The organism is Rossellomorea sp. H136 (genome assembly GCF_056838065.1).
On the sequence record NZ_CM166371.1, the window covers coordinates 3532634 to 3763319 of the forward strand.

Here is a 230686-nt window from a genome sequence, read left to right on the forward strand (position 1 = left end):
AGCCCAATTCCAAAATCGCATCATCAAGATTCAATAATTCCACTGCATCTCGGCCTACTTCAGCATCATCCGAGAACACATAAATTCCCTCTGCATGTTCTTTCGGTACAAGCTTTCCTTCTACTCCAAGCTCTTGCAGGGAACAAATCATCCCGTGAGATGCTTCACCACGAAGCTTGGCTTTCTTGATTTTGAAGTTACCCGGCAGGACCGCTCCAACCTTTGCGACAGCCACTTTTTGACCCATTGCCACGTTTGGTGCTCCGCAAATGATTTGAACAGGTTCTTCCTCTCCTACATCCACTAAACATTTATTTAATTTATCCGCATCAGGATGTGGCTCACATTGTAAAACATGACCGACTACCACATTTTTGATTTCTTCCCCGATTCGTTCAACACCTTCAACTTCAATCCCGCTTCTTGTAATCTTCTCTGCTAACTCTTCAGGTGTGACACCTGATAAGTCAACATAATTTTCTAACCATTTATATGAAACAAACATGTGTTAGTACCTCCTATCAATTTTCTTTTACTCTTCTGTTCCGAACTGAGTGACAAAGCGCGTGTCGTTTGTGTAGAAATGACGGATATCATCGATTCCGTATTTCAGCATGGCAATACGTTCAGGTCCCATTCCGAATGCGAAGCCTGTGTATTTCTGTGAATCAAACCCTGCCATTTCGAGTACGTTCGGGTGAACCATTCCTGCTCCAAGAATTTCGATCCATCCAGTTCCTTTACATACACGACAGCCTTTCCCACCACAGATTTTACATGAGATATCCATTTCTACTGATGGCTCAGTGAACGGGAAGAAGCTTGGGCGCAAGCGGATTTCACGATCTTCGCCGAACATTTTCTTGGCAAACACATTAAGCGTTCCTTTCAGGTCACTCATGCGGATGTCTTCATCAATGACTAGTCCCTCGATTTGAGTGAATTGATGAGAGTGTGTTGCGTCATCTGTATCACGACGATACACTTTCCCTGGACAAATAATTTTAATTGGTCCTTTGCCTTTGGCCAGTTCCATCGTTCTTGCTTGAACAGGAGAAGTATGAGTACGCAGAAGGGTTTCTTCAGTAATATAGAAGGAATCCTGCATATCTCGGGCCGGGTGTCCCTTGGGAAGGTTCAGAGCTTCAAAATTATAATAATCCTTCTCCACTTCAGGTCCTTCAGCAACGGTATAGCCCATTCCGATAAATAAATCTTCAATTTCTTCCACAATCATCGTGAGCGGATGATGATTTCCCTTTTTAACAGGGCGCCCTGGTAATGTAACATCGATCGTTTCAGATTGAAGCTTCTTTTCAACTGCTTCTTTTTCAAGGACGGCCTGCTTCGCTTCAATGGTTTCTGTTATGGCTCCACGAACTTCATTCGCAAGGGCCCCCATTTTTGGACGCTCTTCCGCTGAAAGTTTCCCCATTCCTTTTAAGGCTTCGGTTACGGGTCCTTTTTTACCCAGGTAAGCTACACGGATATTGTTCAGTTCTTTTAAGTCCTGTGCTTCGTTCACTTTTTCGATTGCTTCTTGTTGAAGGGATCGTAATTTGTCCTTCATTTATACTTCCTCCTTTAATGTATATCGTCCGAATGATCGTACTGGATTGGTTTTAAAACAAATAAAAAAACCCCATCCCCAAAAGGGACGAGGTTTATATCGCGGTACCACCCTTATAAGCATATCCATAGGCAGACATACTCACTTCATTCGGATAACGGCTTTGCCGGAGCATCTTTACATTCATCAAATGAATGGTCCCGATGCCAACTCGAGAGGTGAAATCTTCACATCATGCGTTCCTAAGAATGCTTTCAGTCCAGGGCATTCTCTCCCTTAAAGAAGGTCATGTGCTACTTTCCTCTTTCAACGTTTTTTAAGTTATATGTGCATTATTATAGTGAATTTCCAGGCAAATTTCAAACCTTTTCAAGAAATTCACTGCCCATTTTTAAAATAGTATAATAAAACCCCCGCGGCGATCGCTACATTTAACGATTCGCTTTTCCCATAAATGGGAATATAGAGATTCTGATCGGTTTCAGTTAAGAGTTCTTTCGACATACCATTCCCTTCGTTACCTACTATAAGAGCATATGAAGATTGAGGATTGACCGTTGTATACTCAACACCATTTTCAAGAGCTGTCCCGTATACAGGGATGTCCCGTTCTTTCAATTTCGAAATGGTTTCATTGAGATCCCTTCTGATAATCGGAATATGAAAGTGACCTCCTTGTGCAGACCGCAATACCTTAGGGTTATAGGGGTCAACAGTACCCTTGCCTAACACGACCATATCAATACCCGCTGCATCAGCTGTACGAATGATCGTCCCGATATTCCCGGGATCCTGAAGGCCATCTAATAGCATGAATGTTGCCGCTTTTTCAATGTTATGTTCATCTTCTCTCTGCTTACAAACAGCGAAAACTCCTTGAGGTGTCTCGGTATCCGTCAAGGCTTTACCGACCTCTTCTGATACCATCGTCATGGTAACGGAGGCTACGGTCCATTTTTGCGGGAGATCGGTTCCTTCCACGACTATAAGTTCAAGGACCGAATCCTCTTGCTTTAAGGCTTCTTCCACCAGGTGAAAGCCTTCAACTATGTATGTACGAGTGAGATCCCGTTCTTTTTTGGTCAATAACTTCTTCCACTGCTTCACAACAGGATTTTTCGAGGATTGAATATACTTCAATCGTATCCGCTCCTTTTAATTACTATTCAGGGTCTCATTATACCTTAACTTTCCTACATAATAAATTCAATTTGAGACAAGATAACAATGAATTCCTCAACTATCAAAAAGGAGAAATGTGTGATGAATCTTAACTTACGAAAAGCAATCATACACAACGTATCTGGTAACAACCAGGACGAACTGAGAGACACCATCGTCGATGCAATCCAAGGCGGAGAAGAAAAAACCCTTCCTGGACTGGGGGTACTTCTTGAAGTCTTCTGGCAAAACGCAGATCCCCAGGAACAAAAAATGGTCCTCGAAACATTAGAGGAATCATTACAGCAGCAACAAACACAGTAATAACATGGGTAACCCTTAACATGGGTTGCCCTTATTTTTATGATTTGATATGCAGCCACCACATAAAAGTTTTCCCCATTTTGTTTTAATCCATCTCTATCAGTGGTAATGAAAACATACAAACGTAAAGGAAGGGGAAACGAATGTATGAGTCACAAGAAAAGCGCATTATTGATCATCGACATGATTAATACTTTTGATTTTCAAGGTGGAGAGAATTTATACGAAAACACTTTGAAGATTGTAGATAATATTCGCGACTTGAAGAAGATAGCGAAGGAATCCGACATTCCGGTCATTTATGTGAATGATAACTACGGTCTATGGCAGGACAATATGAATGACATTATCGAGCATTGCAACAAGAAAAAAGGAGAAACCGTAATCGAAAAACTTCACCCCGATACAGATGACTATTTTATCATCAAACCGAAGCATTCGTGCTTTTTCGGGACGCAACTTGATATCCTGCTTCATCAGTTGGATGTAAAACACTTGATCCTAACAGGAATCGCAGGGGATATCTGTGTACTCTACACCGCCAATGATGCCTATATGAGAGAGTATGAAATCTCGATACCGAAGGATTGCATGGCTTCTGAGTCAGACGAGGACAATGAGAGCGCCATTCGCATTATTAAAAAAACGATCGGTGCCGACATGACCTTATCTGATCAAATGACTTTTTAATGCCAGCTCCTCTATCTCATGAAAAAGAGACCCTTATGCGATAGGGTCTCTCTTTCATTACAATCAATCAAATGTAATCTTCGCCACTGTATCTTGATCTAACTTCTTGATCACTTCTGTAATCAGTTTAACCGCATTCTCATAATCATCACGATGCAACATTGCTGCATGGGAATGGATATAGCGGGTTGCAATGGTAATGGATAAAGCAGGGACTCCATTTGCCGTTAAATGAATCGCACCGGAATCCGTTCCACCACCGGCAATGGAATCAAATTGATACGGAATGTTATGTTCATCCGCTGTATCTGTCACAAAGTCACGAAGCCCTTTGTGAGAAATCATGGATGCATCATACAGGATGATTTGTGGGCCTTCGCCCATTTTACTTGATGCTTCCTTGTCAGAAACGCCAGGTGTATCTCCTGCAATTCCAACATCTACACCAAAGGCAATGTCAGGCTGGATCTTAGCTGCTGACGTTCTCGCTCCACGCAGACCAACTTCTTCCTGCACTGTACCTACACCATATACCACGTTTGGATGATCTTGATCTTTCAGGTTTTTCAGTACATCGATGGCAATCGCGCATCCGATACGGTTATCCCACGCTTTTGCAAGAAGCATCTTTTCGTTGTTCATCACCGTGAATTCGAAATACGGAACAACCATATCTCCCGGCTTTACTCCCCACTCCTGTACTTCTTCACGGCTTGAAGCTCCGATATCGATAAACATATCTTTAATATCAACCGGCTTTTTACGGGATTCCGGAGGCAGGATATGCGGTGGTTTTGAACCGATCACTCCTGTTACTTCTCCTTTACTCGTCACAATTGTCACTCGCTGGGCAAGCATGACTTGTGACCACCAGCCTCCTACTGTTTGAAAACGCAGGAACCCTTTGCTGTCGATTTGAGTGATCATGAAGCCGACTTCATCAAGATGTCCGGCCACCATAATCTTAGGACCGTTCTCATCGCCGACTTTTTTAGCAATTAAGCTTCCCAGATTATCTGTTGTGATTTCATCTGCAAATGGTTCTATGTATCGCTTCATTACGTTTCGTACTTCTCTTTCATTCCCCGGTACACCTTTTGCATCGGTTAAATCCTTTAGCATTGTCAATGTTTCATCTAATTTTGCCACTGTTTCGACCCCCTAAATATTTATACACTCTCATTATACTAAAATCTGTCCGATTCATCAAAATTTCCTGAATCTTCTTAAACTACCGCTGGTGAAACGGAATATTAATACCCTTCTTTTTGACGATTATAATTCACTTCATTCTTCTTAACATAAGCGTCAAATACCTCTTCATGGGAGAATCCTAACAGCTCACCCAAATAGACATAATGCCTGAACAATTGTTGAAAATGCCCAACAGAACGCTCTTCAGAAAAGTGATTGGCCGATTTGAATACTTCCAGGAATTGTTTCGAGACATCTTCATTTGCGTAATTGGTTTCACCTAAATCAAATTGCTGGATGCCGATTTCAAGTCCCAGTGAGAGAATAAAATGAATTCCATCTACAAATTCTTCAAGGATCACTTCCTTCGATGAAGATGATTTCTTACTCCAAAACTTAAAGCTTCTTGTTTCATTGGCCAGTTCTCCCACTTCAACAAGCAGGGCAAGGATCTTCTTTTCAATTAAATCTGCGTTTTGCAAACCGTGTTCTTCTTCAATATGCTGATCAAGCTTCTCTTGCATGTCCAATAACTTTTCAATATTCATGACGTTATCTCCCCTTATGATGCCTATTTTTCTGTTGTCCTCTCTTAGTATGACAAATTTTCAAAGAAATTTTAAATAAAATGAAACCTTTTTCTGTTTTTATCGTAAATAATAGGAGAAGACTTATGCCTAGGGAGGTAATGGTAATGCTTTGGATTATTCGGTTAGTGATTTTTTTCCTTATTCTTTATCTTTTATACCGCAGTGTGAAATATATTATAGACCCAAAGCGAAAACTGGAACTTGCCCAGGAGCAAAAACGTTTTTACTTTCTCGATAATCAGGAAAATGTCCGTAAGAATTTTCACGTAACGTATAAAGGAGTTCTTTTCGAAGGAGAAAAATATTTAGGAGCAACAGAAAAATCCTTTGAAGTGGTTTCCATCTTTGTTTGGTCAAAAAACATCTCTTCTTTAAAGGGACTGACTCAAGAAGATTTTCAATACCTCCAGAATGAAATTAAAGAAAGATACCCGAATGCAAAGCTGGATTGGAAAAGCCCGATCCATGAATTCCTTCAAAAAAAGTAATAAAAAATGGCTAGCCCTGCTAGCCGTTTTTTATTTACCCGGAAAGAACTCTCTCCATTCAATCACTCTTACTTTTTCTCTTAGAAGGTAAAATAGGACGATGAGTGCCAGCAAAATCATGACGAGAATAGGTGGGGAAAATTGTTTGATGTATTGACCGAAAACCGTGTAAAAAAACGCCAGGGGAATATTAGAAATAACAGAGGCCCGGATAAAAGGTTTAAGCTTTTTCTTGCGTTCAAGTAGACAAAGGTTGAGCAGCTGATAATGGACAAAAGGAATTAACCTCAGTATTGCAACTTGACCGGTTGTGAGAGTAGCATTTCTTCCAAACCATTTTTCTTTCAGTCTCAGGAGCTTTTCATAGAAAGATGTAAAGCTCTTTATGACAAAATAAAAAGTAACAGATAAGAGCGTTAATCCGATTAATGAATACAGAGTGCCGAATATACTTCCAAACAGCACTCCTCCCGCCATACATACAAGGGCTACCGGGATGAACAGAAATTGCCTTAGGATATGAAACAGAATAAACAGAACAGGAGCCAAATACCCACTAGCTTCCATGAGGGCGAATGCAGCAACTAACCGTTCGTCCATGGCTAAGGTGACCTCCTTCTGCTTTTCTAAGCTGTTATAGACACTCTCTATATAGTATGTAGAGGAGACGGGTTAAAGAATGAAAACTTCAATTTCTACAACTTAGTATTCAGCCAGATAAAAAGCAGGCTATGGAGCATGACAAGAAGCGGAAAACCAAAAGCGAATACTTTATGTTTCGTTTTATGCCTATATACTTTCATTCCCATATATGCGCCGATGCTGCCTCCCAGAATCGCCACCTGCCACAGAGTACTCTCCTTGATGCGATATTCATTTCGCTGCGCCTTTCTTTTATCCTTGCCCATGATGATAAAGCCGATGATATTGATGACAATGGCATATAGATATAAGATACCTGTTAACGTACCCATGATTTCTACCTGCTTTCCAATGAGATTTATATAAGAAAGGACCGGCCAGAGGCCAGTCCTTTTTGTCTGCTAACTTAGTCAGCAGTTAATTATTTGTTAAGTTGAGCTTTAGCAGCATCTGCTAATTGGTTGAATGCTTTTTCGTCAGCAATCGCAAGCTCAGCAAGCATTTTACGGTTAACTTCGATACCAGCAAGCTTTAAACCGTGCATTAAACGGCTGTAAGAAAGACCGTTCATACGAGCAGCCGCATTGATACGTGTGATCCATAATTTACGGAAATCACGTTTCTTTTGGCGACGGTCACGATAAGCATACATGTATGATTTCATGACTTGTTGGTTTGCTACTTTATATAAAGTATGTTTTGAACCGAAATAACCTTTGGCTAATTTAAGAACTTTTTTACGACGTCTGCGTGTTACTGTTCCGCCTTTTACGCGTGGCATAATAATTCCCTCCTGTTTCTATTACTTCTTATTTTAGGTTGTCAAGCATATGACGAATGCGTTTGAAATCTCCTTTAGAGACAACAGCCGCTTTACGTAGCTTACGCTTTGCTTTAGTAGATTTGTTTGCGAATAAGTGGCTTGTGTAAGCGTGTGAACGTTTAAGTTTACCAGAACCTGTTTTCTTGAAACGCTTAGCTGAGCCGCGGTGAGTTTTCATTTTTGGCATGTGCTTTTCCTCCTCGGGTCCTTTATTTTTCGTTAACTGGTGCAAGCACCAAGAACATACTGCGACCATCCATTTTCGGTTTTGATTCAACGGTTGCTACATCTTTACACTCATCAGAGAAGCGATCCAGAACACGTTGACCAATTTCTTTGTGCGTAATTGCACGACCTTTAAATCGGATTGACGCTTTAACTTTGTCTCCTTTTTCAAGGAACTTACGAGCGTTACGAAGCTTGGTATTGAAATCATGCTCATCAATCGTCGGGCTTAAACGAACCTCTTTAAGATTGATGATTTTCTGATTCTTACGCGCTTCTTTTTCTTTCTTCTGTTGTTCAAACTTAAACTTACCGTAGTCCATGATACGAGCAACGGGTGGTTTAGCATTTGGAGCAACAAGAACAAGATCAAGATTTACACGTTCAGCAATTTCAAGAGCTTCATTCTTGGATTTAATCCCAAGTTGCTCACCGTTTTGATCGATAAGACGTACTTCACGGGCACGAATCGTTTCGTTTAAGATCATGTCTTTGCTAATAATTAGCCACCTCCAAGGTTTATTAAAAGAATACACGGCTTTGGCCGACGCACTCGCTTCCTTTTTTGCGTGCAACACACAAAAAAAGATGCGAGTGTCGAAACACCCGCACCTGATTATTAAGCATATATAAATGGCTTTAATAGTCAATCACATACCTGTAAACAGCACGAACGCGTTATTCAGGTGAGAAGCGGGTAGCTTCTTCTTGTACCAAACTGTATTCAATTCACCTTAGATAATATATCACATGACAATACCGCTGTCAAATAATCATTTAATATCACAACGTATTTCATAATATCAGACATCTTAGGAGAGTGCAATAGTTTTTTTGAAATTTATACGGGAGGGACGGACCTTGGCACAAGGTCCGTCCCTCTTCCTCATTTAGCGTTTCGCTTCTTTTGTGATATGGCCGATGAACTCATCAAGGGAAATCGTTTCTGATTTTTGCTCTCCGTATTTACGGACGTTTACAGCCGTTTCCTTGATTTCGTTGTCTCCCACTACAAGCATGTAAGGGACTTTACTCATCTGTGCTTCACGGATCTTATAACCGATCTTTTCATTACGGTCATCGATGTCTACACGCAGCCCTTCAGCCTGAAGCTTTTCTTTCACTTCTTTCGCATAGTCGAAGTGAACATCCGGGGAAACCGGGATCACCTGAACCTGCGTTGGAGCGAGCCATGTCGGGAATGCTCCTTTGTATTCTTCGATCAGGAATGCCACGAAGCGTTCCATTGTGGATACGACACCACGGTGAATGACAACCGGACGATGCTGCTTCCCGTCTTCCCCTACATATGTTAAGTCAAAGCGCTCAGGAAGTAGGAAATCCAGTTGAACCGTTGATAGAGTTTCTTCCTTACCAAGGGCTGTTTTCACTTGAACGTCCAGTTTAGGACCGTAGAATGCCGCTTCCCCTTCTGCTTCAAAGTACTCAACGTCCAGTTCATCCATGGCTTCCTTGATCATTCCTTGTGCACGGTTCCACATCTCATCATCATCAAAGTACTTCTCAGTATCCTCAGGGTCACGATAAGACAGGCGGAAGGAATAGTCCTTCAGATCAAAGTCTTTGTACACTTCCTGAACCAGGCGCACGACACGCTTGAATTCTTCCTTGATTTGATCGGGACGAACAAAGATATGAGCATCGTTCAGAGTCATTCCACGTACACGTTGAAGTCCTGATAGTGCTCCTGATAATTCGTAACGGTGCATCAGACCAAGCTCGGCGATACGGATCGGAAGCTCACGATAGCTGTGAATGCCGTTTTTGTAAATCATCATATGATGAGGGCAGTTCATCGGGCGAAGGACAAGATCTTCATTATCCATCTCCATGACCGGGAACATATTCTCCTGGTAATGATCCCAGTGACCGCTTGTTTTGTATAACTCAACGCTTCCCATGACAGGTGTGTATACGTGATCATAGCCTAAGCGCTCTTCTTTATCAACGATATAACGCTCGATGATACGACGGATCGTGGCACCTTTAGGCAGCCACATCGGCAGGCCTTGTCCCACTTTTTGCGAGTTCATGAATAGATTCAATTCTTTACCGATTTTACGGTGATCACGCTCTTTTGCTTCTTCTAAAAGACGCAGATGCTCTTCCAGGTCTTCTTTCTTGAAGAAGGCTGTACCGTAGATTCGTTGAAGCATTTTATTATCACTGTTCCCGCGCCAGTATGCCCCGGCGATGCTTAACAGCTTGAATTCTTTAATTTTATTAGTGGACGGGATGTGGATTCCACGACATAAATCGAAGAATTCTCCTTGCTCGTAAATGGAAACTTGTTCTCCTTCAGGAATCGCCTCAAGTAATTCAAGCTTATACTCGTCACCGACTTCTTCATACATTTTCTGAGCTTCGTCTCGGCTCACTTCTTTACGGACAACTTCTAAGTTTTCTCCAGTGATTTTCTTCATTTCTTTCTCGATGAGAGGAAGATCTTCCGGAGTGAACGTGTGCTCGGAATCAATATCATAATAGAATCCGCCTTCAATCACCGGTCCGATCCCAAGTTTTGTTTCAGGATATAAGCGTTTAATGGCCTGTGCCATTAAATGAGCTGTGCTATGACGAAGAATTTCCAGTGCATCTTCTCCTGGAGGTGTAACGATTTCAATCGCCCCATCCTCTTGAATCCCTGTACGCAAGTCGATTAATACATTATTTATTTTACCAGCTAGCGCCTTCTTCTTCAGTCCGGGACTGATGGACGCAGCAATTTCTTCTGTTGTCGTCCCTTTAGGAAACTCCTTGACATTTCCATCAGGGAACTGCATTTTCACTACTTCTGACATGTTATTTCACTCCTTAAGTAATCTCTAAAAAACATAAAAAACCCCGCCCCTTCACGTTTGAAGGGACGAGGTTAATAAATAAACTCGTGGTTCCACCCAACTTCTCATTGTGCCAAAAATACAGACAATGACTTCATTGAAAACGAATAACGACATTTAGCCGTCAATCATTACTGTGAATCCGTCAAGATCCAGTTCATGATTGAAGTTCCGAGGTGGTAAATATCACTAACGAATTAGGAAGCTTGCAGCCAAGAGACTTCCCTCTCTGTGAATGGAATAGGAATATTGTTGTCCTCATCATAACCTTTATTTATTGACTTATTATGTAGGTATTATAATCGGTTATGTTTTGAAAAGCAAGAGCATTCCATAAAATAAGCAGCCTATTCATTCGCGATATCCCATGAAGGGTAAAGAAGTGTATCAGGGAAGTAACTAATCGGCAAAAGATCGATCCGTTCTTCAAAAATATTCTGTAGTGTTCTGATCAATTGATGGTCACCATTCCCGTACACGAGTATCTTCTCCGGTGCAAGGGATAATAACGGAGCGATGGTGTACGAATCAACGTATAACGGGTGATTCGTCAGAAGGCGTTTATCAATCGCCTTCGTCAATTCCTGCCTTGTCACCTCTTTCATGTCTTCATCAAAGAAACGATAGCCGTAACCCGTCGAGTATAGATGGATGGTTCGTATTTTCTGCTCCCTTGATGCCAGATACTCCCGCAGCATATGGACAAACATTTGATATTCCTGTTCCATCTTATATTCATCTATAGCAAGATCCAGCATGAGGAGCAGTCTCTCCTGAAGCTTCTTCAGCCTGAATTTGCTGAAAGAGTCGAATGATATGGGGGCCTTCCCTTCCAACAAAAGCTCCAGGCTGTCATGGACGTATTCGGCCTCGTCCCATTCATCAATCAGCTCCATCAATTCAGGTCGCTCACCCATCCTCATCTCTGATACGACCTCTAATATTTGATTGATTTCATCAACATCTTCATAAAAGTAATTTTCTTTCAGGGCTGATTCGGACCAGTCCATGCATTTATCATTTAAGACAAAGTTGGAAACCCCGTTGAACAGCTTTTCTTTTTCCTTGAAGAAGGGGGGAACCTCTATCGTCAGATTATAGTGTGTTGTATGTTGAAAGAGCGTTTCATGGAACCATGATTGTATGAACTCTTTATTGAGGTGTTCTTGAAGCTTTAATGCATCATTTTTTTGCTTGAAAATAAATTCAATCAAACTTTCTCGCCTCCTTAAACCCAAATCCCTGATTTATATATATGGGAGGCTTGTATAATTTAGAAGTTGATGAGGAGATTTAATTATTACTTTTTGAATCTTTTGATTGTTAAAAGAAGCGAGTAATGGTTGATTTCCACTCCAGGAGGCTCGCTTTCCGCGGGGCGTGAGTTGAGCCTCCTCGGGCTTTGCCCTGTGGGGTCTCAACTTTCCCGCTATTCCCGCAGGAGTCGAGCCCCCTTCCGCTCCAATCAACATTGTGATCTTTTTATCTTCATGATGTTTACTTCTTCAAAACCAGGCAACATTATGGTAGAATTCATTATGCACGTATCTCCAATCTTTACTTGTTTCTCGACAATTCAAGTATAAAAGACTGGGCGAATACGTGCATTTTTTGTGTCTGCTAATTGTGTAAGAACCCCAACAAATATTATAGAACCATAAAAAAAGGAAGGTCAATCGCTAAGCGAGTGACCTTCCTTTTTCAATTTTAATTATTCTCTTCTATTCCTTCCATCAATCAACACAGGCTGAGACAGGTATTTAATTCGCTCCATGATTCGTGCAGCCTTCAGTTTTTCTTCTTCTCCCCGTTGACTGTACGTCAAATGGTGGGTGAGTTCGTTGAAGTTGAAGTTGGAGGTGAAGAATGTAGGCAGGTTTTCTAGCATTCTGTACTGTAGGATCGTCCCAAGGATTTCATCTCTTCCCCAGCTTGACATGGTTTCTGCGCCGATGTCATCGAGCATGAGGATCGGTGCAGCTTTAACCATTTCCAGTTTTTCATTTACCGAGTTGTCTCCCAGCGATTGCTTGATTTCTCTAAAGAACTCAGGAACGTAGACAATCAGGGACGCAATTTTTTTCTGTGCGAGCTCATTGGCCATCGCCCCTAACAAATAGGACTTACCCACTCCGAACTTGCCGTAAAAATAGAGTCCTTTCATTTTTGTACCTTCTGTATAGTTCTCTACGAAATTCTTTGCTAACCGGACAGCCTCCAATCGGCTTTTCGAATCAAGATCCAGGGTCTGGAAGGATGCTTGTAAAATATCCTTCGGCACATACAGGCTTTTGATTAAACGCTGGGCGCTCGTTCTTTCATCGTGAATGACTTTTCGAGGGCAGCGATGGTAATCGATGTCGATGGTGTTGCCTCTGATCACTAAATGAGGGTCATACCCTTCCATCATATTCTTACACTCCTGTAAAGAAGGACAGTATCGACATTCTTTACTTTGAGAGATGTATTCATATAACTTCATCAGACTCTCATTTACCATTTCCCCTGTTACACGGCCTTCATTCCTGCGAATAAAATCCTTCACATCATTGTTTTCAAGAATCTCTTTTTTCATTTGCTCATATCTTTGTTGAAACGAACCAGAAGCCGCCAACCTTTTCAGGGTGTTATTTATTCTCTCCACCGCTACGTTCACCTACTTCCGAAAATTTTTAAGCTCTTCTTCGAGTTTCTTCTTTTCTGCTTCGAAATCATATCCATCAAGGGAAGAATCATTTCCTTTCTCGGTTTCCCCTTCTTGGAACCATTCCGGGAGTTTTTCCGTACGAATCGGCTTTCTTCGTCTATTCGTTTTATTTTCTTTTTTCCCTTCAGCCCACTCAAGATACTGCTTGTGTTCTTTTTTGGCTAATTCCATAGCTTCACTTGCAGTCGTCACCTTTTTTCTCGACCAATGGGACGCAATCTTTTCCATATATCCTTTTGTGAGCTTCATATCCGTTTTCAGCAAAACATATTGAACCAGGACATTCATGACACCAATCGGCAGCTTCTGTGACATGAGCACCTCTTCAACAGCCTGAAGGTCTGACTTAGAAGGAGCTCCTCCATTTGATATGTCAGATAGAACATCCTTGGGCGACGTTGTTTCCAAGTATTCAATGAGCTCTTCTTCTTTCGTGAGGGGTTTATCCGATTTCGCAGGCGCATTAGTCGCTATTCTTGTAGTCAAATCAGGCAGTTGATCACCTGTCTGAACCCCATACCAATCACGTGCGGTTTTGCGCAGTAGCTCTATATCGATGGTATCATCTGCATCCAAGGAGCTTAAGACGATATTTTTCATTTGAAGAGGATTAATACCGTACAGGTAGCTCAGCTTCAGAACCGTTTCCTTTACATTAGTTGTAAAGGCTTTTCGTGGAACCATGGATTCAGATAACCCTGCAAGTAGTAACTGAAAATCAAAATCGATATCATCCAGTGGAAGACCATCATTCTTCCCATATTTCATATATTGTTCACCAGACTTTGTCTCGGAATCCATATTTGCGTCGTGGTGGAGAAAATTAATTTGTTCTGATGTGAAAACATCTTGAAAGGATCGTGTGATGTTAACGTGCTGCTGTTTATCGACCGATTGGTCAGTGAAGAATTTCTTTAAACGCAAATAATGGCTTCTGCCTATTTTACGGTAAAGATACACATTTAACATACCATCATGAAAGAATTCCTGAGGGGTGAGGGGAGGCTGAAGTTCATAAAGAAAGCTCCGATCCTCGTTGTCTTTTTTTTCGTATGCCTTTAACAACCCAATCCCTTCAAGCTTCATTCTCGCTTCATATACTTCCTGAAGATTGACAGACAGAACGTTCATCAGGTGGTAATGAGTTGAATGTGTTGACCATAGCCTGTTTTCTTCTACTTCTCCCCATAAACTCATATAAAGACTGTAACAAACCGAACCAATTAAGGGCTGGTACAGAAACGTGATGATTTTCCGATCGTATTCCTGAAGAATCCCATTTGTGCCTACCGTGTAGTGATCGATTGGTTGTATTTCATTCCAATGCTTCTTCATCATAGTTGGATTCTACCTTTCAAAAAAATAAAGAGAAAAGAGCTAAAGAATTACATCTTCAGCTCATTCTTCTACTCTTTTTTTATTAATTCTTTCAGTTCGTCTATAAATACATTAATATCCTTGAATTGTCTATACACAGATGCAAAGCGTACGTATGCAACTTCATCTACCTTAGCAAGTTGATCCATGACCATCTCACCAATCTTAACGGATTCCACTTCAGAAGCACCTTGATTACGGAGTTCCTTTTCAATATCCGTTGCGATCTTTTCTAATCTCTCAAGAGGGACCGGGCGCTTCTCACAAGCCTTGATCAACCCTCTCAAAATCTTCTCTCGACTAAACTCTTCTCTTACCCCTTCTTTTTTCACCACAATTAAAGGAAGCTCCTCAACCTTCTCGAAGGTCGTGAAGCGGAAATTACATTCTTCACATTCTCTTCTTCTTCTGATTGAACGTCCTTCATCAGCAGGACGGGAGTCCACTACTCGTGTACCATTATGCTGGCAAGACGGGCACTTCATAATATCAGCTCCGTTATTACATACTATTACTTTCATCATATAAAAAAGCTGCGACTTACACAAGCTTATAAAGGATTTACCGTTATTTCACTTTTGTCAATTCGCTGTCAAGCTTTTGATAATAATGGTTAATCTGTGCTTTTAAGACCGTATATGTACCAAAGATTTTCCCTTTATCCGCACTGATCTTGAAATCGACTGCCGTTTCAAATGGCCTTACCGTGATGACCGTTGCGACAATAAACAATTGGGGAGTACCATTTTTACGGACCGTAATTTCACCTCTGTCCTTCGACTGGGAAATCACCTCATACTCAGAGGATGAGAATAACTCTAATACTGCATTAAATGCACCTTGATGCATGGATTTATAATAGCGTGATTTCAGGTCTTTATCTTCGTGCTGATCAGATGTCTCACATTCTGATTGAAACCTTTTTAAAAAAGTACGTATTCCACTCATTTAAAGTTCCTCCCTTTATTTACCCTCATTTTACACGAAAACCACAAGAATGAAAATTCAAAATCAATTCCTGTACAAATGCATAAAAAAAGAGATGCATCTAATACGCATCTCTTCTGAGTTATCTTCGATTAAAGGGCTTGAGCCTGAGACTTCTTCACTTGTACCGGACCCATACCACGTGGCAATTCAATTGTCTCACGTGTGTCAGCACCAAGAGCATCTGCAATATATTCAGCAGCGATGTTAGGATCTAAATCACCGCAAGTATATACATCAATACTGGCATAACCATGTTCAGGAAAACTGTGAATAGTTAGATGTGATTCTGAAATGATCACAACTCCACTAACACCTTGAGGAGCAAATTTATGGAAAGCTACCTCACGTACCTCTGCACCTGATTTAAGCGCAGCATCTACGAATGTTTTTTCAATTCCTACTACATCGTTTAATTTTTCAAAATCGCAACCCCATAATTCTGAGATTACATGACGACCCATTGTTTCCATTTTCGTGTTTCCCCCTTTGACATAATTTTTTTCGTCAAAATGAACGTGTCTTTTGGCAAAATCTTAACTACCACGGGGGAAAGTTAGTCCGAAGAGGTCCTAACCCTTTAAGTAGCTAAATCAGTATTCATTTGCTAATAAGAAGTTCACGAAAAATAGTATACTTTGTTTAAAACCCTTTTGCAATAAATTTTTTTAAACTTTTTTCAAGCGGATAATACGAATACCTTTTTCACTTTTTGATATATACAACACTGTAGTAATTTCATTTTCTAAACAAGGACCGTTACTTTCCGCTACAACCCACTCTCTGATACTACACTTTTACTAACTATACATTTTGATAGATAAGCACAAATAAAAAGCTTTGGTAGAAAGTTGTTCCTGAAACAAACTTTCCGCCAAAGGAGTTCCTAAATTCATCAACTACCTAATAGGGCTGTCCGATGCATTCTATTTATAAAAATAATAAAAGAAAAGAACGCACCTGGAAAGGTACGTCCTAAGGATGCAGCTTATTTTTTATTTGGGTTCTTTCAAACGTTGACTTCTTGTTTTGCGTTCATTTTTGATGCAACGAATTTAGCCAGATCAACGACGCGGCATGAATAGCCCCATTCATTATCGTACCAGGCCAGTACCTTCACTTTTCGATCTGCCATTACCATCGTGGATAACCCGTCGATGATCGCTGAATGAGGATTTGTATTAAAGTCAATTGAAACTAAAGGTTCCGTAGTGTATTGCAGCACTCCGTGTAAGGAACTAACAGAAGCCGTAATGAAAGCTTCGTTGACTTCTTCTACTGTTACGTCTCTTTTCACATCTACAACCAGGTCCACTAGTGAAACATTTGGTGTAGGTACACGTAATGCCATTCCGTGAAGCTTGCCGTTTAATTGAGGCAGAACCAATGATAATGCTTTTGCTGCACCAGTCGTGGTCGGGATGATCGACTGGCCGCACGCTCTCGCTCTTCTCAAATCTTTATGTGGATTATCAATATTCTTTTGGTCATTTGTGTAAGCATGGACTGTCGTCATAAGTCCATTTTCAATACCAAATTGCTCATCTAATACCTTCGCAACTGGCGCTAAACAGTTCGTTGTACACGATGCATTTGAAATGACACTGTGTTCTTCAATATTTAATGCGCTTTCATTTACACCCATCACAATTGTTACGTCTTCATTTTTACCAGGGGCAGTCAGGATGACCTTTTTTGCTCCCGCTTCTAAATGAAGGCTCGCTTGATCTTTCGAATTGAATTTTCCAGTAGCTTCAATCACAATGTCGATATTTAATTCGCCCCAAGGCAAAGCTTTAGGATCACGATTGCTTAATAGTAGGACACGCTTGCCATTGACGATGAGTGCATCATCTTCCGTCACCACATCTGCCTGAAATGTTCCATGATTTGTGTCATACTTAATTAAATGTGCTAATGTTTCAGCCGGGTAGCTTGCGTTAATGGCTACAACCTCTAAGTTTTCCTCTAATATTGCTTTCCTGAAAACCATTCTCCCAATACGCCCAAAACCATTGATTGCAATTTTCGCCTTCATAAATCCGGCTCCCCTCTATATTAATGTTATACTTATATGTTTATTTGCTAAAAATAGTATAACATATTTAGAGAATATGTTAATAAGTATTTTGCGGATTTTTAATGTTTTATTATTCTGACAAATAGGCTTATTGAATGTATATTTTTGTGGTTTAAAATAATACATTTTTTCAAAGCTATATATGCGTTTCTTAACAATGACCGTTCCTTTCCGCTCCAGGCACTTTCTTTCCGCGGGGAGGAAGTCGAGCCTCCTCGGGCTTTGCCCTGTGGGGTCTCGACCTTTCCTCTATTTCCCGCAGGAGTAAAGTGCCTTCCGCTACAATCCACTCTGTGCTACTACACTATTTCTATAAGTTTTGACAGACAAAACACCAAATGGAACTAACGAACGAAAAAAAGCCGACAAGAGGTTCCCTTGTCGGCTCATAAGTCATTCTATGGTTTTAGATTCCACTCCACTAATAGTGCATCAAGCTGTTGTTGGGTCTCTTGTAAAGATCCGTTGTTGTCGATGACTGCGTCGGCATTGCTTGCTTTTTCCTTTAAGGAGAATTGGGAAGCGATGCGGGAGGAGGCGTCTTCACGGTTATAGTTGTTACGCTCCATTAGACGGGATAGTTGGGTTTCTTCGTTCACGTATACTACGACTGTACGATCCACCATCCACGTCAAGTTGCTTTCGAATAAAAGGGGGATATCCATGAAAATCGTGTTTTTACCAGCAAGAATGGCTTCATCTTTATGTGAGAGCATCATGCTTCTGACGGCAGGATGTACGATTCCATTAAGCTTTTTACGTTTTTCTTCAGAGTTAAAGATGATCTGGCCGAGTTTTTCACGATTGATGGTTGAATCGTGATCGTGCAGTATGTGTTCACCGAATTCTTCCACAATCGCAAGGTAAGCCGGCTGATCAACCTCAACCACCATACGGGCAGCAAGGTCTGCATCAATGATCGTATAGCCTTTTTCATTTAACATTTTTGAAACTGTGCTTTTACCACTTGCAATACCACCTGTTAATCCTATAATGCTAGCCATTATCCTATTCCTTTCTAACTCATGTCAGCCCTTAAAACCTCAGGATCCCTATAAGGATCAACAGAACTCCCGGTAGAAATGACACTCGGTGAATCCATCGTATATGAGAGAAGAATTCCCCCATCTTCAATCCTGAGAATAAGAACGTAAAGCTCATCACCAGGATGGCTAAAGTAAGTATGAATGGCGAGAAATTTAATAACGCAGCGCCAATTCCGGCACCGAACGCATCCAATGACAGTGCGATTCCAAGCATAAATGCTTCAATACCAGTAATTGTACCCGATCTATCAAAGTCTGCCGTTAACGGTCTTCTTAAAATTTGAACCACTAATCCTATGGATTTAATCTCAAAGTTAATTAACGTTTTTTCTTGGGATAATACCGTATCTTTTTCCGGTCTAAAGAACTGGTACAGTACAGCTGCTCCAATCACAACCAGAATCAGTCCGCCGATCCTTCCAGCCCAAAGCGGTGTGATGATGGATCCAATGGTCTGACCAAGCAACATGGCCAACAATAAGGAGCTCGCCGAACAAATGGATATGATGCTGATTGATTTTGTAGGGATTTTCACTTTTCGTAATCCGTAAGTTAAACCTGTGCTAAAACTATCAAGACTTACAGCAAACGCCAGCAGTAATAAGGAGATTGTTTCACTCATCTAATAGCCCTCCCAAAAATCATTACAATACTATATGGTAAGGGCTTATCAGATGTTAATGGTTCTTTCTAACGTTGGCAACCGGGACAATAGTGCGTCCCTCTCCCTGCTGAAACTTTCTTCTCAATTAGAGCACCACACTTTCGACAAGGTTCTTCTTTCCGGCTATACACGAAGAGGTTCTGTTGGAACATACCCATTTGTCCCTGAGAATTCACATAGGAGCGAATCGTACTTCCTCCCATTTCAACGGCTTCGGTCAGCGTATGAATGATTTCTTTGTGCAAACGTTCAATTTCTTCCGTTGAAAGAGATTTTGATTTTCGGTCAGGGTGTATACCTGCACGGAATAACGCTTCATCCACATAAATATTCCCCAACCCAACGAGGACCGTCTGATCTAATAATGTGGCTTTCACGATTCTTTCTGTCTTGTCCAGCTTTTCTGCCAAGTAGTCAGCTGTAAATTCGGATTGGAATGGCTCCGGTCCCAACTGCAGGAGGGGAAGATGAAGCAATTCCTCCCCTTTCCTGAATAAATGCATCGTTCCGAACTTCCGGACATCACGGTATCTGAGTTCCGTGTTATCCGTAAAGTGAAAAATGACGTGGGTGTGCTTTTCAATGGGGTCCCGGCTATCGGACAAGTTGTACTTCCCTTCCATTCTCAAGTGAGAAACAAGGGCCACGTCGTTTAAATAAAAGATCAGGAATTTCCCTCTTCTTCCCATTTCAAGTATTTCCTGCCCCTTCAAGCTATGAACAAATTCATCGGGTTCGTCGGGACTTTTTATCATCTTAGGCCAAAAAACCGAGACGTCTTTGATTTTCTTTCCAATAACAAGAAGCTCCAACGTCTTTCTGACCGTTTCTACTTCAGGCAGCTCCGGCACTCTGCCACCTCCTTATCAAACTCTACTTCGCGTCGTACCATGTTTGACCGTATGAGTAATCGACCTTTAATGGAACTTCTAACTCCATCGCATTCTCCATTACTTCAGGAACAATTTTCTTTAACACTTCGATTTCTTCTTCAGGCGCTTCAAAGATCAATTCATCATGAACCTGCAGCAATAATCGTGATTGAAGTTTTTCTTCTTTTAATCTTGCTGCCATATCAATCATGGCCTTCTTGATGATGTCGGCTGCACTTCCTTGAATCGGCGTGTTCATCGCTGTACGTTCAGCGAAACTTCTTAAGTTAAAATTACGGCTCGTGATTTCCGGCAGGTAACGTCGGCGATTAAGGAGAGTAGTCACATAGCCCTTCTGTTTTGCATCCTGGACGATATCATCCATATATTCTTTTACACCTGGGAAGCTTTCCAGGTACTTCTTAATGAATTCCCCTGCTTCTTTTCGTGTAATATCAAGGCTTTGAGAAAGACCGTAGTCACTGATTCCGTACACGATTCCGAAGTTAACGGCTTTCGCATGCCTTCTCATATTGGATGTGACCTCTTCTTTCGCCACCCCAAAGACGTCCATCGCTGTTTTCGTATGAATGTCCATATCATTTCTGAAAGCTTCAACTAATTTCTCATCCTTGGCGATATGAGCCAGTACACGGAGCTCAATTTGAGAGTAGTCTGCAGCAAACATTACCCAGCCCTTTTCAGAAGGAATGAACGCCTGACGGATCTTCCTACCTTCTTCAAGACGGATCGGAATATTTTGCAGGTTAGGGTCCGTCGAGCTTAATCGGCCCGTTTGAGTCAGGGCCTGGTTGAATCGTGTATGAATTTTACTCGAGTCTTTATGGACAACCTTCAATAATCCCTCTAAATAGGTGGATTGTAACTTACCAAGCTGACGGTAATGCAGGATATGATCAATGATTTCATGCTTGGACTGCAGTTTTTCCAATACGTCAGCAGAAGTGGAATAACCAGTTTTGGTTTTTTTCACGACAGGTAAACCCAGCTTTTCAAAAAGAATCACGCCGAGCTGCTTCGGAGAATTAATATTAAAGCTCTCTCCGGCTTGCTCATGTATGTTCTTTTCTAATTCTTCCAGGCGGTGTGAAAGCTCTTCTTTCATGGTGAGCAAACGCTCTTGATCCACTTTCACACCGGTGAATTCCATTTCGGCTAAAATAAGGGCAAGGGGTAATTCTAACTCTGCAAATAATTCATATAAATCATTTTCTTTTAACTCTTCCATACATGTGTTCTTCAATTCATGAAGAATGAATGCTTTTCGCGCAAGATGCTCTGATAGAATCTCAGTGGAAGGGACCTTCTGCTTGGCACCTTTTCCATATACCGATTCATCCGATTCGATAGAAGGCTGACCGTGCCCTTTTGAAATAGTAGCGAAGTCTTCACTGGATTCAGAAGGATTGATAATGTAGGATGCTAACAGCAGATCGAACTCGATCCCTTTTATGTCAACTCCCTGTCTCTTTAGAGCCACGACGGTTTCCTTCGAGTTGTACACATATTTTGCTGCGCTTTCGTTTTCAGCCCATTTCTTAAATGCTTCAGAATTCAATGCCGTTTCAAGCGTAAAGAAAATCGTGCCTTTCTCATTGTGCAGACTCATCCCGATTACTTCTCCGAGATGATAGTTCTCTTCCAGCATTTCAATGTATAAAGAACTTTCGTTTGAAAGATGTTCTTCTTTGATGGTTTCAACTACCTCAAAGGAGATATCATCAAGCTCCTGGGGCTCCTCTTGCGTAGACTCACCCATCTTCTCAAGCAATGAGTTGAATCCGAGATCCCGGTATACTTCCTTTAGTTTCCCTTCATCCATTCCATCATAATTCAGCTCTTCCACACCAATCTCGATTGGAGCTTCTCTTAGGATGGTGGCGAGTTCCTTACTCATGATCGCTTGTTCTTTATTTTCTTCGAGCTTTTCTTTTAATTTCTTCCCACTTACCTGGTCAATGGAGTCTAGTAGCTTTTCAAGGGAATCAAATTCTTTTAGCAGCTTGATCGCCGTTTTCTCACCTACACCCGGCACGCCTGGAATATTATCAGAGCTATCTCCCATCAGGCCTTTCATATCGATGATGCGATCAGGTGTGATTTCCCATTTTTCTTTTATATGCTCCGGTGTGTATACTTCGATATCCGTTATGCCCTTTCTTGTAATACAAACCGTCGTAGTCTTCGAGCTTAACTGTGTTAAATCCTTATCCCCGGAATACACTTTTACCTCGTACCCGTCAGATTCCGCCTGCAGAGAGAGCGTTCCGATAATATCATCTGCTTCATAGTTTTCTTTTTCATAGCGCTTAATTCCGTATGCATCCAAAAGCTCGCGGATATATGGAAATTGCTCGGACAATTCCGGTGGAGTCTTTTGTCTGCCGCCTTTGTATTCTTTGAATGTCTTATGTCTGAAAGTCGTTTTCCCTGCATCAAAGGCGACTAAAATATGAGATGGTTTTTCGTCTTCGAGTATTTTTTGCAGCATGGTGGTAAAACCGTATACTGCGTTTGTATGTACACCTTTGTCGTTATTTAATAAGGGCAGTGCGAAGAATGCACGGTAAGCAATACTATTGCCGTCGATCAATACTAATTTTTTGGACATGTAAGTACCTCCTGTAAAGGCTTCTGAATCTATATGTTTATTCTATCATGTTGGGGAATGAAAGGAAAAATGGGGACCTTATTAAGTCCACTAAGAAGATTTTGATTTCATTTTGAATAGAGTCGTCTCTATGGAGCTTCGTGGATTTTCGATAAACGGAACATAGAATTGAAAAAACTGTTGAAGAATGAGATTACTCAATCTTCAACAGTTTCTTCTTTTATTCTGTATACCCCATTAACAGCCTTGCATACGGGGAGTCAGATGGTAAGATAATAACCGTTTTATCATCCACTATTTTCTTATATGTTTCCAGCGTTTTATATAGGTCATAGAAATCAGGATCTTTGGAGAACGATTTGTTGTAGATTTGTGCCGCTTCAGATTCTCCTTCTGCCCTGATGACATTAGCATCGGCCCCTGCTTTTGCCAGCAGCTCCTTCACTTCACGATCTGTTTCAGCGGTGATTCGTTGTTTCTCGGCATCCCCCATTGAGAGGTATTCCTGGGCCTTTGATTCACGTTCTGAAATCATACGCGTGTAGACAGAGTTTTCATTAGCTTCCGGTAAATCCGTACGCTTCATGCGGACATCCTGCACGACAATTCCGTATCCATCCCGTTCAAGAAGCTCGTTCACTTTGTCCGTTACCCGATCGTTCAAGCTTCCCCGGGAAGACTTTTCATCATTGATGATTTCATCATATTCTAATTGTCCAAGCTCTGACCTGACGACTGAGTAGATGAATTCTTCCATTTTTGTCTCCGCGTTAATGACCGTTCTTGCATTCTTGATCATTTTAAGTGGGTCTTCGATACGCCACACAGCATAGTTGTCGATGAGCATCCGCTTTTTATCTTTTGTATTGATTTCAGCTTCCGTTACATCATACGTCATTTGATGCTTAGGCAGGGTAGTAACAGACTGAATGAACGGGATCTTATATTTCAAACCGGGTTCTTTGTCTATTCTCACTACTTCCCCGAATTGACGGACGACTTTATACTCTCCTTCTTTGACAATAAAGAGACTGGTAAACAGCAGAAGAATGATTGCAGCGAGAATGACAAGGAAGATTCCTAATTTTGTATAACGCTTCCACTCGACAGGTTCTTTCTTCTTTTGATTGATGTCAAAGACGTTTTGATCACTCATTCTCTTCACTCCCTTCCTGCTTCACCGGGCCGTTTTGATTTTCAAGCTGTCGAATCGGGAAGTATTTCAATGTTTCTCCACTGTCCTTCATAATGTAGATTTCCGCATTCGGAAGAACATTTTCCAAGGTTTCTAACACGAGTCGTTTTCTCGTAATCTCAGGATTCGATTTGTATTCGTTATATAGCTTATCAAATACGGCTACATCTCCACGGGCCTGCTCCACACGTGCAATTTTATCCCCTTTTGCCCTAGACATGATCGCATCCTTTTCACCTTGTGCTTCATTTGATCGTTGGTTCCGATATTTCTTTGCTTCATTGATTTTCGTGTTCATCGTTTCCCTTGCATCCGTTACGGCTGTAAAAGCTGATCGAACCTCTGCATTCGGCAGCTCGACATCCTGCAATTTCACTGCAAGAATGGAAATACCAATATCGTAATCATCAATCAGGGTGGTTAATAAATCTCTTACTTCCGCCTCGATTTCAGCTTTTCCTGACGTTAACGCATCATCTATCAAAGAGCTCCCTATAATGCTTCTTAAAGAAGAAGAAGTAGCATCATAAAGGATTTCTTTCGGGTTGTCAGAGTTAAATAAGTAGGTTTCAGGATCCGTGATTTTCCATTGAACCACAAGATCAGCGAGAACGATGTACTCATCTCCCGTGATCATTTTCGTTTCTTTCGGAAAGTCCTTTATCTTCCCGTCTTTTTCTTCATATCCAAATTGCAGACTGAAGGTTTCTTTAGACAGGATTTCTACAGATTGCATCGGCCAAGGCATCTTGAAATGCAGCCCAGGCTCAACGACCGGCTCTCCCGCTTCTCCAAAAGTCAATACAAGCGCTTGTTCTGATTCATCAACGGTATACCAGGAAGTCAATAACACAACAATTAAAATAATGGCTGCCACAACCATCCCTGTCACCATGTAAATTCGTTTTAAACTCATATGCGCCCTCCCTTTTCTATCTCTATATCTTATTAATCTCCTACTAAGATATACGGACTTACTACAAAAAGGTTTCAAGAATATTAAGAGAAGATGACAATTAGAGGGAGTTCCATTTAGTGGGCTTGAGGAGACTGAATCCCTAACTTAATGCACCCGTCAGCTGGCAAGTAAAGTTTTATCCCTCACCAGCATTCATTCTGTAGTAAACGCTTTCAAAATAAAAAAGCGAAAAGACGAGAACGGGGTTAGTTCTCGCCTTTTCTTAACACCTTGGATGAAGGGGTTTCACTTAGTATCGTAACACCCTTTTATTAACTGGATTTAAACCTATTGTAAATACAATGTAAAATAATTGTAAACTTACTAAGATTTGCCCGTCCCATCACCCAACGAATAGCTTGAAGACTGTTTGTATAAGGAGACAGTAAACGTCGTACCTTCATTCACTTCACTGTCTACTTCAATTTTTCCTTCATGAGCTTCGATAATATGCTTCACAATGGCTAAACCTAAGCCCGTTCCGCCAGAATTACGGCTTCTTGCTTTGTCCACGCGATAAAATCGTTCAAAAATGCGGGGAAGTTCTTCTTTACTGATTCCCATCCCGTTATCCTTGACGCTCACATGAACCATTTCTTTATCTTCCGTCACTGAAATCAAGACATTCCCGCTCTTTGGAGTGTACACGATCGCATTACTGACCAGATTAATGAAAACCTGCTTTAGTCGGTAGGAGTCGACTTCCGCATGGCCCCTTGACTCAAAGAATGTTTGGAGGGAAATTTCTTTTGATTTCGCTTTTTCTTTCAAAATCGGAATCACGTCTTCAATTAAACCGGCAATCTCTACTTCCTGCAGGGAAAGCTCGAACCCCTGCTTTTCAATCTTGGACAATTCCAATAAATCTTGTATAAGGGATTGGAGTCGGTCGCTTTCCATCAGAATGATATCCAGGAAAGACTTTAACGTATCGGGATCGTTCATCGCCCCATCCAATAGTGTCTCCGAGAAACCTTTAATGGATGTGATCGGTGTCTTCAACTCATGAGAGACATTCGCTACGAAGTCTTTTCTCATTTGCTCGAGCTTTTTGAGCTCCGTGATGTCATGGAATACCACGACAATCCCTTTCCACTCATCGTTATGACCGATGATAGGAGCCCCATATACTTCGTAATGCTTTCTTTCTATTTTATGAGGAAGAAGGATCTGCTTTCTTAAACGTTCTTCTGTCATGAAGATTTCTTCCACAAGCTTATTCACTTCCTGATAGTGAATGACCTCATGGTATCTGACTTTTTTCAGCTGGCTTTCTTTCAGATTAAAGAAGTCCCTGAATGTCCGGTTCGTCAATACAACAAAACCTCGATGATCAATTAAGAGTAGGGCACTCCCCATGTTTTCAATCAGCGTCGTTAAGCGATCCTGCTGCATTTCCTGGGAATTCACCATTTCCTGCAGATTACGGGCGAGAATGTTAATGGAGGTACTTAACATAGTCGTTTCATCCAGGCGGTCTTCATATGTCCTCGCCCGATAATTTCCCTTGGCGAGCTCCATTGCCACATTCGTTGCCGATTCAATGGGTTTTGTATACCTCACCGTGATTCTCGATCCCAAAATGATAATGAGAATTAAGGCAAGACCTAAGGAAATGGATAGCACAAACCAAATTTGCTGTATTCCTTTCTCGAAGGCTTCTACCTCGGTACTCATGATAAGCAGTCCATTTAACTGGTTATTCCCGCCCTTTAGCGGGTACCAATAATATCTGTACTCCACACCTGAAGTCACCAGTTTTCTATGCTTTTGCTTTACATCCCAGTTCTCCTGGATTTCATTTATTATCCTCTTTTGCTGAGGACCAACCAGTGATTCCGAGGTTTCCGTATCATGGACTACACTTCCTGAGTTATCAAGAATCGTAATCCGGACATCCAATATGTCACTCAATTCTTTGATCATCTCCGGATCGATTTCTTTCGGTGTCCCGTTTTCTTCTATGGAATTAGCCAGTAACCTTGCCTCTTTTTGAATCCGGGAATTAAATGTATCCAGATAGAAATTCTTGAAAATCTGACCTAGAAGCAAACCAAGCCCTATCAATACAGCGATGATCAGGGTGATTAGAGCAAAAAGAAGTTTTGTTCTAAACTTGGTCATCGATTTTTAGGCTCCTCCAATTTATACCCAAGCCCACGGATGGTTTTTATATAAGTTGGTTTTTTCGTGTTGGATTCTATTTTTTCCCGTAAATGACTGATATGAACATCCACTATTCTGGTGTCCCCGGCAAAATCATAATTCCATACAGCACTTAATAGCTGATCTCTCGTTAAGACTCTTCCCTTATTGTCTGTTAGATATAAAAGAAGTTCGAATTCCTTAGGTGTCAATTCAAGTAAATCACCTTGGAAATAAGCCTCATACTGTTCTGGATAAACCTTTAATTCACCCACTACCTTGTAATCTGTCGGTTCAATGGAAGATGGTTCCGCCGCTTCCTGAATGGCTTGACTGCGTCTTAGAATAGCCTTGACCCTCGCAACCACTTCACGTGGACTGAACGGCTTTGTCATATAGTCGTCTGCCCCAAGCTCCAGTCCAAGAACTTTATCAAATTCGTCATCCTTAGCCGTTAACATTAGAATGGGGATATTAATCTTCCTTTGTCTCAGTTCTTTACACACTTCGATTCCATCCATGGAAGGAAGCATCAGGTCAAGAATAATTAAGTCCGGGGATTGCTCAATCGCTTTATCCCTTCCTTCTTCACCATCATGTGACGTTGTAACGGAATAACCTGATTGCTCAAGATTGTACTTTAAGAGTGTTGCAATAGACTGTTCATCATCGACTACCAAGATTTTTTTGCTCATTTGTTGTGCCTCCATACAAAAGAAAATTAACCCCAACATCCAACGTAATTATGTAATTGTACTTTCATTATAATATAAATCTGGAGGGTTACCATCATTTAGAGAGATTTAATACTTTTTAGTTTTCTTGCCGTACGTTACTAAACCGACCAAACCTTGTTCTATTCTTTAATATGATGCACTTCTCCCGCTTTCATTATCTTTTTTTTTCATAATAAAAAGAGCTATGGATATCATAGCTCCTTCAGGTGTTTAGAAGTTTTCTAATGCATGGCTATTCATTTTCTCTAATCGGTGAGGGGGACATACTTTGATGGTACCGTTGATGACCTTCTCATCTTCTTCATTGGTAGCTGTTACATCGATGGTTACCAAATGAGTGTTAGGATCCACTTCCGTCACTTCAAACAGGAATTGTACTGTTGCGTAATGATAGACCGGTTTAGGGAATTCAATGTTTTGCTCTACTATATGGGAACCCGGACCCGGTAGATATTTAGAAACGGCAGATGTGATGATCCCCGTTAACATGATTGAAGGAACAATCGGTTTTTTGAATGGCGTTTGAGAAGCGTAGTCATGCTGGATGTATAATGGATTGGCATCATTTGTGAGCCCTAAATAAAGAAGCAGTTCGTTATCTTCTATTTTTTCTGTAAGGGTCAGCTTTTCACCAATCGTCATTTCTTCAATTCTTCTTCCCAGTTTTCTCTTTTTCCCTAATAACATAAGAAGCACCTCCGAGTATGTAAACGATTACAATTTTTAATAATAAAAATTGTTTTTATTATCTGTCTATTAATATTTTATCATTTATAGGGTTTCCATACAAAGAGTTTTTACGCGTTAGGTTTATTTTAATTTAACATCATTTCTCAAAGTCTAGTTGATTAGACTTCCTCGATAAGTATGTAGTGGTTGATTTCCACTCCAGGTGCTCGCTTTCCGCGGGGCGTGAGTTGAGCCTCCTCGGGCTTTTGCCCTGTGGGGTCTCAACTTTCCCGCTATTCCCGCAGGAGTCGAGCACCTTCCGCTCCAATCAACTTTCTGAATATGTTCTTTTTTTAAAAATAATAACTTAATATTCTGTTTAAATACGCCATAACGAAAAAAGAAAACGCTTGAGATTTCAGCTATCCGATTTTCAGTAACCCCTATTCACCTACAAAAAAACTGACCTCCAATAAGGAAGCCAGTTTTGGATTGAATGTGTATTAAGCCAAAGAAGACATCACGTTTTTAACAGCGTCTGCGGAGTTAGAGAGTGCAGTTTTCTCTTCTTCGGTTAGTTCGAGTTCAATGATTCTTTCCAGTCCATTACCACCAAGGATGGTCGGAACACCCAGGTAGATACCTTCGAAACCGTACTCACCTTCCAAGTATGCAATGGCAGGAATGACACGGCGTTGATCTTTAAGGATGGCTTCTACCATTTGAACAAGTGAAGCAGCAGGAGCATAATAAGCACTTCCGTTGCCCAGAAGGCCGACAATCTCCCCTCCGCCTTTACGGGTACGCTCGACGATCGCGTCTAAACGGTCTTTAGGAATTAATGTTTCCAGAGGAATGCCTCCAGCGTACGAGTAACGAATAAGAGGAACCATGTCATCACCATGGCCGCCAAGAACGAATCCTGTAATATCTTTCACAGAAAGGTTTAATTCTTGAGCGACAAATGTGCGGAAACGGGCTGTATCCAGAACGCCGGATTGTCCGATTACGCGCTCTTTAGGGAACCCGGACTCTTTGAATACTGTATATGTCATAGCATCCACCGGGTTTGTCAGAACGATGATGTAGCAATTTGGCGAATACTTAACGATTTGCTGCGTAACTGATTTCATGACCTTTTGATTGGTTTGAACCAGGTCATCACGGCTCATTCCTGGTTTACGGGCAATCCCTGCAGTGATGACAACGATATCCGAATCCTTTGTATCTTCATAATTGGAAGTACCGATAATGTTTGAATCAAATCCTTGTACCGGGCTCGCTTCAAGCATATCCAGCGCTTTCCCTTTCGTCGGGTCTTCATTTTGAGGAATATCTACCAGTACAACATCTCCAAGCTCTTTCTGAGCAAGCATCAGTGCTGTAGTCGCCCCTGTAAAACCTCCACCGATAACAGATACTTTTCTACGTTTAATAGCCATCATAATTCCTCCTATTCGTGTCATTATGTAAAGGAAGGAGTGCTCCAATTCGAAGCACCCCGTCCCTATTTCAAATTAAAATTATCCCATGTTTTCGATTAAAGCAGAACCGAACTCAGAACATTTCACTTCTGTTGCTCCATCCATTAGACGGGCGAAGTCATATGTTACGACTTTAGAAGCGATTGTTTTCTCCATGGATTTTGTGATTAAGTTAGCAGCTTCTGTCCAACCAAGGTGCTCAAGCAGAAGCACACCGGAAAGGATGACAGATGAAGGATTCACTTTATCCATACCTGCATATTTAGGAGCTGTTCCGTGAGTCGCCTCAAAGATTGCATGTCCTGTTTCGTAGTTGATGTTTGCTCCAGGCGCAATACCGATTCCACCAACTTGAGCGGCTAATGCATCAGAGATATAATCTCCGTTTAGGTTCATTGTTGCCACTACATCAAACTCAGCAGGACGAGTCAGGATTTGCTGTAGGAAGATATCAGCGATTGAATCCTTCACGATGATCTTACCAGCTGCTTCAGCTTCGGATTGTGCTTTGTTAGCAGCTTCCAATCCGTCAGCATCTTTGATCTTGTCATATTGAGCCCAAGTGAATACTTTATCGCCGAATTCTTTTTCGGCAAGCTCGTAACCCCAGTTTTTGAAAGCTCCTTCAGTGAACTTCATGATGTTCCCTTTGTGAACCAACGTTACTGATTTACGGCCTTCTGTGATAGCGTAGTTGATCGCTGCACGAACAAGACGGCTTGTACCTTCTTCAGATACAGGCTTGATACCAATACCAGAAGTTTCAGGGAAACGGATTTTGTTAACACCCATTTCATCTTGAAGGAAGCTGATTAATTTTTTCACATCATCAGAACCTTTTGCATATTCGATACCTGCATAGATGTCTTCAGTGTTTTCACGGAAAATGACCATGTCAGTGTCTTCAGGACGCTTAACCGGTGATGGAACACCTTCGAAATAGCGTACAGGACGCAGGCAAGTGAACAGGTCTAATTCCTGGCGTAGCGCAACGTTCAATGAACGGATTCCGCCCCCAACAGGAGTTGTAAGTGGACCCTTGATTGCGATGAAGTATTCACGGATCGCATCAAGAGTTTCTGATGGAAGCCATTCACCTGTTTTGTTGAATGCTTTCTCTCCTGCATATACTTCTTTCCAAGAGATTTTGCGTTCACCTTTATATGCTTTTTCAACAGAAGCATCTAAAACGCGTTGAGCTGCTGCCCAAATATCCGGGCCTGTTCCGTCACCTTCAATGAATGGGACAATTGGATTGTTTGGCACATTAAGCTGGCCGTTCTGGTTTGTAATTTTTTCACCTTGTGTCATTATGTAACCTCCATTTATTCATTATCAAAGGGGATGACCCATAAGTGCCTTATGCATTTAGAGTCAGTCCCCTTCCCTTATTCATTACACCAATATTTTCACCTTTTGTAAATATTGATGTTTAACCTCTTTGTTCTACAGGCACATATTCTTGCTTGCCGGGCCCTACATAATCAGCACGAGGACGGATTAAGCGGTTGTTTGAATACTGCTCCAGAATATGAGCTAACCAACCGGATACACGGCTTACAGCGAAGATCGGAGTGAATAGATCATGATCGATGCCTAAGCTGTGGTAAACGGATGCTGAATAGAAATCAACATTAGGCGGTAAGCCTTTGTTAGATGTAAATACATCTTCCACCTTAACGGACATTTCGTAATATTTACTTTGTCCAGTTAATTCAGTTAATTTTTTAGACATTTCTTTAAGGTGCTTGGCACGCGGGTCTCCTTGACGGTATACACGGTGACCGAAGCCCATGATTTTTTCTTTCTTCTCTAGTTTGTCCAGGATATATGATTCTGCTTTATCAACCGAACCAATTTCAGTAAGCATCTTCATTACTTGCTCATTTGCTCCACCGTGCAACGGTCCTTTTAAAGCACCTATCGCAGCAGTGACGCCTGAATACACATCAGAAAGAGTAGCGACACATACACGTGCAGTGAATGTAGAAGCATTTAACTCGTGATCCGCATGAAGAACAAGCGCTTTATTGAATGCCTCAATTTCAACCGGCTCGGGATCTTTCCCGGTTAACATATATAGGAAATTAGCAGCGAATCCTAAATCTTTGCGAGGAGCAATCGGCTCTAGTCCACTACGAATTCGGGAAAAGCTCGTTACGATTGTAGGAATTTTCGCTTGAAGTCGAACGGCTTTTAAATAGTTTTCCTTTTCGTCCATAACATCTGCTTTATCATCATATAATCCAAGTAAAGACACTGCAGAACGTAAAGCTGCCATAGGATGGACTTCCTTGATGTTGTACATTTTGAAGTGTTCGATGACCTCTTTAGGCAATTCAGCGTTATCTGCTAATAGCTCTGTAAATTCCTGAAGTTCTGATGAAGTAGGTAATTTCAGATGCCATAATAAGTAGATAACCTCTTCAAAACTGGCATTATTTGCTAAATCATCAATGTTGTAGCCAACATATGTAAGAGTATCATCAATGATCGAACTAATGGATGATGTTGTTGCTACAACCCCTTCTAACCCGCGAGTTGCTGTCATAATAACCTCTCCTTTTGTTAAGTATTTCTCTTTACCCATTTTCATATGAGCATAAAACCCTACATGACTATCAAAAAATCAGTAGGCTTGTTTAAAAAGAACATAAATAAAGGTTGAGCGATTGCTCAATTCCTATACAAAAAATGATTCCCGGCTCTTCCTATGATGTCACGAGAGCTTGGGATGCGCTTACATTTCCTATTATAAACAATTATCTGACTTTTGTGAATGAAAACGCATCAATTTCTATAAAAATTATTTTTCTAGAAAAATAAACCATGCCATTGAGGCTTACAAACGGAGTGGTTACAGGGGTTTCTCCTCCTGTTATAAAAGCACTAAATATGTCGAAGATGTATAATCAGAGTCAAACTCTCATCAGAGATGTGGAGGATAAATTCTTCAACCGGCACGAACTCCAGTGGTATTCTATAAGAACAACTCATATAATTTCATCGCGAGGTAAGCAATACCTGCTCCTATCAGCGGTCCGACAGCTACTGCTTTAAAGAATGCCACAGCTAAGACGGTGCCGAGAACAAGAGCTGTCGTAATATGAGGGTCCTCTTCCAACAGCGTTAACCCGCTCTTCGCGATTAAGGCCACCGCCATTCCAGAAGCGAGGGCAATCCACGCATAAGGGGACTTTAATGAGTCATACAGGTCTTTAAATCCGATTTCACCTGTAGCGATTGGTGCCAATACAGCAATCGTGATGATTGTAACACCCCAGTTAATTCCTTTGGACTGAATGGCCGCAAACACTTTTTCATCGATACCTGCCAGCTTAAGAATGATTAGAAATGTTACGGCTATAATAATGGACTGGTTTTTTGCAGCGAATCCAATTCCCAATAAGAGCAGCAAAAACATGAATGCCTGTGACATAAGTAACCTCTTCCTTTCGTAATCATTATCCTACCATATCAACTTTTATCATTTGTTGTAAAAATGAGCAACCTCTTTAAATTAAACTTCCTTTCATTTCCTGTCTCCTTTAAAATAGAAGTAGAAGATCGGATAGGAGGGAAGCCCTTGAATGTAGAATATGTTTATCGAACGATCCGGTTCCTGATCGTTTTAGCCATTGTCATGTTCTCTTTGATTTCACTCTATTACATATGGAAGCTTGCTTATCCGTTTATCATTGCCATTGCCATCGCGTTACTCATCAATCCTCTAGTGAATTGGCTTGAAAGATGGCTGCCGAGGATATGGGCAGTTGCTTTATCTCTCATATTGATCGTTGCGATCTTTGCAGGTCTTATCACTCTACTGATTGCTGAAATTGTTTCCGGTGCGAATTATTTAGCAGAAGAGCTACCTAAGCATGTGCAGACCTTGGTCAAATATGCTGAGGATTTCGTCGTAGGGCATGTGATTCCACTATACAACCAGCTATCAGGATTATTCAAGAACCTTGAAGCCGGACAGCAGGATACCATATTAGAAAATGTCCAGACCGCCGGAACAAAAATTGCCACTTCTGCAGGGGATTTCCTGCAAAACTTTTTCACCAAATTGCCTCAGTTGATTTCATGGATTCCCAACGCGGCATCCGTCCTGATTTTTGCCGCTTTAGCCACGTTTTTCATTAGTAAGGACTGGTATACATTATCTGCCAAAGCAGAGAAAATCATTCCTGGAAAGGCGATGAGCAGCGGGAGAAAAGTATTCATCGATCTGAAAAGGGCCCTGTTCGGATTTATTAGAGCACAGTTCACCCTCATATCCATCACGGCTATCATCGTGTTAATCGGATTGATCATACTGAGAGTGGACTATGCGATCACCATTGCACTCGTAACGGGTCTCGTTGATATTTTACCGTATCTTGGTACAGGAGCGGTTTTCGTACCTTGGATCATTTATGAGTTTATTACAGGGAACGTCGGATTAGGTATCGGTTTATCCGTTCTCTATTTAGTTGTCGTGGTACAGCGTCAAATTATGGAGCCGAAAGTACTGTCCTCAAGCATCGGACTCGATCCACTCGCCACCCTGATTGCTCTCTTTGTCGGCTTTAAGCTCATCGGGTTTCTTGGATTGATCGTTGGCCCGGTTGTACTAGTCATTCTATCCACTCTCAAAAGAGCGGGTGTTTTTGAAGATACGTGGAAGTTTATTATGGGTGTAAAATAGGAAAAGCACTGCTCCCCGTGAGCAGTGCTTTTTGTATTATCTGTATATGATTACATTCCCATTATTGATCCACCGCTTGAATAGCTTATAAATGAACGGTTTGAACATTTTACGTGTAGGTGGAAGTAATAGCAGGAATCCGATTGCATCGGTGATAAAACCAGGCGTCAACAGAACGACTCCTCCGACCAGAATGCACAATCCATCAATGATGGCATCTCCAGGCAGCTGACCGTACTGCATATCCTGCTGCGCTTTTCTGAGTGTCTCCATTCCTTGTTTTTTCGCCAAATAAGCTCCTAAAATCCCTGTAGTGATAATCAATAGAACCGTTGGAACGAGACCAATGGCTTGTCCGGAAAGAACCAATAACCCAATTTCAAAAGCGGGTACGATAATCAATAATAACAACATATATCTCATGATGGATTCCTCCATTTTACTTTAATACTTGCTTCCTTTAATTATAACATATTTGAGATTTTGCGTATTATGTGGGGGTTTGCTTAATTTGAATGTGCTTTTGGCGAGTTATGACTATTATCATCGCAGGCGGTTTTATAGTACGCGTTCACGTTTTGTGGTGATTTACTTACAATGCTGGTTGCGGCACTTTTAAACGATTGTTGCGGTACCTTCTATCTAACTTGTGCCACTTTCAGCTAAACTCGTGCCACTTCCCCCAAAACTCGTGCCAAATTGTGAACACCGGTCACAACTACCGAATGAACACTCTTATTTACGCACAAAAGCCAGAGTCCATTCCAGACTCTGGCTTTTCACATTTCAACTTATAATACGCTAGCGTGACCGTTATAGATGACACCGCGAGTAGCGTCTACTGTAATTTCCTGACCATTTGTGAATAGAGAAGTGGCATTGTCCACACCAACGACTACAGGAATCCCTAGATTGATTCCAACTACCGCTGCATGACTTGTCAAACCGCCTTCTTCAACAATAAGAGCCGAGCATTTTTCCAGGGCCGGCATCATTTCTTTGTCTGTTCCGATGGTAATAAGAACAGAACCCGGGGTAGTATTTTTCACTGCTTCATCTGCAGACATCGCTACAACGGCTTTACCATAAGCAGATCTACGGCCAATTCCTTGACCTTTTGCAACGACGTCGCCTACCACATGGATTTTCATCAGATTGGTTGTTCCAGATTCACCAATCGGAACACCAGCTGTGATGATAATGCGATCTCCATGCTTCGTCATTCCTGAATTGACGCTTTCTTCTACTGCCATATCAAGCATTTCGTCCGTAGTCGTCACCTTACGTCCAACTGTAGGGTAAACACCCCAGACAAGTGCCAATCGACGTGATACGGAATCTGTTCCCGTTACTGCTACGATTGGAGCTTTTGGACGGTACTTAGAAATCATGCGTGCTGTGTGCCCGCTTTCCGTTGGGGCAACAATCGCATTGACATCAAGGTTAAGAGCTGTGTGCGCTACAGATTGACCGATGGCATCCGTCATATTATGCTCACTGTCTTTGCTGCGTGCCGCCAGGATATCATTGAAATCAAGGGCTGTTTCCGCTCTTGAAGCAATGTTATGCATCGTTTGGACCGCTTCAACAGGATACGTACCTGCAGCTGTTTCACCAGATAGCATGATCGCATCTGTACCATCGAAGATCGCATTGGCTACGTCACTTGCTTCTGCTCTTGTCGGTCTAGGGTTGCGCTGCATGGAATCAAGCATTTGAGTTGCCGTGATGACAGGCTTACCCAGTGAGTTACATTTCTTGATCAACATCTTCTGAACCAATGGTACTTCTTCAGCAGGGATTTCCACACCAAGATCTCCACGAGCCACCATCAATCCGTCTGACACTTCAAGGATTTCATTGATATTGTCTACACCCTCTTGATTCTCGATCTTAGGGATGATTTGAATGTGAGAAGCGTCATGCTCTTCCAATAATTGACGAATTTCCAGTACATCAGAGGCACGGCGAACGAATGATGCTGCAATAAAGTCGACTCCCTGCCCAATACCGAATACGATATCCTGTGCATCTTTATCCGTAATCCCCGGAAGGTTTACTGATACACCTGGTACGTTTACACCTTTTTTATTCTTTAAAGTGCCGCTGTTGGCAACGTACGTATGAATCTCGCCATTCGCTTTATCGATTTCCGTTACTTCCAATCCAATTAGACCATCGTCAAGAAGAATTTTCGAACCAACATGAACATCATCGATTAATCCTTCGTATGTAACGGAGAATTTCTCAGTTGTCCCGAGTACTTCCTTCATGGAAACGATGACGTTTGAACCTTGAGTTAATTCGATTGCACCATCTTCCATATTATTCGTACGGATTTCCGGACCTTTTGTATCGAGAAGGATCCCGACTGTTTTCCCGGCTTTTTCGGCTGCTTCACGGATATTGACAATTCTCTGTCCATGTTCTTCATGGTCACCATGTGAAAAGTTTAAGCGGGAAACATTCATTCCGGCTTCGATCAGTTGTGATAACTTCTCTACACTCTCACTTGCAGGACCGATCGTACATACTATTTTCGTTTTTCTCATTTTCTTTACCTCCTGAAATCTTACAACAATTTAGATTGAAAGCTCTTTGGAAAGTCTGTACATGTCCAAGTCGATTTGATGTGGCTTGGCAAGTGCTTCAATAATATCGTAATCAACTAGTTGATTTTTCTCAATCCCTACTGCTCTTCCACCTTTTCCTTTAACCAACAGCTCTACTGCACGTGCACCTAAACGGCTTGCTAACACGCGATCAGATGCAGTTGGTGTTCCACCACGCTGAATATGGCCGAGGACAGAAACACGTGTATCCATTCCCGTAGCTTCAGTGAAACGATTAGCAAATTCATTTGCCGACATGACACCTTCTGCCACAATGATGACACTATGTTTTTTCCCGCGCTCCTGACCTTTTTTCAAGCGGTTCACGATATCATCAAGATCGAATTTCTCTTCAGGAATCAGGATGGTTTCAGCACCGCCTGCAAGACCGGACCACAGGGCAAGATCTCCTGCATTACGTCCCATCACTTCAATGATGAATGTTCTTTCATGTGAGGTTGCCGTATCGCGAATCTTATCAATCGCGTCGATGACCGTGTTCAAAGCTGTATCGAAACCGATTGTATATTCAGTTCCCGGAATATCGTTATCGATCGTTCCCGGTACACCCACACATGGATATCCCCATTCAGTTAAAGCTTTTGCTCCTTGGTACGATCCATCTCCACCAATGACAACAAGACCTTCAATTCCATGCTTCTCTAATTGCTCGATGCCTTTTTTCTGGCCTTCTTTGGTTTTGAATTCTTCACAGCGGGCTGTGTACAGCATCGTTCCGCCACGGTGAATGATATCTCCAACAGAACCTAGTTCAAGCTTCTTGATGTTCCCGTTGATCAATCCGTTATATCCTTGATAGATGCCGTACACTTCAATATCAAGGAAAATAGCTTTACGCACAACCGCACGAACGGCTGCATTCATACCTGGTGAATCTCCACCACTTGTTAATACACCAATCTTTCTCACTACGATCACCTCATTAAGAAATATGCCTTTATATGTAAATGAATTATACAACTTGTTAATGGTTTCACATATATCTAAGAAAAGGAAAAATGGAACAATCTATCCTGTTGCATTCATTACATTATTATGGACCAATAGACTATGGATTATTTCTAAAATAACACGAAGATACAAGGTTCTCAACAAGTTACTCGAAGGAAATGCTAAAGACGAAATAATCTATTAAATGGAAGCGTTTTAATTGTTAAAACCTTCAAAATACCGTCACAAATCTTTAATTCCATGGAAAATTAATGAAAAAGACTGACAAATGGTATTTCCTATTTGTCAGTCCATAGTTCATTATGATTGTACCCCAATTAAATCATTTAAAACAGAATATTCACCCATCGCTTTAAATTTATCATAGCGATGCTGTATCAATTCATCTTTCTGCATTGGTATTAATTCTTTCAAGGATGCCTTTAATACATCATTGATATATTGTGCTTGCTCTTCGACATCTTTATGAGCACCGCCTTTGACTTCCGTGACGATTTCATCAATGATTCCAAGCTCCTTCAAATCCGGTGCTGTAATCTTCATTGATTCAGCTGCCCGTTTCGCTTGTGTGGAATCCTTCCACAGAATGGCTGCAGCCCCTTCAGGTGATATCACGGAGTAAGTGGAGTTTTCAAGCATATGAATATGGTTTCCGACTCCCAGTGCCAGGGCACCTCCACTACCACCTTCACCAATGACCATGCATATAACGGGAACGGTCAAGCCTGCCATTTCAACCAGATTTCTTGCAATGGCTTCACTCTGACCTCTTTCCTCTGCCGCTTTACCGGGATAAGCACCCTTTGTATCAATAAAGCAGATGATCGGACGATTGAACTTGTCCGCTTGTTTCATCAAGCGTAAGGCTTTTCGGTAACCTTCCGGATGAGGCATTCCAAAGTTCCGGCGAATATTTTCTTTCGTATCTTTCCCTCTTTGGTGTCCGATGATGGTTACGGGGACATCATGAAATTTCCCTACGCCTGAAACAATGGCTTCGTCATCCCCATAAAGACGGTCTCCATGCATTTCGATGAAATCCGTAAAGAGATAGCCGATATAATCAAGCGTCGTCGGGCGATTGGGATGTCGTGCTACCTGAACCCTTTCCCAAGGCTTCATGTTTTCATAGATATCATTTTCAAGCTTCGTGAGCCTGCTCTCCAATTTCTCGATTTCATTTGATAAATCGACGTCTGAATTTTGAGTGAACTCCTTCAGCTCGGCTATTTTTCTCTTGAGCTCAAGTACAGGCTTTTCAAATTCCATCTCATTTACCATGGCAGATCACCGTCCCACTGATGTATATCAAGTACTGTCCCGATTTTCTCTTTTAACTCGAGCCTCGAGATGACTCCGTCAAGTTGACCATGTTTCAATAAAAATTCGGATGTTTGGAAGTCTTCCGGTAAGTCTTCCCTGATCGTCTGCTCAATGATCCTTCTGCCTGCGAAGCCAATAAGTGCACCAGGCTCAGCAAAATTATAATCCCCTACAGACGCGAAACTTGCGGATACCCCGCCTGTCGTTGGGTGCGTCATGATAGAGATGAAGAGTCCTCCATTTTCGCTCAATCGATTAAGGGCTACACTGGTCTTGGCCATTTGCATCAAGGATAGGACACCTTCCTGCATTCTCGCGCCTCCTGATGCCGTAAAGATAATGAACGGGACTTTTCGATTGTCGGCTTCTTCGATGGCTCTCGTAATTTTCTCACCGACTACAGAGCCCATACTTCCCATTCTGAAGCGTGAATCCATGATGGCCGTGACCACTTCGATTCCGTTTACCTTACCTGAACCAGTTAATACTGCTTCATTCATACCTGTCTTCTTACGATCCTTTTCTACTTTCCCTTCATAATCAGGAAAGCCCAGTGGATTCCCGGAAACAAGATCATGATCAAGCTCCTTAAAGGTACCTTCATCTATAAAACTATCGACTCTCTCTGGTGAGCTCATCCCATGATGGAATCCGCAATGAATGCACACCTTTAAGTTTTTTTGAAGTTCTTTCGTGTACATGATCTTTTTGCAATCAGGACATTTGGTCATGATTCCTTCTGGAACGTCATGTTTAGCCGCTTCAGAAGGAATCGTTGCATATTTTTTCTTTTTGGATTTATTAAAAAGTTCCTTAAGCAAGGTGAAACCTCCTTAACTAATTACAGTAGCTTATACGTCTTCTGAAGGAAAAAATGAAGGTGATAAATACTTAAAATCAATTTCCCAGGGACAGCTTCCGCTTTCGTTTCTAGTAGTAAATGCACGATATATAACTGCTTGACTATCAGTTTAATGGAAAGGTTTAAAAAAAGATGTTGGATATTGTCGCATCCTTATCGACAATTTCCCTAACCCTTTTATATGTCTCTTGCACGGTTTCTTTATCTTGGTTTTCTATCCCTTGAAGCATTCGGGTAATCTCTTCTCTCATTTGATCGGTTATCTTGATTTCTCCACAAATCAACGTTTCAAAATCATTTAAGATATTCCAAATCCGTTGAGCCAAATGATTGGCGTTCATCATAACGATGTCCCTGAACACATCATCCAGGTTATCCGCTTCTGACACTTTCTCCAAAAGAGCATCCATCTTCTTTTTTTCTGAAAATAGATCTTTCAGCGCTTCCTTTTCAATCATCATTTTCGTATAAAGAATATCTTCCTGGGCTTTGTGGTCCTGGAGGATGAACATTCCTAATAAATCGATGAGGTGATGATCGCGAAAATCCCTTAAAAAGGTACCTTCGCCTCTTTTGGTTTCAATCAGGCCCAACAATTCCAATGCCCGTAATGCTTCCCTTACAGAAGAGCGCCCAACGTTCAATCGTTCGGACAGCTCTCTTTCAGATGGGATTTTATCGCCGGGCTTGAGGCCGTCTTTAGATATCATTTCTCGTAATTGGTGAACAATTCCAATATATACTTTAGCGTGGGAATGGAGAGAGTTCACTTCTGTCATCATTCACTCTTCCCGATTACCGCTAAATCTTCTGTCTTTTTGCGAATATCTTCCGGATCCACCTTTAAACGGGCTACTCCCGTCTCCATGGCGGCCTTTGCAACTGCAGCTGCTACAGCAGGTGCTACACGCTTATCAAATGGTGCAGGGATGACGTAATCCTCATTCAACTCGTCTTCTCCAATTAAAGCCGCAATCGCTTCAACAGCAGCTTGTTTCATCTTCTCATTGATATGAGTCGCGCGAACATCCAGTGCCCCTCGGAAAATGCCCGGGAATGCAAGGACATTATTTACCTGATTAGGAAAATCGGATCGACCGGTTCCGACCACTTTTGCTCCAGCCGCTTTTGCCAATTGAGGCATAATTTCAGGAACAGGATTGGCCATGGCGAAAATAATCGGGTCCTGCTTCATAGAAGCAACCATTTCTTCTGTTAACGCTCCTGCTACAGAAACACCGATAAATACGTCTGCGTCTTTTAGTACTTCTGTCAGTCCACCTTTGATCTGATCACGATTCGTAAACTTGGCTACTTCGTCCTTGATTCCATTCATTCCTTCAGGACGACCTTCGTAAATCGCTCCCTTGGAATCACACATAATGATGTCTCTCACACCATAACGATAAAGGAGCTTAATGATCGCCATGCCCGCAGCACCGGCTCCATTTGCCACTATTTTGATTTCTGACATCTTCTTCCCAACAATCTTGAGCGCATTCACTAGACCTGCCACGGTTACAATGGCAGTACCATGTTGATCATCGTGAAACACAGGGATATTGGTTTCTTTCTTCAAGCGCTCTTCAATTACAAAGCAATTCGGAGCTGCTATGTCTTCTAAATTCACTCCTCCAAAGGTAGGCTCAAGAAGTTTAACCGTTTCTACAATCTTGTCCACATCCGTTGTGTTCAAACAGATCGGAAACGCATCAACACCCGCAAAGCTCTTGAATAGAACGGCTTTACCTTCCATAACAGGCAAGGAAGCTTCCGGTCCGATATTTCCAAGACCTAAAACTGCCGTGCCATCTGAAACAACGGCTACCATATTCCCTTTCATTGTGTAATCGTAAACCGTTTCTGGCTTGTCATAAATGACTTTACACGGTTCTGCTACCCCTGGGGAATAAGCCAGGCTCAGGTCTTCCGCATTCCGGACCTCCACCTTGGATGTTGTTTCTAATTTCCCTTTGTTTACACGATGCATATGCAGAGCTTCTTCACGCAATGACAATCAACTCACTCCTTCTGATTCTTTACATGCTATATGTCGATTCATGATTCGCATAAATCTTCTAAATGTACATGATATATAGTGAAAAAAAATAAAGTTCAGAGGTGGTCTGACCACCTTTTTCTATTAAACAATAATATAAATATTGGTTTTAGTAAAGTATGTTATTGTAATATGACATTTGCCTCTCCCAGAATCCGCTGCATTTCCCTAAGAGCCTCTTGAGACGGGGACACACGTAAATGGTCCGGAAGCTGGACACTCTTTTTTTCACGTTCATAATAAATGATGACAGGATTCTTCCCTTTGAATCGGTTAATCGTTTGATGAATACGCTGCGTACACGCCTCTTCATCCTGATCGATGGGAATTTTCAAATAGAGCTTTTGATCCCTTGCTTTCACTCTCGCCTGCACTTCTTCCATCTCTTCCACCTGATTCACAATGAACTGAAGCTTATCGTTACGTTCTTCAACATTTCCACCAAACACGAGGATATTCCCTTCTTTTAATTGAGTCATATTATTTCGATAGACATTCGGAAACACCACCGCTTCGATCTCTCCACTTTCATCACCGATTTCAAGGAAGGCCATCACTTCCCCTTTTTTCGTCCGTATGGATTTCATTCCGGTAATATAACCGCCAAATGTGATTTTCGATCCCTTTTGAAGATCGGCTATTTGCTTTAAGCCAAGATCATCATACAGGTGACGGTAGGATGAAACGGGATGGTCAGACAAGTAGAGACCCAGCACCTGTTTCTCGAATTGAAGCTTCGTATCGATCGTCATATCCTCTACCTCGACATGTTTAGGCTTTAACAGGAACGCCTCTTCCTCATGAAATAAATCGGGATCACCTTCAGGGTTAACAAGCTCTGCATGCTGGGCCGCTACATCAAGGCTCGCAAGCAACGTGGCACGGTCCATTTCGAATTCATCGAACGCCCCGGACAATACTAAATTTTCGAGAATTTTTCGGTTAATCGTTTTGGAAGATACCCTCATACAAAAATCAAACAGGTCCTGAAATGGTTTTTCTTTTCTGGCACGGATGATTTCCTTTAAAGCAGCTGCCCCTATTCCTTTGATTGCCCCTAAGCTGTACCGGATCTTATTCTTTCCTTCCACCGTAAAGACAAATTGACTCGTATTAATGGATGGGGGCAGGATCTCAATATCATAAAGCTTTGCTTCCCGGATATACTGAGCCACTTTCGTCTCATTTCCCACTACCGAAGTTAGAAGGGATGATAAGAAAAAAGCAGGATAATGTGCTTTTAGATAGGCCAGTTGATAGGCGATCATACTATAGGCAACAGCATGAGAGCGGTTGAATCCATAATCTGCGAATCTGACAATCAAGTCATAAATGGTGTGCGCTACTTCTTCGGTATATCCTTTCTGTGTTGAACCGGAAACAAAATGCTCCCGTTCCTGATCGAGGACATTCTTTTTCTTCTTCGAAACCGCTCTTCTGAGCAAATCTGCTTCCCCGAGTGAGAAACCAGCCATTTTCGAAGCAATTTGCATGATTTGTTCCTGGTATACAATGACGCCGTAAGTCATTTCAAGAATTGGCTTTAAGTCAGGCAATGGATATTCCACCTTTTCCACGCCGTGCTTCCGTTTAATATACGTCGGGATGTTTTCCATTGGCCCCGGACGGTACAACGCGTTAACGGCCACAATATCTTCAAATGAATTAGGCTTCAGCCTTTTTAAAACATTCCGCATACCTTCTGATTCTAGCTGGAAAATCCCATTGGTCAGCCCTTTACTTAATAATTCAAAGGTTTTAGGATCATTCATGGGTATAGACTCAATGGAGAATGATTTATTGTTTCCCATTTGAACGTTCTTCACAATTCTTTCTAATATACTTAGATTCCGGAGGCCGAGGAAATCCATTTTCAACAAACCGATTTCTTCCAGTACATCCATAGGGAATTGAGTCAAGTGGATACCGGATGCACTGCCCTGAATGGGTACCCATTGAACCAATGGAGCTTCACTCATTACGACTCCCGCCGCATGGGTCGACGTGTGTCTAGGGAGTCCTTCCAGTTTAAGAGCCGTCTGAAATAATTTCTTATAATGATCAGAGCCCGTCACAAATTCACGGAATCCCTTAGACTTTTCATAGGCTTCCTGTAGCGTGATCCCCAACTGATTCGGAACAAGCTTGGATACTTGCTCCTGCTCCTTCATATTCAAGCCAAATACACGACCTGTATCACGCAGGGCTGCCTTCGCTGCAAAGGTCCCGAACGTAATGATCTGGGCAACGTGAAGGCTCCCGTACTTCCCTTCCACATACTCGATCACTTCATCGCGGCGATGATCGGGAAAATCGATATCAATATCCGGCATAGACACCCGCTCAGGATTTAAAAATCGTTCAAACAACAAATGATGCTCGATCGGATCCACATCTGTAATCCTCAATGCGTAAGATACCAAGGAACCCGCTGCCGATCCCCTTCCCGGTCCAGTCAGGATCTTTCTTTCTTTCGCATACTTCATAAAATCCCAGACAATCAGGAAATAATCGCTGAATCCCATCCTTCCTATGACGTCGAGCTCATAATCCAATCGTTCTATGTACTCATCGGAAACCGACTCTACCCTTTCACTCAGGCCTTTCTCACAAAGACGGGTTAATTCCTGAAGGGCAGATACTCCCTCAAGCAGAGGATATTTCGGGAGGAGCTGCTGGTGGAAAGGGATGGTCAGGTGGCACTGATCGGCAATCTTCAACGTGTTTTCAAGCTCCGTTACATGATCAGAAAACAAATCCACCATCTGCTCTTTGGACTTGAAGTAGTACTCCTGTGAACCCAATACGTCCCGGTCATCTTCTGAGAGCTTCACTCCGTCCCTGATCGCAGCCATGCATTCATGGGCGAAATGATCTTCCTGGTTTAAATACTGTACATCATTGGTAGCCACCATATCCGTCCCCGTCTCTACGGCCACCTGCTGTAGCAAAGGAATAAGAGTATCTTCAGACGGAATCCCATGCTTTTGGAGGCTTAAGTAAAAGGAATTCCTGCCGAAGATCTGCTGATAGGTGTTGATGCACTCCTTTGCTTTATCACTTTCACCATTCAATAACAGATTCTCTATCTCACCTTTGATCCCCGGAGAGATCGCAATCAACCCTTCACTATAGGAAGAGAGCCACTTCAACGGGAGCCCAGTCTTAGACTTTGCCCCGATCGCACTCGAAATCTTTAATAGATTCTGATACCCCGTCTGGTTTTTCACGAGGAGAAGAAGGGGATAGGAACCTTCCTCTGACGCAATATCTGCAGTCAACCCGATAATCGGTTTTATGTTTTCTTTTAAACACGCCTTATAAAAAGGGATGGCGGCATACATCATATTTTTATCGGTTAAAGCCAATGCTTTATACTTTGAATTCTTCGCTTTATGTACAAGTCCATTTATCGATATCGTGCTAGACAAGAGACTATAGGCACTCGCTACTTGTAAATGAACAAATGACATGTTATGCACAACCTTTTTCTCAATATACTTTTATTATAGGAAAGAAACCGCAAAAAAGAAAATATGTTCTCCCTCATATCTTGTCTACTAATCCCATATAGTTATCGTAAAGACACGTAATAGATGGAGATGATGAAATGGCAGAAGCTTTCTTTCCGGAATTGGTTAAAAGTTTTTTCATAGCCTTTGGTGTTTTACTAGGTGGATCCTTACTCGGCGGATTAGCTTCTTTTGCAATGGGACAGCCTTTATTCATTGAAATGTGGCGTTTATCTAATTTCCTTAGGATATGGGCGATTATTGCTGCCATCGGAGGTACATTCGATACAGTATACAGCTTTGAAAAAGGATTCTTAAATGGTGAAACGAAGGAGTTATTCAAGCAGTTTCTGTTAATACTATCTGCTTTAGGCGGGGCAAACACTGGTGGGATGATCATTAATTGGCTTACACAGGAGCATATTTCATCATGAGAATCCCACCTTTTTACCGGCTTCCTTCCTGGCAGAGATTCTTTGCAGGAATGGTTGTAGGAGGAATCATCAGCTGGATGATCTTTATCTTCATGTTCGGTTCCATGCACGAAAAACAAACGCAATTAATAGAAGAACAAAAAAATGACATCAGCAAACTGAAAAACACCCTGTCCTATCTTCAGGAAGAATACAAACAACTAAACACCGAAAACGAAGACGAACTCACCATCCAGGAAGTCAAAGTGAAGATCATCAACAACACGAAAACAAAAGTCGAATTACTCAGTATACACGAAACAGAGGATCAGTTGAGCGAGGATTTGAGGAGCCTTTTGACCAAAGACTTAGAAACGGTTTACGGGAATAAGGAACTCATCAAGAAGATCATCGAAAACAAAACGGTCAAATTGAATGATAAGTCCTTTAATTTGAAAGTGCGGGAAATGTACTTTTATACGACTACTCAGATTACGTTGGAGTTGAAGTATGAGGAGTGATATTGCTGGACGAACCTGTCGGAGAGTGCCCTTTGATGAGAGGTTCGTCTTTTGCTGGTAAAATGCTCTTCTTTGCTGAAAATGATTCATTTCCTTTGAAAACGGTTGGGGGATTCCTTTCCTACCTTTCGAATGCTCTACTTAAAGGCATTTCAAGTCTACTTATCCTACCTTTTAGATTGTGATTGCGTCATTTTCAATCACAATTGCGTCTGAAATGATGCTCATTGCGTCATTTTTTAAATTATTGCGTCTGAAATCATCATAATTGCGTCGTTATTCTGAGTTATCGCGTCAATTACCATATTATTACATATCCCTGATAGCTGAGGAACATGTTGAAATTATCTATACTCTCTCATCCCACTCTCAAATGCTTCTCGATCATCATTCTCAACTCCATGGAGCGCTTCTTGCAATGCGAATGTGCTCTTATAAAATGTCATTCTTTCAAAGATTCTTTCCCCATCCGGATACATACTCAGGCACCTTTTAACGAAAGGCTGGCCGTAACTGGATAATAAACCTGCAAAGTCATATGCAGGATCGCCTATTTCCGTTTCCCCAAAATCTATGATTCCCGTTATCTCTTCCCGTTTTGAATCCCACAAAATATTAGATGCTCCAAAATCGCCATGGATAAGAACGGTGTTGAATGATAGAAGTTCCTTATTCGATAAAAACCTTTCAAAGTTATAATCGATTTCAGACTTGGATGTTTCATTCATATACGGGAACAGCTTATCTTTAAATTCCCCATATAAATCTACGATCGAATTCCGTACATCTTCTGCCCTCTTCTTCTCAATTCCTAATCTGTCGACAGGTTGAGAGTGCAATTCCTTCAAAAATTGAACCAATTGGGAAGATATGCGTTCTTCGTTATGAATGTTCTTCATCATATCGTGCCATAAGGGAGTACCTTCAATGCGTTGATAGCCAGTGAACACTTTTCCTACTTCATTGGGTTCCATCGATTTGTACTGAGGATATGGGATGGGTAAACTGAGCTTCCCCCTAATCTGTTCCAGGACTTCGGTTTCTTTTTTTAATTTTTTGATCCCTTCTACATACTTCGGGAACCTGAAGACGAGGGTATCATTAACGATTAGTACATCATTATTCTGACCAAGATCAATGACTTCAATATGATTTATGTTTAACTCTGGATACAATTCTCTTATTCTTTCTTCATGCATCAACTACATAAACCTCCTCAGTTTATTTTTCTCTCCGTAAAAATGAAAGATCACGATATTCCTTTAAAAACAAATCATACTCATCCGCAAATCGCTCTGCCTCTTCCAGGAATGGATAATGGTTACTTTTCTCAAAGATTACTAATCTAGAGTGAGGTATACCTTCAGCCATCTCAATGGAATACGTTAAAGGACATTGGACATCATATCTGCCACACATGACTAAAGTGGGGACTGAAATAAACTCCAGTTTTCTACTGACATCATAAACTTGTAATTCACGGATAAAAAAGTTCATTCGTGCAGCAGACAACCCTTTATGAATGTCGAGTGAAAAAAGCTCACCATATTTTTCAGGAGAGTATAAAGACAATTTCGTCCTTTCCACCGTTAGTTCTTTTCTTATTTCTATTGGTAAATCCGACTGTTTTAACGTTTCTATCAGTTCCTGCATCTTGTGGAAATCCGGGTGCGCAGAATTATAAATGCAATCTTCTGAGAAGGTCATATATTCTCTTGCAGCTGCCCCAACAATCACATTAACATCGAGACTTTCTGAAAAGTGGATTCCGTAAAGTATCCCTAACATCCCTCCTGTTGAATGACCGGCGAACCCCCATTGAAGAAAACCTAAAGCTTCCCGAATCGCTTCCAAGTCGAATATGGATTCCAACATACTCAGCTGATAGGGTTCGATTGCTTTCTCCGATTGACCCGCTTCCCGTAAGTTGATTAAAAAGACTTGGTTTGTCCTTGTAAATGACTCTGCAAAATAGTCACCGGTTTGGTTGAATTCTGAATAATGGTGGGTAACACAAAGCGGGGCTCCCTGTCCCCTGATAAATAGCTCAAATACTCCGCGTGTTGTATGTAGTAGTTTCCTTTTCCATTTCCCCATAATCACGTCCCTTTCTGAGCTAAAATGTTTAGCAATTTTACCAAAAAGCCCTCTTTTAAGATAAAATTTTTTGTATTTTAATGATGGAGATTACACGACTTACTTAAAATAATCCTAAATAAGTAAATAAAAATATTAACACCACATACTTATAAGCATTGCTTGATGATTTTTTATTGTTTGTTTTACTTCTTATGTCTATGGTTAGAAATGCAAGGAAAATAATGATCAATACATATGTAATAGCTTCCCTTATTGACGACAGTCCACTCATAAGTGTTAACAGTAAAACTAAACTAACGATGAATATGAATGTTAAAGGAATATACTCAGGTTTAAATTTGATGTAGTGCAAGTGAATCACCCCCAATGGTTTCTTTCATTCAGACTGCTCTCCCATTAGAATGAATATATATAAAATAGATAAGCTTAACCTAAAACACTTTCTCTCTCAGAGCACCTTTCATCTCATGATGTAATATCATAGTTTTGTCTTAATGAACAAAAAACTGAGACATCCAAGCAATATAATAAGAGCCCGGGATAAAGATCAATTGAGCGATCACTGTTCCAAGCAGTCTGGATACAATCATCATGATGGAAAGGCCTTTTAATTCTGGATAATTCCCCTTCCCATTTGCCACATCATCAGCCAACACGGAAATCTTTGGATCAATGAACAGGGTAAGTAAAATGGTTGCGATACCATTGATCAAACCCGAAGCCATGGTCGCACTGTGTCCTCTATCAGGTACGATGATAGCAGCATATAGCGCAGATAGAACACCAATCGTGTAAACAGCTGTAATCAACATATTAATAAAAAATAATCTCTTGGGAATTGCCCTAAAGTTGATTCCCTCCAAATATCTTCTACCCGGCTTGGAAATATGATTGATCCCTCTTTTATAAAGGTCATTTTTAAACCCAAGCTTGATCAATCGGGGAACAGAACCTCCCTGCTGTGAAAGATGGATAATCCCCCTGGAAAACAAAGCAACGAACGTAGGCAGTAATACAATTCCTACGATTGTCCCTAAAGTCGAGGCACCAATCAACACCCTGAATTGTCCTTCTATCACTTCTAATTCTCTGCCCTCAGGTGCAGCATCGATGAGACCGCCTGTAAAAGGCTGTTGCATCATATTCGACATCCTTGAAACAATGACCATCATATTAAATAAAGATAAACCGGAAGCGATTAGCTTCACCCTTGCCCCGGATAACCGGACAGCATAAGCAAGGGTTTCAATACTATGTATAATCAGAATAAATAGTGCAATCGATATGACTGGTAACGAAACAAATTCCACGACGACAACTCCCTTTTTTATCCAAAAAATATTATAGCATTAAAAAAAAGGAACATTTCGTATTTTTGAAATGTTCCTTGAATTCGGCTCTCCTTTATTTTCTATACACCTCATACCAATGAAAAGGTTGAACTTCTTTTAAAGTCTTAAATAGTAGATCACCTTCAGGTTGACAAATGCCCACTTTCACGCTCGCTCCCCAATAGAAAAGCCTCTCCTGACAAATACCACAAGGCGTTAGAACTTTGTACTGGGAGTTTTCATCATCACGCACGACACAAATGGAATGAATCACTTCAGTATCCAGTTTATGTGCTTCCAGTATGGCTCCCGTTTCAATACATAACTCTGTGGAAGCATTGATGATTTTCAGAGAAACACTAGTGAGGATTTCTCCGCTTTTTGTATACATCGCAGCAGCACCTCCCCAACCTGTCGGGTATCTTTTTTCGATTAAGGATACCGCTTCTTCGAAAAGTATCATTTCAATATTCATCTTTAGCCCCCTCTAAAATGCAAATTGCAAACTTCCTATTTCCTCTATACTACGTTGGTCATTTTACCAGGCGTGTTAAGGGCTGAAATCTTCTTATTCTAACTCGAAATCTATTGAAATCAAATGAAATGTACGTATTTTCCGCTTGAATAAGTGCTCTTTCGGAGTAAAACCTTCGATCAGTACTCTCTCCAGCGATTTATGATCCGGTTTGGACTCTTTATGATCCTCTTTTTGAAAATGTGATCCGGTTTTGGGAACTTATGATCCTGATTTTCGATATATAATCCTGATTATCATTTTATGACCCGTTTGTCGAAAAATTCTCATTCAAAGACTTTCGTCGTCTTCCCTACAAAAAAACAAAGCTCCCAGGCATTTGATCAAATACCTGGGAGCTTTGGTGCAGTCAATACATCTACTTCTGACCCGCAGGAAAGTGTGGTACCACATACTCCCCCAGCCCCTGAATAACTTCATCAGCAGGACGCTCACTGTCAAACAATGCAAAGAAGAGATGGTTCACTCCTGCATGTTTGTAAATATTCAATAATTCAATCAGATAGTTCTGGCCGAGGCGGATCGGTCTTGGGATTTCATTCGGATCCTCTGCAAGATCTAGGTGTATCGGTTGGCTGAATGGCTTGAAAAGACCTGGATGGTACTCTTCTACAAGGCTTCCAACGACGGATGGTCCTCTTGATCATGAGGATTGCGTGGATAATACATCCAGCCATCGCCATGTTCGGCGAACCAGTTCATGTCCTGCTGGGCATATCCGGTAATGAAGGTCGGGATGCCTGTTGTCGGTTTTGGAACCAGGTTCGCCCCCCGATGCCCTCCTTGTTGACTCGATATGAGGAAATTCACGGTACAGGATTTCCTGAAGATAATGATAGGCTTCAACGAAAGTATGCCCCCGGTCCGGATGGGATGCACCGAGTGCCGCAAAGTCTGCCCGGCGGACACCTGATGATACCCCAAGCAGAATCCTGCCAGGAAACAATTGATCAATAGTGGCTATTTCCTTCGCGACACGCAATGGATGACGTAGTGGTAATACCGCCGCAGCCGTTCCAAGTGCAATGTCCTCGGTCTTACCAGTTAGATAGGTTAAATAAATCATCATGTCATAGATCTGACCCACGGCCGTGTCTCCAAAGTTTGGATCCTCAAGGAGAACACCCCTGAACCAAAGGCTTATGAAACCAAGTTTCTCTGACAATTGTGCCAGTTCTACCTGCTTTTCCATCGTCGAGTTGACGAAACGATAATTTTCAAAGGAATAAGAAGACCTAACGTCAACTCTCCCTCTTTGTACATGCGGTTATAGGCTTTGTGATGTAAGAATGGATTCATCTTTCCTTCTCCCTTTCTTCATTTGACGGGAGGCGGCGTATAGTGCCTCCCCTGTCAAGATAGTCGGTGGTACGATGTTTCTTCCGTTGATTCATTGATTCACTCGATCTTTCTATACTTGAACCATTCCAACGCCTACCCTTTAGGTTGACTTTCGTTCGATCCCGCGGAGCCAAGTCGTTAACAGTACAGCTCCTGCCACCATGATGGCACCGATCCACGGGGTATGGATCAAGCCGATTCCATCCAAGATCATCCCACCGACAAAGGAACCGATCGCGATCCCGATGTTAAATGCCGCGATATTTAAGGCTGACGCCACATTGACTGCTGACGGTACATACTTTTCAGCCAAATTGACAACAAGGATCTGCAGCCCGGGCACGTTCATGAAAGCGAATAACCCCATTAGGAAGATCGCGATCAGACCTGCAACTTTAAATGGTGCTGCGAATGTTAGAACTAATAGAATGATGGCTTGCATAACAAACATCCAGAATAACGCTTTTAAAGGACTCTTGTCGGATGCTTTCCCTCCGACGACATTTCCGATGGCAACGGCAATTCCGTATACAAGAAGGATGATACTCACCCATTTCGCGCTGAATCCCGTCACGTCTTGCAGCAAAGGTGTTAAATAAGTGAACGCGACGAACGTCCCACCATACCCAAGTGCTGTGATGGCAAAGGCTAATAATAATCGACCATTCGTTAGAATTTTCAATTGTTCACTGAACTTAGCTGGTGGTGCTTCTTTTAAGTTCTTCGGTACCAGGATGGAACTGGCAATGATGCCAACGACACCTAGAAGGGCTACTCCCCAGAATGTGGCTCTCCAGCCGAATGCCTGCCCGATGAAGGTTCCTAGTGGTACTCCTGTAACCGTCGCGACCGTCAATCCTGTGAACATAAAGGCAATCGCACTTGCCCGCTTATGGGCAGGTACTAAATCGGCGGCAATTGTCGATCCGATCGAGAAGAAAATTCCGTGTGAGAATGCCGTGATAAATCTGGCAACGAGCAATAACCCGAAACTGGTGGAAAGTGCTGCAACCGAGTTCCCAACGATGAATATAAGCATCAATGACATGAGAAGGGATTTCCTGTTCATCTTACTGGTCAGTGCGGTCAACACAGGAGCCCCAATGGCCACTCCGATGGCATAGCCAGAAATCAACAATCCTGCGAGTGTAATCGATATCGATAAATCATCGGCAATCGATGATAATAATCCAACGGGTACAAATTCTGTCGTCCCTATTCCAAAGGCACTGATGGCAAGGGCAAGTAACGCCGGTGTGCCACCTTTCGTTTTTGACTGATCTATTGTAGTTGAGGTTGAACTCATAACGTTTATTCCTCCTTGGATAATTCGTTTATTGAAATGAGAATCGAAGGCGCCTTTCGTTTCTCTGTACACATCATAATAATGGGTACAAATAAATATTTGAAGTACGCACTTTAAAGTCATGTAGGTACTTTTTTGTATCCTAGGAACTTCACAGTGCCTATACACCTTTCAAACCTCTTCTGTAAAATCCAATAGGTACGTTTGAAAAGCTAAACTGAATTATGAACGAGATGGACACTATTGAGAAGAACGCACTTTGAAGTGGCATAGGCACCTGGAAGTACCTATGGCCAAGATTGTCGTGGAAGAAAGACTGTAAGGTATGATAAAAGCTCATTCCTAGTCAAAAGGAAAGGAACTGGTTACACTAAAATGAATGAAGGTATTTAGGTGGAGGTACATAATGAAAGCACTCGTATTTGAAAAGTTTGGTGGACCGGATGTCATCCATTACCAGGAGATCGCTTCTCCCGTAATGAGACCGGATGAAGTTTTATTAGAAATGAAGGCAATAGGGCTGAATTTCGCGGACGTTTACAGAAGAAAAGGAAATTATCACTTAGCAGGAAATCCTCCGTACATATGTGGCTATGAGGGGGCAGGAATCGTCAAACGTATAGGAAGCAACGTGACAGGAATTGAAGCTGGCGACCGTATCGCTTTTGCCGATGTCCCTTATGCGAACGCTGAACTTGTGGCAGTGCCAAAAGAAAAAGCCATTCCGCTGCCGGACGATATATCGTATGAAACAGCTGCAGCCCTTTTATTACAAGGCCTTACTGCTCATTATTTAACGAGAGACAGCTATGCAATTAAAAGTGGGGATACTGCTTTAATCCATGCTGCAGCTGGCGGAGTGGGACAGCTCCTTGTACAAATCATCAAGATTTTAGGTGGCACAGTCATTGGGTTAACTTCCTCGGAAGAAAAGAGGCAGGCGGCCTTATCTATTGGAGCTGACCACATGTTTTTATATAGCGAAGACTGGAAACAGCAAGTCAAGGATGTGACTGAAGATAACGGGGCGGACGTTGTATTTGAATCCGTAGGTTCAACGTTGATGGACAGTTTTGAAATCACTCGAGTCGGAGGGACGGTCGTATTTTTCGGTATGGCTGGAGGAGATCCTGTTTCTGTTGATCCCCGAATGCTGATGGACACTTCGAAAACCCTGACAGGCGGAGACCTATGGAATGTATTGACTTCTCACGAAGAACGGGTATCCCGCTCCCACGAGTTATTCGGATGGATCCAAGAAAGAAAGTTAAAGGTCTCTGAACCAACGGCCTTTCCTTTAAGCGAAGGTGCTAAAGCCCATGAATACCTGGAAAGCAGAAAAAGTACAGGAAAGATTTTATTGATTCCGTAAAAAAGGGTAGACACAACGAAATAAACCCCGTCCCATGTACGGACGGGGTTTATTTTGGTGTCAACCTCTTGCCATCTACAAATCCTGAGCTAACCGAATCATATCCCTACATTGGATCCCATTTTCATAAATTTCTTCTGAATAATGCCTAATGAAAAAGTCCATATCCACACCAACCATTCTAAATCCACATTTCTGATAAAGAGCCAATTGGCCAATTCCAGAATTACCGGTGCCCACTTCAATGGTCTTGTAGCCTTTGGACCTTGCCACCTTAACAGCATCCATCACCAGCTGCTTTCCAATCCCTCTTCCATGCATCTCTTCCGCAACCGCCACATTCACTAGCTCGATGGTCTCAGGTCTTGTTGGAAGTAATACATACACTCCAACCATTTTCTGTTCAAGTTTAGCTACAAAGCACTCTCCCCGAGTAACATATTCTTTTACGATTTCTTCTGAAGGATCGGCCAATAGCAGTAATTCCATTGGAAGATCTTCATCTGTCTTTCGTTTTCTGATAATCATTTTTTACCTCGCTTAAAAAATTGGGATTTCTTTTATTAAATTATTATACTACCCGTTTGCTGAAAAGGTAGAAGGCAACGAATTGCTTATAAGCGGCGGTAAGACCGATACCACAAAAAAAGACCCAACCGTTATGGCGAGTCAAGAGTCGTTTGCTTTTTTTAAATAGGATTTTCCTAAGGGAATTAGTTCTTGTAAACCGTCAACTTCTCTTCTGCTGATGTTCGATCCCTCACCTGAGGTACTTTATCAAAGTATCCCATATGCAAGAATCCGACAATCTTCTCTCCAGGCTTCACGTCTAATAAGTCACGCACTTTTGGATCATAAATGTGTGGATTCGTCTTCCAAACAACTCCGAGCTTTTGTTCCCAAGCTAGCAACTGAAAGTTTTGAATTAGAGAGCTGACCGCACCAAAATTCTCTTCCCATTGCTTTTGTCTCGGATCTTCCTCCATGACCACAATAAGGAATGCAGCGGGTTGGCTGAAATAATTCCTTCTGTTCTCCTGCATATCTGAAGAAAATGTCTTCACTAGATTTTCTACAAAGCCTTCCTTCTCTTTGGTTGACACAAAGATAAAACGCCAAGGCTCTCTTAAGCCGTGGTTCGGTGCCCAGATGGCATCGTCCAATATCTCAAGCACGGTTTCCTCTGTTACTTCTTTATCTATATATCCACTTTTAATCGAACGACGTTCACGAATGATTTTAGCTAAATTTGATTTTGTATTTTCCATTGTACAATCCCCTCACATAATAGATACCTTTATAAATGATAACAATTATCATTCTCATTTGTAAAGGTTTATCTCTGTAAATCTCTGATATTCCTAATCGGGGATATATTCAATTGATATAAGATCCTGCCTTATTATAATCAAAGGACCACCAGTGAGACTCACTGGTGGTCCTATTTTTCAACTATTAAGTTTCAATATCACGTTTATTAAAGCCAATAAATCCTGCCGCTGTCAGTACAACGGCAATCATGCATAAAAGTAGGAGTGGCATGAAAGAAAAGTCTTCAATCGGTGTCTGTGGGACGTGACCAAAAGGTGAAATGTTACCAATCCAATCCGAAAATTGGAATAATCCTCCCAGATACAACACGATAAAAGAATAAAAAACATAAAGCCATATCATGCTCGTTAGCTTTGGCAAATACCCCATAAGAAATACAGCTATACTAATCATGACGAGCATGGCTGGATAGTAGGACAGGGCTGCGCCAAAGATCATCTCAAAGGATAATCCACCTTCCACCACTGCATTACCCGCCGACCATAGTCCTAGCGCTGCAAGGGAAATCATGACAAAACCATTGACTATAGAAATAATGAAGTAACTGCCCAATAGTTTTGTTCGTGAAACGGTTCTACTTAACAGGTGGAAAATTCGTTCCTTCTTCTCTTCCCCGCGCAATTTATTCATGGACATAACGGGAGGGACGGTTGCCAGCAATGAAATGACGATCATCAACATTGGGATAAATTGTTCTATCAACGTTACCCCTTCCGCTGGTTGTAGCAGCTGTTTCATTGTTTCACTTTCAGAAAAAAAGGATTCGAGATCTCCTAAAACAGAGCCATAAGAGGCACCTAACACATACATACCAATGGCCCATGATATGATACCGGTTCGTTGCAATCTTAATGCAAGACCGATTGGACTTTGCAAAAAGCGGGATGCATGTTTTTTACCGGGCTTGGATGGTAAAAAGCCACGATCCAAGTCACGAATGGCGTTCAAATAATTCGCTGCGGCATAAAGAACGATTGAAGCAGCAATCATTAAAATAATCGGCCACCAATTATTCGTATCGTAAACTTCTGCTTTTGTAACCCATGCCAAAGGTGAAATCCACGATAGCGCTTCGTTGCTTACGTCCGTGATGGCCCGAAGAAGATAGGATAGAAGAAGTACCGCTATTGAATAACCGATGGTACCACGTGAACTGTCCGACAGCTGTGCAAATATGGCTGTTACCCCGGCAAAGAATAAACCAGTCGCCCCTAATGCCGTACCATACAGTAAGGACCCTTCAAGATCTATGCTATCAATCCCAAGGGAAAAGAGGCCAAAACCATTGATCAATGCGATTCCAACACACGTAGCCGTTACAACTAGTAAGACTGCATTTAAGTAGGAAAGGCGTCCCGTCGGTAACGAACGAAGCATTTCCAAACGTCCATCCTCTTCAGCAGCTCGGGTGTGGCGAGTGACAAGGAGGATGGACATTAACCCTACCACTGCAGCGGTCATAAGTAACATCTGATGTGCGGTCATGACACCAATCGTATAGTTGCTTAAATCAGCTGGACCAGTCATGGCAGTCATCGCGGGATTGGCCATTGTTTGGGCCATTGCATCTCTTTCCTGTTGAGAGCTGTACAAATCCTTAAATGCTGTTGGCACGACTATCGTAAAAAACGTAAGGGAGATGATCCAGATTGGGATCCGGATACGATCAAGACGGAAAATGAATTTAGAAAGGTAAGCCGTTTTAGCCATTAAATTGGCTGCCATCACTGTACACCTCCCTCTCCTGTATCCTTCGCTCCTTCATAATGACTCATAAATAAATCTTCCAACGTTGGTGGGGCACTTTCTAGCTTAACAATACCAAACGGGCTAATATGCTTGATAACAGCATCTATTTGCTCAGTGTCAACCTGAAACGATATACCATGTTCGCTTGCCTCAATTTCATGGATGCCTTCCAGCTCATTTAAACCTGTAATCGGCATCTTGGTATCGACTAGCATTTGTGTTCTTGTTAAGTGACGAAGCTCGCTTAATGACCCAGACTCGATAATCTTACCTTGACGAATAATACTGACACGATCGCACAGCTTCTCTACCTCTGATAAAATATGACTGGAAAGCAGTACACTTTTTCCTTGTCTTTTTACATCCATCACACATTCCTGAAACACCTTTTCCATTAAAGGGTCTAGTCCGGAAGTGGGTTCATCCAGAATGTAGAGATCTGCATCAGATGAAAAGGCCGCGACTAATGCTACCTTTTGTCGATTCCCTTTGGAATATGTTCTACACTTCTTGGATGGATCTAAATCAAATTTTTTTATCAATTCCTCGCGTCTTGCCCTATTCGTTGTACCATTGAGTTTCACAAATAAATCAATGACCTCTCCCCCTGTTAGGTTTGGCCATAAATTCACATCCCCAGGGACATAAGCAATGTTCTTATGAATGTCTACAGCATCCTGCCACGCGTCTTTGTTGAAAATTTTCACCTCTCCATCTGATGCCTTTAATATTCCTAATAAAACGCGGATTGTGGTTGATTTACCTGCACCATTTGGACCAATAAACCCTACAACCTCCCCTTTATTCACCTCAAGATTGATCTTGTCCAATGCAGTAAACTTGCCAAACTTCTTTGATAAATTGGTTACTTTCAATAAGCTCATTTGTTCATTCCTCCCCATCTTTATAGAAACAACGTCTTAGAATTTCGGAATAGCTGTTCCATTCATTGAATATCTCCATTCCAACATGATGAAAAGAATCTATCTTCGCCATTTGTAATTCTGCAAAACCAACCATTGTCCAATTAAGGATATGCACTGCTTTTTCCGGATCAACTCCCTCTCGGAATTTTGACCAATCTATATTTTGGTAGATCCTTTTCAAGCCATCATCCATAATACTTCCCTTTATCCGCTCAATATCCGATTTTACTTCCGGTGCTTTCTCATCACCAGACGATTTAAGGAAATCAAATACTAACGGGTATTTTTTTTGAATGTTTAATTTGACCAATCCCACCTGGTGAATCCTTTTGAAGAGATCCCTTTCATTCATGTCGATTCCATCATAAATTCGCTCGATGATTTCCATTGAATTTCCAATTAAATACAGGTACAAATCCTTTTTATTTTTAAAATAGTTGAATAGTGATCCTTTAGAGATCTGTGCTTCCTTTACTATTTCATTTGTTGATGCTTTATCAAAACCACTGTTAACAAACTCTTTCATTGCTGCATTAATAATTCGCTCTTGCTTTTCTATTTTCAAATTTTTAAATTTAGTACTAATAATTATGCTGCCTCCCTTCATAAAATGACCACTTTGGTCATTTTTAATATAACAAAAAATGACCATTGTGGTCAATACTTTCAAATTTTTTGGGGAAATAGAAAAATCCTTCTCTCTTTGCGATATCAATGATGGTCTTGGGTCTAACACTCCCATCCAAATGACAGTGTATTTCAATTTGGGCATAATAGAAAAATTCATTGTTGGACCTCCTCGATTTTCAAAAAAAAAATCCTGATTACGAAGAAAATACAAATAAATGCTTGTATCTTCTTCGTAATCAGGATTTATTGGTTCCTGGTAGAGACCTCCAAACCATATTATTGGAGTTATACGAATTTGAGTATTGTATTAGGTTTTACAACGATAATAGAATTCCTATTTATTGTCAAATAGTTTAATAGATCTGCTCACACCAAACATACCCTTAGGAATTTGCTGTGGCTGATCAATAAGATGAACCCATTTACACTAGATGTTAGGAAACACTAAGTTCCAAATATAATTATAATTATAGGAATAATACATGTAAAATTTTTACTAATATGTTAGCTTTATGGAAAAGGAGGTGTTACTTGAAAGATATGGGCTTTGTGAAAGATGTCGATTGTTTATAATGAATATTTTGGGAGGAAGATAGAGATGAAGTTAAATAGTTTTAAGGTATTTATCGTTGCCATGCTTTTTTTAGGATCTGGACTTTTTAGTACAAGTCAAGTATCCGCAGCTGCACCTTCTTTTCAAATGCCTTTTCCATGTGGGCAAGTGTGGGAAGGTCAAACTCGAACGCATCATAATCCACTGAATTCTGTTGACTTCAACCGTTCCAATGATCATGGAGATACAGTCGTCTCCTCTGCTTCAGGTTCGGTCGTTACTGTCAGGGATCTCGGAAGTTCTAGTTATGGGAAGTATATTGTGATTGATCATGGGAATGGATGGTCAACATTATATGCTCACTTGAATTCTTTCAGTGTGTCTATTGGACAAAGCGTCTCTCAAGGACAGAAAATTGGAACAGTTGGTGATACTGGGAATGTCACCGGGGCACATCTTCATTTTGAACAACGGTATAATGGTTCAGCACAAAAAATTTCATTTAATGGTTCTCAGATTACCTATTATGGTGCTAAGAACTATACGAGCAATAATTCCTGCTCTTCTGACGGTGTAACCGGAACTGTTCATACGGATTCAGGGATTTCACTTAATGTTCGCTCAGGACCTGGCACTAATTACGGTATTGTAGGCTCAGTTGCGGATGGACAAAAAGTAACCATCACTTGTCAGAAACGTGGAGAAACCGTTACAGGTAAATATGGAACAAGTAATCTATGGAGTTTCATAGGAGAAGGTTATATTTCTGATACTTATGTCTTTACTGGATCTGATGGGCAAGTAGCCCCTACATGCAATTAAAATACTTAAAACAAAGGATATTTAGGTGAAAGAGGGATTAAAATGAGTAAACTAAAAAAGCGAGGAATCCTATCCATTGTGATAGCATCATTGTTCTTTTTTTCTAGTAATGCACTTGCAGTCCAATATTACACTCTCTCTACTAACAGTGGTACTCCACTAAATATGCGTAGTGGTCCAGGTACAAATTATCCCATTATGCTTTCCATTCCCAGTGGATCGAGGGTTCCTTACTATTGTTACTCTTATGGTACAACGGTGACAGGGAAGTATGGAACGAGTAATATTTGGGATCAAATCCAATGGAAAGATTCTCAAGGGGTGGTGAATATTGGATATATCTCTGACACATATCTCTACACGGGGTCAGACGGTCCGGTCGGTATCCAATGCGACTAGAGCGGAAAATATCCTACTACCAGGCTGTTTTTCTACAAATAATACCAAATTCCTAAAATAAACTCATTCTTACAAAGGTTTATAAAGCAATCGGGCGGGATATTACATTATCGCGCCCGACTGCTGAAGAAATCACTGAACTAATTACTCAAATGTTACTGTTCAGGTTTCTTTTCAACAGATTTCCGTTTATGCTTTTCATGAATTATTGTTAAGTGTTCTCACTTTACCAACCATCAGTAACCTCATGTCCTATACAATATATTCAGGTAGCTCTTGATCAGAGATGTCATCTCCAGCAATATCAAGTCGGAATTCCTGCCCTTGAAATCCACCGCCATTTGTAAAATCTATTTCAAAGTCAAACTTAACTCATTTATCCAATTGATTCCTCAATTAAAATTGGCTAATATCTTCAATGTCTCCTATCTCTCTTTTTGGATCCAAGTCTTCAACAACTCTTCTTCTCTTCTTCTCTTTCTCGTGATATCCCCGCTTTTCGTTCTGTATCTTTTCTCGCCTTCTCCCATTGATATACGTCATAAATTGTATCTTCAAGGGTTCGGAAGGAAAGTCCGGCATCAACAGCTTTTTCTATACTGATGCAAAATGAGCCTTTCCACGGTTCTGTTTCTCCGACTAATGGGAAGTGTTCAGGAATCCATAATGGCATTTCTGTCCATGGCTGTATGTTATGATCAAGTATAAATTTTTCATCTGTCCATACAAATCTAGCATTGCTATTTGTAACTGCTTTACACTTACTCAAAAGCTTTTCCATCGTCAATTCATAATCAGGACCTGTAATATTGAACGTACCAGCTTTTCTTTTTTCCACCATATCGAACACCCATGTTGCTATATCCTTCACGTCAATCAATTGAATTGGACGGTCCGGACGTCCTGGCACCATAATGTTTCCACCTTCCGCGACTCGTTGAACCCAATAGGGTAGCCGATCCGTATAATCAAACGGTCCAACAAGCTGACCTGCCCTGATATGCAACACTCGCCCCGGCCAATGTTTCTCTGCTTCAGCTTCGCATAGCGCTTTCAATGCGCCGTAATACTCATAAGGTGAGATTCTTCCTTCCTCAACTTCCTTCAATTGATCCTGCGGCATGGACTGTAAGTGATAGTCTTCCGCGATTTTGAGAGGAATCCAATCTTTATAAGCAGAAATGCTTGAAATGTACGTATAATGTTCGATGTTATCTCTAAGCACAGCCGCGATTTTGTTAATTTGGTGGGGAGCAAATCCACATGTGTCCACTACGACATCCCAGTTCCTGTTTTTGAGCTGTGATACATCACCATCTCTATCGCCGATAAGTTGTTCCACTTCTGAAAACGCTTCTTTATTGTTCCCGCGATTGAATAAAGTGATGTCAAGACCTCTTTTCAATCCCTCTTCCACCATCGCTTTACCTAAAAAACGAGAACCTCCTAGTATTAAAACCTTCATACTTTTCCCCCGTTCACTTTAATAGCCTGCAACAAATACATTCAATTTATATAACGTTTTTCATTCTAAAAAAGATACGGGGAATATGAACTATTTATGCTTAAGTTTTATTCCACTATCTTGCCTTTACATCAAGAAAGTGCGCAATTCTTATTCTGGAATTGAGCACTTTAACAAACTTGATATCAAGATAATATTCATAATGAGATTTCGTATTTGCCCACAATCGTATGATAAGGTGAAGGGATTTATTTCTTTATGGAATTTCTTTTCCCTATGAATAATTAATAATAAAATGGCAGCACAGATCACAGCTCATATAATTGAAGAATACTATTTGCTATTCAACTATAACAACGATCATTTCATAAAATTCTCCTTCAATATGTAGGAGGAATTTCCATAGTCCTGTGGAACCTTTTTCACCGCATAATAAATAACCGAATGATCACTTATAGAAGACAAGTCTCAGCAAGGGAGTCGTCAGGAGTATTTGCTTAAAGTTGTAAACCGTATATTCCTGACGTTTCCCCTAAAGGGTTGTCTATACAATGAAAAGGAAAAGAACACCTGAATGGGAACGGTTGAGTGCCAATAGTTGTTTCGTTACGTACCTGATAATGCATTAATTGTAGACCCCCACGCAAATATTTAAGTAAAATTACTTAAATACTGCTTAAGTTGTCCCTGTTCTGCACCTGACAATGTATTTAATTTTTGATTGAAAAGTTGTTGGGCCAAATGATAGAGTTCTATATCCAATCGGTTGTGTCTTTCTATTAAACGAATAGTAGTGTCGGATATTTCTTGTTTTAATAGTCTATTCTTGGTTATATTTAATCTTTGATAATCTATATCCTGCCAATTAAATTCTTTCTTTATTAAAAACACAGACTCATTAAACCTTTCAGTAATTCCAATTACCGGGAACTCCCTTAAATGATCTTTTGCTTTTTCAATATTCCTTTCGAGAGACAAACCGCTTAACATAAGGGTTTGCAAGTTATGGGCTTCTGGGTGTTTTTCAACAAATTGTTCTAACGTCATAGTTTTTACAAGTTCATACCCTTTACCTTTAAAATTTTTCAGAAAATAATACGATGAAATGACACGATCTACAGGATCCCGTAACATAGTAAAATACCTTGAGGGTTGTGGTAAAAATTGATGAACCCCGTACGAAAAATGGCCACACACAGCTTTAATATTTTTCTTTTCTTCCTCTAATAGTTGATTGAAATCTTTCTTCTCTCCCTTTAGATACCCGTGGTCATATATCTTGTTACTTTCATATTGTTTTCTTAAAATATGGCTTAAAGTTGTTCCTCCCGTTTTAGGAATATGAAGATATATAGTTAATGGATGATTACTCATGTATACCTCCTAAAAACTTTTATATGAAATTTAAATATTTTCATTTACTATATTTTATGTTTATAACTAAGAAGGGTTCCAGTTTTGGACAAAATGCGCTTCGCTATAGTTATCCTATATAAGAGTTAAAAGTCTCGATTTGATATGGGTTTTGCATTTGTAAAATGAATAAACTTAATAGATAATCCAATACTTGTACTTCACTAAAAAAACTAGTCCTAAGGATCTTCTACACCTAAGGACTAGTTCATACTATTATTCTATCAACTTAAACTATCAATAATGCTTTCTAACGTTTTCCCATTCTCCGTTGACTTCGGTTGGTTTTCGTGTGGTACTGTTGGATTTTCCTTAAGGAAGTTTTGTTTGACATAATTCATGTCAATCATATCAATCTTACCGTCAAAGTTAATATCTCCTTTGCGGTCGTCTGTATCCCAATGTTCTTCCAAGTATATCGCATCAAGAATATCAATGACCTGGTCTTTGTTCACATCACCAGCACTAATCAGTTTTTTATCAATAAATTTCTTTTCTCCAATGTTACCATCTAATCCAATATAGAAGGACTTTTGTACAGTAAAGTGTCCTGGAATATCCAGTTCTAGCATTAATGGTTCTCCAGTGGACGGCAGTGAACCCACTTCAAAATCAGGCTTTTCCAGTACTTTCCCCTCATATTGATTTCCAGCCTTATCCTTAACCTTGACGCTAGCACCCATTGTGGAGTAATCAAATAGCTGTACAGGACCAGATGCTGATAATTCATAGACGGCTTCTCCATTCATGGAACCAATAACCATAGAATTCGTAGCATTCACCTTAATTGATGGATCAACTCGTCCACTAGCGGTTTTCACATCGGATAGGTCTGTGAAATCGGCTTTTGTTAAATACACTTTAGTATATTCATTAAAATAGTTATCCTTTTTCACTTCTGCTTTTAATTGAAGAAGAGAGAGTACGTCTTCAGCGTCCCATAATGTATTCTTTGCTTGTAACATTACCTTAATCGTACCATCTTCCTGGCTCACTTCCGCATCAAAGCGATCACTCAAAGTTTCAACTAGATCAATATCTGTAAATGAAAGAACTTTCGGGTCGTATTTGAATTCTAATTCGGCTTTTTTAAATACCCCTTGATTCGTAGCATTTACATCGAATGTGACCGTTCCTCCTTGCGACACTTCTTTTTGATTTGCGATACTTGTCACAAACGGTGAACCTTTTCTAACAAAGTAATACTGCATTATTTCAGATTTATTCCCTACATGATCCGTTGAATAAAATTCAACAGGAAGTACTTTTAAGTAGCTGGGTATAGTATTTCTTACAAAGGTAAAATCCCCTTCTGCATTAACTGGTACTTGAGATGGATAATTCGTATTGTAACGATAGTAGACCTTGTTGATTCCTTGTGTTATATCGGAACCGGCTGTGATTAAATCTTCTATTCCTTGATCCTTCACATTACCATTGATTGCGATAGGTGGGTTTGGGTTGTCGGGGTCTACTTCAATGACGCCATCAGCTACATTGGTTGTCAATTCAGGCTTTGAATTATCTACGGAAATCGGCTTTTCAATAACGATTTGTTTTCCATTTTCTCTCGTAAATACAAACTTCACCTTATACGTACCTGGCTTTACTTGGGTAGGTTCCATAACCTCAGTCTGTTCGGATGTGACTCCAATAGGATAATAATCTCCCTTAAAGAATGGGTATAATTTAATATCTTTACCTTCAGGCATCCCAGGTCCATCGTAATATCCAATGTATCCGATATCTTCTGAGTTAGTATCTGCTAAGAAAATATCAAGAGAGCGCATGTGAGAATTTAATTTAAAATTAGCAGACGCCAAACTGTTATAATTATAATTTCCGTTATTAATAGTTGAAATTCCTGAACTCGTGTCCAGATACTCTACCCCGTCTTTTACCTTACGAACTCCAAAGGGTATTTGATATTCCTCTGACTGATCGTCTTCATTCACATAACGGATATACCCTTCATAGTAACCGTCTTCAGCTGTTTTAGGGACATTCAAGAATACGTTTGTTTTCTTTTTCTTACCGGCTTTTACTTTTATATTCTTATCAAAGGCTAGGCTTATTCCATTTTCTGAGGCGTCAAGAGAATGATTTGTAAACTCGACACTCCCAATAAATGTTTTTGATTCTTTACCGGAATTTTTAATCATGATCGTACGTTGATCTCTAAGTGAATTATCAACATGCTTTAAACTATAGCTCATACCACCCGTCAACTCACCGATCTTCACTTCCTCGCCATTTGCGAAGGTTGTCGTCTCATCAATGACTTGGAAATTCGTATCTGAATGTATGGCTTCATAAGCATTGATTCGGCCGGCCCCAATTTCATAGACACTGTACTCTCCGTCCATTTCATCCGCAGTATTCATGAGAGAAGTTTTAATATCAGCAGGTGTTGCTTTAGGATTTTTCTCAAGCATTAACGCTGCAGCACCAGCTACCTGTGGTGTCGCCATAGATGTTCCTGATAGTCGGACATAACCATATTCATACTGTCCTTCATATTTCTCACCATATATATACGAAGGAACAGTCGACATAATATCCAGACCGGGTGCTGTCACTTCTGGCTTAATATCATACGTAAATAGCGCCGGCCCACGTGAGCTGAAATAGGAAAGTGAATCTTCTGAGAATAACACATTCTTTTGAGGGGTTGTAAAAGTATACTGCGCTGTTTCGTTCTTTAAGGTTTCTTTAAACGCCTTCCCTTGCTCACCGCTCAGAATATAAGCATACGTATTATCTATACTTACAGCAAATTTATCTCCTATGAAGCCGTCATATGTGCCGTAAATAAATACAGCAGCCGCTCCATGTTGTTTGGCTAATAGAACTTTTTCATAGACCCGATTCGTTCCAGTTGAAACCAGGGCAATTTTCCCATTTACATCTTTATTATCAAAATCAGTTTCCAGACCTTTATCAAGATCTACCATATCAAATGTTTTTCCTTCTAATGTTCTGGGATCTTCCCCATAGCCATGTGTTGCATAACGAATTTCGGAGTCTACTTCTGTACTACTGCTTTTAAATGTTCCTGCATAATTGAATTCAGCAACTTCTGGATTACTGGAACCAACGGTAATCCCAAGTGCTGAAGCGGCTGGAGTACCGAGAGTATACATTCCGCCCCCTTCATTACCAGCGGCAAGTACACACGTAACACCTGATAATACTGCATTATTAATCCCAATTGCTAAAGGTGAATACGGATCATTAGAGTTTGCACCTAGAGACAAGTTAATAACATCCATTTTGTCTTTCACAGATTTCTCGATACCAGCTAATATATCTTCCGTTGAACCAAAACCGTGTGGACCGAGAACTCGATATACATATAGGTCGGCATCTGGCGCAACCCCTTTAGTTGCATATTGCGATTCCGCTTTCCCCTGTCCGGCAATGATTCCGGAAACGTGGGTTCCGTGAAAGGTAATATAATCCGAAGCTGACCCTCCTGGCTTACCGGCTTTTATCCAATCTTCATATGTCGTTTCCATCGGATCATGATCTTCATCTACCAGATCATATCCACCTTTATAAGCATCTTTCAAATCTGGATGGTTATAATCAATTCCGGTATCAAGGACTCCAACTTTAACATGTTTACCTGTTAACCCCTTTGCATGCAGTTTGTCCACTCCCATTATTTCATGTGGTGTCCTTCCACTATATGGTGACATATCCGTATTTTTTTGAGCAGGTTCGATTAACTGTACTTGTTTATTTTCATAAACGTTTTTTACCACTCCAGATTGAAGTAAGCTTTCGACTTGATTCGCAGGTAAAGTCAACGCAACACCATTAAATGCTTCCTTGAATGTATCTCTTATCTTATGTTTTACCTTTAGTTTAGATAAGTCTTTTTTAAATTGATCATGTGATGCATTTAATTTTTTGTTCGCTTCTCCTAGTGATAGGGACCTTCCTTTAAGCTGTTCGACCAAAACAGCTGTATTTGCTGTATGTTGCTTAAACTCGACAATAACCGAAACTTCTTTTGAACTGTTCAAATCCGTCTCTGGTGATATGTTTAATTCCTGTTTGCTTGTTGAAGTCAGATTTTGAAGTGCTTGTCTTTCCTCAGGTGTTAATTCGTTTAAAAACCGGTCAATCTTTGCTGAAGATTCTGTATAAACAACGCTGCTCGAATTCAAATCTTCAACTACGCCGGCACTGTCTTCAATCGCAACATTCCCCCCGGACTGTAGCCCTAAATTAGCTGACCCCGCTGTCGGCACTGTCATTAAAGATGTAGCCAACACGGTTGAACTTAACACCTTTCTAGCATTTTTCATATTCAATCCCTCCTTGTTAATGGAAATACAAGAAGAGAATTCAATTATTTCTGGCCAAATCCTTCCGTTTTATTGTAATTGAATATATCAGACTATGGAACTAAATCATCAGGGGGGATTAGTATTTATATATTATTCATCAGATGCACATTCATAAACACTTATGTACTATTTAGTGTTCCTAAATAAATAGGAATAAGAGTAGCAATTATTAGCCTGAAACAGAGCAGTAGATCTAAAGTGCCCGATATTCAATAATATTTCCATGCCAAATAGATCCCAGTATTATGAATATCTTCATGTTTTATATCTAAAAAGGAAAGCAAAAGAACAGGATCCTACTAATATATATTTATAGTAATCATCCTAAAATGTATAGAATCTCTATTCTGTAAAAAGCAAATTCCGTGATGAGCTAAGCATCTTAAACCTGTCTGCACCGGTTGAAAAAGCTCTTAAAATACCCTCTCTTCTGTCAGGACAAACATCACTCATTATTCATGAAATTTTGACTTTCCAAGTAATTCAGCACTGTCTGCGAAAACTCGTGGTGAGATTCTTTTGTATACTTGGCAATGGTATAGATTTGTGCAAGATTCTTTAATCCTAATTGCTCTGTCATTTCCTTAAGCTTAGGGATGTCCATGTAGCGTTTCCATCCCTTTTCATCTCTCTCTTTGTAGATTTCATGAATATCTTCATCTGAATAATCACGATACTGGTCATAATGAACAATACCATGCTTTGGCAGTCGATCACGTTGGGCAGGGTTTTCTGCTGGGTACCCTAATGAATAACCCACAACTGGTACGACATTTGGTGGTAATTTTAGTAGCTCACCAATTTGATCGCAATTTGCAAGCGTTGAGCCCATATAGCAAATGCCCAGCCCAGCATTTTCAGCTGCTAAAGCACAGTTTTGCGCTACCAAAGTTGCATCGATGGCGCCTATCATAAAGCTCATGAAATTATCAAAATGTACAGGTGCATCATTGAGCGAAAGCCATTTTCTCATTCTATTGAAATCAACACAAAATGTTAATAGTATAGGTGCATCAACAACCATCGATTGTTCCATATGTGTGCTATATAATTTTTTCTTAAGCTCCTTGTCTTTTGTGACGACAATCGAATAAGATTGCATATTGCCACTTGAAGAGGCACGAATTCCTGCATCTAATATTTGATCGAGCAATTCTTGATTTACTTCCCTATCTTCATATTCCCGTATGGATCTGTGCCCATGTATAACATCGTTGAATTCCACATAATCACTCCTTTTTATAAGTTCATACAAACATTTTTGATACGATTCGTACTTTTCCCATTCTTCCATCGCAGTCAGAATAGGTTATTTAGTTTCTGATTTCTTACCGTTATTCCAAGAAAATATTCTAGTTACCTTTAAATCTACTTCTTATTCTCCGTGATTCTTATTTTCATCCAAATCCATCTACTATCAAAGGAGGATCTAAGATCAGGATCTTCAATAAAGCCGACTCCCTCATAGCATTGAATCGCATGTACATTTCCAGGCTCTATTCTCATATACACCCATTCAAACGGATAGATCTTACACTCTTCAAGAAGTTCTTTAATAAATCGTTTGCCCAACCCTTTATTTCTTAAAGAAGGATGAACAACTATATGTGCTAGCTCTATATCTTTTTCTTCCTCATCTACCCATATCTCCCCATATGCAACACTATTTGAGCCTTCCTCAAAAATATACCCAAATTGATCACGTGCTTCGTACCAGCTATTAAACATATCTGATGAATACACTTGCCTTCCAGTGACATACTTGCAGTCCTTTGGCTCGTTTAACCATCCTTTAATTACAGGTTCATCTTCTGGCATTACCTTTCGAATGTTCATGATGTCCCCCCCTTTATGTCTGAATTATCTTTCAATTATTCCAACACTATTATACAACTAAGTTGGTCGATTTCAGATAAATCTTTAAAAAAAGCCGACGGAGATTGACCGTCGGCTTATCGATATGATCCTGGAAGTTCACCTGCTTAGGTAAAAATGAAGATAACAAGTTAGGTCATCAGCATTTGTTCCAATTTAAGTTTATTAAACTGCTGATTTCTTCCTTAAGAAGGTCTCAAAAGGCCCTCTTATAGATTTTTGGTGCATATAATTAGCAATCATTACTGATAAGCCCCAAACAAATACCGCAATCAAATCACTCCACATTTGATTAATTTGTCCGCCAAGTCCTCCAGCATAAGGAGCTAAAATGAAAACAAACAGAATTGACTGGAACAGATAAAAACTCAGTGAACGTTGTCCGAGAGCAGCAATAGCCCTTGTAAAGCCGCCACTTTTTCCTTCCAACTTAATGACCAGCAATCCAATCAGCGCCGTCCATCCAACTCCACCTGCATAACCAGTGATGGTATGAAGTGATTTAGCTGTTTCTTCCAATACATTATTGTAACTTGTCCAAAACAAAGACGACATAAGGGCCATCGGGATACCGCCAGCTGTTGATAGTAAAAGCCCCATTATAGCAACCGTGATAAGTGCCTTCTTGTGGCTCTTAGGGTTATCTATTACCTGAAAACGCGCCACTAAAATACCAATTAACACCCCTGGGATTACTTGGTAACTCAGCGCAGGTGTGTAGAACATCCAATCAAACATCCGAGTAATAGATGCTTCAATAGGATTTGCAATAGTAGCAGAAGTAGTGACTTCCATATTTAATGCATCAAAGCCCCTAGGCATAAACGGGGCAAACACTCCCACCAAAACAAGAAAAACCAAAGTTATCGCGATAATATTTCTATTGGATAATCGAAGAAATATACTTGCAAAAAGGAGAGCGATAAATCCATACACCCCGATAATATCTGCGAAGAAAAGAGTCGCATGGAAAAATCCTATCACTAACATCCAAGCTCCTCTGCGCTTAAAAATCCCCTTCGTCTTCTTCCAACTAACCCCTTTTCTCTCTTGCCCTTTAAATACTTGATGGAGCCCATACCCAAAAAGGATGGCAAACAAAGGGAAGGCACGTCCATCAATGAAAACTTGCCTAAAAAATACAGTTAACTGATCGCTTAAAGTAATTCCTCGTTCAGTTGAAAATATAAATTGATTTGCATGTGCCAATGCAATAAACAACAACATAAAACCTCTCGCTAAGTCTGGTGTTAATTTCCTTTGGGTAATTTCAGACATTATATTTCACATTTCTCAAATACTCAGATTTCCCAATATCCTTAGGATTATTTTTATCTGCCCGATAGCTGTCCTTGAATGAGAATCCGTAAACACTTAAATCTTGCTCGGAATTTAGTAGATCACATTTTGCATCTTCTTTTTGATCCTTTAGTTTTCTAGCCATTTTCATAAATTCATAAAACTTGTGTCGATCCATTAGTTCCACCACTTTTCGTATTTTTCTACATAGCATTTAAGTGAATTTTGCTGCAGATATAGATTCAGACACCATTGGTAACGGACTTCAGTGTCATGTAGAGTCAATTGCTGTTCTCTATTTCACCTTTTTCATTCAGTCTCCTACACTTTATCGGATCAACACTAAACCTGTTCTGTTTGAATAAGCTTATATCGTCCCAATATTTGGATTAGAACCTGTTTATTGTATTTCGTTTTCCCATGGATTCTTTCAGCCCATTCTTCTACCGTTTCTACCTTGGGTTCATTCAATAACCCTTCTGTTGTACTTAGAAAGCTATCCCAATTATAAAATTCCCAATGAGCAATTTCAGATTTGTATGCTGTTCTGCATTCCAATAAAGGGTTGGGGTTTATCAAATGTTGAGAATGCTCGGCAGCCTTTACAAACGCATCCATTTCGATTGGATGGGTCTGAAAAACTTGTTTCGATACTTTTCCATTAGGTCGATGATACAGAATTTCTGTGCCTGATGGATGACCTTGAACCTGTACCCTGGCTGCAGGGAAGAAACCACTTACCTTTTCATTGGTATAATCTACGCTATCCGTATCTATTAAAATGGGATTCAGCCATTGGTCACCTAAATCACAAAGGAAGCGTTCACCCTTCTCATTTAGTGCGATGACAGCAACATGAGCATCTTCTGAATTCAGGTTATGACCAACGGGATACGCCTCTACTCCATCCCGTTTAAACTCATCAAGTAACCATAGTGCAAGATCAAAACAATTCCCGGACATGCCAAATTGTTCCCTATGCTCCCGCATAAGAGAGACCTCCCGCTGTTTCTTCATATTTCCCTGGTTATAAAACCAAACTTTCGTTAACGTCTCCATGGGAAAATCATTAAATTTCTCCCATGTCTTCAAAATGCTTTCTGAAGCTAACATTAGAGTTCCTACCTTCTAATTTGAATTTGTTGATATGTAGATAAATAACTTAATTGGTCTATGTAAGGTATTAAATAACTATATTCATCGGTTAACCCTTCTGGAAATTCATTCAGTTTAAAATACTGGACTTCAATAGATTCTTCATCCAATTCAATATTCCCTCTAACCTACTAAACTCATCCATCTTTTTTTAGTTTGATTCATTCTCCAACTCCACAGTAGAATTTGATCAATAGCCTATTGCTTTGTTACAAACACCAGCAAACTCCCAATCCTTTCCTGAATTCGTGATGAAAAGTCAGTTAAGATCACACCAGAACAATAATTATTCCGGTTTGAACCACTTTCATGCTGGATTTAGAATTATTAATCCCGTTTCAGATTTATTAATCCGGAATTTCATTTAATCGTGCCGGAAATAAATTTATCAAGCATTCGTGTCGAATCTTCTTTATTTAGAAACATTCACTCCACGCTTGGTCCTGATCCCCAATCCAATATAACTTTAACCTGGTGATGATCAAAAGTTCTACTTCACATAAATTGAGCAATCCAAGAAAATAGTAAGAAGATAAGCCATAAAAGGAGAAATAACAAATGAAAAAAGCTATCCTCTTCTCAATAATTTTTGCTTTTTTGTTTCCTTTAGCCCCCTCCGCAGCTGTAGAGAATCAAGTTAAAGCTGCTTTTATCAGAAACGGGAATTTGTGGGTCCTGTTTGATGGCCAAGAAACACAAGTCACGGATGCTGGCAAAGTATTCTCCAACCCCCAATGGTCGAAAGACGGCACCTGGCTGGCTTATCAAGTAGAGGCATCTTCTGGATTTGATAAAGGAGAAGTGCAGTCAGAGATATGGACCTATACTATTAAGACGGGTGAAAAGAAGAAAATTTCTTATAATGGCTATTCACCTGAATGGGCACCCCACCAAAACGTTATTGCCTATAATGACAAAGGAATTTTAGATATCTCTGACCTCAACCGATTCTACAACATCGCAACCGGGGTCAGTGACTTTACTTGGCTTCCAGATGGTAGTGGATTTCTTCTTTCTTCATCTGGCACTCTCAGCCCGGATGGTTGGTCAAGCGCCTCTTTGTTCACCAAAAAAGTCGGTGATGATTATGAGGATATTATTCTTTTTGGAGGGGTGGAGCCTTTCTTCACACTCCCAAGGGAAATAGGGACAACGGATAAAAACAAACTAATTGCCGTATATGCGGACCAGCTAACATATTCGCCGAGCGGAAAGTGGATCTCTTTTGTTGTGTCTCCAACCGCCTCCTGGTCCATGGACAGTAATATGGTGTGCATCATCGACAAGGAAGGAAAAAACTTCGAAGTATTAGACGAGATGATTTTGCAAGTAGGCGAGCCAAAGTGGTCACCCTCCACCGATACGATTGCGTATATCGCTGGCGGTGGGAGAATTGTGTTCGGCTTCAAAAACAAGGACTTAAAGGTAAAGGAAATGCCTGTTTCAGGAACATACACCCCTGCCCATTACGCTGATCTTGATTTCAATTGGATGAGCGACAAGTCACTGGTTGTATCGAGAATCAAAGAACAGGAGTGGACAAATGACTTCAGTAAGCACCCTCTCCCTTCGCTTTTCACACTGAATATGGACACGAAAAACCAAATAAAAATAACGGATCCACCTAAAGGGTCTGGAGATTATGCTCCACAGTTCATCCCTTCCATTCAAAAGCTCGTTTGGCTAAGGGGATCCTCTATAACAGACTCAAAAAGAAATCTGTGGATAGCGAATACGGATGGAACTGAAGCAAGGGAATGGATGCGGGATATTGAGAAGATTGTATTTTATAAAGAGTGAATTCGCAAACATTGTTGCATAGAAAACTTGAGGATAAATTGGCACAATAGCTAAAAAATAAGGTACTTAGATCACGCTCTAAGTACCTTATTTCAAAATATGATATTATTTTTCACTTTCTCTAAGTCTCACTTAACCAGCGCTGCTCTAAGATTGACACCATACTCCATGTAACCTTTCAAGCATGTCAGCATGTATACCCAACCCTCTTTATTGTCTAATAATTGGCTGATAAGGTTTTCGTTGGTCTCATCGAATCCTTCTTCTTGGACTGCTACAATTGTGCTGCCTTTTTCTTCTTGCACAAATGTTATGGTCACTTTATGGTTTCCTGCCCACTCGAAGACAATCTTATTATGTTCTTGAATTTCTTTTATGTCTATATCACCTTGTGCATCATATTCTTCGTATCTTAAAGTAACAGTCTTCCCTTCCTCCCACCGTTCAGAACTTGAAGAAAACCAAAAGTTACCTATTTTATCAGGATCAACAAATGCCTCGAAAATTTCATGTGCCGGCTTTTGAATTCTCATTTGAGAGAGATTATTCATACATCTTCCACTCACTTTCATATATTTTTGCGTTATTTTATTTTACTGTCTACTATTTATTGTCCATTTATTATACCATTCCGTTTTCAATAACCTTATTTCTTGAAGCGGTACCCAACGCCCCATATGGTTTCAATAAATTCAGGGGTTGAAGGATCCTGCTCAATTTTCTCTCTGATTTTCCTGATATGAACGGTAACCGTCGTGATGTCTCCCATAGAATCATATCCCCAAATCCGTTCGAATAGGTGTTCTTTACTGAAAACCCTGTTTGGATGAGTCGCAAGGAAAACCAATAAGTCGAATTCCTTCGCGGTAAATGCTTTTTCATCCTCATCGACGAATACTCTGCGTGAATCCAAATCGACCACAAGATTTTTAATCTCAATTTCTTTTTTCATTTCTTCTCGGTTGATTAATCGGTTATACCTTGCAATATGAGCTTTTACCCTTGCAACGAGTTCATTGGGAGTAAAAGGCTTCACAATATAATCATCTGCTCCACGATCAAATCCCCTGATTTTGTCAATGTCTTCTTTTCTTGAGGTAACCATTAGAATCGGAATATCCAGAAACCTCCTCAGTTTCTTACATAACTGAATCCCATCAATTCCCGGCAGCATTATATCTAACAAGATAAGGCTGTATGAATGGGTCCTTGCCAGGTTCAACCCTTCCTCTCCAGTCGATGCGATATCACTATCAAACCCATTCACTTCTAAATAATCCCTCTCTAATTCAGCAATATCTGCCTCGTCTTCTATTATCAATATTTTCTGCACGTTATTTCACCTTTTTCAATGTAAAATAAATACTCGTCCCCACTCCAGGCTCACTATCTGCCCAAATCTTCCCTTTGTGTTTTTCGATGATTTTTTTGGCTATTGAAAGGCCAAGCCCGGTACCTCCCGTGGCTGAGTTTCTCGATGTATCTGTCCGATAGAAGCTGTCAAAAATATAAGGTAAATCGTTTTTTGCGATTCCGCTTCCATTATCTTTGATTTCCACCTGGACTTCATACTGATCCTCACTCAGAATGACTTGAATTTCTTTATATGTTTTATCCATATATTTCAAACTGTTTTGTGTAATATTCATGACCACCCTATTTAATTTTTCCCTATCTGCCTCAACGATATAAGAACCATGCTTATCATGATAAAGCACAGCTTTCCCATGCTCTTTTTCAAGCTTTAAAGATAGCTCTTCAATGTAATCATCAAAGTAATCGTTCAGTTTCACCTTCTCAAACGTAAACGGGAATTGTTCCAGGTCAAGCTTCGAATATAGAAACAATTCATCGATGAGGCCGTCCATATCATTAGCGTTTTTCTCAATTTTAGACATATAGCGATTCAGTTTCACAGGAGTATTCGCAACTCCATCTTGAATCCCGCTCACATATCCTTTGATTGATGTTAATGGCGTTTTTAAATCATGAGAAATACTGGCAATAAGCTCCTGTCGATTCAGATCGTATTGTTCTTGAATAGCTGCAGCCTCCTTCAGTTTAAGCCGCATTTCTTCAAATGTATTGGACAATCGGCCTAACTCATCCCTCTTCTCTGTAGCACAACTATAATCGAGATCACCTTCACTGATTTTTTCTGCTGCCAAGGACAATCTTTTTATTGGCTCTATAATACTCCTGGAAATATAATAGGTCAGTAAGCCATTAGTGATTACTAAGATCATTACGATAGCCCCGAAACGAAGGGTAAGAAAAAATTGCAAATCCTCCCCTTCCGGTTTCCTATTTAACACATAAAAAAACAAATATCCCGCAACCACTTCTAGAATCAATAAGCTGACAATAGGAATGACAATCATCCCTATATTCGATAAAATCAGTCTTTTCTTTATGGACATGCCATCACCTACTCCGACTCAGATTCTCCCATATAGGGAGAGCTTTGGCTGTCAGGATGACCTGACAGCCTCTTTATTACTTTTCCATTATTCGTCCATCTTCTATATATAATACCCGGTCACATAGATGGAGGACTCTTTCAGCAGCAATGCAGCCTAAATTCTTGATATAATTCCCTTAACAGAAACATTCCAATCACTCCTTCTTTAAACTTCTTTCATCCATCATTGGAACTAAAAAGGCACATACAATTGCTGTAATGTAAGGTAGATATTTAACTCCAAATGGCTGATTGAATAGTCCCAAGCTTATAATTCCTATTACACTTGATAAAGCTATCCCTAATACAAAGCCACCTATTAAGCCTAAAATTATTGCCCCAAATGTTCGCATTTCGTTAGCTCCTCTCTCTTATTCTTCCTTATCAGGTTCCAGGCATTTGTAACGATTACAATTGACTGCCCTGATATAACAACAGCGATTACTGGATGCAGAGCTCCCGCCCAAGGCAGTGTCCTTGTAATATTAGCCGTGAAATACATGAGAAAAATGGTTAACATCACTCCCATTACCTGAATCAAGCTCCTACGAGGCAATCTCCCGATGAATGCAAAAATTAGCATTAAAAGTGGTATAGTAAAACCGAATAGATGAACAAACTCTATATGTTTAGCCCAGTTTGTCGGGTTTACAAAAGTTGCAACACCTGCGATATAAACTTGAACTAAGACAGATGCAGCAAAAAGTACTGATAGTATAAAGAATCCCATTCTTCCCGTCCTATGATCTTTCACGTATTTTCCTCCTTTATTTCAAACTATATTGGTATCTTACAAAGGAGTTCTAAACGAATTCTTAGCTAATTATTAAATAATTCTTAAATGTAAAAAGAGCAGACAAAATAAAAAAGACAGTTCGTGATATGAACTGCCTTAGTAGGACATCATCCCTCCAGGAATCAATTGTTTATAATAGGAGCTATCCGGTCTATTCTATTTGTCCAAATTCCACCCTTATAATTTTCTGGTACACGCGCAAGATCTGACTTCTCGTCAAATCCTTCTGACCAATCACCATCACCGGCAACAAGAATAACCCTTGTATTGACATCTTCCATTCTATTTATGAACTTTTCGGGGAATCCCCAAAGGTAAGAAGCATACTTTTCGGGTATATGAATTTGCGTATTTTTACAAGAACCGGGTATATAACCCGTCCAACTTAAAGCTTCATAAAAAAGTAGACAGCTTTTTAACGTCTCTTTTGACATGACACGCATATCTGGCAAATTCTCCTTTAACGTTTCAATAGGTTCATCCCCACCATATGCAGATAGATCGCCTAGCCTTTCCTCAGAGTAATTAGAGAGATACTTAGCTAATTGTTTACCTTCAGTTGGATCATTACTCTTAATGTGAATTAAAAATTCCTTATTTGGAAAGTGAGTTAATACTTCATTTAATGTAGGGATCTGCCCTATTCCTTTCCCTCGAAAAGGATACGTCTTCCCATTGTCAGCTGTATAACCATATCCTATATCTAACTTTCTCAGCTCTTCCATTGTATGGTCTCTTGTCTTCCCAGTACCATCTGTTCTACAATCAAGGGTCCAATCGTGGAAAATGGCAAATTCCCCATCTTCCGTAGGTTGGATATCAATTTCCACAATATCTGCTCCTGCTTTGAAAGCTGCTTCCATTGAAGGAATAGTGTTTTCCAAGTAAGGGTGTTCAGGTTCATTGATAATTTCTGCTGTACACGTTTCGCCAGTTATACCTTCCATAGGAAAAGTTTGAGCTAAGCCCCGATGAGCCAAAAGGATCGGTTCTCCTTTTCTTTCATCACTAAACATAGAGCTATTATTTAGATAAACAAAAAGCGTTAATGCGAGGCAGATTAATATCGTTACTTTAAAGCCTTTTTTCATTCGTTTCCCATCCTATCTAAAATCATAAATTTTACTTTACCTTCACTATCCATAATCAAAAGTTTTGGAAGTTCCGGACGGTGTACCCTTTAAATATATTTAATTCTCTCTAATTAAGTTTGTCTACTGTTAATATAAGCTCATACTTTATAAACCGACTAACTTCGTATATAAAAAAGCGACGCAATAGTATGTCTTGCGCCGCTTCATATAATATTGGAATGAATTATATTTGTGTCTGTTTTGTTGTTATAATCTTGGTGCTGCCTCTATTATACATGGTGACACACCGCTCAGTTGACTACTCGAATCCACCCATTACAATATTTCAATATACCCTTCTGTTCCATTCAAGCGAATTCTTTGCCCGTCTTTTATCCTTTTGGTAGCATTCTCGACACCAACTACTGCCGGTAAGCCATATTCACGTGCGATAACGGCACCGTGGGTCATCAGTCCACCAACTTCGGTGACTAAACCTTTGATGGATACAAATAATGGTGTCCAGCTAGGGTCGGTAAAAGCGGTGACTAATATATCCCCATCTTCCAAATCCGCTTCTTCCATGTTTACTATCACACGTGCACGCCCTTCAATCACTCCTGATGAGACAGCTAAACCAACGATCGCTCCTGCCGGAAGATTTTCCCGTTTGTATTCCCCGGTGATGATTTCACCGTCAGACGTGATCAAACGTGGAGGCGTTAGTTTCTCATATAAGGTGTAATCGTCTTTTCGCTTAGGGATAAGACCGTAATCCAGTTCGTGGGTCCGTACGACTTCCCGCAATTCTTCAAACGTGAGATAGAAAATATCCTCTTTTTCATGAAGGATGTTCTTTTGAACGAGTTGTTCGGCTTCTTTCAATAAAGCCTGCTTATAGACGAAGTAACGACTGATCATGCCGTATTTCGGATATTCACGATACCCGCTGAAATTCCGTATGATGGCGATCCTTCTTTTTGTTTCCCTGACCTTTTGTTCACCATCGGGTAATGCCTTCAATCGTTCTAGTAATTCATGTTCTTTATGAATCGCTTCCAGTCGTCCATGCTCAAATTTACGCTTGCTTGCATGAGGCTCAAAGTTTTTGATGTTACTGAGAATCATCGGGAGAATTGCCGTTGCCTTTTCACTCCAACGTGCTCTCGAAATATCGATCTCACCACTGCATCTCATTCCGTATTTGGTGAGAAAAGCATCGATTGCTTCTCTTGCTTCCTGTCCACCATCGACTTTCACCATTTCATCCAGAAAGGGATCCTCTTTTACATTTCGTAAAAAATCAATGACTTCCGGAAATGGACGAATCACGTCAGCGGCATCCATCAGTGCCAGGCCCATTTCAGAAGTAATATTGTTCGGGACAGATTGAGACAGCGCATCTGCCACATTTTTTTCCCCTAACCACTCGTACATATGATCATTGATCCAGAATGCAGCATCCATCGCAGCCATGATCACCCGTGAACTTTGAGGGTCGAATAGAATTTTCTTTAATTCCTGGATGTCTTCTGAGATGAAGTCGAATAATTCGGATCCTGATTTCATTTGAACGGTTTGTTTTAACTCTTCTATCGAGGTTTCGCTTCTTTTGATTAAATTAGCGACGATTGCAGGATCGCTGTCGATTGGATCCACGCTTGCCTGGTTTGGCCCTGGCATACCTTCATCGTCTACTATTTTGATGAAACCGTCCCGCTCTACGATAGTCGTGAGGGCGTCTTTTATGAGTGGTTCTGATTTCCCCAATACATCAATGAACATTTGTCTGTTTTTAGGCGAAGCCAGACGAGATGTGACATCGACAAACAACCTCCCCCCGGCAACTTTCATCGGTGCAGGGGTCGTTAACAGGAAAAAGGACAACCCGAGCGGCTTCATGGCATCCGTCATCATTTGCTGATGACCGACCGATATATACACATGATTGTCCCCATCACCCGCTTCAGGGATGGGGAATAATGTCGTAATCGGGCGACTTTGGACAATATAGAAGGATTCATTCTCCAAACACCATTCAATATCCTGGGGACAGCCAAAATATGCTTCGATCTGTCTACCTAGGCGTGCCAGTTGTACTATCTGTTCATCCGTAAGGGCTGCTGCCATCTGCTGATCCGGATGGATGGAGTGTGTCTCCGTTCCTCCACTGTTCCGTCCATAGATAGCCAATTTCTTTGATGCGATCCTCTTTTCGATGATCTTTCCGTCTTTCACTTTATAATTGTCTGATGATACCAAGCCGGAAACCAAGGCTTCACCAAGTCCAAAGCCCGCGTCGATGGATACCACCTTCCGGTTGGAACTCACTGGATCAGCCGTAAAAAGAATCCCTGAAACCTGCGGGGATACCATTCTTTGAATGATGACAGAAATGTGAATTTCACTGTGGTCAAACCCATTTTGCATACGGTAGATGACTGCACGATCAGTGAAGAGGGAGGCCCAGCACTTGCTGATATGCTCCAGGATGGCTTCTTTGCCGATGATATTGAGGTAAGTGTCCTGCTGCCCTGCAAAAGAAGCATGAGGCAAGTCTTCCGCCGTTGCACTTGAACGCACGGCATAAGCATGGTCCTCGCCGAACCGGGAGAGATATTGAGTAACGGCTTTCGCAACATCGGAAGGAATGGCTACCTCTAGAAGGACTTGTCTTATCTTCCTGCTAATTTCACCAACTTGATCCCGGTCCTCTGGTTTGAGCTTGGTTAATTGACGCAACAAAGCGTGATACGTTTCATTTTGTTCAGTCGCTCTTTGAAACCCAACGGTTGTCACACTAAATCCTTCTGGTACTTGTATTCCCTGAATTTTTGATAACTCGCCTAGATTCAACCCTTTTCCACCAACGAGCAAAAGCTGCGTTTGTTCCATTTCCTGAAAACTGAGAACCAACGAACTCATTCTACATCTCCCCTATCCATCAATGTTCTATTGATTTTAGCAGTAGAAAATGGGAATAAACAGTCTATAATAAGAATTTTTATCATGCTATAATGGTATTAGGAAGAGATTGAAATTTAAAATAAACAACGAATTTACGGGGTTGAATCTTATTAAATAGTCTGTGAAAAATCTCTGAGTTATATTGCTCCGAGCTTTTTTATGGAGTTTTTTCGTTAAAATCACCGCTTATGGAATAGATTAAACAATAAGAAAAGCGTAATCCAGTCTAAGGATTACGCCCTCATCATAACTAACCTTATTCCTATGTTCTCTTTATTTCCTTACAACCGGAATCCACATTTCACCAAATACCTGCCCGTTTCGGTGCCCCATTTCAACCGTTGCATTAGGTGCACCAACATAAGCAACATCCTTTTCTTCTGGTAAGACTTGACCGAAGGCAATGGCAGTAACCATATTATTTAATTCTTCAGCCGTCTTCCCTTCGCCTTTCACAACCACGTATTCTCCCTTAGGAAACTGAATCACTCTAGCCCCATCCGGTACTGGTGACGATGCCTCTGCCATGACGCCGGCATAATGCATCATTTTATTATTCACTGCTTCGTTCACTGCAAAAATGTAGTTGTTTGTGGCCATGGATTTTAAAGTATCAAGCCTTCCATCTTCGCTTACAGCTTGCCAAAAATCCGCCTTTTCCTTACTCAATCCAGCAAAATCAGTATAATCGCTCTTAAGATCGGTTCCTAACCCTATTACAATAAAACCGTCTTTTTCTTCTAACTTATACTCTGCCATATTAAAAACCATCCTTTTGTTCATTTATTTCAAGCGATTTGTCTCCATCACTTGATAAATATATAATAGCGTTAAACAGTATCAAAAAATGACACCTTTTCTGGGGGACCTGATGAAAAAAGTTGAACGAATAAATGTGATTATGAGATATATCAACAACCGGGCTCACTTTACCATTCCTGAAATCATGCGTGAATTTCACATTTCACGGTCGACAGCTATTAGAGATATCAGAGAAATTGAGTCCATGGGGATGCCACTTGTTTCTGAAGCTGGAAGGGATGGGGGTTATTTTGTCATGCACAATTCTGTCCTGCCTGAGGTCCGTTTCACCGATCATGAAGTGAAAGCTCTATTTATTGCCTTTATGGCGACCCGTAATCAGCAGCTCCCTTATCTAAAAAGCCGACAATCAATAGCTGAAAAATTACTTAGCCTTATCTCACAAAGCCAGCAAGATGACCTGATTCTCCTGAACCAGCTCTTGCTGTTTGAAGGGACCAATCCCCATAATCCCGACTTGCTGGACCTTTCAGACCTCCCCCATCCCATGGTGGAAACACTCTTCCAAATCCTCCTTTTGGATAGATATTTATTGCTCACAATCCAAGAAGAAAAGGACATCAAATCTTATCCCATCTATTTGTTACACCTTTACCATGAAAAAAGCTTCTGGATCATTGAAGGCTTTGACTTAAAGGAAGAAAAGAAGCGGATTTTTCCCGCCGACCTCCTCATCGACATCAAACCATACTCGCCGGAAAAAAGACTGAGAGAGCAAGAGATTTTAGAAAAACTGAAAATGCGGGAAGAAGGAATCAACCTTGTCCTTGAACTTGGTCCAAAAGCGATTGCTCAGTATAAAAAATACCATCCTTTAAGAGTTTCAATCGCCTATACGAATCCTTACCAAACCACAGCCATTCTAAAGACTTTTGTTAATGTTCATAAGCCCGATGAATTAACCGAATTCACAAACTGGTTGCTTTTCCTTGGCAGGGATCTCAAGATCAGGGAAATCCCAGAAAAAGTCTTACATAATATACGAAAGGGATTAGACCAATACCGGGAATAACAGCGGCCTGATTGAATATCCGCTTTACCTTCTATTCCTATAGGATGTCATAAATTTTGACGATAAGTTTTTACCATTTCGAAATATTGTGTATCTCCTAAGCCATATTCTTTGAAATTTTCGATTAGAAGAGACACCAGTTCTTTTATGGGGACGTCCTGGTGCTGTTGAATATACAACTTAAGATCACTATCTTCCTTAAGGTAATTCAAATACAGTACAACCCCTTTGTATAAAGGGATTGGATGAACTTCCTTAGGCATAGTTTTATGAATCATTACTTGTTTGTAGAGTTGATCATATCCTTTTGCCTTTAGGCTGTAATGACTTTCAGGTTGAAAATTATCACCGACAATATGGAGGTCAATTGAACCTCCATAATCTGTTTGATCTAACCAGGCGAGTATGGTTAGAAGATTCATTTGACAAAACATATCCTCATCAAACCATAGTGCTATATGAACAAAATCCTCACAATAGAGAGGCTGCAATGGTTTTAAGGTAATTTCAGCATATTGTGCAGTTGTTACTTGATGAACTTTCGCACGCATTTCGATAAATTCACCGGAAAATAAATCTCCGCAGGTTTCCCCATAACACATGGCCTCGTTGAAGGGAATCATAAATTCGGCTTCAAGAAACTGTGTCTCTTTGAAATTCCTATACATTTCTGTTCCATTTAATATATGTACGGTTCCTGTTGGATTCACATTGACACCTCCTGCACTGTTGACTTGATTCTGCAGCATTTCTCTATACCTATACTAACTTATATTTTCAAGACATTCTCAAGAAACTCTTCCCTTTTTAGAATGGCCCGTTTATTAAACATTATAAGAATAATGACAATCCATTATTTCTCCCATAGCTCAATCAGTCTACCTTCAGGATCTTTAATCCAGATAAACGTCCCATATTCACTAACCTCTTTTTCCTTTACAAGAGGTACACCAACTTGTTCCAGATGGTCAATCGTCTCGTTTATATTATAAACTTGGAAATTCAACATCACTTGCTGTTCTTCTGGGAAGTAAGGGTCATCTTGAGTAAAGAAAGAAAAAATGGTTTCATTTCCTGATTGGGGTTTAATAATAGTCCCATTCCAATCTTCCATTTCAATCTTCAACACTTCACTGTACCATTTCTTTAAAACATCCAGGTTTTTAGTCCTCCAAAATATTCCCCCGAAACCTTTTATCATCATAATAAACTCGCTCCCTTCTCTAATTCCTTTCATTTTCCGATTAAATTAGAAATTCAAGAAATAAAAACAAATTCCTTCTTCAATCATCCGATAATTGAAGAAGGCAATATCCGTTATGTATATCGTTTTCATTTATTTATTAGATTTAAGGTTCGCTAATAGCCCACATGGTTTTTGAATGCATCCCATTGAATTTTAGTTCAACTTCACCAGATTCTTCCATACTTCTTGTTTTCGGCAATATAGATTTAGGAAAAGTTTTGAAAATAGATTAGAGGAGATCTCCAATCTTGCTAGAACTTATTTATAGATAGTAAATAGAAAAGGGGAAGATAAGAAGTGATTGATCAACTAATTCCGGCTATTATTGCTTTTATATTAGTCTCCGTTTTATCCCCGCTATTCATTGGGCTCTTACGAAAATTAAAGCTCCTGCAACCGATAAGAAAAGAACTTCCTTCCAATCATCAAATAAAAAAAGGTACTCCATTAATGTTTGGAATTATTCTTTTTATAGGAATGATCGTATCGTTATTTTTTTCACCAACGCCACTAATGTATTTTTTGGTGATAACGTACATTCTATTTAGCTTTATTGGTTTTATGGATGATTTTTGGAAAGCGTCACGCCAAGATCCTGGAGGGGTATCGGGAAAGACAAAGCTCTTTTTCCAATTTCTTTTTACCGGGGCTCTGCTTTTCTATGTGATGAACGAACTCGGAATAGACACTACGATTAGTATTTATCAAGATCTCTCTTTTGATCTTCCAATAGTGGTCTATTTCATTGTGATCACCTTGTTTGTTGTCGGTTCTGCAAATGCCATTAATTTCACAGACGGCTTGGACGGCCTTTTAGGAGTTGTCGCCATCCCTACCTATTTTTTCTTTTTTATGATTTCAGACAAATCAGAGGTCCAGCTTTTTTGTTTAATCATGATTGGGTGCTTACTCGGTTTTCTCATTTATAATATTTTTCCTGCCAAAGCTTTTATGGGGGATACAGGATCATTAGCGATAGGGGGCTCCCTTTCTTTTCTTGCCATTATCGAAAAAGTTGAGATTCTCATCCCTGTTTTATTCTTTATCTATTTTGCTGAACAGCTATCAGTTATAGTACAAGTGGCCTCATTCAAACTTACACGTAAACGCATCTTCAGAATGACACCGATTCACTATCACTATGGTTTAAAATACGGGTGGTCAGAAACGACCATTGTAACAGTCTTTGGGTTTGTTTCGTGGATTTGTACGTTTATTTGTTTCGCTTATTGGAAGTTTGTTCTTTTCCCATAAGGTATATAATGAAAAAAATTAAAGGAACTTCGATTTTCAGAAGTTCCTTTGGCAATTTGACTGAATCCACCTATAGTTCAGACCAAATGAAAAGAGTCTTTAACCATCCCACTGAATTTTTCTTGTTCTTCTAGATGAGGTGAATGGTTACTATTTTCGAATATATAAAATGTTGAATTGGGAACAAGATTGAAAATTTCTTCTGAATAAACAAATGGACATTGAGAGTCGTATCTTCCACAAAAAACGATTGTCGGGGTTTTTATTCTTGAAATGTCTTCTCTGATATCATACGTTGGCAGTTCGGTGTAAGAATAATAATCTAATCGTTTTGGAATCACTTTTCCACTGCTAGGCTTAGAAAAGTATTCATCATATTTGCTTGGGTCAATCAATGACATTTCCGTCCATTCCCTGCCTGCTTGTACACGTTCTTCTTTTGTTGCATCATCGGATTTAAGGATGGAAAATACCTCTTTTAATCTGTTGTTTAGAGGATTTCTATCACTATAAATACTTTCCTGATGTTCTACGTATCCATTTGTAGCTGAGGCTCCACCTACAATTAACCGTTTAAGAGAATTGGGATGATCAGTAGCATAAACCAGCCCTAACATCCCACCTGTGGAATGTCCTGCAAAATTCCAGCTATCATAACCTAAAGCAGATCGGATAGCTTCTAAATCCTCGGTTGTTTCACTCATACTTAACTCAACTTCATCACTAATCTCTGTAGAATTCCCCGTTTCTTTCAGGTTGACAAGGTAAACTTTAAAATCGTCCACAAACCGGTCAGCAAAGTGGTAGCCACGCTCGTTAAACTCTCTATATAGATGAGTCACACATAATGGTTCTCCATTTCCCGCCTCAAAGATTTCGAAATCTCCTCGTTCTGTTTTAATTATTTTTTGTTTCCACATGATTTTTCCCCCATGCACCCTTCACGGCCGTTAACTGAAAACAAGAAAAGCCAGAGAAGAGCTATTAATTTAACTGATATTTAACTAAATTGTTGTTTTCTTCTCCAAAGAAGAAAACGTATTGGGTAAGTTCATAGATTTCTCCTTCATAGGATTTATACTTGCTATCTATTAGACGTTAGTCAAAGAGTGAAAGTTTCGATTTCTTCAATTTAACTGCCGAAAATTGAAGGGCAATAGCCGGAGATCAATTAGGTGATCTTCAGTTATTGCCCCCATTAGTTTAAATATGAAATTATTCAGACAGAAATTCCTCCAACAATAATGAAATAACTAATATTCATTGTTTCTTATGTACCATAGTAAGAATTCCAATAAAGATTATCATTCTATTGATACTCAAGCTTTTCTTTTATATTTTCGATTTCATTCATCTTTACCCTGAAAGTTATCGGAACCCAAATATCGTTCCTTGATCAACCTTCGATGATGCATCTCATGACCAGCAATAATGTACCCAATAGCAAGTGCGGTCATTTCGGAGCCATTTGCTTTTCCACTCTGGAGCAAGGCTTCTTCATCCAAGCTACTAAGAAGGAGAATGGTATTTTGGCGGACAAGAGATTGATGATGTAAAAGCTCCGGTAAGGAAAAACGATTAAATTTGCCCCTTTTCACGTACTCGTCTTCGTGATATCCTGGCAGCATCTCCTGTTCTCCTCTCGCAATACAGAGAAGGCGGTAGCACATAATGCGCTCCGTATCAGTTATGTGGCCTATGACTTCCTTGATTGTCCACTTTTCCGGAGCATACCGAAACTGGGCCATTTCATCTCTTAAATCTTTTAACAAATTCATGGTTTCCTTTTGTTGAATCTCAAGAATCTGGAGCAGATCTCCATCTGGTACATTGTTCACATAGCCCTTGTAATATGAAGCATACTCGTTTGCTTCTGGCTTACTTAGCATAGCTTCTCCCCCTTTTGTATGTCGTTCACTAACTTGAAACGTAACTGTGTACTTCAACAGCAACTATTTCAAATGCCTTTAATCCTTGCAATGATTTTTCTCCGCAAAAAAGCGCGAAGTGAAATAATTGCGCCACTTAATCATCCCGCAATTCTCTAAGCAGTTGGAAAATCTGCCCCCTATGATGTGATTCATGTTCGATCAAATGGTAAACCACCCACTCAGGTGAGACATCATACTTTTCAAGTGTCCTCAATTTACGCCAATCCGTTAAGTCCATTGAACGAAAGTGGGAAAGAAATACTTCACGCACCTTGTTAAGACGGTGAAAATGCTCTTCTAGACTTTGTGCTTCAATATGGGTTAATGAGCCGTTATCAGAACTGACGTTATAGGGAAACAACGATCTTATTTCCGGATCCCATTCAGTTCCAAGGACTTCTACATATAACCAATCCGCCTCTACCAGTGCGATGTGATATAACAATGAGCCAATCGTTTGTCTACCATCCCTTTTTGTGTCGAGGGTACTTTGGCTGATACCAGATAATTCTTTCATAAGAGTACGGCGAACATCCTCTAAACACCACAGCCACCGACCAATTTCTTCTTCGTATCCCGGTAACGGTGAAACTTGCAAAGATTTTCTCTCCAACAAAATCACACTCCTCTTTAGGTGATTAAATTCTATTTAGAATCGTTTTTTCCTCTTTTAAATAAAGAAACAATCTCTTTTGCAACAAAACATCCAATTAAAAAGGTGCATTTCTTGATCAAGAAATGCACCTTTTGGTTGTAGCAATCACACTCAAATGTCAAAGCTCAGTTTTCTTTTCAACAGAGTTTCGTTTATGCTTCTCATTAATAATTTTTTTGTTCAATATTCTCACTTCTCCAACCATCAATAGTCTCATGTCCTCTACAATATATTCAGCCAGCTCTTGATCAGAAATGTCATCCCCATCGATATCAAGACGGAATTCCTGTCCCTGTATCCCTCCGCCATTTGTAAAATCTATTTCAAAGTCAAACTGAACCCGTTTATCCATTTGAATCCTCCTTCAGTTTGGTTAATATCTTCATTTATAATAAGAATTCAACACAAAAAGGTGAAACCTTTTTGAATAAGGCTCTTTTCGTATAGTTTGTTGCTATTGTAGAGGAGAAAGTAATGGTTGATTTCCGCTACAGGATGCTCGCTTTCCGCGGGGCTGGCGGTGAGCCTCCTGATATGAACGAAACTGTCAATACTCATATCCTACATCGATTTGGAGGCAACTTTAAGAAGAGAAGCTCCTTTCGCTTCTTCTCTATATGTTGCGTTAAAGCCATTACTGGCTAGACTTTTTCCTTCTTTAGCTTACTGACCACTTCTCACCTCATCAAATAGCTGTCAAGTGATCTTCTTGATAGCTATTTGATGAGGTGAGATACTTATTGAGCTAAAGAAAATGAATTTTTCCTCCTTACTTTTTTTAGAATAGAAGGTAAGAACACGGCACGAAGGCAAAAATTCTACTGCGGTTAGCACTCTGATATTCGTGGGTTTTCACATTTTATCTTTCCGTATAAAGGACTGATCCACTAACTCGGGTCGTGCGTTAATCTAAATAGATATAGCACAGAGGAGGCCACGTGGGTTTTCCTTTCCGGTTTTTCTCTTTGCCTTCGAGCCCTATTCTCATTCTTCTAAGGGGTTACCTTACTCTTCGAGCTACGGGAATACGTTCTTTAATTTGTTTTCGGTGTTTCTTCTACTTCTTGCATCACTGCCCAAATAAAACCTGCCAATTCTCTGGCTACAGCCGTTATGGCTTTACCTCCTTCTTTCCCTCTGGATAATAAACGATAATACTTCTTATGAAGTCGATTTTGTGCTTTCCAAGAGATCGCTTGAATGGTAGGGGATTGGCCACTCTGTCTTCGTTTTAATTCGCCCTTGACTGCTGGTTGATATCGATAGCTCCAAGCTGATTCCACCAACAACCTTCGAACGTGTCGATTGCCTGTTTTGGTAATGTTCCCTTGCATGCGCCTCTCTCCACTAGAATATTCACTAGGAATTAATCCAACGTAGGCCATAAATTCGCGAGGGGTAGAAAAACGTTTGAAAGATCCGACTTCAGCTACAATACTTGTCGCTGTGACAAGCGCAACTCCTCTTAGTGCTTGAAGTGCTTGTATTTTCGGCGCCTGGATTCCTTCATTCGCATAGGTTCTTATTTCTTCTTCTAATCGTAGGACCCTTTGTCCCAACTCTTTCAGTTGGTGATAATATTCTTGAAACACCACCCGTAAATGAGGATTTTCAAATTTTAATGTATCCAGCCACTGCATATATTTTACTGTCCATTTTCTCACTCCTGAAGGAGGATTGATATTATTTCGTAGTAAAAATTTACTTAAGCGGTGTTTGGACCTTAACTCATCTTCCTTTGCGTCTTCTCGACATCTGACAAGATCCCGCAGTGCCTCATCTTCTTGTGTCGGTATATAAATAGATGTTAATTCACCGGCTCGGAACAACTGTGCGAGCCGAATAGAGTCTCTACGATCTGTTTTTATGCGCTCTCCTGGTCTTTGAGGAATAAGAGATGGGGCAATGACCTCACAGTAAATCCCTAAGGTTAGAAATAATCGATATAAGGAATAACCTGTCGGCCCTGCTTCATAACACACTCGCACTGTCTCTGAACTTCCTATTTTCTTTATCAATTTCTTCACAGCTTCCGGGGTATGAGGAATCATTCCCCAGTATCTCGGTTCTTGTCGTCCTTCATCCGCTATCGCGACAGCAATTTTTTCTTTGGATACGTCTAAACCAACGTATTTTATGGTATCCTTCATAGTAACTAGCTCCTTCCGTAATGTAGCTCTGATTTGGTTTTTGTTTTTACTTCAGAAACAGTCTAACCAAATTAACCTACGATGTTACGAGTAAGGAGCTAGTTTTCGTTCATGATAACTCGGCTGCGCCTCCGGGGTCTCACCTGCCCAGCTATTCCCGCAGGAGTCGAGCATCCTTCCACTCCAATCAACTTTCTAAGCATGTATCCTTAATGGAAAACAATAAAAACAAGAATTTTAGCAAACAATCTCATTTAAGATAAGTAGAGATTGATTTTCCTTTTAAGGAAGAAGAATTATTTTTATCTAGTTACCTTGCATTCTTGCACACCTTGAAGCTCTGTCATGAAAATTCTGTTAAAGATGGTGAGGGGAACTGCGCAGACTCCTGCGGAAGTACTGGCGTGCCCCCGGAAGCGAAGCTGAGGAGGCTCGGCCGAACGCTAGCTGCACAATCGGAGCAGTTCCCCTCACCATCCAGCATAAACTGGCCTCCATTTAAACATGCTTGGATTTGATACTGTTATTATGTTATTCACTTTGTCTACTATTCCTGTACCTCTCTTTCTTCAACTCAAAGTACTTATCCATGACTCTCTTAGAAATTGTCTTATTAATATAAGGATCATGATTTTGATGCGACCATGGTACTAATACTGAAATAGCTACTTCTGGAGAATCGAATGGAGCATAACCAACTAATGAAGTATTGTATGTCGGAACAGCTTTATCCATTTCAGGTCCTTTATAAAAAGCCTCTGCGGTGCCTGATTTAGCTGCAGCTTCATAAGGAGCGCTTTTAAAATTGTTAGCTGTTCCTTGACTACCATGAGTTACTCTGTAAAACCCTTTTTGTACTTGATGAATTTCCTCAGGTGATGCATCAATTCGATTTAATATTTCGGGTTTACTTTCATACAACAGAGTTCCAGCCTCATCTATAGATTCTCCAGGATTTCTAATTTCTTTCATAATATGAGGTCTTATACGATTACCGCCATTAGCAATAGTAGACACATATTGAGCTAATTGCATGGGAGTGTATGTATCGTATTGACCTATAACTAAATCTAGCAAATAACCAGGTTTCTTTTCTTTTCCTTGAAATCCACTAACTTCTCCAGGTAAATCTATTCCAGTTGGTACCCCCAAACCGAATTCATTAAAATTATTTCGTATGATATCAAAAGAATCAGAATTGAAATCAACAGCTTCATTAGGCACGTAATTATCTCCACCAATACGAAATGCTATTTTCCACATGTAAGAATTAGATGATCTTTCCAATGCTAGCAAATCACTCATATCGATTTTTTGATATTTATTAAACCAGGACGTTTTTGGTTTTGTTCCTCGAATATAAATTGGTTCATCTATCATCCTTTCTCCTGGATATAAGTTATTCGTCATATACCCAGTTAAAACCGTAGCCCCTTTGACAGCTGAACCAGCTTCATAAGACGACGTAAAGGTACCTAGTGAGTAATCGTTCAACTCATATTTACCTGTCTCATTATTTTTTTCATACTTTTTTCCAACCATCGATAAAATTTCACCAGTAAACGGATCCATCATAACTACAAATGCTCTATCTAAGTATGGTGACTGACCAGACTTTTTGACTTGGGATGCAAGTTCTTCTTCTACAATTTTTTCAATTTCTTTTTGTAACTTCATATCAATTGTTAGTACAAGATCTTTACCTCTCGTTCCCTCACTAACAATTCTAGATTCTATGACTGCACCATCTTTTATAGTATTTTCTATCTTTTTCTTTTGGCCTTGTAAAATGTCTTCATATTGATATTCGAGATAACTTTTTCCCACTCGATCATTCAGTGAATAGCCTTGAGCTTGATAATTAGCTTTTAATTCTTTCGGAAGGCCATCTTTAGCTGAAGAAACGTTTCCAAATATTGACCGTAAAGTGTTATCATGCACATAGATCCTATCCCAATCTGTAACTACATTAACTCCAGGTAATTTATTTATGTTTTCACCAACTTTAGAAATCTCTTCGACAGAAACATTTTTGTTTTTTATTATTTGTGGAGATAAAGCATAACCAGTATTCATATTAATAAATATTGATAATACTTGTAACTCATTTTCACTAATAGAATTTATGGCTTCTTTAGGTATACGGTCCAACTGCATTTTATATACTTTTTCCTTTTTTTCTTCCTCACTCAGAACCTCAGCTTCATTAATAGCATTAATTTCTTTTGGAGAAAGTAGTTTCGTAGATTTCCTTGGGTTTTTTAATATCCAAAAATCCCTTAAATGACGATCCGTTATATTATCTGTATCCACGCTTATGAATTTAGATAACCTTTCCGCTACTTTTATCATCTCTTGAGATGTTGTAGTAGGTGTTTTTGTGTAAGTTATTGCATTTAAAGCTTTGTTGTCAACAATAACATGGCCATTACGATCATAAATTTTCCCTCTAGGAGTTCCTATTTTCACAGATATACCTTCTGTTCTGTCTACTTCATTTTTGTAGCTTTCTCCGCTTACTATTTGAACAAGTCCTAGTTTTATGATTAACAAACTAAACAAAAGAAAAACCGCAAAAAAGAGATAATTCATCCTAATAGGGACATGATTCTTATTCTTTCTCTTCACATTTTCAATCCTTTCCATTAACTCGCCTTTAGACCATTTTTGGAAATGTCTTAGCTTACAAAGAATGAATTTATCTATACTTAGGAATAAAAGATCTTGATAAAAAAAGAAATTTACATTGTACAGATACTTCCGGAATTTTGGCGTAGCGCGTTAAAGCATATGGCCCAATACCAGAGTGCTCATCATCCATACGAATCTCCCATAATTTTCAAGAAACAAGTTTTTCAACTAAACTTCCTCTATAAAAAAAGCAGAAGATCGCCTACCATTTCTTTAACAATTGCCCTATTCCAGTCGATATAAATAAAACCGCCTCTATACTATTGAATAAAGGCGGTTAATCTATGAAGTTACTTTCCTATTACTTTAGATAATGCTTCAAAGATGGGGGCAACCGCTTGCTTATTTTTTCTGCAACTGTTTAATCGCTATTTCTGTAGCTTTGGCAATCAGTTCATCGTCGTACTCAGCGTCAGCTTTTTCACGACTGGAGAGTACGGCTAGGATTATAGGGTAACCATCTGGTGGCCAGATGACGGCGATGTCATTGCGAGTACCGTAAGAGCCTGCTCCGGTTTTGTCCCCAACTATCCATCCTTCAGGTACACCTGCACGTATCAGGGCATCGCCTGTAGTATTGCGTTTCAACCAGTCATTCAGCAAGTTCTGCTTCTCCTCAGGGAGAGCGTTACCGAGTGTGAAAGCCTGCAGGCTTTCAGCAAGTGCTTTAGGCGTGCTTGTATCTCTCGTTTCCCCAGGCTCTACATTGTTCAGGTCCGGCTCGATTCGATCGGGTTCGGTCACATCGTCACCTATTCCTCTAAGGACTTCCATAAGCCCTTTCGGACCTCCGATGGCTTCAAAGATAAGATTCCCGGCCGTATTGTCACTGTAACGAATAGAGGCATCACTCAGCTCCTTTAAGGTCATCCCCGTATCCACATGCTTCTCAGTGATGGGGTTATAGTTAACCAAGTCCTTCTCCGTAAAATGGATCTTTTTATCAAGGTCATCAATCGATTTTTTCTTTAGAAGTGCTCCTACAGCCAATGCCTTGTGTGTAGATGCATAGATGAAGCGTTCATCGGCACGGTAGGAAACAGATTGATTGCTTCCCGTATCGAGTGCATATACCCCAAGTCTTGCATCATATTCCTTCTCAAGCTCCTTAAAACCGAAGTCTGTCTCCTTCTCCTCTTTTGAATCCGCCTCACTCTGATTACTTGAACAGCCCACAAGAAGCAAAGCTCCCAGTGCCAACGTCCCTACAACCTTCTTCATTTTTAACAACTTCATACGAATCCCTCACTTACAATTATTGATGGAATCTGCTTTGAGTTCACAACAAGACTACACCTGTAGTCATATACTACAATTGTAATCTTATGGTGTCAATTTCTTTTTTTAGGTTTAACGTCAACTAATGGGGTGAAAAGAATTTTTTTCACCCCCTATCAATTACGCGACATATGTGTGATAGTATTTTAGCTCGAAGCCCTGAACAAGAGTTTCTCATCCATTTCCTCCAACTACGATACCGTACCTTCTTTAAAACTAGGAAAAATTATGTTAGTATTCACTATGCACGAAGCTCAATTTATACTTGTTTCTCAACAATTAGTAAAGACTTGATAATCTCTTGCATTTTTTTGTATTTTTAAATTGTGTAAGAAAATATTATAGAAATTGATTTCATCAAATAGTATATTGACAGAATAAAGAGATCACTTTACAAAGGAGGAAAAGAATGATGATCTTGCCTCAAATGTTAATGACGTTCGGGCTATCGACGATCACCATTGCCGTAATCTTTCTTGTCCGACGTTTCCGACTGTCGGCCGCCTGGCGCTATCATCTTTGGTTTTTGCTTATCGCTGTGCTGACCCTTCCGTTTTTGCCAAAAGAATGGATTTCATCTCGAAAACAGGCAAACGTGGGAACTGGGAATTCATCCACCTTTACGTCTGCCGGAGGGTCCCAAGGGAACCCTGGGCTTGACGGCAATTGGATGCAGGATTTCGGTACATCGGTGAATCAATACGATTATTCGAATCTCAATATGATTTTCCTCCTAATCTGGGTGGCAGGCATCGTCACTTTCACCTTTTTCTTTCTCCGCTCGCATTTACAGTTGAACCGAATTGCAAGGACAGCCAAGAGGGTAAGAAATACAGATATACATTCCCTGTTCGAAGCATGCAAAAGTGATCTCGGCATTCAGAAAAAGGTCTCACTATTGGTCTCTTCTCGGGTTCGATCACCGATGATCTTCGGGTTCTTCAGGACCACCATCCTGATTCCTAAAGAAATGGAGCAGCATATGTCCTTGAACGAGCTAAGATATGTGATTCTTCATGAACTCCAGCATGAGAAAAGCCATCATACGAAAGTCAACTACATCTTCCTTTCCTACCAGATTTTATACTGGTTCAATCCTTTCATCTGGATAGCCTTCAGGGAGATGCGGGTGGACCGGGAGTTAGCTTGTGACGATGCAGTTCTTCATTCCCTCGAACCTGTCTCTTATAAGGAGTATGGCCAAACCATTCTTTCCTTCTTCGATCAGCAGCATCCTGGTTTTTCCACCTTGACGAATCAGTTGTCAGGTTCGAAAAAACAGATAAAGAGACGGATCACCCATATCGCATCTTTCCGTAGGAATTCTCGTCTCAGACTCATGAAAAGCATCGCACTCTTTGTTGCAACCGCGCTCTTTGTGTCAATGCAGATGCCCTTTTTCACGCTTGCATCCGCAGATGAGGATTATTATGATATTAAGGATCAGAAGATTATCACTGAGGGCTTGAACTTGAACACCTATTTTGACGGAGAGGAAGGAACCATCGTCCTTACCAGCTTGAAGGACAAACAATACCATATCTACAATAAGAATAAGAGCAGACTGAGGGTGTCGCCTGACTCGACTTATAAGATCTATAGCGCTCTGATCAGTCTTGAGGAGAATTCCATAACACCTGACGATTCATCTATTAAGTGGAGTGGCGAACCAAATGAATATAAAGAGTGGAACAGGGATCAGACTCTTGATACGGCAATGAAGCATTCCGTCAACTGGTACTTCCAAACCCTCGACAGGACGATTGGCGAAGACAAGCTGGCAGCGTATCTGGAACGGCTTGATTACGGAAACAAGGATCTTTCAGGTGGGGTCGGTGAGTATTGGCTTGAGTCTTCCCTAAAAATCTCGCCTGTGGAACAGGTTAGATTGCTGCGCAGCTTCTATACAAATGAACAGCACTTTGACCCCGTTAACGTCGAAACTGTGAAATCGGCCCTCGCCCTTGAAGAAAAAGGGGACGCAAGGCTGTATGGTAAGACTGGGACAGGCGTCGTCAACGGTGAAACTGTGAATGGATGGTTCATAGGATTCGTAGAAACCAATGAGGACACCTGGTTTTTTGCGACAAATATTGACGATGCCAGTGGCAGTAAAGCTGCAGAAATCACCATGTCGATATTAAAAAATATAGGATTGTATTAAGATAAAGCGTTCGAAAGGGCGTTAACTGCTGAGGGGGAGATATTAAAATGTCAAAAGAAATGCCCAGCATTACCGAAGCGGAATGGGAAGTGATGAAAGTCCTCTGGAAGAAATCGCCCCTAACGGCGAACGAGGTCTGCACCGCCATCCAGGAGTATGAAGATTGGAAACCGAAAACGATCCGCACGTTGCTTGACCGGCTAACCCATAAACAAGTCATCGCAGCCAACAAAGACAAGCGCATTTACACGTTCACACCGCTCTACTCTGAGCACGAGTGCCAATGCGCTGAAACCAGATCCTTAATCGACCGAATATACGGAGGTATAACTAAATCCCTTCTCGTCCAATTTATCGAAGACGAAACCCTGACCAAAGAAGAACTCAAGGAACTCAAAAAAATGCTCGACAAAAAAATCGATTAGAAGCAAGAAGCAAGGGGACGGTTCTTGTGCTTCCATGGGGAGCATAGGAACCGGCCCCTTGCTTCATAATAAAGGGCTTCACCTGCAAGTAAAGTGTTTTAGTTACGGAACTTTTTTATTTCATTGGGCTTCATACCATTCGGGAAAATAATCATCGAATTTTTTAGCACCTCTCGATATTTGGCACCAAGTAACCAAAGTTTTCTTCGATAAAGAAGATAGAAAATGCGTTCCAACACTTGCCTCTATACTTATCTGGAAAACTTCAATATAGCAGGTACCCTCAAGATTAGCTTTATAGAAAGTGTTACAATTATAATTATCAATAAGTCTGCTTTTGAAAAATCTAAATAATAAAATTAAAAAATAACTTTTTTACTTACTCTAAGTTCTTCAAGTTATAATCAGATGAATCAACGAACAGAAAAAACATACATACAATTCTTCAGAATTGCCCCCACTTGTGGATCTCTTTTATATATATTAAAACCAGTTAATCCAAATAGAAAATCTAATTGTCAACTTTTTTATATTCCCTATACCATTTCAACACCGGCTCAGTGGCAAAAGAGATAATTTCACGATTTGGATCGGGGAGATATGTAATTTCGGGTGCATCACTAAAATTTTTTTCAAGATAAATTTTGACACATAGGGTTATTTCAATATCATTTTCTTTAAGAAGTTCCACCCATTGATCTAATTCTTTTACACTTGCATTCATGAGCAACTGATATAGCCATGAAATTCTTTCACCCGTTTTACTTTTGCTATTTTTAAAATTTTCCCAATACCGTCTTCTTTCCTCTTCATCCCTTGGGGAACCTAACCCATATGAAATTACTGTCTTTCTTACAATTGACGATTCATCTTTTAAGTACTTCCATAACGTATCTCTTTTGATTTTCCCGTTTTCAATCCACTCGGTAAGTTCAATGGCTGGTATAACTGAATCTCTCTTACCGGTTGGAGAAATGTAGTTGAATTCAGGTACATCAACACCTTCTACAATATGTCGAATTACCTTTCCTACAGCTATTTTAGGTACAGGACTCTCATAATCTTGCATTAAGCATCCATTGTGAATTAATAAACTTTTGATTTGATGGTGATTGAGATGGGGATATTTTGATAGCAAATGAGCAAAAATGCCCGTCACAAGGGCCGCAGCTCCGCACGAGCCTCCAAAATAAGATAAGACACGGTTGGACTCATACGATTCGCAGAAAGGTATAGGCAAATAGGTGAACGGGGCTAAAATATCTGGACGAAAATAGCCATCTCCATTAATCCCCCATGGTACAGCCGGATGGGGCTTATGCTTATTGGAATCGGAAACTCCAGTATCATCATATCCACCAACTGTAAAAAATTCGGTGGGGTGAAGGTTATTATGTGCCTTCGTATTTCCATTAGCAGCAATAATCAATAGTTCTTCTTGAATCGCCGGTTGCATCGATTGAAGAAAAGGATCCTGAGAAGTAGGCTTCATAGAACCTATTTCCCTTGTATTAGGTACCAACAAATTCAAAAGAATTTGGATATTCCACTTATTACGCCTCTTAAGAATCCATTTTAATCCAGTTTCAATTTTTTCTGGCTCATTCTCAGAAAGCATAATGAAATTTGCTGCTGGAACTAGGCCAACATGGGAATGGTTATGTAATTTTAAAGGTAAATGAGCCAAAAGCTGTAATGTCATCATCCCGTGTTCCACACTCCTATTTATAGGTTTAATATTTTGGGATGTAACATCCATGCAAGTAACACCTAAATCGTCCCCGACTTTGACTTGCTTTAACCTACTTCCTAAATGATGAACTAGCTTATGGGGAATGATATCATCTAGAATTATGATGCCAATGCCTTTACCGGATGTATTTACGTCTGGTGCCTCAGGAAAGCCTAATCTTCTCCAAATGGGTTCCACATGTTGCTGTATATGTTCAAGCCAATCCTCTATCTTCGATTGACTGTTTCTGAGATCTTTCATGTTATCCTCCATATCTCGATCAGTCGTCTAATCATTTTGAACTTTGGGTGTGCCTGCTGGTTTGTTAATTGGAAAATCACTTGATACTACAATATTAAGCGCTGTGCAGCAAAGTCCAAAGCACTTCGTACAATCAGCTGTTAAACTTTTTCTAATATTTTGGGCTGTTTCATTATCCATTTTTATGCCCTCTTAAAATTTTCTACTCTTTAGTTGAATAAAATTCATGATTTTATTCTACAAGATTCCTAACAAATATTGCCTTAAAATGGAAAAAGGACGCCAATCCTTTTTCCAGAATAGCGCCCTTTTTTAGTAGTTTATTATATTTCTTTATTGAACTCAATTAATCATTTGTTAAAAACCTACAATTTGGTCCGATGACATCTAATGTTGTTAACCAAACTATTCATTTTGGTTTTTCTGTAGGTAACTAAACTCCAAACTGTTTTAAATGATGGTCAAGGTGTTTGTAAATTCCTTTACCCCATTGCTCGGAAGTAAGTTTGCCGAAGAATGAATGTGGATGAGTTGTGCACTTTTCAGGCCCATTAAATTGGAATGTTATAATTTTTTGTTTCAGGTTTTCTCTTTCTATTTCAAAATTTTTTTCTTCTACAATCAAAATGGCCGGAATTGTGGACATATTGCGGGCTAATGGCTTGTCATTATAAAAGATTGGTTTTACAAATTTCCCTATTAATATTCCTAACCACCCTCTCGGATGAACAGAATTTCCCATTGCTATGTCTTGGAACGATGAGCAATGAGCTAGCATTTGGGCAACGTCCATGTTTCCCCATTGTGGTTGAGAATTTGGGGTTAATTTATCGATACGATTTACAATTTCCTCTGTATGCAAATGATTAAATATATTTTTCATTAGTACAAATCCCCTTTATAAAATATGACTTGCTCTCTATTTGCTCATATATTCCATATTGGACTTCGATCACCATTAAAGATTCTTCTTTAATTTTAATCCATAGTTGGTAGTTTACAAAATCCTTATTCACGAATATGGCCCGTTAGTTCAATCACTCCAACAAAAAAAAGCGTTAATCCTTGTTAGAATCAACGCCCCTAACTTTAAGTACATTCATTTACAAAGTTAGTACCAATAGTTGAAGATATCCATAATTTCATCAAGAGTTGTTCCGACATTTAAGCAGATTCAATGATAGCAATTACATTCATCGCATCGGTAAATATAATGTTGTACTTACCCTAACTGACGTTTAAATACTTTACTAGCGAAGAAATAAGCGATGACCATGATTCCGACGCACCAGGCAAGCGAGATCCAGATATCGTTGCCGACAGCTCCTTCAAATAAGAGGGCACGAATCGAATTCACGATTGAAGTCACGGGCTGGTTCTCTGCGAAAGCCCGAACTATTTTAGGCATGGTTTCAGTGGGGACAAAGGCTGAACTGATGAACGGCAGAAAAATCAGCGGGTATGAGTATGCTGTTGCTCCTTCCATGGACCGTGCTGTCAACCCGGGAATAACCGCCAGCCATGTCAGCGCTAGAGTAAACAGCACGAGTATCCCAAGTACCGCGAGCCAATCCAGGATATCAGCACTGGAACGGAAACCCATCAAGAGGGCTACGAGGATAACCACCACAACAGTAAGCGCATTGGAAACAAGAGATGTCAATACGTGGGCCCACAATACAGACGAGCGCTTGATGGGCATGGTAATGAAGCGCGCCATCAGTCCACTTTTCACATCATTAAAGAGCCGCAAAGAAGTGTAAGCGACGCCGGATGCGATCGTGATTAGCAAGATTCCCGGCAATAGATAATTGACGTAGTTGTCCGTGCCAGTCTCTATAGCACCGCCAAATACGTAGACAAACAGTAGCATCATCATAATCGGAGTAATCGCCACTGTGATAATCGTATCCGGGCTACGTAAGATATTGCGCATTAATCGTCCCAGTAATACCCCTGTTTTACTTTTCATTTACATCTCCTCCTTTTTTTCCAATGATTGCGAGAAAAATTTCTTCCAATGTCGGCTGCTTTTCGATGTACTCCACTTTCGCAGGCGGAAACATCTCTTTGAGTTCAGTAAGGGTACCGGTCGTGATGATTTTTCCGCCGTGCAGGATGGCAATGCGATCCGCCAGTTGTTCCGCTTCCTCCAGGTACTGGGTCGTCAGCAATATGGTCGTGCCACCCCCGGCAAGCTCTTTGACGGTCTCCCAGACTTCAATCCGTGCTTCGGGGTCAAGCCCTGTGGTCGGTTCATCTAGAAATATTACTTCCGGCTTCCCTATCAGGCTCATGGCGATATCAAGCCGGCGCTTCATCCCCCCTGAATAATGATCTGCACGTCGGTTGGCTGCATCGGTGAGACTGAATCTTGCAAGCAGATCATCGGCGACTTGAGAGGGATTGGAAACCCCACGCAACTTGGCAATCATCATCAGATTTTCCCGCCCGGTTTGCATGCCGTCTAAAGCGGCAAACTGTCCAGTCAAGCTGATGTTCTGGCGGACATGATCCGGTTGACGATGAACATCAAAGCTGCAAATACTTACTTCACCACAATCCGCCTTCATCAGCGTCGAAAGGATATTGACGATCGTGGTTTTTCCCGCTCCATTAGAGCCCAGCAGTGCGAAAATTTCACCACGGGCCACCTCAAAATCCACTCCCTCTAAGACTTCCTTGTCTTTAAAGGATTTTTTCAACCCTTTTACACAAATCGCTGCATCACTCATATATTTTTCCTCCTAATAAAAATCGCTAGTTTACCTATTCACCAGTACTCAGTCAGACTGATATTCTGTAATACTTACTACTAGATTAAAAAAATAACTGAATAGTGAAAGTACTACCACATTCAACCAGCTATTCAGTCGGTATTCTCTTTTTCATTCACTTTTTTCCACGGCCAATCGTATCATTCAACTTAGCGCGATGCTTGTCACTCCAAGTCTCCGAGTCCTTCACCAGTTCATCACAGAAAGCAGCTACGTCCTCACCCGTGAGATCAGTGACATTCTTACCTTCCGCTGCTCCTACCTCGAACAGGTCGAGAATGCCATTAAAGATACGGCTGGTGTCCTTCCAATCGGTGAGACCACCTGCGGTCCACATATATTTTTGGATCGCTTTGTAAGCGTTGAGGTACTCACTTGGAAGTGTCTTCGCACGCGCCTCCATCGCCTTCCATTCCCGCTTGTCAGCCAGACTTCCAATAACCTTTTCAATAAACTTCATCTTATCCTCTCCTTTTGATTTCTTTCGTTTTGAGTTCGTTCATTTTACTTGAGACGAAATCCCATTTCCCCCAAAAAATTTCGAGCTTTTCATGACCTGCTGCGTTGAGTGTGTAAAATTTTCTCGGAGGTCCCACAGTAGATCGCTTTTTTTCAATGTCCACCAGATTGTTTTTCTCAAGGCGCATGGTAATCGTATAAACTGTACCTTCGACAACATCCGTGAAGCCGAGTTCTCTCAGCTGTTGCGTGATTTCATAGCCATACGTTTCACCGCGGCTGATGATTTCAAGCACACACCCCTCAAGCACCCCTTTCAGCATTTCAGTAAAATTCTCCAAATGTTCACCCCCCGTATTTGTATTTCGTTATACTTTCAGTACACTGTATCTCAGGTATTTTGTGTTACTGATATTCAGTAATACTAACTACTGGTATATAGTATCGCATAATAGCTCAAATTGTCAATCAAATAATAGCCCATTTTTTTAGTAACCGACTAAACTTCAGCTCTGATGGTAACTGTGAGGTATTGTATTAATCGGATTCCGCTACCCATTCACAAATCATCGTTAAATGATTCTCCTTTAATTCTGCATAAATACTTCCGTTCATTTTTTCCATTAAGCTTTTCGCGATCGGTAAACCAAGCCCAGTACCTTTTCCGGTTCTTGTTTGATCCGCCTTATAAAAACGGTCGAACATTTGATTTACATCAAGCTCACTCATTTTCCCAACAGAATTTGAAATTTTCAGCTGAACGACTGCATCCATTTCTTTAAGTTGGATGGTTACATTTCCAGTTGAGTATCTAATGGCATTCACCGCTAAATTTTCTATAACTCTTTTAACGATAGAGGGGTCGGCCATCAGCATAATATCTTTTTCTGGAATATGGATTTCCGGTTCTATGTTTCTCTTATGAAATTCCTCATAAAAACCAAATAGTGATTCAATAAGGAGATTGTTAAAATTGACTTTCTCCATTCTCAAAGGATAATCCGCTTGTTCAATAATCGATAGCTCGAAAAAATCTTCAAGTAATATCTTTAACCTTCCTGCACTATTTTTGATTGTTTTAATGTATTTCTTCTTTACCTCATGGCTAATTTCATCTGATTCCAGAAATTGAATATATCCCAATATTGATGTCATGGGTGTTCGAATATCATGAGAAATATGGGATATAGCCTGTCTTAGTTCATTTTCAGTGGAACGCTTGACTGCTTCAGCCTGTTTCGTTAAATCAATCTGGTTATTTATTTCCTGTGCTAACTCCTCGAAATCGCGGTCATAAAAGCTAATCGTCATTTTTTTCGCTGAATCCTGTTGATGTAATTGCCGGAGTTGCAGGGTTGCACTTTTCATTTCCTTTTTCAGCAGATAAAAACGGATGAGGACATATGCGAAGGCTGCCAAAACTGCCATCAATAAATAGATTATCATTTGTCCTCACCCACTTTCATTTACTTAATTTCTTTTCTCTGAAATATAAAGCTCCCTAAGGCGCCAAATAACAGAAACGTCAGAATGGGAACCACTATTAGGATTAATACATCCCCGCCCTTCAACGTATTCACAATGATAATGTCATAAATCAACTTAAAAATGGAATGATTTAAAATGGTTTCAAACAAGGGCACTTTTGCTGCTAACATTTGCAGGGGCCAATCAGCAAATACAAAGAACAGAAGAAGAAACCCTATCGTTTTCCCACTGTCTGTAAACAGGATAGAAAAGATCGCCATAATGGAAGCGAAGGCTGCCCCGTACAATATAATCAGTCCCAATGTTTGCAGGTAATATGTCCACTCAGGCATCTCTGCAAATCCAAAATAGATGGCGCTGGATCCTGTCATCACAATCGGTAATATTAATGAAATGATAATGGCTCCAATTGAAAATACGATAAGCTTTGCAGAGTAGATTCGGAACCTGCTATTGCCTGAAGATACGATACTTTTCATCGTCCCCATGGAGTATTCACTCGTAATAAAGAAGCCTGCCAAAATACTTGGAATAAGCTTCACTATATTCGCATGAGGACCGAGAATACTTTCCCGATAGTAATCCTTTACGGTTGGCAATCCTGAAGCCCCATTATCGAATTCTATTAGTGGAAACAACACTGCAGCCGCAACTAACATCCAGGTCAGGAATCGAAATGACCGGTCTTTCTTTAATTTATACCACTCCGTTTTGATTAAGTTACCCATGCTGTACACCTCCAATACGATGACTAAAGTACGTTTCCAGATCTTCTCCCATTGGCATAAATTCTTCTATGACCAATCCTTCACTGGTTAAGATTTTGGAAACTTCACCAGGTACGTCAACATAGGCAAACAACCTTATGGTTCCATCAGGCATCACTTCGAACTCTTGTGTTGAAAAATGATTTTCTATTACCGTTGCAGCTTTGTTTCGATCATCCACTTTAATATGCAAGTACTGCTGACATTTTTCATTCAGTTCTTTCGCGGAAAGTTGTTCTAACAATTCTCCCTCATGAATAATCCCATAGTGAGTGGCCAGCAGATGCAGTTCACTTAATATATGACTGGAGATTAGTATAGTAATTCCATATTCTCTATTAAGCTTTTTAAGTAATTCCCGTACTTCGACAACTCCCATAGGGTCCAGTCCATTAATCGGTTCATCCAGAATCAGAAACTCAGGATCCCCTAATAATGCGATACCAAGGCCTAAACGCTGCTTCATTCCTAATGAAAAATTCTTTGCCTTCTTTTTTCCTGTATTCTGCAAACCGACTAAATTCAAGTTTTTTTCGATACAGTCTTTTCCTGGTATCCCTTTCAGCAGACGGTGAGCTTCCAAGTTTTCAGCGGCGGACATTTGCGGATATAGCGCCGGTCCTTCGATGATGGTTCCAATTCTTTTTCTGGCTTCAATAATATTTCGTTCCTGGCTTTCTCCAAACAATTCAAATGTACCTGTCGTTGGATACGCCAGACCGGTTATTAGGCGAATCAGCGTTGATTTCCCGGCACCGTTCTGGCCGATAAAGCCATAAATAGACCCTTTTTTGATCATGACACTCACTTTATTAAGCGCCATTTTATTTTGATATGTTTTTGATAATTGACTGGTTTTTAAAACATACTCATTCATCAAAATTTCCCTCCTTTATTCACTTGTTCAAAGGGCTCCTCTTTGAACACTCTTAAAGTATAAGAAGGAAAACGTAAGAAAGTCTTAAGTCATATCTTAAGAAAACCTTAAGTTTTAAGTTTATAGCCCATTCCCCAAATGGTTTCAATATACTCTTCATTCTGATTCGCTTTCGCAAGCTTACTTCTGATATTACTTACATGAACATTAATGGTATTGTCGTCCCCATGGAATTTCTCATTCCACACACTCTCAAACAAATTAGACTTTGAAAAAACCTTTTTAGGCGAGGACATCATGAGAAGCAATATCTCATATTCCCTTGCCGTTAATTTGAGTTCATTATCATTCACTGTCACTATTTTTGAGTCCGTATCCAACACAATATCTTTATATATCATTTGATTTGTTAGTGGAGCATCTGATAGATCACGATACCTTCTAAGACAGGAATCTATTCTGGCCGATACCTCATCAACATCGAAAGGTTTTGTGATATAGTCATCTGCACCAGCTCTTAACGAATTGATCTTCGATTGTGTTTCAAGCTTTGCCGAAATAACAATGATCGGGACATTACTTTCTTTTGTTACTTTTTTTAATAGATCTTCACCAGATAAACCCGGGAGCATCAGATCAATTAATACCATATCCCATTTCTGACTATCCAGGTAGATCACTGCTTCCGTACCTGAATATGCGGGCTTCGGGGAATAGCCACTTTTCCTGACAATATTACATAGTAAGCGATTAATATCCTCATCATCTTCAATTATTAGAATATCAACTGAATCCTTCAACTGAATCACCCTCACATTTATTACCATCATCATTGATTGAATTCACGACAATGTCAAGTGTTGAATAATCGTTGTACCCACCTAAAAAAAAATCGAGCCTAAAATCTCTATGATTTCAAACTCGATTTCCTATGCTATCTATTGTTTCTCCTAAATCACTTTATACTACTGGATATAAACATGGAGGCATCCTGTTTCATGAAAATACGTTCTCCATGATGGAATGTCTTGATTTCACTTAACTTAAATCCCGCTTCGAATAGCCTTTCTTTCAGTTCTTCATGGACAAAACCGTTATGAACCTTCGGGTGGTAGATGTTATCGTTTTTGTCAAAATCAACAATAATGAGCTTGCCACCATCATTCAGAATGTTGAACAACTCATTTAGAATCTTTTTAGTATCGGGAATATGAAGAAGGACGAGTGACATTAACACGATGTCAGCCTTAAGATCAGGAGTTCCCTGGGTAAAATCTGAATAAAGTGCTTCTGAGTTAGTGATACCTTTTTGAGAAATCTTTGCTTTCGCAACCTCTACCATTTGTTCTGATGAATCGACCAACAAAATGGTTTCCACTAAATCCGTTAATTCCAGACTAACCAGCCCGGTGCCACTCCCGTAGTCAATTAGAGATTTTGATTTACTATTTTGTAGTTCTTGTTTTACTTCGTTAACAATTATCTTTGCCAATTTTATTCGATCTTCTGTATCGTATCTTTTCGCCATCTCTTCAAAAACGTTATTTTCCATATTTCATTCTCCTATCCTTAGCATTGAAGCTGCATGGTAAACATTATATCAAATCATGAAGATCTGATCCTCCCTAGCAAATCCTTTCATATAGACCATGTGGACGCGATGAAATAAGGAAAGCTTTATAACTCTATTTCCATCCGCCTCATTTTTGTCTTCAAATTCATTGATTCATAAAATTTTATAGCATTTTCGTTAAACTCCCACACGCCTAATTCTAATGAGTCTGCTTCTATATCGTTTGCGAATTCCAATATTTTCTCAAAGAATATTTTCCCCGCTCCTTTTCCTCTGTACATACTATCAACACCAAAATCGTCCATATAGACAACTTTCTTTGGAATGAGAATGGGTCTTTCCTCAGTATGTTGGATCGAAAGGATTGTATAAGCGATTGGTTGGTCTTCTTCCAGTAAGAATACCTTTGTATTTTCTCCCTCTATCAAGTTGTTAAAATACTCTTTGTCTAACGTAGTATCAGCCATCTTATAATGGTCTGGTCTTTCCTTTGTATGGATTTCGTGCACTTGTCTTTGGATTTGATGAACCACATCATAATCATTCTTGGCAGCTTCTCTAATGTGCATATTCAATATACTTTCCCCCTGATGTTTGCTGTGTTGATTTAAGTGTTTGTTCTCACAGTCATTTTTCAAAGTAAACTGCCGCTACTTAAACAATATTAAATTAATCCTTTTCTACCTTATCCTTCTTCCATTTATAAGGGACTTTCGACCAATTATATAACATCAATAACAAGAACATAAACAAACAGATCATTATATTATCTGTCCACTGAACTTGTCGATTATCGATCATTTGCCAAACAGTTGATGATAAGAAATATATAAAGGGGAGCTTAATGCTATCCTTAAACAATTTTATCCTACTCTCTTCTTTGCAAATTGCTTTCACAAGTGTTATTCATAAATTAAACTACTATTTTAATTAATACCAATTATTTCAAAATCCAGCATCTTACTCAAGAAAATTTTCTTCAATGATTTACTTTTGTAGAAATAAATGAAAAACAGTAGAAAAATAAAATCATTGCCATGCAGAAAAAAATTAAAATCCCACTAATAAAATGAACATATAATGTGAAGATCATAAAAAAATTCATTAATGCTATAATTAGAAAAATGTTTATCCTATGTTTATTTTTGTATCTTAAACTTAAAATAATTGACAAGAAGAACAAAAGACTAGCTAAATAAAATAAAAATTCTAACTGTCCATCAACCTGAAAAATAACGATATACAAATAGAGTAGTAATACAAAAAGGATTTTAATAAACTTAAACATTAATTTTTCCTTCTTTCTTAAGACTATTAATCCATGCTCTAAACTCATCTTGTCCAAATCACATTAAATAGCATGTGAAAATCTTAGAGTTAAAAAAGTAGTGTCTGACCCTCACTACAATAAAACGTTAACATGCTGAGGGTCAGACACCAAAAACCACAATAACCTGCCAGTACAAGCATGGCCGGTTTTTATGATGAATGTGGAAATCAATCTTGTATACCTTTTGCTTAAAATTGTTTTAAGAAGTCGTCAATCCATGTAATATCCGTAGAAAATTCCTTATTTGCACCAACCCAATATTGAAGAAATTTTTCTTTATCCTCTTTCCATTCGGGATACGCTTCTTTAAATGTGTCAATGAATAATGAATTCCCTGCAAGGACTGCGTGGTCTTCATGAGATATTTGCAAGCCCCACTCTCCTTGCGGTGAATAGAGGGAATTCTCGACCACAAGAGGCATGGATTGATAGTCTTCGTAGGCAATGGTATTCTCGGCGACCCAGTGTTTTGGTGCCAAGTCCGAGTGAAAGTCCTGTGAAAGATTAAAAGAATCACCTTCCGACTCCGACACGAAAAAGGTCCCTTGTCCAACCTGTTCAATGGTTTTCATCAGAGCATGGAACTGATTTTCCTGAAGATAGTATCCGTTGGTCGGGAAGATCAGCAGCTTTTCGTTAAGGGTTCCTTGAAATGGATTCCCAAATGGATCCGATTTCTTAAATACTCTCTGGAAGGCTTCCTTTAACCGGGAAATGCCGTCTGCCTTTTGTACTCTTTCCATTTATATACCTCTTTCCCTAAAGAAACTTTATTTTTCTAACGCCTTTTATTATAATGGTGGAAATTTACAAGAAGCTTAAAGCAACCTTAACTTTTCTTACCTTATTAAAAGCACAAAAAATACGCCCAATCCCAACACGGAAAAAGCGTATTTTCTAACTTTTTTCACAATCATTCTTTACCTCAAAACAAACCAATCTGCATTCATCACCTTCACCCAGGCGGCAACAAAGTTACAAACAAATTTTTCTTAGTTATCCTCCTGTACATACACCTCTGCAATGGCGCGAAGGACGAAGTTGGAACCGAAGACGAGGTGCCGGCAATGTATTTTTGTTACACTACCTATAGTCCATTATTTGCGAATCGAGGTGAATGGTTCATGGAAAATATAACAACTGAAGAAAAGCAGCATTCAATTGAAGCGTTTCTATCCATCATTCGTAAATCGGATAATGCCCTTGCTCATATGAAACCTGGTGCTCCTCAGACAAAGTTGCTTGAGAAGAGATTAAAAGCAGCAAGGATTGGCGCAGATATGCTTCATGCACGTTGGGAAGGCAAAGATTTGGATGTGAGCAAAGGAGATTTGATAAAGGCAAAAGTGGTTCTGGAGGGCTTGCTGTTGACGCTTCCTTCCTTTCTTGAGAAGCTGAAGCCTGGAAGTGGGCAGCGTACCTACATCGAGAGAAGGATAAAGGCATTCCAGATTGCCGTTTCCTATCTGCATGATTCGGTCAACTAAAAATTGCTGACCGGGGACGCTTCCATTATACTTTTCGGATAGAGAGGAAACCATCCCCGCTCTACTATGACCAACTTTTCTCCAAAAATAACTGAAGGTGACACCATTTTTAAATGAGAGTTTTTTAACACTTTAAACATAAATTGGCTTTGGGTTGAAATTGGCTTTAGATAGACAACATTAATAGATAACAAAAAGAACATTGGGGTTTAAGCTCTTCCCAATGTTCTTTATCTTCAATTAACTTGCCCTATCGTATTATAAGGTCAGCCAGATATTTCTGGTTGATCATTTTTTATATCGATATATGATTGAGGTATCCGGGGTAGAAGGGAAGCCCCCGTGGGACTTGATACCGTTTAACAAGTTAAGTAATTGCTTGTAACTCGATCCCTGAATATCCTCTTTGATTAGAAATCTAGAAGATTTGCTTATCTTTACATTAACAGAGCCTTTCTAATTAAAAATTAAAGGAAAAGTAAATATTACGAAAGCTGCCCAAACCCCGTAGACCGGTAAATACTTAGTAACGGAATCTTGGATAGTTGAAGGTCCGGTTTTGTTTTGTAGAAAACGCATATAGGAGAACATAATCCAAATTAGATTTGCCCAGATAAGTATGTTTACACCTAAAACAGCAAGTCTGTTTGGAGTAATCCCATAAGAAGAAAGTCTGAACACTATGGCTGACAATGCCACACTGTCAATGATAAGGGCAAGAACAATTAGGGCAAAATTTATATAGTCTGAAATGTTTTTTTTCTCGTCTGAGTCGCTTTCGGTAATGGAAAATATGGTAACGACCAATACACCAAGGAGTATTCCATTGAAGGCTATCAGGAAATCACGGTCCAAGAATGGATTTTTCCCGAGCCATATAACAGCAATAAGATAGACCAACAATGTGACCAGGACAAGAGGGCTAAAAATTTTAGCTATATAGGGTGTAATATTCTTAGCAAGTTTAAGATTCATTGATACCAGGTACGCAGCCACAATAGCGAGAGCGGAAGCACCAAATAAAACGACATTACTAAAATAAAATTCCTCTATATCCAAGCCGATAAAGCTGAATAACTGCATGGTTAATGCTGCCAGTATCATTCCACTCACAGCCATGCTGGCGTAAAGAATACTATATTCCAAATTAAATTTGATATAGGCTAATCTAGTACTACCTTTTGAATACTCATTTCCTGTAAATGCAAGCCCTAACACTATCCATAAGAATATGGGAATGTGTAAATAAGCAAGGATAATACTGTCTTTATCACTTAAAGGCAGCATATTAAGATAAACCCCAGAAATTAGGAACAACCCTACAAGAGAATAAATAACACTTTTTTTCGGAGTATTTTTGTAAACAAAATAGGTAGCAATAAAAGGAATTATACCAAAGGCCAGGTTAATTGGAGCAATCACTTCCTGTTCGACAAAATGGAAAATGATCCTGGTAAATATCCCTGCCATAATGGCTAAAATGCCCATGAATATGAAATCTTTTTGGATCTTGGAAGATTTTTCTGTATTTGCTGCCTCCTTGAAATGCAATCTTTCATACCAAACGCCAAGGACCTGAGAATCAGGATTTTGTTCCCATGCCTGTAAGAATGAATTTTTAAAAGCTTTAGGGTCTTTTCTATAAATTCTCTCCAGTTCATGAGGGTTAGCCATGTTTTCAATAATCGAATTGTTATATTCCATCGTAATACCTCCCCTAATAATTGTCTTTTCCTCCACAATGTTTAACTATCTTCGTCACTTTTGTATTCTAAAATATCACCAGGCTGACACTCTAAAGCCTTACAAATTGCCTCTAAGGTGGATAATCGAATCGCTTTCGCCTTTCCATTTTTCAATATAGAAAGGTTAGCCATCGTTATCCCAACCCTACCCGAAAGCTCTGTTACGCTCATTTTCCTTTTTGCTAACATCACATCAATATTGATTATAATTGCCATTGTTATTCACCTCAGACCGTTAAATCATTTTCTGATTTTATATCAATTGCTTCTTTTAAAAGTTTCTGGAGAACTGCCGCAAACACTGAGATAACCATCGAAGCAAAAGGAACAACCAATCCGACAAAGATAACTCCTGGGGCGTCGTCTAGTTCCGCAAAGATATAGAAGAGCGGCAAAACTAGTACATGCAAAATACTGATTGTGATTGCACAATATTTGATATTCTTTAAAGCTTTTACAGATAAATCAGAGAAAGCTATATTTTTGTCAATGTAGCGCAGGAGTTTAAAAGCCTGATACAAAGCAAAATAAAAAGGTATGGCTGATGCATCAAAAACGATGAAAACGAAATATTTTATAACCGCAAACTTTGGAAGTAATGTTGCTGAAAGGTCCGCCATCTCAGGCACCAAAAAGATGCACAAAGCAAGAATTGGGACTCCTATAAAAATAACCGCTATTTTTAAAAACAACGTTGTTATATTTTCCATAAAAACACCTCATTTATTTATTCTAATTTTGATTTTAATACAAAGTTTATCGATTTACAATAAATTTTTATTAATTTTTATAACAATTTTATTGTAAAATGTTTACGAATTTAAAAATAAACTAAAAAACCACGATATAAAAACGAACAATAGAAGCTTAAGTTCTTAATACCGCTAATGATTTCCGTGCAAGACTACGCTTTCCGCGGGTAGCCCGTGAGCCTCCTCGGCAAGCCTGCGGGGTCTCACATAAGCTACTCTTCCCGCAGGAGTCTTCGTCTTGCACTTCAATCAACCGCTAGAAACAGCTAAATTCAAATGATTCAAAAATATATAATAAACCCGAACAAATCTGCCCACTAAGAAGCAGATTTGTTCGGGTTTACTTAGGCTAAAATACTTTGATCCAGCCTATCATAATAAATTTTTGATATTTCCCTCCAAGCAAAAAAGGATCTGGAAGCTCACTTCCAGATCCTGTCCATATTGAGGCTTTGAATTCCTTTATTTTCACATCAAACCCTTATGAATTTTTCAGTGGTAACTATTTATTAATTCGTTTGTTAACTTCAATCGTAATGAACTCCGGCAAATAATTGGGAGTACATCCTTTTGATACCATTTCATCTTTGTAAAGACCCGTTTTCTCACCAAGTTTCACACAACGTGCTCGATACTTTTCATCATAAACGCCTATCCAGCCTGCGGTGAAATTCATAGCCCATTGAACTTCCGGTTCTTCCTGCGTAATATTAGCTTCGATTGCAGATAGTAAGTTTGCGGTGTTATCAGGCGGTGTTTGTCCAGTCCATCTCAATCGCCCTTGATAATACCAGAAAGCTCGCCTTTGAAGAGCATAAGGACTATTTCCCCATGACTCCATCAATGCAATGTTCTTCTTGTCTTTGGTGAGCTGATTAGCCATTAACCAATCCATTAAGTTATTTCGCTCATCATATGTGTGAGTCTGCATATCCTCATCAAGCTTATTTAGTACATCTTGTGAAAGAAGTTTTTTGTCCATAATTAAGATTGCCAATAGTCTGGGTAAAAACTCTCCGGTTGACCAAAGTTCCATAGCTAGTTCGTGATCTTTTTTAATGTCCTTTGCGATTTTTCGTAAGTCGCCTAGCTTAGTTTTACTATTGATCTGAGATAGAATGTTTTCTGCTTTTGATGAGCGTTTTATTTCTGTGCTTTTATTTTTATTCATTTGACACAACTCCTTATTAAAGCACTGTTTCATAATTGGCGGGATATATCAATAACTAAATTTCGTTATCAGTCTTATTGCATACAATTGTACCATAACAATGTAAATGGAGTGATTCATTTCGCTGTTATTTATGGTACAGTTCCCGACTACTAGTGCTAAACTACATTCTCAACAATCTGGCCCGATACAAGAAGAAAGAGCGCAGCTTCCCACTAAGTTGAGCATAGATCTTTGTCGTCTCACTTTTCTCATGTCCCAAAAGGCTTTGGATCACTTCCAGAAGTGCACGGTTATTAATTAATGAGTTGCATAGCTATGTCTTAATTGATGAGGGTGCACTTCTTTATACCGGCTCGTTTAGAAACCCGTTTTTAAAGTATCGAATCATATCAATACTCATTCGGTGTTTGGGTTTTCTCTCAGTTATGAATAGGCTTAAACTCCCCTATTCTTAAATAAGAACGTGCTAAAATCCTTATTGATTTATTTTCTTTCACTCCATTTACTTTATTATTGAATAAATACAAGTGTCAGTTAGCTTGCTGCCATCTGCGGATAAATCATCATTTCTTAAGGTTCCTTCTAATTCAAAACCTAGTTTTACTGGAATCGAACGACTTTTATTGTTTGTTGATTCACATCTTATTTCAATCCTTCTAAATTTGAGTTGCTGAAAGCCGAGGTTAGTTAACTCACTTACTGCTTCTGTCATATATCCATTGCCACTAAATTGCGAGTTTATCCAGTATCCAATTTCACATTTAGAAATCTTCCAATTAATTCTGTGAAGGCTAGCAGTTCCTATAAAATCATTAGTATCTTTATGAAAGATAAGATAGCGAAAGCTTTCTCTTTTCAAAAAATCTATATGGGCGTTTCTTAGGAGAATTTCTGTTTCTTCAACAGTAGGAATTGCCTGGAATAAAAGCAACCATTGCTTTAGTTCATAAATTGAATCCTTAATAGCTTGGTGTACTACATTCCCGTCACCAGCTTGATTTGGTGCTCGAAGAATTAGTCTATCTGTTTCTATTTGTAACGGAACATCTATTAAAATAGGATTCATATTATTCCCCTCTCTAAAACTTTAAATTAAGACCTAATGAAACTCATATATTAAAGGATTCATTGAAATTGCTATTAATGTAATTCAACAAAAAAGCACATTAATCCTCCGGACCAGAGTACTTAAATTTGTTATTAAATTTAACTGCCCCATTAATTGAAGAAGGGCAATGCCAGATCGTTGAGTTGATCTTCAGTTATTGCCCCCCTTTAGTTAAAAAAGGACGATAATCATAATTATCATCCTTTTAGTTTTTTCTTGCTGAACAATATCGTTGTACTGTGAAGCAATGACCCTATTATTTTATCGCCTTTTTAATATCTCATTTTCTGCTTTTAACATGAAAAAGATATTCCGATCCAAACTTGCATTTTCTATTCGAGAATCAGTGTTACTTACTCCTTCATTTATTAATCATTTCAAATTGTTAAAACTCAAGAAACATTTACGTCATAATTTGGACATGAATTTCTAGTAGTCTATATTCATTGTGACAATGAGACAGGTTATCTAACATACTAAAATATGAGCGACCTTCCTCACAGTCCAATAAAGAAAATATTAAGTGACAAGGGAGGTGCCCCCTGTCAGGAGGAGGAGTCTAGGATGAATTTTATTAAACGAGCTTTGTTGAGTGTAAAAGCGAGAAAAGGAAAAAGCCTACTACAGATATTTGTGTTTACTGTTATTTGTGTTTTGGTACTAGCTGGTCTTTCTATTCAAACGGCGGCTCGAAAATCTGGGGAGCTTGCCAGACAAAAGCTTGGAGCGGATGTCACTCTTCAAGTAGACATAGAGAAACTACGGGAGAACATGCAATCCCAACAGCAATCATCAGGTGAACGAGTACGTTTCCAATCTACACCGATTCCAGTGGACTCAGCAGAGGAATTAACATCATTCTCACAAATTAAGGGGTACAATTTTTATTCTTCCACAACCGCATTGGCTACAACTTTTGAACCGATTGAAAGTGCCGAAGAAGCTGTGGAATCAACGGATGAAAGTACGAACAGTAATGTGACACAAGGCCAAGGTAGGTTTGGAGGAATGGCTCAAGGTGATATTTCAATTCAAGGTGTTACGTATACAGACTCCACAACAGAATTTATGGACAGAACATCGGCTTTAGTAGATGGCGAACACATTAATGAAGAAGATATAGGAAAAAATGTGGCTCTTATTGAACAGACTCTTGCGGAAGAGAATGATTTAACAGTTGGCGACACGATAACGGTTACCAATCCTTTGGACGACTCAATTACAGTAGAACTTTTAGTAAAGGGAATTTATTCTACAACCTCAGTTGGTTCGGATCAAGGAATGAACTTTACTGCCCTAATTCCATACAACAAAATATATGTTCCGTATACGACTGCAGCTACGTTAAAAGGAACGGATTATGAAGGAACAATCGATAGTGCTATTTATTACATTGAAAATCCTGCAGAAATGGATAGCTTTGTAAATCAAGCTCAACTAGAAAGTAGCATTGATTTTGATACGTTCAAACTAGATGCTAATGATCAACTTTATCAACAGATGGTTGGTCCGATTGATAATGTGGCTAGCTTTTCAAATAACATTGTTTTTCTTGTCTCGATAGCCGGCGCAATTATTTTAGGTTTAATTATCATGATGTCAATACGTGAACGAAAATATGAAATGGGTGTGCTTTTAGCAATCGGTGAACTCCGTTGGAAGCTTGTGGGTCAGTTTATTGTTGAAATTTTACTTGTGGCGGCAATCTCTTTCGGAATTGCAACATTCAGTGGTAATGCCGTTGCTAACCAAGTAAGCGATCAGCTGTTAAATCAAGAATTAGAGACAGCGGAACAGACAAATACACCGGCATCATTTAGAGGTAGAGGAATGGCAGGAGGAGGAATGCCAGGATTGCAAGCAGAACAAACTCAACAAGTCGAGAAAATCGAAGACTTGGACGTGAGTGTAACTGCTGATGACTTAGGATTATTAGCCATAATTGGAATACTTATCGCAATCTTATCTTCTCTTCTGCCAACGTTCTCGGTGATAAGACTTCAACCGAAGACAATTCTGAGCAGACAGGATTAATTTTCAAAAAGGAGATGATTACAAAATGACTTTGCTTGAATTAAACAATGTTAGCTATTGGTATAAACATGAAAATAAAAGACACGATATTCTAAAAAATATCAATATCAGCTTTGAACGAGGTAATTTTTATACGATTGTAGGTCCTTCTGGTTCAGGTAAGACGACCTTTCTAGCACTTGCAAGTGCACTTGATGCGCCGAAGGAAGGTTCTATATTCTATGAAGGGAAAGAAGTAAAAAAAATTGGCTTAACTAAATTCCGAAGCAAATATGTTTCAATTGTCTTTCAGTCGTATAACCTGTTACCTTACATGACGGCTTTGCAAAATGTCATTACGGGTATTGAAATAAAAGGAACAAAGCATAAAAATAAAAAGGAGTTCGCACTGCAAATGCTCGATCGGGTGGGTATCTCATCAGAACAAGCTCGCCAGAAAGTATTAACACTGAGCGGAGGACAACAGCAGCGTGTTTCCATTGCACGTGCACTTTGCTCAGATACAGATTTAATTGTAGCAGATGAACCCACAGGTAATCTGGATGAAAACACTGCACGAGAAATTGTCGATCTTCTCCAATCTTTAGCACATAACGAAGCAAAATGTATAATTGTTGTAACCCATGATCAAACGATTGCAAGCAAGTCAGATAAGGTTGTGAAGCTATCTAAAGGAAACCTTACGTTAACAGACAACATAACAGGAAATTTATCCCTCGCTGGAAAATAGATTAAACTTAAAAAGACCCTCTAACCATATACAGAGGGTCTTTTTAAACCTCCCTCGTTGGCTCATGTACATTCTTCACAGAGTAGTCACTAGTAGGAAGAAATTTGTTGCGCAGTATATGTCGACTATGCATTAAGAGATGATACTTACTTCTTCAACTAAACTGCTCCATTAATTGAAGAAGGGCAATGCCAGATCGTTGAGTCGATCTTCAGTTATTACCCCCCCTTTAGTTAAAAAAGGACGATAATCCATTATTATCATCCTTTTAGTTTTTTCTTGCTGAACAATATCGTTGTGTTGTGCAGCAAAATGGTCTATTGAAAATGGAAATTTTTTCACCAAAACTCTCCGTTAATAGGCTAGAGAAAACGACTTCAACAGTTGTTCCAAATACTGAAGATCAAATTATTTTTTTAATAGAGTTCTAAAATTTGACCTTAAACATAAATAAGAACGCATTTCCTGTTATGAAAATGCGCCTTTTAATGGAATAAGGTTGAAAGCAATCAGTACTACCCGTCTTATTCAATAAGCCTTTTAATATTTTGTATATCCTTCTCGCTCAATTGAGACAGTAAGCTATCATTAATCAACATTTGCATCTCATAAATGACTTGTTCTCCCTTTTTCATGAGAAAGATATCAACAGATCGTTTATCGTTTGGACCTGTTTGACGTTCAACTAGCGATCCAACTCGATGTTGTTCCAGTCTTGTAACTAAGCGTGATAGAGCACTATGACTAAGGCCCACTTTTGGAACTAAATCTGATAACCTCATCTTCTTTTGTTCTGATTGTGCCAAGTAATACATAAGGTAAAATTCTTTCATTCCTAATTGAAATTGATCTTTTAGTGTATAATCCATTGCCTTCAGCAAACGATCGTGATATTTCGTCAGACTAACCCAAGCATTAAACAACTCATTATTATTCATAATAAATAATCCTTTCCAGTGCTTTTTATTGACATTATTATACCATAAGTTATATTATATGCATGCGCAAACAAATAAAAGAAAAGGAGTTTTCTATAATGAGTCGTTTATTCAGCCCATATACAATTAAAAATCTAACTTTGAAAAATCGGATTGTTATGTCACCAATGTGTCAGTATTCAGTCACTAAAGAAGATGGTATCCCAAACGATTGGCACTTTGTTCATTATGTCTCAAGAGCGATCGGTGGAACAGGTCTAATTATTATGGAAATGACTAGTGTTACCCCCGAGGGACGTATTACAAATGGCGATCTTGGTCTTTGGTCAGATGAACAAGTACCACATTACCAACGACTTGTTAATGAAATAAAAAAGTACAGCACCAAGGTTGGAATTCAAATTGCTCATGCAGGCAGAAAAGCAGAAGATGCCGATCAACCTTTGGGAGCTTCTGATATTCCTGTAGAAGTATTACCAGAGGAAACAATGAATGGTGAACTTACCCCCCCAAGAGCTTTAACAAACCAAGAAGTGAAAGAAACCGTTCAGCAATTTAAACAAGCTGCAGAGAGAGCAATAAAAGCAGGTTTTGATACAATCGAATTACATGGCGCACATGGTTATCTCTTGCATCAATTTATGTCACCAAGCATCAACAATCGTACAGATGAGTATGGAGAAGATCTAGCGCTTTTTGGGGAAGAAGTTATAAAGGCGGTTAAAAGTGTCATGCCAGCAGATATGCCACTAATCATGCGAATGTCTGCCATTGAATATATAGATGGGGGCTATGACTTATCACACTCTATTGATATGGCAAAACGTTTTAAAAAAGCTGGTGTAGATGTCTTTCACGTTTCAAGTGGTGGGGAAGGACCTCCCGGAGAACGTAAACCACAAAACACACCGGGTTATCAGGTACCCTTTGCACGGGAGTTTAAAAAACAATTAGACCTTCCAGTTATCGCTGTTGGTAAATTAAACAGCCCAGAACTGGCAGAAGCAACCATATCAAATGAAGATGCAGAACTTGTAGCAATTGCAAGAGGTATGCTTAATGATCCTTATTGGAGTTTACACGCAGAAAAGAAATTAACTCATAAAGTAAACTCACCTTTTCAATATTCAAGAGGAATAAGATAAAAAATAAGAAGGTTCCATATTAGGAGCCTTCTCCTTTATTATTATTACCGCTACTAATTCTATGTTGATTAGTACAGGCAAAAGTTTTAATATTATTATCCTTTAAAATTTGCAATGCAGCTCTACTGAACGAAAATGGGGAGAATCTTTCGGATGAATAAAGTGTCCAGTACCACCAATAGTTCCGTCACGGTCAACAAAAACTGCTTCAATATTCATTGGTTTGATATTCCCCCTTTTTTATCTTTTCTTTTTCAACTACCTGCTCAAATAATTGAAGATGGGCAATAGCCTGTTCCTCAGTTATTGCCCCCGTTTGTGTAATATCAATAAATGTGAAAGAGCTGCAGAAATTGCTACTTCTTTATGGACCTATTCGCTGCTTCAAGAGCATGAATATTAGTTGTGTCAAACAGAGGAACATCTGAGTCCTCCTGTTTTATCAATAATCCAATTTCTGTACAGCCTAATACAATACCTTTAGCTCCTGTTTCGATTAAACCTTGGATCTTTTTTATAATAATCTCTAGATTTTTGTTGAACCTTACCTAAACATAACTCTTCATAAATAACCTTATTTACAATCTCTCTTTCATTGTCATTTGGTATCATAACCTTTATACCTTTAGACTCTAAACGTAATTTGTAAAAGTCTTGCTCCATTGTATACCTTGTGCCGAGTAACCCTACTGAACTAATTCCTTGCTCTTTAATCTGATGAGCTGTTGCATCTGCAATATGCAAAATAGGTATGTTTATTTTTCCCTGTATATCACCAATAACCTTGTGCATGGTATTGGTGCAAATGACGATAAAGTCTGCGCCAGCTTTTTCAAGAGAATGTGCAACGTCACCCAATGTTTCACCAGCCTTTTTCCAGTCACCCTCTGACTGATAACGCTCAATTTCTTCAAAGTCAACGCTGTATAAAAGACATCTTGCAGAATGTAACCCCCCTAATCTTCTTTTCACTTCTTCGTTAATAATCCGATAATACTCAACAGATGATTCCCAACTCATTCCACCCATAAGACCAATAACCTTCATGTTAATACCCCGCCTCAGCCTTTTTTGTTATTCTAATTCAAATCAACGTCCTATAGAACAAAAATTCATCTTCTAAAACATTCAATAAACTGACTGATAATCCCTACGCAGTATTCAATAATATGATTAAAATGCAAAAATGAACGCTTTCCCTTGTTACTTAATAAAATACAGTCTAAATACTAGAATCACTTTGATAACAACCGAACCTGTTAATATTAAAAGACTGTGTCCTCAATTTTTCTAAGTTCTTTATAATAATCCATTTTTGCACCTCATTTTTTTATCTTGTGTTTAATAAGAGGATTTTTCTACTAAATAAAGGTTCAACAAAGAAGTGCATCTGATTCCCTCACCATAATTAAAAGTTATATAGTTCAACTAGGAATACGTCCAGTCATTCTAGAATATATGTAGGTAAAAAGTATAAATGGAGGGATTAATTTGGCTTTTGTTGCGATTTATACGGTTGGTAGGTTAAAACATCCAAATGAACATCCTGCCTCTCGTGAGTTTTTTGAAGTGGGAGATGAAGTAATTCGACAGGCTGCTAAAACTGGGCATCTAATAAAAGAATTTTCACCTAATAGAGTATTTTTCCCTGAGAAAGCGATCAAAGGAGAGGGTTCCCCTATTCTCACACTTACAGTATGGAAAAGCCTTCAATCTTTATATCGTTTTACCTATTCAGGTCAACATATGCAAGCTTTAAGGGACAGGAACAAGTGGTTTGGATCTCTTCAAGAGAGACAACCTAATTATGTGGTGTGGTGGACTGAGAAGGTAACGGATGTTTCATGGAAGGAGGCTTTCAAGAGATACGACTTTTATATTCAACATGGACCAGATCCTTTTGCATTTGACTTAAAGCACGTATTTGATGAATTTGGGGAGAGGATCTTACTTAAATAGCTCGGGTCATTTCTCCTGCTCTGTATAAGAAACAGAGTATCTCCTTATTGAACAAACCTGCCATTTCGTTTAAGTGGATTTCTTCACAATCTCACATGAATATCCAGTTTTGTTTAAGAGTCTTATTCCGTTAAATGGCCCGATTGTGGAATAAGACATAAAGATGATTCTTCAACTAACCTGCCTTTAATCCAATAAAAACTTCAACAAAAGAAGCGTTAATCCTTCTTAGATCAACGCCCCCTTTAACGGAACAATGTTAATAAAGAGAGCAATCACTCCAAGAATAGCTAAATGTTAAATAAGTTTTTACTTAAACGATTCCGCCATTTTGATTAACTGCTCTTTACTAATCTCTATAGGAGAAAGTTTATAGCTAAATGCTTTTTCATAAAAAAGGTCTCCGTGTTGCCATACCTGAGTGTTCTGGAATATACTTACCATTTACATCTCTTCCTATTTTAATATTCTCTTTCTTTATTTCTTTTGGGTACTCAACCTCATCTTTCAATATGTTAACTGTTAAGAGCTCTTTATCCACATTGAATAGGGTAAATTCAACTTTCTGATTATTAGAACCAAAATCATAAAGTTGCATATCCTCGAAAGGTACTTTAGTTGGAATTTTTGTGTTAAATGGTGCTGTTTCCAGATTCTTAGCTACTTCTGAAAAGTTATAATCATACATCTTTCCTCTTGAAACTGACCAGCCAACCAAAATTACTATTATTGCCCCTAATAAAAGTGCAAATATAATTATTTCTTTTTTTTTCACTTTACCTCTCCTTTCCATTATTTATAAACCACTTATGATTTTGTAATAGAAATATATTAAATCTTGTGAGGTCTTTTTAACTAATGTTCCCTATGAAGGTTTGACGATGGGTATAAGGATAAGGTTTTAGAATTATAGATTTATTCCGTTAAACTGCATTGTTTATATAATAAAGATTATATAATTAACCTGTCTCTTTAATGGAAGAACCGATTTTTCACTCATAGTTATTGACCTTAGTACTATTTCTTGTAAATTATCTTATATGCAGTAAATAATACTACTATTACTAGAAAAGTAATGAATAATTCTTCCCCACTTGCACAAGCAGTTCTTCCACAAAGGTGTATTTCATTAGGTTTAGTTAGAAATAGCATAGAGACACCCCATTTAATACAAAGTTTGTTTCTATTCTCTATTCTTAAAAGGTGTAAAATATGCAACTCTAACTTACGAATGCTCCCCTTCTTTAATTGGGTAATTTAAGCTCTACATTTTTCCTCTTTTTTTAATTTTTATATAATGTGAAAGTGTGGAAAGGTATGTATCCTAAAATCCCACCAAATGTATTTAAGATTAAATCATCAACATCGAAACTTCCAAACTTAAAAACCAATTGAATAAGTTCAAATGCCAAACTTATACATAATGATGTTAACATATCCTTCTTAAACAACCGAAAACGTTTTGATAATAAAGGTAAAATAACACCAAACGGGACAAAACCAATAATATTTCCAGCTAGGTTGTCAACTCTAATATTGAAATTTATATCTGCTATGAACAAATAAAAAATTATCGTTTTAAATGGTATAAAGTTATGATTGTTCCAATAGTAATCGTCATAACTAAAAGTAAAATGACTAATAATGTCAGGGATTGTTAGAAATTTAAATAGGATAAGCTTTGAAAGAACCAATAAATAAAGACACAATATTACCACTAAAATTACTTTCATAAAAAACCGCACAATTAGATTACTCCTATCTTATATTTACACATTAAACTGCACAATAATTGAAGAATGGCATTATCCGGATCAAGTAGCTGATCTTCTGTTAATGCCCCCGTTTGTTATACATAAAGACCTACACAATAATTGCATATTATATAATTGAAGTGACAATAAGTAATTATTTCTTACCTTTTCGTTCTAAAATTATAGGTGCTATATTTAGTAAGATAGAAACAATTGTCAAAAACCATAATGCCCTTTCCATACCAGGTACTACATCCGATAAAGCTGCCCAATCTTCTACTTTTACCCAACGAGAAACAAGACTGTATTCTGCACAAAGTGTTAATGCTGTAAATGATAATCCCATCGCCATAGCAAGCTTATAATCCTTTCCTGCTTTATACATATAAAGATTTATAAAAGTTGCTACTATAGCAATAACCCCTAGAATTACCCACATAACTATACCTCCATATATTTTTATTTATGTCCTGTAATAATACTAATGTGCTTCATCTCAATTTTTTTGCATTACTTTTTTATTAGTCATTAATACGTCTAATCTTATTTCACAGTAAATGCTCATTCCTTTTGTGATTTCTTATTGAACAAATCTGCTCGTTAATCCAATAACTTCAACAAAAAAGCGTTAATCCTTCTTAGATCAACGCCCCCTATAATGGAAGAAGCCTATAAAGTTAAAATATCAAATTACGAAGGTACAAAATACCGTATAATAAAGCCCCACCAATTAGAACTAGCAGTGCAATCATAACAAAACCATAGATAAAGCCTTTCCCCATTGCAAATAAATCTAAAAATATGTTCTTTATCCCATCAAGCAGCGTCTTCATAGAACCCCCTCAAACATAACAATTATTTCTCTAACTATCTTAATTGACTATACGAAAACCCTCTTGGAAAGTTTCACTTTCTTTAGCATGACTGCCCTTTGCTTGAACATTTTAGAGGCGGCTGCTATTTTCCTCAATCACCCCCAGTAGTTGAAGAAAGTATTTAAATTTCCTGTTTCAGCAATTCTGGTAATCCATCGGGGTAAAGCACCTTTTCTCCTGAAAAAATCTCTTCTTTGGAAACCCACTTTGCACGAGTAATCTTATTACCTTCAGTTACTGTAAAATGTTCCTTCTGATATAAATTCCTATCTTTAAAATCCACAAAATATATCTGTGTTATTTCGTGCCCTATGTTTTCGTCTATTTTAAAAATATTTTCTATGCAGGAAATATATCTTCTGACAATAATTTCAACGCCTAACTCCTCACTAAACTCTCTCACCAAAGTCTGATTTGACCTCTCACCGAGTTCAATACCGCCTATAGGGCGGTAATAAAAGCCTATTCCTTTTGAGTGCTTTCCTTTCTGCTCTTCTAAAAGAAGATAGTTGTCCTTAACGATTATTCCTAATGTATTTGCTCTTGGATACATCAACTACCCTCCAAGGTTAATAAAGTAATAAGATCGTTCTTCCACAATCCTGCCCCTTTAATCCAATCACCTCAACAAAATAAGCGTTACTCCTTCTTGGATCAACGCCCCCATTAGCTTAATGAAAATTATTACATTTTTCCTTCTTTTATCCATGACCAAATTCTATAACTACCGAAAATGCATATTAAGAAAAGTATAATTATTGCAACTACCCATATACCTAATCGATTTATTTCTCGTAAAGCTTCTACATTTAATGTTATAAAAGTTGAAGATCCTACAAACATCAGGTAACAGAAGATATTAGAATAATCCATACAACTCTTAATTTAGTGTTCTTCAAAATAATAACCCCTTTATTTTAGAATCCTACCCTTTTCTTAATAAGCCCCCTTTACTTTAAGTACACTATTTCACAATCATTTATGTATTAGCAGAATACCATTCGTATAAATTTGTTTCTTTATCCGTTGACTTCGCTAACTCATAAGCTTCTAATTCTGTCCTTTTATTTGATAATATTTCATAAAAGAAACGTATAATAAAATACAATGTTGCATTACCATCTATATAATCTCCTGGACCAATGTATGTTCTACAACCAACACTAAGAAATGCATTTGCTAATTCAGGATATCCCAATGTACAACCATTACCAATCACTAAATGATTATTAAACTTACCATATTCAAGGATTTCCCTTGCACCAAAATTGTTTCTTGGTTCATTATCTTCGTATACCATTTCACCAAGTTTTGGCATCACTAATTCGCCTTCAACTCCGTGGAATGAAAGGATGATAAAGTCAGCATCCTCCTCTGACAAAATTTTAATCAAGTCATTCGGGCGTCCAATCCAATATGTTAATATTCTTACATTAAACGCTTCTAAACTTGAACGTATTGCTTGTGCTTCAAGATTACTGTCGGGACCGACTACTAAAGCAATATCAATATTTGAATTACTCAAAAAAGCTCTCCCCCTTAAATAGCTTATTAAACTATCCTGTCCCAATAATTGAAGATGGGCAATAGCTGAAGATCAAGTAGTCGATCTTCAGCTATTGCGCCTTTTTGTTGAACACCGACCCTTGTGTTCTCCATTACCTCGATGATATTTTGATAAGCGGAAAAATATCATCGAGCTGCTCAAGATCATCTTTCTCTAAATTCCAGCTTATAGCGTTCAAATTATCATTAATATGTTCCTTATTTACCGCCTTTGGAATAGTAACAAGTTGTTCCTGCCTTAATACCCAATTCAGGGCCACTTGATACGCTGATGCATTATATTTATTTGCTATTGAATTCAAAACGTCACGTTCCATTGTACCGACCTCAGGAAATCCATTCATACCAAAAACTTTCGGGGCATACCCGAATGGAGAATACCCCATTACCGTTACGTTATTTTCCTTACAGTACGGCAAGACATCATTCTCAACTCGTCTATCATTTAAGTGATATGCTACTTGATTGCAAACTAGTGGGATACTGCCTAAATAGTGTTGAGCTTCATTCATTAACTGTGGTGTAAAATTACTTACACCAACGTACTTCACTAAACCCTTATTTACTAACTCAGCCATGGCTCCCATTGTCTCCGAAATTTCAAATTGTTTGCTTGGCCAGTGCTGTAAATATAAATCTATATGGCTCGTCTTTAAACGTTCTAAACTTGCCTCTGCTGCTCTTAGAACACCATTATACGAACAATTTTTTGCAGATATTTTTGTAACAAGGAAAACATCTTTTCTGACATCCTGTATGGCTTGACCAACAATTTTTTCAGCTCCCCCATTACCATACTCTTCTGCAGTATCAATTAATGTGAGGCCATTTGCTAAACCGAAACGAAGTGCCTCAATTTCTTGTTTTTCACTGGACTTATTCTCACCAAACTTCCATGTCCCCTGTCCTAAAGCAGGAATTCGTTCCAATGTGTTCCCGAGTCTACGATATAACATAGATTCCTCCCTGAATTTATTTCCTCATGTAGTCCAAATTCTAACATTTATTATTGAAGCATCCTGCAATTTTGTTAAGAAAAAATGGCTGCATATACTTTGATAAGCTTTTAATATTCGTTATGGTATCAGATTATCCTGCACAAAAATGAAAATGACGCTTATCCTTGTTCCAGGAAAGCGCCCTTTAATGGAGTAACGAACACTTACTTTAATGTTTTTTCTTCCACTCTGATTTACTCAATATATAGTGATTATATAGTTCATTTTCTATCATCAGTTGACTCACATAAGTAAATCCGCATTTTTGGATAACTTTATTTGATGATACATTATTAATTAAAGCTACTGCGTTAATGTTTTCTGAATTTGTATTTGTAAACAAATAGTCAATCAACCCTTTAAAAGCTTTAGTTGCGTAGCCTTTCTTTTGATATTTACTTGAAATGGCATACATAATTTCTCTATTTGGTGGAGGCAACTCATCTTTAATACCTGTACAACACCAACCAATAAATTCATCTGTTTCCTTAATAAATACCCCTAGTTTTAAAAAATGACCTTCTATGTTGGATGTTTTCGTAGCAGCATCAAGAAATGCTTTATTTGCTGGTATTTCGTAATTGGAAACCCAATCAACCCTTTGTTCTTTTGTTGATTTCCAGTCTGGCAAGTAATTAAATATTTCTGGTTGATTTGATATTCTGTAAATACTATCTGCAACTTCAATTGAAAACTCTTGGAGATAAATATCTCCACAATCTATCCTAAATAATATTTCTGATGCCTTATGTTTCATAAATTTTCCCCTTGTAAGTCAATTTTATATTAATTCAACTATTTCAAGAATAACTTACAATTTCAATATGTCCCCTTTATAATCCTCCCTTGTTCAGGAATAGCGCCCGTTAATGGAGTATCTGAAAGACGTTCTCTTATACAACAATCCCAAATTTCAATTGTTTAAAAAAACTGAAACTCATTTTTAATGTTGTTAGCCACCTCTTCTGCATCCATGTTTGTATTATTGATTTTCATATAGTTTTTCTTTTTTATTTCTCCTTGGGTTGAATTCAACCTTAATTTTTCCATTGAAGCAATGATTCTTTGTTCGGAATGCTCAAAATCTCTTTTCGACGGTTTATGTTCTAGTCTGTTTGCTGTTTTATTCCGAACTAGCCTTTCCCTAAAATCAGCTTCTAGCTCTACAAAATAAACTTCTCCACCCTTGGATTCGAATATTCGAGAAACCCTTTCAACCCTTTTCCAATCTTCTTGTTGGTTAAATGACCATACAAAAGTGAAAATCATTCCATAATTATTGCTTTTAGAATAAGCTTCAAAGATTTCTTCTCTCATTAGGTTTGATAATCGCCACATTTCAGAGGTGAAACCAAAGAATGGTTGGAGTAATTCAATTGTCATATGGTTATGAAAAAGTTTTAAATCTGTAATTTTCTCTAATTCTTGTCCTACAGTCATTTTCCCAACTGCTTGCGGTCCGAATAATAATACCAACTTCATAATTTTTCCTCCATTTACTTATATACAACATTTATTCATTACTTCCACAATCCTGTCCATAATGGAATAAAGAAAAAGCTGGAGATCAGCTGATTCGCCACCGTTTCTGAAACAACACTCTTAGAATTCTCCAGTGTAATTGGCTAGATTGCACAGTTACTGTACATAAGAAAAGCAGATTGATACTATGTACTCTTCAGCTTTAATATTCAAATCAGGAATAATATATTAAATAAGAACAGGGGATTCTATTGTTTCAAACTTACCTATATTCCTAAACTTTTCAGACCTATGGTGTAATAAGTCATTTGAAGACATTAAACAAAGTTCTTTTAGGGAATCCTTAATCACCTTCTTTATTTCCTGACCTTGAGTATGTATATCTTTGTGCGCTCCACCTTTAATTTCTGGGATCAATTTATCAATAATCTCAAGTTCTTTTAAGTCTTTCGCAGTGATTTTAAGTGATTCAGCTGCTTGTGGTGCTTTTGCAGAAGTTTTCCATAGAATAGAAGCTGCTCCCTCTGGTGAAATAACCGAATACCAAGTGTTTTCTAACATATGTAAATGGTTGCAAACACTAATTCCTAAAGCTCCACCACTTGCTCCTTCACCAAGGACGATTGAAATTATAGGAACCCTTAAACCGCTCATTTCAACCAAATTGCGTGCAATAGCTTCAGATATTCCTCGTTCCTCAGATTCTTTACCTGGATACGCACCAGGTGTATCAATAAAAGTGATGATTGGACGATTGAATTTCTCAGCTTGTTTCATCAATCTTAGAGCTTTTCTATAGCCTTCTGGATGTGGCATACCAAAATTTCTTGCAATATTCTCCTTTGTATTCCTGCCTTTTTGCTGCCCAATGATGGTAACTGGGACCCCATCGAACTTAGCAATTCCGCCAATGATCGCTTTGTCATCACCATATAATCTATCCCCACATAATTCAATAAAATCAGTAAACAGTAAGGGAATGTATTCTAGTGTAGTAGGGCGATTTTTGTGTCTAGCAATCTGAACTCTTTGCCATGGAGTAAGATTGTTGTATATATTATCCTCTAATTTCTTTAATCGAACTTCTAAAAGGACGATTTCCTTTGATAAATCAAGATCTCCTTCAGATGTGAGTTTTTTCAAGTCAGTTATTTTATTTTGTAAATCAAGGATTGGGCGTTCAAAATCTAAAATCATTTGTAATCTCCTTAGAATTATTGACAACTATAGTAAATGTTTAAAAAACAACATATTAAATAATAGCAATTATCAGAACTTTTTACAAAGATAATTAAACACTTCTATACATCTAATTTCTAGTTTTCATCAAGATTTCCATTCCATTAAATGGCCCGTATTTGACTGACATGGAAGATCGATTGGAAACCGAGACTACCATCGAGGAAGAAATTTCGAAATATGATGAATTGGAGCGTATTGTGATTTCTGATGAGGTTATAGAAAACGCTCTTGATAATAAAACAGGTGAAAAAGCAAATTAGCAAATGAAAACACTGTTCCTTTATAAAGCAATAGCTGAAAATCATTAAGTTGATTTTCAGCTATCCTCTATAATTGAATAGATTTGTATTAAAGTCCTCCACCAAATCCACTACTGTTAGACTTAATTCTTTCAAGTTCCTGAAGTTGCTCTTCTTTACTACCTCTAAGAACTCTACGACCTAGTGAACCTGCAAGACCAAAAAACACTATAATCCCAATTAACAGCCACATACATTTCACCTCCTTTTTTGACGGTTCAACCATTGATTCCAGAAGGCTGCTGGTTCTTTAATACGGCTTTTTCTAAATATCAAATAGATTGTCCCTTCATCTTATGAAGCCTCCAAGTCTTGATTGAGTACATTTTGTGTTGTTTTTTACCTTCTAAAAAACTTGGTAATGGTACACCAATTTCGAACAATACACTTGTTATTAAAAAGAAAAATATTATTAAAACGCAAATACCAACAAACACTGACCTGATTTTGTTATCTTCAACTTTTATTCTTTTTTTATGCTTCTTCTTTCTGTATAAGCCTTGTACAAATCTTAGCCTTTGATTTTCATCTTGTTTTTTGTGTGCATAGTTTCAGTCCTATCATAAGACGACTAACTTAATTACGGAGATATTCAATCATCCTGCTCTTTAATAATTGAAGAAAGGCAATTGCTGGATCAATTAGCTGATGATCTTCGGTTATAGCCCTCGTTAGTTTAAAAACGAATTTATAAAAATTGTTCCCCAATAAAGAAAACTCATAATTAAAAACACAGATGCAAATACAGTAAGTCCTTTTGGCAATGTTCCATAAAAATAATTTATTGCTAATCCTATAAATATGTGAATGATAACCACAAGAAATATACTCACTCATTTCACCTCTACCAAATTGTAACATTTTGCATTAGGTGAATGAATACTTCTCATTCCGTTAACCTGCCCCGATAGCCGAAGATCCTAACATTGCGATTAAACCGAAAGAAGGACGGTTGCTTGTTCAACAATCGCCCCCTTTTCGTTTAAGTACACTACTTCACAAACATCAGTATTTTATAAATAAAAAATAAATCATAGCATTTATACCAAGCCATAATGGTTATTGCCTTATATGTTTAATTTACTAGCTTTATGATTGATTAGAACCACTTCATTAGAACCATTGTTAAAACCGACATGCAGCTTATTTTTCTATTCAAATACTTGGCGAAGCTCAATCTGTCCTTCTCCAAGACCATGCGGATCTGGCGCACGCATCGCCCACTCGATGGCTTCCTCGCGAGAATTCACATCAATGAACCAATACCCTGCAATCAACTCATTGACTTCGGCGAAAGGACCCTCTGTAATGGTCGGCGGTTCTCCCGGAACAGGGTAAGAAATACGAATGCCGTTTGAGCTTGGATGGAGTCCACCGACTGAAACCAAAACTCCTGCTTTCTTTAGTTCTTCATTGTATTTCTTCATCGCAGCAAACATCTGCTCCATCTGCTCCTTTGGTATTGTCCCTGTTTCAGAATCCTTCGAAGCCTTTACAACCATCATAAATTTCATTAGTTACTCCTCCTTAATACTTGCTTGATTATAGCTTTCTGTTGATATTAGTAAGTATCTTCTGAACTTCTATTTTTGAAATAATGCAGTTAATAAACCTGCTACACCAAAAACATTAGGTTGCGTAACTTCCTTCATATTACGAATTTCTATTGCTTTAAAATCCTTGAAAATTGAACGTAACATATCCTCCGAGTAACCTAGTCCACCTTTTAGACTTAGTTGTTTATAAACTTCCAAATCCGTAATATTTGCTCCGCCTAATTCCCCACCAGGTAAAAAGCACGTTAAACCAAAATAACCACCAGGCTTTAATGCTTTTTCCACTAAATTAATATAACTTATTCTTCTATGGGGAGGAATATGGTGTAAGCAACCAGAGTCATAAACAATGTCATAGGAATCTGGTTCCACTTCTAGCTTAAAGATATTTTCTTTTTTGAAGTTTATTTCTACATTTTCTTCAGATCCTCGTTCCTTTGCCCAATCAAGGGACTCTTGTGATAGATCAATTGCATCTACTTTGCAACCTTGCTTAGCACAATAGATAGCGTTTCGACCTGGACCACACCCTAATTCAAGAACTCTCCCTGGTCTTACTAGATTGCGATCAAAATAGCTAACTAAATTTTCATCAGGTACGTTTGCAAAAAAGGGGACTCTCTTTTCACGTTCAGAATAAAAATCATCCCAGAAACCAGTTGGTTCACGGAATAGCGAATCTAATATTTCCATTAAATCCTCATAATTAGTGATAATTTCTCTCATAAACAGCAACCTCTTTCAGTAATTTTTTTCCACTATTCTATTTTACTAAATATTACAATCCCCTTTGTTAAGTCACCATTAAAAACAAGTTACATGTCGATTGGTTAAATCCCATAAACACGTACAAAAAGCACACTTCAACATCTTTTTTTACGCGTTTAAGAGTTGCAACCGTCCCTTTAATAGCATTATACATCCTCACCATAAAACCTTACTGCACTCAGTTAGAAATCGTTTAAAAGGTATCACTTTTTTATTTATCATGTTACTTCATTACAAAGGTTATAAAAATGTTACAAGTAAACCGTTTAGGGATAAACAACGAGAGTGTAACAATTGAATTAACACAAAAAGGAACTTGAATAACCAAGCCCCTTTCCTAAAATCTTGTACTTTTATTAATCTCAAGCTCAGTTAATTGGAACACTTTAATGAGTCGATGATTTTCTGTATATTCAATTAACCTGCCCCGTTAATCCAATAACTTCAACAAAAAAAGCGTTAATCCTTCTTAGATCAACGCCCCCTTTAATGGAAAGACTTCCCCTTTTAGCTTAATAGCCAAATCACTAAGATTTTTTACCAACTTGCCCATATGTATTTAATATCAAGTGAGTAATAATTAACGACAATAAGTAAGCAATAGCAGGTTCAGATGTACTCCATATTGAAACTAACGAGAAAAATAATAAAGTAGCTATACCAAAAAGAATAATTAAATAAAGAAAAAAACTTATGATTACACTAATCTAAAACACCCCCACTGACACTATATTAGCATGTAACTCCTTTAAACAAACTCGACCTTTACTTGAATTATTTATCTGCCCTTTCTTCTAAGTATCTTTTATATACTCTTGCATTTTTCATATGATTTTGCTGGTTCTTTACTTCTGTTTTTTCCTCTTCAGATAATGTGCCTAAAATTCCTTTATGAATTTCATTTAGTAAATATAATCCACGAAATAGGCTTCCTACAACAATTCCGAAAGCAACAAGACCACCAAAAACAGGACCCATGATCCATAAAATGAGGCCTAATACTGTACTTAAAATTATTGATAGAAACAAATACATACATACCAACTCCATTCAACGCTAACCTAACTAAATTCATTAATAATTTCAATGACCTTATCCCATTAAACTGCCCGAATAATTGAAGAAGGGCATTAGCCGGATCAATTAGCTGATCTTCAGTTATTGCCCCCTTTAATGAAAGACACCACTAGGTAATGTTATTCTTTTCTGATGAAACATTCCCCTTAATAATTTGCTTGAATAACTTTATTTCTTCATTTGATTCAAAAAATCTCCTCGGCATTACGATGGCTTTATTTTTTGATATATATAAAAGAAACATAGGAGGGTATTCTCGAACAAAAACAATTTCATTCCATTCAATATAATTTATCGATCTGCCTCTTTTTTGATTTATTCCATCTTCACTAAATGTATAAATGAATTCATTCTTTATCAATTGGTCACTCTTATATTCTCTTGATGTTTTTATTCTAATAATCGCTTTGGCGTAAAGAAAAAATATTCCCGAAATAATAACTGAAAATGTGGAACTCAGCAAAAAAATGGCTGCCATTCCTTCAAAAGAAAAAATATCTCCAGGATTATAAAGAAAGTAAATGCTTAAAGGAAAGAACAGTATAAATGTAGATAGCGTAAGCCATATAATCCATCTTCTACTATGAAAAGATGCAAACTTTTTATATTCTTTGAAAGTTAATGTACCACGCACAGTCAGATCTTTTCTAGAATCTATATCTGTGTTGTTCAATGGACACTCCTCCTTAGATTCAATTTTTTCATTAATTAATTTAGAAACAATTCTACGCATAACCTATTTATTTAAATCTCAGCATATTCCGTTAACCTGCCCGTTAGCCGAAGAGGCTCTGAAGGAACCCAGGTCTGGGCGGTTGCCTGCTAAGCAAACACCTAGATAATTGAATTTAATTGCTTTTTTGATTTATCTCTTCAAGTAGTTCAATAATTCTTTTATTCTGTTTAGATTGTTCTTTCAAAAAACCAACAATTGTTCCAACACCCACCACTATAAGTATTGAAAAAAGCCACATAAGAATACCCCCATTATTAAGCATCTATAAATTATTTTATCGTACTTACTCTATATCCCTTGTTCCATTAACACCTACCCGTTACTTGAACAATCGAGGGTGAGTCTTACAAAGTAACTGCCTTTCTTTTAAAAAGGGTTTTATTTATCTCCATCTTTATCAATGCTTTTTTCTAGGAGTTTAATAATAACTTCATTCTGTTTGGTTGCTTTATTTAATTCTCTTGATACAAGCGGTAAATAGTAAATTATGAAAACACCAACTGCAAAAAGAAATAGTATAGCAACAAATTGCATTTTCTCATCTCCTCTAATTTGTAAAACCTTTTTAACATTATCTCTTCAACTAAACTCCCTTTACTTGAAAAAGGACGGCTGGTGGTACAGCAAACGCCCCTTAAAGAAAAGCGTTTTACTTCAGAGCTATACGTATAGATAGTTAACTACATCACCCATTCGCCAAGCAAGCAATAATAGCCAAACTAATTGCAATAACTGCTAAACTTCCAACCTAAATCAGTTCTAACTTATCCTTCTCCAATATTTCTCTCCCCCTTAAAATTAAATTAAGTTCCTTATTCCGCTATCCTGCCCGTTAATCCTTCTTAGATCAACGCCCCCATTAGTTGAAGTAGAAAAAAGAGACGCACATTCAACACTCGCGCCCGATTGCAGTAGACCGTTCTGTACATCTATGTTTTCCGGACGATCCTATTTTACATAGTTCTCCTTCAATAAATTTTTAAATTAGGCCTTGCATAACGAAATTAATTCAATTAATCCATAGCCATTCACTACAATTTGAGCGTCTCATCCAATTTCTGAATCTTTGAGTGGGAAATTAAAAAAACATTGCCAAAAACGTCGATTTTGTCTCCCTTTACACGTACAGCGCAATCTTTGTTCGACGCATAAATATTTATTTCTTCCGATAGGAGAGAAAGTTCGCTTTGAACCAGTGCAATATTATTTTCAAGATCAAAATGAGACAGGACGGAAAAATTGTCAAGACCAATTCCGTCGTAAACAGAGCTCATTTCAACTTTATATCCAAAGCTTTTCGAGCATAACCATTTAGCGGACATGTTGATTGCACCAGCGCTTGCTCCCATCACAACGGCGCTGCTTTTTTTAATAGAGTCCGATAATTCATATTCCATCAAAAAACCATTTTGTTTAAGAGTATTGCCACCCAACAAGAAAATGACTGAAGCATTTTGAATTTTCGTTTGGGCATCTTCCTTCTGTACGCGATAATTAATTAAATGATATTCATCAAACATAATGCCAGCCTGGTCAAGCCAGGAGCGTTCAGTAGCACCATCATCTTCATAAATAGATGGATTCGAGCTAATCATAGCAAGCGATTTTCTATCAGTTATATCCTCCTGTAACAGCCTGCCCAGATTCTCTGGAAAGAAATTGTTAAACCAACCTAAATAATAGTGAGTTTTCATAAGTACCCCCGTAGCAAAGTGTAAAAAACTTTCATTCCTTGCGTCACTCATTCTGTTTTCTTGTCACTAACAAAATACTCTCAATACGGCCCGATTGTTGAAAACAAGTTAAACAACGCTCTTCAATTAACCTGCCCGTTAATCCAATAACTTCAACAAAAAAAGGGTTAATCCTTCTTAGATCAACGCCCCCGTTAGTTGAGAAACCTAATTATATTTAATTCTTGTGACTTGAAACTACTTCGCCTTTACTATTATAAGCAATAAACTCAGCTTCATATATTGCATCACTTTTAGTTCTGTAAAAAGCAAATTTTTCTCCTGAATCCACACTTGTCAGTTCGAAATTATGAATGATATTCTTCCCGTTAACCATTTTTACGTTAGCTATTTCACTATCCAACACCCTAAGTGAAATCGCGTGATATTCTCCTTCATTACTAAAAGGGGAATCGAACATTGAAATAAAGAAAGGTTCATTTGTCCCTTCTGGAGGAGAAAATGAGAAATCCATTTTGTTATTCCAGGATAAAAAAGACTTTTCAAGATACATTTCCCATTCCCCACCCTCACTATCTTTAAATAGGGCAATAGATTTATTATTATCGATAAGTTCAATTTCTTGTATATTTGTTATGCTCCAATGTTCTTTAATTTCATTTGCTATCTGTTCCTTGTCGTCTCCTCTTCCAATGAACCAAATTGAGCCAAGGCCAATGAGAAACAAAACAACGAATATTTTATTTTTTTTCAATCACATCATCCCCCTTTTAGTTTATATCGGTCTTCCACTAAACTGCCCATTACTTGAACAAACAACGGGCAGTTATTTGTTCAGCAAATACAACATAATCTTTGAAAATGATTTTATAAAACATGAATATAATTGATATTAAAAGTTAAACTAAAATAAAAAAATAGGATGTGATTAAATGAAGCTGATCTTCCCCCTAGTATTCATGTCAGTATTATTATTCCTGGCACCTGTTAATACTTCAGCTGCCACATTAGAAAAATTACCCTCAGCTGAGACAACAAAGAATTGGAAGGTTGTAGTTGGAAAACCAGATACTAATAATCCCAAGTTAAATAAATCGACAAATCCTGATTTGTATAATGTTTTTAGTCTGGACATAAAAAATGTTAGTGATGAAAAAATCAAATTGGAAAAGGTTGAGGCTTATAGAGAAGAGCCTAAATTAGATACTCAGTATGAACTTTTTACAGCTGAACTAAATAAGGAAAAATACTCGTCCAATAATTTTCATTTTCAAAATTTTGGTTTGTCTAAAAAATCTTCATATCTTAAAGTCGTTGTAACATGGACAAAGGAAGATGATAATACCGAGAGAAAATATAGAGAAGAATTCATTTTTCAACAATAATAGTTATTGTGTTGAGAAGAATGTTTTCTACTCTTTTTTTCTGAGCAAGATTAGTCAAAAGTGCCTTATCATTAGAGTTTTTATTATTCACAAACCTGCCCTTTAGTTGAACATGGCAATAGTCGTATCAATTAGCTGATATTAAGTTTTCAATAATGAACCGCAGAATTTAGTCAAGCCATTTTACTATTATTATTGTTAAGAAAATGATAGCAATAATTATTACTTCAAATTTATTATTATTTGCCCTTTTTCTCCTTGTTTTTTGTCTATATATATTTTGAATTTTAAATGAATCTTTTTTTAGGATTCTCCATTTTCAGACCTCCAAGCAGAATAAACCTAATTCATTAAAACCACCGTTAATAGTTCTTCAGTGAATGTCTCATCGTATACTTAAGAATATATATTTCGGAGTGGCATTTTCATTCATTATTCCATTAACCTGCCCGTTAATCCAATAACTTCAACAAAAAAAGCGTTAATCCTTCTTAGATCAACGCCCCCTTTTATGGAATAAAGACTCTCCCACATTAATTTACTTTTTCTAAAAGATTTTTAATTTGAGTATCATTTTTTTCTCTAAATTCGTTTATTACTTTCTTCTTGAATTCATTCCACTCTTCACCCTTAGATGTTATATCGTCATACAGTTTGTTTTCCAATAACTTTCCCTTCATCGATTCATAAGCATATTCTTTGTAGTATTCTTCTACTGTCATATTCATTTCATTGAGAAGGTTATGGAAGTTTTCATTTTGTGCTTCATTTGCCATCTCTATATTAAATTCTATAACCTCTTGAACTTCTTCATCCGATACAGAAAAGCCTTGGGTTTTAGCTTCATACATTAATATGTAGTCATCGATTAATTGTTCTATCGCATTAGCTCTTATGTTTTCTTTATCTAATGATTGCTTAGAGTTGAGACTCTCTAAGGATTGTATTCTCCTCTCAATTTTATTTTCCGTTACATATTCATTCAGAGCTACAACGTTAACCCCTCCTTTTTGTGCATCGCCTATTACGCATCCTACCAAAAGTGACATTGTGAAAAGCATAAAAACAATAAATTTCTTCAAAAGTATTCAACCTTTCTGTTTGCTTACATTACGACCTTAGCTTATTCGACTAACCTGCCCATAGCTGAAGATACTAAGTCTTTCTGAAGACAAGCTGGCTGCTATTTGGCTCCGGTTAGCTTTATAATCTAGTCTTTTATTGGTTTACCTACCTATTCGTTCAAGTGTATTTGAATAATTGTCATCAATAATTAGCATTGGTTCCTTTATTGACTGTAAAATACTTTTCATGTCAATAAATTCATTGTCTATTTCTTCACTGATGGTTCTAAAAACTGTAATTACGGCTTCCATTTTCTCTTTTTCTTCATTACTTATGGCATAAGAATGATTTTCAAGGAACTTATTTGTCATACCAGATATAAATTCATCAACACGAAATAAGCTATATTGCATTAAATCCCAATCGGATGATGCGTCTCCCATATGTATTGTATTGATAGCAAATAAGTAGGAATGAATGCTTCTACTTTCTCCTTTAACAATTCTCCAATTGTTGTACAAATCGCTTTTCACTTCACTGTTTCCTTCAGTTAAATTAACAAACTCCTCCAGCCTGTTAGCCAGATTATTACCTTTAACAGTAATAATTGATAAATTATCATAATTTCTATCTATACTCTGATTAACATAATGTCTATATTCAATCTGAACATAAAAACTGTAAATAACAAAGACTCCAATTAACAAAAAAAGAAATCTGTTTAAATACTTTTTCAAATTTGCTTTATACATATAATCCCCCATTGACTCTTTTACTTCTTCAAGTATCCTGCCCAATAATTGAAGATGGACAATAACAGAAGATCAATTAGCTGTCTTCAGTTATTGCCCCCTTTTGTTGAATATGCATCTATTTAATTCAGCAATCCTTTTTAGTTCTTTTGCACGGTTAATTATAAACTCTGTCATATATCTCTTCAAAAACTATTTGTCGGCAATTATCCCAATTGAACCAAAAGGTGACTTATATTCTAATGTATCAATCATTAAGGTTCCACCTTTTTCTTCTACAAATTGATGTGTATGAGTAAAAGAACTAAAGGCTCCTTTTACCATAATATCAACAAACTCAATAGGCTTTTCCATATGTGTTACTTTTGCCGTTAGCCTTTGTTTAATACCAAAGTGAGTAGCTTCCCAAGTAACACTATCTCCCTCTTCTAATAAACCCAGCGTAACTCCACCCACAGCTTTTTCCTTAGTTTTAGCAGTGGTTTTAGTATGTATATCTACGTTTCTTGCAAGGTCAAAGCATACTTCCACAGGTGCTTGTATAAATTCCTTGTGCTTAATAATAGGCATTTGCTCTCTCCTTTGTAAGAACGTTTCAATTATTTCTTACTCAACTCTTCTGCATGATCGTTGAAGAAGGCAATAGCTGAGATCAATAAGATAATCTTCAGTTATTGCCCCCGTTTGTTGAATAAATTGGACTGCTGTTATGTAAGATAATCAGTTGCTACTTCTATATTGAAAAGTCCACTTTCCTTTAGAAATTGATTTAGTAGGTAGAGATGTCCAGAACCATAAAGAACAAAAATTCTTTCCTCTCCTGTCTTAGCTAATTCAACTACATTTTTATAGATGACCATATTTCGGTAGTACCAGTACTGAGATGTCCACATTGCACCAGCTGGTGTATCTTTATCCCCGATTAAAGCAAGTTGCATATATGTTTCTTGAGTTGACTTGATATTTTTAGGATTATTTAACCAAAGTAGAAACTCTTGAATTGTGTGGTTATGAAGATATTGCTCTATCTCCTTGGTTCTTTGTTCTTCTTTGATTGCTACCTCTTCAAAGATTTTTGAGTTATTTTTTTTAGCCCAATCACCAATATTAGGGACACCTTCTACTTGGTAGTTCCAGTCAACAGCAAATATCTCATCGTGTTGCATTTCATTAGCTAGTTTATAACCAAGCTGATGGAGTTCACTTGCACTCAATCGTAAATTGCCACTACGGAAGGTGTTATATTCTTCGTTCAAATGATCTTGATTTCCTTTAAGGACTTCTAGAGCCACTTTTGAGGGGCGAAATTTCTTCAGAGTGCCTACTACATCGTTGATTTCTTGCTGTCTTTTTTCTGTCAAAATACCTTCCGTCTTAGGCATAAACATATCGCCATTATCAGGGGTGTCTAAATGGTTAGTTCCTAATACTAATACAGTTGGTTTACTCTTGATAACAAACCTCTCCCTTACTTAACTAATCTTTTCAAAGTTATACGGACCTATATGATATAAGTTTCATATTATTCAATTAAACTGCCCGTTAATCCAATATCTTCAACAAAAAAAGCGTTAATTCTTCTTAGATTAACGCCCCCTATAACGGAACTATATAAAGAAAACGCCTGACAACGATAATATGAAACAAACAAAGAAAAAAGCGAAGTTTTTCATTTGCTTCTGCTGTTTACTATGTACTAATAATATACCAATTCCAACAAGGGAACCTAACCAAGCAATTATCCCTGCAACCTCATTGCTGTATGAATAGTTGAGTATAATTGCTGCAATGAAACCAACAAACATTACTCCGATGCCTAATTTTTGCAACTTTTATCTCTCCTTTACCTTTTATTAAATCCTAACAATTATCAGGAATTTTTTATACCCTTCTTCCATTAACCTGCTCCGAATAATTGAAGAAGGGCAATAGCCGGATCAATTAGCTGATCTTCAGTTATTGCCCCCTTTAGTTTAAGAAGGTTATTAAGTCATTTTTGTTTGAATGTATTTTTGCATCCATATTCCAGCATTGAAAACTGATAAAATCATAATAAAGTAAAAGAGTACCCTATTGAACAAAAACTTCTCGTCACCAGTAAAATCAATGTAAGAAAAAGAATGATAAATAAAGCCAATAGCAACTATTAGTGAAAGGATAAGTTTTCCTTTTAAAGAGTTAATCATAAGCCCTCCTTATCTGAATAATCCTGCCCGTTAGCCGAAGGTGATACATTTGCTGACTAACTGAAGAGAGGCGGCTGCTTGTTAAGCAAACGCCACCTTTCTTGAAAAAGTATTTTAAGATTACCTTAATGGTCTGGAATTTCAACTGGTATTGCGAACTTTACTTTATCTGGGTTGATTTTCATATCCTCTAATACCTTTTTTTCTAGTTCTTTTGCTTCCTCTTCATTATCTTCAGTTAGCATTTCAAAAGCATTGGGATGTTTTTTTTGAATTTCGGCAAAATCACCAGTGTCTTCCTCGAGTTTCTCAAAAGCATTCGGAAACTTTCTTTGGACGTCTTCAAAGCTCTTTTCTTCAGACGAGTAATTATTTTGATTAGAACAAGCCACCATCAATAAAGTTAATAACACAATTATTTGCAGTTTTTTCATAAATCTACCTCCCCCCTATAATATCTTTAAGAATTTCAAATACCCATATATTCCGTTATCCTACCCGACTATGGAACAATTCTTTATATATTAACGAATACCTTATTCGGAAAGCTCCGGATTATTTATTTAACCTGCCCAATAATTCAGTTATTGCCCCCTAACCTTTCGCTTTGTAATCTTGTTAAATCCTTAATAGAAATATCATTGTTTTTATCTAGAAACCACTTTATTAAGTAATACCCTAGTGAATAGCCACCCCAAAAAGGTAAACCCTTATCTTTACTACCGAACATATATAAATCCGTTGAGGTACCCTTATCATAGATATGATTTTTATATGTGCTTTCCCATATTGTTTTAGCTTGAGACTCAGATAAAGCATCTTTATAAGGCCCAAGATATTCGTTCCCTAATCTAGTCTTAACAAAATGCTCAGCTAATCCCTCTAAAACCATTCGGTCAAGTAAAGTCTCACAATTTTCTTTTAGCCCTAATTCACTGATACGCCAATGATGATGATATTCGTGTGTTACAACAGACTTTATTGTTGAGCGCACATTTTCTTCTGGAAGAACTGCAAAACACATCTTTCCATCCCAATCCGTAAAAGCCGATACTCCATTAAGTTTAGATTTAACAAAATCATCATTTTCATCTAAAATGAATAACTCAAACTGTACAGGTCTTTTTGAAGGGTATTGTTTATGCAAAAGATCCAACTCTTCTTTTATGAAATTTTCAAAATTAAGCGACCTCATTTTGTTCAACTGTTCTTCAAGTGAGTTAATGTCATTGTTTAAATTAAACATTCCGAAGAAAGACATCATTTCAAATTCTTCTTCATCAAAGTTGAATATATCCATAAAAATTTCTTTCCTGTTTCCTTGGGGATTTTATTTCACTACTGAAATAAATTTCTCCATATCAGAAAGTCTATCTTTGTGTTCAACTAGATTATTAATTTGGGTAATTGTTCTCTCTCCTTTCTCTTCCATAACTCTTTATTTCGTTAACCTGCCCTATTGCTTAATACCAATTATTTCAAAATCATGAGATCAACTCAATCTTTTTTTCCAAAAAAATAGACACTTACCTTATTACAGATAAGCGCCCGATTGTGGAATAGCTGGATTCTTATATCAGGCATATGAAGATGACGTTTAGTATAGCTTACCTTTTGTCAATATAGTTGCTTTCCCGCCTACCATAACTCTTGGATTATTTTTATTAATTAATTTTGTAATGATATTAGAGGGTCTGCCCATACTATACCCTTGCAGGAAAGAGTACTCATGATTAAATTTATTTAATACGTGTTTATTAAAAAGATAATATGTTAAGGCCCCATTCGAAGTGCCTGTTGCGGCTTCCTCATCAATACCATAGAGCGGGCAAAAGTTTCTACTCTCTGCTATTCCTTCGTTTGTGTCAAGCGTAAATGCATGGACTCCTCCCACTAAATTGATTTTTGTATATTCAGCAAGTGCTTTAAAATCAGGATTTAGAGCATACAAAGCATCCTTTGTTTTTATTGGAAGCATTATATCCCAAAGACCAGTGCTTACCGCTTGAGGTACTAGATTGAAATTTATACTTCCTATTAGGCTTTTATCAATTTTAAAAAGGTAAGATAAATAATCATAATCATCAAATATTTTTCCTAGCTTAGGTTCAGCTTGTTCCATCATTATAAATGATTGATTCACCTCAACAGGAAGTGTTCCAGCTAGTGTTTTTATAAAATATGTATTGTTATCTTCAATAGCATGGCTGTCCAATAGGGCTTTGAAGGATGCAATGGTAGCATGTCCGCAAAGTTCAACCTGTGAAGTCGGTGTGAAAAACTTTATTTCAAAATTTTTATTGTTCATTTTTTTGATGAATGCTGTTTCTGAAAAGCGAACTTCTGCAGCAAATTTCTGCATAAACTCTTCGTCTAAATTTTCATGGATTACTACGCCTGCTGGATTCCCGGCAAATTTTGTTTCTGTAAAAGCATCAATTACATAATATAACAATTCTAACTCTCCCTTATTTTGTAATTTCAAAAAATGTCTCTTTTGCTTAACTAAATTATTTCAGTTTTCAGGAATTTCAGCAATATTTACTATACAATCTGGCCCGATTGTGGAATAAGGCATAAAGACGATTCTTCAACTAACCTGCTCCTTTAACTGAACAAAGAAAAAACTCTGAAAATCACCTGCCCGATCGTTCTTCAGCTATAGCCGCCACCCCGTTAGTTTAAGTATATTTATTCACAATAATAATAGAAAATTGTAAAATTATCTAACTTTAATGATAAGAGCACCTACCCCTACAATCCAAATATACGCAAAGAAAACAAGCCATAGATAAAGAATTGAAATTGACTCGTTTCCAAGAAGTGTGATAACTGCTAAAGCCATAAATAAAATAGCCAAAGTAATATGTGATGAAAATGCAAAAAAGCGGAAGATATTACGGATGACTCGTTCATCTGCTTCGGGTAAGTTGTCTTTTTTACGTTTTTGTTTTACCACCTGAATTACTATCAAAATGATTGTTGCTAGAAAACCGCCTGCAAGCACTTCATACGGAAATTCACCTTTACTAAGATAAACAAGAGATGAACCAAGAACAGCACCTATAAAAGTACACATAATAGCAAAGAACGGTCCCCATTTTTCTATCAACTTACGCCATTTCTTTCTGTCTTCTACACTCATTTGCCATCCTCCTCTAAAATAAAGATTTCTTCAATGGAAACCTCAAAATATTTTAGTATTTTTAGTGCAAGTTCAAGGCTTGGATTGTACTTATTATTTTCAATAGCAGTAAGTGTTTGCCTAGTAACTTGTAAATCTTCAGCCATTTTTAATTGAGTAATGCTTTTTTCTTTTCTAATTTTACGAATATTATTTTTAACTGGAATATATATACCTCCTTCAAAAGTAAATATATCTTTACATAATTTATACCAACAAAACCCAATTATGTAAAGATATATTTACACAATTGGGTTTTTAAATTTAATAAAAGTAAAATTCAACGTACATACAAATTTTATTCAAACTATCTTTCCTTATAGATCTAACCTGCCCTTTAACTGAATTATGGAAAAGTTGGCCACTATCAATTTTTAACTATTGCTGCTTAACTAGAACAACTTATTCCTGCTTTCTGCACTTTTAATTAAATACTATTAAATGCAAATAAATATGCAGTAAATATTAGACAAAGTATGATAGCAGAAACCTTTTTATGTTCCTTTATACTTAAAATAGTTAGTATAATAATCGATAATAGACTTTAAAAATAAAACAAGTAATCAAACCAAGTCTCTTCAAGGAAAAAAGTATTTATTGTTAGTATGGTGAAATGTGTGATCAAAATAAAACGGTATATTTTATCAATGTTTCTGCTCTTTTTTGCTTCCATAATCCCCCTCCATCTGAGTTATCTTTAGGGTACTGTTGAGTTGCTCATAATATTTTTTGCAATTCTGCTTTTAATTCAACAAGCAGTGGAAACTGCTTGTTCCACAAATGCCCCCGTTAGTGGAATAAGCCTATTATTCACAACGACTAAATACTCTTTCAATTTCACCTTCTATTATTAGTTGTTTAATCACTCTTTCAATATCTTCCCGCCTAATCCTCTTCACTAAAACCATATCGCTTGACCAAAAATATCCCCCATTTAAACACTCACCTGTTTGTTCATTTTTCTCAGGAGAGCGTAAGGATGCTTATACTATACGAGAATAGTAAGCTACATCGGTAACTCTGCCGAGTAAATTCGATTCAGGCAACACCGCTACCAAAGTAAATCCGAGTTTTTCAATTAACTTTTTTGACTTCATATTTTTATTATCTATAGTAGCAAATAGGCGTTTAAGGTTTAATGTGCTTTTACAATGCTCAATGACCGCGGAAACCGCTTCATACGCAAAACCGCATCCCCAATGCTCCCTCATGAAGCGATAACCAATTTCGCCAAGATAACCTTCTACTATTTCTGGAATCATTACATCACCGATGAATTCATCAGTATCTTTTAATGCGACAGTCCATTTTGTTTCATTACGGTTCCTAAGCATTTCTAACATTGAGTGTTCATCACGAGGGGGATTACTTCCAAGAAATTCTCTTACTTCATCATTGTTAAACATTTTAACCATATTGGGAATGTCTTTTTCCGCTCTCGGACGTAAAATCAATCGTTCTGTTTGAATTTTCGGTGCTTCTTTTTTTGCCATGATTTATTCCAGCCTTTCGTACATTATATAAATAATCTATCAATGTGAACGGTATTGAACTTCATCGTTTGTTATCTCCTTATGAAATTTGTAATATAATTCGATACCGATTATTTGGATTCCTTTTTCAAGTAACCTGCTCCGTTAATCCAATATCTTCAAGAAAAAAGCGTTAATCCTTCTTAGATCAACGCCCCCGTTAATGGAATATACACCACACATTACTCATTGGTACCTAATTTTTTTATATACTCCGACTCCAAAGTAATAAAGGAGACCAATCCCCATTATAATCACGCCATAGACTATAAATCCCATACCACCCCATCCTCTGATAAATACAATGCCTATTACAAATGATATATATCCTATTATTGATATGGATAAGGGAATAATTAACCCTCTTTTACTTTTCGCTCTAAAAAAATGAATAAAAGTCAAAATCAAAATTACAGCCAACGTTGATACAGCAATCACTGCATCACCATAATACTCCCACCACATAAGAGTCTCCCCCTTAGTATTGAACTTACATAATATTGACGATTACCAAGTAATTATTGTTTCCTGTATTAGAACTTATTCAACTAACTTTTACTTGAACATACGGCGGCTGCCTTTTCAACAAACGCCCTGTTTGTGTATTGCTCGTTAAGGTGTATTCCATATAAAAGTACGAACAATAAGTGGAACAATTACAGTAAGCACAAGAAGAAACGCATTTCCAAACATTCCGATGTTTCTTGAAACCCCTTTATTACCAAACCAAGAAAGCACAACTCCAATAACTGAACCACTTATCATCACTGGAAAGACTGCTTCATCTGGAACTAAATCAATTCCATTGAAAAATAAAATGTAAACCATTAAATCGAAACCAAATATAATCACCGAAATAATATTAAGATATTTTTTCATCTTTCATCCTCCCCCTTGTTAAACAATCCTTCCCTTTTCTTGAACTAGCAATGGGAGGCTGCTTGAATTAGACGATAACCAAATTGATACAGTTTCCTTTATTCCGTTAAACTGCTCCTTTACTTGAACAAAGGCCGGCTGCTTTTTCAGCAACTTAAGATTATTTAAAATTACTCGGGATTTTCACGAGAACATAATTTTTAGTCCACATTTGTGTGTCGCAATTAAACTTTTATCGTCTTTTTCAAAGAATAGACCAGCACCATCTTTATCTTTAAATTCCCATCCATTTGAGACAACCATTTGTTTAATATTTTCATCAGCAATCGATATACCTTTATTCTCACTACTTGTGAGGTGTTGTCTTTTGAGATCACAATCTTATCTTGATTAGAGTTTTTGCTAAAGCACTAGAACCACTAAATAAAGTAGCTAGTAAAATACAAATGATATAACCGCACTAACTAAAACAACGATTCCTTTTATTAAGTATTTCTTTCTTTAAATTTTATAATGAAAGTTGTGCACAGGCTTGTAATAGTGATTAAACCCATTTGAAATGCGCTTGGTTCAAAATTTAAAAATATTAAAGTTAATGATATTACAAAGAAATAAATACCGAATAATAATCGCTTTTTTAAACTCATGCAATAACTAACTCCTTACTGATATTTAAAATTTTTTGGGTCCTCCAAACCAATAATAATCAAATTTACACGCTCTTGCATATTTACCAGCATATATGCCACCTATCCAAGCATTTAACGCTATCTAGTATAAATCCAATCTTTTTCAACTAATCACCCCTTTTTAGTTTTTCAATCAAAATATTTTTATAAAATTCGTTCTTCAACAATACTGCCCTTTAACCTAATACCAATTATCTCCAATATTAGCAGCTTACTCAAGAAAAATTTGTATACAAAAAGAAGCTCACCCTGTTCCGGATAAGCTCCCGATTGTTGAATACTGTTTAATTTCAAACAAATAATGCCATTATTATTAAATCTTGATATCCGTTTTCTAGTTTTACTCCTTTTCTTTTCCGTCCTTCTTCAATAAAGCCCATATTCTTATATAATTTAATTGCACCCATGTTATCTTGCATTACTTCCAGACAAACCTTTTCTATATTGCTGTTATTTTTAGCCCAAGTGATTAACGTTTCTAAAAGTGCTCTGCCGATACCATATTTTCTATATTCAGGGAGTATTGTCATTCCGAAAGATCCTTGATGACTTATTTTTTCTTTATTACCGTTCTTAAAATCTATTGCTCCCACTAATTGGTCACCGACTTCAGCAATAAACTGTACGCAATTTGGATTTTCAGAATAAGCCTTTAACAAATTTTGAACATCTTGCACACTCAACTTTTTATAGTCGTCTACAGAACTAAGCATAAATGGAGCATCAATTAGAGCTTTTGAAGCAGACACCAGCATTCTTTCTGCATCTTTTTCTTGGGCTTCTTTAATTGTTACAGTTTTCCCATTTTTAGATTTATAAGTGAAAATATTAGTTGATAAAATTTCAAACAACCCCTTTTAACTTATCTTAACTATTCTACTATCTGTCCTTTTCTAGCATAACTTACAATTTCAAGATTAACCTTCTAATATCCTCCCTTATTCCAGATTACTGCCCTTTAATCGAATAAACGAAAAGCTCGAGACCTGCTGCCTGATCTTCAGCTATCGCCCCCGATTGAGGAAGATCCATTATGTTATTAAAGGTTGTTAAAGTCGGCTTGCGCTAATTGAAAGATCGCTACCCTTTATTTTTAATACAATGTTTCACAACAAAAAAGGCTCTAAAACTAGAGCCCATTTTGTTTTATCTTCTAAATCCACCTTCTGAATGAATAATCTGACCTGTAATCCAATCTATGGCCCAAAACAGGAAAAGGACGCATTCTTCAATAAACGCGCCCGATTCTGGAAGTATGGGCCTCTTTCCTCAAGAACTCCAAAAGCTATTTCTTGGATAGATAATATCTCGCATTAACGAAAAATATAGTCCCCAAAAGAAATAACATAACTGTAAGCCAGCTTGCAATGGCAGAAAATTCGTCTTTAAAAATAAATACACTTGCCCCATTAACAAATACCATTACTGCCATAACTATATACAAACCCACTACATACTTCATACAGAACCTCCCTTTCCCAGGGCCTTTACAAGAAGTTATTATCTTAAATGGCCCTTATATGTAAATAGGGTACAGACTTTTATGCCATTATCGCCCCCGTTTGTTGAATAAAAAGGATTCTAGATTTTTTCTAAGTTTGCTTTAACAAAGGCTGTTTTCTCTTCTGCATATTTTTGTTTGTTATTTTTATTTAACCTTGCTAAATCAACTTTGAGCTGTTCATATTCAATTCTTGCTTCATCATTATTCCTCAGGTAATCTCTGAACTTTAGTTGCTCAAGTAAATAATCATTTCCACATTGATACATATGGATTTGATGAGTTCTTGGTTCACCCTTGCTAAAATAATGTCTGTCAGGCAAAATATTTGTACCCTTATATGAATATCCCAACTCCTCTAAAAATGAGGAAGTATTCTCCCCATCAGTAAAAGTTTTGATTTCTATGGCTATGTCAATAATTGGTTTTGCACTTAAATGTTTTACTGATGTACTTCCTATATGGTGAATATCTAATATATACTCGCCTATTTTATCTTGTATTTTTTCTTTCTCATATAAAAATTCTTTATTCCATTCCTCTGTCCAAGGAACTAAGAATACCTCTCCTTTTGGCAAACCTAACATCTTATTCCCCCTTTTAATATGTATACGATAGTTGGGCATTGGAATATCGTACCATAAATACTCTTGTTCCATTAATCTGACCCAATAATTGAAGAAGGACAATAGCCGGGTCAATTAGCTTTACTTCAGTTATTCACCCCGTTACTTCAAATATCCTTCGTGATTGAAGCAATGCTCAAACATATTTACTGTTGGAATTTTTTAAAATCATCAATGTATATAGCGACATAGCCACAATTGGGGCATACAGAAGCTTTAGGTTTTGCAGATACGTTATTGAAAAGCCCTTTCCCTTTTTGACTAATTTTAATTCCAGATATATCAGCCTCAACAGTCACCTTACAATCATCTATCATTTCAGTTTGACATTGATTACATATTCTTTTCATTATTTAAACAACCCCTATTATAAATATGTTTTTTATACTTGAGCTTTGAATGCTTTTGAATTTTTTATATTTTACCTCAACTTTTTAAAAAAACTTCTTCAACTCTACTTCCCCAATAAATGGAGAAGGGGCAATAGCCGATCAACATGCTAATCTTCAGTTATTGCCCTTTATAATGGAAGATATAGTTCTTATAGTCCTCCGTTCATCATAAAACCCAAAATAAGCATTATAAATCCTCCAACAAGAATTCCTAATATTGATATTGAAATTGTCTTTGGTTTCCCTTTTTTGCTTAACAAGGCAGTCACCAAAGTCAATACTATCCCAGTAATTAACACGGTGGTTCCTACATACCCACTAACTTTATCTCTTGTAAGGAAAAGTAGTATAAAAGTAACTCCTATAATCCCGATAGGTGCCCAACCTAGATACTTTCTCATTTCATCCTCCTTCCAAAGTCATTATTATCCTGTCTTTTCTTAAATAACTCTATATTTATTAGACGAAAACTCGACAATTTAAGTTAAGTTTCGGATATTCCATTAACCTGCTCCTTCAACTTAATACCATTTATTTCAAAATACCAACCGTAATCCAATGATTAATTTCACATAAATGAAGCTAATCTTGTTCAAGATAAGCCCCCAATTGTTGAAAAGTCACTTAATTTTTTTCTGCCGATTTATAACAACAAGATACACGATAATCGAAAATAATATGTTTGATAAAAACGCAATTACAGACAATAAATTTTCAACATTAAAAATAAGCAAAAAAGTTATTGCTGCTAATACACTAACAAATAAAGGATAAGTTAAGTTTAATCGCTTATAAAATTTGTAGAAAATCAATGCGATAATAATTACCAATAACAACATTATAAAAATTTGATAGATCAAAAGAAAAAAAAACTCCATAATCACCCTCCCTATAGTGTAATTTTACACTAAATGGGGAATTTTCTCAATTTAATTTGTGAATTTTCCCAACCTTCTTATTCCATTAACTGCCCTTTAATGCAGTAAAGAGAAAGTCGAAGACAGGCAGCCAGATCTTCAGCTATCACTCTACTTAATTTAAAACAACTGTGATTGTAATCAGTTTTGGAGTAACTGCATTTTTCTTAGTGTTAGCGTACAGGGCTTATCAGGAGCTCGGAACGGATGATATGGAGAGAATGAGAAAAAACGAGGATCACTTGGCGTAAAAAGAGTTATTCTTTTTACCTAAGATGGTGAGGGTTGAAAAAGTCATATGATAAATTAAATCAACGCCTGAGGGAGAGGATATATATATCCCTTAGCAGAATGTTCACCGATTACCAAAGGTGCCTCTTCTCCCTTTGGTAATACCCCATTGTTATAAGCAAAAGGTGAACCGCGTGACTGAGAAGTCCTGTGCCGATAATTATTCTAAGTAGACTTTTAGAAAGTATTAAATAAACAGCACACATAATAATAATTCCGATAACTATGGACATTAATATTTCCACTCAAAATCCCCCTGATCTTCTGTTATCTTACTTCAAGAAGAAGTTATGCCAATAATTCCAATTAACGAATACAATACAAAACCGATTCCGAAAAACAATATAACAAATCTCATAATCCAGGGTAGCTTTTTGGGCGGGAAAAACGCAATAACACTAAGCGTTATAAATAAAACACCTATAATAAAACTAACTAAAATATCCACTATATTCACATCCTAAAACCAAATTGGTATTATTCCACTAACCTGCCCAATAACAAAACAAGTACAAAATCACCTATTTTCTTAGTAGTTCCTGGTGAATCTCGTTTAAAAGATATAGTACTCTCACAAGACATCCCAGAATAATTCCAAAAGCAAGAACCAAACCAATTTCATCCAATGGAATTAAAAGATATCCTAGTAAACTTGCTGCAATGATTAAAAACAATAAAAACAAAAATATTACCTCCAACAACACCATAATTATTAAAATATTTCATACTTCCCTTTATGAAATAAAGTATAGATGGAATTTAGCTGCCTAATTTTCAACTAATGCCCCCATTAGCTTTAGAAAAGAAAAGTTACTTTAAATGTTTCGTACAGTTATACAAAATACAATCCCATTTTTCTTCTGTATTATTTAAAATAGTAATAGATGTATTATTGATATATGTCTTTTGGAATTTCTGTGGAAGTAATTGCTGTAATGTTAATCCGATTAAAGCACCGTGGCTGACTACCAATATTCGTTTCCCTTTATATGTACAAACTATATCCTCTAAAAAATCTCTTCCTCTGATAGATACGTCTTCAAACTTTTCCATTCCAAGTTCTAGATTACGCCACTTACCTCCCCATAGTTTGACCCTTTCTTCCTCTGTTGTTCCTTCAATTTCCCCACAATTTATTTCTCGAACCCTTTCATCAAAATGACTAATAGGTAAATCTATTTTACTTCCAATAATTTTTGCTGTTTCAATCGCCCTTGATAAGTCACTTGTAATAATCATATCCCATTTTTCTTCTTGAGATAGTCTATCTCCAATATCAGATGCTTGCTTTCTCCCAATCTCATTTAAAGGAATATCAGATACTCCTTGTGCTTTCCCTAAAGAATTCCATTCAGTAATTCCGTGTCTAATTAGTCCTATTGTAGTCATTCTCCCACCCTATATATATCTATATTCAATTTAGGTTGTTCCACTAACCCCTTTAACTTAATACCAATTATTTCAAAAACACTTAATCCTTACAATGATTTTATTCCGCAAAAAAAGCGCGATGTTAAATAATCGCGCCCGATAGCTGAAAATTATAAGTCAGTTATCTGACTCTGCTCGTCATTAAAAAATTCTTTAACTGTTTAACGGTTTTTACAATATACGTAGGTTTCGATTGACTTATTTCTTCAAATGAACCATATCCATAAGTTACTCCAATAGAGTCAATACCAGTATTTTTTGCTCCAATAATATCATGCTTACGGTCACCAATCATAATAAAGTCATGTTGCTGATTATCTTTGTACTTATCTAATATGTATTGAATAATGTCAGTTTTTGATGTTCTTGTTCCATCAAGATTACTTCCAACAATAAGATCAAAATATTGATCAATATTAAAATATTTCAGTATTTGTTCAGAAAATACTGTAGGCTTAGAAGTTGCAACAACTAAAGTATATTGTTGTTCTTTTAATGATTTTAGTAGTAAAGGAATATTTGAATATAACTCATTCTCAAACATCCCCGTTTCCTTAAACCTGTCTCGATAAAAATCAATTGCTCTATGTGTATGTTCCTCATCAAAATTGTAATATTCCGCAAATGAAACTTGTAATGGTGGACCAATGAAACATTTAAGTTTATCAAGATCAGTCTCAACAATACCCATTTTCTGTAATGCAAATTGAACCGATTTAGTAATACCTTCTTTTGGGTCTGAGAGTGTTCCATCCAGATCAAATAAAATTATCTTATATTTGTCCATATTTTAATCTCTCCCTAATTGTAACTAATTTTAACCTAATTTTATCATAATAATTTCAAAAAAATTGAAACTCTTCTTCAACTAACTGGCCAAATAATTGAAGAAGGGCAATACCGGATCAATAAGCTGATCTTCAGTTTTTTCCAGGTTAACTTAATAACTTCTGAACATTATTCGAAATATAATTCTTTAACATTAGTAGTTCTTCACTCTCAAATTTATAAGCATCACTTTGACTTGTATAACAAACGATCACTTTATTAACAGTGATAGTCAACTCTTTTGGTAATGTTAATAAACCCCAGTTACCTGCTTCTTGCTTTGAAGAAATTACTCCTTCTTTTAGATACCAAAACACTCTAATCAAATTTAGTGTACAATAAACTGGGTCCTCTTCAATGCGATCTAAACAATCCTTAAAGTCACCGACTATTGACGATATATAATCTGACCTTGGAACTAAAGGGAAGACCTCAGCAATAGGTTTGCCACCCACACAAATCCCCCTATTTTTTAATATTGTTATATGTGCTGCTAAATCCGGATCAGCGTTAATATTTCCATTTGAGAATTCGTATGTACCCCTAAATAAATCATTTTCATACCGTTCTCTCCAGTACTCACTATAATGGAAATCAAATGGACAAGGGTGTTGCCAGTCTTTTAATTGTTCCTTATTCATAAAACTAATTTCGACTGGGTATGGAGAATTGGAACAATTCAAAAAGAACTTTGCTAATTTCCTTTTAGTTTCAACTGCAATAGACTTATTGGTGGCGGCCAATAAATCAATATCGCTAATGTTCGGGTTAAATCCCCCCATTGCTATAGAACCGTGAATATAGAATCCAACCAGGTCATCATTTAAAATTTTTGTAATTTCTTTTTGAATACTTAAAATAAAATTTATAACTTCAGTTGGGCACGTTTGCCAATTAAAGCTCATTTAATATTCTCCTTTTTCTTTCTACCGTTAACCTTACCCATTATTTGAAGGTGGTCAATAGCCAGTTATCAATCAGCTAGTCTTCAGTTATTGCCCCTTATATGGAATAAGAGTTACATAATTTCTTATTAATTGAAAATTGGTTTTAAATAGTCTGCGTGACCTCTTATTAGTTCAACTTCTTCATCAGATGATATCCAAAAAAATTGAAAGGTAAGTCCTTTTTCTTCTCCTCCACCTGTTGGATTGTGTTCCCATTCATCAGCAAATTCATTACAAATTATCTTATAAAAATACCTATTATGTATTGCACCATCATCATTTTCCCAATAGTCTTCTGATATCAAATTATTCACTTCAAAGCTTTGGATTCCAGTTTCCTCTTTAATTTCTCTAATTACTGCGTTATACGTGTCTTCATCCTCTTTAACTGTACCTTTAGGAATTTGGATACCTGCCTCAGGGATATCTTTGTGCCGAAATACCAATACTTGTGTCTTTTCATCTCTTACTCTTGTGACATATCCATAAGCTTTTTTTATTGGTTTCATAAATACACTCTCCAATGTTAATTTCCTTCTCCATTTTAATAAATAGATATAAATTGCTTAACACGTTAACCTCCCTCTATAAAGAAAGAGATAACTCTTGTTTTCTCGCTTATTCTCAGTATTCCTATGAGATTAAAATATCAAAGACATTTGAAGTATGGATGGATGTTGAAAGTAAGGGGAATTTTGGGCATAAAGAGAAAAAGAAAGCTAGCCTACCTAGCCACCTCAATCTAAAAAGTGGTTAGCTAGTAAAAGTATGGTACCACTGGTGGATCTCCACATTTCTCATGGAGGTCAACCTTCCCAATTCTCACAGAGTCTATGCTCCAAAATTCCTTCGTCCAGCCTTTCCATGAGGTGGATGTCAGTCATGCTGCCGGCAAACTAATCTTACATTAGCGCCCCGGATAATGGAGGATTAACACATTTGTTTAAACCATCCAGTTTCTTTTGGGAAGTCTTTTCTTGTTAGTTTTATCCCACCAATAAATTGCCTGTATGATGTGATAGTTCCATCGTGTGATACCACATATATCCGTTCAATACTTTGGCTTCTGCACCATTCAAGAAAACTTTCTGCCAATACATTAAACTCTTGTTCAGGTATAGTATTTATTCCAGAGGACCAAAGCTCTTCTGGCAATCCTTCATCAATAGTGAATGTCGGATAATCTTCTTTAATCACTTTCTTGTTTAAAATCCTATCACAGGTAAGTGTTTTCCATTCTAGATTCTGTGGAAACATTCTAGGTGAAACTAGAGGGCTGACTATTTTTTTGCACTTTATGTCTTTGCTCCAAATACAAGCAGTCTGTAAAGTCCTTCTAATAGGACTTATAACCACTATATCACTTTCAGATAATGGAAATTGAGTTCGTAGTGATTTTGCTTGATAAACACCATCATTAGTCAAGCCAGGGTCTGTAAGTTGTAAATTTGCTGGTACATCTAAGGTGTGTTCGCCTTGCACGTGTCTAATGAATATTAGCTCCACAGCGTCTCCCCCCTTTACTTCTTACTCCAGAATAACTGTCCAACTCTTGAATAAAGAAAAAGCTGAAGAATGTTGATCTTCAGCTCTCGCGCCCGTTTATTGAAGATATCACTTTTTCATCTTGACAGGAAAAGCCCACTAAATTGGTCTACTTCATTTATTAATAAGTGCCAAAGCCTACTCTTCCCTTAACTTCACCTGACTCTCTACTGATGATGTCCCCGAGATATGTTCCTCCCACCATATTATAAAACATCACACTTCCTGGGCCATCAATATTTTTAAACGACGTGCAATTTCCTGTTGCGGCACTACATAAACGTACGGAAACTTTGCCCACGTAGTTATGTTGGTAGTTTTGTATTTCAAATCGTACGTTTCCTCCATTGCGAACCCATACTTTTCCATCCCACTTTCCGTCCCCCGTGGCAAATTTATAATATCCGTAAAAATCTGCAGATGCTTCATTTTCAAATGCTGTAAACCCGAAAAGAAAAACGACGGAAAAGATCATAACAAACATGAATTTCTTCATCATTCGTTTCATCCCCTTTCATTATCTGAATATTAACATAATTAAAGGAATATGGTAAAGGGGGGAGTGAGTCGATGACAGGGTCTATACATCATTGATATTTCAACATCTAAAAAAGCCAAAGGTCTAACAAAAAATGTAGTGTTTTGTGCAAAACCTCTTATACAATTAAATGACCCTATTCATGAAAATGTCCAATATATGTATTACATTTCGAAAAACTTATCTCTCTCCACTTTACAAACTCTAAGGGCAAATTTTTTATACCATTCAGTTTTGCCTCTGCATTGGGCAACTTGATGTGCTGAATTTCTCTTCCATTTCTTTATCGCATCTAGAGATTCCCAGTATGACACTGTAATTCCCAACCACTCATCACGAGCACTTTCGACACCTAAGAAACCTTCCTGTTGAGTAGCTAACTCTGCCATTTTGTCTGCCATTTTCCCATAACCTCCGTCACCTTCAGTTCGTTGTGAAGCAAATATCACTGCATAATACGGCGGTTTAGGTGTTTTTGCAACTCCACTCATTTTTTAGTTCCCCCAAAAATTTTTAATAGAGAATAATTCTAACTTCTTTATCCTTCTCAACAGTTCCTGCTGATGTTCAACAATATGGACCTTTCCATGTAGAAAGACACAATTCCTTATTCCAGAATTGCACCATTTAGATTAATGCTCACTTACAGTATTTAATATTGTTTGTCAAAATACTTGGTCCTAATTTTTCACTTTTTGAATTAGAAAGCCTAATTTGAACTTCAACATTTTTCATTTTTGACGTAATTAAATCAAATCTTCCAGCCCAAGTTGGACTATACTCTTCGGGAGTAGGATACAGCCTAAAACGCCAACTTATTTCATCTGGAATAAACGCAAAACCTTCATAACTATCGTAATTGCCATAAGAAGATGGTTCTGGCAGATGGACAGCAAGAATACTTACATTCGTTCGAGCGAAACTAGGTTGATTAAGTTGTACTTTATATATCAGCGCTGATCCCTTAGCATTTTTTAGATTTTTATCGACTGGCTCTAAGACCATACTACAAGGCATATTGATTGCATTTGTCTGATCAGGGTACATAACAAAAATTGAGATAAGGAATATAACCAAAACAAATCGTCTCATGATTCACCTCATACAATAATTTTTAGTTAGTATCCCCAACAATTTGCCCAGTAATATTTATTATTTTGTTTAATTAACCTACTTCTTCATTTCAATTAAAAAGCCATTCTCCTTCTTGAAGAATAGCGCCCGATAACGGAAGATCGTTCTATAATATCTGTGCCAGAAAAACAGAAAAGCACCCAGCTCAATAAGAACCAATTAAGAATCACTTGGTTGCTTACTTCTTTTTTTAATGATATTACTACTTTTTTATTCTTGGAAATCTTGACGATCTAACCTCATGAAAAAAACAGGTCCTGGTTCTTCTGGGATATCTGGGACCATTTTAATAATCTGAAACCCAACTTTTTCATAGGCTCGTATAGCTATACTATTGTTAACCTCTGGATTAATAATACATCTGTCTACACTTTCATTGGAAAAAACAAACTGACTTAGAAAACGCAGACCAAAGAAGAACTCACAGAACTCAAAAAAACCCTCGACAAAAAAATCGATTAGAAGCAAGGTGCCGGTTCTTGTGCTTCCATGGGGAGCATAGGAACTGACCCTTTTCTTCATAAAGGCGCCACCTTCAAGTAAAGTGTAGCTAGTTACAGAACTTATTTATTGCATAGGACTACACACCATTTGGGAATATAATCCATATACTACAACGTAAATAAAATTACTTTTTATCTACATTTCTACCCAACTTAGGTGAAAAAATTATAAAATGAAAAAACCTTTGGAGAAATCAGCTAGGGCCTCCCAGAGCCGTAACTTATTTTGAAAGGAAGGATCTCCAAAGGTCTAGTATAATTATATTTTGTGTTTTCGAAAAAATACTACTTATGTCACTATCCTATTAATTTTTCTAGTTATATATTACTATATTACGTAATTATTTTAGGAAGGGGTGTTTTAACTATACATTATTCCCTTATTGCGTCTTAAACGGCATACCGGATTAGTTGCGGTTATTCACTTCCAAGGATTCTCTTGCCATCTGTTCATACTGTTCCAAACCTGAGATGATTGCAAACTCAGCAATAGCAACAGGGTATGCCGCACTAAGCTCTATGATGTGCTCTTTCATGGCAGGCCAATAAATCCCTCCTGCCTGGCGATAATATCTAATCAGTTTTTCTAGAGCTGCTTCCCCAAAAGCAGAGTACTGGAAAACAAAGTCATTTGATACATCTGTTACTTTGGCTTCGGTCCAATCAATAAAACCGGTTACGTTCGCATCTTTATTAATCATCGTGTGACCAGCATGAACATCCCCATGAATTAGGCCTGTTATCTGAGGCCATAATTCCTTATTTTTCACCCAGGTTTGCCAACGGTTCCATAAGGATTCTCCTACACCAAACTTCGCTTTGACCTTTTCCATACGCTCAATCATTGAATTTCTTGCCTCTTCTGCTGTCTGAACAAATAAGCCCGCTTTATTAGCCTCTTCTTTCGAAACTGTGTGTAGGGAGGCTAAAGCTTTGGCTAATGTCTGGTGAAATTGTTCAGGTACATTTTCATAATCCATCTCCCACACATAGTTATGAATCTTAGGATCAATCGTGCCTGCTGGCACCCCTTGCAATTTTTTGTAAGCTATCAGATCACTTTTATAAACCGACCAGACTGGAACCTGAAAAGAGACATATTTTCGGACAAGATCCAGTGCTTTTTTTTCCACTATCGTTCTCGCCATCACATCGTCTCGTCTTGGAAACCTTAGTACCCATTCATCGCCTTTATCGTCTTTTGCATAAGCAACGAGAAAGTCTAAACCTGACTCGTTGAATACAATGGACTCCTCTTTTACATCTAGACCATATTTCCTTGCCGTTTCTACCGTTTGTTTTTTGTTCATAACGCTCACTTCCTTTTTTAAAGGGGTAAAGCCAGTAAAAACCGGAGAACTTACGCTAAGAGTTGCGTTGCGCTAGAATCACAGATTAATAAATAAATTGTGTGCAAAAGGGGCGTGTTTTAGCGACTATAACAATCATTAACCACAACACAACCTTGGTTCTATTGTATTAAATGAAACGTTGACTAATTCTTCTTTAGAAACGAAGCGCTATCGCCAAAAGTAAATAATCCGTAGTCAATCTAAAGGGAAAGCCTAAGATCATTGTATGGATCTGATCTTCAGCTCTTGCCCTCGTTGAAGAGTGCCGAGGTTAAATTATTCATATTCTATATATTTTCCCCATTCTCATTAACCACAGAAAATTCTACCTTAATCTGATCTATTCCTATCAGGAAATAGGAATTTTTTTCGTCCTTCTCCGTACTTTCTTCTTCAACAGTTATCGTTGTGCTGTTATTGGAAACATCTGCTTCTTTAAATTCCAGAGTCTGGTCACTTGTACCTATTGAAACAACCACCATTTCCTTACCTTCTGATATAATAAAGACTCTGAACCCTCGAAAATCTGTGTATTCATTTTGTAGTTCCTCTACATAGTTCTTTACACTTCATCTAATCTATCTTTCTCCAACACCCACGTATTACTACTACCGCTAGTTTAAGTGATAAAATTCACAACAAAACAAAATTAAATCACCCATCGTAGGGACAAATAAGACGCTTCTTATTCAAGAAAAGCGCCCGATTGTGGTAAATGTTAATAGATATTATTTTGTTTTTTTGACTTAATAATAATAAAAGATGGTCTACGCTTTTCATTTATTAATTCCGGCATTTTCTCTATTCCTGTCAAAGTTGATTCTGGTTCGATCATTTTATCCAGCGAAAACCCGTGTTCAATCAAAGTATTTACTAAGGTAGAAATGGTTCTATGATAAATAACCACACTATATTCACCAAACCAGTCGTGTTCTCTGAATCCTTCTTCTTGATAATTATCTAATGCCCAGTGTAATTTATGACCATCTTCAGTTTTTATCCAGTGATCGCTTCCCTTTCGAGCTGTTGCTATCGGATGTACCGTTGAAAAGATAAATTCCCCGCTGTTATTTAACAGACTATTAATTTTTTGAATCAATGCCGGGTAATCTTCAATGTAATGTATAGAGAGAGAACTTATGATTAGATCGAATTTTTGATTGGTTAGTCCCAAATCCTCCATAGGCAGACACATAAATTCTATGTTATCATCTTGGTATAACTTTTTAGCCCGTTTAATCATATTCTTTGAGATGTCTACACCTATTACGTTTTTCGCACCGTTTTCTATACAATACTTTGAAAAATGACCATCACCGCAACCCAAGTCTAATACTGATTTTCCTTTCAAACACGGAATTAATGATTTGATTGCTGGCTGTTCTATGAAGTCATTAGCGGTGATTTCACTTTCACGTAAGGTTGTGTAGATTTTGAAAAAATTTGGATTGTCGTAAATATTTTGTTTCACTTATCTCCCTCCTTGGTTAATGATACCATAGTTGTATTTTTCAACAATATGGCCCACTTGTGGAACAAGTTAAAAATTTTTCTTATTCAACTAACCTGCCCTTTCGTATTATAAGGTCAACCAGATTTATTGTTTTTCTGGTTGACCTATAGTTGAATAAAAAAACTCCGAAGACCAGGTGCTCGATCTTCAGCAAACGCCACCGTTACTTGAATAAGAAGATTGCATTACCATTATTCCAGTAATGTATTTCTTAACTCAACAATTCCTAGTAGTAATCCACCTTTTATGTATCATTCTTTTTATCTTTTAAGTTCTTCCTTGTAACATTTATGTAAGCAAGGAAGAAAATAAGAATACCTATACCTATAATAATTCCTACTGTAAATAAAAACGCCAAGTTAACCCATAAATTCTATATCAAGACTTTAATATCTTGTTTAATCTTATTTCGAATCCTGCCATTCAACTTAATACCAATTATTTCAAAAACATTTAATCCTTACAATGATTTTATTCAGCAAAAAAAGCGCGATGTTAAATAATCGCGCCCTATTCTTGAATAGTTATGGTACAACAAGTTCCACTTTAATTCTATCTGGGTCTTCAAAATAAACGGCATAATAATCATCTCCCCCAGCAAATGGATGCTGGTCAGTATAAAGAACATTAATTCCTTTATCTTTTAATTTCTTAGTCATATCATCGACGTGTTTGCGTGAATCTGCGTGAAATGCTAAATGATTTAATCCTACTCGACATCTATGGTATGGAACGTCCAGAAACCGTTCTTCTGTTTGTACAAAAACAATATATGTATCTCCTATTTTCCAACTTTGTCCACTTTCCCATTCTTGAAAAGGACTATATCCTAATTCTTCAAGAAACCAGCTCCAAAAATCAATAGACCTTTTTAAATTAGATACATATATTTCAACATGATGAATTAATCCTTTTGGCACAAAACTTTCCCCTTTATTTTACATTCCGTATTTTTCATAAGTATCCGAAGGACGACTACCAATTCCGCAATCGCGCCCGATTGCAGAATTGCCACCAATCCTTGTTTGTCATTCGAATGATGTATTGAGCTCTCGTTCCCCGTTAGAGTAATCTACTTTAGGACACAAGGTCATCTAACTGTCTGGTAAACGAGACCTATGGCTCCAGAATCAAAGGTCTTGTTTTCGATAAGTTTAAGATTGATCTTATCCTTGAGACCTTGGAATAACGGCAGCCCGCTGCCGATCAGGACGGGAGAAACCGTAATTTTATACTCATCGATTAAATTAAGCTGCATAAGGTGGTGTGCGAACCTAGGACTGCCAAGGATGACCATATCCTTGCCTTGCTGCTGTTTGAGGTTCTTGATCTCTTCCTCGACATCTTCTTTCACCAGTCTGGAATTGTTCCATTCGACTTTCTCCAGCGTCGTGGAAAAAACGATTTTGGCAGTCTTTTCAATCCACTCGGAATGATTCCGTTCATGCTCCGTAGCTGATGGGTTCGAAAGCACAGATGGCCAGTAATTGTGCATCATCTGATAAGTCCCACGTCCCCAAATGACGGTGTCGGCAGTACTCAAAATTTCTTTCGCGTGTATCTCCAAATCAGCATCGTAGGAAACCCAGCCAATGTCCATTTCACCGTTCGGCCCTTCTACAAAACCGTCAAGCGATGCGTGCAAAAATAGAACGAGTTTTCTCATTTTCAGTTCTCCTTTGTTCATGAGGGATATCTGCATTATGTACATTATAGAACACTTCGGATTGGGTTGTTTCTTATGTATTTCTAATCTTAACTGCCCATTAGCTTAATGAAAATGAAGCAGCTGCCGGATCGCAATCTGCCCCATGCTGAAACGTTAAGAAAGGTATTACCTTGTCCATTATATGCTCCTCACTAATTCTTCACTTTATATTATATCCTATCTTCAATTAAACTGCCCCTCCTCTTTAACCTAATAAACATCTCAAATATCCATAATTTCCACAATAAGTTATTCAATATAATGGCCCGTTAACTGAATAACCATCAAAAAAACATCAACTCATTTCATTCTGAAAGGGGCGATTTCTCCTACTATTCCTCTGAACAGCATATTGCTAACTTCAATACATCATATAGCCAGCCCCCTCATACGGAGCTTTCGTCATCGGGTGTAAATCGTAGGTTGCCAGCTCTTCCATTTTTTCGAAATACACTTGTGAGCAATTAGCCATCATTAAAATCATGATGGCATTTTTTTAGCTGACTGGGGATGGTCCCCATTTTACTTTTCGGATAGAGAGGAATCCATCCCCGCTCTACTGCCAAAGCAAAAAGGAGATGCAAATCCACTACAAACAGATTTACTCCCCATATGTTCCTTACTTATTTTCAACTTAATAAACTCCCTCTCATCCAAGCCCGATCCCGAAAAGGTCCGATCGGTATTTGAATCAAGGTTGTTCGGCCCTCTGAATCTAGTTCGTAAATTCCATCCGTCAACGCAGTATCAAATCCAAGAAGCGGGTGTCCGCCAAACCCGGCGGCAGACGAAGCCAAGAGCATGCGCTGTACAAGCATTCCGGCTTCCATTTGCATGATCCTGTAGCCTCTGTATCCCAAGGTGTCTTGATAGTAATCTTTGTTGCCAATTATATGAAGGCACAACGGTACTTGAAGCAAATTGACATTATCCAGGGACAGACCTGATTGAAGCTGAAGACGATAATCTCCTGTGCTGATTTCCCGTAATGAATGGCGGCCACTGTCATATACGTATGCACCATTCGGTACGCCTTCCACATTATATAAACAGCCAAAAATCGAAATACCGGATTCATTTCTGTAAGGAACTTCGTCGATGTCACTTCGAAAAGAGTAGGACTGAGTGGCTTTTTTCAATATAGTCGAAAGCCTCTGCTGACTGACCTTACCCATGACAAAATCCATTTCGGGGGAATAACGATTTTTGCAAATCTCAACAAAATCATAGGTAAAGGGCTCCATCTCCGGCAAATGGATTTCGTTTTCTCCGTTTCTAAAAGCCGGTTGTTTTCCGAGTTTCTGAAAATCGCCAGTTGAATCGATTTTAGAAGCTTCATTCGCTGCCAGTAACATAGGAAACTCTCTAATTCTTTCAGACTTTTCAAAGAGTTCCGCAGAAATAGCGGGTATCTCCCGGCATACTTCGTCAGCAGTGAATGTCCGTTCCACTCCTTTCCCGTTTCCAGCCCAATTGGTTGCAGCAACCGAAAGCGGGATGACCGTAAAGACGCTTTCCTCTTCCTCTGTCAGTCCAAGTAAACGATTGATCGCTGAGTCCAGAAATTGAACATACACCCCTGACTCGAATCCAAACCGTTTGGCCGTCTCCAACAGCTGCCCCATCAGAACCCCGGCATCCAACCCCTGCAGCCGATAGGAAAAGTTATTGTATTTAAAGAAGTTTTTCCAAAACCTTGTGGAAACAAAGGCTGTGCCAAAACACGTTGAGATTTCGCAGCGATTGCCAAGTGCCCGCTCTAAGTACGAATCGACATTCCCTTCCCGAAGTAAGACGAGGCGATGGTGGGCGACATCATAATGGTAGATTCCATCGGGCAAATCATCCAACTTTAAATAGATATATAGTTCATTTGGATACAGCGCCCCTCCTGATGGAGCAAACCGCCGATAGGAGTGGATGGGGTAAGACTCCTGATGCTGAGAGTCATCAGGATCCACTGACTGGCTTACCCCGGTGATGCCATAGACATACCAGAGAAAATGCCCGATTCTTTCTAAATTGGGTTCTGACGGCGGCTGGCTCTCGGTGAGTGACACTGGCACTTCCAGAGACAATGGCACAACCCGCAACCCCTGGTAAAACTTATAGGGAAGAGGGGCATCCTCCCAGTCCACTTCCCAGTTTGGCTGATTGGCCCGATTGATATTACATTGCAGATTGTGTAAAAATTCTTCCAGACTCATCCTCCTTACCTCCTAGTACCTTAAGGAAACGGATGCGGTTTTTGATTGAGCTGCTCATATGTCAATGGACGGTCGGCATATCCCAGTTCCGCCGGGACGTTAAGGACTCTTTCCAATCCTGTCAGACGGGTGAGATGATGCCCGAATGTCATGGGAAGCATGCCGGGAATCAAGACTTTCACGCAGTATAGTCCGTTCTGTTCCAGTTCTGGGGCGGTTTGATCAACGACAATGACATCAAGGTTCCGGTTTCGGAATCTTTCAAGAATATCCTTCAGGTCATCCGTAAGATCTTTGTGATCAGACCTCCAGTTGAATTCCTCCTGGAAACTTCGGAAAGGCCGGCTGTCATCCTGTAAAAATTTGAAACGTTCCTCGGCCTGGGGCAGTCCATACAGCATTCCGTGATCATCCATCTGCCTTACGAGGGAATCATCGTCAAGCATTTTCTCATAATTCTCCTTGTTCTTCTCCAATTTTTCATCCAGATTCAGCATCATCCCGGCGAGCTCCTGAATCGCGCTTTTTGCCGCTCTTACTGGATCCAGATGGGCACCTGCCGCGAGAATCAGATTCAACCCTTTATCCTTCCTGTTCTTGGCCATCGCAAAGACGCTTGGAATTCCGTGCTCCATGGTAGAGTTATATAAATATAGATCATACCCTGCGACCGCCCGCATCCGTTCACTCATTAACTGCAGCTCAGGGTCCTCTGCCGTAAGAGGATCAAGACGCGGCAGTTTGAGCTCTGCATACCAGGTCAAAAGGAACGAGTCCCGTTCGACCACCTCCATGATTCCGTAAAAAATCGCTTCCTCCCTGCTTCCTCCAAGTGCACAGCCATTGGACGTTTCATAAACAAAACCGGATGAGCTGCAGCCCAGACTGTAGTAGGCAAGGAGTTCAGGGACGAGAATCGGACGTTCTTCGATGAGTGAATAACCCCACACCCAGTCAATAGCCCGTTCAGGGTCAAACCTTTCAAATGGAAAACCTGGCATGGCGTACTGCTCGTCGGTGTGCACGCCGACCTTTAGGGGATTAAGAGCATGTTCCGCCAACTGTCGGTAGCTATCATGGACGACTGTCCGTTTGCCCCGGGGCTCTAAACCGCAGTGACGCTCCAATCCTTCAAGAATGGCTGTCAGCTCGCTATCTGAGTAGACTTGAGTCCGTCCAGCCGTCCCTTCATCTCCGGAGAACATCGGCATATTGACACTCGCATCTGCAAATGGCGTCACCAGGTCATACATTTTGCTGTTGAAGAGTCCGGTCCGATTATCCAGATAGTCTTTTATCAGGACGTTTTTCAGTTCATCCAGGGGAGTACAGCGGAAACTGTCGGCATGGATCTTCGGGCTGGGCTTGAGGGACACACGGGCTAACTCTGGCGAATCGTCCGGAACCCGGCTGCAATTCTGGCATAATGAGTCGGGAACAAAGGAGTGCCAGGAGCTGTTCAATGTTTTTAAGTCGGTTAAACATACTCCTCCTTGGGAGTGTGGCTTTGCACCTTCAAGGACCCGGCCAACTTCTGCTGCGATGATGTGAGTCATGTGCACTAAACCGGTATTCGAAGCCCATGGGTCTATCGTGATTCCACCGTCTTCAGCGAGTTTTTCCTGTACCTCCCGCATCTCATTCCGTTCCTTTCCTCCAAGGAGACGTCTCAAATCAGCACATTGTGAGCATCCTGGTGTGTTCGGACGAACCAGTGGGCCGATGATACCCTCTCCAAACGAAACGAAGCCTCTCAGCCATGGGATAGACGACTGCCTCATCACTTCTTCTGCCATTTGATGTACAGCCGGATTCCATGTATCATCCAAGGTCAGCACCAAATCTGTCTGTGCCGGGAACTTTTTTTCAACGTTTTCTTGCCGGAAAACGGGGTACCGGACTGAAATTTGCGCACATACAAGGTCCGCTAGCAGCCCATCCCCTACAATCACCACGAAAGAATTCATTAGGTTTCCTCCTCTCGTAGCAGCACTCCAAACACGCCTGCGAGCTCCTGTTTAAAAACGGGCTCCATATTCAGTTCATACACGACTACCTGCTTCTGATTCTTTTTCAAGGTTTCGATTGCTTCTTTCAGGGGCTGGGTCGTGTCTTCATTGGCTGGAATGGTGATCCTCTCTGCCTTTCCTTGCTCTAACGCAACAACAACCGGTTTTGCGTCGAAAGCCTCCTTATCGTTCTGAGCTTGAAAGAGCGCATGCTGCAGAGAATTCCTCAGTGCCATGGTGATCGTTAAATCGGTATTTCCATACCAGCCATTCCTTCCACGAACATAGACGACAGGAAATCCAGCTAAATCCTCCCCTACTCCAATTTCCGGCAATCCTTTCATGGTGGTCAGTGCCTGTAAATAAAATCGGCATTTTTCATCCTCAACCCTATCCAATTCAAGACGGGAAATCGTGCTGCTTTGAACCGATTCTCTTTTCCTCAGCCCATCAGTCAAACACTCACGAAGACCGCGGCCGACGCATTCTGCAAACGTCGCTCCTGCACAGGTGGCCATATATTCACCAGTCTCATGAGGAACGATCAAACTGCCCAACCTTGAAGCATATCTCTCTATCCCTCTTAGCCCGGCTTCCCGGCGTGCTTCTTCATGGGTCAATCCACTGCAGATCACCTCATCCAGCAGTTCTGCAGTGCCCTCAGACAGGACATCGACCGGCTGGACACGACATTGAGCCAATGGCAGCTGCCTCGTATCGCCTTCCTCCCATACATGAAAAATCCCCGTCTCTTTTGACGTCAGCAGAGTAAAGAGATACAGCACTTTTTCAGGGTCAGATCTTTCTGAAACCTGTTCTATCCGTGTTTCCACATCCTGAACCGCTTCAGCTGCTAAATGTCCAGTCTCCAACGGATGGGGTAAAAAGGAATGCCAGCTTCCTTCAAGCGTTTCTGTATCCAGCAGAAAGATTCGATTTCTCTGATTGGATTTTGATACTCCCGTTATCTCTTTGAATACTTCAAAGACGACCATGTTCGCAAGCATCGCTCCAGGGATCGCCGATTCGATCGAAACCTGATTTTCTTTTCGTAAGGCAGTAGTGTGGATGCGCCTCCATGCAGATTCCCATCCAGCCTCGGAATCAGGATGGATGATGGGTCCTGCGATTCCTTTCTGCCTGTGACAAATCGCCGGAATAAACAGCTTCTTATCGGTCTGGCAAATGGCATGGAGTAGCTCCAATTCCTCAAGATTTTCTTTTTGACTTACATATAAAATGGAATCGAAGGGCTTCAGGGTCTCCCGCCATCCGTCTTCACTGAATCCGACTTCCAGGAGCTCTACCTCAGGATCTGTTTTACGCGCATGTTCCACAAGTTCCAACAGCCGGCCTCTATTCGTCGGTACCTCATCGGTCAAGAGCACCTGCAGCTTAGCCATTCCAGATTCAATCAACGATGAAACGAGTGAAGTCAGAAAAGGACCAGCCCCCACTGCCAGGACATTGGCCACGCGGTAGGTTTCAAACCTTGAAGCTCCCGAACCCGCCAAACTGTCGACAAATTCGATCTGTGATGCGAATTTTTTCACTGCATGTTGGGGAAGCTGGTGTGGCAGATCCCTGCTCACGTCCCGAACAAACCCATTTTTATGCAAAACCTCTGCCATTTCCATGACCCTGTTTTTATAAGGGACAGGCAGTCCGTTCGTCAAATACTCAAGGGAGTACTCCCCATTGAACATCGGAAGCAGCTTCTCAACCCATTGATCAATTCCACTTCCTTCCATGCGGAAAGAGCATTGGTTATTCCTAAAGAAAACACCGCTGTTTGGTTCAGGGAGATAAAACGTATCCCTCTTTACTTTTAAACGCATAGAAGGGTCCAATTTTTCCATAGCGCTCCTCCTTACACCCGCTAATGTGACTATCATTATCATCGTATGAGTCTCACTTTGTCCCTTATGTATAAAAAAAGACCCCTGCACTGACTCATACAGGGATCAAGTTGAAAACGAATTTCTAAAAGCTGATTAACGGCCGCAGCGTCCACACCGGCCGCACCCGCCACATCTGCCGCATCTGCCGCCGCCACCGCATCTTCCGCAACGGAAGCATCCACCACAGCCAAAGCAACTAAAGAAGCATGCGAATCCAAAGCCGAAACAGCCTCCAAATCCAAGGAAAATTCGTTCGTCATTAGGATCATACATGTTTTGATCCCATGAAACAGGCTGCGTTGCCTGGAAATCACCTACATTCAGACTTTGAAGTTCATTGTGAAAATTATTCATCAATTTCATTACCTCCCAAAAAATTTACCCAATGTCTCTCACAATTAAGGAACAAAAACAATTGAGCTTTCCAAGAAAAATTTCTGTAATTTAGGTAAATTCACTATAAATATGAACACTCCCAAACAATTTATGTCATCTTGCTGGGTATTGTGACTGATACAAAAGCCTATTTTACAAGGGCATGATGGAAAGAAGAACACAAAAATACTGCAGTCAATGGACCGGAGTTTGATCTCGTTTAATCTCTTTCCAGGATTTATGAACCACTCAGACCCCTATTAAATTTGGTTCAACGTCAAATGTTGGGGTGAAGTGAGTTTTGCTTCACCCTTATCCAATATGCGTACCCATTCTCTTATACTTATGTGTTAATAAAATCTTTGCTCGAAAACGAAGAAAGCTTCTAAAGCCAAATGCGTTTCGTTTCATCACTTTCGTTAAGTTGTTTATGCCCTCTAAAAACCCGTTTGAATAGTTATATCGAAAGCTATTCAATATTTCATTTTGCCAATTCTTTAGTGTTTGGGCAGAACGTTGGAATTCAGGAATTCCAGCCGCATCAATCGCTTCGTAGAAGTCATATAAGGCGTTTTTTGTCTTCATGATGTTTTCTTCCCCATTCACTTTCGCTTTGTCAAACCACTGACAAAACCTCTCTTTGAGTTCATATGCCTGTTTCAGTTCAGGAGACATCTCGAGATACCTTTGAAGATACCACTGATCGCTCTCATTTAATTTATCTGACCTCTTATAAAACACATGTCGCATCTTCTTACATTTCTTCCGATCATAGTCATGCCAACTAGATTGTATCCTTCTTCTCACACCATCAAGTGCCCAATAAATATAGCGGACAAAGTGGAAGCGGTCGGCCACAGTGACGGGCTTATCAAGAGCTTGTTGTACAGCTGCCTTAAACGATTGGCTCATATCCATTACGACCACCTCCACTTGAGAACCATATCTTCTTAGGTAGTGTTTAATGGTGTTTTTATAACGATTTGGAAGGATATCGATCGGTTCTCTGGTAATCCCATTCGCGATAATGAGCTGGTATTTCCCTTCTTTTGTATCCCCTTTGTACTCATCTATGGCAATGACCTTAGGCAGTTCTTTAGCTACTTCGTTGACCGTAACTTCTGCCAATTGATCAAAGCGCCTTACCACAGTGGAAGCCGAAGTCCCATACACTTCTGCCGTTTCTTTAAAGGTCTTCCCCTTAATACTTCGGATCTTTAAAGCCTGATTAAACTCTACTGATAACCGTTGGTATCGTTCCACAAAGGAGTTTTTTTCTGCAAATCTTTTTCCACAGGGGCAAGCATAGCGTCTCTTTCTGTAGAAAAGAAGCGTATGTCTTTCAAACAACTTTAGATGTTTAATCTTTTGTATCCGGTAATCATGAACTTTCATTGTACTGGTCGCACATTCTGGACATTTGTGTGACTTAAGAGGAAGCTCTATATGTAAACAAAGTCGCTCATCCACTTCTTCCATCTTCGTGATGTTTACTTCTTCAAAACCAGGCAACATTATGATAGAATTCATTATGCACGTATCTCCAATCTTTACTTGTTTCTCGACAATTCAAGTATAAAAGACTGGGCGATTACGTGCATTTTTTGTGTCTTATAATTGTGTAAGAACCCCAACAAATATTATAGAACCTTAAATTTGAAGTTGGGGATTTTTAGAACAATTAAATAGAGGAGCCGGCATCTGCCGGCTCCTCTTAAGTCTTATCTATGATTCCTGCACACTTCTCTTAAATCCTTCATCACTTCTTCTTTCTCTTCCCATGAATAAATCGAAGCCCCTGCAGCCAGTGGATGTCCTCCGCCGTTGTATTTTTTGGCGATGGTGTTGATGACTGGTCCTTTTGAACGCAGACGGACCCTGATTTGATCACTTTCTTCAATGAAGAAGACCCACGCTTTGATTCCTTTTACGTTACCCAATGTACTGACCAGTAAAGAAGCTTCTGAAGGAATAACCTGATGCTGCTCCAGTATTTCTTTCGTCATGATCATGCTTGCACAGCCATCCTGATCCATTTCGAAGTTTTGAAGGACAAATCCGTGAAGCTTGATGACATTGGCATCGATCTCGTACATTTTATTGAATAGTTCATTACGGTCAAAATCAAAGCGGATCAATTCGCCTGCGATATCAAACGTATTCTGAGTTGTGCTCGGATAAAGGAATCTTCCCGTGTCTCCCACAATCCCGGCAAATAAAAGTCTTGCGCCCTCATCAGATAACGTCAGTCCTTTATCCTTACCGAACAAGTAGAATTCATAAATCATTTCGCTTACTGAGCTTGCGGATGTATCGATCCATAAATAATCTCCGTATGCATCTTCATTGGGGTGATGATCGATTTTCACGAGCTTATCCCCTAACTTATAACGACTGTCACAGATACGTTCTTCATTCGCCGTATCGCAAACGATGATTAATGCTCCTTCAAAAACGTTGTCTTCAATGACATCCAAACGTTTTAAATAATGAAGACTTTCATCTTCTTTCCCGACCGCATAGATCTTTTTATCCGGGAAGGACGTTTTCAGCATTTCCACCAGTCCTCCCTGGGAACCATAGGCGTCAGGATCCGGGCGAACATGTCTATGTACGATGATGGTTTCATATTGTTTGATGAGGTCCAGTATTTGTTCTTTCATGGGAATCTCCTTTGTAGTGGATTTTTTATTTGGCAATCTGTCCTGATATCTGTAAAATAGTAGCGAGAGAAGTCAACGATGGAGGACAAATATATGTATTTTCTCGCACTACTGATTGTCGTAACATTCACGTTTTATGTCTTTTATAAAATCAGACAGGTTCGAACGAATCGACCAATGGAAAAGAAATGGTTATCGGCGAAGGCAAGCATTGCCCTCGGGCTATTTGTTGCCCTGTTTGGGATCAATCAGCTGTTTTTATTCCCTGGAACGCTGACGTATTTTATCGGCGGTCTTTTCATCCTGATTGGACTTGGAAGCTGCTGGGCTGGCTTTAAACTGTATAAGCATGTGCTTCCATATGCTCAAAGAGAAGCGAAAGAACTGGATAACCAATAAATGCGACAATAGACTGGATGCTTATCCGGTCTTTTTTCCTGATTCCTCAGTCGGTGGATTGATTTATTTATTTTTTTAGGTAAAAAAAGCATCATTTTGCTCAATTATCAGGTGAAAGATGACCTTTTAAGTAGCCTATGGATGAAAATGCGGTCATTCTTCAACTTTCCTGAACCGGTTTTGGCTACTTATGACCCTCTTTCGGGATTTATGAACCGGGTTTCGTTACTTATGATCCGGAAATTCATTTTATGAACCTTTTGTCGAAAATTCTACAAGTGATCCCACTTATTCAGAAAAAACCCTAATGACGATCAATCAGCTGGCAAATCATCAGGGATTTCCCCACCAATACACCTTCACAATATACCTCTACATCCACTTTACCAAATTTTCTTCCGACGTCGAGCACTTTCGGGTGAATTTCAAGCATGCTCTCCATTTGGACAGGCTTAATGAAATAGATGGTCATGTTTTCGATGACAATATCGCCTTTTTTATAGGGCTTTAATGAACGATTGGCCGCTTCTGTCATTAATGTAGTGAATACGCCATACGAGATCGTACCAATTCCAGTGGTCATCTGAGGAGTCACCGCAAAAAGGTAGACTTCTTTATCGCCTTTTTTCTCAGCTGCTGCTTCTACTCCATTACTAATCAGATCATCAATCGTTTCCCCGACCTGTGGCTGCCTTTGAATCATTTGCAGGGCCTTTAATACGTCCTGACGGCTGATGATTCCCTGGAGCCTGTTTTGTTCATTGACGACGGGAAGTAATTCGATCCCTTCCCAGATCATGATATGGGCGGCTGAAGCAACACTTGTATTCGGGCTGACGGTGATCGGTTGTTTGGTCATGATCTTATCGATGCCCGTATATTTTTCCTGCCCCATGACGTCTTTTGATGTGACCATACCATGCACTTTCAGATTGTTATCGACCACCGGGAAACGGCTGTGGAATGTATATTGATTTTTTTCGAACCATTCCTCTAACGTATCATTTATATGCAGGTAAGCCGTGTCATCCGCTTTTGTTAAAATATCTTCTACCAATACGATTTCCTTTTTGATGAGCTGATCATAAATCGCCCTGTTGATCATGGTCGCCACTGTAAAAGTGTCGTAGGAAGTAGAAATGATCGGGAGTTCGAGCTCGTCTGCAAGCTTCTTGACATGATCTTCTGTATCGAATCCACCGGTGATCAGTACGGCAGCCCCGGCTCGTAGTGCGTGCTCGTGGGCCTGTGTCCGGTTTCCGATGATCAACAGGTTCCCTGCTTCCGTGTATCTCATCATAGCTTCAAGCTTCATCGCTCCAATGACGAACTTATTGAGCATTTTATGTAGTCCCGTTCTTCCCCCCAATACTTGTCCATCAATGATATTAACCACTTCTGCATAGGTGAGCTTTTCGATGTTATCTTTCTTCTTTTGTTCGATCCGGATCGTACCAACCCGCTCGATGGTACTGACATATCCTTTTGTTTCCGCATCTTTAATCGCCCTGTACGCGGTGCCTTCGCTCACGTTCAGCGCTTTTGCAATTTGGCGGACAGAGATTTTTTCACCGACTGGCAAGGTATCTATGTAGTCTAATATTTGTTCGTGTTTAGTAGCCAAGCTTTTCACCCTTCTTTATAACGTCCTGCTTCATATGTTTATTATAATGTGAAAAGCGTGGTGTTTCAATTTAATCGGGGCTTTCGGTGGTGAAAGCCCCAGTGATTACAAAAACTTTGTTGCTTTTGTACGAAGAGAGTGCTGGTTGATTTCCGCTCCAGGTGCTCGCTTTCCGCGGGGCGTGAGTTGAGCCTCCTCGGGCTTTGCCCTGTGGGGTCTCAACTTTCCCGCTATTCCCGCAGGAGTCGAGCACCTTCCGCTCCAATCAACTTATAGGGTTTGTTTACTTTCATACAACCATTTTAATAAAAGAGAATCAACCAAACGACCTTGATTTCATTTTTCTAACAGGCTTCACTTTCACTCTTTTACTCTTTGCCTCTCCTTTAGGCGTGTAAAGAAGGGCTGCCAGATTCCCCGCTACAACAAACGTGGCAAGTACGAGCCAGCTGATGGCAAAGGTGCCTTGAAGACCTTCTGCAAAAATGGACATGCGGGGAGCTCCATAATATATGAGGGCCCCTGTGAATAGTAAACAGAGAATGTATCGTTGTTTCACACGTTCTTCCTCCTCTCTAGGCTTGTATCATGTATATGCGAGGGAGTGGAGGATATTGTGTAAACATGAGAAAAAGGGTGATGCAAATGCACCACCCTTACCATTTTAATATTCGATAACGTCTCCAGCCTTCATGACCTGTCCTTCACAGTCCTCAAGCAAGTCGATGAATTTCTGCGGATCCTGTTTGATCGGCGGGAATGTATCATAGTGGATCGGCACGACTTTCTTCGCCTTTAAGAAGCTAGCTGCTGTAGCCGCATCTTCAGGTCCCATTGTGAAGTTATCTCCAATCGGAAGGAAAGCAAGATCAATCGGATGACGCTCCCCGATCAGCTTCATATCTGAGAATAATCCGGTATCCCCTGCATGGAAGATCGTTTTGCCTTCAATCATCAAGAGAACGCCAGCAGGCATACCCATATAAATGATTTCATCGCCGTCTGTAATCAGACCCGAGCCGTGGAACGCCTGTGTCAATTTCACTTTTCCGAAGTCAAATTCATACGCTCCCCCGACATGCATTGGATGAGTCTTCACTGATTGCCAGCTTAAGTACGTTGCCAATTCATGATTCGCAATCACTAATGAGTCGTTTTTCTTCGCAAGCTCGACGGTGTCCCCAACGTGATCGTTGTGACCGTGGGTAAGGATGATCACATCGGGCTTCTCGTCATCCACTTTTAGATCTGTCAGTTCGTTTCCATTGATGAATGGGTCGATTAGAATCGTTTTTCCGTTCGTTTCGATTTTCACTACTGAATGTCCATGATATGAAATCTTCATTTTGCATCTCCTCCATATAAACTTATCTATTATTATCTTCTTACTCTCTTATGCTACTTATATGTTATACCCCAATTTTATAAGAATAAGCGAGAAGTGGCAATTAAGTTGGTCTATACTCATATAAAACAGTAATAAAAAAAACCAAAGTCAACCCTTGGTAAATGAGATTTTCTATTTTGCAGCTGATTGATCATCCGTTTCCTTTTCCAATACATTCTCGACATAATCTTTGCCCCACTCATACATAGCCTCTAAAATCGGTAACAGTCTTTCACCATGCTCGGTAAGTGAGTATTCAACTTTAGGCGGGACTACAGGATACACTTCTCGGTGTACGATTAAATGATCTTCAAGTTCGCGCAATTGGTTTACAAGCATTCTTTGGGTAATTCCAGGCATAAGGGACTTTAATTCACCAAATCGTTTCGTTCCTTCCTTGCCTAGATGCCATAAAATTAACATTTTCCATTTACCACCGATTACTGCGAGCGTTAATTCTTTCTCACAGTTAAAACTTTTCTCTCCTAAATTTGGCATTTACGTCAACTCTCCTTTATTTCATCCAATAGTATACTTTTTATCACTATATGCGATGAAAGTGCGTACTTCAAATTTATTTACATACTGAGTATACTAAACAGCATGCTAGTGAGTAAATACATTCTCATGACAACACTTAGCATAACCAATTAAAATTTATAATAAGGAGCGAATATAAATGAAGTTACAATTAGCATTAGATCTTGTAGATATTCCAGGAGCCATTGCATTAGTAAAAGAGGTAGAAGAGTATATTGATGTTGTAGAAATTGGTACACCTGTGGTGATCAATGAAGGCCTAAAAGCAGTGAAAGAAGTAAAAGCAGCATTCCCTGACTTAACCGTATTAGCGGACTTGAAAATTATGGATGCAGCTGGATATGAAGTAAGTCAAGCCTCTGCTGCAGGTGCTGACATCATTACGATTCTTGGAACGGCAGAAGACGAGTCCATTAAAGGCGCAGTAGAAGAAGCCAGAAAACAAGGGAAACAAATCCTTGTTGATATGATTGCGGTGAAAGACGTTGCAGCCCGTGCGAAAGAATTGGACGAACTTGGTGCCGATTATATCTGTGTACACACAGGTTATGATCTGCAAGCTGTAGGAAAAAATTCCTTTGAAGATCTACACACGATCAAAAGCGTTGTGAAAAATGCCAAAACGGCAATTGCCGGTGGAATCAAATTAGAAACACTACCGGAAGTTATTATAGAACAGCCTGACCTCATCATTGTAGGTGGCGGGATTACAAGCAAAGAAGATAAACGAGCGACTGCACGTGAAATGCAGGAATTAATACACCAAGGGTAATGAAACGATGGAGTCTACTCAATATTTAGCCAAAGTCGTGGAAGAATTAAGACAAACAGTGCACTTAATCTCTGATGAAGAGGCAGAGAAATTAGTAAACCTGATACTAGAATCCAAGAAAATCTTTGTGGCTGGTGCTGGCAGATCTGGATTGATGGGGAAATCTTTTGTGATGCGAATGATGCACATGGGGATTGATGCCTATGTCGTTGGGGAAACAGTAACAGCTAACTTAGAAAAGAATGATCTATTAATCATTGGATCAGGCTCAGGAGAAACCAAAACGTTAGTGGCCATTGCTAAAAAAGCAAAAAGCTTGGGAGGTACCGTCGCAGCAATAACCATTTCTCCTGAATCAACCATTGGAGAATTAGCTGATCTGACCGTTACATTACCAGGAGTAACGAAAGACCAGTCCGAAGGTGATTACAAAACAATCCAACCAATGGGCTCTCTATTTGAGCAAACGATGTTGTTATTTTATGATGCAATCATTCTGCGCTTCATGGAGAAAAAGGGATTGGATTCTACTAAAATGTATGGGAAACATGCAAATCTCGAATAGAGTAAAAGATACAGAAAAGGCCACATTTCAGTATGTGGCCTTTTCTGTATACGCATTACACCGAAGATTTCAACATCTCTCCTATATTTACATAAAAAAGCCGACTGAACATTCCCATGCAGTCGGCTTCGTGATGTTATTGTTGCTCTAATTGTGTTCTTGTGTCTGAGTAGTCTACAGCGTGTGCTTCGGCAACAGCTTGGTATGTCACATATCCGTTCAATGTGTTGATACCTTTTAATAGCGCTTCGTTGTCCAGGCACGCTTTTTTGTAGCCTTTGTTTGCGATTTGAACCGCATAAGGTACAGTTACGTTCGTCAGTGCAATCGTAGACGTACGTGGTACGGCACCAGGCATATTGGCAACGGCATAATGTACAACGCCATGCTTCACGTAAGTTGGATCGTCATGAGTTGTGATGCGGTCCGTTGTTTCGAAGATTCCACCTTGGTCGATTGCGATATCGACTACAACAGAACCAGGCGTCATCGCTTTGATCATGTCTTCTGTTACCAATTTAGGTGCTTTCGCTCCCGGAATCAGAACAGCTCCGATGACAAGATCCGCTTCTCTTACAGCCTGTTCGATATTCAGTGGGTTCGACATAAGCGTCGTTACGTCACTACCGAAGATATCATCAAGCTGACGAAGGCGATCCGGGTTAAGGTCAAGGATTGTTACATTGGCACCAAGTCCAACAGCCATTTTCGCTGCGTTCGTACCGGCAACCCCTCCACCGATGATCGTTACTTTACTACGGCGAACCCCTGGTACACCTGAAAGTAACACACCTTTACCACCGTGGATCTTCTCTAAGAACTGAGCACCGATTTGAGTCGCCATACGTCCAGCCACTTCACTCATCGGAGTCAATAATGGAAGGGCACGATTCAGTTCAACCGTTTCGTACGCAATCCCGATCACTTTATTATCGATTAACGCTTTCGTTAATTCCGGTTCTGGAGCAAGATGTAAATATGTAAATAAGATAAGTCCCTCACGGAAATAAGAGTACTCACTTGGAAGTGGCTCTTTTACCTTCATGACCATGTCCATGGACCATGCTTCCGCTGCAGAATCAACAATGTGTCCACCTGCTGCTACGTAATCTTCGTCTGTGAATCCTGAGCCTAATCCAGCTCCTGATTCAATGTAAACCTCATGTCCAAAAAGAACCAGATTCACAACACCTGCGGGAGTCATAGCCACCCGATTTTCATTATTTTTAATTTCCGTTGGTACACCAATACGCATACTAAGCCAACCTCCTAAATGCACTATTGCTCCTTGGAGCATTTACTTCCTAAATATAACACTATTTATATATAATAGCGAAGGGCAATTACTCACCCTGTAAGCACTTACATTCTAACAAATAAATAAGGAAATATCTCTATTTTTCTTTAAAAAATTAAATGATTATTTCTTCGCTTTTTTCCAAAAATTCTTTAAAATAGAAACGATGCATCTTAGTATACCCAAAGGAGATTATTCCATGAAACAACCCATGATCGAAAGACTCGGACTTGTAAAGGTTCCAACCGAATTAAAATCAACCACATGGATCGAATACTTCATCATACAGCTCGCCTTCTCCGTGAACGCAGGAAACTTCCTCATCCCGGCACTCGCCGTCCTTGAAGGCGGACTATCCTTTCAGGCAGCGTTCCTTGCCACCGTACTCGGAGCAAGCGTCGCCTTCTTATTCGTATCATTCCTGTCACTACCGGGCTCCCGCTACGGCCTGCCCGCTCAATACGTCCTAAGATCCATCATCGGAACCAGGCTGTCGATGCTCATCGCATCCCCCATCCGGTCCCTGACGTCCCTCTACTGGTTCAGCGTCCAAACCATCGGAGGAACCTTCGTTGTGATCTCCATGGTGGAAAAAGTAACACCGTACACCATACCATTCATACCCGTAGCCATCGGACTCGCCATCATCATGACCCTTCTAGCCCTCATCGGATTCGAAGCCGTCAAAAAAGCGACCAAACTATTCATTCCGATCCTCGTGATTGGTCAGGGAATCATTCTGTACCTATTCCTAACGAAAGAAGCCGATTCCCTATCAACACTAAGCCAAGGCCAGGAACCATTCTCCATCGGAACGTTCCTATTCTACTCAAGCCTCGTCTTCGTCCAATACATTTCCGGAGTGAGCGCATCCTCCGATATCACCCGCTACAGCAAAAGCGACCGCCACGGATTCTGGGGGCTCTACGGTGGTAACGTCGTCGGATTTATGATGACCGCACTGCTTGGAGGATTGAGTGCCAGCTTGTTCAAGGATCTGAATCCATTCGTGGCAGCGGGGCAACTGACCGATTCTAACCTGCTTCTCTTGGTGATTACGGCTTGTGCGATGGTATCGATGATTTCGATTAATCTTAGTAATGCGTATACAGGGGGATACAGTCTACTTAACGCACTGCCTTCCTTATCTCGGATTCAAAGTGCACTGTTGTTTAGTATCGCCGGGATTATTTTAAGTTCGTTTCCGCAGCTGGTTTATAATGCGCAGGAGTATATTTCTTATCTGGGGATCCTTATTATTCCGATATCGGCGATTGTGGTGGCTGATTATTTGGTTATTCGGAAAGGGAGGATTTCTGAGAGTGCGCTTGTGAGGCTGGCGAGTGGGGAGTCGAATTTTAATCGGGAGGCGTTGGTTGTGTTGGGGGTTGGGATGGTATGTTATTTGGTGATTCCGGATGGTTATTCGCCGGGATTTTCTTGTTTTATTATCACTTTAATTCTTTATAGAGAGAGTAAAAAATGGGAAAAGAAAGATGGACAGAAAACCATCCAAAAAATTTTTTAAACAAAGAGAGTGAATCCGATGATAAGGTTCACTCTCTGCTTGGTAAATAATCCCCTGTCTCTTTTATCAATTATAACTCAGAGATTATAAACGAAAATTGTTTCCGCACTCCACGTGTCTTCAGTTGGGATGACAGATAGGCGTATAAGCAGTATTTACCTACAATTATATAACAATTCTGTCTCCAATTCTTTCTTACTTTAAAAATCATTACTGGATACCATTATTTTTGTCATAACCGTTTTTTCTTGGTTTGGTTCGATAACTTGAAGTCCTGTAGTGGAATAATCTAAATCAAGATTAGGGGCATTCGTCACCCACGTATATGGCTCTGGACATACAAACTGATGATTTCCATCATGATTATATACAACCCAAAACTTAAAGTTATTATCTGCTTCGTAGGTAATTTTAATTCCAGATGGTTCATTTACAACAATTGCTTGATTGATGCCGGACTTTTCGACAACTGATAAAAACACATCATCAAGAGGGAGGTTCTTCAAACTCATTCCCTTTAACAATTTTTCCTTATATTCAATTTCCTCCAGCTCACCAGTTGGCAAGTTACGTTCATTAAGTTTCCAGCGCTTTTCAGCCGAGAGTGAAAAGCTGGAATGATCTTCCGGAAATTGAAAGGTTGTATGATAACCCAATCCCCATGGGAACGGACGGTCACTATTATTTATTACAGTTGCAACCTTGTGTATCGACGTCCCATCTAGTGTAAAAGTCAATTTCAAAGTAAAGTGGTGAGGAAATTGCCTCATTACTTCCTCATACTTGGAAGAGTTAAATTCCGTTTCTACCATCACTTTGTCATCTATAACCTCAGCTTTTGTAACACTCCACTCTCTAGTATGCACAAAACCATGTATGTGATTGTCCTTATCTATCTCATTTTTATCAAACTGGTAGACTTGTTCGTTAAATGTATATGTTCCTTGATCAATTCTATTAGGCGGGAATAATATTGGTGTTCCATATAGAACTGGTTTATCCCAAAATTGACTAGCTGAGCTGGGGACTCGAAGTAATTCCTTATTGTTCTTCTTCTCAACAAGTGAAATTAGGTTAGATCCCCAAGCTGGTACTATAATAAATTCTAAACGATCATTCCCTGCTTTAATGGCTGCCTTATCTAAAAAACTTATATTTTCTACATATTCATTCATATTGAACAATCCTTTCATTAGTAAAGCTGCTCATATTAGTAAATCCCTCATACATGCTTAACACCCACTCTTAGGTAAATCATTTGGAAAGGTTCAAACAGCATTTATTTTTTCATCATAAAGATTGCCTCATAGCTTTCATATGCTTTTGGTATATGTAACTCCCCTGACCCATCGTGGACTTTGCTGCCACTGCTAGGAATAGCTCAAAGTCCCTAAACCCTTCGATTTCGAATTGCATCTTCGACTGAATTATAGTACGCTAACTTTAACTTAATTAATTTAATTAATTAAGTTAAGTGAAATCAGAACCTGACAGCCTCACCAAGAGTATAGGAGGTATTTATGATTAAGGCAACTACTTTAATAACTGAGTTTCAATCTATCTTTCATACACTCAATGCCCCCAGGACCTTCTTCGCCCCAGGAAGAATCAATTTAATCGGAGAGCATACGGACTATAATGGCGGACATGTATTTCCAGCCTCTATTTCCTATGGAACCACTGCATTGGGAAGAAAGCGGGACGACCAAAGGATACGGTTTTACTCCATGAATTTTCCTGAAGCAGGAATCATAGAATGTGACTTATCTGACCTTTCTTTTAAAGAATCTGACCAATGGGCAAATTACCCTAAAGGGATGTTTCTTTATTTAAAGGAGGCTGGCTATAAGATTCACCAAGGAGCAGATATTTTATTTTATGGAAATATTCCCAACGGGGCGGGTCTTTCATCTTCTGCTTCCATAGAAATGGCAACGGGCGTTTTATTGAATGGACTTTTCGATTTGAAATTGAAACCCATTCCAATGATTCAATGTGGTCAAATGGTTGAAAATAAGTATATTGGTGTCAACAGCGGGATTATGGATCAATTTGCTATCGGTATGGGAAAACAAAATCATGCCATTCTTTTAAATTGTCAAACTCTTGAATATCAATATGCCCCTCTTGAATTGGGTAAATATGTCATCATGATTATCAATACAAATAAACAACGTGTGTTAGCAGGCTCTAAATATAACGAACGTCGTACGCAATGTGAGCTAGCATTAAGAGACTTGCAGCGGAAACTAACGATTCATAGTTTAGGAGAATTAACACCTGAGGAATTTGAACTGAATAAGAAACTAATCACAGATGAGGTGAGTCGAAAACGGGCTAAACACGCTGTATATGAAAATGCACGCACATTAGAAGCACTAAAAAGTCTGCAGCAGGGAGATCTTATACGTTTTGGTCAATTAATGAATGAATCTCATCACTCACTGAGAGACGATTATGAGGTTACTGGTCACGAGCTGGATACCCTCGTCCACGCTGCATGGTCACAAGATGGGGTACTTGGCGCGCGTATGACTGGTGCCGGGTTTGGCGGTTGTGCGATTGCGGTTGTGGCGAAAGATAAGGTAAATGATTTCAAGAAAAACATTACTGCCATCTACAGAGAAAAAATCGGTTATGATGCAACATTTTACATAGCGGGGATCGGCAGCGGTGCTAAAGAAATTTCTGAGGAGGCTATCCTATGAGTATATTAGTTTTAGGTGGTGCAGGCTATATAGGTTCACATGCTGTTTATCAATTGATTGATCAAGGTGAACAGGTTGTTGTGGTCGATAACCTTGAAACTGGACACAGACAAGCAATACATTCAAAGGCCGTATTCTATGAGGGAGATCTGCGTAATATTGAGTTTTTACGCTCTGTATTTGAAGAAGAACCGATTACTGCTGTGATGCATTTTGCAGCCCATTCACTTGTCGGAGAGTCTATGCAGAACCCTCTCAAGTATTATGATAATAATGTTTACGGGACACAGGTATTACTTAAGGTCATGGTTGAATATAAAGTAAAACATATTGTATTTTCTTCTACTGCAGCAGTCTATGGTGAGCCTGATACGGCACTCATTACAGAATCGGCACCGACGAACACAACAAACACATATGGTGAGACGAAGCTTACCATGGAAAAAATGATAAAATGGACGGAACATGCTTACGGGATAAAATATGTATCACTACGCTATTTTAATGTAGCTGGAGCAAGAGAAACTTCAGAAATCGGGGAGCACCATCAACCCGAAACCCATCTTATTCCCATCATCTTACAGACTGCTTTAGGACAACGACCTCATATCACCATCTTTGGAGATGATTATGACACGCCTGATGGATCTTGTATTCGGGATTATATACACGTTGAAGATTTAATTACTGCTCATCTTTTAGCCTTAAACTATTTACAAGCTTGCGGCAAAAGTGATGTTTTTAATTTGGGAAGCAGTCAGGGATTCTCTGTGAAAGAAATGATTGAGGCAGCAAGAAACGTTACAGGCAAGGACATTCGAGCAGAAATTGGTCCGCGCCGAACTGGTGACCCAGGGATTTTAGTAGCAAGTTCGGAAAAAGCGAAACAAGTACTAGGTTGGAATCCAACTAGAACATCCATTTCGAAAATGATTGAGGACGCATGGAAATGGCACTCTTCCCAGCCAGAAGGGTACAAGAAGGATGTGCTAACATGATCTATCAACATATTGCCGGGCTGATTCAGAAGGCATTGGATGTTCAATTAATTGAACCTGCAGATAAGATTTATATGCGGAATCAAGTGATGAGCTTACTTGGATTAGAGACCTATCCTGAAAATGTGCAAGAAAGTGATGATACTCTTTCGAATCTTGTAGAGAAAATCATTGCATATGCAGTAGAAGAAAAAGTGATCGATAACCTTTATGATGACAAGGAAGTCTTAGCAGCTAATATAATGAATTGCTTCGTTCCAAGACCATCTCTTGTCAATACTGTATTCAACCAAAGTTACCAAGAGTCACCTACTACAGCTACGAATTACTTTTATAACTTAAGTATCAACAATAACTATATCCAACAGAACCGGATCGCGAAAAACATCTCTTATAAATCTGATACAGCATATGGTCAGCTTGACATTACCATCAATTTATCAAAGCCGGAAAAGGATCCGGAGCAGATTAAGCGGGAGCGGGAATTGAAACAAACGATTAACTACCCTAAATGTCTGCTGTGCATAGAAAACGAGGGATATACAGGAAGATTAGGTCATCCCGCACGTGCCAATCATCGTATTATCAATATTCCCCTTTTAAATGAAAATTGGTATTTACAGTACTCTCCTTATGTTTACTATAACGAGCACTGCATATTACTTTCTAAAGAGCATCGGCCGATGAAAATAAATAGAGAATCATTTGAACGGTTACTTAGCTTTACAGAGAAGTTTCCGCATTACTTCATCGGTTCAAATGCTGATTTACCAATTGTCGGCGGCTCCATTTTAAGCCATGATCACTATCAGGGAGGAAGATATGAATTTGCTATGACCCGTGCTGAAAATGCTTTCAACTTCAAATTAGAAGGCTTTCCTGAAATACAAGCTTCAGTGCTGAACTGGCCAATGTCTGTGATTCGTATACGGTCAAAACATATGGTATCTCTTGTCAATGCAGCAGATAAGATTTTGCTTACTTGGAGAAATTATACTGATGAAAATGCAGATGTATTAGCTTTCACAGATGATACACCTCATAACACGATTACCCCAATTGCAAGAAATCGAAATGGGATCTTAGAGCTTGACCTCGTATTAAGAAATAACCGAACGACGGATGAGCATCCACTTGGGATTTTTCATCCACACGAAGATGTTCACCATATAAAAAAAGAAAACATCGGATTAATCGAAGTGATGGGATTGGCTGTACTTCCACCTCGGTTAAAGGATGAGCTGGTCGATATAAAAGAGTTTTTACTTGGTAACTCAGGTAAAGTGGCTTCATATCATCAAAGATGGGCAGAACAATTGAAACTTGAATACGGTAAATTATCTACTAATGAGCAGGCAGAATCCATTTTACGAGAAGAGCTTGGAAAAAAGTTTGTGAAATGTCTTCAAGATGCCGGCGTTTTTAAAAATAGAGGCGGCTTTGAGAGGTTCATAACTTCTTTGAATAGTATGGAATCGGAGTATGCAACGAAACGCTGACGCTGGAATTTCGGTGACCCGAGGTTTTTACAGCCTCGGCTTTTTTGCTGTATAGCTTCATTCTGCTTTGCCATAACTTCATTTGATACCGAAAGAATAGGTTTTCAAAAAAACAGACTGAGCCTTTAACCTATTAAAATTGGATCAAATAGTTCAACAAGAAGTAAGGAAACAGCTCCTAATAATGTCGCATCATGACCTAATCGTGTCACAACAATCTCCGTTTGTCCCGCTTCCTTTATCAGTACTTTTTGCTGAATCATTTCAAGCAGACCGGGCATGATAAATTTTTCACTGTTCATCACTCCCCCGCCGAGGACAATCTTACTTGGATTGATTAAATGTATTAAGTTTGTTAAACCAATACCAATTATGTTTCCTGTTTCATTAAGCAGGTTTATACAGAACTTATCCCCATTTTGAGCCAAATCGTATATTTCCTTACCTGATAAAGAGTTAGAACTTACACCTTCCCCGGAATTTTTTCTTGCCCTTTCAGCAATGGCATCACCACTCACTAAAGTTTGAAGACACCCCCGATTACCACATGCACATACTTCACCATTTATGTCTATTGTCATATGTCCTATTTCACCAGCAATCCCTTTTGCACCATGATACAATTTACCATTAATCACCAAACCGGACCCTACACCCCGTCCAATATTTACGGCAACCATGCTATCGACATCACCATGCCCTCCAAACCAAGATTCACCCAGCGCCATCGCTCTCGCATCATTTTCAACCTTCACCGTCATGTTAAACTCTTTCTCTAGAATTGCTCTGATCGGTATATTTCCTAACTTCAATATCGGTGCCACAAGTGATGTACCCGTTTCAATATCTACCACACCGTGCATGGCTACCCCAATACCAATAATTTTACTTTGTTCCACATTAGAAAAATTTATGACGTTATAAATAGTTTCTTGTAAAATGAATAGAAATTGCTTATTTGTTAAATGCTGTGGGAGCAAACCAGATGTCCTGTAAATAATCTCTCCTGCTAAATCTGTCAGGATACATTCCACTCTTTCAGGTCCCGCATCCACTCCAATGACATAATATGCATCGTTATTAATATGAAGCATTGTTGGTTTACGTCCTCCGCTTGAGCTGCCCAGCATACTTTCTCTTACTAATCCTTGCTCAATGAGTTCTTTTACAATACTGCTGACAGTCGGAGGAGTAAGACTTGTTTCTTTCGCAATCTGTGCCCGGGATATAGATTCTGAAGTCCGAATCTTATTTAGAATGATTGATTTATTTACAGATTTCATTAATTGAAAAGTACCACGCTGCATCGAAAAGCCTCCAAATTACATTATATTGAATTATTGTACCATATTTGAATTAGTTAATTTAATTAAGTATTTTGTGCAACTACCTCGAAATTCTTCCAGCCGCCAATCTTTACTTTCTTAATGAATAATAAAAAACGGCGGGTGCTCTCCGCTCCCGCCGTTTATAGATTTCTACTTATTTATGTTAGATTTTCTACTGCTGCTCTTTCAATCGCAAGTCCCTTTTTATAGCGTTCCATAAACTTCTCGAAGCCCTCTGCATCTTTAGGATCAGGTGAGATTGTCATACCTGCTTGTTCTGCAAATACGTTCTGCCTTAGGAATTCTTCCAACGTTTCATTATCTTTTTTATTTACCATATATGATGCTAGTAAAGCAATACCCCATGCTCCGCCTTCACCTGCCGTTTCCATAACAGAAACAGGAGTATCGAGGGCAGCTGCCATGAGGCATTGTCCAACTCCTTTTGTCTTAAAAAAGCCTCCGTGACCCAGGATTTCATCTAGCTTCACTTCTTCTTCTTTGAGAAGAATATCCATCCCAAGCTTCATTGCACTTAAAGCTGTAAATAAATGTACGCGCATAAAATTAGCCAAATTGAAATTACTGTCTGACGATCGAACAAACAATGGCCGACCTTCTTCAAAGTGAGTAATGTGTTCACCGGAAAGATAACCGTAGGCTAATAGCCCCCCGCCATCCGGATCCCCCTTGAGTGCCAAATTATAAAGAGTTCCGTACAAATTATTCACGTCAACTTCCACACCCATTGCTTTTGAAAATTCATCAAACAAACCAACCCAAGCATTGATGTCTGAAGAACAGTTGTTGGAATGCGCCATAGCTACCAGGTTACCAGTAGGTGTGGTCACAAGATCGATCTCCGCATATACTCTGGATAGCTCCTTTTCCAGCACCACCATTGCAAATACAGATGTACCAGCAGAAACATTACCGGTACGCTTCGCTACACTGTTTGTTGCAACCATGCCAGTCCCTGCATCACCTTCCGGCGGACATAGCGGAATACCGGCCTTCAGCTCCCCGGTTACATCCAAAAGCTTTGCCCCTTCCTCTGTAAGTACACCTGCGTTTTCACCCGCTACCAAAACTTCAGGCAGAATATCATCGAGTTTCCATTGCAATTTCTTTGGTGCAACCAACTCATTAAATTGATTGATCATTGATTGATTATAATGGTTCGTATTTAAATCAATCGGAAATACGCCTGAGGCATCACCAACTCCTAAAACCTTCTCTCCTGTCAATTTCCAATGGATGTAACCAGCTAGAGTTGTCTGGAAGTTGATGTCTGAAATATGTTCTTCCTGATTCAATATAGCTTGATACAAATGGGCAATACTCCATCTTTGCGGAATTTGATGGTTAAATAATTCTGTCAATACTTCTGAAGCTTGTTCAGTCATATTATTACGCCAGGTACGAAAAGGGACCAGCAGCTCTCCATCTTTGTCGAAGGCCATATAACCGTGCATCATCGCACTAAACCCGATCGATCCAACTGTTTGTAATGTTATTCCATATTTATGTTTCACATCAGCAGCCATCTTTTGATAGCTGTCTTGTACACCCTTCCAAATTTCTTCCTCACTATATGTCCAGATATTGTTGATATGGCTATTTTCCCAGTCATGACTGCCAGAGGCGATCGGAATATTGTCTTTTCCAATCAGAACTGCTTTAATACGAGTGGATCCAAGTTCTATACCAAGCGTTGTTTCGCCGCTATAAATGATATTTTCCACATCAAGACACATGTAATTCCCCCCCAGGGTGTTATTAGAAAAAATACCCCTTCCAGTAATCTGTCTACCTAAAGGGGAACATATTTTTGCTGAGTTATTTTGAACATCTATTGCCTGCTATTTTCATCCTATAATACGATTAACTATTGATAGAGCTTCCAGGCCAGATCAGCAATACGTAACTCATTTCTGAACACATATGGTTTCGTGTCACCCTCAATAATCGCACATTCAATTCCTGCCATCTCTGCCCAATCTTGTAGTTGTTCAGATGTAATGTCATATGAGAAAACAGTATGATGGGCACCACCGCCAAAAATCCATGCTTCTGCAGAGTCTCTTAGTGATGGCTTCGGCTTCCATAATACTCTTGCTACAGGTAGATTTGGCATCTCTTTTTCCACTCTTACGGCCTCTACTTCATTTACAAGTAATCTAAAGCGATGCCCTAAATCGATAACAGAGAAGTTCACAGCTTTTCCAGGGCGGCTGTTAAATACCATTCGTGCCGGATCATCTTTTCCACCGATACCCAGCGGGTGTACTTCAATCACAGGTTTTGTTTCTGCAATCGTTGGGCAAATCTCTAACATATGAGAGCCCAGTACCATTTCATTTCCAGGCTCCATATGATAAGTGTAATCCTCCATAAATGATGTCCCTTGATTATTAGACATGATTTTCATCATACGTAAAAGGGCTGCTGTCTTCCAGTCCCCTTCGCCGGCAAAACCATAACCATCTTCCATAAGGCGCTGAACTGCAAGTCCCGGCAATTGTTTCATGCCGTGTAAGTCTTCAAACGTTGTTGTAAACGCAGAATAGCCTCCTTCTTCTAAGAATGCTCTCATCCCAAGCTCAATACGTGCTTGGTAACGAATTGATTCACGAACCGGTCCAGCTTCTTTACCCTCCGCCGCAAAATCATACTTGTCCTCATATTCTGTTATTAAACGAGCAACATCCCCTTCAGAGAACTCATTCATCTTAGCAACAAGATCACCGATACCATAACCATTAACAGTCCATCCAAATTTTATTTGTGCTTCAACCTTATCTCCTTCAGTCACTGCAACTCGACGCATGTTGTCACCAAATCGAGCTACTTTTAGATTTTTGCTTTCATTAAATGCAACAGCCGTTCTCATCCAAGTTGCAATTCGGCCCAGTGTTTCTTGATCCTGCCAATGACCAACAACAACCTTCCGTGCAATTCCCATTCTTGCTCCAATAAAACCATACTCACGATCACCATGTGCTGCTTGGTTTAGGTTCATGAAGTCCATATCAATTTCATTCCATGGAATGTCACGATTGAATTGTGTATGTAAATGCAGTAAAGGCTTCTTTAACTCAGAAAGTCCGGCAATCCACATTTTTGCAGGTGAAAATGTATGCATCCATGTAATGATTCCGCCACAATGATCATCCGCATTTGCCTCAATCATGATTTTACGAATTTCTTCTGCCGTTTTCACAACAGGTTTATAGACTATTTTTGAAAGAACACCGTTACCTTGATTCAGCCCATTTGCCATTTCCTGAGAGTGTTTTGCTACTTCCTCTAACGTCTCAGGTCCATATAAATGCTGACTTCCCGTCACAAACCAAAATTCAACAGGCTTTACTTTTAACATACTTTTATCCTCCCTATCATTGAGCTTGTCATATGACCAATCCTCTTTTAATTTTTATCCTGACCATAATATGCAGCTGCCCCATGCTTTCTTAGGAAATGCTTATCCAGCAAGTTTTGATCCATCATTCTCGTTTCGGGATTTATTTGATGTGTCCATAATGCCATTTTAGCCACTTCCTCTAAAACCACTGCGTTATGAACAGCGTCATGGGCATCCTTTCCCCATGCAAAAGGAGCATGGTTGTAAACTAGAACCCCTGGAATTAGTGCAGGATCCAGTTTTTCTTTTTCAAATGTTTCTACAATGACAACCCCAGTCTCATGCTCATATCTTCCTTTAATCTCTTCTTTAGTCATGGGCCGGGTACATGGAATTTCCCCATAAAAATAGTCAGCATGAGTTGTGCCAAGTGCAGGTATCCCTTTTCCTGCTTGCGCAAAGCTTGTTGCTTGCGGGGAATGAGTATGGACAATTCCTCCGATGTCTGGAAATGATTTATATAAATGTACATGTGTTGGTGTATCAGATGATGCTTTCAAATGACCTTCAACCATATTACCTTCTAAGTCGACCACAACGATGTCTTCTAGTTTCAATTCTTCATAATCCACTCCACTTGGTTTAATCACTACTAAATTTGTTTCACGATCAATAGCACTGACATTCCCCCAAGTAAATGTGACTAAGTTATGTTTAGGTAAAGCTTGATTCGCTTCGAGTACTTGCTGCTTTAAACCCTCCAGCATGTTCGCGCATCCCCTTTCAAAAACACCATGGGAATCGCAGCCCTCATGGTCTTTTTGCATTATTTTCCAGCTCTATTTTTATTAAACACATCAAAACCTACTGCCAGTAAGAGTACCAAACCTTTAATCGCTTGCTGCCAATCTATGCCGATCCCGATTAATGACATACCATTGTTCATGACACCCATTACCAGACCACCGACAATCGCACCAATTACCGTACCAACACCACCGGCCATTGAAGCACCACCGATAAATACAGCCGCGATTGCGTCTAACTCAAGCATGTTACCTGCCGCCGGTGTTGCTGAATTCAAGCGGGCAGCAAACATCAACCCAGCTAATGCTGCAATGATACCGTTGTTTACAAACACCCAGAATACAACTCGCTTCGTTTTTATACCTGATAAATCTGCGGCTTTCTTGTTACCGCCGGTTGCATAAACGTAGCGGCCCATTACTGTATTTTTCATAATAAAAGTGTAAATAACGATAAGGGCGAATACGATCAACAATACAATCGGAATCCCTTTGTTTAGTGCAAGCTGATAAGTAAACCAGTTAATAACAAAGACTAATAGTGCTAACTTTGTTACCGTAATCCAGAGCGGCAATACTTCCAAGTTGTTTTGCAATTGATTTTTACGCTTACTATACTCTAAATAAATTAATACAAGGGATAGTAGCACAGACAATACTATCGATAGAAGATGGAAGTCTCCTGATCCAATGTTCGGCAGGAAACCGCTGCTTAACTGTCCAAAAGAATCAGGGAATGGTGCTAATGACTTTCCATCCAATAAATACAATGTCAATCCACGGAAGATTAACATCCCTGCTAAAGTTACGATAAAGGATGGTATTCCTACATAGGCAATCCAAAATCCTTGCCAAACACCAATCAGTGCACCAACAAAAATGGATAAAATAATTGCTAACCAAACCGGTACATTGTTATTGATCATCAATACCCCGGCGATAGCACCGACAAATGCAACGACAGAACCAACGGATAGGTCGATGTTTCCGGTAATAATGACTAGAACCATCCCAACGGCTAATACTAAAATAAATCCATTTTGCAGGATTAAATTGGTTAAGTTCAAAGGTTTAAATGTAATCCCATCTGTTAATATCAAAAACAGTCCGGTAATGAATACAAGTGCAATAATCATTCCATATTCACGTATATTGTTTCTAAATAAGTTCATTACTGTTTGCACGATTAGCCCCTCCAGATCCGGTCATATAACGCATCACATTTTCTTGATTCGCTTCAGAGCGATTAAGTTCACCTGTTATACGTCCTTCATTCATTACATATATACGGTCTGAGAGTCCAAGTACCTCTGGAAGCTCTGATGATATAACTAATACAGCCAATCCCTCAGCCGCCAAATCATTAATTTGAGAATATATTTCATATTTGGCCCCCACATCTATACCTCGTGTCGGTTCATCCAAAATTAATAAGTCAGGCTCAGTAAATATCCATTTACTCAACACTATTTTTTGCTGGTTTCCCCCACTCAGGTTTCCAGCAAGCTGTTCAAGCGATGGCGTTTTAATGTTTAGTTTTTCACGTAATATTTTCGCTTCGGCAATCTCTATATTTTCATTAATGACAGAGTTTTTCGAAATGCGTTTAAGATTCGATAACGTGATATTCCGTTTAATGTCATCGATTAAATTTAATCCATATGTTTTCCGGTCCTCTGATACATAAGCAATTCCGTCCTTAATGGCCTCACTTACTGTATTTGCTCGAATTTCTTTTCCATTTTTGTATAAAGAACCAGTTATTTTCTTTCCGTAAGTTTTTCCAAAAATACTCATCGCCAGTTCGGTTCTGCCCGCACCCATGAGGCCGGCTATCCCAACAATTTCCCCGCGACGAATATGAAAATTCACATTATCAATAACTTTTCGTTCACGCTGTTGAGGGTGATAAACATTCCAATTTTTCACTTCAAAAACAGTTTCTCCAATAGTCGGGACGCGTTCAGGATAGCGACTTGTCAATTCCCGTCCAACCATCCCTTTGATAATTCGATCCTCTAATGATTCTTCTTCCTTAGCCGAGAATGTTTCAATTGTTTGCCCATCTCGTAAAATAGTAATTGAATCAGAAATAGCCGATACTTCATTTAATTTATGAGATATAAGAATAGAAGTTATTCCTTGTTTTTTAAGTTCAAGTAGTAATTTTAATAGATTTTCGCTATCTGTTTCATTTAATGCTGCTGTTGGTTCATCCAGAATTAATAGTTTTACATTTTTCGATAGTGCCTTCGCGATTTCAACCAGCTGTTGCTTCCCAACGCCTATATCCATTACAGCAGTTTCAGGTGACTCTTTTAACCCAACTCGATCTAATAATGTTTTGGCTTCCTTAAAGGTATCTTGCCACTTTATTATGTTGCGGGATTGTCTTTCATTTCCTAAGAATATGTTTTCAGCTATTGATAGAAATGGACTTAAAGCAAGTTCTTGGTGAATAATAACAATACCAACACCTTCACTTTGCTTAATATCTTTAAAATGGCACTCTTGATCTTCAAGATAAATACCACCATCAAACGAACCACTGGGATAGACACCACTTAATACTTTCATCAATGTGGACTTACCAGCACCATTCTCACCAACGAGAGAGTGAATTTCTCCTTTTTCCACTTTTAAGTTCACATTATCCAACGCTTTAACACCAGGGAACGTTTTCGTTATGTTACGCATTTCTAAAATATAATCTGACATAGCCCTGACCACCTTCTTATAAATAACGTAATAATGATTTCAGTGGTGACACAGTCACCACTGAAATCCGTTTGGCTATTTTAATTCGTCTTCAGAATAATATCCACTATCTATTAATTTCTCTTTGTAATTGTTGATATCTACAGATACGGGTTCTACTAGATAAGAAGGAACAACTTTCTTGCCATTGTCATATGTTTCTGTATCATTAACTTCCGCTTCTTCACCCTTTTGAATCGATTGAATCATGTTTACTACTACTTCAGCTAAATCACGAGTATCTTTAAATACTGTTTGTGTCTGTTCGCCTGCAATCATGGATTTAACAGAAGCTGATTCTGCATCTTGACCTGTAACAACAGGAAGCGGCAGATCTCCAGAACCATAGCCTACCCCCTTTAATGCTTGAATAGCCCCACGGCTGATTCCATCGTAAGGTGACAATACTGCATCAATAGTTTCACCATTTGAATACGATTTACTTAAAATGTTTTCCATACGTGATTTTGCTAAGTTTCCATCCCAGCGCATTGTTGCACCTTGCTCAAAACTCGTTTGTCCACTTTGTACAACTAATTTTCCGCTATCGATATGTGGCTGTAATACAGACATTGCACCATCCCAGAAGAAATTAGCGTTATTATCATCTGGAGATCCAGCAAATAGTTCGATGTTAAATGGTCCTGCTTCTTCTGAAAGCTTTAATGCCTCTTCAATATAATTTGCTTGTAATACACCTACTTGGAAGTTATCAAATGTTGCATAATAAGAAACGTTATCAGTTTCCATGATCAAGCGGTCATAAGCAATTACTTGAATATCTTGATCAGCAGCTTTTTCTAAAACATTTGTTAATGCTGTACCATCGATTGATGCAACAACTAGAACTTCTGCACCTTTTACAATCATGTTCTCGATTTGTTCGATTTGCTTATCAACATCATCTTCTGCATATTGTAAATCTGTTTTGTATCCTAGTTCTTTTAATTGCTCCACCATGTTATTTCCATCATCTACCCATCTTTGTGATGATTTAGTTGGCATCGCAACACCGATTAAGCCTTTTTCGTCAGAGTCTCCTGATGTTTTGTTTCCTCCACAGGCAGCTAAAAGCAACATAAAACAAATGAGTAGTGCAAATAAACCTGATTTCCTCTTCATCCTTTGTAACCCCTTTCAATTTTTGTAATCGCTTTCTCTTTCTTGAATTTAGAATATCAACATTTCCAATGTAAGGCTTTACATAAATTTAAACTGTTTTTATAAATAATTAATCTAAATGTAAAAATAGTTATGAATATTGAGATAATTAGTCCTTAGACGTTTATAAAAGTAACCAAAAAGAAAAACTCCCCATATATATGGAGAGCTTTCCTTTTAGTTATTGTTTAAATCGCTTCGGAGATACACCAACCAGTTTCTTGAAAATTGTGCTAAAGTAATGCTGTGATTCATAACCAACTGTATCTGCTATCTCCCGAATTGACATGTCAGTTGTTTTCAATAAATTAACCGCTTTGTCTATACGCATCCGTGTTAAGAGACCACTATAAGAAATACCTAACTCCTGTTTCATCATACGGCTTAAGTAGACGGTTGTTACGTGTAATTCTACAGCAACTCTCTCTAATGAAAGGGATGAGTCTTGGTAATGCTTTTGAACAAAGATCTGAGCCTGTTTAACAATGGGAGAAATTCGTGTTTTCTTATCCAATGACTCTTTACATCGGGCATAAACATGATATAAATCGGATAAATCTTCGTTTACATCTTCCAGATGCCAAAAGATGTTAAAATTCAAGTCTTTCTTAATCATCGCTTCAACCGCTGCAATTTGTTCATTAGTCACAAGTTCCCACAGGCAAACATTCAGTAAATTCGATCTATCCCGAAAAACTGCAGCTTTTATTTCCTCTAAAGACTTCGTTACTATACTTTCAAATGCAAACAAGTCACTTTGCCGGTCATTTTCCTGTAAATACGTTCGATTGTTATGATAATCAGGCAATCTAATGACAAGGTACTGTACTGGTTTCTCTACTGAAAATTCTAAAAATTGTAATTGCTCTTTAATTTCAGTACTTGTTAATTGACCTGCTATCCATTCTTGAAAAAAACGTTCCTTCAGTTGTAAATGATTCTTCTTAATTTGGTTTTCAGCTTGTTTCAAAAAGGATTTCTGCTGTACCTCAACGTCTAATTGCTGCTTTAGCTCGATCAGAATTTTTTTAAGCTTTTCCGGATTAACAGGTTTTAATAGATAGTCTTCTACTTGCAATCGTATTGCCTCTTGAGCATAGTGAAATTCATCATAACCCGAGATAACTACCATCTTACAATGGGGCAGTTCGTCCCTTAAGTGCTTCATTGCAGCCAAACCATTCATTATGGGCATATTTAAATCGATCAATAATATATCAATCTTATGCTTTAAGGCTAATTCAACTGCTTCTTCTCCATCTTCCGCTTCCCCGATAACTTCCATACCAAATTCTTCCCAGTCGACGGAAGAACGAATACCCTCACGAATAATATATTCATCATCTGCAATTAATACTTTCCATTTATTCATTATGTTGCATCCCCTTTTACCAGCCCTGTATCATCTTTGAGCATCGGTAATATGATTTCGACTGTTGTACCCGCTTTCTCCTCACTATGAATATGCATCCCATAGCCTTCACCAAACGCTAGCTGGATCCGGGCTTGCACATTTAAAGTGCCATAGCCCTTTTTATCTCTGGTTTCCCCTTTGTTCTCTGTTCTAGTAATCGCTTCACTTAGTGCTTGCCGCATCTCTTGAAGCTGCAATTCAGTCATACCAGCTCCGTCATCTTCAATAGTGATCCATAAGTTACTCTCTTTTTCTTGCGCTGTTACAATGATGTGGCCAGGGCCCCTTCGTTCCTTAATCCCATGATAAATAGCATTTTCTATAATGGGCTGTAGAATAAACTTTATAACATATAAATCACCCATACTCTCTTCCACATGAATTTGATAGTTTAACTTATCACGATACCTCGTCTTCTGTATTTGCAAATAATTCTTTATATGGTCAAGTTCTTCATCCAAAGAAATGATGTCTCTGCCTTTACTTAGCCCGATACGGAATAATTTCGCCAGTGACTCTACAACTTCCGCTATGTCATTTGTCTTTTGCTTTCTTGCCATCCACTGGATAGTATCCAGCGTATTATATAGAAAATGCGGATTAATGTTTGCTTGCAAGCTTCTAAACTCCGCATCTCTTTTTTCCTTTTCCTGGAGTTTTGTTAAAGACATCAAGTGATTAATTTGTCTTAGCATATTATTAAAACTACGTCCCAGCATACCAATTTCATCATTTCGCTTTTCACTGTAGCGAACATCAAATTCTCCAGACTCTGCTTTTCGCATAAATTTCATTAACTGAGCAATAGGATTTGATATTGAATTAGATAGAAAATAAGATATTTGAATTCCAAAAATCATGATCAGAAAAATAAAACTGACTAAATAAAACCTTATCTCCCGTATTTCAAAAATTGTTTCTTCCGCAGGAAACACACCTATCGTCGTCCAATTAGTAAACGGGGATTTTTGGTGGATAAATTGAAGTCGTTGTGCATTCACTTCTTTTGAGAAAGTTCCTGAATTTTGTCCTGCTATCCATTTATATGGAACATTTTTAATTAACGGGTCATTGGGCTGATAAATGTTTCGTCCTTGATCATCCACCAGCATAAGGTAGCCGGTTTTTCCTAAGCGAACGTCTACTAACGTTTCCTTAATGACCCGTTGCTTTAAATCAATCAGGATCACCCCAAGAACTTCATCAGCGTATGGATCTACTACTGCCCGGACAACCGAAACCACTTCGTCATTTTGGTAATTAACTAATGAAGACAGACCCCGATCTTTTGGCTGACCAATAATGGTAAATATCCCATTATTGTCGACCGCTTCTTTATACCAACTCTCTTCGGTTAAATCTTTTGTTGATGGTGCAAAAAATTCATTACTAATATAGTCACCATTACTATTAACGATCAAAATCCCGGCTACTTCCGGTGAAAGGGTAGTAAAATCACGCAGAAACCGCTGGATGTCATATTCATCCGCTGCATTAGGCTCTACCTCATTGTCTGCCGCTAAAAAGTGCTGTACTTTTTCATTAAAGCCGATAAAGTAGGTAATACTTTGCATATTGTTAATGTAAAATTCAAGGGACTTGTTTACTTTGCCGATAAGCTGCAGAGTATTGTCATTTACTTGCTCCTCCAGTACACGCTCAACTGTCCAATTAATCAAAAGACCCAGACAAATAATGGGAATGATACTGATAATTAAAAAGTGAGAGATTAGCTTATATCGAATGGGTAAATTATTTATCTGTGTCCAGTGTTTCAATTTATTCCCCATCCATTCCCTGGTATTATTGTTGATAATAGGCATCCACATTTTTCTTCGTAACGATCGTAACACCGGTATCAACAACGCGAGGAAGCGGCGCCCTTCTTTTGGGTTCATGATTTAAATGAAATAAAAATTGCAGCCCCCAATATCCCATCTGCCATGTTCCCTGTGCCAATGTTGCTGAGATCGTCCCATCTTTGATCATATCAAGGGTCCCTTTATCTGTATCAAAGCTAATAATTTTAACGGAATCTTCAGAATTATTAGCCAAGGTGGCTCTTCCGACTCCAACCCCGCCAACTGCTTGCGTAACGAAAACTCCAGTAAGATCCGGGTATTCTTTCATCATTTCCTGCGCAGCTTCTTTAGATTGCATTTGGTCCCCCCTTCCATCCTTGGTAGAGACTACTTCCATGTTAGGATACTCCTTAAAAATGGTATCCCGGAATCCTTGTGCACGATCTATTTGATTTAATTGATGAGGTTGTGTGATGATACCGACTTGTCCATTTTCATTTAAAAGTTCTGCCATCTTATGTGCAGCCTCTACACCAGCATTATAACTATTTGTACCTATAAAAGAGTATGCTTTACTTTCTGGCGCATCCGCATCAAACATGACGACTGGGATACCAGCATTAACAGCTTTATTAATGACAGGATTCAATGCTTCTGGATCAATCGTTGAGATAGCAATACCTGCAGGATTCTTTGCAATAACCTGTTCCAGTACCGTAATCTCCTCCCCTACATCGTATTGTGTAGCACCGCGATACTCCACAGATACATTCAAGGCTTTTGCCGCATCTTCAAAGCCTTTTAATGCACCTTTCCAATAGTCAATTCCCACCTGGAAGGTTACCATTACATAGGTTTCATCGATACTTCCTTTCATTTCATTTCCAGACCATTCACGTTTTGAAGAATCGTCTGTTTGATAGTGATATACATAAATTACAAATAGACTAGTTAACAATAAATAGATAAAAAGCAGTTTTTTCAATCTTGAAACCCCTTTCAAAATACAATACTATCAAAAAGACACTCTCCACGTGCCTTGAATGGTGATCGCAGATAGTATAGTAGTGGAGCGGTTACACCCCTTCCGCCCGTAAGCTGAGAGAATGTACTATCTATAAATACATGTGCGATGTGCGATGTGCGAAAATGCTGTATATCCAGGATTTCGAAAAAGGCATTGATGAATCTTTAATGCTATTTTACCGTTTTTGATAGGACTATGGTAGCGACAAATTGCTAAGGTACTTTCAATTATCTCTTAAATACTAAAAATTTTGAATAATGTTGATTATCACTAAGTATATAATATCACTTACCCTTTTTGCATTTGAATTACGAATAGTATGACACTCTCAACTATCAACGTAACAACATACGCGATACAATTCATACCGGTCGCCATCGGATCGCCATTATCATGACCCTTCTAGCCCTCATCGGCTTCGAAGCTGTCAAGAAAGCTACTAAACTATTCATTCCGATACTCGTGATCGGTCAGGGAATCATCCTGTACCTTTTCCTAACAGAAGGAGCCGATTCCCTCACAACACCCAACCAAGGTCAGGAACCATTCTCCATAGGAATGTTCGTATTCTCCTCAAGCCTCGTCTTCGTCTAATACATTTCAGGCGTCAGCGCATCATCCTACATCACCCGCTACAGCAAAAGCGACCGCCACGGATTCTGGGGCTTATATGGAGGAAACGTCGTCGGATTCATGATGACGGCATTGCTTGGGGGATTGATTGTGAGCTTGTTCAAAAATCTGAATCCATTCGTAGCAGCGAGTCAGCTAACTGACTCCAGTCTGCTTCTTTTGGTGATCTCGGCTTGTGCGATGGTATCGATGATTTTTATTATTCTTAGTAATGCGTATACAGGGGGGATAGTTTGCTTAATGCGCTGCCGTCCCTGTCGCGGATTCAAAGTGCGTTGTTGTTAAGTATTACAGGAATTATTTTAAGTTCGTTTCCGCAGCTGGTTTATAATGCGCAGGAGTATATTTCTTATCTGAGGATCCTGATTATTCCAATATCGGCTATTGTGGTGGCTGATTATTTGGTTATTCGGAAAGGGAGAATTTCTGAAAGTGCGCTTGTTCGGCTTGTGAGTGGGGAGTCGAATTTTAATCGTGAGGCGTTGTATGTATTAGTAATTGGGATGGTGTTTTATTTGGTGATACCTGATTCATTTTCACCAGGGTTTAGTTGTTTTATTGTTACTTGTGTTGTTTATGTGGTTAGTAAGGTACGAGGTGGGATGGAAGGGCAGGAGGCTGTTCAGAAACTTAGTTAAGGAAAAAGAGTATTATTCTTGTGATAACTGGATCCCTTTTGTTTCTAATTCCAAGTGTTGTAAATTATTCATTTGTTCATCTCCTTTGGAAAATAAAAACACCCTCAATTTAATGAGTGTGTTTAGGTAATTTTTAGTTATTCTTCATCATCATAATTTTTTATTGACACACTAATCGTAAACTGAGTGGCAAAATTATCTTTAAAAGTCACTTGGTCAGGAATAGGGTCTAAAACTTCAACAATAATTTCTTTATTTTGGTTTATAGCCATGTGTGAGGCTTTAACTTGATCAAGTTTTCTTTCTAACTCTTTTTTACTACTAGCATGAGTAAATGTAATCATATCTGACATTTGGACACCTCCCTTCATCCTACTAACTTCGACACAAAGGGATATATTTCCTTTTACTCACCTTCAAAATATGAAAAGTCTACTTCTTTTACCACAAACTTTTTCTTATTAGTAACACCAATATTATTTTCTATCATTAATTTTGCTAATTTTCTTCCATCAATTAGAATAATCTTTTTTCTTTCTAACCTGTCAACGTATTCTTCAGCACCTTTAGAAAAACTAGATGTAGTAATAAAAATACCCTTACTTGCTCCTTTAGCATCTAGTGCTCCCGAAAACCCCATAACATCTGGTCTTCCTACGGTGTTCTCCCAACGTTTTGCTTGAACGTAAATATTATCAAGACCCAACTTATCTTCTTTAATAACACCATCTAAACCACCGTCATTTGTTTTTTCAGTAACTTCACCATCTCCATATCCCATAGATGTAAGTAACTCAATAACTATAGTTTCAAGCCTTCTCCAATGCGCTTGTTTAAGATGATCAATTAAATCATTAATTAAGTCTGTTTCAATCTCCTCAACCTTTTCCTGAATTACTTCAAAAGGATCAACTACTTTTTCAAGTTCTTCAATTTCATCTACTCTCTCATCAGAACTATCATTTAATAACTCTAGTCCATCTTCAGTGATTTGATATGTAAATTTACTAATTTCTTCAATATACTCTTGTTTCTTAAGTGAATATCTGGCTGACCTCATTCTTGTCATAAATATACTGTCTTTACTATTAGTATAAGTAACATTTCTTTGTTCTTCATCTAATTTGAACAGTTTCTCGACCTCTGTGTTTATCATAGAAGTAGTATAAGGATTACCATCTTTTAATACTGATAAAATAGGAATTACCAACTCTTTTTGGGATGGTAGGGAATCAGCAATGTATTGATCATATTCAATCACAGGAGAAGTTGTTTGACTATTAATGATCTCTATTATTGCCTCTTCATCTTCTGGAATACCATTTGTTCTAATAATTTCGTGTATTTGATTTGCAGACATCCCTTTTTCATTTAGTCTTTTAATGAAGGACAAAACTCTAATTGATTCTTGATTAAAGTATTTGTTCTTTCCTTCTTTAACCATTGGAATATACTCTTTAAACCTCTTTATCCAACCTCTACCTGTACTTTCAACCCATCCAACCGTTTCAGACAACTTCTTCTGATTTATATAACCTTTTTTCACTTATAGCAGCCCCTATTAATTTTAGTTATATTTTACCATATTAATAGATTATATAGACCCTATTATAATGGTGTTTTTCTCGAAATAAAGGTTATACCGTTTACTTACCTTGCTTGTTTTAGGACTAATTAATTTAGTTTTGGAAAAGGTATAGTTATAAAATATACCTTCTTCTCGATCATATAGGGCAAGTGATTGTCCAACTACATTATCAAGAAATAACTGTCCTTCTTCTCGTGTAAATTTTCTTGGTACGTATAAATGCTCGTTAGTTTCTTTACAAATTAAATTCAAAATATACAAAGAAACACCTCCTAATTACCTATTTCGACAATTGGAAGGTGTTTCCTTTTTTATTTTAGGAGTTTATGTACCTTTAAATCATACACATTAGTTAAAACTTGTTCAATAATTCCTACTGCACTCATAAAAACATTTATTTTAGGTGTTCTTATTTCATGAACAGCGGCATTACCAATATCTCTGATCTTTTGAAGAATTAGAGTCTGCTCCCATATTATCATTCCTTGTTGATGTAACCCATAAATCTTTCCTTCTAATGATGTCGAAACAGTATTTTCACCTTTTTTACTAACTTTAATGTTATCTTTGTCTTCAAAAAGGTTCCCCTCTTTAATTCCAACATCCAAACAAATTGCTTCAATGAGCGTTCTTATACCTACTGTACTAAGTAACAAAAAACCTTGATTGTGTACATGTATAATCTGTTCATATAAACTTTTAATTGGCTCAGGAACATTAATGAAATGTTTACTACTTAGTTCATAAAATTTCACTTCTTGTAGTGGAGGTTCTTCAGGATAAACCCAAAATTTATCATACCAATATCTATGGCCAGATACATCGGTATCCCACATATCTTCATCTCCGTACTGATTAACAAATGCTATTGTTTCGCAACCAGCACAACTAACTACATGGAATAAATCTTTGTGTTGAATATCTGCCATTCTATCAGTTCCATCATATGTAGATAAAATGTTGTGAATTCTTTTACCCTTGCAGGTTTTACAATATACTTTTTCCTTTAATTGTTCCAAATTTATCACCCAACACTATTTTACTTAGTATTGTGGTATTATTCCAATATTTTTCCTGTACGTGTAAAACGGTATGCTGCGGAACTCATTTTTGGAATTAGGGGTATCGCCAGCCAGTCACCGACCACAAGATGTTGTATTTTACCCTTTTCGTAACGTCCAATGAAGATAGATTCTCACCGGAATAATAAAAATTGGATATTTTATGTTAAATTAAGACCACTTCCTTATCAACGCAGTGGTCACTTTTTTATTCAGTTTCTAACTGAATCGCACCTCAAATAATAGCATAATATTTTGCTTGTTTCTTTGCCTGCCTTAAAAGACGAAGAAACGGAAATCCCTAAATCATTGTCTCTTTTATTTGATTAAGGAAAATCGGGGTCAAATCCCCAGCACATTGACAAGCGTAGACTTGCCCGTGCCGGCCGATCCGTACATTAGAGCCACTCGTGAGTTTTCAAACATTTGAGTTAAAGCCTCTTTTTTCTCGACGCAGTCAACACCGTAGTTTGTTTCGCTCAACCATGCCTTAACCGAAATTTGAATAGTTCTCACCTCTGCTACTTGCCAGCCCCTCAAGTTCGGCAATATGAAGATACTCACATAAAAAACTAAAAGACTGTTCGGTGTCATTGTTAGCCTGACACTTGTTTATCTTTTACTTTTATCTTTTATTTCAGGTTAAGAATTTTCTTGCTTATCTGTATTGTATAGTATTGTAAGTTCCTCAAGCCTTTGTAAGACCCTTAAATGACTCGTCTGTTTCTAACTTAAATAATTCAAATATCGATTCGGTTGCTGCAAAAATCAAATAAAAGGTTGAAAACAACACCTGTTTAACATCAGATGAAATATCTGTAAAGTGGGAAAACCAGTTTATATCAGTTATCATACCGTCTTTATCCATCTTTACAAATTTATTGATCAATGTTGCATTGGTGTGAACATAGCTATTTAATATTCGATAGGCATTTTGATAAATCATCTCTAAACCTGTCATGTTTGCAAGCTCTTCGTTTGACGGTAACTCTTTTATACCTTCCAGTTCAACCTTCTTTTTTAATTCATCTCTTTCTTCTTTACTAATGGTACTTTTTATTCCTTGGCTAAAAATCCCTTCTATTGCATTTAAAATGGAGTTGAAAAACGGGGTCAGACCCCCAGCTCATTAACGCTTCACCGTACTGAGGGTCTGACCCCAATATCACTAAGCAACCTATTCATCTCCTTAAACAATCGAGTATAAGTAACATTTCACCATTAAAACTAGGATAGTCGTTTCAAACTCACCCCACATAAAATGAGGGCTGAGGTAAAAAGGGAGACCAAGGAACAAGTAAGGTGTCCAAAAACCACTAAAAGGGACAAGGCGGCCGCCTTGTCCCTGTTTAACACTATTCGCAGTGAACCTAACACACTCTCTCACCTTATATGTGCCAGTTCCCCCGCTGTTCTTATCTAAGCACGCAATAATGCTCCATTCGGCTCTTTTAACTCCTGCTCTACTATTTGATTCACCTTAGAGAAGTGGTCCAGAAATTGTTGTGCCAGCTCTTGTTCCTCCGTGCCACTTTTTAATGAAACGATGTCGCGCAAAATCTGAGCCATCCACGAATTATCAAAATAACGGTACTTACCTGTATTCCAAGTCGTTTTTTGAGGGGATTTTTCATTGACATAGTACTTCCAAAAAAGCATCTGCTTCGATTCCTCGTCTGTAAGTTGGAGTCTGTAATGGGAATGGGCAGGAATATTTCCATCTTCACAAAGTTTACCGATGAAATTATCCTTCACCATATAGACACCTAATATCCGTCTGTCTTTTTCAAGCATGCCGGGATCGACCGCTGTCAGCAGGACTGCACTGTTTTGGTGTAAGCGACTGGGCTTGTTTGGCTTACCCTTATTATTACCACTTTTTATTTCACCAGAGGAAACCGTCCAATCTAAAAAGGAGCTACTCTGTTCTTCTATATCGCACCGGTAAACCATCTGCGATTCGGGATGAAGTTTATGATTTTTCATAAGTTTTTCATGACCGACTCGAAGCTCTTGGTATTTTCTTTGCCGTTCCTTTTCCTCTTCCTTCTGCATTTCTTTCTCTTTGAGTTCCATTTTCTGCTCGTGTAAAATTTTTTCAAGTGAATTGGCAGCACTTTTATCATGAAGTTTCAAGTGTTGTCCAAATACATCCGGGTAAACAAATTTTTTATTTTCCGAGGCGAAATGTATTTCAACTACCGTATCATTATGTTTAACGATACTTCCCATACCAAACCGATCATGTGTAACTTTCTTATTGATTAAATTCAATATATTAGTCCTCCTTGTATAATAACTCGGGTACTACTGCCTAAAAAGCTCACAAAAACTGTTTGAATTTCCCTTCGGAATAACTATACGTTCAATATAAAAGATCACTAGGTAATAATAATAGCATTTTTTCGATAATAATACAAATTAAGTGTTGACAAACTATTTTATTGCGAGGTAAAATAAAATTTTGTTCAAATCTTGATGATTGGTACAACCGTGCGTTTGGGGTTTTTCTCCGGTTAAATGGGGACGGAACCAATTTGACTTTTTGCATTAATCTGGAAAAGCGCACTTTCAAACTAATGACCTTATCAGCCATTGATGATATAGATCTGAATTCTCCTCTTCACCTAGTAGAAAATACTCTCTTCCAAGTGCTTGAACCAGAGCTCCTCCGTATGAACTACTGAAATTTCATGAATACATCCATCCTGCAAATGAAATATCCTTACAGCGCCTCCACCCTATCTACATCCTTAGCGTCTCTATGTTGGTGGTGTTCTCTAATATCTATTCTTTCTCTAAGATCTTAAGTCTGTTTGCAGGTTATTTCCGTACCCGATTCACATGCTTTTCGCCGCACGAAGACATTCCGGAATCAGCTTTATTATCAAGCCGGTCAATTCCAGAATCATCATAACTCTTTTTTAGACATACCGATCCAATAGAAATAATCCCCACAAGCGAAATCATTCATCGGCTTAAACGTATAGACACCCCCATACTCATACTTCTCCGACTCCAACCTCTTACAAAAAGGCCACATTCTCACTTTGAAAAACAGGTCCTCTCGAATCTTCCCAATCGACCGAATAAACTGTCTTTCACCGAGCACCACACACCCTAATTGAACTCCGCCCTCATACATGGCATTCAACAGAATCCAGAGATACAGGTGATAAAATGTATCCAAATCGAACATCCATTGATTTAAATTTCTCCATCTACTCATTTGATTCACTCCTAATTCAATCTGTATTCAACTTTTATATAGGGAGATGGGCTGGGAAAGGATACCCTTAGGTGAATATTCTTAATTAAATATGTTGTTATTAAATCTGAGGAAGGTAAATACCTTTGGAGGAGAAAATGAAGAGCAGGTTTGTTATATTAAAGATGATTATTTCTTTTGGCTTAATCATCTGAAAAACAGGGCGATCCCCAACTCATTTGGAGCAAACGCAAGCAAGAAAAGCTGAATTCTTTTCTCCACTACTTTTACCAACAAAGGAAAAAACCTCATTCGTACAAATGCACGAATGAGGTTTACCACCACAACTTATTCTGAAGAGTCTTCTATATTCTCCTCCGTCACCAACTTCAACGGCACCGGAATCTTCTCCTTCACTTTCTTCCCTGACAACACATCAGCCCCAGCCTGAACAGCCAACTGACCAATCTTCTCAGGCTGCTGAGCAACAGTCGCAGACAGGTTACCATTCCGAATGCTAGTCATCGCATCTTCATTTCCATCAAATCCAACGACTAATACATCACGGCCCGAGCTCTGGATCGCCTGCAACGCTCCCAACGCCATTTCATCGTTATGAGCAAACACAGCTTTGATATCTGGATTCCCCTGAATCAGGTTTTCCATCGTATTCAAACCTTGAGTACGATCAAAGTTCGCAGTCTGCTTGGCCACAACATCAAGCTTTTCATCCGCGATGTTGTGGAACCCGGCTCCCCGCTCACGAGTGGCAGATGCTCCAGGGACACCTTCAAGTTCTGCAACCTTTGCTCCTTCACCGAGTTGTTCGACGAGGTATTTTCCGGCCATTTCGCCACCCTTTTCGTTATCCGAGCTGACGAGTGTGGCGACGTCTCCTTTTTCCGCTGAGCGGTCAAGGGTGACGACGGGGATGCCTAGGCTGTTGGCGGACTGGACGGCTGTTGAGATGGCCGCTGAATCCGTCGGGTTGATCAATAAGACGTCTACGCCTTGCTGGATGAGGTCTTCTACATCATTGATTTGCTTGGCCGCGTCGTTCTGGGCATCGACAACGACGACTTCCATGCCTTGTTTCTTCGCTTCGTCTTCTACCCCGTTTTTCATGGAGACGAAGAATGGGTTATTGAGTGTTGAAACGGATAGTCCGATTTTGATGTCTTCCGGGTTCGAGCTTTTATTTGGTTTTGCCCATTCCGGCGGCTGCAGGGAGCAGGCCCCTAGGAATAGGAGTGACAAACTGATTAGTAGTAACCATGCTTTATTCATAGTATCCCTCCAACGCTGCTTTCTTTCGGTCGATGAGAACTGCGATGATGATGACGACACCCTTTACGACCATTTGGAAGAAGGATGAGACGCCGAGCAGGTTCAGACCATTGTTTAACGTTCCGATGATGAGTGCACCGATCAAAGTTCCGACAATCAGTCCACGTCCGCCTGACAGGCTTGTCCCGCCTAGGACGACGGCTGCGATGGCATCGAGTTCATAGGATGTACCCGCTGTCGGCTGTGCCGAGTTCAGGCGTGACGTCAGGATCGCTCCAGCCAGTGCTGCCAGTAAGCCGGCCAGTGAGTAGATCATCACTTTGATGCGTGGTACTTTGATTCCTGAGATCAGGGCTGCTTTTTCATTCCCACCTATGGCATATGTTTTTCGACCGAACGGGGTTTTGTGCAGGATCACCCACAGGATCGCGAACGTCAGAATCATCGTAACGGCAGGTACTGGGATTCCAAGAAAGTATCCTCTTCCGAACAGTTGGAAGGCATAGCTGTCGCCAAGACCCGTGATCGGATTTCCGTCTGTGTACACAAGCGTCAATCCGCGGAACATCGTCATTGTGGCAAGTGTCGCGATGAATGGTGCCATTTTTCCTTTTGTGATCAATAATCCGTTGACCATTCCCATCACGGCTCCAAGGATACAGCCGATCAGGATCGCAAGGATCGGGTCGATTCCCGATACCATCATCCCTGCCATGAGGGCACTGGATAAGGCGAGGATCGAGCCGACGGATAAATCGATTCCCCCGGTCAGAATGACGAAGGTCATCCCGTAGGCAATCAGGGCGTTGATCGCGACCTGTCGTAATAGATTCAATAAGTTCAAAGGTTCTAGAAAACTAGGGTTGATGATGGATACGGTTGCAATCAGTACAAACAGTCCGAGGAGCGGACCGAGCTTTTGCATCAGATTGCCGACGTGATTCGTTTTGAGTGCGTTATTCATGTGCGTGACCTCCTGTCGCCAATGTCATGATTTTTTCCTGTGTTGCTTCTTCCTTTGAAAGCTCTCCTGCGATGGTCCCTTCATGGACGACGAGGATGCGGTCGCTCATTCCGAGTACCTCGGGCAGTTCGGATGATACCATCACGATCGCGACGCCCCGGTCGGTGAGCTCGTTCATCAGTTGATAGATTTCCCGTTTCGCCCCAACATCGACTCCCCTTGTCGGTTCATCGAGGATGAGTACTTTCGGACCGATCCCGATCCATTTAGCGATGACCACCTTCTGCTGGTTCCCGCCAGACAAGTTTTTTGCGTGAGTCCGGGCTGATTCGGTCTTGATCGTCAGCCGCTTGATGAGCATTTCGACAAAGTCCTGTTCGCTCTTATCGTTGATCAAGCCTTTCTTCGTGAAGCTGTAGAGGCTTGGTAGGGCGATATTATCCTTCAGGGAAAAGTCGAGGACGAGCCCTTCATCCTTCCGATCCTCAGTGATGAACCCAAGACCGAGCTTCACTGCCTGATCGGGTGATTTAATGGTGACCGGTTTCCCGTTCACGAGGATCTCGCCTTCATAACGGCCGTCGAGTCCGAAGATGGTGCGCATGATTTCCGTTCGGCCTGCCCCCATCAACCCTGATACGCCAACGATTTCTCCTGAACGTACTTCGAAGCTTACTTTTTCAAACAGTCCCTTCTTCGTCAGGTTCCGTACTTCAAGCATCGTTTCGCCTGGCTTTGGATCCCGTGCCGGGAAGCGGTCGGTCAATTCTCGTCCGACCATTTTCTTCACGACCTCATCAAAGTTCGTTTTAGGAATCGGCGTCGTATCCACCGTGCGTCCATCCCTCATGACCGTGATGGTGTCACAAATCGTGAAGATCTCTTCCATCCGGTGAGAGATGTATACAATCGACACGCCGGTTTTTTTTAACGAACAGATGACGGTGAAGAGTGTCTCGATTTCCCGGTCCGTCAATGCCGCAGTGGGTTCGTCCATGATGATGACTTTTGCATCCGTCATGAGGGCTTTGGCTATTTCGATCATCTGCTGCTGCCCGACCGAGCACTGTCCCGCTTCTTTAGTGAGGGGGATTGAAATGTTCAGCTTTTCAAACTGTTCATTCGCAACCGCTTTCATTTTTTTGGTGTTGATAAGACCGAATTGTGTAACCGGTTCCTTATTGATGAAAAGATTTTCAAGGACGGTCAGCTCAGGCCAGACATTCAGTTCCTGATGAATGAAAGCAATGCCGAATTCCTCGGCCTGCTTCGGATTATCAAACGTCTTTTCATTTCCGTCGATGGTGATCGTTCCCTGATCCTTCTTATGAAGGCCCGTCAGGATGTTCATCAGAGTCGACTTTCCGGCGCCGTTTTCCCCCATTAGGGCATGGACTTCACCCTCCCCGATCTCTATGTCCACGCCTTCTAGAACCTGATTCGTTCCAAATGCTTTATGGATATTCTTCATGCTGATCTGCATGCTACTCACCCCTTTGTTTTAAAAAATGACTCCTGCGTGAAGGATACAATTCGCATACGGTGTGACTTCCCCCGTGCGGATGACGGCCTTCGCCTTATGGGTTTCTTTTTTGAATTTTTCGTGGGATACATACTGGATCCCGTCAAACCATGAGGTCATCTGTTCATGAACCCCTGTGTTCGTTTCTACTTCCTCTGCAAGCGTGACGGTTTCAACGACCATCTCTTCCTTTAACAGTTCGACCAAGTCTAGAAAGGATGGATCTCCCGGTTTCAATGCCAGGTCAATTTTTACGACGTCCGACGGAATCGGGAGACCGGCATCGGCCACGACGATCGTATCCGTGTGGCCGAGATCGTCTAGTATTTTCGCAATGTGACTGTTCAAGATGCCATGTCGTTTCATTCTGCAAGCTTCCTTTCCACTTCTTCTCTTGTCGGCATTCCGCCCTGTGCCCCGAATCCGGTCACTGAAAGGGATGCAGCCCGGTTCGCGAATCGGAGGCTTTCTTCCATTGATTGTCCTTCAGCCACGGCCGTTCCGAATGCGGCATTGAAGGTATCGCCGGCCCCTGTCGTGTCGACGACTTCCACTTTGAAGGAAGGAACCAGGATTTCCTCTGTTCCATTATGGCAGCGGACTCCGGCTGCTCCTTCGGTGATGATAACCTTGTTAGGATATTGTTTCAGCGCTTCTGACGGCTTCATTCCGTTGAAGAGTACATCTGCTTCATGTTCATTTGGTGTCAGGTAGCTGGATCCATCGATGACTTTTTGTGAAATCTTTCGTGCTGGAGCCGGGTTAAGTAGAAGTGGTACTTCAATGTTGTTGCACAGGTCTGCCACGTATTCAACCGTTTCCTCCGGGATTTCCTGCTGAATCATGATGAGATCGCATGTTTTAAGGAAATCGGCTGTTTTCTGTACGTACTCAGGAGTCACAAGATCATTTGCCCCTTTTACGACGACAATGCTGTTGTCCCCTTCAGCGAGGATGATATGAGCGGTTCCGGATTTCGCATCTGTAACCGGTTCCACATAGTCGGTATAAACACCATTACGCTTAAAGTTTTCTAAAATCTCTTGGCCGTACGGATCATCCCCTACGCATCCGATCATGTATACGTCAGCCCCAAGCCTTGCTGCTGCAACGGCCTGGTTGGCTCCTTTCCCGCCGGGTACCGTGTCAAAGTTGTCACCCAGTACCGTTTCCCCTGCACCGGGGCGTTTTGCTGATGTCACCACCAGATCCATGGATGAACTGCCGATCACGGCAATCTTCGCTTTTTTCATCTTCCTTCATCCCTCTCTTGTTGTGTTTCGTTCGATTAGTTCAACCGGAAGCTGAACACATGTATCGATGTCTTTTTCTTTTTTTATCAGTTTAATCAGAAGTGCCGCGGCCTGCCTGCCCATTTCGTAAGCAGGCTGCCTGATCGTGGAAAGCGCCGGATAGGAAAGGCTGCTCTGGGGGATGTCATCGTAGCCGATGATTTGTACGTCTTCAGGTATCTTTTTCCCGAGCCTCAATGCCTCATGGAGAATGGCGATCCCGACGATATCATTGCTCGCGATGACCCCATCCGTATCAGGATAGGTGGCGAACAGTTCCTCCGCCCAGCCTTTTGCGTCTTCAAAGGAGAACGAGGTCGTGGACATCACCGTAAAATCAACGTCTGTCCCGCTTAAGTACTCGACGGCTCCCCGGAATCGGTCCTGTGCCGGCTTGACGTGTGCCGGCCCCTTCATGACGGTGATCCGCTTCGCCCCTTTTTCAACTAAGGTCTTTGCCGCCAAGCGTCCCCCTTTGCGTCCGTCAGCATAAACAGCCGGATAGTTGTCCGTCGTCCGGTCAAGGAGGACGAGTGGGAGATTCAATTCACTATAAAGCTGATCATGCTCCACATGATTCGTCGCAGAAATCATGCCGACGACATTGTTCTGAACGAAGGTCTGGATATAATCCAGCTCCTTTTGAATGTTCTCGTCGCTGTTCCCAAGCAGGAGCCTGAACCCAGCCTCACTCACTTCATCCTCTACCCCTCTCGCCAGCTGCGGGAAGTACGGATTCGTGATATCCGGAAGCAGTAGTCCGATCAGCCTTGACTCCCTTTTAAAAAGAGAGCGTGCCACCTCGTTCGGACTGTAATTCAGCTTAGAGATCGCCTCCATCACTTTCTTCCTCGTTTCGACTCCTACATAGCCGTTATCATTGAGCACCCGGGAGACCGTCGCCACCGACACCCCCGCTTCACTCGCCACATCCTTGATTGTTACCACGTACGTCACTTCCTGTTCGTTTAGTTGGTTTTGTGTAACCGGTTACACATACAATAACATATGTTTGTAAACGTTTGCAATATTTATATTAAAACTCATTATCACCTTTCCCCTCAATCTTCTAAAAAAACAATAAAGAAAAATGAAAATAAAGCATCAACATCTTCCATATTATATGAAACCTTTGCTTTATCCAACTTCTCCTTCCGATTCTATCTATAGCTTAGATTCCTCTAAACTTTAACTTGGTCTAAAAGCATAATACCTATTCAAAAGTATATATATTTTAAAAGTAGACTTATAAGGAGGTAAACTTTACATGGAAATAAAGCCAAAAGTAGACATTATAAACCCCGCCTATCAAAGTACCAAAGGAAGGTTGTTTGCTGGCACTTCCGGGGTATTAAAAACAAGTGCTAGTAGAAATGCATGGGCTCAGCTTGTAAATCCGTTACACTCTAATGTGAATTTATATGTCTCTTTTTTTGCTTTGACAAACTTTTCGACTAAACTAGTGACGGCAGATTTCGTTGTGAATGCTGACCCTCCTGGAACCCCAACTCTATCATCAGACGTGAGTGTTCTGAAACTGGCCTCCAAGCATAGACCTGTGGGACAAATCCTCTTCAACCCTAGTGTTTCAGGCTCATTTTCAGGAGGAAAGGTAGTCGGTACCAGAGCGCTAAGCCCCCAAAGAACAGAGCCGGGTTTTAGAGTGGATGGTCGACTAATTATAGAGCCAGGAACGAACGCAATGTTCTTCTTATACAGTCGCTCCCTTGCTGCATCACAAATAGAGTTCGAATGGTTCGAGAGTGAAGCAATCTTTTGATTATTGGAAAAATACCTTCGACAAGTGTATTTGATAGTTAATTATTTTGTCATGGGTAGAGATCATATCAACCTCATTTTCAATAATAAATGAAAAAATCAACTACCATTGATTTTTTATAGTTGTCCTTCATGTTTTCCTTGAAAAGGAAAACATGAAGGAGAAATAGCACAATCGCTTGTTTGCTTTCCTGTAGTAATTGTAGTTATAACCATATTCCTTCTAATACAAATAACTGAGACTGTCCCTGCATTAAAGTTAGTGATATAAGCCTTTTTCCCATTGGGGGTAATACAAACATCCGTTGGACCGTCTCCAACATCAATAGTTGCAATAATTGAATCTTCCATTGCATTCACTACTGTTACATTATCACTACTAATATTAGTGATATAAACCTTCTTCCCATCTGGTGTAACAGCTACACCATTCGGTCTAATACCTGCATTTATTGTATTCGTTACTACATTTTCCTTAAGGTCAATAACAGAAACTGTACTAGGCTCACCTCTCCCACGATTGGCCACGTATAGCTTTTTTCCATTCGGAGTGATCGCAGGGTCTCGAGGGAATTCCCCATTCGTAATAGGAATCCTGTCTATCACTGATTCTTTTTTTGTATCTATTACTGCAACAAAGTTACTTATTGTTACAGCAACATAAGCCTTTCTTCCATTTGGACTAAATGCCACATCAAATGGGTTATTTCCTACTTCAATATGTTTCACTGTTTGCTTGCAGACATCAATGATTGAGACTGTTGTACCACCGAAATTCGCTACATACACTTTTCTACCATCAGGAGTCGCAGCTATGCCAACCGGCCCCTCACCAACAGGTATTTCATTCCCCACTTTATGACTAGAAAGATCTATAACTGAAACAGAGTTATTATTCGTATTGGACACATATGCATGTTTAACTAGAGGGGAGATCGTAATCCCATCTGGTTGATCTTTTACTAGAATAGTATCTGTAACTTTATCATTTTTGGTATCAATCATTGAAATAGTATCATCTCCAAAGTTAGTTACGTAAGCGAAAAGCTTTTCCTTACGTAAGAAGTGCTTCTTCCTGTTCATTTTCATTGTATCCCTCCTTAAAATACCACCCCTAGTAACTAGTATATGATTAGTGAAAATGTTTGTGATTTTAAGAGAGAGGATTATTTTTTTAGTGGCCAAACCTATGGTATTTCCTTCCGGTTCGGCCCCTTCTGAACCGCATGCCCCCAGTATCGAGAGTGCGAAAAAAAATTTCCTGCTATCATAGTTTTCTCATGTCATTCTCCTTACTTTGGTTTCTCCGTACAATCTCTCATTTACTCAATATCCTTCTAGTATTTTCGTTAGACATTGGAACATTCTCCATTAAGCGCCGCATATCTTTCACACAAAAAAGACAGCCCTGATTTGGCTGTCTTTTCATCTTTATTTACTTGAACCGAACTCTTTCCATATTTCCTCTAAAAGCTGCTTATCCGTCAGCAGTTCATACCCCGTCAGCGCAAGTGCCTTTGCCCCGATCACAAGGGCACGGTCACCCTCGGTGGATTTGGCCGCTTCCCTGAATTCGTTCGTGTGGACGACGAGGGATTCGGGGCCGACTTTGATGTAGGGGTGGATGGTCGGGACCACCCGGCTGACGTTTCCGGCATCGGAAGATCCGAGTCCCTTTCGTTCCGTATCGTCGAAGTGTTCCCCTAGTGACTCGATGGACTGCTGGAATACTTTATCGAAACGACGGTTGAGCTGAAAGTGATCGACTTCATTTTGGATCTTGATGACATTCAGTTCCGTCCCCGTGGCAAGTGCCGATCCCTCAGCGATCGCTTTCACTTTCTTGGTGACTTCATTGCATGCTTCCCTGGTTGCAGCGCGTATATAGAAGCGGGCTTTTGCATAGTCAGGGACGATATTGGGTGCATCCCCACCGTGGGTGATGATGCCGTGGATCCGTACATCATCGGTCACGTGCTGGCGAAGGGCGTTAATGCCGTTGAATAGCTGGATCACACCGTCGAGGGCATTGATGCCGTCTTCAGGGGAAGCAGCCGCATGAGCAGACCTTCCTTTAAATTCGAAATCAAGCGGGTCCACCGCAAGGGTTTTCCCTGTCTGCGTTGTCCTGTTGAACGGATGAACCATCATGCATGCATCCACTCCTTCGAACAAGCCTGCCTTTACAAAACTGCCCTTCGCACTTCCGTTCGGACCGCCTTCCTCGGCAGGAGTCCCGAACACCACCACTTCCCCTCCTGTTTCATCGAGTACGGACGACAGGGCGATGGCCGCCCCGCAGCTTGCCGTCCCGATGATATTGTGACCGCAGGCGTGACCGAGTCCAGGCAGTGCGTCATATTCAGCCAGGTAGCCGATGACCGGCCCTTCTTTCCCTGAAAGTTTGCGTGCCACAAAGGAAGTCTCATGTCCCGCCACTCCCCTTTCAATGGAGAACCCATTGGCTGCAAGGAGGGTGGTCAAGGTCTCTGAAGCAAAGAACTCTTCGTTTCCGATTTCAGGATTGTCGTGGATCTGATGGCTGGTCGACACGAGTTTCACAGCCAGTTGATCCACTGCCGAGAGGATGTTGTTTTTACGATCGGCAATCGCTGCTGGTTGACTCATCTCTTTTCGCTCCTAATGCAATTCACTGACCGGCACGAATGTCGGGATCAGGGAATCTTTGTATGTTTTCTTGATATGTTCCGCTACGTCATCTTCCTGATAGAGCTCCACAATCTTTTTATAGGTCTTATTGTCTTTATCTTTTTCCTGCGCCGCAATGATATTGATGAACGGCTTGGATTCCGCCCCTTCGATATAGATGCTGTCATCAACCGGTACGAACCCTGCTTCAACAGCCACACCATTATTGATGATCGATGCCGCAACATCCGGCAGTACCCTCGGCGTCTGGGCAGCGACGACCGGTGTGAATTCAAGGTTTTTCGGGTTTTCTTTTATGGCTTCCAGACCTTGTGACTGATCAAATCCTTCTTTCAGTTCGATCAAACCTGCTTCCTCCAGTAGAAGAAGGGCACGGCCAAGGTTCGTCGCCTCTTGAGGAACGGCTACTTTACTGCCTTTCGGTAAGTCTTCTACCGATTTATATTTTTCCGAATAGATTCCCATCGGCGCGATGATCGTCGTGCCGATCGGTACAAGGTCCAGATTATGTTCTTCAACGAAAGAATCAAAATACGAGATCGTCTGGAAGGCGTTCAGGTCGATATCCCCATCGGCCAGCGCCTGGTTCGGTCTCACGTAATCGGCAAACTCCACAATCTCGATTTCAATCCCTTCCTTCGCTGCTTTCTCCTTCATATACTCCCAAATCGGCACCCCAGATCCATTCACTCCGACCTTAACGACTTCTTCTTCACCTGAGCCGGATGCACTGTTTCCCGAGCAGCCGCTCAAGATAAGGGTGAATAATAGAATGGCGATACTTGCCAGGCTGATTGATTTTTTCATATTCCTCTCTCCTAACGTCTCCTAATGATTTTTGATAATGTGTTCCCTGCTGTCTGTAGTCCCTGCACCATCACGATTAAAATGATGACAGTCACGATCATGACGGATGTTTCAAATCGCTGATATCCGTAAGCAATGGCCAGATCCCCGAGGCCACCGCCACCGACTGCCCCGGCCATGGCCGATGCACCGACAAGGCCGATGGTCGCGATCGTGATATTCAGGACCAATGTACTCAATGCTTCCGGAATGAGGATCCCAAAAATGATCTGCCACGGCCCGGCCCCCATGGACTCCGCCGCTTCAATGACACCCGGTTCCACTTCAAGGAGCGAGCTCTCTACCAGTCTTGCAATATACGGTGCCGCAAATACGACAAGCGGCACGACCGCTGCCGCCGTTCCGATCGATGTGCCTACTACCAATCTTGTAAAGGGGATGATGGCCACCATCAAGATGATGAACGGGATCGAACGAAACACGTTGATGATGCTGCTCAATACGGAAAAGACGACTTTATTTTCAAGTAAGTGCCCCTTCCGCGTGACCACGACGATGATGCCGAGGGGAAGCCCAATCAACGTTGCAAACAGGAGGGAGAATGACACCATCGCAACGGTATCCCATGTCGCTTCTATAATTCTTGGCCAGAATAATTCCCAGTTAACTTGCACGCTTCTCCACCTCGCTTACGAATAATCTGTTCTTCCAATAATCCAGGATCTCTTCCGTTTCTTTCTTGCTGCCAATGATCTGTACGATGAGATTCCCGAACGGCTTGCCCTGGAGTTCCGTAATCTGGCCGAATAATACATTGATATGGGCATTGAATTTCTTTGCCGTTTCGGAAAGGATCGGCGTACCCGTCGAATCACCCTTGAAAATGAGGCGGCAGATGCGCCCTTCTTTGCTGTCATTCAATTTGTCGAGAACCGATGCCGGCAGCTGATCATTCATGACACTCTTCACAAAATTTTTCGTCGTCGGGGTCTGCGGGTTGGAAAAGATATCAAAGACGCTTCCCTCTTCAACGATTTCTCCATTTTCCATGACAGCGACCTTATCACAGATTTCCCGGATGACCCCCATTTCGTGGGTGATCATCACAATCGTAATACCATACTCAGCATTGATTCTCTTTAATAAGTTCAAAATCGATTCCGTCGTCTGAGGATCAAGTGCGGATGTTGCTTCATCGCAGAGCAGAATCGAAGGCGATGTCGCCAGGGCTCTTGCTATCCCCACCCTTTGCTTCTGCCCTCCTGACAGTTGATCCGGATAATGCTTCGCTTTATCTTCAAGTCCGACAAACGCGAGCAACTCCCTTACTCTCTCGCTGATTTTTTCTTTTGGCCATTTTGCAAGTTTCAGAGGATAAGCGATATTCCCTGCCACCGTCCGGGATTGAAATAGATTAAAATGCTGAAAAATCATCCCGATGCGGTGCCGCTCTTTCCTCAGATCGATTGCCGACTGATCTTTCAGGCTGCGCCCCTCTATGAAAATATCACCCGACGATGGTTTCTCTAAAAAATTGAGACAGCGTACAAGCGTGCTTTTTCCCGCTCCGCTGAATCCGATCACACCATAAATCTCTCCCCTCTTCACTTCGAAGGAAACATTCTTCAAAGCGGTGAATGGGCCATCCTTTGTCTCAAATACTTTCGTAACATTCTGAACTCTGATCATACAGGACTTGCTCCTTTCGCTATGTATTCTTCTTGAAGCCTGTGTTTGAAGGACATGGCTGAAAATAAAAAGTGCCCCCCTTCATAAGAAGAGAGGCACAAATATGTATATGTCCACTCTTCTCATCTTTCAAGTCATATGACTTGATGGAATTGGCACGGTATTCATAAGAACCCGTTGCCGAGGTATCGCAGGGCCAGTCCCTCCACCTCTCTGGATAAGAAGATATCGCTTTATTAAGTTAAATTATTTATGATGCGTTTAAGCATTAGGGTTATGGTAAAGGATTTAAATTGGTTTGTCAATCCTGTTTTTGAATTAATTGTATTACGGAGGACTAATCAAATTGGGCACTATAACTAGTCTTCAATTAGTTGTTGAATATTTTACGCTTTTCAAGTAAATCGCTAAGATTCTTCATTCATACTTTACTTCATCGTGAACATTAGTAGTTTACAAGAAAGCCAAGGTTACACCTCTCAACCCCCAAAACAATTATGCTATACTAAAAGAAAAAACAATATTCAGACTATTCAAAGGGGCAAAATACATGAAACCAAACATAATCGACATCGTCCAATCCCAAGTCATCGCTTCCATAAAGGAAGAAAAAGACTTGGAAAAGGCCATACAGTCAAACGCCAACATCGTGTTCATCCTTACCGGCAGTTTGATTACGATGGACGGGTATCTGAAAAAACTGAAGGAAGCCGGTAAAACCACGTTTATTCATATTGATTTCATCGATGGACTGTCCAATACGAAGAGTGCCATTAAATACATAGCAGAAATTTGGAAGCCGGCTGGCATCATTACAACCAGGAGCAACCTGATCAAATATGCAAAAGAAGAAGGCTTAATGACGATCCAGCGCCTTTTTCTTATCGACCGCAATGCCCTTGTCAAAGGAATTGATATCGCACAGAACTGCAAGCCGGATGCCCTTGAAGTCCTTCCTGGTCTTATGCCGTCCGTCATTGATAAACTGACAACAATGACTGCGCTGCCCATCATCGCTGGTGGCCTGATCGGTAATAAGCAGGATATTCTGAATGGACTAAGAGCCGGTGCCCTCGCCATTTCTTCCGGGGATCCGAAACTCTGGAATCTGGATTTTTAACCAAAAAGGGCTCAACCTCTGGGAGAATTCGGTATATTATCGAAGCAAGGTTAGTTGAAAATCTGAGTAAAATAAATGAGGTGTTGTATGTCAGATATTAGTATTAAATTAATAAGTGCAGACAATTGGCGAGAAGCACTTGAACTTTCCGTCCACGATGAACAACTGAAATTCGTTGCATCTATTCATCCTCCCGTCGCTATTGCTCTTGCTAAAGCGTATATAAGACCAGGTGGAAAAATGGTAGAGCCATATGGCATTTACAATCAAAATAAGATGGTAGGCTATTTCAATCTGCATTATACACCAGGCAGTAAAGATGACTACTGGTTGTTTCATTTTTTCATAGATAAAAGATTTCAAAGAACCGGATTGGGCTCAAAAACGTTAAAAGAAGTAATCAAACATATTAAAACCACCAATCATTCTTGTAATCGTTTGAATTTAACGGTTCATCCCGAAAATGAAGCAGGGAGATTATTTTATTTGAAATTTGGTTTTTCAGAAGAAAATATAATGACCTTTGATGAACCCACTTTTTCCATTTTGATATAACATTAAGAAAAGGCACACGAATTCACTTGGAAATCCGTGTGCCTTTTCCTTGGTGATTTTAAATTTCGTAACTGAACTGCATACACTGGAGTTGAGCTCACTTTCACGTTCCCACCTTTTTTTCTGCATCGTCTGTCTTTCTTTTTTTCCTGATCCACGGGAGGCGCACTGACGTGATATCCCTCTCTTCAAAGATATTACCTATCTTGGTAATGATGAAGGTTACCAGTGTTGCGAAGATGACTATAGAATAAAATCCAGCTCCAATGCCGATTCCGATTCCCCCAACGTAAAAAATCATCGCAGCTGAAGTCAGGCCTTTTACCCGCAACCCATCTTTCAGGATCACTCCTGCACCGAGGAATCCGAGTCCCGATACGATTTGCGCTGCCAGACGAAACGGGTCCATTACTTTTCCGCTGTCCGGTAGACTGAGCATCTCCGCACCTTCGATCGAGACGATTGTAATCAATGTACATGCCACCGATACATACGTATATGTTTTTAAACCAGCGGGCTTATTTTTCGATGTCCTGTCCCATCCAATGATGAATCCTAATACAGCACTGACCAAAATCCGGAAATAGATATCATGCTGCCAGAAGAATCCCGATACCTCATTCATGTAATGCGTCATTCCGCCATCCTCCTTAAACTAAAAAGAGACCGCGCCACAAAACGAATGCCTGATTTCTCCACCCCATTGTGAAAAAATCATACAATTCGCTTCATAGGTGATCTCTTCTCCTCTTCCTACCAAGCTTCATTTCTCATAATATTCCTTTTATCATACACCAATCTTTCTTTCATTTCAATGATATATCTAAAAATTCTAAATTTTCTAGAATGGCCATTGCCACCCCCAAGCGCTCATTGTATGATGGAGTTAGTAAGATTATATAGCGGGTAGAGATGAGGAGAACCCTGTGTCAATCGCGTGTACGTTTATCGTGCACTCCATTGCCATGGGGTTCTTTTCATTTATACATAAATAACATTTTAAAGGAGGAAATGAAGTTGAAAAACAGATCAATTAGCAGGTTAGCCCTTCTTGCTTTAGGATTCGTAGGACTATTATTGCTTCATGCTCACAGTGCAAGCGCGAATGAATCCACTCCACCTCTTGTCATCACGGAAATCGTCACCAAATCCGCAGGAATAGGACAGCCCTATGAGTACGTCGAAATCTATAATACGGCCTCAGAAGCAATCAATCTACAAGATTATCAACTCCAATACTTCACGAGTAACTTCTCAAGCCCGGCCAACCGATGGCCCATCGAAGACAAGACCATCCAGCCAAAAGAGTCCCTGGTCCTCTGGTTAAAGAAATTCGCTTATCCTGATATACCTCTATGGGACTTCAACTCCAACTATGACATGTATCTCACTGCCGATGACGTATACGAAATCAAGCTGACGACATCAGGTCAAGGATTGCATGACAGCAGCCTTCGCCAAGTAGGAATTGCTGATGCTGATGACAATATCCTTAGTACCGCGTTAATCAATGATGGGGAAGTCGATGGCATCACAAACCGCAGTATCATTTACCAGGCAACCAGCTCAGCTGAGATGATGAAGTTAGGCAACGATGAACCACCAACTCCTGCCGTTTTACTGCCTGAACAAGTGTCAGGTTCTACTACACCATCTAACCTGACTGCAACTCCCGCCAACCAATCGATTACCCTTGAGTGGGAAGCTTCAGAAGGTGCAGTCTCCTATACGATCTACCACTCTGATGGAACGACCACCTCTACAGATGCGACCATTTCAATCATTGATGGATTGGAAAATGGGCAGGCATATACATTCCGGGTGACAGCTGTGGACTCGGAAGGAAACGAATCCCCTGCAACAAAAGAAGTCCGGGTTGTCCCACAGGAGGTCGTGGACAGCGAAGCCCCAGCCACGCCTTCCGGACTTAAAGCAAATCCAGGGAGCGATCATGTAAAGTTGCTTTGGACTGCCAATACAGAAAGCGATCTTGCCGGATACCGCGTCTACATCAACGGAACACTTTACGGCACAGTCGCTGCTGACAAAACGAGTTTGATCGTATCCCCTCTGGAATTAAAGAGGGAGTACACTTTAGAAGTAACTGCACTCGATCAAGTCGGAAATGAATCGGAAGCTTCTGCTCCACTCGTCACAGGACCGACAGAAAACGTACCGACACCAAACCTGCTGATCACCGAATTGATTCCGAACACAGATAACTATGCAGGCTACGATGCATTCGAATACTTTGAGCTTTATAATAACAGCCCGGACCCGATCGATCTGAAAGGGTATCGATTTGCCTCCTATAACTGGGATGAAGAAATCGGGGACACTCACATTTTGAAGCCTTGGGATACTGTGGTGGTCTGGACTAGAAATGCATCCATCAGCCCTATTTCCCTCGAAGCATTTAATTATAACTATTTCTATTCGTACAAAAGCAAGTATCTTCAAGAAGAGGATACGATCGTCCTCGGTGATATCGCCGGCCTGGTCAACGGCGGCAATACACTGACCGTTTATGATCCTGATGGACTCGAAGTCGTCAGAGCCGAATATTCCGGAGAGGACGTTTCTCTAAAACAAACCGTCACCTATTCCTATCCTCAGGATAATACCCGGACAATGGAAAAATTGGCAGCTGGCCAATATCCGACTCCGGGATGGGTTGTTGAAGATCAAGCACCTGATCGTCCCGTGTCAGATGAAGAAACACCGATATCACCGACCAACCTTGAGGCAACTCCGGGCAACGGGGAAGCTGTTTTAACCTGGGACGCTTCAACTGAATCCGATCTATACCGTTATCACATTTACAAAGATGGCGAACTTGAATACTCCGTAGATCCATCCCAGACAGCATTTACGATATATACATTAGTTGGTAATCAAACATACACGTTACAAGTAAGCGCAGAAGATACATCAGGGAATGTATCGGAGAAATCAGCGCCTGTACTCGTAACGCCGGAACACCAGCTCATCACCCAGGTTGAACGGTCGGAACATGAGAAAGATCCAGTCTACCAGGATCTGTGGGATATCAGTTCCGACGGCCCGGTGATCGCCGGACTATCACAAGGACTCGTTCCTCAAGGATTGACTTATTATAAGAAAAAAGACTGGCTCCTTACCATCGGCTACGTCGATGATGGGATCCGACCGGGCACCATTACCGTTACAGATCGCAGTACTGGAGAATTAGTGAAGTCCGTTGTCCTTTACAATACGGACGGCACACCGTATACCGGTCATGCAGGCGGTGTGACCGTCAGTCGCGATCACGGCTGGGTAGCATCCGAAAATCACTTATTCAGCTTCGATTTAAGCGAACTGGAACAAGCAGAAAATAACGGGGAAATCCAGTTCACAAAACAGATTCCCATCCCCGTCGAAGCGGCTTACACCGTTTATGATGAAGGCATCCTCTGGGTCGGGGAATTCTATGAGGCAAACTCCTATCCGACTGATCCATCGCATCATATCGAGAACCGGGACGGGGAAATGCACTATGCATGGATGATCGGGTTTGATTTGGAACGAAACAACGACATGCTTAGTGAAGCGCATTGGAATGGCTCGCCTGACCACAATGCCGTGCCGGATTACGTTCTCTCGACCACAGGAAAAGTTCAGGGAGCCATCATGCAGAAGGCGGCAAGGAATGGCGTCACTCTCAGTACCTCCTATGGAAGAGCCAACGACAGCGTGCTGTACCGATATGAATACCCGTTAAAAGAAGACCCTCATGCCCATGTTACGGTTGGAGGAAAGCAAGTACCTCTCTGGTTCCTTGATGCTCACACGGCAAAACCGCGTCAGAGCATAGAAGCCATTCCGATGCCAGAGGGAATTGTGGAAGTAAAAAAAGAGCTCTACGTCGTATTTGAATCCGGAGCAGATAAATATCGTTATACGACCACCTACCCGATGGATCGGATGCTCAAAATCGATATGAAGAAATTGATGAAGGATGATAAAGGGTTGTAATAGCACGAAAAACGAAGCGGCGTTCAATCTAACTGGTTCCGTTTAGGGAGGGAAAACCTTATATTATAACATTGTATTCAGACAGCGAAAAAACCCAGAATCATTAGGATCTGGGTTTTTTCCAGTGTGTGCTGAATGGTAGGGGACTGCTTGCAGCTAGCGTACGGATGCTTTAGCGAGGGACCCTACGCACTTCCCCTCGCCATCTAAAAGAGTCAATAGTGACAAAAACACTCAAAAGAAATTTCATTTCTCCTACACGTTATAATCTTCGAACTCTGCACACTTGAAAAAAGTTTTGGTTTATAACTCATGCCTAACAGTTGATTGGAACGGAAGGGGCTCGACTCCTGCGGGAATAGCCGGAAAGTTGAGACCCCGCAGCGCAAAGCCCGAGGAGGCTCCACTCACGCCCCGCGGAAAGCGAGCACCTGGGGTGGAAATCAACCAGCCCTAGCTTTATTAAAAACAACAAAGTTTTCATAAAACTCTATACACGAGATCAAATCCCTTTCAAAGCATCTTTATAGCGCTGATAATATGCTTCAACATTGTTCAACAGCAGTAATTCAGTATATAGGTATACTTTCATATTGAAGTTATTGAAATCAATAGTAGTAAGCTCCTGTATTTTTTTGATTCTATAATTCAAGGTGTTCGGATGGATGAACAATTCATTAGCGGTCTGTTTACCCTTACCGTCATTCGCCAGGAACACTTCAAGTGTCCGGAGCAGATTTGTCTGTTTCTTGACATCATTATTGATCAATGACAACAAGTCATCACTATAATAATCCTTTGAAGTGTTTTTTTCATAAAGGGTTGGCAAGTACCGATAAATTCCCAATTGAGCAAATTCCCGCGGCATCGATTCAGGGCGCGGACTGATGAAGTTAGCGGTCTCTATGACTTCTGACGCTTCCAAGAAGCTCTTTCTCATTTGATATAACGTGGTGTATTCCTTTCCGACCCCGATCAGGAAATTGTAGAATTCTTCCTCGCCTGTTTGCTCCTTCACTTTTTCAACTAGATCTCTGGCTAATTCCAGGGAAGAAGACGGTGTCTCTGCTTTGCCGTAGAGAACAAGAATGACTTGGTATTCCGTTCGTAACGAATAAATGTTTGTTTGGAAACGGGATTCCTGGACCAGCTTCTCAAGTTGGTCCAGCATGGACTTATATTGCGACGATGTGATGGAATAAACGGCTACCGTGAACCGTTTCGGCAGTGTCAGCTTGACAAGGGATGCATCATGGCGGAGTTGGCTTTCACTTCCATACTCGTGTTGCAGGAGGTGCCACAGTACTTCTTCTTTTCTGTCCTTTTTGATATTGACCTTTGCGAACATATCATTGATCAGGTTTCCAAGGTGCGGGGAGATTTCTTCAAGGAAAGCGAGCTCTTCGTTTTCGAGGAGTCGGCTGGATTCCTGGACCCAAATATATCCCATCGTGTTTCCCAGGTATTTTGCGGCAATGACGACACGCTGGTGGAATCCTAACTCTTCCATCGCTTGAACCCGGATCGGATCAGAATGCTTTTCGAGCTGGTGTACGATCCCTTCTTTTTTCAGTCGATCGATGATGAAGACCGGACATTTTTTCGTGAGGATCGTCTTTTGCTGTGTTTGATCGAATTTATTAGAAGAGGAACTGTATGAAATTAATTCAAAATTTTTGTTTTCAATGATCACGGGATTGCCTAATTTCGAACTGATTAATTCCGTTGCTTTATGAATATCTTCTGTTTGGAGGATTAAATCATGTGCTTCCATAGGAATCTTACCTTTCCACGAGTGTTAATGATTCCTATTATAACGTTAAATCCCTGAATAAAAAATGAAAAGCTCCCCCTTGTAGGGAGAGCTTTTGCCATAAGAAGCTTGACCTGTATGTGAAGCATGAAGTAATCGGGATTTAGAATCATCCCCGAGTTACATTATTCCTCATCCATAAACGGATAGGCAATGTCTGTCGTTGGAGCAAAGTTTTCTTTAACAATACGAGGACTGGTCCAACGAATCATGTTGAATACAGAACCTGCTTTATCGTTTGTACCAGATCCGCGAGAACCGCCGAATGGCTGTTGATTGATCACCGCACCGGTTGGTTTATCGTTGATATAGAAGTTTCCAGCTGCACCGGATAAGCGGCGTTCCAAGTGCATAATGGCTTGACGATCTTGTGCAAAGATCGCGCCTGTTAATGCGTACATAGACGCTGTATCTACTGCAGTCAATGTTTCTTCTAATTGATCATTTTCATATACATAAATCGTCAATACCGGTCCAAAAATTTCTTCTGTCATGGTTTTAAAGTTTGGATTTGTTGTCACAATGACGGTCGGTTGAACGAAATATCCAACTGAATCATCATACGTACCACCAGCAATGATTTCAGCTTCTTCAGAATCGGCAGCATAGTCAATGTAGCTAGTGATTGAATCAAAGGCTGCTTTATCGATTACCGCACCCATGAAGTTTCTAAAGTCTCTGACATCCCCTACTTTAAGCTTAGCCGTTTCTTCCATTACACCAGCTTTCACTTCTTCCCACATGCTTGCTGGGATGTATGCACGAGAGGCTGCTGAACATTTTTGACCTTGGTATTCAAACGCACCACGAACAAGTCCAGCTACTACTTTGTCTGCTTGTGCCGTTTCGTGAGCAAATACAAAGTCTTTTCCACCCGTTTCCCCAACCAAACGAGGATATGATTTATAGTTTGTAATGTTTTCTCCTACTGTTTTCCAAATGGTCTGGAACGTACTTGTTGAACCAGTAAAATGGAATCCAGACATACGAGGGTCTGTTAATACTACTTCCGATACTTGTGAACCACGAGAAGGGACGAAGTTGATTACGCCTTTTGGTAATCCTGCTTCTTCTAAGATACGCATGAAGTAGTAGTTTGATAGTATAGCAGTTGTTGCTGGTTTCCAAACGACCACGTTCCCCATGATTGCAGGAGCTGATGGTAAGTTTCCACCAATTGCTGTGAAGTTAAATGGAGAGATGGCCAATACAAAACCATCCAGTGGACGGTAATCTAAACGATTCCAAATGTTTTTCATGCTATCCGGTTGCATTTGATAAATCTGATTGGCATAATCAACACCAAAACGTAAGAAATCTGCTAATTCTTGTGCAGCATCAATTTCTGTTTGAATAGCTGTTTTGGATTGTCCTAACATTGTAGCAGCATTGATTACGTCACGGTATGGACCAGAGATTAAATCAGCAGCTTTTAAGAAAATGGATGCTCTGTGTTCCCACGGCATATTTGCCCATGATTCTTTTGCAGCCATTGCCGCTTCTACAGCATCACGCAACTCTTTTTCTCCAGATTGGGAAAAGTTTGCCAAAACATGTTGATGATCATGCGGCATAACCACTTGCTTCACTGTATCTGTCTTAATATTTTCTCCATTAATAATGACAGGGATATCGACTTCGATATTCGATTGGCGTTTTAATTCTGCCTTTAATGTTTCTTTTTCTTTTGTACCTGGGGCATATGAATTACCAGGCTCATTTTTAGGTGTTGGGATATTGAAAATTCCGTTACTCATTTTTTTCACTTTCCTTCCTGTTTATATACTATCTAGATGTAACTGCTTAAATTGACAATAAGACTTGTTAAATTTTTCAATAAAGTTACTTGCTGAGGATCCCCTTCAATGCAAATGCTACATTTGCTGGCCTTTCTGCCAGACGTCTCATGAAATACCCATACCAATCCTCCCCATATGGGAGATAAATACGGACCTTATAACCTTTTTTCACTAGATCGGATTGCAATTGATTCCTCATTCCATAAAGCATTTGAAACTCGAAGCGGTCATCCGGGATATTGTGTTCTTTCACTAATCCGATGGTGTAATCGATCATCGCTTCGTCATGGCTTGCTATAGCTGTATAATGACCGTTCAAGAGTTGTTTTTTAATGAGATGTTTCAGATTCTCATCCACCATCTGCTTTTCCGGGAAAGCCACTTTACCAGATTCTTTATATGCACCCTTCACCAGCCTCAAATAAGGAGAAAAATGCTTTAGATCATCTACATCCTTCTCTGATCGATAGAGATAGGATTGGATCACCGTCCCCAAATTTTCGTACTTCTGCCGAAGCGTTTTGTAAATCTCAAGGATGGCATGGCACCTGGATGAATCCTCCATATCGATGGTTACCGTGATTCCACTCTCCTTTGCCTTGGATAGTATCAATTCCATGTGTTCCATGACAAGGTCATGACTGATATCCAATCCCAAGGAGGTAAGTTTTACAGAAATTTCAGTGTCCAGCTGATGATAAGCGATTGCATTTATACTCTGAATACATAGTTGAGCATGTTCCCGCGCCACATCTACGGAAGTGACGAATTCACCAAGATGATCGACTGTAACCTTGAATCCCTCCTGGTTCAATTGAGTAATCAATGGAATTGATTGTGAAAACGTTTCTCCACCTATAATCTTATTAGCCCCAAGTCTTGATCCCCAACGTTTGGCGATTCGATCCAAAGCCTTATTGTGGGAGAGATATAAGAAAAAGCGCTTGCTTATGGCTTCCAAGATCACCACACCTCCTTAACCTGACTTTTCCCTGTAGACCAGGGTGAATAAACAAAGAATTCGTTTAACTATTTCTCAAGAAAATTATATCGATAATCATCGTCACGAAACAACGTGCTCTAACCACAATAATTTCGGTGCTGATTTATGATGTAAACACAAAAGGGAAGATTTTGAAAATGTAATCAAATGAAAAAACAACGCGCTTGAACTTCAAGCTCGTTGTTTTGCTTGTGTGCCCGGCACGCACACACGTTTTAGGGTTTAAGTCACTAACGGTGAAGGTCGTTGTTGCCGTTAGACAAGTCAAGGGTGTCTGACCCGTCCTTATATTCCGTCCAATCACCGCTTCCTTTTCTTATATTATTTTATCCGATAACAATTCTTTGACTGAAGGGAGCACATAATCCGGCGTCCAAACCGTCCCCCTCAAATCCTCCTCGCTTGTGACCCCACTAAGCACGAGTGCTGTTTTCATACCGGCTTCAATGCCCATCCGGATGTCCGTCTCAAGGCGATCACCGATCATGACACACTCTTCCGGCTTTAGTTCTAATATTTTCAATGCTGCACTGATGGTCAGAATAGATGGCTTTCCAATTTGGACATCAATCTTTCTTCCCACAACCGCTTCTACCGCTCCAATCATCCCCGCACAGTCTGGAACATCGCCAATCTCTACTGGACAGGTTCTGTCTGGATTGGTCGCAATCATTTTCGCACCAAGCTTGATCGACTGGTAGGCAAAATTCAAGTGGTCGTAATGAAAATCCCGATCCCATGAGAGCACGACGATATCAACCTCTGATGGTGTCATTCCTTCCCTGAATCCCGCAAGTGTCAGCTCATCCTTGATCGGCTGCTCACCGATCACGTTCAATGTGGCATCCGGATGGTGCCCTCGCAAATAGTCAATCAACGTAAGCGTCGGATTCAATATGTTCTCCAGGCTTGCTTTGATGTTGAAGCCGTTCAACTTTTCCACATAACGCTGACGTGACTCAATTGTCTTATTTGTCAGGAACAGCACCTTCTTCCCTTCATCGAGAAGAGAGTTGATGATCGTGTCTGCTCCTTCAATTAATTGCTTACCAAGATATACAGTGCCATCCAAGTCAAAAATATATCCCTTTAGATTTTTCATTTGTTCCCTCCATCCAATAAGAAAAGCGCAAGCGCCTTGTTCAGCCCCGACCAACGCTCTTGGGCCGACCGGTGAAGTCATTCTTTGACTCCACCCGCCGGACCGAAACGTCTCGAGGGGCTAGGCGCTGGAGCTGGCCAATTCTCAGATTTAAGTTATTCTCTCTTATAACAAGAAAAATTCCTTGAGCATGACAATTTCTCCAATTGAACAATTGGATTTTCGCCATACCCAAGGAATCTCCTGATCTCTATCCTTGTACCTTTTATTTATACTCGTTGTGTCATTAGGTCCTCGCCGATGATGACCTTTGAAGTGCCAAGCTTTGCCACCTCTTCTTCATACGGTTCTTGGTCAGATAAGTGGACGAGAACGATCTTCTCGATCTTATCCATGTCATACTTCTCTACAATCTCCACAAGACTGCTGTGGTTGCCTGCCACTTTCCGGGCAGAAGTCGCTTCATGGATTAACATATCTATATGGTCATACTGTCCGATTCGTGCATTGATTTCCGTATCACTTGAATAAACGACGACCCGGTCGGCACATCGTATTTCAAGCCCGACAGTAGGAACAGAATGAAGGGCCTTAAAGCAGGAAAACGTCATTCCACCACCAGACAACAACTCATTTTCCCTATTACCATCAAACGTCTCAATCTTAATGTTAAAGGCAATCGGCCACTGGTCTGCTTCCATCGTCGAGAGCCAACCTTGAAGCTTTTTCTCATTGCGATAATCGCATAGAATCCTTAAAGGCTTTTTCCTATCTTCTAGCCACATCCCCCACAGTAAGGAGGGCAACCCATAAATATGATCAATATGAAAATGGGTGAAAACCACTGCATCGAGTTCTCCTAAACCCACATGAAGTTGCTTTAGCTTCCTGCAAGGATTGCCGCTGACATCAACTAGCACATGATAGTCATCATTCGAGAAACAGATTGATGTATTGTCGCGTTCGGAACCAGG

225 protein-coding genes, 6 pseudogenes, 2 riboswitches and 3 other annotated features (2 of these 236 cut by a window edge) are annotated in these 230686 nt (G+C 39.5%); of the genes and pseudogenes, 35 read left to right on the top strand and 196 right to left on the bottom strand.

Features of this window, described 5'->3' with window-relative positions:
- The 3 genes from pheT to ACYH0O_RS18110 all read right to left on the bottom strand — a co-directional run.
- Positions 1-505, bottom strand: the 5' portion of a protein-coding gene (gene pheT, locus ACYH0O_RS18100) for a phenylalanine--tRNA ligase subunit beta (RefSeq protein ID WP_482629770.1). 1910 nt of this gene lie to the left of the window's left edge; the window shows 505 of its 2415 coding nt (coding positions 1-505); its start codon is at positions 503-505; its stop codon lies off the left edge, out of view.
- Positions 506-532: 27 nt separating this feature from the next.
- Positions 533-1570: a phenylalanine--tRNA ligase subunit alpha gene (pheS, locus tag ACYH0O_RS18105; protein ID WP_482629771.1), complete on the bottom strand. Its 1038-nt coding sequence runs from the start codon at positions 1568-1570 to the stop codon at positions 533-535.
- An 80-nt stretch (positions 1571-1650) separates the two neighbouring features.
- Positions 1651-1889: a binding site (T-box leader), on the bottom strand.
- Between the two features lie 59 nt (positions 1890-1948).
- The gene (locus ACYH0O_RS18110; RefSeq protein ID WP_482629772.1) at positions 1949-2710 is read right to left on the bottom strand and encodes a TrmH family RNA methyltransferase; all 762 of its coding nucleotides are present in this window, start codon (positions 2708-2710) and stop codon (positions 1949-1951) included.
- 123 nt (positions 2711-2833) lie between these two features.
- On the opposite strand from ACYH0O_RS18110, the gene sspI reads away from it, so the two are divergent.
- Both sspI and ACYH0O_RS18120 read left to right on the top strand, forming a co-directional pair.
- Positions 2834-3055 (top strand): small acid-soluble spore protein SspI, encoded by a 222-nt coding sequence (gene sspI, locus ACYH0O_RS18115; protein WP_113969566.1) that lies wholly within the window; start codon positions 2834-2836, stop codon positions 3053-3055.
- A gap of 147 nt (positions 3056-3202) precedes the next feature.
- The gene (locus ACYH0O_RS18120) at positions 3203-3745 is read left to right on the top strand and encodes a cysteine hydrolase family protein (RefSeq protein ID WP_482629773.1); all 543 of its coding nucleotides are present in this window, start codon (positions 3203-3205) and stop codon (positions 3743-3745) included.
- Positions 3746-3808: 63 nt separating this feature from the next.
- Here the strand turns inward: ACYH0O_RS18120 and ACYH0O_RS18125 are convergent, their stop codons facing one another.
- Positions 3809-4894: a M42 family metallopeptidase gene (locus tag ACYH0O_RS18125; protein ID WP_482629774.1), complete on the bottom strand. Its 1086-nt coding sequence runs from the start codon at positions 4892-4894 to the stop codon at positions 3809-3811.
- A gap of 104 nt (positions 4895-4998) precedes the next feature.
- A complete protein-coding gene (locus ACYH0O_RS18130; RefSeq protein ID WP_149156234.1) occupies positions 4999-5487 on the bottom strand; it encodes a dUTP diphosphatase in 489 nt (162 codons plus the stop codon).
- A 146-nt stretch (positions 5488-5633) separates the two neighbouring features.
- Between ACYH0O_RS18130 and ACYH0O_RS18135 the strand changes: the two genes are divergently transcribed.
- The gene (locus tag ACYH0O_RS18135) at positions 5634-6017 is read left to right on the top strand and encodes a sigma-w pathway protein ysdB (RefSeq protein ID WP_482629775.1); all 384 of its coding nucleotides are present in this window, start codon (positions 5634-5636) and stop codon (positions 6015-6017) included.
- A gap of 30 nt (positions 6018-6047) precedes the next feature.
- On the opposite strand, the gene ACYH0O_RS18140 is transcribed toward ACYH0O_RS18135, so the two are convergent.
- The 26 genes from ACYH0O_RS18140 to ACYH0O_RS18265 all read right to left on the bottom strand — a co-directional run bounded on the left by ACYH0O_RS18140 (position 6048) and on the right by ACYH0O_RS18265 (position 33560).
- Positions 6048-6617 carry a TVP38/TMEM64 family protein gene (locus ACYH0O_RS18140; RefSeq protein WP_149156232.1) on the bottom strand — a complete coding sequence of 190 codons (570 nt, stop codon included), beginning with the start codon at positions 6615-6617 and terminating at the stop codon, positions 6048-6050.
- 95 nt (positions 6618-6712) lie between these two features.
- Positions 6713-6991, bottom strand: coding sequence for a DUF1294 domain-containing protein (locus ACYH0O_RS18145; RefSeq protein WP_149156231.1), 279 nt, complete (start codon positions 6989-6991; stop codon positions 6713-6715).
- An 89-nt stretch (positions 6992-7080) separates the two neighbouring features.
- On the bottom strand, positions 7081-7440 hold the full coding sequence (gene rplT / locus ACYH0O_RS18150; RefSeq protein WP_113969573.1) for a 50S ribosomal protein L20: 360 nt from the start codon (positions 7438-7440) through the stop codon (positions 7081-7083).
- A 28-nt stretch (positions 7441-7468) separates the two neighbouring features.
- Entirely contained in the window at positions 7469-7669 is a 201-nt protein-coding gene (rpmI, locus tag ACYH0O_RS18155; RefSeq protein WP_032087387.1) for a 50S ribosomal protein L35, read from the bottom strand.
- Between the two features lie 22 nt (positions 7670-7691).
- Entirely contained in the window at positions 7692-8195 is a 504-nt protein-coding gene (infC, locus tag ACYH0O_RS18160; RefSeq protein ID WP_034757009.1) for a translation initiation factor IF-3, read from the bottom strand.
- An 88-nt stretch (positions 8196-8283) separates the two neighbouring features.
- Positions 8284-8423 (bottom strand) — a sequence feature (ribosomal protein L20 leader region).
- Positions 8424-8597: 174 nt separating this feature from the next.
- Complete coding sequence (gene thrS, locus ACYH0O_RS18165; protein WP_148995910.1) at positions 8598-10529, bottom strand: threonine--tRNA ligase; 1932 nt, start codon at positions 10527-10529, stop codon at positions 8598-8600.
- A gap of 58 nt (positions 10530-10587) precedes the next feature.
- Positions 10588-10842 (bottom strand) — a binding site (T-box leader).
- A gap of 73 nt (positions 10843-10915) precedes the next feature.
- Positions 10916-11782 carry a putative sporulation protein YtxC gene (locus tag ACYH0O_RS18170; RefSeq protein ID WP_482629776.1) on the bottom strand — a complete coding sequence of 289 codons (867 nt, stop codon included), beginning with the start codon at positions 11780-11782 and terminating at the stop codon, positions 10916-10918.
- A gap of 497 nt (positions 11783-12279) precedes the next feature.
- On the bottom strand, positions 12280-13212 hold the full coding sequence (dnaI, locus tag ACYH0O_RS18175; protein WP_482629777.1) for a primosomal protein DnaI: 933 nt from the start codon (positions 13210-13212) through the stop codon (positions 12280-12282).
- A 12-nt stretch (positions 13213-13224) separates the two neighbouring features.
- The gene (locus ACYH0O_RS18180) at positions 13225-14613 is read right to left on the bottom strand and encodes a replication initiation and membrane attachment family protein (RefSeq protein WP_482629778.1); all 1389 of its coding nucleotides are present in this window, start codon (positions 14611-14613) and stop codon (positions 13225-13227) included.
- A 68-nt stretch (positions 14614-14681) separates the two neighbouring features.
- A complete protein-coding gene (nrdR, locus tag ACYH0O_RS18185) occupies positions 14682-15137 on the bottom strand; it encodes a transcriptional regulator NrdR (RefSeq protein ID WP_482632608.1) in 456 nt (151 codons plus the stop codon).
- A gap of 82 nt (positions 15138-15219) precedes the next feature.
- Positions 15220-15600, bottom strand: a complete 381-nt coding sequence (locus tag ACYH0O_RS18190) for a cytosolic protein (protein ID WP_482629779.1) — start codon at positions 15598-15600, stop codon at positions 15220-15222.
- 131 nt (positions 15601-15731) lie between these two features.
- On the bottom strand, positions 15732-16112 hold the full coding sequence (speD, locus tag ACYH0O_RS18195) for an adenosylmethionine decarboxylase (RefSeq protein WP_034756998.1): 381 nt from the start codon (positions 16110-16112) through the stop codon (positions 15732-15734).
- Between the two features lie 536 nt (positions 16113-16648).
- Positions 16649-17677, bottom strand: coding sequence for a glyceraldehyde-3-phosphate dehydrogenase (locus tag ACYH0O_RS18200; protein WP_482629780.1), 1029 nt, complete (start codon positions 17675-17677; stop codon positions 16649-16651).
- Between the two features lie 440 nt (positions 17678-18117).
- Positions 18118-18723 carry a dephospho-CoA kinase gene (coaE, locus tag ACYH0O_RS18205; RefSeq protein ID WP_482629781.1) on the bottom strand — a complete coding sequence of 202 codons (606 nt, stop codon included), beginning with the start codon at positions 18721-18723 and terminating at the stop codon, positions 18118-18120.
- A 31-nt stretch (positions 18724-18754) separates the two neighbouring features.
- Positions 18755-19387 carry a sporulation membrane protein YtaF gene (gene ytaF, locus ACYH0O_RS18210; protein WP_482629782.1) on the bottom strand — a complete coding sequence of 211 codons (633 nt, stop codon included), beginning with the start codon at positions 19385-19387 and terminating at the stop codon, positions 18755-18757.
- 68 nt (positions 19388-19455) lie between these two features.
- The gene (mutM, locus tag ACYH0O_RS18215) at positions 19456-20280 is read right to left on the bottom strand and encodes a DNA-formamidopyrimidine glycosylase (protein WP_482629783.1); all 825 of its coding nucleotides are present in this window, start codon (positions 20278-20280) and stop codon (positions 19456-19458) included.
- A gap of 22 nt (positions 20281-20302) precedes the next feature.
- Complete coding sequence (polA, locus tag ACYH0O_RS18220; RefSeq protein WP_482629784.1) at positions 20303-22933, bottom strand: DNA polymerase I; 2631 nt, start codon at positions 22931-22933, stop codon at positions 20303-20305.
- A 220-nt stretch (positions 22934-23153) separates the two neighbouring features.
- On the bottom strand, positions 23154-24089 hold the full coding sequence (hflC, locus tag ACYH0O_RS18225) for a protease modulator HflC (protein WP_482629785.1): 936 nt from the start codon (positions 24087-24089) through the stop codon (positions 23154-23156).
- Positions 24082-25044, bottom strand: a complete 963-nt coding sequence (gene hflK / locus ACYH0O_RS18230; protein ID WP_149156220.1) for an FtsH protease activity modulator HflK — start codon at positions 25042-25044, stop codon at positions 24082-24084. Before hflK ends, hflC begins: the two co-directional genes overlap by 8 nt.
- Before the next feature lie 366 nt (positions 25045-25410).
- The gene (gene pnpS, locus ACYH0O_RS18235; RefSeq protein WP_482629786.1) at positions 25411-27210 is read right to left on the bottom strand and encodes a two-component system histidine kinase PnpS; all 1800 of its coding nucleotides are present in this window, start codon (positions 27208-27210) and stop codon (positions 25411-25413) included.
- Positions 27207-27926, bottom strand: coding sequence for a response regulator transcription factor (locus tag ACYH0O_RS18240; protein WP_482629787.1), 720 nt, complete (start codon positions 27924-27926; stop codon positions 27207-27209). The genes pnpS and ACYH0O_RS18240 overlap by 4 nt, the downstream gene beginning before the upstream one ends.
- A gap of 252 nt (positions 27927-28178) precedes the next feature.
- Positions 28179-28655 carry a MaoC family dehydratase gene (locus ACYH0O_RS18245; RefSeq protein ID WP_149156216.1) on the bottom strand — a complete coding sequence of 159 codons (477 nt, stop codon included), beginning with the start codon at positions 28653-28655 and terminating at the stop codon, positions 28179-28181.
- A gap of 485 nt (positions 28656-29140) precedes the next feature.
- Positions 29141-30079, bottom strand: a complete 939-nt coding sequence (gene mdh, locus ACYH0O_RS18250) for a malate dehydrogenase (RefSeq protein WP_482632609.1) — start codon at positions 30077-30079, stop codon at positions 29141-29143.
- 81 nt (positions 30080-30160) lie between these two features.
- The gene (icd, locus tag ACYH0O_RS18255) at positions 30161-31432 is read right to left on the bottom strand and encodes an NADP-dependent isocitrate dehydrogenase (protein ID WP_482629788.1); all 1272 of its coding nucleotides are present in this window, start codon (positions 31430-31432) and stop codon (positions 30161-30163) included.
- Positions 31433-31553: 121 nt separating this feature from the next.
- On the bottom strand, positions 31554-32672 hold the full coding sequence (gene citZ, locus ACYH0O_RS18260; protein WP_482629789.1) for a citrate synthase: 1119 nt from the start codon (positions 32670-32672) through the stop codon (positions 31554-31556).
- A gap of 429 nt (positions 32673-33101) precedes the next feature.
- On the bottom strand, positions 33102-33560 hold the full coding sequence (locus tag ACYH0O_RS18265) for a DUF441 domain-containing protein (protein ID WP_482629790.1): 459 nt from the start codon (positions 33558-33560) through the stop codon (positions 33102-33104).
- Between the two features lie 147 nt (positions 33561-33707).
- On the opposite strand from ACYH0O_RS18265, the gene ytvI reads away from it, so the two are divergent.
- Positions 33708-34814: a sporulation integral membrane protein YtvI gene (gene ytvI / locus ACYH0O_RS18270; RefSeq protein ID WP_482629791.1), complete on the top strand. Its 1107-nt coding sequence runs from the start codon at positions 33708-33710 to the stop codon at positions 34812-34814.
- A 36-nt stretch (positions 34815-34850) separates the two neighbouring features.
- Here the strand turns inward: ytvI and ACYH0O_RS18275 are convergent, their stop codons facing one another.
- The 8 genes from ACYH0O_RS18275 to dnaE all read right to left on the bottom strand — a co-directional run bounded on the left by ACYH0O_RS18275 (position 34851) and on the right by dnaE (position 46115).
- On the bottom strand, positions 34851-35237 hold the full coding sequence (locus ACYH0O_RS18275) for an FxsA family protein (RefSeq protein WP_149156209.1): 387 nt from the start codon (positions 35235-35237) through the stop codon (positions 34851-34853).
- A gap of 368 nt (positions 35238-35605) precedes the next feature.
- Positions 35606-37366 carry a pyruvate kinase gene (pyk, locus tag ACYH0O_RS18280; RefSeq protein ID WP_482629792.1) on the bottom strand — a complete coding sequence of 587 codons (1761 nt, stop codon included), beginning with the start codon at positions 37364-37366 and terminating at the stop codon, positions 35606-35608.
- Between the two features lie 30 nt (positions 37367-37396).
- Positions 37397-38356 (bottom strand): 6-phosphofructokinase, encoded by a 960-nt coding sequence (pfkA, locus tag ACYH0O_RS18285; RefSeq protein ID WP_482629793.1) that lies wholly within the window; start codon positions 38354-38356, stop codon positions 37397-37399.
- Between the two features lie 342 nt (positions 38357-38698).
- Positions 38699-39679, bottom strand: coding sequence for an acetyl-CoA carboxylase carboxyl transferase subunit alpha (gene accA, locus ACYH0O_RS18290; protein ID WP_482629794.1), 981 nt, complete (start codon positions 39677-39679; stop codon positions 38699-38701).
- Positions 39673-40542, bottom strand: coding sequence for an acetyl-CoA carboxylase, carboxyltransferase subunit beta (gene accD / locus ACYH0O_RS18295; RefSeq protein ID WP_149156205.1), 870 nt, complete (start codon positions 40540-40542; stop codon positions 39673-39675). The genes accA and accD overlap by 7 nt, the downstream gene beginning before the upstream one ends.
- A 163-nt stretch (positions 40543-40705) precedes the next feature.
- Positions 40706-41365 carry a FadR/GntR family transcriptional regulator gene (locus ACYH0O_RS18300; RefSeq protein ID WP_482629795.1) on the bottom strand — a complete coding sequence of 220 codons (660 nt, stop codon included), beginning with the start codon at positions 41363-41365 and terminating at the stop codon, positions 40706-40708.
- The gene (ystJ, locus tag ACYH0O_RS18305) at positions 41362-42600 is read right to left on the bottom strand and encodes an NADP-dependent malic enzyme (RefSeq protein WP_482629796.1); all 1239 of its coding nucleotides are present in this window, start codon (positions 42598-42600) and stop codon (positions 41362-41364) included. The genes ACYH0O_RS18300 and ystJ overlap by 4 nt, the downstream gene beginning before the upstream one ends.
- A 164-nt stretch (positions 42601-42764) precedes the next feature.
- On the bottom strand, positions 42765-46115 hold the full coding sequence (gene dnaE / locus ACYH0O_RS18310; protein ID WP_482629797.1) for a DNA polymerase III subunit alpha: 3351 nt from the start codon (positions 46113-46115) through the stop codon (positions 42765-42767).
- 137 nt (positions 46116-46252) lie between these two features.
- Between dnaE and ytrH the strand changes: the two genes are divergently transcribed.
- Together ytrH and ytrI are read left to right on the top strand one after the other, a co-directional pair.
- On the top strand, positions 46253-46588 hold the full coding sequence (gene ytrH / locus ACYH0O_RS18315) for a sporulation membrane protein YtrH (RefSeq protein WP_113969604.1): 336 nt from the start codon (positions 46253-46255) through the stop codon (positions 46586-46588).
- A complete protein-coding gene (ytrI, locus tag ACYH0O_RS18320; protein WP_149156201.1) occupies positions 46585-47088 on the top strand; it encodes a sporulation membrane protein YtrI in 504 nt (167 codons plus the stop codon). The genes ytrH and ytrI overlap by 4 nt, the downstream gene beginning before the upstream one ends.
- 344 nt (positions 47089-47432) lie before the next feature.
- On the opposite strand, the gene ACYH0O_RS18325 is transcribed toward ytrI, so the two are convergent.
- From ACYH0O_RS18325 to ACYH0O_RS18350, 6 genes and pseudogenes are all read right to left on the bottom strand, one after another.
- A complete protein-coding gene (locus tag ACYH0O_RS18325) occupies positions 47433-48287 on the bottom strand; it encodes a phosphotransferase family protein (RefSeq protein WP_482632610.1) in 855 nt (284 codons plus the stop codon).
- A 22-nt stretch (positions 48288-48309) separates the two neighbouring features.
- The gene (locus ACYH0O_RS18330) at positions 48310-49185 is read right to left on the bottom strand and encodes an alpha/beta fold hydrolase (protein ID WP_482629798.1); all 876 of its coding nucleotides are present in this window, start codon (positions 49183-49185) and stop codon (positions 48310-48312) included.
- 494 nt (positions 49186-49679) lie between these two features.
- Positions 49680-50498, bottom strand: coding sequence for a lipid II flippase Amj family protein (locus tag ACYH0O_RS18335; protein ID WP_482629799.1), 819 nt, complete (start codon positions 50496-50498; stop codon positions 49680-49682).
- 94 nt (positions 50499-50592) lie between these two features.
- Positions 50593-50994 (bottom strand): cytidine deaminase, encoded by a 402-nt coding sequence (locus tag ACYH0O_RS18340; RefSeq protein ID WP_482629800.1) that lies wholly within the window; start codon positions 50992-50994, stop codon positions 50593-50595.
- 418 nt (positions 50995-51412) lie between these two features.
- Positions 51413-52353 (bottom strand): annotated as a pseudogene (locus ACYH0O_RS18345) (TIGR03571 family LLM class oxidoreductase).
- Positions 52354-52495: 142 nt separating this feature from the next.
- Entirely contained in the window at positions 52496-53701 is a 1206-nt protein-coding gene (locus ACYH0O_RS18350) for an MFS transporter (protein ID WP_482629801.1), read from the bottom strand.
- Positions 53702-54080: 379 nt separating this feature from the next.
- Here ACYH0O_RS18350 and ACYH0O_RS18355 point away from each other — a divergent pair, with 379 nt between their 5' ends.
- Positions 54081-55073, top strand: a complete 993-nt coding sequence (locus ACYH0O_RS18355; RefSeq protein WP_482629802.1) for a quinone oxidoreductase family protein — start codon at positions 54081-54083, stop codon at positions 55071-55073.
- A gap of 75 nt (positions 55074-55148) precedes the next feature.
- On the opposite strand, the gene ACYH0O_RS18360 is transcribed toward ACYH0O_RS18355, so the two are convergent.
- The 5 genes from ACYH0O_RS18360 to ACYH0O_RS18380 form a co-directional block, all read right to left on the bottom strand.
- Positions 55149-55601: a GNAT family N-acetyltransferase gene (locus ACYH0O_RS18360; protein ID WP_149156195.1), complete on the bottom strand. Its 453-nt coding sequence runs from the start codon at positions 55599-55601 to the stop codon at positions 55149-55151.
- A gap of 185 nt (positions 55602-55786) precedes the next feature.
- Complete coding sequence (locus tag ACYH0O_RS18365) at positions 55787-56341, bottom strand: nitroreductase family protein (protein WP_482629803.1); 555 nt, start codon at positions 56339-56341, stop codon at positions 55787-55789.
- A 187-nt stretch (positions 56342-56528) separates the two neighbouring features.
- Positions 56529-58130, bottom strand: a complete 1602-nt coding sequence (locus ACYH0O_RS18370; protein WP_482629804.1) for an ABC transporter permease — start codon at positions 58128-58130, stop codon at positions 56529-56531.
- Positions 58130-59038 (bottom strand): ABC transporter ATP-binding protein, encoded by a 909-nt coding sequence (locus ACYH0O_RS18375; RefSeq protein ID WP_482629805.1) that lies wholly within the window; start codon positions 59036-59038, stop codon positions 58130-58132. Before ACYH0O_RS18375 ends, ACYH0O_RS18370 begins: the two co-directional genes overlap by 1 nt.
- Positions 59039-59042: 4 nt before the next feature.
- Complete coding sequence (locus tag ACYH0O_RS18380; protein ID WP_482629806.1) at positions 59043-59867, bottom strand: TetR/AcrR family transcriptional regulator; 825 nt, start codon at positions 59865-59867, stop codon at positions 59043-59045.
- 56 nt (positions 59868-59923) lie between these two features.
- A riboswitch (purine riboswitch) is annotated at positions 59924-60023 on the bottom strand.
- Between the two features lie 285 nt (positions 60024-60308).
- Here ACYH0O_RS18380 and ACYH0O_RS18385 point away from each other — a divergent pair.
- Together ACYH0O_RS18385 and ACYH0O_RS18390 are read left to right on the top strand one after the other, a co-directional pair.
- On the top strand, positions 60309-61085 hold the full coding sequence (locus ACYH0O_RS18385; protein ID WP_482629807.1) for a M23 family metallopeptidase: 777 nt from the start codon (positions 60309-60311) through the stop codon (positions 61083-61085).
- A 42-nt stretch (positions 61086-61127) separates the two neighbouring features.
- Positions 61128-61484, top strand: coding sequence for an SH3 domain-containing protein (locus ACYH0O_RS18390; RefSeq protein WP_149156185.1), 357 nt, complete (start codon positions 61128-61130; stop codon positions 61482-61484).
- A 155-nt stretch (positions 61485-61639) separates the two neighbouring features.
- On the opposite strand, the pseudogene ACYH0O_RS18395 reads toward ACYH0O_RS18390, so the two are convergent.
- The 9 genes and pseudogenes from ACYH0O_RS18395 to ACYH0O_RS18435 all read right to left on the bottom strand — a co-directional run bounded on the left by ACYH0O_RS18395 (position 61640) and on the right by ACYH0O_RS18435 (position 73007).
- Positions 61640-61838: pseudogene (locus ACYH0O_RS18395) on the bottom strand (cyclase).
- 97 nt (positions 61839-61935) lie between these two features.
- Positions 61936-62949, bottom strand: a complete 1014-nt coding sequence (locus ACYH0O_RS18400; protein WP_482629808.1) for an NAD-dependent epimerase/dehydratase family protein — start codon at positions 62947-62949, stop codon at positions 61936-61938.
- 651 nt (positions 62950-63600) lie between these two features.
- Complete coding sequence (locus ACYH0O_RS18405) at positions 63601-64323, bottom strand: sulfotransferase family 2 domain-containing protein (protein ID WP_482629809.1); 723 nt, start codon at positions 64321-64323, stop codon at positions 63601-63603.
- Between the two features lie 263 nt (positions 64324-64586).
- Complete coding sequence (locus tag ACYH0O_RS18410; protein ID WP_482629810.1) at positions 64587-68678, bottom strand: S8 family serine peptidase; 4092 nt, start codon at positions 68676-68678, stop codon at positions 64587-64589.
- A gap of 487 nt (positions 68679-69165) precedes the next feature.
- Positions 69166-69945, bottom strand: coding sequence for a nitroreductase family protein (locus ACYH0O_RS18415; RefSeq protein WP_482629811.1), 780 nt, complete (start codon positions 69943-69945; stop codon positions 69166-69168).
- A gap of 143 nt (positions 69946-70088) precedes the next feature.
- Positions 70089-70556: a GNAT family N-acetyltransferase gene (locus ACYH0O_RS18420; RefSeq protein WP_482629812.1), complete on the bottom strand. Its 468-nt coding sequence runs from the start codon at positions 70554-70556 to the stop codon at positions 70089-70091.
- A 204-nt stretch (positions 70557-70760) separates the two neighbouring features.
- A complete protein-coding gene (locus ACYH0O_RS18425; RefSeq protein ID WP_482629813.1) occupies positions 70761-71873 on the bottom strand; it encodes a DUF418 domain-containing protein in 1113 nt (370 codons plus the stop codon).
- On the bottom strand, positions 71866-72072 hold the full coding sequence (locus ACYH0O_RS18430; RefSeq protein ID WP_482629814.1) for a hypothetical protein: 207 nt from the start codon (positions 72070-72072) through the stop codon (positions 71866-71868). The genes ACYH0O_RS18425 and ACYH0O_RS18430 overlap by 8 nt, the downstream gene beginning before the upstream one ends.
- Before the next feature lie 164 nt (positions 72073-72236).
- A complete protein-coding gene (locus ACYH0O_RS18435; protein ID WP_482629815.1) occupies positions 72237-73007 on the bottom strand; it encodes a hypothetical protein in 771 nt (256 codons plus the stop codon).
- Positions 73008-73607: 600 nt separating this feature from the next.
- Here ACYH0O_RS18435 and ACYH0O_RS18440 point away from each other — a divergent pair.
- Positions 73608-74849: a TolB family protein gene (locus tag ACYH0O_RS18440; RefSeq protein ID WP_482629816.1), complete on the top strand. Its 1242-nt coding sequence runs from the start codon at positions 73608-73610 to the stop codon at positions 74847-74849.
- A 128-nt stretch (positions 74850-74977) separates the two neighbouring features.
- On the opposite strand, the gene ACYH0O_RS18445 is transcribed toward ACYH0O_RS18440, so the two are convergent.
- From ACYH0O_RS18445 to ACYH0O_RS18480, 8 genes are all read right to left on the bottom strand, one after another.
- Positions 74978-75400 carry an SRPBCC family protein gene (locus ACYH0O_RS18445; protein ID WP_482629817.1) on the bottom strand — a complete coding sequence of 141 codons (423 nt, stop codon included), beginning with the start codon at positions 75398-75400 and terminating at the stop codon, positions 74978-74980.
- A gap of 95 nt (positions 75401-75495) precedes the next feature.
- Positions 75496-76182, bottom strand: coding sequence for a response regulator transcription factor (locus tag ACYH0O_RS18450; protein WP_482629818.1), 687 nt, complete (start codon positions 76180-76182; stop codon positions 75496-75498).
- A 1-nt stretch (position 76183) separates the two neighbouring features.
- Positions 76184-77269 carry a sensor histidine kinase gene (locus ACYH0O_RS18455; RefSeq protein WP_482629819.1) on the bottom strand — a complete coding sequence of 362 codons (1086 nt, stop codon included), beginning with the start codon at positions 77267-77269 and terminating at the stop codon, positions 76184-76186.
- Between the two features lie 196 nt (positions 77270-77465).
- Complete coding sequence (locus ACYH0O_RS18460) at positions 77466-77663, bottom strand: DUF5957 family protein (protein WP_482629820.1); 198 nt, start codon at positions 77661-77663, stop codon at positions 77466-77468.
- Positions 77642-78064 (bottom strand): DUF6220 domain-containing protein, encoded by a 423-nt coding sequence (locus ACYH0O_RS18465; RefSeq protein ID WP_482629821.1) that lies wholly within the window; start codon positions 78062-78064, stop codon positions 77642-77644. Before ACYH0O_RS18465 ends, ACYH0O_RS18460 begins: the two co-directional genes overlap by 22 nt.
- A gap of 164 nt (positions 78065-78228) precedes the next feature.
- Positions 78229-79197, bottom strand: coding sequence for a glycerophosphodiester phosphodiesterase family protein (locus tag ACYH0O_RS18470; protein ID WP_482629822.1), 969 nt, complete (start codon positions 79195-79197; stop codon positions 78229-78231).
- 318 nt (positions 79198-79515) lie between these two features.
- Positions 79516-82104: a phosphoenolpyruvate synthase gene (gene ppsA / locus ACYH0O_RS18475; RefSeq protein ID WP_482629823.1), complete on the bottom strand. Its 2589-nt coding sequence runs from the start codon at positions 82102-82104 to the stop codon at positions 79516-79518.
- A gap of 315 nt (positions 82105-82419) precedes the next feature.
- Positions 82420-82905 (bottom strand): GyrI-like domain-containing protein, encoded by a 486-nt coding sequence (locus ACYH0O_RS18480; RefSeq protein ID WP_426890751.1) that lies wholly within the window; start codon positions 82903-82905, stop codon positions 82420-82422.
- Positions 82906-83017: 112 nt separating this feature from the next.
- On the opposite strand from ACYH0O_RS18480, the gene ACYH0O_RS18485 reads away from it, so the two are divergent.
- Positions 83018-83980 carry a helix-turn-helix transcriptional regulator gene (locus tag ACYH0O_RS18485; protein WP_482629824.1) on the top strand — a complete coding sequence of 321 codons (963 nt, stop codon included), beginning with the start codon at positions 83018-83020 and terminating at the stop codon, positions 83978-83980.
- Positions 83981-84027: 47 nt separating this feature from the next.
- Here ACYH0O_RS18485 and ACYH0O_RS18490 read toward each other — a convergent pair whose 3' ends face one another.
- Both ACYH0O_RS18490 and ACYH0O_RS18495 read right to left on the bottom strand, forming a co-directional pair.
- Entirely contained in the window at positions 84028-84690 is a 663-nt protein-coding gene (locus tag ACYH0O_RS18490; protein WP_482629825.1) for an AraC family transcriptional regulator, read from the bottom strand.
- A 143-nt stretch (positions 84691-84833) separates the two neighbouring features.
- Positions 84834-85181, bottom strand: coding sequence for a VOC family protein (locus ACYH0O_RS18495; RefSeq protein ID WP_482632611.1), 348 nt, complete (start codon positions 85179-85181; stop codon positions 84834-84836).
- A 342-nt stretch (positions 85182-85523) separates the two neighbouring features.
- Between ACYH0O_RS18495 and mraY the strand changes: the two genes are divergently transcribed.
- Positions 85524-86480 carry a phospho-N-acetylmuramoyl-pentapeptide-transferase gene (gene mraY / locus ACYH0O_RS18500; RefSeq protein WP_482629826.1) on the top strand — a complete coding sequence of 319 codons (957 nt, stop codon included), beginning with the start codon at positions 85524-85526 and terminating at the stop codon, positions 86478-86480.
- A gap of 77 nt (positions 86481-86557) precedes the next feature.
- Here the strand turns inward: mraY and ACYH0O_RS18505 are convergent, their stop codons facing one another.
- The 7 genes from ACYH0O_RS18505 to bla form a co-directional block, all read right to left on the bottom strand.
- A complete protein-coding gene (locus tag ACYH0O_RS18505; protein ID WP_482629827.1) occupies positions 86558-87400 on the bottom strand; it encodes an alpha/beta fold hydrolase in 843 nt (280 codons plus the stop codon).
- Between the two features lie 426 nt (positions 87401-87826).
- Positions 87827-88369, bottom strand: a complete 543-nt coding sequence (locus tag ACYH0O_RS18510; protein ID WP_482629828.1) for a DinB family protein — start codon at positions 88367-88369, stop codon at positions 87827-87829.
- Positions 88370-88505: 136 nt separating this feature from the next.
- Positions 88506-89024 (bottom strand): DinB family protein, encoded by a 519-nt coding sequence (locus tag ACYH0O_RS18515; protein WP_482629829.1) that lies wholly within the window; start codon positions 89022-89024, stop codon positions 88506-88508.
- A 160-nt stretch (positions 89025-89184) separates the two neighbouring features.
- Entirely contained in the window at positions 89185-89418 is a 234-nt protein-coding gene (locus ACYH0O_RS18520; RefSeq protein ID WP_482629830.1) for a cyclase, read from the bottom strand.
- Positions 89419-90100: 682 nt separating this feature from the next.
- Positions 90101-91216, bottom strand: coding sequence for an IS110 family RNA-guided transposase (locus ACYH0O_RS18525; RefSeq protein WP_482629831.1), 1116 nt, complete (start codon positions 91214-91216; stop codon positions 90101-90103).
- A gap of 531 nt (positions 91217-91747) precedes the next feature.
- Entirely contained in the window at positions 91748-93844 is a 2097-nt protein-coding gene (locus ACYH0O_RS18530; RefSeq protein ID WP_482629832.1) for a peptidoglycan D,D-transpeptidase FtsI family protein, read from the bottom strand.
- Positions 93845-94249: 405 nt separating this feature from the next.
- The gene (gene bla, locus ACYH0O_RS18535) at positions 94250-95143 is read right to left on the bottom strand and encodes a class A beta-lactamase (protein ID WP_482629833.1); all 894 of its coding nucleotides are present in this window, start codon (positions 95141-95143) and stop codon (positions 94250-94252) included.
- A 451-nt stretch (positions 95144-95594) separates the two neighbouring features.
- On the opposite strand from bla, the gene ACYH0O_RS18540 reads away from it, so the two are divergent.
- Together ACYH0O_RS18540 and blaI are read left to right on the top strand one after the other, a co-directional pair.
- Positions 95595-97349: a BlaR1 family beta-lactam sensor/signal transducer gene (locus tag ACYH0O_RS18540; RefSeq protein WP_482629834.1), complete on the top strand. Its 1755-nt coding sequence runs from the start codon at positions 95595-95597 to the stop codon at positions 97347-97349.
- Between the two features lie 47 nt (positions 97350-97396).
- A complete protein-coding gene (gene blaI, locus ACYH0O_RS18545; RefSeq protein ID WP_149156116.1) occupies positions 97397-97774 on the top strand; it encodes a penicillinase repressor BlaI in 378 nt (125 codons plus the stop codon).
- Between the two features lie 511 nt (positions 97775-98285).
- Here the strand turns inward: blaI and ACYH0O_RS18550 are convergent.
- The 14 genes from ACYH0O_RS18550 to ACYH0O_RS18615 all read right to left on the bottom strand — a co-directional run bounded on the left by ACYH0O_RS18550 (position 98286) and on the right by ACYH0O_RS18615 (position 109781).
- Entirely contained in the window at positions 98286-99767 is a 1482-nt protein-coding gene (locus ACYH0O_RS18550) for a S8 family serine peptidase (protein ID WP_482629835.1), read from the bottom strand.
- A 27-nt stretch (positions 99768-99794) separates the two neighbouring features.
- On the bottom strand, positions 99795-99947 hold the full coding sequence (locus ACYH0O_RS18555; protein WP_482629836.1) for a hypothetical protein: 153 nt from the start codon (positions 99945-99947) through the stop codon (positions 99795-99797).
- 253 nt (positions 99948-100200) lie between these two features.
- Positions 100201-100650 (bottom strand): DUF1569 domain-containing protein, encoded by a 450-nt coding sequence (locus tag ACYH0O_RS18560; protein WP_482629837.1) that lies wholly within the window; start codon positions 100648-100650, stop codon positions 100201-100203.
- A gap of 339 nt (positions 100651-100989) precedes the next feature.
- The gene (locus ACYH0O_RS18565) at positions 100990-101739 is read right to left on the bottom strand and encodes an ABC transporter permease (protein WP_482629838.1); all 750 of its coding nucleotides are present in this window, start codon (positions 101737-101739) and stop codon (positions 100990-100992) included.
- Positions 101729-102502 carry an ABC transporter ATP-binding protein gene (locus ACYH0O_RS18570; RefSeq protein ID WP_482629839.1) on the bottom strand — a complete coding sequence of 258 codons (774 nt, stop codon included), beginning with the start codon at positions 102500-102502 and terminating at the stop codon, positions 101729-101731. The genes ACYH0O_RS18565 and ACYH0O_RS18570 overlap by 11 nt, the downstream gene beginning before the upstream one ends.
- Positions 102503-102659: 157 nt before the next feature.
- Positions 102660-103004, bottom strand: coding sequence for a DUF1048 domain-containing protein (locus ACYH0O_RS18575; RefSeq protein WP_482629840.1), 345 nt, complete (start codon positions 103002-103004; stop codon positions 102660-102662).
- Between the two features lies 1 nt (position 103005).
- Positions 103006-103344 carry a PadR family transcriptional regulator gene (locus tag ACYH0O_RS18580; RefSeq protein ID WP_426893069.1) on the bottom strand — a complete coding sequence of 113 codons (339 nt, stop codon included), beginning with the start codon at positions 103342-103344 and terminating at the stop codon, positions 103006-103008.
- A gap of 196 nt (positions 103345-103540) precedes the next feature.
- A complete protein-coding gene (locus ACYH0O_RS18585) occupies positions 103541-104449 on the bottom strand; it encodes a sensor histidine kinase (RefSeq protein WP_482629841.1) in 909 nt (302 codons plus the stop codon).
- 20 nt (positions 104450-104469) lie between these two features.
- Entirely contained in the window at positions 104470-105219 is a 750-nt protein-coding gene (locus tag ACYH0O_RS18590) for an ABC transporter permease (protein WP_482629842.1), read from the bottom strand.
- Positions 105212-106135 (bottom strand): ATP-binding cassette domain-containing protein, encoded by a 924-nt coding sequence (locus tag ACYH0O_RS18595; RefSeq protein ID WP_482629843.1) that lies wholly within the window; start codon positions 106133-106135, stop codon positions 105212-105214. The genes ACYH0O_RS18590 and ACYH0O_RS18595 overlap by 8 nt, the downstream gene beginning before the upstream one ends.
- Positions 106136-106242: 107 nt before the next feature.
- Positions 106243-106935 (bottom strand): response regulator transcription factor, encoded by a 693-nt coding sequence (locus ACYH0O_RS18600; protein ID WP_482629844.1) that lies wholly within the window; start codon positions 106933-106935, stop codon positions 106243-106245.
- 155 nt (positions 106936-107090) lie between these two features.
- Complete coding sequence (locus ACYH0O_RS18605) at positions 107091-107687, bottom strand: class I SAM-dependent methyltransferase (RefSeq protein ID WP_482629845.1); 597 nt, start codon at positions 107685-107687, stop codon at positions 107091-107093.
- A gap of 125 nt (positions 107688-107812) precedes the next feature.
- Positions 107813-108277: a GNAT family N-acetyltransferase gene (locus ACYH0O_RS18610; RefSeq protein WP_482632612.1), complete on the bottom strand. Its 465-nt coding sequence runs from the start codon at positions 108275-108277 to the stop codon at positions 107813-107815.
- 949 nt (positions 108278-109226) lie between these two features.
- Positions 109227-109781 carry a hypothetical protein gene (locus ACYH0O_RS18615; protein ID WP_482629846.1) on the bottom strand — a complete coding sequence of 185 codons (555 nt, stop codon included), beginning with the start codon at positions 109779-109781 and terminating at the stop codon, positions 109227-109229.
- Between the two features lie 381 nt (positions 109782-110162).
- Here ACYH0O_RS18615 and ACYH0O_RS18620 point away from each other — a divergent pair, with 381 nt between their 5' ends.
- The gene (locus ACYH0O_RS18620; protein WP_482629847.1) at positions 110163-110525 is read left to right on the top strand and encodes a hypothetical protein; all 363 of its coding nucleotides are present in this window, start codon (positions 110163-110165) and stop codon (positions 110523-110525) included.
- A gap of 456 nt (positions 110526-110981) precedes the next feature.
- Here ACYH0O_RS18620 and ACYH0O_RS18625 read toward each other — a convergent pair whose 3' ends face one another.
- The 5 genes from ACYH0O_RS18625 to ACYH0O_RS18645 form a co-directional block, all read right to left on the bottom strand.
- Positions 110982-112229 carry a DUF4153 domain-containing protein gene (locus tag ACYH0O_RS18625; RefSeq protein WP_482629848.1) on the bottom strand — a complete coding sequence of 416 codons (1248 nt, stop codon included), beginning with the start codon at positions 112227-112229 and terminating at the stop codon, positions 110982-110984.
- 41 nt (positions 112230-112270) lie between these two features.
- Positions 112271-112486, bottom strand: coding sequence for a helix-turn-helix domain-containing protein (locus ACYH0O_RS18630; protein WP_149156133.1), 216 nt, complete (start codon positions 112484-112486; stop codon positions 112271-112273).
- 11 nt (positions 112487-112497) lie between these two features.
- The gene (locus ACYH0O_RS18635) at positions 112498-112980 is read right to left on the bottom strand and encodes a DUF2975 domain-containing protein (RefSeq protein WP_482629849.1); all 483 of its coding nucleotides are present in this window, start codon (positions 112978-112980) and stop codon (positions 112498-112500) included.
- A 544-nt stretch (positions 112981-113524) separates the two neighbouring features.
- Positions 113525-114193, bottom strand: coding sequence for a DNA alkylation repair protein (locus ACYH0O_RS18640; RefSeq protein ID WP_482629850.1), 669 nt, complete (start codon positions 114191-114193; stop codon positions 113525-113527).
- A 505-nt stretch (positions 114194-114698) separates the two neighbouring features.
- On the bottom strand, positions 114699-115262 hold the full coding sequence (locus ACYH0O_RS18645) for a GNAT family N-acetyltransferase (protein WP_482629851.1): 564 nt from the start codon (positions 115260-115262) through the stop codon (positions 114699-114701).
- A gap of 606 nt (positions 115263-115868) precedes the next feature.
- Here ACYH0O_RS18645 and ACYH0O_RS18650 point away from each other — a divergent pair.
- Together ACYH0O_RS18650 and ACYH0O_RS18655 are read left to right on the top strand one after the other, a co-directional pair.
- Positions 115869-117338, top strand: a complete 1470-nt coding sequence (locus ACYH0O_RS18650; protein ID WP_482629852.1) for an ABC transporter permease — start codon at positions 115869-115871, stop codon at positions 117336-117338.
- A 25-nt stretch (positions 117339-117363) separates the two neighbouring features.
- On the top strand, positions 117364-118068 hold the full coding sequence (locus tag ACYH0O_RS18655; protein WP_482629853.1) for an ABC transporter ATP-binding protein: 705 nt from the start codon (positions 117364-117366) through the stop codon (positions 118066-118068).
- Between the two features lie 171 nt (positions 118069-118239).
- On the opposite strand, the gene ACYH0O_RS18660 is transcribed toward ACYH0O_RS18655, so the two are convergent.
- Together ACYH0O_RS18660 and ACYH0O_RS18665 are read right to left on the bottom strand one after the other, a co-directional pair.
- A complete protein-coding gene (locus ACYH0O_RS18660) occupies positions 118240-118410 on the bottom strand; it encodes a hypothetical protein (RefSeq protein WP_482629854.1) in 171 nt (56 codons plus the stop codon).
- A gap of 182 nt (positions 118411-118592) precedes the next feature.
- Positions 118593-119006 (bottom strand): MarR family winged helix-turn-helix transcriptional regulator, encoded by a 414-nt coding sequence (locus tag ACYH0O_RS18665; RefSeq protein WP_482629855.1) that lies wholly within the window; start codon positions 119004-119006, stop codon positions 118593-118595.
- A 98-nt stretch (positions 119007-119104) separates the two neighbouring features.
- Here ACYH0O_RS18665 and ACYH0O_RS18670 point away from each other — a divergent pair, with 98 nt between their 5' ends.
- Positions 119105-120151, top strand: a complete 1047-nt coding sequence (locus ACYH0O_RS18670) for an NADH:flavin oxidoreductase/NADH oxidase (RefSeq protein ID WP_482629856.1) — start codon at positions 119105-119107, stop codon at positions 120149-120151.
- A 356-nt stretch (positions 120152-120507) separates the two neighbouring features.
- Here the strand turns inward: ACYH0O_RS18670 and ACYH0O_RS18675 are convergent.
- A pseudogene (locus tag ACYH0O_RS18675) lies at positions 120508-121198 on the bottom strand (aspartate/glutamate racemase family protein).
- 444 nt (positions 121199-121642) lie between these two features.
- On the opposite strand from ACYH0O_RS18675, the gene ACYH0O_RS18680 reads away from it, so the two are divergent.
- Complete coding sequence (locus ACYH0O_RS18680) at positions 121643-122110, top strand: DUF3291 domain-containing protein (protein ID WP_482629857.1); 468 nt, start codon at positions 121643-121645, stop codon at positions 122108-122110.
- A gap of 388 nt (positions 122111-122498) precedes the next feature.
- Here the strand turns inward: ACYH0O_RS18680 and ACYH0O_RS18685 are convergent, their stop codons facing one another.
- The 10 genes from ACYH0O_RS18685 to ACYH0O_RS18730 form a co-directional block, all read right to left on the bottom strand.
- Entirely contained in the window at positions 122499-122885 is a 387-nt protein-coding gene (locus ACYH0O_RS18685; protein WP_482629858.1) for a hypothetical protein, read from the bottom strand.
- Positions 122886-123393: 508 nt separating this feature from the next.
- Positions 123394-123843: a VanZ family protein gene (locus tag ACYH0O_RS18690; RefSeq protein WP_482632613.1), complete on the bottom strand. Its 450-nt coding sequence runs from the start codon at positions 123841-123843 to the stop codon at positions 123394-123396.
- A gap of 175 nt (positions 123844-124018) precedes the next feature.
- Entirely contained in the window at positions 124019-124303 is a 285-nt protein-coding gene (locus tag ACYH0O_RS18695; protein ID WP_149156141.1) for a hypothetical protein, read from the bottom strand.
- Positions 124304-124541: 238 nt separating this feature from the next.
- A complete protein-coding gene (locus ACYH0O_RS18700) occupies positions 124542-124697 on the bottom strand; it encodes a hypothetical protein (RefSeq protein WP_482629859.1) in 156 nt (51 codons plus the stop codon).
- A gap of 163 nt (positions 124698-124860) precedes the next feature.
- Positions 124861-125292, bottom strand: coding sequence for an NUDIX hydrolase (locus tag ACYH0O_RS18705; protein WP_482629860.1), 432 nt, complete (start codon positions 125290-125292; stop codon positions 124861-124863).
- A 426-nt stretch (positions 125293-125718) separates the two neighbouring features.
- Positions 125719-126264 (bottom strand): delta-aminolevulinic acid dehydratase, encoded by a 546-nt coding sequence (locus tag ACYH0O_RS18710; protein ID WP_482629861.1) that lies wholly within the window; start codon positions 126262-126264, stop codon positions 125719-125721.
- Positions 126265-126397: 133 nt separating this feature from the next.
- Positions 126398-127261, bottom strand: coding sequence for an aldo/keto reductase (locus ACYH0O_RS18715; protein WP_482629862.1), 864 nt, complete (start codon positions 127259-127261; stop codon positions 126398-126400).
- 211 nt (positions 127262-127472) lie between these two features.
- Complete coding sequence (locus ACYH0O_RS18720; RefSeq protein ID WP_482629863.1) at positions 127473-128060, bottom strand: GNAT family N-acetyltransferase; 588 nt, start codon at positions 128058-128060, stop codon at positions 127473-127475.
- Positions 128061-128224: 164 nt separating this feature from the next.
- Entirely contained in the window at positions 128225-128785 is a 561-nt protein-coding gene (locus ACYH0O_RS18725) for a DEAD/DEAH box helicase family protein (RefSeq protein ID WP_482629864.1), read from the bottom strand.
- A gap of 228 nt (positions 128786-129013) precedes the next feature.
- Positions 129014-129982, bottom strand: a complete 969-nt coding sequence (locus ACYH0O_RS18730; RefSeq protein WP_482629865.1) for an acetyl-CoA carboxylase carboxyltransferase subunit alpha — start codon at positions 129980-129982, stop codon at positions 129014-129016.
- Positions 129983-130164: 182 nt separating this feature from the next.
- On the opposite strand from ACYH0O_RS18730, the gene ACYH0O_RS18735 reads away from it, so the two are divergent.
- Positions 130165-130287 (top strand): hypothetical protein, encoded by a 123-nt coding sequence (locus ACYH0O_RS18735; protein ID WP_482629866.1) that lies wholly within the window; start codon positions 130165-130167, stop codon positions 130285-130287.
- Between the two features lie 88 nt (positions 130288-130375).
- On the opposite strand, the gene ACYH0O_RS18740 is transcribed toward ACYH0O_RS18735, so the two are convergent.
- The 9 genes from ACYH0O_RS18740 to ACYH0O_RS18780 all read right to left on the bottom strand — a co-directional run bounded on the left by ACYH0O_RS18740 (position 130376) and on the right by ACYH0O_RS18780 (position 136911).
- The gene (locus ACYH0O_RS18740) at positions 130376-130519 is read right to left on the bottom strand and encodes a hypothetical protein (protein ID WP_482629867.1); all 144 of its coding nucleotides are present in this window, start codon (positions 130517-130519) and stop codon (positions 130376-130378) included.
- A 958-nt stretch (positions 130520-131477) separates the two neighbouring features.
- Positions 131478-131840, bottom strand: a complete 363-nt coding sequence (locus tag ACYH0O_RS18745) for a YciI family protein (protein WP_482629868.1) — start codon at positions 131838-131840, stop codon at positions 131478-131480.
- Between the two features lie 69 nt (positions 131841-131909).
- The gene (locus ACYH0O_RS18750; protein WP_482629869.1) at positions 131910-132608 is read right to left on the bottom strand and encodes a class I SAM-dependent methyltransferase; all 699 of its coding nucleotides are present in this window, start codon (positions 132606-132608) and stop codon (positions 131910-131912) included.
- A gap of 816 nt (positions 132609-133424) precedes the next feature.
- Positions 133425-133685, bottom strand: coding sequence for a hypothetical protein (locus ACYH0O_RS18755; protein WP_482629870.1), 261 nt, complete (start codon positions 133683-133685; stop codon positions 133425-133427).
- Between the two features lie 151 nt (positions 133686-133836).
- Entirely contained in the window at positions 133837-134400 is a 564-nt protein-coding gene (locus ACYH0O_RS18760; protein WP_482629871.1) for a YcxB family protein, read from the bottom strand.
- Between the two features lie 175 nt (positions 134401-134575).
- The gene (locus ACYH0O_RS18765; RefSeq protein ID WP_482629872.1) at positions 134576-134701 is read right to left on the bottom strand and encodes a hypothetical protein; all 126 of its coding nucleotides are present in this window, start codon (positions 134699-134701) and stop codon (positions 134576-134578) included.
- 140 nt (positions 134702-134841) lie between these two features.
- The gene (locus tag ACYH0O_RS18770; protein ID WP_426893104.1) at positions 134842-134997 is read right to left on the bottom strand and encodes a hypothetical protein; all 156 of its coding nucleotides are present in this window, start codon (positions 134995-134997) and stop codon (positions 134842-134844) included.
- Positions 134998-135494: 497 nt separating this feature from the next.
- Positions 135495-136157, bottom strand: coding sequence for a Type 1 glutamine amidotransferase-like domain-containing protein (locus ACYH0O_RS18775; protein ID WP_482629873.1), 663 nt, complete (start codon positions 136155-136157; stop codon positions 135495-135497).
- 217 nt (positions 136158-136374) lie between these two features.
- Positions 136375-136911, bottom strand: coding sequence for a hypothetical protein (locus ACYH0O_RS18780; RefSeq protein ID WP_482629874.1), 537 nt, complete (start codon positions 136909-136911; stop codon positions 136375-136377).
- Positions 136912-137089: 178 nt separating this feature from the next.
- Between ACYH0O_RS18780 and ACYH0O_RS18785 the strand changes: the two genes are divergently transcribed.
- Positions 137090-137542 carry a hypothetical protein gene (locus ACYH0O_RS18785; protein ID WP_482629875.1) on the top strand — a complete coding sequence of 151 codons (453 nt, stop codon included), beginning with the start codon at positions 137090-137092 and terminating at the stop codon, positions 137540-137542.
- Between the two features lie 533 nt (positions 137543-138075).
- Here ACYH0O_RS18785 and ACYH0O_RS18790 read toward each other — a convergent pair.
- From ACYH0O_RS18790 to ACYH0O_RS18875, 18 genes and pseudogenes are all read right to left on the bottom strand, one after another.
- Positions 138076-138624 carry a SurA N-terminal domain-containing protein gene (locus ACYH0O_RS18790; protein WP_426892979.1) on the bottom strand — a complete coding sequence of 183 codons (549 nt, stop codon included), beginning with the start codon at positions 138622-138624 and terminating at the stop codon, positions 138076-138078.
- Between the two features lie 144 nt (positions 138625-138768).
- Entirely contained in the window at positions 138769-139359 is a 591-nt protein-coding gene (locus ACYH0O_RS18795) for a hypothetical protein (protein ID WP_482629876.1), read from the bottom strand.
- 90 nt (positions 139360-139449) lie between these two features.
- A pseudogene (locus ACYH0O_RS18800) lies at positions 139450-139929 on the bottom strand (SRPBCC family protein).
- Between the two features lie 137 nt (positions 139930-140066).
- Complete coding sequence (locus ACYH0O_RS18805; protein ID WP_482629877.1) at positions 140067-140741, bottom strand: DUF5694 domain-containing protein; 675 nt, start codon at positions 140739-140741, stop codon at positions 140067-140069.
- A 225-nt stretch (positions 140742-140966) separates the two neighbouring features.
- A complete protein-coding gene (locus ACYH0O_RS18810; RefSeq protein WP_482629878.1) occupies positions 140967-141188 on the bottom strand; it encodes a hypothetical protein in 222 nt (73 codons plus the stop codon).
- Positions 141189-141670: 482 nt separating this feature from the next.
- A complete protein-coding gene (locus ACYH0O_RS18815; RefSeq protein ID WP_482629879.1) occupies positions 141671-141979 on the bottom strand; it encodes a hypothetical protein in 309 nt (102 codons plus the stop codon).
- 146 nt (positions 141980-142125) lie between these two features.
- A complete protein-coding gene (locus ACYH0O_RS18820) occupies positions 142126-142845 on the bottom strand; it encodes a DUF2268 domain-containing putative Zn-dependent protease (protein ID WP_482629880.1) in 720 nt (239 codons plus the stop codon).
- A gap of 297 nt (positions 142846-143142) precedes the next feature.
- A complete protein-coding gene (locus ACYH0O_RS18825) occupies positions 143143-144030 on the bottom strand; it encodes a PhzF family phenazine biosynthesis protein (protein WP_482629881.1) in 888 nt (295 codons plus the stop codon).
- 237 nt (positions 144031-144267) lie between these two features.
- On the bottom strand, positions 144268-144690 hold the full coding sequence (locus tag ACYH0O_RS18830) for a hypothetical protein (RefSeq protein WP_482629882.1): 423 nt from the start codon (positions 144688-144690) through the stop codon (positions 144268-144270).
- Positions 144687-144896: a helix-turn-helix transcriptional regulator gene (locus ACYH0O_RS18835; protein ID WP_482632614.1), complete on the bottom strand. Its 210-nt coding sequence runs from the start codon at positions 144894-144896 to the stop codon at positions 144687-144689. Before ACYH0O_RS18835 ends, ACYH0O_RS18830 begins: the two co-directional genes overlap by 4 nt.
- An 816-nt stretch (positions 144897-145712) precedes the next feature.
- A complete protein-coding gene (locus ACYH0O_RS18840; protein WP_482629883.1) occupies positions 145713-146222 on the bottom strand; it encodes a GNAT family N-acetyltransferase in 510 nt (169 codons plus the stop codon).
- A 225-nt stretch (positions 146223-146447) separates the two neighbouring features.
- Positions 146448-146726, bottom strand: a complete 279-nt coding sequence (locus ACYH0O_RS18845) for a hypothetical protein (RefSeq protein WP_482629884.1) — start codon at positions 146724-146726, stop codon at positions 146448-146450.
- Positions 146727-146873: 147 nt separating this feature from the next.
- Complete coding sequence (locus tag ACYH0O_RS18850) at positions 146874-147140, bottom strand: hypothetical protein (protein WP_482629885.1); 267 nt, start codon at positions 147138-147140, stop codon at positions 146874-146876.
- Positions 147141-148119: 979 nt separating this feature from the next.
- Entirely contained in the window at positions 148120-148680 is a 561-nt protein-coding gene (locus ACYH0O_RS18855) for a GNAT family N-acetyltransferase (protein ID WP_482629886.1), read from the bottom strand.
- A 434-nt stretch (positions 148681-149114) separates the two neighbouring features.
- The gene (locus ACYH0O_RS18860) at positions 149115-149291 is read right to left on the bottom strand and encodes a hypothetical protein (protein WP_212138777.1); all 177 of its coding nucleotides are present in this window, start codon (positions 149289-149291) and stop codon (positions 149115-149117) included.
- A gap of 119 nt (positions 149292-149410) precedes the next feature.
- Positions 149411-149917 carry a GrpB family protein gene (locus ACYH0O_RS18865; RefSeq protein WP_482629887.1) on the bottom strand — a complete coding sequence of 169 codons (507 nt, stop codon included), beginning with the start codon at positions 149915-149917 and terminating at the stop codon, positions 149411-149413.
- A gap of 185 nt (positions 149918-150102) precedes the next feature.
- Positions 150103-150306 (bottom strand): hypothetical protein, encoded by a 204-nt coding sequence (locus ACYH0O_RS18870; RefSeq protein WP_482629888.1) that lies wholly within the window; start codon positions 150304-150306, stop codon positions 150103-150105.
- A 191-nt stretch (positions 150307-150497) separates the two neighbouring features.
- On the bottom strand, positions 150498-150749 hold the full coding sequence (locus tag ACYH0O_RS18875; protein WP_482629889.1) for a hypothetical protein: 252 nt from the start codon (positions 150747-150749) through the stop codon (positions 150498-150500).
- 644 nt (positions 150750-151393) lie between these two features.
- Here ACYH0O_RS18875 and ACYH0O_RS18880 point away from each other — a divergent pair.
- Positions 151394-151516: pseudogene (locus tag ACYH0O_RS18880) on the top strand (NADH-quinone oxidoreductase subunit K); the annotation flags it as partial.
- A gap of 58 nt (positions 151517-151574) precedes the next feature.
- Here the strand turns inward: ACYH0O_RS18880 and ACYH0O_RS18885 are convergent.
- The 21 genes and pseudogenes from ACYH0O_RS18885 to ACYH0O_RS18985 form a co-directional block, all read right to left on the bottom strand.
- Positions 151575-151801, bottom strand: a pseudogene (locus ACYH0O_RS18885) (NADH-quinone oxidoreductase subunit K); the annotation flags it as partial.
- Between the two features lie 565 nt (positions 151802-152366).
- A complete protein-coding gene (locus ACYH0O_RS18890) occupies positions 152367-152945 on the bottom strand; it encodes a histidine phosphatase family protein (RefSeq protein ID WP_482629890.1) in 579 nt (192 codons plus the stop codon).
- Positions 152946-153108: 163 nt separating this feature from the next.
- Entirely contained in the window at positions 153109-153774 is a 666-nt protein-coding gene (locus ACYH0O_RS18895; protein WP_482629891.1) for an HAD family hydrolase, read from the bottom strand.
- Between the two features lie 148 nt (positions 153775-153922).
- Entirely contained in the window at positions 153923-154720 is a 798-nt protein-coding gene (locus tag ACYH0O_RS18900; RefSeq protein WP_482629892.1) for an aminoglycoside adenylyltransferase domain-containing protein, read from the bottom strand.
- Positions 154721-154848: 128 nt separating this feature from the next.
- Entirely contained in the window at positions 154849-155271 is a 423-nt protein-coding gene (locus ACYH0O_RS18905) for an NUDIX hydrolase (RefSeq protein ID WP_482629893.1), read from the bottom strand.
- A 421-nt stretch (positions 155272-155692) separates the two neighbouring features.
- Positions 155693-156268, bottom strand: coding sequence for a histidine phosphatase family protein (locus ACYH0O_RS18910; protein WP_482629894.1), 576 nt, complete (start codon positions 156266-156268; stop codon positions 155693-155695).
- 160 nt (positions 156269-156428) lie between these two features.
- Positions 156429-156806 (bottom strand): hypothetical protein, encoded by a 378-nt coding sequence (locus ACYH0O_RS18915; protein WP_482629895.1) that lies wholly within the window; start codon positions 156804-156806, stop codon positions 156429-156431.
- Positions 156807-157009: 203 nt separating this feature from the next.
- A complete protein-coding gene (locus tag ACYH0O_RS18920) occupies positions 157010-157336 on the bottom strand; it encodes an antibiotic biosynthesis monooxygenase family protein (protein WP_482629896.1) in 327 nt (108 codons plus the stop codon).
- A gap of 148 nt (positions 157337-157484) precedes the next feature.
- Positions 157485-157937 carry a YoqH family protein gene (locus tag ACYH0O_RS18925; RefSeq protein WP_482629897.1) on the bottom strand — a complete coding sequence of 151 codons (453 nt, stop codon included), beginning with the start codon at positions 157935-157937 and terminating at the stop codon, positions 157485-157487.
- Positions 157938-158189: 252 nt separating this feature from the next.
- Positions 158190-158501: a hypothetical protein gene (locus ACYH0O_RS18930; protein ID WP_482629898.1), complete on the bottom strand. Its 312-nt coding sequence runs from the start codon at positions 158499-158501 to the stop codon at positions 158190-158192.
- Positions 158502-158889: 388 nt separating this feature from the next.
- Entirely contained in the window at positions 158890-159792 is a 903-nt protein-coding gene (gene mphM, locus ACYH0O_RS18935; RefSeq protein ID WP_482629899.1) for a macrolide 2'-phosphotransferase MphM, read from the bottom strand.
- 329 nt (positions 159793-160121) lie between these two features.
- A complete protein-coding gene (locus ACYH0O_RS18940; protein WP_482629900.1) occupies positions 160122-160316 on the bottom strand; it encodes a hypothetical protein in 195 nt (64 codons plus the stop codon).
- A 236-nt stretch (positions 160317-160552) separates the two neighbouring features.
- A complete protein-coding gene (locus ACYH0O_RS18945; protein ID WP_482629901.1) occupies positions 160553-161305 on the bottom strand; it encodes a class I SAM-dependent methyltransferase in 753 nt (250 codons plus the stop codon).
- Positions 161306-161871: 566 nt separating this feature from the next.
- A complete protein-coding gene (locus ACYH0O_RS18950) occupies positions 161872-162267 on the bottom strand; it encodes a VOC family protein (protein ID WP_482629902.1) in 396 nt (131 codons plus the stop codon).
- 170 nt (positions 162268-162437) lie between these two features.
- The gene (locus ACYH0O_RS18955; protein WP_482632615.1) at positions 162438-163013 is read right to left on the bottom strand and encodes a dihydrofolate reductase family protein; all 576 of its coding nucleotides are present in this window, start codon (positions 163011-163013) and stop codon (positions 162438-162440) included.
- 671 nt (positions 163014-163684) lie between these two features.
- The gene (locus tag ACYH0O_RS18960; RefSeq protein WP_482629903.1) at positions 163685-165262 is read right to left on the bottom strand and encodes a SagB family peptide dehydrogenase; all 1578 of its coding nucleotides are present in this window, start codon (positions 165260-165262) and stop codon (positions 163685-163687) included.
- A 20-nt stretch (positions 165263-165282) separates the two neighbouring features.
- Complete coding sequence (locus ACYH0O_RS18965) at positions 165283-167229, bottom strand: TOMM precursor leader peptide-binding protein (RefSeq protein WP_482629904.1); 1947 nt, start codon at positions 167227-167229, stop codon at positions 165283-165285.
- Complete coding sequence (locus tag ACYH0O_RS18970) at positions 167229-169130, bottom strand: putative thiazole-containing bacteriocin maturation protein (protein ID WP_482629905.1); 1902 nt, start codon at positions 169128-169130, stop codon at positions 167229-167231. Before ACYH0O_RS18970 ends, ACYH0O_RS18965 begins: the two co-directional genes overlap by 1 nt.
- 135 nt (positions 169131-169265) lie before the next feature.
- On the bottom strand, positions 169266-169526 hold the full coding sequence (locus tag ACYH0O_RS18975) for a heterocycloanthracin/sonorensin family bacteriocin (protein WP_482632616.1): 261 nt from the start codon (positions 169524-169526) through the stop codon (positions 169266-169268).
- Positions 169527-169859: 333 nt separating this feature from the next.
- Positions 169860-171077, bottom strand: a complete 1218-nt coding sequence (locus tag ACYH0O_RS18980; RefSeq protein ID WP_482629667.1) for an ISL3 family transposase — start codon at positions 171075-171077, stop codon at positions 169860-169862.
- 191 nt (positions 171078-171268) lie between these two features.
- Positions 171269-172210, bottom strand: a complete 942-nt coding sequence (locus ACYH0O_RS18985; protein WP_482629906.1) for a DHH family phosphoesterase — start codon at positions 172208-172210, stop codon at positions 171269-171271.
- Between the two features lie 93 nt (positions 172211-172303).
- Between ACYH0O_RS18985 and ACYH0O_RS18990 the strand changes: the two genes are divergently transcribed.
- A complete protein-coding gene (locus ACYH0O_RS18990; protein WP_482629907.1) occupies positions 172304-172609 on the top strand; it encodes a YtpI family protein in 306 nt (101 codons plus the stop codon).
- Between the two features lie 304 nt (positions 172610-172913).
- On the opposite strand, the gene ACYH0O_RS18995 is transcribed toward ACYH0O_RS18990, so the two are convergent.
- The 4 genes from ACYH0O_RS18995 to ACYH0O_RS19010 all read right to left on the bottom strand — a co-directional run bounded on the left by ACYH0O_RS18995 (position 172914) and on the right by ACYH0O_RS19010 (position 176118).
- The gene (locus ACYH0O_RS18995) at positions 172914-174233 is read right to left on the bottom strand and encodes a DRTGG domain-containing protein (RefSeq protein ID WP_482629908.1); all 1320 of its coding nucleotides are present in this window, start codon (positions 174231-174233) and stop codon (positions 172914-172916) included.
- 316 nt (positions 174234-174549) lie between these two features.
- Positions 174550-174792, bottom strand: a complete 243-nt coding sequence (locus ACYH0O_RS19000; RefSeq protein WP_482629909.1) for a hypothetical protein — start codon at positions 174790-174792, stop codon at positions 174550-174552.
- A 105-nt stretch (positions 174793-174897) separates the two neighbouring features.
- Complete coding sequence (locus ACYH0O_RS19005; RefSeq protein WP_482629910.1) at positions 174898-175578, bottom strand: metal-dependent hydrolase; 681 nt, start codon at positions 175576-175578, stop codon at positions 174898-174900.
- A 174-nt stretch (positions 175579-175752) separates the two neighbouring features.
- Positions 175753-176118, bottom strand: a complete 366-nt coding sequence (locus ACYH0O_RS19010; protein ID WP_482629911.1) for a winged helix-turn-helix transcriptional regulator — start codon at positions 176116-176118, stop codon at positions 175753-175755.
- A gap of 181 nt (positions 176119-176299) precedes the next feature.
- Between ACYH0O_RS19010 and hxlA the strand changes: the two genes are divergently transcribed.
- Entirely contained in the window at positions 176300-176932 is a 633-nt protein-coding gene (gene hxlA / locus ACYH0O_RS19015) for a 3-hexulose-6-phosphate synthase (RefSeq protein WP_482629912.1), read from the top strand.
- A gap of 7 nt (positions 176933-176939) precedes the next feature.
- On the top strand, positions 176940-177497 hold the full coding sequence (gene hxlB, locus ACYH0O_RS19020; protein ID WP_482629913.1) for a 6-phospho-3-hexuloisomerase: 558 nt from the start codon (positions 176940-176942) through the stop codon (positions 177495-177497).
- Between the two features lie 136 nt (positions 177498-177633).
- On the opposite strand, the gene ald is transcribed toward hxlB, so the two are convergent.
- Entirely contained in the window at positions 177634-178752 is a 1119-nt protein-coding gene (ald, locus tag ACYH0O_RS19025) for an alanine dehydrogenase (protein ID WP_148970863.1), read from the bottom strand.
- 241 nt (positions 178753-178993) lie between these two features.
- Between ald and ACYH0O_RS19030 the strand changes: the two genes are divergently transcribed.
- Positions 178994-180322 (top strand): purine-cytosine permease family protein, encoded by a 1329-nt coding sequence (locus tag ACYH0O_RS19030; protein WP_482629914.1) that lies wholly within the window; start codon positions 178994-178996, stop codon positions 180320-180322.
- 200 nt (positions 180323-180522) lie between these two features.
- On the opposite strand, the gene ACYH0O_RS19035 is transcribed toward ACYH0O_RS19030, so the two are convergent.
- Complete coding sequence (locus tag ACYH0O_RS19035; protein ID WP_482629915.1) at positions 180523-181497, bottom strand: aldose 1-epimerase; 975 nt, start codon at positions 181495-181497, stop codon at positions 180523-180525.
- A 345-nt stretch (positions 181498-181842) separates the two neighbouring features.
- Here ACYH0O_RS19035 and ACYH0O_RS19040 point away from each other — a divergent pair, with 345 nt between their 5' ends.
- The 3 genes from ACYH0O_RS19040 to galT are packed head-to-tail and all read left to right on the top strand — an operon-like array spanning position 181843 to position 185527.
- A complete protein-coding gene (locus tag ACYH0O_RS19040) occupies positions 181843-183030 on the top strand; it encodes a galactokinase (protein ID WP_482629916.1) in 1188 nt (395 codons plus the stop codon).
- On the top strand, positions 183027-184028 hold the full coding sequence (gene galE, locus ACYH0O_RS19045) for a UDP-glucose 4-epimerase GalE (RefSeq protein ID WP_482629917.1): 1002 nt from the start codon (positions 183027-183029) through the stop codon (positions 184026-184028). The genes ACYH0O_RS19040 and galE overlap by 4 nt, the downstream gene beginning before the upstream one ends.
- Positions 184025-185527, top strand: coding sequence for a UDP-glucose--hexose-1-phosphate uridylyltransferase (gene galT / locus ACYH0O_RS19050; RefSeq protein WP_482629918.1), 1503 nt, complete (start codon positions 184025-184027; stop codon positions 185525-185527). The genes galE and galT overlap by 4 nt, the downstream gene beginning before the upstream one ends.
- A gap of 125 nt (positions 185528-185652) precedes the next feature.
- On the opposite strand, the gene ACYH0O_RS19055 is transcribed toward galT, so the two are convergent.
- From ACYH0O_RS19055 to ACYH0O_RS19100, 10 genes are all read right to left on the bottom strand, one after another.
- Positions 185653-186834, bottom strand: a complete 1182-nt coding sequence (locus ACYH0O_RS19055) for an ROK family transcriptional regulator (protein WP_482629919.1) — start codon at positions 186832-186834, stop codon at positions 185653-185655.
- Positions 186835-187013: 179 nt separating this feature from the next.
- Positions 187014-188612 carry a xylulokinase gene (locus tag ACYH0O_RS19060; protein WP_482629920.1) on the bottom strand — a complete coding sequence of 533 codons (1599 nt, stop codon included), beginning with the start codon at positions 188610-188612 and terminating at the stop codon, positions 187014-187016.
- 131 nt (positions 188613-188743) lie between these two features.
- Positions 188744-190237, bottom strand: coding sequence for an L-arabinose isomerase (gene araA / locus ACYH0O_RS19065; protein WP_482629921.1), 1494 nt, complete (start codon positions 190235-190237; stop codon positions 188744-188746).
- 47 nt (positions 190238-190284) lie between these two features.
- Positions 190285-190986 (bottom strand): L-ribulose-5-phosphate 4-epimerase, encoded by a 702-nt coding sequence (gene araD, locus ACYH0O_RS19070; RefSeq protein WP_149157199.1) that lies wholly within the window; start codon positions 190984-190986, stop codon positions 190285-190287.
- 59 nt (positions 190987-191045) lie between these two features.
- Positions 191046-192209: a multiple monosaccharide ABC transporter permease gene (mmsB, locus tag ACYH0O_RS19075; protein WP_426891659.1), complete on the bottom strand. Its 1164-nt coding sequence runs from the start codon at positions 192207-192209 to the stop codon at positions 191046-191048.
- Positions 192184-193743 carry a multiple monosaccharide ABC transporter ATP-binding protein gene (mmsA, locus tag ACYH0O_RS19080; protein ID WP_482629922.1) on the bottom strand — a complete coding sequence of 520 codons (1560 nt, stop codon included), beginning with the start codon at positions 193741-193743 and terminating at the stop codon, positions 192184-192186. The genes mmsB and mmsA overlap by 26 nt, the downstream gene beginning before the upstream one ends.
- A 75-nt stretch (positions 193744-193818) precedes the next feature.
- On the bottom strand, positions 193819-194904 hold the full coding sequence (gene chvE / locus ACYH0O_RS19085; protein ID WP_482629923.1) for a multiple monosaccharide ABC transporter substrate-binding protein: 1086 nt from the start codon (positions 194902-194904) through the stop codon (positions 193819-193821).
- 220 nt (positions 194905-195124) lie between these two features.
- On the bottom strand, positions 195125-196315 hold the full coding sequence (locus tag ACYH0O_RS19090; protein ID WP_482629924.1) for a response regulator transcription factor: 1191 nt from the start codon (positions 196313-196315) through the stop codon (positions 195125-195127).
- Positions 196315-198135 (bottom strand): cache domain-containing sensor histidine kinase, encoded by a 1821-nt coding sequence (locus ACYH0O_RS19095; protein WP_482629925.1) that lies wholly within the window; start codon positions 198133-198135, stop codon positions 196315-196317. Before ACYH0O_RS19095 ends, ACYH0O_RS19090 begins: the two co-directional genes overlap by 1 nt.
- A gap of 25 nt (positions 198136-198160) precedes the next feature.
- Positions 198161-199144: a substrate-binding domain-containing protein gene (locus ACYH0O_RS19100; protein ID WP_482629926.1), complete on the bottom strand. Its 984-nt coding sequence runs from the start codon at positions 199142-199144 to the stop codon at positions 198161-198163.
- A 435-nt stretch (positions 199145-199579) separates the two neighbouring features.
- On the opposite strand from ACYH0O_RS19100, the gene ACYH0O_RS19105 reads away from it, so the two are divergent.
- Both ACYH0O_RS19105 and ACYH0O_RS19110 read left to right on the top strand, forming a co-directional pair.
- Complete coding sequence (locus ACYH0O_RS19105; RefSeq protein ID WP_482629927.1) at positions 199580-199780, top strand: hypothetical protein; 201 nt, start codon at positions 199580-199582, stop codon at positions 199778-199780.
- A 272-nt stretch (positions 199781-200052) separates the two neighbouring features.
- The gene (locus ACYH0O_RS19110) at positions 200053-200457 is read left to right on the top strand and encodes a cytosine permease (protein WP_482629928.1); all 405 of its coding nucleotides are present in this window, start codon (positions 200053-200055) and stop codon (positions 200455-200457) included.
- Positions 200458-200594: 137 nt separating this feature from the next.
- On the opposite strand, the gene ACYH0O_RS19115 is transcribed toward ACYH0O_RS19110, so the two are convergent.
- The 13 genes from ACYH0O_RS19115 to ACYH0O_RS19175 all read right to left on the bottom strand — a co-directional run bounded on the left by ACYH0O_RS19115 (position 200595) and on the right by ACYH0O_RS19175 (position 212327).
- Entirely contained in the window at positions 200595-200810 is a 216-nt protein-coding gene (locus tag ACYH0O_RS19115; RefSeq protein WP_482629929.1) for a hypothetical protein, read from the bottom strand.
- A gap of 53 nt (positions 200811-200863) precedes the next feature.
- Positions 200864-202003 carry a restriction endonuclease gene (locus ACYH0O_RS19120; RefSeq protein ID WP_482629930.1) on the bottom strand — a complete coding sequence of 380 codons (1140 nt, stop codon included), beginning with the start codon at positions 202001-202003 and terminating at the stop codon, positions 200864-200866.
- A gap of 353 nt (positions 202004-202356) precedes the next feature.
- Entirely contained in the window at positions 202357-203064 is a 708-nt protein-coding gene (locus tag ACYH0O_RS19125) for a DUF4145 domain-containing protein (RefSeq protein WP_482629931.1), read from the bottom strand.
- A 384-nt stretch (positions 203065-203448) separates the two neighbouring features.
- Positions 203449-203655 carry a hypothetical protein gene (locus tag ACYH0O_RS19130; RefSeq protein WP_482629932.1) on the bottom strand — a complete coding sequence of 69 codons (207 nt, stop codon included), beginning with the start codon at positions 203653-203655 and terminating at the stop codon, positions 203449-203451.
- 139 nt (positions 203656-203794) lie between these two features.
- Positions 203795-204223 (bottom strand): DUF5677 domain-containing protein, encoded by a 429-nt coding sequence (locus ACYH0O_RS19135; protein ID WP_482632617.1) that lies wholly within the window; start codon positions 204221-204223, stop codon positions 203795-203797.
- 302 nt (positions 204224-204525) lie between these two features.
- On the bottom strand, positions 204526-205380 hold the full coding sequence (locus tag ACYH0O_RS19140; RefSeq protein ID WP_482629933.1) for a malate synthase: 855 nt from the start codon (positions 205378-205380) through the stop codon (positions 204526-204528).
- 637 nt (positions 205381-206017) lie between these two features.
- Entirely contained in the window at positions 206018-206335 is a 318-nt protein-coding gene (locus tag ACYH0O_RS19145) for a hypothetical protein (RefSeq protein ID WP_482629934.1), read from the bottom strand.
- Positions 206336-206662: 327 nt separating this feature from the next.
- On the bottom strand, positions 206663-207601 hold the full coding sequence (gene rbsB / locus ACYH0O_RS19150) for a ribose ABC transporter substrate-binding protein RbsB (RefSeq protein ID WP_482629935.1): 939 nt from the start codon (positions 207599-207601) through the stop codon (positions 206663-206665).
- Entirely contained in the window at positions 207594-208565 is a 972-nt protein-coding gene (gene rbsC, locus ACYH0O_RS19155) for a ribose ABC transporter permease RbsC (protein WP_482629936.1), read from the bottom strand. Before rbsC ends, rbsB begins: the two co-directional genes overlap by 8 nt.
- On the bottom strand, positions 208558-210048 hold the full coding sequence (locus ACYH0O_RS19160) for a sugar ABC transporter ATP-binding protein (protein ID WP_482629937.1): 1491 nt from the start codon (positions 210046-210048) through the stop codon (positions 208558-208560). Before ACYH0O_RS19160 ends, rbsC begins: the two co-directional genes overlap by 8 nt.
- An 18-nt stretch (positions 210049-210066) precedes the next feature.
- On the bottom strand, positions 210067-210453 hold the full coding sequence (gene rbsD / locus ACYH0O_RS19165; protein ID WP_482629938.1) for a D-ribose pyranase: 387 nt from the start codon (positions 210451-210453) through the stop codon (positions 210067-210069).
- Positions 210450-211340, bottom strand: coding sequence for a ribokinase (gene rbsK / locus ACYH0O_RS19170; protein WP_482629939.1), 891 nt, complete (start codon positions 211338-211340; stop codon positions 210450-210452). Before rbsK ends, rbsD begins: the two co-directional genes overlap by 4 nt.
- A 6-nt stretch (positions 211341-211346) precedes the next feature.
- Complete coding sequence (locus ACYH0O_RS19175; protein ID WP_482629940.1) at positions 211347-212327, bottom strand: LacI family DNA-binding transcriptional regulator; 981 nt, start codon at positions 212325-212327, stop codon at positions 211347-211349.
- A 319-nt stretch (positions 212328-212646) separates the two neighbouring features.
- On the opposite strand from ACYH0O_RS19175, the gene ACYH0O_RS19180 reads away from it, so the two are divergent.
- Positions 212647-213159 (top strand): DUF6143 family protein, encoded by a 513-nt coding sequence (locus tag ACYH0O_RS19180; protein ID WP_482629941.1) that lies wholly within the window; start codon positions 212647-212649, stop codon positions 213157-213159.
- A 116-nt stretch (positions 213160-213275) separates the two neighbouring features.
- Here ACYH0O_RS19180 and ACYH0O_RS19185 read toward each other — a convergent pair whose 3' ends face one another.
- The 5 genes from ACYH0O_RS19185 to ACYH0O_RS19205 all read right to left on the bottom strand — a co-directional run bounded on the left by ACYH0O_RS19185 (position 213276) and on the right by ACYH0O_RS19205 (position 218324).
- On the bottom strand, positions 213276-214247 hold the full coding sequence (locus ACYH0O_RS19185) for a beta-propeller fold lactonase family protein (RefSeq protein ID WP_482629942.1): 972 nt from the start codon (positions 214245-214247) through the stop codon (positions 213276-213278).
- A gap of 342 nt (positions 214248-214589) precedes the next feature.
- Positions 214590-215786: a M20 family metallopeptidase gene (locus tag ACYH0O_RS19190; protein WP_482629943.1), complete on the bottom strand. Its 1197-nt coding sequence runs from the start codon at positions 215784-215786 to the stop codon at positions 214590-214592.
- Between the two features lie 12 nt (positions 215787-215798).
- The gene (locus ACYH0O_RS19195; RefSeq protein ID WP_482629944.1) at positions 215799-216635 is read right to left on the bottom strand and encodes a MetQ/NlpA family ABC transporter substrate-binding protein; all 837 of its coding nucleotides are present in this window, start codon (positions 216633-216635) and stop codon (positions 215799-215801) included.
- Positions 216636-216646: 11 nt separating this feature from the next.
- Positions 216647-217309: a methionine ABC transporter permease gene (locus tag ACYH0O_RS19200; RefSeq protein WP_299739167.1), complete on the bottom strand. Its 663-nt coding sequence runs from the start codon at positions 217307-217309 to the stop codon at positions 216647-216649.
- Positions 217299-218324: a methionine ABC transporter ATP-binding protein gene (locus ACYH0O_RS19205; RefSeq protein ID WP_482629945.1), complete on the bottom strand. Its 1026-nt coding sequence runs from the start codon at positions 218322-218324 to the stop codon at positions 217299-217301. Before ACYH0O_RS19205 ends, ACYH0O_RS19200 begins: the two co-directional genes overlap by 11 nt.
- 119 nt (positions 218325-218443) lie before the next feature.
- Positions 218444-218548: riboswitch (SAM riboswitch) on the bottom strand.
- 326 nt (positions 218549-218874) lie between these two features.
- On the opposite strand from ACYH0O_RS19205, the gene ACYH0O_RS19210 reads away from it, so the two are divergent.
- Positions 218875-219444 carry a glycerol-3-phosphate responsive antiterminator gene (locus ACYH0O_RS19210; protein WP_482629946.1) on the top strand — a complete coding sequence of 190 codons (570 nt, stop codon included), beginning with the start codon at positions 218875-218877 and terminating at the stop codon, positions 219442-219444.
- An 87-nt stretch (positions 219445-219531) separates the two neighbouring features.
- Complete coding sequence (locus ACYH0O_RS19215; protein WP_482629947.1) at positions 219532-219999, top strand: GNAT family N-acetyltransferase; 468 nt, start codon at positions 219532-219534, stop codon at positions 219997-219999.
- Between the two features lie 103 nt (positions 220000-220102).
- Here ACYH0O_RS19215 and ACYH0O_RS19220 read toward each other — a convergent pair whose 3' ends face one another.
- Positions 220103-220624: an MgtC/SapB family protein gene (locus ACYH0O_RS19220; RefSeq protein WP_149157253.1), complete on the bottom strand. Its 522-nt coding sequence runs from the start codon at positions 220622-220624 to the stop codon at positions 220103-220105.
- 392 nt (positions 220625-221016) lie between these two features.
- Here ACYH0O_RS19220 and ACYH0O_RS19225 point away from each other — a divergent pair, with 392 nt between their 5' ends.
- Complete coding sequence (locus ACYH0O_RS19225) at positions 221017-223995, top strand: lamin tail domain-containing protein (RefSeq protein WP_482629948.1); 2979 nt, start codon at positions 221017-221019, stop codon at positions 223993-223995.
- A gap of 502 nt (positions 223996-224497) precedes the next feature.
- On the opposite strand, the gene ACYH0O_RS19230 is transcribed toward ACYH0O_RS19225, so the two are convergent.
- From ACYH0O_RS19230 to ACYH0O_RS19250, 5 genes are all read right to left on the bottom strand, one after another.
- Positions 224498-225769: a PucR family transcriptional regulator gene (locus ACYH0O_RS19230; RefSeq protein WP_482629949.1), complete on the bottom strand. Its 1272-nt coding sequence runs from the start codon at positions 225767-225769 to the stop codon at positions 224498-224500.
- 164 nt (positions 225770-225933) lie between these two features.
- Positions 225934-227565, bottom strand: coding sequence for an L-glutamate gamma-semialdehyde dehydrogenase (gene pruA / locus ACYH0O_RS19235; protein WP_482629950.1), 1632 nt, complete (start codon positions 227563-227565; stop codon positions 225934-225936).
- 85 nt (positions 227566-227650) lie between these two features.
- Entirely contained in the window at positions 227651-228568 is a 918-nt protein-coding gene (locus ACYH0O_RS19240) for a proline dehydrogenase family protein (RefSeq protein ID WP_482629951.1), read from the bottom strand.
- 358 nt (positions 228569-228926) lie between these two features.
- Positions 228927-229712 carry an HAD-IIA family hydrolase gene (locus ACYH0O_RS19245; protein ID WP_482629952.1) on the bottom strand — a complete coding sequence of 262 codons (786 nt, stop codon included), beginning with the start codon at positions 229710-229712 and terminating at the stop codon, positions 228927-228929.
- Positions 229713-229981: 269 nt separating this feature from the next.
- Positions 229982-230686, bottom strand: the 3' portion of a protein-coding gene (locus ACYH0O_RS19250; protein WP_482629953.1) for an MBL fold metallo-hydrolase. Its footprint extends 36 nt past the window's final position; only the last 705 of its 741 coding nucleotides appear in the window; the start codon falls outside the window, past its right edge; its stop codon occupies positions 229982-229984.

Excerpts from the sequence above, each read along its gene's own strand:
- ACYH0O_RS18705 (WP_482629860.1), bottom strand. The coding sequence starts at position 125,292 with ATGTATCCAAGAGCAAATACATTAGGAATAATCGTTAAGGACAACTAT.
- ACYH0O_RS18695 (WP_149156141.1), bottom strand. The coding sequence starts at position 124,303 with ATGTGGGTAATTCTAGGGGTTATTGCTATAGTAGCAACTTTTATAAAT.
- ACYH0O_RS18365 (WP_482629803.1), bottom strand. The coding sequence starts at position 56,341 with ATGGAAAATACAAAATCAAATTTAGCTAAAATCATTCGTGAACGTCGT.
- ACYH0O_RS18665 (WP_482629855.1), bottom strand. The coding sequence starts at position 119,006 with ATGAATAATAATGAGTTGTTTAATGCTTGGGTTAGTCTGACGAAATAT.
- ACYH0O_RS18930 (WP_482629898.1), bottom strand. The coding sequence starts at position 158,501 with ATGAAGAAAAGGGTCAGTTCCTATGCTCCCCATGGAAGCACAAGAACC.
- citZ (WP_482629789.1), bottom strand. The coding sequence starts at position 32,672 with ATGACAGCAACTCGCGGGTTAGAAGGGGTTGTAGCAACAACATCATCC.
- ACYH0O_RS18845 (WP_482629884.1), bottom strand. The coding sequence starts at position 146,726 with ATGTGGTGGGAGTATTATGGTGATGCAGTGATTGCTGTATCAACGTTG.
- rplT (WP_113969573.1), bottom strand. The coding sequence starts at position 7,440 with ATGCCACGCGTAAAAGGCGGAACAGTAACACGCAGACGTCGTAAAAAA.
- ACYH0O_RS18350 (WP_482629801.1), bottom strand. The coding sequence starts at position 53,701 with ATGAGTTCAACCTCAACTACAATAGATCAGTCAAAAACGAAAGGTGGC.
- icd (WP_482629788.1), bottom strand. The coding sequence starts at position 31,432 with ATGACACAAGGTGAAAAAATTACAAACCAGAACGGCCAGCTTAATGTG.
- ACYH0O_RS19215 (WP_482629947.1), top strand. The coding sequence starts at position 219,532 with ATGTCAGATATTAGTATTAAATTAATAAGTGCAGACAATTGGCGAGAA.
- ACYH0O_RS18785 (WP_482629875.1), top strand. The coding sequence starts at position 137,090 with ATGAAGCTGATCTTCCCCCTAGTATTCATGTCAGTATTATTATTCCTG.
- ytrI (WP_149156201.1), top strand. The coding sequence starts at position 46,585 with ATGAGAATCCCACCTTTTTACCGGCTTCCTTCCTGGCAGAGATTCTTT.
- ACYH0O_RS19180 (WP_482629941.1), top strand. The coding sequence starts at position 212,647 with ATGGAAATAAAGCCAAAAGTAGACATTATAAACCCCGCCTATCAAAGT.
- ACYH0O_RS18890 (WP_482629890.1), bottom strand. The coding sequence starts at position 152,945 with ATGACTACAATAGGACTAATTAGACACGGAATTACTGAATGGAATTCT.
- accA (WP_482629794.1), bottom strand. The coding sequence starts at position 39,679 with ATGGTAAATGAGATGGAATTTGAAAAGCCTGTACTTGAGCTCAAGAGA.
- ACYH0O_RS18805 (WP_482629877.1), bottom strand. The coding sequence starts at position 140,741 with ATGCCTAAGACGGAAGGTATTTTGACAGAAAAAAGACAGCAAGAAATC.
- pheS (WP_482629771.1), bottom strand. The coding sequence starts at position 1,570 with ATGAAGGACAAATTACGATCCCTTCAACAAGAAGCAATCGAAAAAGTG.
- ACYH0O_RS19105 (WP_482629927.1), top strand. The coding sequence starts at position 199,580 with ATGACCCTTCTAGCCCTCATCGGCTTCGAAGCTGTCAAGAAAGCTACT.
- rbsB (WP_482629935.1), bottom strand. The coding sequence starts at position 207,601 with ATGAATAAAGCATGGTTACTACTAATCAGTTTGTCACTCCTATTCCTA.
- ACYH0O_RS18180 (WP_482629778.1), bottom strand. The coding sequence starts at position 14,613 with ATGATGAAGAAGCATTGGAATGAAATACAACCAATCGATCACTACACG.
- ACYH0O_RS18905 (WP_482629893.1), bottom strand. The coding sequence starts at position 155,271 with ATGAAACCAATAAAAAAAGCTTATGGATATGTCACAAGAGTAAGAGAT.
- ACYH0O_RS18865 (WP_482629887.1), bottom strand. The coding sequence starts at position 149,917 with ATGTTAGGTTTGCCAAAAGGAGAGGTATTCTTAGTTCCTTGGACAGAG.
- araA (WP_482629921.1), bottom strand. The coding sequence starts at position 190,237 with ATGTTAAAAGTAAAGCCTGTTGAATTTTGGTTTGTGACGGGAAGTCAG.
- ACYH0O_RS18615 (WP_482629846.1), bottom strand. The coding sequence starts at position 109,781 with ATGGAAAGAGTACAAAAGGCAGACGGCATTTCCCGGTTAAAGGAAGCC.
- ACYH0O_RS18830 (WP_482629882.1), bottom strand. The coding sequence starts at position 144,690 with ATGAGTGTAGAAGACAGAAAGAAATGGCGTAAGTTGATAGAAAAATGG.
- ACYH0O_RS19190 (WP_482629943.1), bottom strand. The coding sequence starts at position 215,786 with ATGAGTCAACCAGCAGCGATTGCCGATCGTAAAAACAACATCCTCTCG.
- ACYH0O_RS18725 (WP_482629864.1), bottom strand. The coding sequence starts at position 128,785 with ATGAAGTTGGTATTATTATTCGGACCGCAAGCAGTTGGGAAAATGACT.
- ACYH0O_RS18955 (WP_482632615.1), bottom strand. The coding sequence starts at position 163,013 with ATGAGAAAACTCGTTCTATTTTTGCACGCATCGCTTGACGGTTTTGTA.
- ACYH0O_RS18555 (WP_482629836.1), bottom strand. The coding sequence starts at position 99,947 with ATGGATAATGAAACAGCCCAAAATATTAGAAAAAGTTTAACAGCTGAT.
- ACYH0O_RS18480 (WP_426890751.1), bottom strand. The coding sequence starts at position 82,905 with ATGGCAGAGTATAAGTTAGAAGAAAAAGACGGTTTTATTGTAATAGGG.
- ACYH0O_RS18440 (WP_482629816.1), top strand. The coding sequence starts at position 73,608 with ATGAAAAAAGCTATCCTCTTCTCAATAATTTTTGCTTTTTTGTTTCCT.
- ACYH0O_RS18595 (WP_482629843.1), bottom strand. The coding sequence starts at position 106,135 with ATGAATGAGTATGTTTTAAAAACCAGTCAATTATCAAAAACATATCAA.
- ACYH0O_RS18370 (WP_482629804.1), bottom strand. The coding sequence starts at position 58,130 with ATGGCAGCCAATTTAATGGCTAAAACGGCTTACCTTTCTAAATTCATT.
- ACYH0O_RS18970 (WP_482629905.1), bottom strand. The coding sequence starts at position 169,130 with ATGGAAAAATTGGACCCTTCTATGCGTTTAAAAGTAAAGAGGGATACG.
- pruA (WP_482629950.1), bottom strand. The coding sequence starts at position 227,565 with ATGAGTAACGGAATTTTCAATATCCCAACACCTAAAAATGAGCCTGGT.
- ACYH0O_RS19055 (WP_482629919.1), bottom strand. The coding sequence starts at position 186,834 with ATGCAGCGTGGTACTTTTCAATTAATGAAATCTGTAAATAAATCAATC.
- ACYH0O_RS19245 (WP_482629952.1), bottom strand. The coding sequence starts at position 229,712 with ATGAAAAATCTAAAGGGATATATTTTTGACTTGGATGGCACTGTATAT.
- ACYH0O_RS18550 (WP_482629835.1), bottom strand. The coding sequence starts at position 99,767 with ATGAAAGATCTCAGAAACAGTCAATCGAAGATAGAGGATTGGCTTGAA.
- coaE (WP_482629781.1), bottom strand. The coding sequence starts at position 18,723 with ATGGCTAGCATTATAGGATTAACAGGTGGTATTGCAAGTGGTAAAAGC.
- ACYH0O_RS18700 (WP_482629859.1), bottom strand. The coding sequence starts at position 124,697 with ATGAAGACGCTGCTTGATGGGATAAAGAACATATTTTTAGATTTATTT.
- ACYH0O_RS18505 (WP_482629827.1), bottom strand. The coding sequence starts at position 87,400 with ATGTGGAAACAAAAAATAATTAAAACAGAACGAGGAGATTTCGAAATC.
- rbsD (WP_482629938.1), bottom strand. The coding sequence starts at position 210,453 with ATGAAACGACATGGCATCTTGAACAGTCACATTGCGAAAATACTAGAC.
- hflK (WP_149156220.1), bottom strand. The coding sequence starts at position 25,044 with ATGAGTTTAAAACGAATTTACATGGTGACAGGGATGGTTGTGGCAGCC.
- ACYH0O_RS18325 (WP_482632610.1), bottom strand. The coding sequence starts at position 48,287 with ATGCATGAAGAAAGAATAAGAGAATTGTATCCAGAGTTAAACATAAAT.
- hflC (WP_482629785.1), bottom strand. The coding sequence starts at position 24,089 with ATGAGTGATCAAAACGTCTTTGACATCAATCAAAAGAAGAAAGAACCT.
- galT (WP_482629918.1), top strand. The coding sequence starts at position 184,025 with ATGATCTATCAACATATTGCCGGGCTGATTCAGAAGGCATTGGATGTT.
- ACYH0O_RS18390 (WP_149156185.1), top strand. The coding sequence starts at position 61,128 with ATGAGTAAACTAAAAAAGCGAGGAATCCTATCCATTGTGATAGCATCA.
- ACYH0O_RS18895 (WP_482629891.1), bottom strand. The coding sequence starts at position 153,774 with ATGGACAAATATAAGATAATTTTATTTGATCTGGATGGAACACTCTCA.
- ACYH0O_RS18720 (WP_482629863.1), bottom strand. The coding sequence starts at position 128,060 with ATGAAACATAAGGCATCAGAAATATTATTTAGGATAGATTGTGGAGAT.
- ACYH0O_RS18385 (WP_482629807.1), top strand. The coding sequence starts at position 60,309 with ATGAAGTTAAATAGTTTTAAGGTATTTATCGTTGCCATGCTTTTTTTA.
- ACYH0O_RS18190 (WP_482629779.1), bottom strand. The coding sequence starts at position 15,600 with ATGAGTGGAATACGTACTTTTTTAAAAAGGTTTCAATCAGAATGTGAG.
- ACYH0O_RS18560 (WP_482629837.1), bottom strand. The coding sequence starts at position 100,650 with ATGAAAAATATATTTAATCATTTGCATACAGAGGAAATTGTAAATCGT.
- ACYH0O_RS18520 (WP_482629830.1), bottom strand. The coding sequence starts at position 89,418 with ATGGATAAACGGGTTCAGTTTGACTTTGAAATAGATTTTACAAATGGC.
- ACYH0O_RS18470 (WP_482629822.1), bottom strand. The coding sequence starts at position 79,197 with ATGAAAAAAGGCTTTAAAGTAACGATATTAATCTGCCTCGCATTAACG.
- ACYH0O_RS18795 (WP_482629876.1), bottom strand. The coding sequence starts at position 139,359 with ATGTATAAAGCAAATTTGAAAAAGTATTTAAACAGATTTCTTTTTTTG.
- ACYH0O_RS18980 (WP_482629667.1), bottom strand. The coding sequence starts at position 171,077 with ATGAATTCTATCATAATGTTGCCTGGTTTTGAAGAAGTAAACATCACG.
- ACYH0O_RS19035 (WP_482629915.1), bottom strand. The coding sequence starts at position 181,497 with ATGAATGAATATGTAGAAAATATAAGTTTTTTAGATAAGGCAGCCATT.
- ACYH0O_RS18775 (WP_482629873.1), bottom strand. The coding sequence starts at position 136,157 with ATGAAAACTCACTATTATTTAGGTTGGTTTAACAATTTCTTTCCAGAG.
- ACYH0O_RS18940 (WP_482629900.1), bottom strand. The coding sequence starts at position 160,316 with ATGGTGGTTGTTTCAATAGGTACAAGTGACCAGACTCTGGAATTTAAA.
- ACYH0O_RS18860 (WP_212138777.1), bottom strand. The coding sequence starts at position 149,291 with ATGAAGTATGTAGTGGGTTTGTATATAGTTATGGCAGTAATGGTATTT.
- ACYH0O_RS18815 (WP_482629879.1), bottom strand. The coding sequence starts at position 141,979 with ATGAAAAAACTGCAAATAATTGTGTTATTAACTTTATTGATGGTGGCT.
- ACYH0O_RS18690 (WP_482632613.1), bottom strand. The coding sequence starts at position 123,843 with ATGAAAGTAATTTTAGTGGTAATATTGTGTCTTTATTTATTGGTTCTT.
- ACYH0O_RS18765 (WP_482629872.1), bottom strand. The coding sequence starts at position 134,701 with ATGTGGCTTTTTTCAATACTTATAGTGGTGGGTGTTGGAACAATTGTT.
- ACYH0O_RS18145 (WP_149156231.1), bottom strand. The coding sequence starts at position 6,991 with ATGGGTACGTTAACAGGTATCTTATATCTATATGCCATTGTCATCAAT.
- ACYH0O_RS18960 (WP_482629903.1), bottom strand. The coding sequence starts at position 165,262 with ATGAGTCTGGAAGAATTTTTACACAATCTGCAATGTAATATCAATCGG.
- ACYH0O_RS18130 (WP_149156234.1), bottom strand. The coding sequence starts at position 5,487 with ATGAATATTGAAAAGTTATTGGACATGCAAGAGAAGCTTGATCAGCAT.
- ACYH0O_RS18900 (WP_482629892.1), bottom strand. The coding sequence starts at position 154,720 with ATGAGCTTTAATTGGCAAACGTGCCCAACTGAAGTTATAAATTTTATT.
- ACYH0O_RS19205 (WP_482629945.1), bottom strand. The coding sequence starts at position 218,324 with ATGATCAGAGTTCAGAATGTTACGAAAGTATTTGAGACAAAGGATGGC.
- hxlA (WP_482629912.1), top strand. The coding sequence starts at position 176,300 with ATGAAGTTACAATTAGCATTAGATCTTGTAGATATTCCAGGAGCCATT.
- ACYH0O_RS18985 (WP_482629906.1), bottom strand. The coding sequence starts at position 172,210 with ATGAAAGAACAAATACTGGACCTCATCAAACAATATGAAACCATCATC.
- ACYH0O_RS18875 (WP_482629889.1), bottom strand. The coding sequence starts at position 150,749 with ATGAGAAAGTATCTAGGTTGGGCACCTATCGGGATTATAGGAGTTACT.
- ACYH0O_RS18460 (WP_482629820.1), bottom strand. The coding sequence starts at position 77,663 with ATGCGAACATTTGGGGCAATAATTTTAGGCTTAATAGGTGGCTTTGTA.
- ACYH0O_RS19210 (WP_482629946.1), top strand. The coding sequence starts at position 218,875 with ATGAAACCAAACATAATCGACATCGTCCAATCCCAAGTCATCGCTTCC.
- mmsA (WP_482629922.1), bottom strand. The coding sequence starts at position 193,743 with ATGTCAGATTATATTTTAGAAATGCGTAACATAACGAAAACGTTCCCT.
- ACYH0O_RS18525 (WP_482629831.1), bottom strand. The coding sequence starts at position 91,216 with ATGAAGGATACCATAAAATACGTTGGTTTAGACGTATCCAAAGAAAAA.
- ACYH0O_RS19185 (WP_482629942.1), bottom strand. The coding sequence starts at position 214,247 with ATGAAAATGAACAGGAAGAAGCACTTCTTACGTAAGGAAAAGCTTTTC.
- ACYH0O_RS19160 (WP_482629937.1), bottom strand. The coding sequence starts at position 210,048 with ATGCAGATCAGCATGAAGAATATCCATAAAGCATTTGGAACGAATCAG.
- ACYH0O_RS18965 (WP_482629904.1), bottom strand. The coding sequence starts at position 167,229 with ATGAATTCTTTCGTGGTGATTGTAGGGGATGGGCTGCTAGCGGACCTT.
- ACYH0O_RS18420 (WP_482629812.1), bottom strand. The coding sequence starts at position 70,556 with ATGAACATTCGAAAGGTAATGCCAGAAGATGAACCTGTAATTAAAGGA.
- ACYH0O_RS18445 (WP_482629817.1), bottom strand. The coding sequence starts at position 75,400 with ATGAATAATCTCTCTCAAATGAGAATTCAAAAGCCGGCACATGAAATT.
- ACYH0O_RS18425 (WP_482629813.1), bottom strand. The coding sequence starts at position 71,873 with ATGTCTGAAATTACCCAAAGGAAATTAACACCAGACTTAGCGAGAGGT.
- ACYH0O_RS18405 (WP_482629809.1), bottom strand. The coding sequence starts at position 64,323 with ATGAGTAATCATCCATTAACTATATATCTTCATATTCCTAAAACGGGA.
- ACYH0O_RS18570 (WP_482629839.1), bottom strand. The coding sequence starts at position 102,502 with ATGAGTGATGCAGCGATTTGTGTAAAAGGGTTGAAAAAATCCTTTAAA.
- ACYH0O_RS18990 (WP_482629907.1), top strand. The coding sequence starts at position 172,304 with ATGTATTTTCTCGCACTACTGATTGTCGTAACATTCACGTTTTATGTC.
- ACYH0O_RS18400 (WP_482629808.1), bottom strand. The coding sequence starts at position 62,949 with ATGAAGGTTTTAATACTAGGAGGTTCTCGTTTTTTAGGTAAAGCGATG.
- ACYH0O_RS18590 (WP_482629842.1), bottom strand. The coding sequence starts at position 105,219 with ATGGGTAACTTAATCAAAACGGAGTGGTATAAATTAAAGAAAGACCGG.
- galE (WP_482629917.1), top strand. The coding sequence starts at position 183,027 with ATGAGTATATTAGTTTTAGGTGGTGCAGGCTATATAGGTTCACATGCT.
- blaI (WP_149156116.1), top strand. The coding sequence starts at position 97,397 with ATGTCAAAAGAAATGCCCAGCATTACCGAAGCGGAATGGGAAGTGATG.
- ytrH (WP_113969604.1), top strand. The coding sequence starts at position 46,253 with ATGGCAGAAGCTTTCTTTCCGGAATTGGTTAAAAGTTTTTTCATAGCC.
- hxlB (WP_482629913.1), top strand. The coding sequence starts at position 176,940 with ATGGAGTCTACTCAATATTTAGCCAAAGTCGTGGAAGAATTAAGACAA.
- ppsA (WP_482629823.1), bottom strand. The coding sequence starts at position 82,104 with ATGAGTTCGTTGGTTCTCAGTTTTCAGGAAATGGAACAAACGCAGCTT.
- ald (WP_148970863.1), bottom strand. The coding sequence starts at position 178,752 with ATGCGTATTGGTGTACCAACGGAAATTAAAAATAATGAAAATCGGGTG.
- ACYH0O_RS18575 (WP_482629840.1), bottom strand. The coding sequence starts at position 103,004 with ATGAAGTTTATTGAAAAGGTTATTGGAAGTCTGGCTGACAAGCGGGAA.
- ACYH0O_RS18770 (WP_426893104.1), bottom strand. The coding sequence starts at position 134,997 with ATGCAATTTGTTGCTATACTATTTCTTTTTGCAGTTGGTGTTTTCATA.
- chvE (WP_482629923.1), bottom strand. The coding sequence starts at position 194,904 with ATGAAGAGGAAATCAGGTTTATTTGCACTACTCATTTGTTTTATGTTG.
- ACYH0O_RS18745 (WP_482629868.1), bottom strand. The coding sequence starts at position 131,840 with ATGAAATTTATGATGGTTGTAAAGGCTTCGAAGGATTCTGAAACAGGG.
- ACYH0O_RS18635 (WP_482629849.1), bottom strand. The coding sequence starts at position 112,980 with ATGGAAAATATAACAACGTTGTTTTTAAAAATAGCGGTTATTTTTATA.
- ACYH0O_RS18655 (WP_482629853.1), top strand. The coding sequence starts at position 117,364 with ATGACTTTGCTTGAATTAAACAATGTTAGCTATTGGTATAAACATGAA.
- mphM (WP_482629899.1), bottom strand. The coding sequence starts at position 159,792 with ATGAACAAAAAACAAACGGTAGAAACGGCAAGGAAATATGGTCTAGAT.
- rpmI (WP_032087387.1), bottom strand. The coding sequence starts at position 7,669 with ATGCCAAAAATGAAAACTCACCGCGGCTCAGCTAAGCGTTTCAAGAAA.
- araD (WP_149157199.1), bottom strand. The coding sequence starts at position 190,986 with ATGCTGGAGGGTTTAAAGCAGCAAGTACTCGAAGCGAATCAAGCTTTA.
- ACYH0O_RS19030 (WP_482629914.1), top strand. The coding sequence starts at position 178,994 with ATGAAACAACCCATGATCGAAAGACTCGGACTTGTAAAGGTTCCAACC.
- polA (WP_482629784.1), bottom strand. The coding sequence starts at position 22,933 with ATGTCCAAAAAATTAGTATTGATCGACGGCAATAGTATTGCTTACCGT.
- ACYH0O_RS18430 (WP_482629814.1), bottom strand. The coding sequence starts at position 72,072 with ATGGATCGACACAAGTTTTATGAATTTATGAAAATGGCTAGAAAACTA.
- ACYH0O_RS18140 (WP_149156232.1), bottom strand. The coding sequence starts at position 6,617 with ATGGACGAACGGTTAGTTGCTGCATTCGCCCTCATGGAAGCTAGTGGG.
- ACYH0O_RS18645 (WP_482629851.1), bottom strand. The coding sequence starts at position 115,262 with ATGAATCCTATTTTAATAGATGTTCCGTTACAAATAGAAACAGATAGA.
- ACYH0O_RS18730 (WP_482629865.1), bottom strand. The coding sequence starts at position 129,982 with ATGATTTTAGATTTTGAACGCCCAATCCTTGATTTACAAAATAAAATA.
- ACYH0O_RS18605 (WP_482629845.1), bottom strand. The coding sequence starts at position 107,687 with ATGGAAAATAACGTTTTTGAAGAGATGGCGAAAAGATACGATACAGAA.
- ACYH0O_RS18355 (WP_482629802.1), top strand. The coding sequence starts at position 54,081 with ATGAAGGTATTTAGGTGGAGGTACATAATGAAAGCACTCGTATTTGAA.
- ACYH0O_RS18640 (WP_482629850.1), bottom strand. The coding sequence starts at position 114,193 with ATGAATAAAAATAAAAGCACAGAAATAAAACGCTCATCAAAAGCAGAA.
- ACYH0O_RS18750 (WP_482629869.1), bottom strand. The coding sequence starts at position 132,608 with ATGAGAGAAATTATCACTAATTATGAGGATTTAATGGAAATATTAGAT.
- rbsC (WP_482629936.1), bottom strand. The coding sequence starts at position 208,565 with ATGAATAACGCACTCAAAACGAATCACGTCGGCAATCTGATGCAAAAG.
- ACYH0O_RS18850 (WP_482629885.1), bottom strand. The coding sequence starts at position 147,140 with ATGAAAAAATATCTTAATATTATTTCGGTGATTATATTTGGTTTCGAT.
- ACYH0O_RS19115 (WP_482629929.1), bottom strand. The coding sequence starts at position 200,810 with ATGTCAGATATGATTACATTTACTCATGCTAGTAGTAAAAAAGAGTTA.
- ACYH0O_RS18375 (WP_482629805.1), bottom strand. The coding sequence starts at position 59,038 with ATGAGCTTATTGAAAGTAACCAATTTATCAAAGAAGTTTGGCAAGTTT.
- ACYH0O_RS18495 (WP_482632611.1), bottom strand. The coding sequence starts at position 85,181 with ATGATAAAAGGTTTCGGGGGAATATTTTGGAGGACTAAAAACCTGGAT.
- ACYH0O_RS18740 (WP_482629867.1), bottom strand. The coding sequence starts at position 130,519 with ATGTGGCTGTTAATTGGGATTATAGTGTTTTTTGGTCTTGCAGGTTCA.
- ACYH0O_RS18670 (WP_482629856.1), top strand. The coding sequence starts at position 119,105 with ATGAGTCGTTTATTCAGCCCATATACAATTAAAAATCTAACTTTGAAA.
- ACYH0O_RS19220 (WP_149157253.1), bottom strand. The coding sequence starts at position 220,624 with ATGAATGAGGTATCGGGATTCTTCTGGCAGCATGATATCTATTTCCGG.
- ACYH0O_RS18510 (WP_482629828.1), bottom strand. The coding sequence starts at position 88,369 with ATGCTAAGTAAGCCAGAAGCAAACGAGTATGCTTCATATTACAAGGGC.
- ACYH0O_RS19040 (WP_482629916.1), top strand. The coding sequence starts at position 181,843 with ATGATTAAGGCAACTACTTTAATAACTGAGTTTCAATCTATCTTTCAT.
- bla (WP_482629833.1), bottom strand. The coding sequence starts at position 95,143 with ATGAAGTTGTTAAAAATGAAGAAGGTTGTAGGGACGTTGGCACTGGGA.
- ACYH0O_RS19195 (WP_482629944.1), bottom strand. The coding sequence starts at position 216,635 with ATGAAAAAATCAATCAGCCTGGCAAGTATCGCCATTCTATTATTCACC.
- ACYH0O_RS18820 (WP_482629880.1), bottom strand. The coding sequence starts at position 142,845 with ATGGATATATTCAACTTTGATGAAGAAGAATTTGAAATGATGTCTTTC.
- ACYH0O_RS19010 (WP_482629911.1), bottom strand. The coding sequence starts at position 176,118 with ATGCCAAATTTAGGAGAGAAAAGTTTTAACTGTGAGAAAGAATTAACG.
- pyk (WP_482629792.1), bottom strand. The coding sequence starts at position 37,366 with ATGAGAAAAACGAAAATAGTATGTACGATCGGTCCTGCAAGTGAGAGT.
- sspI (WP_113969566.1), top strand. The coding sequence starts at position 2,834 with ATGAATCTTAACTTACGAAAAGCAATCATACACAACGTATCTGGTAAC.
- speD (WP_034756998.1), bottom strand. The coding sequence starts at position 16,112 with ATGGAAACAATGGGTCGTCATGTAATCTCAGAATTATGGGGTTGCGAT.
- ACYH0O_RS18870 (WP_482629888.1), bottom strand. The coding sequence starts at position 150,306 with ATGAAAAGAATATGTAATCAATGTCAAACTGAAATGATAGATGATTGT.
- ACYH0O_RS19090 (WP_482629924.1), bottom strand. The coding sequence starts at position 196,315 with ATGAATAAATGGAAAGTATTAATTGCAGATGATGAATATATTATTCGT.
- pnpS (WP_482629786.1), bottom strand. The coding sequence starts at position 27,210 with ATGACCAAGTTTAGAACAAAACTTCTTTTTGCTCTAATCACCCTGATC.
- ACYH0O_RS18135 (WP_482629775.1), top strand. The coding sequence starts at position 5,634 with ATGCTTTGGATTATTCGGTTAGTGATTTTTTTCCTTATTCTTTATCTT.
- ACYH0O_RS19005 (WP_482629910.1), bottom strand. The coding sequence starts at position 175,578 with ATGAAGATTTCATATCATGGACATTCAGTAGTGAAAATCGAAACGAAC.
- ACYH0O_RS18650 (WP_482629852.1), top strand. The coding sequence starts at position 115,869 with ATGAATTTTATTAAACGAGCTTTGTTGAGTGTAAAAGCGAGAAAAGGA.
- ACYH0O_RS18840 (WP_482629883.1), bottom strand. The coding sequence starts at position 146,222 with ATGGCAAAAAAAGAAGCACCGAAAATTCAAACAGAACGATTGATTTTA.
- ACYH0O_RS18245 (WP_149156216.1), bottom strand. The coding sequence starts at position 28,655 with ATGTTATTAGGGAAAAAGAGAAAACTGGGAAGAAGAATTGAAGAAATG.
- ACYH0O_RS18565 (WP_482629838.1), bottom strand. The coding sequence starts at position 101,739 with ATGAAAAGTAAAACAGGGGTATTACTGGGACGATTAATGCGCAATATC.
- ACYH0O_RS18455 (WP_482629819.1), bottom strand. The coding sequence starts at position 77,269 with ATGTCCATAAAGAAAAGACTGATTTTATCGAATATAGGGATGATTGTC.
- ACYH0O_RS18240 (WP_482629787.1), bottom strand. The coding sequence starts at position 27,926 with ATGAGCAAAAAAATCTTGGTAGTCGATGATGAACAGTCTATTGCAACA.
- ACYH0O_RS18755 (WP_482629870.1), bottom strand. The coding sequence starts at position 133,685 with ATGTATTTGTTTCTATCAATAATTTTAAGTACAGTATTAGGCCTCATT.
- dnaE (WP_482629797.1), bottom strand. The coding sequence starts at position 46,115 with ATGTCATTTGTTCATTTACAAGTAGCGAGTGCCTATAGTCTCTTGTCT.
- infC (WP_034757009.1), bottom strand. The coding sequence starts at position 8,195 with ATGATCTTAAACGAAACGATTCGTGCCCGTGAAGTACGTCTTATCGAT.
- ACYH0O_RS19230 (WP_482629949.1), bottom strand. The coding sequence starts at position 225,769 with ATGGAAGCACATGATTTAATCCTCCAAACAGAAGATATTCATAAAGCA.
- ACYH0O_RS18540 (WP_482629834.1), top strand. The coding sequence starts at position 95,595 with ATGATGATCTTGCCTCAAATGTTAATGACGTTCGGGCTATCGACGATC.
- ACYH0O_RS18975 (WP_482632616.1), bottom strand. The coding sequence starts at position 169,526 with ATGAATAATTTTCACAATGAACTTCAAAGTCTGAATGTAGGTGATTTC.
- mdh (WP_482632609.1), bottom strand. The coding sequence starts at position 30,079 with ATGGCTATTAAACGTAGAAAAGTATCTGTTATCGGTGGAGGTTTTACA.
- thrS (WP_148995910.1), bottom strand. The coding sequence starts at position 10,529 with ATGTCAGAAGTAGTGAAAATGCAGTTCCCTGATGGAAATGTCAAGGAG.
- ACYH0O_RS18435 (WP_482629815.1), bottom strand. The coding sequence starts at position 73,007 with ATGTTAGCTTCAGAAAGCATTTTGAAGACATGGGAGAAATTTAATGAT.
- nrdR (WP_482632608.1), bottom strand. The coding sequence starts at position 15,137 with ATGAAGTGCCCGTCTTGCCAGCATAATGGTACACGAGTAGTGGACTCC.
- ACYH0O_RS18920 (WP_482629896.1), bottom strand. The coding sequence starts at position 157,336 with ATGAGTGGAGTTGCAAAAACACCTAAACCGCCGTATTATGCAGTGATA.
- ACYH0O_RS18915 (WP_482629895.1), bottom strand. The coding sequence starts at position 156,806 with ATGATGAAGAAATTCATGTTTGTTATGATCTTTTCCGTCGTTTTTCTT.
- ACYH0O_RS19145 (WP_482629934.1), bottom strand. The coding sequence starts at position 206,335 with ATGAGTAGATGGAGAAATTTAAATCAATGGATGTTCGATTTGGATACA.
- ACYH0O_RS18275 (WP_149156209.1), bottom strand. The coding sequence starts at position 35,237 with ATGAGATATATGTTGTTATTATTGATTATCGTACCCGCTTTTGAAATT.
- ACYH0O_RS18360 (WP_149156195.1), bottom strand. The coding sequence starts at position 55,601 with ATGATTATCAGAAAACGAAAGACAGATGAAGATCTTCCAATGGAATTA.
- ACYH0O_RS18630 (WP_149156133.1), bottom strand. The coding sequence starts at position 112,486 with ATGGCAATTATAATCAATATTGATGTGATGTTAGCAAAAAGGAAAATG.
- rbsK (WP_482629939.1), bottom strand. The coding sequence starts at position 211,340 with ATGAAAAAAGCGAAGATTGCCGTGATCGGCAGTTCATCCATGGATCTG.
- ACYH0O_RS18340 (WP_482629800.1), bottom strand. The coding sequence starts at position 50,994 with ATGAATATTGAAATGATACTTTTCGAAGAAGCGGTATCCTTAATCGAA.
- ACYH0O_RS18265 (WP_482629790.1), bottom strand. The coding sequence starts at position 33,560 with ATGTCACAGGCATTCATGTTTTTGCTGCTCTTATTGGGAATTGGATTC.
- ACYH0O_RS18380 (WP_482629806.1), bottom strand. The coding sequence starts at position 59,867 with ATGAATTTTTCTATTATGCCCAAATTGAAATACACTGTCATTTGGATG.
- ACYH0O_RS18925 (WP_482629897.1), bottom strand. The coding sequence starts at position 157,937 with ATGAGACGATTTGTTTTGGTTATATTCCTTATCTCAATTTTTGTTATG.
- ACYH0O_RS18610 (WP_482632612.1), bottom strand. The coding sequence starts at position 108,277 with ATGCACATTAGAGAAGCTGCCAAGAATGATTATGATGTGGTTCATCAA.
- ACYH0O_RS18120 (WP_482629773.1), top strand. The coding sequence starts at position 3,203 with ATGAGTCACAAGAAAAGCGCATTATTGATCATCGACATGATTAATACT.
- ACYH0O_RS18410 (WP_482629810.1), bottom strand. The coding sequence starts at position 68,678 with ATGAAAAATGCTAGAAAGGTGTTAAGTTCAACCGTGTTGGCTACATCT.
- ACYH0O_RS18715 (WP_482629862.1), bottom strand. The coding sequence starts at position 127,261 with ATGTTATATCGTAGACTCGGGAACACATTGGAACGAATTCCTGCTTTA.
- ACYH0O_RS18485 (WP_482629824.1), top strand. The coding sequence starts at position 83,018 with ATGAAAAAAGTTGAACGAATAAATGTGATTATGAGATATATCAACAAC.
- ACYH0O_RS18200 (WP_482629780.1), bottom strand. The coding sequence starts at position 17,677 with ATGAAGGCGAAAATTGCAATCAATGGTTTTGGGCGTATTGGGAGAATG.
- ACYH0O_RS18625 (WP_482629848.1), bottom strand. The coding sequence starts at position 112,229 with ATGGAATATAACAATTCGATTATTGAAAACATGGCTAACCCTCATGAA.
- ACYH0O_RS18585 (WP_482629841.1), bottom strand. The coding sequence starts at position 104,449 with ATGATAATCTATTTATTGATGGCAGTTTTGGCAGCCTTCGCATATGTC.
- ytaF (WP_482629782.1), bottom strand. The coding sequence starts at position 19,387 with ATGAGTGAAACAATCTCCTTATTACTGCTGGCGTTTGCTGTAAGTCTT.
- ACYH0O_RS18620 (WP_482629847.1), top strand. The coding sequence starts at position 110,163 with ATGGAAAATATAACAACTGAAGAAAAGCAGCATTCAATTGAAGCGTTT.
- ACYH0O_RS19060 (WP_482629920.1), bottom strand. The coding sequence starts at position 188,612 with ATGTGTCTTGATGTGGAAAATATCATTTATAGCGGCGAAACAACGCTT.
- ACYH0O_RS18300 (WP_482629795.1), bottom strand. The coding sequence starts at position 41,365 with ATGATGACAGAAGTGAACTCTCTCCATTCCCACGCTAAAGTATATATT.
- ACYH0O_RS18330 (WP_482629798.1), bottom strand. The coding sequence starts at position 49,185 with ATGGGGAAATGGAAAAGGAAACTACTACATACAACACGCGGAGTATTT.